We start from the raw sequence: 205,114 nt of genomic DNA, 5'->3' as shown, positions 1-205,114 counted from the left end.
GCAGTGACGCAAAGAGCCCAACAGTATCAGCCGAGCTAGCAGTTGCTTGCTTTCCAACACGAACACTCTCGTACCAATTCACCTAAACGGTGGGGCGAGGCGTTGCCCTTTTGGGCCGGCGCTACGAGACTTCTTGCTCTCCTTGCAACACAGCGCCTGCCAAGGTCAAGTTGCTTCAAGGTTGCGATTCGCTGCCGCCCAATTCACGCACACCCATGGAACATCCACTCTCCAGAACTACGTCGTTTCTGAGTTTCCATCCCAGAGTTTTCATAATCTCGCTTACGTCGTACAACTGATCTAGAAATCGATCGAGCCACGTCTTCCGCTGAATCGAAGAGCGTCGCAAACGCTATGGCATATGCGAAACCGCTACCTGGCAGGGCATAGGGTCTGGGAAGCCGATCGAAAGTTGAAAAACGCACTCCTGGTTCTTTCTCGCAAAGCTGTGGACAATGGCGACGGAGCCATGCGCGTGGCGTGGAGTTCAAAACATAGTCGCTAAGCAATGGCTTCTTCCCATTGGAGCTCCCCGTCAGCCCAAGCTCATGCAACCTCAAGGCCAACGGACCATCGATCGAAGGCGAGGCAAATGGCCTATCTCTATCGAGAAATAGCTCATAGATTTCATGCAAGCGCGTTTGAAACTGGCGCTCTGCTTGGCTAGCATGGTCGTATTCAACACGCTCGATATCGCCCAGTTTCACCCAGTGCTGTGGAAGACGTGAAAACGGATCTGGATCCGTCACCCAGTTCAAAGCCTCGCCATGTAAGGGGCAGACCTCGACACCCACAAGGTTGTGAGTACGTCGAAACCAGCTATAGCCCCAATGCGAAATATCTTCGTCAACGCACCTGCAGCACAGGTGCACCTTCGCTGTGTGCAGTCGTGCCCCAAAGTTCCTTGTAATACTCGGCCTCTTTGCAGATCCGTGATGAACTGGGTCGGTATCGCTATCTGCAACTCGTATCGTGGGCAAGAGGCTGTGGTGTCTTGCATAGTCGGTAACGCTCATTCCCGCGATCGTGGCCAACTGCTCCAGTAGGGAGAAACCTGCCGCACCTTCACAGTGCTCCTCCGCCACTCTCTGAACTAGCCGCAGCCTTCGATTCATATCGATCAGGCCACAGCAAAAGAGCCCAATTCGCCCTGCATGTGCAAGAACGAACTCATGGGGCATTGGAGCCAATCGCGGCAAAGTCATTTGTCCTCCAACCTCTCCAGTTCAGCGACAACACGACGCGCTTGCACAAGCGCACGTTCATACGGCCGAGGCGTCTCCCCGCTGATCCTCATCGACTTCGCAACGATGTCTAAACACCGACCAATCACCATGGGCGAAGCGCCGAGCTGCTCCCTCTCATAGCGCGAGAGACACGAGCGATCGCAACCTAGCAACTTCGCAAATTCTGCCTGCGTGCGTGTACCGCGCGCGGCTCGAAATAGCTCTCCTTGAGATGTGGGATATACGAACATTGTTCCACTATTACACATTGCTAGGTAACGCGCAAATCGACGTGAAGAGCACGCAATACTTCTTCCAGGAAAGGCTGGAGGTGCCCACTTGTGTCGCTGAAGCAACCACTTCAGGAGTGCAGGCCTTGGGTACGTGCCAATGATCGCGTTGTGTTTCCATGGTTGGCTATTGACGACCGCTCATGGCTGTACCGTCCGTTCAATCGCTCATTGTTCCTCGTGGATGGCAAGACAGGTATGACCGCGGCCAATGCCGAGGCGCTGGTTGAACGGCTACGCAGCCTGCAGCACTGCCAAACCGAGGTCCGAGGATTGAGGACTGCTCCAGGCTGGTCAGAGTCATTCACGGCAGACGGTCCGAGCGACCGCCGCGTTCGTCACCCGACATTCGATGTGCAGCGGTTCGTATGACCGCTGCGCATCGGAGACCGGGTACTCGATAGGGTGCGGCGGTCGGCCGATTCTGGATGACCGTCGCCCTGTGCCTTGAGTGCAGCACCATCGGTCTGGCGGTCGTCAACAGCCGATCCGACCTGACCACCGAAGCGCCAGTGCGCTTGGTCGCCGGCCTTGACGTCGAGATTCGCGACGCGCTGGTCTACGGCCGGGGCCCGGCGCCGCGCTGACACCGTGGACAGCTTCAGGCGTCGCTATCATTGGCCCGCCAGGTATCGACGCCCCATCTAAGATCGGACCTGGGAGGAGCCCCATTGCACAAGAACTACCCCGGATTGATCTCCGTGCTGACCGCGGCGGAGCTCGAGGACTTCGTCGACGACTGGTTGCACCAGCGTTGCAAGGACTACCACTCGCACGACCGGTGGAGCGGCACGGGCGACCTGGGCCGCGATGTCACGGGCTACGTCACCGACCGTCGGATGGACGGGCCATGGGACAACTTCCAGTGCAAGCAGCTTAGCAAGCCGCTGTCCGAGAAGGCGCTGTTCGTAGAGCTGGGCAAGATCTTCATGCACTCGGCGGCAGGCGCGTACGCGCTGCCGCGGGCCTACACCTTCGTGGCGCCCCTGGGCGTCGTGCGCAAGGTACGCGAGTTCGTCGCGCACCCGGACCGGCTGAAGCAGGCGTTCCTGGATCGCTGGGACACGTACATCGCGGGTGACCTGGTGGAGAACGCGACGGTAAAGCTGACGCCGGAGATCGAGGCCAAGATCAGGGCTTTCGATTTCGCGAACGTCCACTGGCTCGACGCTAGGCTGCTGGCCAAGGATCCGGCATGCATGCCGGCGCTGGTCAAATGGTTTGATGCCGACCCCGGCCAGAGCCCCAGGGGCGTCGTGCCCGCTGCGATCCACGCCAGCGAATCGGCCTACCTCGGCCAACTGCTGAAGGTGTACGAGGAGCGGGGGCCGGGTACCTACCCCGATCCCGATGCCGCGCTGGCCTGCCCCGATGTGGGGCCGCATCTCAAGATCCAGCGCACCCGCTTCTTCGACGCCACGGCGTTCGACCGCTTCTACCGTGACTCGACGCCGGAGGAGTTCGTCCAGACCTTCCGCGACGAGGTCCACCACGGCGTTGTCGACGTCCACGACGCCGATCACACCAACAAGTTCGCCCGCCTGAACAAGGTCATGCAGCAGGCCGCCCTGCTGCAAGCTTCCGGCGTGCTGGGCCGGCATGCCGGGCCGCAGGTCAAGCAGGGCACCTGCCACCTGCTTGCCAACGAGGGGGTCATGCCATGGGATCGGTAGACAGGCCGGCGCCCAGCACGCACCCCTTCAATAGCACGCTCGAAACAGGCATCCGCGCGCTGGTCGTGCTGGAAGCCTTCCATCCGCGGCGTTGCGACCTGCTGGAGATGACCTGGCTCGACCACCTGGTCGTTCACACCGGGGATCTCGACGACCCAGATGCCCCGAGCAGCCTGCACCCGGATCTGCCCAACCGCGCGGCCGAGCTCGTGGTGAGGCGTCCGCTGGTAGAGAAAAGCCTTCGGCTGATGCAGCAGCTGCACCTCGTCGACGTCTTCGAGACTGAAGACGGCATCACCTTCGGTGCGAGCGACGACGCCCCGATCTACCTCGACCTGCTGCAGGCATCGTATTCCGTCGCGCTCAAGGAGCGCGCCCAGTGGATGGCCGAGCGCTTTGCCAACAAGCCGGCCGCAGAGATGCGCGAGCAGATGGAAAAGCGAATCGGGCGGTGGACCGCCGACTTCCGCGTTGAAGAGACGTTTGCGGGAGCACGCGCATGAACGGTATCCGGCTGCGCCACCTGGCCTTCACCGGGCCCAACATTGAGCCTGCCAAACTTGAATTCGTCGACGGCCTGAACATCATCTACGGCGCGTCCAACACCGGCAAGTCGTTCGCATCGGAAGCGGTGCTCTTCATGCTCGGCGCGGTTTCCAAGCTTCCAAAGACCGATGAAATCAAGGCCTACGACGCAGTCTGGCTCGGCCTGACCCTTGGCGACCAGGGCGAGTTCACCCTGTATCGTCCGACCAAGGGTGGAAACCTCAAGCTCTTCCCGGGTCTCATCACCTCCCACCCGACCGGCAAGGGAGAGGTGTTGTCAGGGAAGCACAGCGCGAAGGCAACCGACTCTGTCTCCTACCGGATCCTCGAGACTTTGGGCCTGCAGGACCGGTGGATTGTGCGCAATGCCAGCGGTGAGAAGGAACAGCTGGCCTTCCGCGTACTGGCGAAGTTCGCCGTGGTTGGGGAGGAGGACATCATGTCCAAGCGAAGCCCCGCCTACGTGTCGAACAGCTATACGGAGCGCACCCTCGATCAAAACCTGTTCAAGCTGCTCCTCACCGGTCAGGACGACGCGGCCACCGTGACAGTCCCCACCGAGCCCGCGCGGATTGCCGCCAAGGCGGCCAAACTGGAGCTCGTCGACGAGATGCTGGCGCAGCTCGACAAGGAACTGGGCGACGCCCCGGCAGACCGGACGCAGGTGGACGCACAGCTCGCGGAACTGGACGCCAGTGGCGCAACGACCACCGCCGAGCTGCGGGCCGTGCAGACCATGCTGGATGACAACGCCGCCGAGCGGCGTGCCGCGGTTGACCGCCGCCAGGAACTCACCGCACGAGCTGCAGAACTCGACATCACCCTGGAACGCTTCGCCAAGCTGCAGGCGGTCTACAACTCCGACTTGGACCGGCTGCATTCCATCGAGGAGGGCGGCAGCCTGCTGGCCGCCATGGCCGGCCGTGATTGCCCGGTTTGCGGCGCCCCGCCCGGCGCGCAGAAGCACCAGCACGCCGCCACAGAGATTTCGATGGCGCATACGGCCGCGGCAGCCGAAGCGCGCAAGATCGAGCGTGAACAGCGCGAACTGGCTCACGTCGTCGATTCGCTGCACGCCGAGGCATTGGCGCTCACGACCTCCATCGCGTCACTCGAGGACCAGATTGAAGAATTCGATCAGCGCGCCCTGGACCTACGCCCCACGGAAGCGTCGCTGCGGAGCAGCTTCGAGAACTACAACGCCCAGCGCGCTGAACTGTGCAAGCTGATCGACCTGCACCTGCGGCGTGAAAAGTTGGCCAACCGCCGAGCAGAGATCGCCGCGGCATCCACGAAAAGCGAGCGCGACCCTCTTCCCGTTGGCCCTGAATCCACGGTGCTCTTCGAGTTCGGCGAGACCGTCAAAGCGGTCCTGACCGAGTGGGGCTTCCCGGATGCGGACAAGATCCAGTTCGACGCAAAGGCCAACGACATCACCGTCGCCGGCAAGGCCAGGGACGCCAACGGCAAGGGTGTCCGCGCCGTGCTACATGCGGCCTTCAACGTGGCAGTCGCCGTGCACTGCATTGACAAGGGCCTACCGCATCCCGGCTTCCTGGTGCTCGACACCCCGCTGCTGACGTACCGTGAGCCGCTGAAGTCAAAGCACGGCGATCTGTCGGACGACGAGAAGGCGCTGAAGGCGACAAGCCTCGCCGAGAAGTTCTACAAGCATCTCGCCAGCCTGGAGGAGAAGCTGCAGGTCATCGTCATCGAAAACTCTGACCCGCCGGCTGCGATCGAGGACCTGGCGTACATCGAGGTCTTCACCGGTCTGGTCGGCGACGGACGCTACGGGCTTCTTGCCCGCCATACCGGTTGACGTTTGATGTGGCCGTTGCCCAGTTCGATGCCGCGCAGTTGTTACGCTGCGGCTTCTCGGGCTCGCGCTGGAGTGGCAACCGCCTGTCACTACAACCGGTGCCTTAGGCCCCTTGGCGCGCAGCTCAAGGCGATGCCAAATGGCCTTGGAGGGCTTGTTGCCGGCGTGCCTCTTCCTTGTCCATGATTTCTCTCGCCGCCTCGAGTTGCTCCGGCGGCATGTCTTCAAGCGGGGGCATGTTGGCGAAATGCCGTTCCCACCTGGCCTCAATGGCTCGCAGGGATACTTCATCGGTGTTGCCGCGATGTCGCTGGGCGTAGACCAGCGGCATCAGCTCCGCGGCCATGTCCTTGCCGTCGATGAGCCTCTTGAAAATCCACAGGTAGACATCGACAAGCTCAAGCCCCGCGCTGTCGGTGCCGGCTGCGAATTCGATGGGGGTTTTGGGCATCCCCGCGAAGCTGATCTTGGGCATGCCGGGGCCAGTTGCGCCTTCCATGCCCGACGCGGCGGCGAAAAACTCCGAGAGGGTTTTCTGCGCCTTGTTGAACTCGGACTGCCGGTCCACGACAATTCTCGACGCTCGCTTGCCGCGCTGCACGATTCGCCTTGCAATGCCGTGCATGACCGACTGAAACCCGATGATGTTGGGGCTGATCTGCTTGATGTCGTCGGCATGATCCACGTTGTAGCCAATCGCATCCGGGTTCTGGGCGGCCCATGTCAGGCCGTCGCCGATCAACTGACGCGAGCGCGCGTCGGAAAGCTGATCGACACGTCCCGCGATTCGTTGGCACACCGAGATGAGCTTCTCGTTGGCTCGCGCTCGGTTTGTGTCGATACGGGCTGACCAAGCGAGGCGTGCATCGTCTTCTTCGAACAAGGATGCGAGCTTCAGCAAAAGGATGTATCGCAGCGGCGTCCAATAGCTGGTCCAAGTGACGGCCGGATTCATGGCTTGGTCGAAGACTTGATCGTAAAAGCAGATGACCGCGTGGTCCGGCTTATTCACCCGGTATAGGTCAAAGCGCAAGGTGAACTTCTTCTGCATGGACACCAACTCGTCGGCGATGGTGGCCAGTCTGCCGACTCCAAGCTGAGCCGCGTGCAGTCGGTCCACGCCGAGGCGTTTGCGCAAGGGGGTGAGCCTCTCCTCGACCAGCACATCGAGGTTTATATCGCTCGACAGGACCCCGTAATACAGGACAGGCTGGGTCGCGTCGAACAATTCCGAACCCGTGTGCCCGCTCTCATCGACATAGAAAAACATGCGCCCTCGTCAAATTGTCAAAGCTTGAGCTCTGTGGCCCGCCTGGAATGTCGTTTATAGCCGGTCCCCTGGCGACGAGCGCCGTGTCGCCAAAGGGCAGTTGATGCTTCGAGACTGGTCCGCTGACGCGGCGGCAGGCTTCACGTCGCAAGGACCGCCATGCGGCGGATATCGTGAGTAAGACGGCCAGCGCCGACCGACCGTGAACGCTGCAAAGCGATCCCTGCCAAGGAGCGCATTGCTGCAGAGACCCGGTACGCCCATGCTCTGAAAAAGCAGCTCGGTGGCCCAGAACAGGTCGCAGCCGCGCTGGACACCATGCACCGCCTGGAAGAATCGCCACCCGAGGTGATGTCTCCTGACGATCTCACCTTGCTCAAGGCCTAGGGCAAAGCCAGTGCGGTGGCCAAGCAGACGGGGTTCAGGGATCTGGGGGAAAGGGATGGGGCGTACTTTGAAGTACGGCTGGTGTGAGGGTGTTGGTCCACTGAGGACACGCCATGCCGATCAACGCGCCCTGGAACTACCCGACCTTGATGTGCACGCCACCAGGCGGGGGCGGTGGTGTGTGCCCCACGGAGACCCTGCTGCCGCTGGAGGCTGAGGCGTATGCAGTCACGCAGGAGGGTGAGATCTGGCGGGTGACGGTGAAACACTCCGGTGAAGTGGTGTATGCGGGGCCTGGGCCTGTGGTGCAGGTGGAGTCGCCTGCGCCGTTTTGAAGCAATTTGATTGCACCGCACCAGCTACTGGTTGTATGGTGCAACAGCCTGCAAGGAGTCGATATGTCGATAGACCGTGCCAACTATCCTGGGGTGCTCGCCTCCAGCAACTCCTCAGTTCTCCATCTCCATTTGCTCCTCCAGTTAGGCGACAGGCTGCGAGGTCTCAGGAAAGCGCAAGGCCTGAGCACGGTGGCGATGGCGAGTCACTTGGGACTCTCGCGCGCAACGCTGAGAGCGGTCGAAGCAGGAGATTCCACGCCGTCCATGGGCACATACTTGAAAGTCATGTCCGCTGTGGGCATCGTGGGCGACTTGGCGTTGTTGGCAGATGGCGTCATGCAAACGGTCAAGTCAAACACTGCGGCGGCAGGAGCAAGCCGCGATGCGCCGTTGGCTCGAATCATCGTTTCTGCAGATGCCTCTCGCCACCGGATCCAGGATCTACAAAGTCTCGCACTTCATGAAGCAGCAGTGCGACGCGTTCGTGCTGACCCTGCGTTGCTCCATCAGGCCCAAGCAGTCCTCCAAAAGTGGCTGGATGCTGGGGACCAACGTTCGGCGAGTCTTTGGCTTGAGTGGAAGGACATCCTTGAGAATCGCAAGTGGCGTAAGGCACTGGGGAGAACCCACCGAGCGCAGGAACTAAGGCAAGCGTCCCCGATGACCGCTGTTCTGCCGCCAGAGGTCCGAAAGCGCGTCCTCCAAGAAGTCCGTGAACTGAAGGAAGGCGTCGTTCTTGAGATCGCCGGTAGGGCTAGTCAATGACAAGTGCCGTTCGGACTAGCCACTGGCAGCGGCCAGAATTTGACGTTCAATTCCCAGGATTGCACTATCGCTGGTGCGCACTGATCCCCAGCCATTTCCACGGAGCAAGCCATGGCCCTTGAAGACGACATCGCCACTCTCACCGTACTCGTACAGGGCATGCTCGCTGAGTCAGGAGAACAAGCCGGTTTTGATGCAAGAGAGTGGCTGGACCGTTGGCTTACTGGTGTGGTCCCAGCATTGGGAAATCGGAGACCCATCGATGTGCTCAATGAGCCGGACGGCCTGGAAGTCGTGAAGAGCTTGCTCTTGCGAGCCCAATCCGGTGCGTACTCGTAAGCATAGGCAGAGAGTGGACTGATCGTGAGTCAGGTCTGGACCTGTCGCTATCCCCGCTGACCAATTGACACCATGCAGAATGCCTACGGCGATGCCCTCTAGCCAGAACGCCCCGTATCTCCCTGCGTCTGCTCCCCGCAGCGCGGACATCGCTCTGTACCTAGACCTCGATGGTGTTGTTCACCATGAAAAAGTGCTCTGGCACCCCCGCAAGGGAATCTACATGAGCCCGTATGAGGCTGCAGGACACTCTCTTTTCGAATGGGTTCCTATCCTGGAATCGGTGCTTGAACCCTACCCGGCAGTCGCCCTGGTACTCAGTAGCACTTGGTGCATCCGCCCGGGATACAGCGCAACCCTCAAACGGCTTCCAGCCTCTCTGCGTGCCCGGTTCATTGGTGGGACGTACCACAAGCGTGTCCATGGCGTGGATCCCTGGAATCTGTCCATGTTTCGCACCACGCCCCGTGGTGTGCAAGTTCAAGATGACGCTCGTCGCCGAAAGCCCCGGCAGTGGCTGGCACTTGATGACGATTTGGAGGGGTGGCCTGACTCCTGTCGGCAAAATTTGGTCGCGTGCGAAGGAACTACCGGCTTGTCCAACCCCGTAGTTCAACACGAGCTGAAGGAAAAACTGCGCGGCTGCCATACAGGGTTGTCCGCCTAACCCAGTAGTTTCTGAAAGCAACCAACCGATGATGCGACGCCACTCCGACATCCTCGCGGTCTTGCAATCTGTCGCTGGCATCGTGAAACGTCGCCACGCGGCCAATGTGCTCAGCCGTCGGACAGCCAGTATCGGCTTCATGGATTTGGATATCGGACCGTTGGTTCTCGAAGCGCCAGCTCGCCACATCGGCGAGGTATTCGCCTTGTCCTCACCTCCGGTGGCCAAGCTCGAGCAGGCTGTTGCATTGAACTTGCCCAGCACTTCGTATTTCAGTAGGAAGGTCAACGGCCGCAAGTGGCCATTGATGAGGTCCCCATGAAAACACACTCAACCTCAACGAGTCGCCTCACAAGCAACAGCCCAAGCGCAGTTGAACATCCGTCGCACTACGCGTCTGCTGCTCAGACCAAGGCCTTTCTGGCTGGCAGCCTGGCCGCCCGGACGGCTCGCTTGGAAGCTAATGACATGCTCTGCACAGACATGGCTGCGGATCTGGTCGGTACCACCCCAGTGACGATCAATGCGTGGGTCGCTAAAGGGCGGGCGATCGGATTGACCCAGGCCCGGCGTGGATTCAAGTTGCCTCGTTGGCAGTTTGAACCTGCCCTATGGGATGCATTGCCCAAGCTTTCAAAAGCCTTGGGAACGAGTGAGGGCTGGGCATTACTCGCCTTCTTGGAGACACCATCGGGCGCTTTGGGTGGCCGGACACCGCGTCAGGCGATAGAGCAGGGTCATCTGGCCCGTGTGATTGAAGTGGCGGGTGCTGAGGGCTATTGACCCCCCTACGCCTCATGAATCTCGCAGATCTTCAGTACATCCCTTACTTCTAGCTCCTAGTTCCGGAGCTTCTTTTCAGCGTTCAGCATTCGAGCGCCCCTGCGGGCACGGTGAATATAGGGATACTGCTACTCCTGTTGCCTCAATCGAATCTGCTTTCACGGCGATTTGACAATACCGGTCAGCCGGTTGCCTACCTTGCTGAACGCCCTGAAACCGTATTTACGCGGCGATCTGTCGTCGTGAAGCCTGATGAGTTTCTTCTGAGATGGTGAGTGGAAAGCCATTCCATAATGAAAGCTCCAGTGGAATCCGACACATCGCCCAGGCAGGCCTTGTCGGGAGTTCATGGCGGGAACGACCACCGCGTTATCGGAACCTGCGCTTGGGATATGTAGACACGAAGGATTCAGAAATGGCAGACGCAGTTGAAGTTGGAAGCACCAATGTATATGCCGACCTTGGATACCCAGACGCTGAGGCTTTGCAGCGAAAGGCTTCGTTGGCGTCGCATATAGCTTGGACGATCAAGGCGCGACATCTGACCCATGAGGCAGCGGCAGAATTACTTGGGATAGATCAAGCAGACATCGTGAAGATTGTTCGTGGGCAGTTCCGCGGCACGAGTGAAGCAATGATGCTTGAATGGATTGCGAGGCTCGGTCACGACGTGACGATCCTGGTGACCAAAACAGCACGGCAAAGGCCGGGGAAGATTGGGCTGGAGTTCCACTGCTCATCCTGAGCACCAAGCTCACCAGAACGTTGTTTTAGATAGAAGCCGCGATCATCAGGGCCGCATTTCTTCCGCCTCCAGCCTCTGGTGAGGCAGCCCAGCCCAACGTTCACTGCTTACAGTGGATTGAGCAGTGCCAGCGCCTTGCGCTTACCCAGCTTGAGCACTTCAGCAATGCGCTCCAATTGCGCTGCCCGTGGATGAACATGGCTCGTCTCCCACTTGTAGACAGATATCGAAGAAGCACCCAGCAACTGAGCCATCTGCTTCTGCGTAATACCGAGTGCTGCGCGTTTGTCGATCAAGACCTGAGCATCGAACGGGATCTGCTTTGACTTCTTGGGAGTGACGTCTTCAGTCACTGCCTTGGCTTTGGGCGCATCCGTTGCTTTTACCTGCCGTTGGGTGGCCTTGAGCTGCGAAGTGAGGCTTTTGACTTCCCGCTTCAACGCTGCGATCTCCGAACGGTGGCCAGTGATCGCCTTGCGCATCCCCTGCAGTTCAGGTTTGAGCTCCTTGCGCGCCATGCGAACAACTTCAGCGCGAAAGGCATTGGAAAACGTATTCATAGGCCCAATGGTAACTTTGACGTCTTATCGCTCGCTTAGGGGCAGACGCACCGTCGTGTCGCACTCCTTCTTCGTCCCCCAAAAAACAAAACCGCCAAAGGCCTGAGCCCATGGCGGTTTGTTTCGGTGGCCACCGAGAAAGCTTGACTTATTTCCCAGCCTTGTCCGCCTTGCGCTTCGCAGCCTTGGGATCCACCACAGCCTTGAACTTGGCACCCGCCACAAACTTCGGCACCGTGCTCGCTGGGATCTTCAGTGCTGCACCGGTCGATGGGTTCTTGCCCGTTCGTGCTGCACGCTTAGCTGACTTGAAGGTTCCAAAGCCCACGAGCTGCACGGCATCGCCTTTCTTGACGGCCGTCTGGATGGTATCGATCAGCGTTTCCAGCACCGCATTGGCTGCGGTCTTGGACAGGTCATTCTTGGAAGCCAGGATTTCAACGAGTTCTGCGCGGTTCATGGATGCTCACGTGTAGAGGTTGGAAAGGACGGATTTATAACCCCGCCGCTGACGCCACGCTTGCTGGGACTCAATCATGCAGTGCACTTCTTGGCAAAAACTCCATGCCCGTGCGTTTCACCAACTCCTGGTAACTGATCGGCCGCCCCACCATCTCCCCCTCGCGGTTCTCTTGCCAATGCGCCCAGGCCTTGTTGGTCGTTGCGTCATACACGAGCTTGTACAGATAAGATAGGTCGGCACCTTCACCCCATTAGCCCCAATGCGTGGCCCCGCATCCGTGAACGCTGGTCCGGTGATCACAAACACATCTCCCTTGGCCCGCTTCACATAGTGCCGCGTGTCCTGCTCGATCTTGTTCCAGGCACCCCCGTTGTGCTGGGCATTCTGGGGGACCATGTTCGCCAGACTGAAGCTCTGGGCCATGGAAGTGGGAGTGGCCATATCTCCCGCAGGCGCCATGTGCCCTCGGGAGTAGCCGGAGTTCTTGTAGTCCTCCAGCTCCGCCCGCTCACCACTGGGCAAGCGCGCATCCGCAAAGAACCGCTTCGCCCGCTTCTCATCGGCATCCTCGATGAGCCTGCGGTTCAGGCGCTGGGCCACAAACACCGGGGTCTTGGTGGTGCCTGAATGCAGCACCGCAAACGCTTCATAGCAAAGCTCGCGCAGCTGCGGCCGGGGTGTGATGGCCGGTGGCGTGCCATTCGCAAAGAACTGCGGGCACTGCGCAAAGGAGGTGGGCTCGGGCGTGAGCAGGGCTGCACTGTCGAACTGCGGAGACCGTGCCCAGGAAAGATTCGGGAGAGCAACGCTGGCAAGAGACAGGGCCAGCACAGCTGCCAGGCGCACACGGCCTGGCCAAGAGAAGAAACGATTCACAGAAGAGGCATTCGAGTCGAATTTGACGGAGCCCGATTGGAGCACCGTTCACCTCTCGCTTCTGGCCCGAATGCTCGGATCCCGCAGGGTTTTACAGCTGCTTGCAGAGATGGGGTGCACAAACAGAAAGGGCTCCCAAAGGGAGTCCTTTCTGCCTGCCCGCCCCTGCGGTTCAGTTAACACTCCCCATGGCAGCAGCACCCGCACTGTGCGAAGTGCCACCGCCATGGAAGTCCCGCAACTGCTTTAATCCAACTCAAGCAGTTGGTCTGTCAGATACGCAGGCATTCACAAGCCGCCTTGCGGGAACGCCTGCAGGTTCGTCAGTTTTGCTGAAGTCACGCTTGCCATTGGTTTTGAAGGCTCGCCTACTCCGTAGGCGTTGGCTCGGAAAGCGACAGCTATCGTGCTAACTGGGTGCCAGCGGCCCTTTTTCATCAAGCTTTGCACCCGTTGCCGATATTTCTGTGGATTTGGCGCATTCTCCTCACGCCCTTTGTGTCGCCGAGTGTTGCACCACCAACAGGCAGCAACGATGTTTTGTGCGGAATCGCGCCCTTGATCCTGGCGAGCAGTTAGATGCTCAGCCGTGCACCGAAGGTACTTTTGGAATTTAGGCATGAGTTCATTGGGCGTGAACTCAGGCAATGCAGGTTCGATCATTACCAAACCGCAGTAGAAGCAACGGCATTGTTGGATGAGCGCGGACTGGATACGGAGTTTGGCTATCTTGTTCATTTGGCAGCAGGGGTAGTGTTGAAGCTACTCCCGTTGCCGATAGCCGGACAGGTCGGGCGCCGGGGCATCGCACCACTCGGCTATGCGCCAAGTCACCCGGACGCGGCCGGGTTCGCGTTAGCCCGGACAACCAATAATTTATATCTCTGCGTCCAGTCGGCGCAAGTACCGGCTGTTGCACGCATGCGTCATGCTGACTCAACAGGTAACTCGACTTGCTGCGCCGGATCCTTCGCCCTGTGCACAAACAGCTCCACCGATGGCACCTTGATCAGCGACTCTGCCTGCTCGATAGTGCCTTGCAGCCAGGTATCCCAATCCCCCTTTTCCAGCGGCACCACCGTGCGCTTGTCCTGCTTATCGGGCGGGCGCTTGGGGTCAGTTCGGTGCATCAGGTTGAGGACAGGCACATCGTCGCAGTTCTGCGTGATCATGGTGTAGCTGTGCAGCACCTCGCCTGTGGCCGGGTCGGTCCACTCGCTCCACAGGCCCTCCAGGCCCCAGGGCTCGCCGTCGGCGCGCTCAAACTGCCAGGGTATGTGCTTGCCAGTGCCCCAGTAGGGTTCGACATACAGCTGCGCCGGGATGATGCAGCGCTGCCCCTTGCGCCAGGGGCCGCCGTAGGTCCATGACTTGGCCATACCTTCACGCCGGGCGTTGACGGTGCTCAAGCGCTTGCCGTCCTTGCCGGTGGGGATGTGTGTCTTGGAGTTCGGCGGGATCATGCCCCACTGCCCTACCACCAGCTCGCGCCCGGCTTCCCCCTTGGCCCGCAGGAACGGCCCACGGTACAGCGGGCTCATCTTGTCGCGCCACTCTTCCTCGGGCACGTCACCGAAGTGCAGCACCAGCTGCTCACGGCCCGGGACCTCGTAGTAGGTACACATGGCAACATTCTGGCAGCAGGGAGCTATACTGTAAATATGTACAGTCTTTGGAATTCCCCGCTACCGGTGCCGTACGACACGGCGGCGCAGTCGCTGGCTTTGCCCCTTTGCGGGGTGAGCGTGCGCGCGGGGTTTCCATCGCCAGCTGACGACTTCGTGGTGGAGCGGCTGGACATCATGCAGCTGCTGGTAAAGCACCCCCAGGCAACCTACTTCTGGCGCGTGCGGGGTGACTCGATGCGAGACGCTGGCATTGAGGACGGCAGCATCATCGCGGTGGACCGGGCGATCAAGCCCAAGCACAACAGCATCGTCGTGGCCATTGTGGACGGCGAATGCACCGTGAAGTATCTGCACCAGCGCGCCGGCCGGATCAAGCTGCGGGCGGCCAACCCTACCTATCCCGACATCATTCCCCGAGAAAGTCAGACCATTGAGGTGTGGGGCGTGGTGAGCGGGTGCGTGAAGCTGTTTCTTACCTGATCTGATGGACGGAGGCCAGCATGTACGCGCTGGTGGATGGCAACAATTTTTACGTGAGCTGTGAGCGGGTGTTCCGCCCCAGCCTCAACGGCCGCCCGGTGGTGGTGTTGAGCAACAACGATGGCTGCGCGATTGCCCGCAGCAATGAGGCCAAGGCCCTGGGCATCAAGATGGGGGCGCCGTGGTTCCAGATCCGGCACATGGAAGAGACCCACGGCCTGGTGGCCTTGAGCGCCAACTTCACCCTGTACGGCGACATGAGCAACCGGATGATGAGCCTGGCGGCGGGTCTGGGGCCTTCACAAGAGATCTACAGCATCGATGAGTCGTTCATCGGCCTGCAGGGCATGCGCGGCGACCTGACCACCCGCAGCCACGCCATCCGTGCGCGCATCCACCAATGGGCGGGCATTCCTTGCGGTATCGGTATTGGTCACACCAAGACGCTGGCGAAGCTGGCCAACCACATCGCCAAGACGGCCGAGCGCAAACCAGGCAGCTACCCGGCCGAGCTGGCCCAGGTGTGCAACCTGACCGCCCTGTCCGCCCAGGACTTGGACGACGTGCTGGCCAGCACGTTGGTGGAAGAAGTCTGGGGCGTGGGCCGCAAGACCGGTGCGCAGTTGCATCAGTGTGGGGTGCATACGGTGCTCGACCTGGCACGGCTGGACCCAGCCATGGTGCGAAGGCGCTGGAGCGTGGTGCTGGAGCGCACCGTCCGCGAACTGCAGGGCATGCAGTGCATCGACCTGGACGATGCACCCGCGCCCAAAAAAGAGATTGCCTGCACCCGGTCATTCGGCCAGGCGGTGACCGAGCTGCCGCCGCTGGTGGAGGCCGTGAGCGAGTTCGCCAGCCGAGCGGCCGAGAAGCTGCGCAAGCAAGGCAGCCTGGCCAGCCAGTTGCTGGTGTTCTGCCACACCTCGCCGTTCCGACCCGGCCCTCGCTTCAACAAGTCGGTGGTGGTGCCACTGCGCCGGCCTACGGCTGACACGGGAAAGCTGGTGTGGGCGGCTGTAGCTGGCATGCGCCGCATGTACGAGCCTGGGTACAAGATGGCCAAGGCAGGGGTGATGCTGCTGGACCTGGTGCCGGGCAACGTGCTGCAGGGCGAGCTGGATCTGGAGGATGAAGACCGTCGCGACCGCACCCAGCTGATGGTGGCGCTGGACACGCTCAACCAGCGGTATGGCAAAGGCACCGTGCATTCAGGCGCCACGGGCGGCACCAACAAGGGCAAGGGCTGGGGGATGAAGCAGGAGAGGCGCACGCCGCAGTACACGACGCGGTGGGAGGATGTGCCGGTGGCTAGGGCCTAAGAGTGGAGGCGATACCGCGCTCGAAGTCGGCTCTGCAGCGGTTGCCGTCGCTCGTCCTGCCGCTATGGAAGTCCGCTGACGATCTCTCATCGGTCGTTCGGAGTAGTGGGCCATATTTTTGGATGGAGATAGAGAACACCAATCTATTAGCTCCTCACATGGCTTGCGCTTTCAAGCCAGCTTAAGCAGGTCCGCGAGGTCCATAGGCGGCTCGATAAAACGTTAAGAGCCTCTTAGCATGCAACTCGCCAAGCATGATCGCATCGGCATAGCCTTACATGCCTTGGCGACTGCCGCTCTCGATCTTGACGCCCGGTTGATTTTTGCGAATGGGCTTGACCTTCTCGTCGTGACAAGGTTCATAGTCAAAACATGAATCAACTGAAGGAGGCTCACATGGTCCGTTTCAATGTTCCTGACATGACGTGCGGTGGTTGCGCCCAGCGCATTCGTCGAGCAATAGCTCAGGCCCCAATGCCGGCGGGTGTCGAAGTAGAAATCGATGTGGCCGCGCGGCAGGTCCGCGTTCCTGGGCAAGCCGAAGACGACACTGTGGAGCTTGTTCGCTCCGCAATTGAGCGTGCCGGATACAAAGCAGACGCCGTGGTGGGGACTTCATCGGGCCGAACAACCGGTGGCTGCTGCTGTGCGTCTCGGTCCACAACCTCTGTTGATGTGAATCAAGGCGCTGCGAACCGTACGTCGTCATGCTGCAATTGAACCTACAAGGAGACCATCATGCGTCTGAATATCCTCGCTGGGCTGTTGACAACCCTTTTCGTGGCGGGATGTGCCATCGCGCAATCTCCAAAACCTACGGACGAACACGCAGGCCACCACCCCGGTGATGCGCAGAGCGGTGGCGTAGCCACCCAGTCTGCCCCGACAGCTACTACCCCGCCAGCACCGGACGCCTTTGATCGTCAGATGAAGGCGATGCAGGAAATGCACAAAAAAATGCAGGCGGCCAAGACTCCCGCCGAACGTTCTGCTCTGATGGACGAGCACATGAAGCTCATGCAGTCCGGCATGGCCATGATGGGTGCTGGTAATTCTGGTGGCATGGGTATGGGGATGATGCAGCAAGGGGCGCAGGCCAAACCTGCCGCACCTGCAGCCTCTGGAAACTCGGGCATGGGAGGCGGCATGATGGGCATGCACGCTCAAATGGAGCGCCGCATGGCCATGATGGAACAGATGATGCAAATGATGGTGGACCGCCAAGCGGTCATGCCATCCAAATAGCCCCCCCGCGAGCGTCCTGAGGGGCGCTCGCCACAAAATCTCATTGAGATTCTGTAAACCACCTTCCTGAATCGACCAGCGCAAGGCGTGTTTCCCCTGAGCCCGTTACTGCCGCCCGCAAGCACTACGCATTTCAGAAGTGGGGATGTGGTCGGCTCCTTTGCATCCATGCTTGATCGATAGCTCAATTGGGTGCCATTGATGGCGGCGACGGTGTTCTTATCGGGTCTTCAGTTTTCAGCGATAGCGACAGGGGGGGCGCCGCTGACCTGGTAGCGCCGCTTTGATCGGCACCCAGGCCATGGAGCCAGTCCGATTGAAGCTGCATTGCCTGACGTCGCCACGCAGCCTCTCGATCAGCAAACTCGACGCCCCTAAGCCTGCCTCACGAAGCCTAAGTGTCCAGCTGGTCGCGTTTTCTCGGCTTTCTCATCAGCACATAGGCTGCAGGAATCACGAACAAAGAAAGCAGCGGTGCGGTCACCATACCGCCCAGCATGGGAGCCGCGATGCGGCTCATGACCTCCGAGCCTGTCCCGCTGCTCCACACGATGGGTACCAGGCCCGCCAGGATGACGGCTACGGTCATGGCCTTGGGGCGCACGCGCAGCACTGCACCTTCCCGGATCGCGTCCAGCAGCTCTTCCAGCGTGGGCTGCCTGCCGTCTGGACATCTCTCTGCGAGTGCGTGCTTGAGGTAGATGAGCATGACCACCCCGAACTCTGCCGCGACCCCCGCCAGAGCGATGAAGCCCACACCGGTGGCGATGGACAGGTTGTAGTTCATCAGGTACAGGAACCAGATGCCCCCAGTGAGCGCGAATGGCAGCGTCGCCATGATCAGTCCCGCCTCGCCCATGCGCGAGAAGGTCAAGTACAACAGCACGAAGATGATCAGCAAGGTGGCAGGCACCACGACTTTCAGGCGGGCATTGGCCCGCTCCAGGTACTCGAACTGACCTGAGTACGTGATGCTGACCCCGGGCTCCAGCTTGATCTGGCGGCCCACCGCATCGCGCAGGTCATTGGCCACCGATGCCAGATCGCGCCCCCGCACATCGACATACACCCAGCCCGATGGGCGGGCGTTCTCGCTCTTGAGCATGGGGGGGCCATCGGTGATGGAGATGCTGGCCACCGTGCCCAGCGTGATCTGCTGCCCCATGGGCGTGGAGATGGGCAACTGGGCCAGGCGTTCCGGGGAGTCGCGCCACTCACGCGGATAGCGCAGGTTGATCGGGAAGCGGGCCAAGCCCTCGACCGTTTCAGACACGTTTTCACCACCGATGGCCCCGGAGACCACGGCCTGGATTTCGGACACGTTCAGCCCGTAGCGCCCTGCGGCCGTGCGGTCGATGCGGACATCGACGTAGCGCCCCCCCGTCAGGCGCTCTGCCAACGACGAAGTCACTCCCGGAATGCCCTTGGCGACCTGCTCGACTTGGGCAGCGATCCCGTCGATCACCTTCAGGTCGTTGCCGGTCACCTTGACCCCGATGGGACTCTTGATGCCGGTGGCCAGCATGTCAATCCGGTTGCGGATGGGTGGAATCCAGATGTTGGACAGGCCAGGAATCTTGACGGCCTTGTCCAGCTCCTCGATCAGACCCTCGGGCGTCATTCCTGGACGCCATTGGTCTCTGGGCTTGAGCTTCACCGTGGTCTCGAACATTTCCAGCGGTGCCGGATCGGTTGCGGTCTCCGCGCGGCCCGCCTTGCCGAAGACGCGCTCGACCTCGGGAACCGTCTTGATCATCCGGTTGCTCAGTTGCAGAAGCTCCGTCGCCCGCTGTGCCGACAGGCCCGGGAGCGCCGAAGGCATGTACAGCAGATCGCCTTCATCGAGCCTGGGCAGGAACTCGCCCCCCAGCCGCGAGAGGGGCCAGATCGTGGTCGTCAGCGCCAGCACGGCGATGACCAGTGTGGATTTGGGGCGGTGCAGAACCCATTCCAGGCAAGGCCGGTACACGGCAATCAGCGCGCGCGTGATCGGGTTCTTTTGCTCATCTGGGATGCGGCCCCGGATCCAGTAGCCCATCAGGACCGGGATCAGCGTGACCGAGAGGGCCGCAGCTGCGGCCATCGCGTAGGTCTTAGTGAACGCCAGCGGTCCAAACAGGCGACCTTCCTGTGCTTCCAGCGTAAAGACGGGCACGAAGGACAAGGTGATGATGAGCAGCGAGAAGAACAGCGCGGGGCCTACCTCCTCGGCGGCTTCGGTGATTACCTTCCAGCGCTCTTCCCCCACCAGTTGGCGGTCGGGATGCTTGTGCTGCCAGGCCTCCAGCTTCTTGTGGGCGTTCTCGATCATCACCACGGCCGCATCAACCATGGCGCCCACTGCGATCGCAATGCCACCCAGAGACATGATGTTGGCGTTGATGCCCTGGTAGCGCATCACCAGAAACGCCGCCATGATCCCCAGCGGCAGAGAAATGATGGCGACCAGTGCCGAGCGCAGGTGCCAGAGGAACAAGACACAGACCACAGCCACCACGATGAACTCCTCCACGAGTTTGGTGGTGAGGTTCTGGATCGCCCGCTCAATGAGCGCACTGCGGTCGTAGGTTGTGACGATCTCCACGCCCTGGGGCAGGCTGCTTTGCAGCTCGCTGAGCTTGGCCTTGACGGCTTGGATGGTTTCCTGGGCATTCTTGCCCGAGCGCAGGACCACCACGCCACCGGCCACTTCCCCCTCGCCGTCGAGTTCGGCGATGCCGCGCCGCATCTCCGGTCCGATCTGCAGCGTTGCGACATCGCCCAGGCGCACGGGAATCCCGGCGCGCGACACCAGCGGGGTGGCCCTGAAGTCGTCCAGCGTCTTGAGGTAGCCGCTGGCGCGCACCATGTACTCGGCCCCGGACAACTCCAGCACCGACCCTCCCGTTTCCTGGTTCGCTCCCAGGATGGCATCACGCACCTGCCCCTGGGTCAGCCCTTGGGCTGCGAGCTTGATCGGATCGAGCACCACCTGGTACTGCTTGACCATGCCGCCCACCGACGCCACTTCCGCGACATTGGGCAGGCTCTTGAGTTCGAATTTCAGGAACCAGTCCTGCAGGGCCCGCAGCTGGGCGAGATCGTTCTTGCCGGTGCGGTCCACCAGCGCATATTGGTAGATCCAGCCGACCCCGGTGGCGTCGGGGCCGAGCGACGATTTGGCCGTGGCGGGTAGTCGCCCCTGCACCTGGTTCATGTACTCCAGCACCCGGGAACGTGCCCAGTACAGGTCCGTGCCGTCCTCGAACAGGATGTAGACAAACGAGTCGCCAAAGAACGAGAAGCCGCGCACCGTCTTGGCGCCCGGGACGGACAGCATGGTGGTGGCCAGCGGGTAGGTCACCTGGTTTTCCACGATCTGCGGCGCCTGGCCGGGGTAGGAGGTGCGGATGATGACCTGGACATCCGACAAATCGGGGAGCGCGTCCACGGGGGTGCTGCGCACGCCCCACACGCCCCAGGCCGTGAGCATCACGGTCGCCAGCAGAACCAGGAGTCGGTTCGCCACCGACCAGCGGATCAGACGTGCGATCATGGCTTGATCCTTTCCACGGCAGTGATCACGAAGTCCTTGCCTTGCTGCTGGAAGGTGAACTTGACCTGCTGCTCCGGTTTCAGGGCCTTGGCCAGCTCTGGGTTTGCCAGCTTGAATGGCATGGTCATGCCGGGCCACTTCAGTTCAGGCACGGCCTCGTGGGTAAGGGTCAGCTCGGTTGGCGTGACCTCATCGACCACCCCTCGCACCGTAAAGCTCTTGGACGCCGGAGCCGCAGAGGCCGAGGAACCCTGTTCAGCGATGGGTTGTGCGCTGCTGCCGGGAGGTTGAGCGGGCATGATGCCTCGCAGGCTGGCTTCCGAGTCGATCAGGAACTGCGCCGAGGCGACCACCTGCTGCCCTGCGGTGAGTCCGCTTTGAATGACGAGTCGGTCATCGATTTCCGCGCCAAGTTGTACCTGGACGGGGTGGTACTTGCCGGGGCCGTCCACCACGTAAACCAGTGCCCGCTTACCGGTTCGGATCACCGCTTCACTGGGTACCAGCAGCGCCGGTTGGGTGCGTCCCGCCAGGACAATCTGCCCGGACATGCCCGCCTTCAGGCGCTGGGTGGGGTTGGGAAGCTCCAGGCGCACGCGCACCGTGCGGGTGTCCCGGTTGGCCTCTGGGAGGATGCTCACGACACGGGCTTTGAGGGTTTCGCCCGGAAACGCGGCCAGGCGCACCTGGGCGTCCTGCCCCAGTTGCAAGGGACCGCTTTGCGCTTCGGGAACGGCCGCTTCGATCCAGACGCTGGCCAGACCGTTCACGCGCACCAGGCTGGCCCCCGCAGAGACCGTCATGCCCTGGCGCACCATCAGTTCGGCCACCATCCCTGCTTGTGGGAAGGTCACCGTGTAGCGGCCCTGAGGTTCGCCCGTGCGCTCCACCTGGGCCACGAGCGAGGCAGGCATGCCCAGCAGTGACAACCGATGACGCGAAGCGGCCGTCAGCGACTCTTCCTTGAGCGCCCGGACAGCGAGGAACTCGCGCTGCGCAGCCACCCACTCAGGCAGCAGTAAATCGGCCAATGGCGCGCCTGCGGCCACCACGTCACCCGGGGCCCGGGCATAGACACGCTCCACAAATCCTGCAGAACGCGCCTGGACGATACTCACATCCCGGTCATTGAGCTGGACCGTGCCCAGCACGTCCACATCGGATCCAATGTCGCGCTGCTCCACCGTGGCGGTGCGCAGGCCGAGGGCTTGCACCGCTTGTGCCGAGACATTCAAACCGGTGCTTTGTTGTGCGTCCTCATCGGCGTACTTGGGAACCAGCGCCATGTCCATGTAGGGCGACTTGCCTGGCTTGTCGAACTTCTGCGTTGGCACCATGGGGTCGTACCAGTACAGCACCTTGCGGTCGGCCTTCGCCGCTTCTGCCGATGGAGGGGTAGCGCCAGATGGATGACTGCTCGCAATGCGCCATTGGGAGACGCCCCAACCGAGGGCAATGCCAGCAGCCACCAGTGCCACGGCCACAGTGGTCTTCTTGAAAACGGTATTGGTCATGTGGTTCTCCCTTCAGTCCGCGATCAGGCTGTTCAGACGGGCAATCACGGTGTCCCGCTGCGCCTGCAGATCAATGAGCCGCCAGTGCGTCTCCCGCACTTGGGCCCTGGCCGCCAGCACGGCGCTCAAGTCGCCTTTGGCAGACTGGTAATTGGCCAACGCGAGTTCGGCACGCCCCTGTGCCAAGCCCATGCCCGCCGATTGCAGCCGCTCGATCTGACTGTTCAGTGCCGCCAGCTCTGAGGCGCTGTCCTCCAGCTCCTGCAGGTGCCTGCGGGTCACGTCTTCCTGCTCGGCGTCCAGGCGCTGCAGCTCCAGCTGCTTGGCCTTGATCTGGGGTCCCTGGCGCCGCTCCTGTTGCCAGGGAAGGTCAAAGGTCACCTGGAAGGACACCATGTCGCCCCAGCGTCGGTCGCGGCGGCTGTAGGCGACTTCCCAGGACCAATCACCCTTGGTTTCTGCTTGGGCTTCGCGCGTTTCCGCCAAGGCCATGGCCTGCATGGCGGGGTACTGCGCAAGTTCCGCGTGGCGGTGTACCTCAGACCGCAGTTGATCCAAGGGGCGGCTCAGCGGCCCAGGAGTTCCCTGTAGCGCCTCGTCGGCGCGAGCGCCAACCCAGCGCCGCAACATCGCCCTGGCCTTGGATCGGTCCCGCTGCAGATCGTCCCTGCGATCCGACAGCGCAAGCGCCTCCTGCCTGGCCATCAGCAGGTCTGCGGCCTGGGCCGTGCCTCCGGCGATGCGGGCGGGCAGGCTGTCCTGCAGGCGCTGGTTCTCACTCAGTAGACCGGTGAGTACCTGGTCACGTTGCTCGATAGCCTGGGCCAGGATCCACGCTTGACTCAGTTCCTGGCGGATCTGCAGGCGCTGGACCGCCAGGGTGGCGCGTTCGCGTTCCACCTTGGCCTCGGCACCGGCGATCTGGGCATCGCGCTTGGCCCGGTTGGGCACCTCCTGCATCAGCGCCAGGCGCTGCATGGTCATGGACTCACGCGTGAGGCTGAAGCGGTCCATGCCGCTGATGGGAAAGTTCTCGATACCGACCGAGAGCTTGGGATCCGGCAGCGTTCCCGCCGCCTGCCGGGTGCTGGTGGCTGCGTCAATCTGCAGCCGCTGGGCCGTGATGCGAGGGCTGTGCTGCTCCGCCAGATCCAAGGCCTCTGCAAAGCCCAGGGCGTGGGCCTGGTTGCCAGCCAAGCCGATGCTGGTCAACAGGACCCCGAGAGCGCCCAGGCGCAGTTGGCGGAGGTTGCGCACCTGTATGCGCTGCGAGATGGGGTGAATGCGCTGGTGCGCAGACAGGCGCTCGCAGGGAGCGCCGATGGAGATGATGGGCATGGTGGTCCTCGAAATGAAGGGGCACGAAGTCAGACTTGCGCAAACGCTGCAAGGCAGCGCGCAAGGCGTGCACGATCAATTCCGAAAGACCTGATGGGTTAGATAGATGGGGGGAGAGCCCGCTCGACTGTCCAGCTCCGCGTACACAGCACGCGGATCGATTTGGCGCTCGGAATCCAGGACCACAGGCAGCACATAGGCAACCCAAATGGCGTGCGCCGCTAGCGCCTGCAGATCGAGACCTTGGAGCGAGGGGGAGGACAAGCTGTCGCCGTCACAATGGGCTCGGCACAGCTGAGGATCCTGCTCATCCATGGTGCCCGCCATCGCGTGGCAATCGGGCATGGAGGGCATGCCGACGGCATCTCCCATGGCCATGCCCGCTTTTTGCATCGATGCCGCATGGGCTGCGGAGTCCAGCTTGGGACAGGCATAGGCGGCCAACGCGAACTGCATCAGAAGCAACGCCGCGACCAGGAAGCTGGTTATCCAGCGTCCTTGGCGCGATACGGTGCTTCTGGCGAAGATCATGGTGCGAATGGTATCCCCAGCGATGGCCACGGACTTAACCTAGATCAAATCCGGGCCTGCCGAGCCATCTCAGCCCTTGCGAAGTCGCAGGGCATTGGCGATCACGGACGTCGAACTCAGGCTCATTGCCAAGGCCGCGATCATTGGCGACAACAGCCAGCCGGTGAAGGGATACAGCAGCCCTGCAGCAATCGGTATGCCCAGCGCGTTGTAGAGGAAGGCGAACATGAGGTTCTGTTTCATGTTGCCCACCGTTGCCTCCGACAGTTCCCGCGCCGTGGAAATCCCTCGCAGATCGCCCTTGACCAAGGTGACCTGTGCGCTGTTCATCGCCACATCGGTGCCAGTACCCATCGCGATCCCCACGTCTGCCTTGGCAAGGGCGGGCGCGTCATTGATCCCGTCACCCGCCATGGCAACAACACGGCCTTCGGCCTGCAGCCGGGACACCAGGGCCAGCTTGTCCGCAGGCTTGACCTCGCCATGAACCTCATCAATCCCCAGCTTTGCCCCCACCGCCTTGGCGGTGGTCATGCCGTCGCCCGTGGCCATGACAATGCGCAGCCCCGCCGCATGCAAGGTCGCCAGCGCTTCCGGCGTGCTGGCCTTGATGGCATCCGAGACCGCAAGCAGGCCTTGAAGCTGGCCATCGGCCGCCAGGTACATCACGCTGGCGCCTGTGGCGCGCAAGGCCTCTGCCTGCGCAAGCAGCGGGTTCGCAGAAACCCCGACCTGCTCCATGAGGACCGTGTTTCCCAAGGCGAGTTGGCGCCCAGCGACCCGTCCGCGCACCCCGATGCCAGACCCGGACTCAAAGTCCTCGGGCTTGTCCAGGGCCAGCCCCTTGGCGCGGGCCGCTTGGACAATGGCATCGGCCAGCGGATGCTCGCTGCCTTGATCCAGACTGGCTGCCAGGCGCAGAACCTCATCCTCGGACAGACCGGGCATGGCAACAACCCGCTCGAAGGAAGGCTTGCCCTCTGTGAGCGTGCCAGTCTTGTCCACGATCAGCGTATCCACCTTGCGCAGGTTCTCGATGGCTGCTGCGTCCCTGAACAGCACGCCGCTGGTCGCCCCCCGGCCTGTGGCCACCATGATCGACATAGGAGTCGCGAGGCCCAACGCACAAGGACACGCGATGATCAGCACGGCCACGGCGTTGACCAGGCCATAGACCCAACGTGGCTCCGGGCCGAACAGGCCCCACGCGAACAGCGTGAGCAACGCGATGCCCACCACGGCCATGACAAAGTACCCCGCCACCTGGTCCGCCATGCGCTGCATGGGGGCCCGTGAGCGCTGCGCCTGGGCCACCATTTGAACGATCTGCGACAGCATGGTGGCCGAGCCCACCCGCTCGGACCGGATCACCAGAGCGCCGTTGGTATTGAGCGTGGCTCCGATGACGGCGTCCCCAGGTCCTTTGACGATGGGCACAGGCTCGCCAGTGAGCATGGCTTCGTCCACCGCGCTGCTCCCCTCGACCACCACGCCATCCACCGGCACCTTCTCACCGGGGCGCACGCGCAAGAGGTCTCCCACATGGACATGGGACAAGGGAACATCACTCTCCTGACCGTTAGCGTCGATACGCCGCGCTGTCTTGGGGGCCAGGCCCAGCAGCGATTTGATGGCGGCAGAAGTCTGCGAGCGTGCTTTCAGCTCCAGCATCTGGCCCAGCAGCGTGAGCGAGATGATGACAGCGGCGGCCTCAAAGTACACCGCCACACGCCCCATGGCCTGGAACGAAGCAGGAAACACGCCGGGCGCCACGGTGGCCACCACGCTGTAGACAAATGCGGCGCCCGTGCCCAAGCTGATCAGCGTCCACATGTTGGGACTACGGTTGGCAATGGACTGAGCGCCGCGCACAAAGAAGGGCCAGCCAGCCCACAGCACGATAGGAACCGTCAGCACGAGCTCAATCCAGCTCTGTGTGGCCATCTCGAACCACTGCAGCCGGTGTCCCACCATGGCCAGGATGGTGACCACCACGGTCAGTGGCAGCGTCCACCAGAAGCGATGCCGGAAATCCACAAGTTCCGCGTTTTCTCCCTCATCCAGCGTGGGGAGCATGGGTTCCAGTGTCATGCCGCATTTAGGGCAGTTTCCGGGATGGTCTTGCCGCACCTCTGGGTGCATGGGGCAGGTGTAGATGGTGCCGGGCTGAGCTGTTTCTGGCTCACGCGCAACCTTGTCGGTACCGGGAGGCGTGACAGCGTACTTGTCCGGGTCCTCAACAAACTTCGTTTGGCACTTGGCGCTACAGAAGTAGTAGTGCAGCCCCTCATGCTCCGCCGAGTGATGCGATTGTTCCGTCACGTCCATACCGCAGACTGGATCTTTCAGTTTCGTCATGGGCGGCGGTGTATCCCCGTGGACCCCCTCATGATGCTGTTGGCCATGGTGGGTGTGATCGTGCGGTTCCGCGTTGGACATGAATGACCTCCCTGCAAATGTGTTGTGTGCCTGCAAGATTACTTTTTGCTCGAATCGCCTTCGTGAGAGCCGTCCCCCCCGTGCCCATGGAAGAGGTGCATCAACGGGCAAGCCAGCAAGAGCAGATAGGGCCAATAACCCGCAATGTGCGACCAGTGTTCCCTGAGCAAGAAGAATGCCCCGATGAGTGCAAGCATGATCACTGCGCCAATCAATTTGCGGCTGCCTCCGCTGGCGTTGGCAGCTTCTGCATGCCCTGTGGTGTGGTCGTGGTTCATGGCGATCTCCAAGAAGTGGCCATCGAGACAATGATGGTCCCGGTGAAAACAATAGGGCTTAACACGGTGGCAATGTCAAGCCTGAAAATAGAAATGCTCTAGCTGGCGGCACCCTTACGCATCCTGGTTTCGCACTGTGCAGTTCATTGGCAAAAGGGGCCTTTCAGAGTTCGTCAAGGAGGACGGGAAACAGGCCTAAAACATGAACGAGCGGCCAAGCACGTGGCGTGCTTCTGGATTGCACCCGCGAATACACAAACGTCATGCCTACCAGCGCGAATAGCTGCTACTGGCCTTCTGTCGTGTCAACGGCCCTCCGAACACCTGCACAGTCCAGGTGTCGAACGAATGTTTTATTGCCTCAGCCAAGCTCTTCAAGGTGTGCGGGTCGATGGTTGTCCAGAAGGAACGGCGGGGCGCCCAACGTCAGCCGTGGTTGAGCGAGGCGTGAGCATGTGGCCCGCAGCGTCAACCTTGACCATGCCCAGCCTAGGATGACTCCAGTAGCGCGTCCTTCCTTCTTCAGCCTGCGCTTTGACTGGCAGCACTTGATCTCGCACGTCAACGCCAGTGGGCGTCGCGAAAGAGGCTGCGGAAGCCAGGGACAGAGCAACTGCAAAGACAGACGCAAATAGATTGTTGGACATGATTTTGGCCCTCGCATAGGTCATTGAAACGTCAGCCTGGCTGACGACCTCACGTCACGCAGCCTGAAGAAATCCGTGCGCGTCGTGTTGAGGGGCAGTTTCGATCTTGGTCAATCACCGGAAGATGATGGGTGGATGACATTTTTGTAATGCAAAGAACCACCGCTGTGAGAGCACTCCGGGTTGATACGAGAGCGATGCTGCCATGTGCTCGGATGCGCATGCATTGCCAGTTGCTGTCAAAAGCGTAATCCGTCCGTCACCTCTAAGTCGGCGTGCGGTTTCTAGACTTCTTTCCGTGGTGCACAAAACGCCACCTGGATGGACCATACCGGGCATCCGGCGTCACAGGAGACCATCATGAAAGTTCGTACCGCAATCCTCGTCGCCAGCCTTGCTGCATCCGCTACAGCGTCGTTTGCGACATCCGTTTATCACGCAAGCCCTAGCCAGGAAGAAGGCGTCAGCCTGGCCGCAGACCATTTGGGCAACGCAGTCAGTCGCCAAGCGGTTGAAAACACCGTACTGGCCGCTCAGAAGGACGGTTCGCTGTACTGGATCAGCCGTGGCTATCCAGCCACTTATCCGCTCGTTCCGGGCCCCAAGCTGACCAAGACCCGCCAGCAAGTTCTGGATGAGCTGCAAACCTCCAAGCGCAATCCCGTGACCAGTGATGGCCTGCGTGACATCGGCGGCGAGGCAGGTTGGGTCAACGCCCGCCAACTGCCCTGAACCCTCTCAACGATCACCGGCACCCGCGTTCGCTCCAAAACCGGCCTGCGGTTGCACTTCAACCATCACCATTTATCCAAAAAGGAAACCCCATCATGAAACTCAAGTCCACGCTCATCATCCTTTCCCTCATCGCAGCTCCCGCGTTCGCATCAGACCAAACGGTCAGCAAGACGCGCGAACAAGTGCTGGCTGAATTGGCGCAGGCTCAGCAAAACGGCGAGATGCTTGCTCCTGGCGATTCGGGGATGACTCTCAAGCAAATCAACCCCGGAGCCTATCGCTCGGCTACTTCGACTCAGGCTCGCAAATCCCGCGAGCAAGTGCGGGAAGAATTGGAGCAGGCTATCCGTACGGGTGACATCATGGTGGCGGGTGAATTCGGGGTCAAACGCAATGAGTTGATGTCTGGTCGTTATCCGATCGTGGCAGGCAAGTCGTTGAAGACGCGGGAACAAGTCAAAAGTGAGTTGGCACGCGCCATCCGCGAAGGAGAAATCGTCGCTGTGGGCGAAGACGGTCGCAAGCTCAACGAAATCTATCCTGACCGCTACCATGCTGCGCAACATGCTGCCGTGGCCGCCACCTCGGACGAATCCACCAAGGCCCCTCGTTTCTAAACAGGTTCTCCGGGCAGTCGGCTGCTGATCTGGAGGGGCCTTTCGAAACAGGCCCTTCTCCAGTTGGCGCACCGTGCATGTCTGCATCGCCAGCAGCAAGTGCGTGCGACATCTGCTTTTGTATCGCTATGCCCACCGCGCATCAGACTTGCATGTTCATCACATCGGTGTAGGCCTGAACAATGCGGTTGCGACTCTGAAGCGTGGCCTGAAACGCGATGTTCGACTTGACGCCAGCGAGCATCGTTTCTTCCAGACTGACCGTGGGATTACCGAATGTGACCTCGCGGCTCAGGCGACCAGACTCACTCTGCAACTGGCTTGTGGTTGAAAGCGCCTGCTTCATCGCGTCCAGAAAACCGCCTCCCTGGATGCTCGGTGCTTTGGGCACAGAGTTTCCCAGCGAACTGACAGGCAATAGTGCATCCAATGGCTTTGTCGTGACGTTCATGCCGAGGCTTTCTGGTGGCGAAGAGTTTGCGAAGTTCTGCCTCGAAATCTGTACCGAGGCGATGCCCAATCGTAGAGATTGGAGTTCGATCTGTAGCTTTCGCAACGCAAGGCGTCACCCGTCAATCCCGCCGTTCGGGATAACAGAAACTTCATCTTGCCGACATCGCCGTGGGTCGCCGCATCCCTGGGGCCCAAAGAGCCGAGCCCAAGCGAAGCGCGCCGCACGAAACAGCCGTGGCTCACAGCCGCTGCGAAATCTCCAGCATTGGCTTGATGCTGGACCCAAAGCGGCTCATGGAGGCATGGTTCTGCTCCAGTTCGCTGTAGGGCAAATACCGGATTCCCAGCTCTGACACCCTGGAGAAGGCGGGCCTTTGAAGTTGCTCAGCGACCTTGTCTCTGCGATTGTCTGGAGCCACCAGAAACAGGGCGCAGTTGCCCGCAACCGGCGTTCCCAGGGCCAGATCGAGCATGCGTACGATGCCCGAATAGATGGACGTGGTGTGTTCGACTTCGAATGCGGCGGCGAATTGCGAGGTCTGGGGATCAACCCATACGACATCGATCAGTCGCACGGACTCCAGTCCTCGGTCCAGGCTGGCGGGCAACTGCGCCATGCATCCATCTCCCAGCAGCCCCCCGCCATAGGCGCGGCCCCGGTCGTTGGACGCTATCCAGACCTCAAATCCGAGCGCATTGCCCAGGTCGCGCAGCGAAGCCTGGACACCCGTGTGGGTCGCATCGCTCTCGGTCGCTTGGGACAGTTCTCGTTGCAATGCGGTGGATTCCTGCCGCACACGTTCAAGGTCTTCTTGCCAGAGAGCTGTCGCCGCTACATCCATTGCTTGTGGCGGCGCTTCATATCGGCCACTGCCAATGTCAAACATGAGTCCTGCAATCGCGCCCAGATCGTTCGACAGTTTTAGCCGGTACCGCGCGTTCAAGCGCAGCAAGCCCTCCCGCATGGAGAGATAGTGGTCCCAGCGCCCAAGCTTCACGCGCCCCCCGGTCACCGCGTTGAAACCATTGACGATGGCCGTGTTGAAGGGAGAGACCAGCGTTGGGTGGATGAAATACAGCAAGTTGGCGACCGCTGGGCCCAAGCCTTTGATGCCAATCGCATCAATGCGCTGTATGGCGGCCACTACGTCTTCTGCGCAGTCACAGTGATCGCAGGTGTGCAGGAGGTCCGCAAAGGCGCGCTGGTTGCTCGTGTTCTCGTAGATGTCCGGAATCCGCAGCTTGGGCTTCCAGAGGAACGCGTGGTCCGCTCCCTTGAAAATCTGGCGCTGCTCTGCCACGGAACCCACGATCGTCTCCAGCGAGGAGCCTCGGTAGGCGTTGCCAAACGTTCCGCCCCGGATGTCCTCCACCACCTGCGCGATGCCTCGGCGAATGGAGCGGAAGTTCTTGATCCGCTGATCCCACAGGAACCAGGTGTTGTAGGTGCTGCTTGGATGTGCCTTCCAGCAGTCTATGAGGGTTGCCAGGGGGTCATGCATCTGTCGTGAGGTGCTTGCCAATGCTCTGTGCACTGGGGAAATACATCGAAAAACAAGTCCTGCCATCGGCCGAACTCACGGAAATCCGCCCCCGGTGCGCATGAACAATCGCCTGGGAAATGGACAAGCCCAGGCCCGCGCCGTCCGAGTCCAGCTGCTTGCGCGACTTGTCCGCCCGAAAGAAGCGGTCGAACAGGCGGGGGATCATCTGAGCATCGATGGAAGGTCCGGTGTTGACGACATCCACGGTGGTTCCGTGCAGGTCCCCTTGAATGTCCACGACCACCTGCTCGCCAGGTGGGGTGTAGCGAATGGCGTTGGACAGGAGGTTGCTGAGCGCCCGGCGCAGCATCAACCGGTCGCCAACGATCTCCGCCGCCCCGACCAATTGCAGTCGGACCTGCTTTTCTTCGGCAAGGGCCTCGTAGAAGTCAAACAAAGCCTGTGCTTCGTCATGGACCGCAATTCTCTCCGTGCTGGGAAGAATGAGCCCGTGGTCAGCCTTGGCCAGGAACAACATGTCAGCCACCATGCGGGCCAAGCGCTGGTACTCCTCGGCGTTGGAGGCCAATATGTCCTGGTACTCCTCGGAAGAACGAGCCTGGCTGAGCGTGACCTGCGTCTGTGTCATCAGATTGTTGATCGGCGTACGCAGCTCGTGAGCCAGGTCCGAAGAAAACTCGGACAGGCGGTCGAACTCCTCCTTCAGGCGCCGGAGCATCTCGTTGAGGGTGGTCGCCAGGTCGGCCATCTCCACCGGAAACTCCTGGGTTGGCATCCGCTCATCCAGTCGCTGTGCCGTGATGGCCATAGCGCGGGACCGCATGGCGCGAAGGGGGGCCAATCCATTCTTTGCGGCCCACCAGCCCAGGACCCCAGCCACCAGTGTTGCCAATGCCACGTAGCCCACAAGCACCCAAATCAATTCGTACATGAAGTGCTTGTGGTGGGCAATGTCCACCGCCACCCAGACCTGCAGCGGAGGCTCTGCGGAACCTGGCAGCGTCACGGCTTCGGTCATCCCCCGGTACTCACGCTCCTTGATTCGCCACGAGGCAACCCCCAAGCGGGAATGCTGGGTCCGCGCGCTCAATTCCGCAGGAAACTCAAAGTCCTCCGTCGAGTACAGCGATTGACCATTGCGAAGCACGGTGACGAAGAGGCCCTCATGGCTGTGCAAAACGTCATCCAGCCGCGTCTTCAGATCCTGCGGCGACTTCGATTTGCCGATGACTTCACGCGTCAGGTGAACCTTGTCACGCAATGCATCGCGGTCAAGCTCCACAAAATGTCGGTCGATGGAAATTGCCACGAGAGTCCCCAGGCCGATCAGCACCAGGGCGGACGCCAAAGTGAAAAAGGCCGTCAGCCGCGTGGTGAGCGAGTACCTTGCCTTCACGCACTCTCCTCGGGAGCCTCAAGCACATACCCCATGCCTCGGACCGTCTGGATCAGCTTGACTTCGTAGGCATCATCCACTTTGGCGCGCAGCCGTCGCATCGCCACCTCGATCACATTGGAGTCGCTGTCGAAATTCATGTCCCAGACCTGTGATGCGATCAAGGAACGGGGCAGCACTTCCCCTTGGCGGCGCATCAACAGCTCCAGCAGTCCAAACTCCTTGGCAGTCAGGTCGATACGCTTGCCTGAGCGGATGACCCGCCGGCGCAGGAGGTCGAGTTCCAGATCAGCCACCTGCAGCAAAGTCACCTCGGTGCCGTTTCGTCCGCGCCGCAAGATGGTCCGCACCCGTGCCAGCAATTCCGCAAAGGAAAACGGCTTGACCAGGTAATCATCCGCACCCAGCTCCAGACCTTTGATCCGGTCCTGTACCTGATCCTTGGCGGTGAGGAATAGCACCGGCATCTCCTGGCCGTGGCGGCGCAGATTCGTGAGCACCTGCCAGCCGTCCATCCCAGGGAGCATGACATCCAAGATCACCAGGTCGTAGTCACCTTCCTGGGCAAGGTGCAGACCATCCACCCCGTTATGGACCAGATCGGCATTGAAGCCAGCTTCGCGCAACCCCTGGCGCAGGTACTCGCCGGTTTTGACTTCATCTTCAACGACCAAAATCTTCACGGGGTCCCCCTGGCACTGCGAATGGCCGCAAGTGTGCCTCCAGATCACAGGCTTTCGTGCACATGACAAAGATGTAATGAAGCCGTTATGTCCACGGAAGCCGTGGGCTCACACAATGCGTTGCATCAAGAACTCATGGTGAACCTATGAAAAATTCCTGGCTTTCACGACCTATCTCAAGCCGCTGGCTGGCCGCAGCGCTGGTGGCGCCGTCCATGGCATTTGCCCAAATGCCCGAGGCAGACTCCGCCAAGGTGGAGTATCAGCTGTCGTACCGATCAGCCCTGGCTGGCTTTGACGCGTACAAAGACCAACCCGTACAGCCCTGGAAGGCAGCCAACGACAAGGTCGGCGAAATCGGTGGATGGCGCACCTACGCCAAGGAAATGCGCCAGGCACCTTCCGCATCTGGCCAGGAGCAGCCCGCACAAGGGCATGACGCACACCATGGAGGCAAGCAATGAGCCGCCCCTTGCGCATGCCCCGCGCCAAATTAATGGTCGTTGTGGCCGCCGTCACCGTTTTGTCTGGCTGCGCCAGTGTGAATCTGGAGCAAAACCTCTCCAGCGCCAACGCAGCTACAGGCGGCTTCACGGACGGTCAGCTCACTTTGGCACGGGGTCAGAACGAACGAGATGCCTTGCGCCAGCGCGCCTCCGATCTGCTGGCCAAGCCGCTCAGCCAAAAAGATGCCGTGCAGCTCGCGTTGGTCAACAGCCCGTCGCTGCAAGCGATCGTCGCGCAAAACTGGGCAGATGCCTCTAACGCAGCGCAATCGGGCCGCATTGCCAACCCGATTTTGACCTTGGAGCGCGTTCGCCTGGGCAGCGAAACTGAGATCGGACGCCTGTTGTCGTTCGGCCTGCTGGACCTGCTGACGCTGCCCATGCGCAAAGGCATCGCTGATCAGCGCATCAAACAAGCCCAGTTGCGCCTGAGCAGCGACGTGGTGGACCAAGTCACGCAGGTCCGGCAGTCGTGGGTGCGCGCCGTTGCGGCACAACAGACGCTCACCTATACCCAGCAGGTCGTTGCCAGCGCCCAGGCCAGTGCAGAGCTGTCCAAGCGCATGCAGGCGGTGGGTAACTTCAACAAGCTTGAGCGTGCCCGCCAGCAAGCGTTCTATGCCGACACGGCAACCCAGTTGGCCAGCGCCCAGCACCAGGTCACCGCAGCACGCGAGGAATTGGTCCGGCTGCTGGGCCTGGACGATAGCCAGGCGAAAGAACTCAAGCTGCCGGAGCGCTTGCCTGCGCTGCCAAAGGAGCCGCTGTCTTCGTTGGATGCAGGCCGCCAGGCGTCCAAGGGACGGCTCGACCTACAGATCGCCAGGGCCGACTATGACGCAGCTGCGCGCGCGCAAGGCTGGAACACGGTCACGACATACACGGACATCGAACTGGGAGTGCGGCGAGACTCTGTGTTCGATGGGACAGAGGGCACCCACTCGACACGTCGTGGTTTTGAGATCAGCCTGCAGCTTCCGATCTTCGACTGGGGCGGTTTGCGGCGCGACGCCATGAATGCACAGACGCTGGCGGCAGCCAGCCGCCTGGAGGCCACCGCCCGCGCTGCGGGGTCGAATCTGCGCGAAAGCTACTCGGCCTACCGCACTGCCTACGACATCGCCCGCCACTACCGCGATGAGGTGATCCCACTGCGAAAAGTCATCTCCGAAGAAAACCAGCTTCGCTACAACGGGATGCTGATCAGCGTTTTCGAATTGCTGGCGGACTCCCGCGATCAGGTCAGCTCGGTGATGGCTGCTCTGAATGCAGAACAACAGTTTTGGCTGGCGGACGCGGCGCTACAAGCCTCTCTCATCGGAAAACCCACGAGCGCTGGCGTCGCGGGTAGCGGCGGCGCCGCTGCTGCAGAAGCTGGTGCCGGCCACTGATCCCCCAAGGAAACCAACATGAATTCAAGACGAGATTTTTTCCGGTTTGCTGGCATTGCCGGAGGGGCAGTGGCCGCAGCGAGTGTGAGCCGCGTGGCGATGGCCGCACTGCCAGAGCCCATTTTCCAGGGCAGCGCCGACACCATGGCCCCCTTGGTGCCCAACTCCGGGCGCCCCTACAACCCGGTGGTCACGCTCAACGGCTGGACGCTGCCCTGGCGCATGAACCAGGGGGTCAAGGAGTTCCACCTGGTGGCAGAACCCGTTGTGCGCGAAATGGCCCCTGGCTTCAAGGCCCACCTGTGGGGATACAACGGCCAGAGTCCTGGTCCCACCATTGAAGTGGTGGAAGGCGACCGCGTTCGCATTTTTGTGACCAACAAGCTGCCCGAGCACACCAGCATCCACTGGCATGGACAGCGTTTGCCCAATGGCATGGACGGTGTGGCTGGATTGAACCAGCCCGCAATCCAGTCGGGCAAGACCTTCGTCTACGAGTTCGTGGCACGCCGCCCGGGCACCTTCATGTACCACCCGCATGCCGATGAAATGACCCAGATGGCCATGGGCATGATGGGCTTCTGGATCACGCATCCGAAGACCAAGCATCCGCTGATTGATGAAGTGAATCGAGACTTTTGCTTCCTGCTCAGTGCGTATGACATTGAGCCCGGGGCCGCGACGCCCAAGGTTGCAGAGATGACGAACTTCAATCTGTGGACATGGAACAGCCGCATCTTTCCTGGCATCGACTCCTTGAACGTCCGGCTCAACGACAAGGTGCGTATTCGCATCGGCAACCTCACCATGACCAACCACCCGATGCACTTGCACGGTCACGAGTTTTTGGTGACGGGCACGGATGGTGGTCCTACACCCAAGAGCACCCGTCTCTATGAAGTGACCACCGACGTGGCCGTGGGCCAGATGCGCCAGATCGAGTTCCTCGCGGACGAAGAAGGTGACTGGGCATTCCACTGCCACAAGAGCCACCACACCATGAACGCAATGGGTCACGACATTCCCACCATGATTGGCGTAGACCACCGGGGCGTGGCCAAGAAGATCAACAACCTGATTCCCGACTACATGGTCATGGGCGAACGGGGCATGGCGGACATGACCGAGATGGAGATGCCTATTCCGGACAACACCGTCCCCATGATGACCGGGGAAGGCCCCTTCGGCTCGGTGGAGATGGGTGGCATGTTCAGTGTCCTGAAGGTGCGCCGCGACCAGAAGCCAGGCGACTACAAGAACCCGGGTTGGTACAAAAACCCGGAGGGCACGGTGGCGTATGAGTACACCGGTCCGATGGCGGAGCCTGCCCGCTTCAAAGCCGAGGGCGGCCAGTCCATGCCCCGCAAAGAGAAGTCCAGTTCGGACACTGTCGTCAAGGTCAAAAAGCCGTCTTCGCACAGCGGCCACTGATCGCCTCCTTTCCTCATCCACAACCCAAGGTAACTATGAAACGCACTCTTTCCCTGATCGCCGCCTCCGCCCTGGTGGCCCTGTCCTTCAACAGCTTTGCGGGCGGTACCCACAGCGGCGGTCACGGCCATGGAAGCGAGGAGTCAGCCATCGGCGAACCAGGCAAAGCCTCCAAAGTCAGTCGCACAATCAACGTGGACATGGCTGACACCATGCGCTTCACGCCCGCCGCGATCTCCGTCAAGCAGGGCGAAACGGTCAAGTTCGTGATCAAGAACAGTGGCCAGGTCAAGCATGAGTTCAGCCTGGGCACCGATGCCGAACTCAAGGAGCACTACGAGACGATGAAGAAGTTCCCGGACATGGAGCATGACGAGCCCAGCAAGGTGTCGCTGGCCCCCGGCAAGCAAGGCGAAATCATCTGGCAGTTCACCAAGGCTGGCGAAGTGAAGTTCGCCTGCCTGTACCCAGGCCACTACGACGCAGGCATGAAGGGCCAGGTCACGGTGGTCAAGAAGTAATCGGGGAATCCCTGCACGCAATTGAACAAGGAGCTCGTATGAAAAACGCAAACACTTTATTGATCGGCGCTATGTTGTCGCTGGTCACTCTCATGCCGCTGTCGGCCGTGGCGCAGGCCGCTGGAGACGCCGGAAAAGCCGCATCCACGACCGCAGCCTCCATGACCGATGGAGAGGTGCGCAAGATCGACAAGGACGCCGGAAAAATCACCATCAAGCATGGCGACATCAAGCACTTGGAGATGCCGGGGATGACCATGGTGTTTGCTGCCAAGGACAAGGCCCTGCTCGACAAGGCGCAGGTCGGCGACAAGATCCGCTTCATGGTGATCAACGAGGGCGGAAAGATGGTGGTCACCGCCATCGAGCCTGCCAAGTAAGCGCAAAAAGTGTCTCGATACGCCCTCAAGAAAAGGGGGCGTTCTTCTGTTCGCACGTCAACCTACCAAGGAAAAATCATGAGAACTCTCCTTATCGCCCTGGCCATGACCGCCGCATCGTCCGCATTCGCCGCTGGCGACACCCAAGAGGCCACGCCCTACACCAACTCCAAGGCGCAAGCGCATGGCGAGGAACACAAAAAGGCCCGTCCTGCGACCGGTGTGAAGCGGACCAAGGATGGCAGTACGGCGCGGGGTGAAGGCTCTGGCATTGCCGACACCAGCAAGGCCGAAGCCCGTGGTCAGGAAAAGGCCAATGCGCGTGAAGCCATGCCGCACAAGGAAGCCACTCCGGGCTCCACGCCCAAGTAGTTCCGAGACAGAGAGGTGGCAAAAAAGTAGCAACCGCCCAAAGACCTCAGGCCGACCATCGCTGCGTCAAGGCGATGGTCGGCGGCTCCAAGGCGGTGTCAATGCCCGCCGCGATGAACGTGTGCCGGAGCAGATCTTTTGCGGTACGGACGCGTAGTCAAGAGGGCGGGTAGCCCGCCTCGGTGAGCGCTTCCGCAAGCGTCAGGCGGTCTTCAGCACTCTGCACCGTAACCAAGCGCTTGGACATGTCCACCTGCACCTTGCAGCCAGGATCCACCATCTGCAGTGTCTGGTTCACCATCCCTGCGCAGTGCCCGCAGGTCATGTCGGGAAGCTGGAATTCATGCATTTACTTCTCGTGGCAAAGAGTTGAGAGGAGTGCAGTCTCGGACTTGCCACAGTGGCAAGGTCAACCACTTTTTCCTCCATGGCACAGACACGCCTCGCCATGGGCGGCCGCGACAAGCTCATTAAGAATTCCACAGCTCTGATGCGCATGCTCTCCACTGCATGCTGAGCGCAGCTGCAGCAGTTGCTTTTCCAACGCCATCATGCTGATGAGACGAGCGCGCAGCCGACTTAGCTGGTCGTCAATCAGATTGTTGACGTCTGCGCACGCCTCCTGGGGCGCATCTAGCGCACCCAACAGGCTCCTCACATCTGCCAGTGGGATGTCGAGTGCCCTACAGTGCCGTACAAAGGACAGCCGCTCCAGGTGAGCGGGAGCATAGTTGCGATAGCCGTTGGCCAGCCGCGCGGGCTGGGGCAACAAGCCTTCCTTTTCGTAAAAACGGATCGTTTCGGCGTCAACGCCTGTTGCGGCGGCCAGTTCCTTGATCTGCATGTTGAGAGCTGGATATTGGAGGTCTTGACACTGTAGCTACTCCAAGGTTTCCAATCGAGGCATCAAGGAGAGAAATTTATGAAATCCTGCTGCGACGAAGCACAAAAACCAACCTCCCAGGACCCATGCTGCGCTCCAGCCGCTCCCGTCTCTACTCAGCTTGATTCCTGTTGCGCCAGCCCGGTTGCGGCCTCTCCAGATACTTGCTGTACCCCACATTCGCTAGCAACCGCAGCGCCTTCGTTTGCAAATGGGCGTGGCCCCCAGGGAGCCATGTTCCGCATCGAGGCCATGGACTGCGCAGCCGAAGAAAGTGAGATCCGCCGCGCGCTGAAGTCAATTGCCGGGGTGCGCGGCCTGGGGTTTCAGCTCGGCGCACGCACGCTGACCATTGACGCCCCTGATGCTGTGATTCCTCAAGCCTTGGCGGCCATTCGCAAGGCAGGGTTCGACCCGCAGCCCGTGGCAACCGCTGCGGCAACGGGCGAAGCCCCTGGGCGGGCCTCCACCACCGACGAACTCGGGCGTATGGGGTTGGCGCTGGGCCTGGCCGTCTGCGCCGAAGCCGTGGCCTTCTTCTCTCCAGACACGCTGGCCTTCAAGGGCATTGGCATGGCCCTGGCGGCGGCGGCCATCTGGCTGGCGGGCTTTTCCACCTACCGCAAGGGGTTTGCCGCCTTGCTGCAGGGACGGCTGAACATCAATGCGCTGATGACGGTGGCCGTGACCGGCGCGTTTCTCATTGGCCAATGGCCAGAAGCCGCCATGGTGATGGCCCTCTATGCCATTGCTGAATTGATCGAAGGCCGCGCGGTAGACCGTGCACGCAATGCCATCAAGAGCCTGTTGGATCTCACGCCCGAGACGGCCGAAGTACGCCAGCCTGACGGCAGCTGGAAATCGGTGGCCGCTGCACAGGTTCCCGTCAACGCCATCGTCCGGGTCAGGCCGGGCGAGCGCATGCCGCTGGACGGCACGGTGGCCGTTGGGACCAGCGCAGTCAACCAGGCGCCGGTCACGGGAGAGAGCATTCCGGTGGACAAGGTTCCTGGAGATCCCGTGTTTGCTGGCACCATCAACGAAACAGGCACCCTGGAGGTGATGGTCACGGCAGAGGCCAGCAACACCACCTTGGCCCGCATCATTCACTCGGTGGAACAGGCGCAGGGCTCACGCGCCCCCACACAGCAGTTCGTGGACCGGTTTGCTGCCATTTACACCCCGGCTGTGTTCATCATGGCCGTTCTTGTGGCGACGCTCACTCCGGTCTTTATGGACCTGACGTGGGTGGATGCCGTCTACAAGGCTCTGGTACTGCTGGTCATCGCCTGCCCCTGTGCGCTGGTGATCGCAACGCCGATGACGGTGGTCAGTGGTCTGGCTTCTGCGGCCCGGCGTGGCATCCTCATCAAGGGCGGGGTTTACCTGGAAGACGCGCACAAACTCAAGGCCATTGCGCTCGACAAGACCGGCACGATCACGGAAGGAAAACCCAAACTGGTGGCCCAGCACGTGCTGGCCAGAACGTATCCCGAAACCCAGATTCTGGGCTGGGCGGCGGACCTGGCCGGTCACTCTGACCACCCCGTGTCCAAGGCCATCGCGCAAGGACTGTCTGCTGGCCAGGGCATCGTGGCAGGCTTCACGGCCCTTGCCGGACGTGGTGTGGAAGCCCAGCTTGATGGCCAACCCCTGATTCTCGGGAATCACCGGCTCATCGAGGAACGGGGTCTTTGCAGCCCCGCCATTGAGGCGCTGCTACGGGCACAGGAATCGCAGGGCCGCACGGTGACCCTTCTGGCCAGTCAATCGGAGGTTCTTGCCATCTTTGCGGTGGCCGACACCATCAAGGACAGCTCACGGGAGGCCATCGCCCAGCTACACGCGCTGGGAATCGCCTCGGTCATGCTGACCGGAGACAACCAAGCCACGGCAGAGACCATCGCCAAACAGGCGGGCATCGACCAGGCGCATGGAAACCTGCTGCCAGAAGACAAGCTGTCGGCCATTGAGCAGATGCAGGCCCAGTACGGTGCCACGGCGATGACGGGGGATGGCATCAATGACGCACCTGCGCTGGCACGCGCCGACATCGGCCTTGCCATGGGTGCAGCAGGAACCGACACGGCCATGGAGGCTGCGGACATCGTCATCATGAATGACGATCTGCGCCGCATCCCCGAAGTCATCCAGCTCTCCAGGCGCACGCGGGGCATCCTTCTTCAGAACATCGTGCTGGCGCTGGGTATCAAGACGGTGTTCTTGGTGCTTGCGGTCTTTGGGAACGCGTCGATGTGGATGGCGGTTTTTGCGGACATGGGGGCCAGCCTCCTGGTGGTTGGCAATGGGCTGAGGCTGCTGCGCGGCACGCGCGCTCACGCGGTCCGCGCTGTTGGTTAGATCTAGCGGGTTCAGTGAACGTGCTGATGGTGCACGTCAGGAGCATGGGGATGGGCGTGGGTCACAGGCTCATGGGTGTGCTTGTGGCTGTGGCTGCCAGTTGGCATTACTACGTGCACATGTGCATGGTGCCCATCGTCGTGCCGGTGAGCATGCTCATGCTCCAGCACTTCGTGCGTGTGCTCGTGTCCATGGCTTTCCGCCAGATGGAGCATTACTCCCGCCAACATGAACACTCCACCCAAGAGCATAAACCACCCCGCAGAGCGTTCCCCGAAACCGAAGGCCACGGCAGCACCAATGAAGGGCGCGAAGGCGAACACCGAGCCCGTCCGCGCCGCACCAAATGCCCGCTGGGCCAGGAGGTAACAGCGCAGACTCAGGCCGTAACCAGTGGCTCCAACGGCGAGAAGTCCCAGTGCTGCGGACAGGGAAGGCAAAGGCTCCCCAGTCGAAACAGCCAATGCAGCCGTCGCTGCGGCCCCCAGGGTGGCCTTGGCCATCACCACCTGGCTGGGGTCGCGCTCAGCCAGCCCACGGGACAAGGTGTTGTCCACCCCCCAGGCGACCGTGGCCAGCAGCACGGCAAGCAGCCCCAGCAACTGCACGCCTCCTTGCAGGCCTTGGTCCAGAACGAGCGCCATTCCTCCTGCGAGCAGCAACAGCATGGCGGCCCACACGCGGCGGTCCATGGTTTCGCTGTACAGCCACCATGCCAGCGTGGCGGTGAACAGCGCTTCCAGAGTGAGCATGAGCGACGCGCTGGCTCCGCTCGTGTGCTGCAGGCCCCAGGCCAGGGCCACCGGCCCCAGCGCGGCGCCAAAGCCAGCCATCGCCAGAAGGCGCGGAATGTCGGACCTCTGCACTCGCGCTTCATGCGCAGCAGTCCGCAGCGACAGTGCCCCGATCAGGGCCGCTCCTAAGTACAGCAGCGCTGCGGTCGTGAAGGCCCCGAGCCCTGCGCCCAGCCTCTGTACCGCGGGCGTGCTGATGCCGAAGAGTACCGCCGCCAGCAGGGCGAGAAAGCCACCGCGCAAGGCGGGAAGATGCAAAGGGTCACGCTTCATAGGTGAGGGATTTGAGCACGACATCGGAGTCTGGTAATCCCCAGAACTGGACAAGGCAAGGGGTTCAAAGACGGAAATAGCTGACTCGACGAGAAGTGGAAGGTCTGCTTTCGAAGAAAGCGGCCAACGACATTGTCAGACTGAGCGACGGCAACCAGCCTGAAGCTGCCACACCGGAGGTCGGTGCTATCGAGATGTCGCACATTTCGCAGGCCCAGGGTTGGCCAAGCACATGGGCGCGCTCCAGATGGCGAAAGCTCAGCTGTGCCTGGCCTGCGTTGTCAGCAGTCTTGGCTGCCTGCAGTTCAGCATCCACGGCGGGGCGGATTCTTGTTCCAAACGTTGTCATGCTCAGGCCTTGTTTGACACGCCGCGCAGCAGGCGCAGGCCGTTGATCACCACCAGAAGGCTGGCCCCCATGTCGGCGAAGACAGCCATCCACATGGACGCGCTTCCGAACACGGCGAGGACCAGGAACAAGGCCTTGATGCCCAGGGCGAACACGATGTTCTGCAAAAGGATGTTGCGTGTGCGCCGAGAGAGCCTTATGACCTCGGGGATGCGTCGCAGATCGTCATTCATGATGACGATGTCTGCGGCTTCCATGGCCGTGTCCGTGCCCGCGGCGCCCATGGCAATGCCGATGTCGGAACGTGCAAGCGCCGGGGCATCGTTGATCCCGTCCCCAGTCATCGCGGTGCGACCGTGTTCAGCCTGCATTTTCTCGATGGCAGACAGCTTGTCCTCGGGTAGCAGATTTCCTTGCGCCTTGTCGATGCCCGCCTGCTTAGCAATGGCCTGCGCCGTCGACACGTTGTCACCTGTGAGCATGACCGACGCGACGCCGAGCTCGTGCAACTGCTCTATGGCCTCGCGCGAGCTGTCCTTGATTGTGTCAGCCACAGCAAAGATGGCAAGAACCTCCCGTTCATCCGCCAGAAGGGTGACCGTGCGCCCCTTGGCTTCGTGGCTGGCGAGCAGTTCCTCTATCGCTGGTGAGCACAGTCCCCGCTCTTCGATAAGGCGGTGATTCCCCAGCACCAGCGTCTGTCCTTGAAGTTGGGCTTCTATGCCCCTGCCGGCAAGCGCCTTGAAACCGCTCACACCGCCCTCTCCGGCATCCAGGCCCTGTGCGATGGCCTTCGATACAGGGTGATCCGAATGTCCTGCGAGATCCGCCGCCCATCGAAGCACAACAGCTTCAGGCTGCTGGGATGCAAGAACGGCCTTCTCCACGAGCTTCGGCTTGCCTTCCGTGATCGTCCCGGTCTTGTCCAGCGCGATGGCCTTGAGCTTGTGTGCATCTTCGAGGTACACCCCACCCTTGATTAGGATCCCGCGGCGAGCCGCCGATGCGAGCCCGCTGACCACCGTGACAGGGGTTGCAATCACCAGGGCGCAGGGGCATGCGATGACCAGCAAGACCAGCGCCTTGTACAGCGCCTGCATCCATGTGAAGTCCAGGAACACAGGGGTCAGGACTGCGACCAGGACAGCGATGATGAACACCGCTGGCGTATAGATGGCCGCAAACCGATCAACGAATTGTTGTGTCGGAGCCCGCGAGCCCTGGGCTTGCTCGACCGACTGGATGATGCGGGCCAAGGTTGTATTGCTTGCTGCGGCCGTCACCGTGATTTCAATGGTGCCGGTCTCGTTGATCGTGCCTGCGAATACGGGGTCGCCCTGCACCTTGTCCACCGGGATACTCTCTCCCGTAACCGGTGCCTGGTTGACAGCGCTGGTACCGCTGGCCACGGTCCCGTCGAGCGGTATACGCGCACCAGGCTTCACGCGAACGATCGTGTCTATTTGCACATCCGCCGCCGGCGTCATCGTCCAGCTTCCGTCGGGCTGGCGGACTTCAGCGGTATCTGGCGTGAGGTCGAGCAGGCTCTTGATCGCATTTCTAGCCCGGTCGACTGCCCGTCCTTCAATCAGCTCGGCGATAGCGTACAAGGCCATCACCATGGCAGCCTCTGGCCACTGACCAATGAGGAAGGCCCCGGTCACGGCGACGGTCATCAGGGCATTGATGTTCAGGCGCCCTTGCATGAGCGCTGCGAAGCCCTTGCGGTAGGTGGAGAAGCCTGCGAGCCAGATCGCTGCGGCCGCAACGGCCATGCCGATGCCCTTGAACACCGTGGTGTCCGGTGCGAAGAAAGACAGGGTCTCCGCAGCAATTGCCAGCGCAAGTGCCAGCACCATCCGCCAAAGTCCTTCTGCCGTATTGCCGTGGTCATCGCTATCAGCCCCACCTTGGGTAGGCGCCGCAGGCTCCGGATTGAAGCCCGCCTTGCGGATTGCAGCCACAGCCTCAGGGATCACGTCCTCAGGCGCGTCGATCGTCAGAGTGCGCGCACCCAACTGGAAGCCCAGCCCTCGCACACCCGATATGGGCTCCAGCGCGCGCCGGATTTCGCTCTCTTCAGCGGCACAGTCCATCGTTGAGATTCGGAACACGGTCCCCTTCGATACGAAACCCGCAGGGGGAGCGGGTGCTGGCGCCGATGCCTTCGCGTCTGCAGCGCAGCAGGCGTCTGCAGCATGGTCGTTGTAGGCGTTCTCTTTCGAATTCATGGTGTTGGTTCCTTGGTGTAATGTGATTGGAAACCTTCAAGTAACTTCAGAGTCAAGCGCTGCGATGTGTTGACTGCGGCGCCAACCCGGGCGGGTGGAAATCTGCATGGCGGCTTCTACTTTTTGGCCTTCACGACCTCCTGGGAAACCAGGTCTGCCAGCTGCTTTGCTCCGAAACTGGGAAGCGCGCGACCATTGACAAAGAAGGTCGGCGTCTTGTTGACCTGGAGCGCGGTGAGATCCTGCACATCCTGCTGGATGACAGCATCCATCGTTGGGGCAGCCATATCCGCCTGCGCGCGTTGCAGGTCCAAACCAGCTTGCGCTGCCGCCCTAGAGGCCAGCTCCAGGCGAGGGGAGCCGTGGTCTGCCCAGCTTGGCTGCGTGTCGAGCAAGGACTCAAGCACGGGAACGAATCGATCTTGCTTGCGCGCGGCTTCCAGCAGCTTGACCACCTGATCTGCGCCCCTGTGAAAGGGGGCGTACCTGATCACCAACCGAACATCGGAGGGGTATTGCCGCATCAGGTCTTTGACGATGGGATAGAAGGCGCGGCACGTCTCGCACGCGGGATCAAAGAACTCCACGATGGTGACCGGCGCTTCGCGAGGACCCAGGACCGGTGAGTGCATCCGCACAAGGTGCTCGGACTGGCTGATGGCGATTGCTTGCTGATCCAACTGTGCGTTGCGCTGGTATACGTATGCACCAACAGCGAAGGCACCTGCTGAAACGATCAGCACAAGGGCGACGATTGCTTTTCTAGAGATCATGACGGGTTCCGCGCAGGTAGACGAAGAGGAGCGCTGCTATGGCAGCGAAGGATGCAAACGAGAGCCAAGGCAGCTCCAGACCCCAAAAGATGCTGAGCTTCTGGTTGGCGCAAGACACTCCTGCGGAGCATGGGATCCACGCCTGAGGAACCAGCCCTGCCACCAGGAGGCTGTGATAGCCAGCGATCACCAAGCCAGTGAGTGCCATCGGCAACGCGTAGACAGCTCCTCGGCGGTCTTCTGCGTACAGTGACATGCCAAGGACCAGAGCGATGGGGAACATGGCGATGCGCTGGTACCAGCACAGCACGCACGGTGTCATGCCCATGACTTCGCCGATGAACACGGCACTGCCGGTAGCCACGATCGAGACCAGCCAGGCGCACAGGAGTGGTAGCCAAGGCCTGCTCATGGGCACCAGCCCTGCGTGCGAGATTTGAAAGCGCGCGCCCGTGTGGTGCTACGCGCCCATGAGATCAGTAGGCCGCACGAAACGTCGGCAAAGACCATGGGAACTCCCTGAAACGAACGGACAGGCCAGCTACAGCACGGCGGGCTGGCTCGCGAGTTGGCAGCGGTTTCGGTGAGGAACCGATGCCCTGGTCAGGCCAGGGCGCGCCACTGCGGGCGTTCAGGGCGGAGAGGCGCGGGAGGAGGTTTCAGTGCAAACGCGATTGCACCAAAAAATTCATGGACCGCCGCGATAGCGGCAATGAGGCTGGGTTGTGGTGCGGCCGGGTTGTGCGAATGACAGACGCCGCAGTCCAGGTCGGCCCCGGAGGCATCCGTTTGCTGCGAAGAATCGAGAGCGATCTCGTACACCGGACCCACGTCAAAAGGGTTCTCCTGCGATTGCAAGATCTCAAGACCATGCACGCCGGCAATATGCGCGGCACCGCGTGCATCTTTGTGCGCGTAAGGAGCCACTGCAGCCCAGCACAGTTGCAAAGGCAACAGTGCGATGAGCAGAGCGAGCAGTTTGGAACGCATTCGAAAATTGTAGTGGCCCCGCCTGGGAACCACCACTGCGAATGGCTGTGCCCCATGCAAAACATGGGAAGAATCGGCCCTACGAAGATGCCCGGATAACGCCAAGTTTTCGCGCAGATTACATCTCTGCAAGGTAGGCCCATGTCAGGCGAAATTTGTTGACCTTGAAGCCACTACAAGCTTTCAAATAGCCCCATCACGACATGCACAGGAGGATGTGATGGGTTTCTTCAACAAGCTTTTCAGTGGACACCACGGCGGTGGCCGCGGCCATCATGGCGGACATTACCGAGACAGTGACCACAATCGCAGCTATGGCAACGGATACAACACCCCGCGACCAGCAAACCTCGTCGCGTGCGCGAGCTGCGGCTGCGCGAACCAGCCAGGGGCAAGGTTTTGCCAACAGTGTGGAACCAGTATGGTCGCAACGCAGTGCACCAAGTGCTCTACGGTAATCGCACCCAGTGCACGATTTTGCGGGTCCTGCGGTCAGGCCAGAGGGTGACCGAAATCTACGTGCCGGCATGCCGAGCACTCGATTCGGGCGTGGGGCGCTCACACAGTGCCACGGGTGACGGCATCCGGGTCAGGACGTCGGTCAGGCCGCAACACATCTACACGATGCAAGGGGAGCAGCGTGCCATTGGAGTTTCTTCGAGAGATCGAAACTGGCACCTTGCCAAAGCAGGTAACGAAGACTGGGGACATCGACCTGCTTCGTCTGCTCTCCGCAGCAGGGATGGTTGAAGCAGACCTACCAGACGTAGCAGGCTCGGGCACGGCGACGGTTCGCCGGATCACTGGTCTTGGTCGTGCATGGCTCGCCGCGAACAGGAGCAGTGCAGCAACTTCGGCGTCTTCGTCGGGCCCCCTGGCTTGAGTCCAATGCGCATCAACGTGCCTGCTTGGTTCCTGGGTGCTGCGAACACATGACGAACTTGTAATCTCTCGGTGCGCAACTTGTCGGCATGCGGTCAGCAGACTGTCACATGTGCAATGTAGAGCGTCCAACGGTTGGTGCGGTCTGCAGTGCACGTTGATTCCAACCAAGGAGATATCTCATGGCAGTCCGTACCGTACTCACCGCTCTCTCTTTCGTAGCCCTTGCAGCCCCGGCAATGGCAAGCAGCGTCATCCACTCTGCGCCGACAGAACTGGGCTACACCACCCATCCAGAACATGCCGAGGTTGGCAAGTCGCGCGAACAGGTTCTCGCCGAAATGGACCAGTCCAAGAAAGACGGCACGTGGCAGTACCACCGCTTCGGTGCACCAGTTCCGGTGAAAGGCAAGGCCATAACCCGCGAAGAAGTGCTGGCTGACCTGGAGCGCTCTCAGAAGCACCCAAGCTGGGCGGCACGCCGCGTTGGTGCACCAGTCCCGGCCGTTCCCGCCCCCTGATCCCAACTGCGTTGATTGCACGTCAAACCCTCGATGTCGGGGTTTGGCTGGCAGCAATGAGTCTTGACTCTGGACCTATGCAAAGGTCTTCACCAGTACAAGGCCAATCTCGGTCTTGCCATTGGTACTGGCTGCGGTCGTGCGGCCTCCGTGCATGCGCGCAATCGCCGAGGTGATGGCCAAACCTAGTCCATGGTTCTTCTGCCCATGCTCACGGGAAGCAGAGGCGCGGAAGAACCGATCAAATATACGTCCCAGGATCTCAGGCGAGACCATTTCGCCTTGGTTCGCGACGACCAAGCTCACCTCTGTGTCTGACACGATGACTATGTTCACTTCGATGGCAGTGCCCCGTTTCGCGTATTGGGTTGCGTTCCCGATCAGGTTGGACACGGCGCGCCGAAGTAGCGGTTCATCGAAATGGCCGGAGCTATCGCCTGAGACCTTCAGTCGCAAATCAGCATCCGCCAGTGCGGCCTCATGGTAATCAGCCACTCGTTCGACGATTGCCGCAAGGCTTGGGACAAATGAACGTCTTGCAGTGGCGCCCCTGTCTGCCTGCGACAGAAACAGCATGTCGTTGATGATGCCAGTGAGGCGGTGAAGTTCTTCCAGGTTGGAGGACAAAACTTCCTCCATATCGAAGTTCCCTGGTCGTCGCAGCGCCAGCTCATTGCTGGCGACGAGCGTTGCCAAAGGGGTTCGCAGCTCGTGCGAAACGTCAGCGTTGAATCCCTCGAGTTGGGTGTATGCAAGATCCAGTCGGCCGAGCAAGCCGTTGAACTGCTCCACCAGAGGTACAAGCTCTGCGGGCTGACCGGCACCGTCCAAGCGCGGGCGCAAGTTGTCAGCGGACAAGGACCTCAGCTGGTACGCAAGCTGTCGCACTGGGGCCAGGCCGTAGCTCACGATGGACATGCCTCCCAGCGAGATGACGAAGGTCCCCACAACTGCGGCTATCGCCAACGTGATGGCCAGCCGGTTCAGGTGCTGGACATCGGAGGAGATGTTCATTGACAAGTCGACGTTGAAAGTCTGGCCTTTTCCGTCGGTGGGCTGGACGGCGAACATCCTCGACACCCTCCGAGAATTGTCCGGGGATGGTGCAGCTTTCGGGAACACCATGTCCCCATCCTGGGTGCGGACGAGCACGCGAAAATCTTCGTGCCCAATCAGGAAATCGCTCAACGGATGCTCCTGCGAGCTTTCCTTGGCATGCTCGTCGATGTTGCTCAATAGGTGCCTGACGATAGCTTCCTTCTGAGTGAGCGTTTCGACCTGGCGCTGCCTGAGGTTGTGGGCCGTGACCAAGTAAACGACAAGGCAGACGATGCCCAGGCCCACGAGGCTCTGCGCAGCGAGCCAAAGCGATAGACGAGCGCGCAGCGAGTGCGCGCGTGGCAGGGGGTTCATTGCTCTCGCTCTTCCATCACATAACCCATGCCACGCACCGTGTGCAGCAAGGTCTTGTCAAAGGGCAAGTCCATCTTCGTGCGCAGCCGTCGAATCGCCACCTCCACCACATTGGTGTCGCTGTCGAAGTTCATGTCCCAGACCTGTTCTGCAATTTCGGTGCGAGAAAGAACTTCGCCCTTTCGTCGCAGGAACAATGCGAGCAGCAAGAACTCCTTTGCCGTGAGTTCAAGCCTCTGGCCTCCACGCGTAGCCTTGCGGCGTATCAGGTCGAGTTCAAGGTTCGCGATGCCCAGCACGGTCGGCTCGCCAGCATCCTTGGCGCCGTGCGCCCGGCGAAGCAGCACCTGCACGCGGGCAGATAGTTCTGAGAAGGCGAAGGGTTTGACCAGGTAGTCGTCAGCACCGGTTTGCAAGCCGCGCACCCGGTCTTCGACACTGACCCGGGCGGTGAGCATCAGGACGGGGGTCTGCTTCGTCTTGCGAAACGCCGTCAAAAGCGTGAACCCGTCAATGCCAGGCAGCATGCCATCGAGTATCAGAAGGTCGTACCCACCCTCCAGTGCCATGTGCAGACCATCGACACCGTTGTGGACGATATCAACGTTGTGCCCCGCTTCGCCAAGCCCTTTCTTGAGGTACTCGGCGAGTTTGATCTCATCTTCAATGACCAAGATTTTCATTCGTTGATTCTCCTGGAGATCGACCGCGGAGCCGATTACAAATTCGTAATCTGGGTGTCTGCAACTTGTCCCCCACGCCTTTCTAGAGTTCGCACCAGGTCCTCGCACGCGGCGAGAACCATGTCAACAGGCGAACACTATGAATAAGCAGGCAAAACTCATTCTCTCGCTGACTACAGCAGCATTTCTGGCCCCGAGTGCGGCGATGGCCTCATCCCTGTACCACGAGGCAGGAGGCGAGGTCGGTGCAACAACCCATCCCAGCCATGTATCAGATGACCTGCTGCGTGGCGACGTCCAGAAAACAGTTGACGCGGCTCGAAAAGATGGCTCGCTCGATATTCTGTCGCGCGGAGGAGTGGTGCCGACGAAGTCCACAGAACCTGCAAAAACCAGAGAACAAGTACGCGCAGAGTTTCTCAATATGACTCCCGAAGAGAGGATACGGCTACTACGGGAGCGTGGAGGCCGCTAAACGGGCGTACGCAGCAAAATAGGGGGTGAGAGCAACTGATCGCCCCCGGGCTAGTTCCATCGCGTCGCAGAAGACATGGTGCGATTGCTAATTCTTTCTTCAGTACATGCAGGCCGATTGTGGGTCGATTCAGCGTACTGTTCAATGCTCTCGACGTCAGATGAGTTTCAGACTGCGCGGCTTCACGGAGCCCGGGCGACGGCCTACCCGTTGGGGGCAGTGGCTCCCGCGACGCCCTGCCATGCCAGCAGAGAGACTGGTGCTATGGATCAGTGTGTACGTGGCGCTGGCCTACAACGGTTCTTTTTTGAAGGCGAGCACGGCTGGCCGTGACTGGTTGGCACTGGACACATGGGTGTATGCCAGCGCACTGGTGGTTGCCTTGATTGCGCTGCACGGGCTGATCTTCAGCGCCGCTGTGGTCTGTTGGAGCGTTCGGCCTTTGCTCACTGCATCAGTGCTGGTTGCAGCCTTTGCAACCTTCTACATGCAACGCTATGGCGTCTATTACGATCCCAGCATGCTGCGCAATGTGCTGCGGACAGACACCGCTGAAGCCAGCGAGCTGATCACCTGGAGCTTGATCGCCCATGCCTCGCTGTACTCGGTGGTGCCATTGTGGGCGATATGGCGCATTCGCTTTACCCAGACTTCCTTGTGGCGTGCCGTCCTGCGGCGCCTCGTTTTCAGCGCTGCGTGCGCCATGGCGCTGGTGGCCGCCGTGCTCCTCATCTTCCAGGACTTTTCTGCGTTGATGAGAAACCAAAAGGAGCTGCGGTACCTCATCACTCCCGCCAACGTGATCTACTCGACAGCTCGGGTCTTGTCGGCCGATGTCGATACACCCAAGTCCCGGCAATCCGTCGGCCTGGATGCTCGCATGGCAGCACCAACAAAGACCCAAAAGCCGAAGCTGCTGTTCCTTGTAGTAGGAGAGACGGTGCGTGCTGGAAATTGGGGACTCAATGGCTATGAGCGCCAGACTTCACCGAACCTTCAAGCGTTGAACGCAGTCAACTTTGGCGACGTCACCGCCTGCGGAACAGACACGGAAACGTCACTTCCTTGTATGTTCTCGGCGATTGGACGGCGAGACTACGATGAAGCTCGAATTCGCTCATCCGAGTCGCTACTCCATGTTCTGGCACGGGCCGGCATCACGGTGCACTGGAAGGACAATCAGTCGGGCTGCAAGGGCGTCTGCGATGGCCTCAGCAACATCCCGGTGGACCCGCTTGCCGCTGCAGCACTTTGTTCTGAGGGGAGATGTCTCGACGAAGTGCTTCTTCAGGGGTTGGAGTCCGTCACTGAGACTTCTGACACTACGACGGTTGTGGTCCTGCACATGCTCGGCAACCACGGGCCCGCCTATTTCAAGCGCTACCCTGCAGCCTTCAGGCGTTTCGAACCTACCTGTGATACGGGCGAGTTGCGCAAGTGTGATCGCCAGAGCATCGTGAATGCCTATGACAATGCGGTGCTCTACACCGACCATGTTCTGGGCCAGGCCATAGCTTTTCTCAAGCGCCAGGAGAGCCGCTTCGATACGGCGATGCTCTACGTGTCCGACCACGGCGAGTCGCTGGGCGAGAAAGGGCTGTTTCTTCACGGCCTGCCCAGAGCAATTGCACCAGACGAACAGACCAAGGTGCCTATGGTCTGGTGGCTGTCGGAAGGCTTCAAGGAGAGCCGTGGGATCAACAGCGCCTGCTTGAAGGAGAAGGCGTCGGCCGCCTTGTCGCATGACAACCTCTTCCACTCTGTGCTCGGGCTGCTAGGTGTCTCGACCCAGGTCTATGAAATGGACCTGGACATTTCGGCGGCGTGCAGGCCGATTGACTGAAAGATCCAGGCTGGCGCGCTTGGGCGCCCCGCCTCAATGGCGAGTGCGTTGATCAGAACCCGTTCGTCTTCGGGCTCGCAGTTGGGTCAACCTTCGGTCTCGCATGCGATTGGCCAGACGCTGGCTGTACTTTATGCCTTTGGTTCGCTCCGGATGGCGTTTCAGCCAAATGCGGCGGACCCGCCAGAACGTCAGCACCGTGGCGATCAGGCTGATCCATATCCAAATCAGCTTAGCCGCTAGTCCGTGACCCATGGCCTAAGACGTTTCTGAACTGTGTTGTTGCCTGCATGAAACGGGGCGCCTGCCGTAGTGCAATCACATTCAAGCGCCCCGCCGCACCTTGGATTACTTGAGGGTGAATCGAACCGAGGCGACGGATTTGCCGCCTTTGGTGACTGCCGCAACGGCTTTCGTTCCTGCTGCCACCTTGAAGCTGCCCGAAGCTTCCAGCTTTCCATCGACTGGCAACAGCTGGACGTCCTGCTTCTCAGTACCGGTCAACAGCGTGACCTTTGCCGCCATTCCAGCAACGTCTGCAGGCTTGCCATGGTCGCGGACGTAGAGCTGCAGCTTGTCGGTGCCGGACACAAGCTCATAGTCCACGTCTTTTGCCTGGGCCACTACACCGCCATGCAGCGGCTTTGTGTCGTGGTTGTCTGCGGCGATTGCTGCGCCGGAAATGAATACGGTGAGTGCGAGGAGAAGCTTGGTTGCTTTCATTGGATTTCCTTTGCTGAACAGAATAAAAAATGGGCCCCGCAAACTGCGGGGCCCGAAGGCCCATTACTGGGCGGAGGGAACTGGGTGTACAGGTTCTGCGGTCACGTCCTCAACCTGCTCGTCAGGCTTGTGGGCCAGGCGATAAAGGATGGGCAGGACCAAGAGCGTCAGGAGCGTCGAGGAAAGAATGCCGCCGATCACAACGGTGGCCAACGGGCGCTGCACCTCGGCCCCGGTTCCCGTAGCGATGGCCATTGGGATGAAGCCCAGAGAAGCAACGAGTGCCGTCATGAGCACGGGACGCAGACGTGTCAGCGCGCCTTCACGGATCGCATCGTCCAGTGCAACGCCTTCCTCTCTCAACGTGCGGATGTAGGAGATCATCACCAGGCCGTTGAGCACCGCGACCCCTGAGAGTGCGATGAAGCCAACTGCCGCGGAGATCGACATGGGGATGTCGCGAAGCCAAAGCGCAAGGATGCCCCCCGTCAGCGCGAAAGGAATGCCCGTGAACACCAGCAGGCCGTCCTTGGCATTTCCGAACATTGCGAACAGCAGCACGAATACGAGCAACAGTGAGACGGGCACCACAATCTGCAGGCGCTTGGAGGCAGACTGCAGGTTCTCAAACGTGCCGCCCCAGCTTGTCCAGTAGCCCGTCGGGATCTTGATCTGCGCCAGGCCTTGTTCGGCTTCTGCAACGAAGGAGCCCACATCGCGGCCGCGCACGTTGGCGCTCACCACGATGCGCCGCTTGCCGTTCTCGCGGCTGACCTGGTTAGGGCCGGGGGCGAGCTCAAAGGAAGCGACTTCGGCAAGTGGGATGAAGTTGGTCCGCGCTTCCGCAGTGCCCGCTGAGCGAGGCAGCGGGATGGGCAGTCGCTTCATGCCTTCCATGTCATTGCGGATCGCTTCGGGCAGGCGCACCAGGATGTCAAATCGCCGATCACCCTCGAACATCGTTCCGGCTTCACGTCCACCGATGGCTGTGGCCACCGTGTCCTGGATGTCGGCCACGTTCAGGCCATAGCGAGCCGCCTTCTGGCGGTCGATATTCACCGTGAGCATCGGCAGCCCGGTTGTCTGCTCGACCTTCACCTCCGATGCCCCTTGGATCTTCTGCAGCATCGAAGAGATCTCTTCTGCCGACTTGTTCAGGACGTCCATGTCGTCCCCGAAGATCTTGACCGCGACGTCGCTGCGCACGCCGGAGATAAGTTCGTTGAAGCGCAACTGGATCGGCTGCGAGAACTCGTAGTTGTTGCCGGGAATCTTGCCGACCACCTCTTGGATGGCGGTAAGCAGTTCGTCACGAGTCTTGCGTGGCTCGGGCCATTGGTCCATGGGCTTGAGCATGATGTACCCGTCCGAGATGTTCGGCGGCATGGGGTCCGAGGCAATTTCTGCAGTGCCGGTTCTGGCAAATACCCGGTCGATTTCAGGGAACTTCTCTTTCAGCGTCCCTTCGATCTGGCGCTGCATGGCGATAGATTGCGAGAGGCTGGTACCGGGGATTCGCAGCGCCTGGATGGCAAGGTCACCCTCATTGAGTTGGGGAACGAACTCGCTGCCCATTCGGGTCGCGATCAATCCGCAGAGCACCACGGCCACTGCGGCAATGGAGAGCACTACTGCCTTGGCGGACATGACGCGATCCAGGAGCGGCGCATAGATTCGCTTCGCATGGCCGAGCAGGAAGTTTTCCTTCTCGCTGACCCGGTTGCCTATGAACAGTGCGACTGCGGCGGGGATGAAAGTCACCGACAGGATCATTGCGCCGACAAGTGCCGCGACCACGGTAAACGCCATCGGGTGGAACATCTTTCCTTCGACGCCAGTGAGGGCGAAGATCGGCAGGTACACCACCATGATGATGAGCTGACCAAACAGAAGGGCGCGGCGAGACTCTTTCGATGCCAGAAACACTTCATGGAAGCGCTCGGCCCGTGTCAGTGGTCGACCATGGTGGGCTTGGGCGTGCGCCAGGCGGCGAACGCAGTTCTCCACGATCACAACCGCGCCGTCAATGATGATGCCGAAGTCCAGCGCTCCAAGGCTCATCAGGTTGGCACTGACCTTGTAGTTCACCATGCCGGTGAACGTGAAAAGCATCGACAGCGGAATCACCGTTGCCGTGATCACCGCAGCCCGGATATTGCCCAGGAAAAGGAAGAGGATCACGATCACCAGGATCGCGCCTTCCATGAGGTTCTTCTTCACCGTGCTGATGGCCTTGTCCACCAGGACAGTGCGGTCGTAGACGGTGACCGCGTGCACGCCTTCTGGCAAGTTGCGGTTGATCTCCACCATCTTCTTGTCCACGGCTTGCGACACGGTACGGCTGTTCTCGCCGATGAGCATGAAGACCGTACCGAGCACGACCTCACGGCCGTTGTCCGTGGCAGCGCCAGTGCGCAGTTCCCGGCCGATCGATACGTCGGCGACATCCCGCACACGCACAGGGACACCGTTGGCACTGCTCAAGATCACGTTGCCGATATCTTCCATCGACTTGACCTGGCCAGGGGCGCGAACCAGGTACTGTTCGCCGCGCTTCTCGATGTAGCCCGCGCCAACGTTGCCGTTGTTGCGGTCCAGAGCAGTGACGATGTCTTGCAGCGTCACGCCGAGGGATGCCAGGCGCTCGGGGATTGGCGCAATCTGGTATTCCTTCGCAAAACCGCCGATGGAGTTGATTTCGGTGACGCCTGGAACATTGCGCAGCTGCGGCTTGATGATCCAATCCTGGATTTCACGCAGGTCTGTCGGGGTGTAGGGGTTGCCGTCTGGCTTCTTGGCTCCATCCTTGGTTTCAACCGTCCACAGGTAGATTTCGCCCAGGCCGGTCGAGATAGGTCCCAGCGCAGGGGTGATGCCTGCCGGCAACTTATCCCGGGCCTCCTGGATGCGTTCGTTCACCAACTGGCGCGCGAAGTAGATGTCGGTGCCGTCCTTGAAGATCACCGTGACCTGGGAAAGGCCGTAGCGTGACAACGACCGGGTCTGCTCCAGATTGGGGAGACCGGCCATGACCGTCTCGATGGGGTAGGTCACGCGCTGCTCTGTCTCCAGTGGTGAGTAACCGGCGGCTTGCGTGTTGATCTGCACCTGGACGTTGGTGATGTCCGGAACAGCGTCGATGGGAAGCTTCTGGTAGTTGAAGACGCCCAGGGCACCCATTGCAATGGCAGCGAGCAGCACCAGCCATCGCTGCTCGATCGAAAATCGAATCAGTTTTTCAAACATGTGTGAGGCTCCGTGATCAGTGCGTGTGCTCGGCGGACGCCTTGCCCAGTTCGGACTTCACGACGAAGCTGCCGGACGCTGCGTAGGGCGTTCCGGGCTTGATGCCCTGAAGAACCTCGATACGCTTGCCATCGCTGCGTCCCAACTGCACGGGCTGGGCAATGAAGCCTCCATTGACCTTGAGGAAGACAACAGGCTTGTCCCCAACCGTCTGGACTGCGTCTGCAGCGATCGTCACGGGCACAGTTGCCTCATCAGCCACGACCTCGACGTTCACGAACAGGCCTGGCCGCCATGCTCCCTTGGGGTTATCCAACACCACCCGCGCCTTGGCGGTTCGGGTTTGCTCACCGATGAGCGCGCCCACGAAGGCCACAGTGCCCGTCGCTGAAGCGTCGAACGCGGTGGCCTTGATGGTGACTTTCTCACCGACCCGCACGAGAGGGAGATCCTTGGCTGGAACGTTGATTTCCGCCCACACCTGGCTCAGATCAGAAATCGTGAACACGGCGGCGTCTTCCTTGACGGCTTCGCCGAGGCTCAGATGCTTCTCGATGACGATCCCATCAAAGGGCGCACGCAGCTCAAGCCGGTTCAGGCCCGAGGCGGAAGAGGACGACAGACCCAATGCCCCCAACTTCTGGTTGGCGTTGGCGACAGCAACTTCGGCTTCGTTGAGTGCCTGCTTGGCCTGCAGGTAGTCCTGCTCCGCCGAGACCTTCTGCTCCCAAAGCTTCTTCTCCCGCTCGTAGGTCGTCTTTGCCAAGGCCATGCGCTTTTGGGCCGTCTGCAGCTCGCTGCGCTGCTCCGATGCTGTGGGACTCGCGATAGCGGCCAGCACCTGCCCCTTCTTGACGACCTGGCCCAAGCTGGCGTTAACGCTTTCCACCACGCCAGCAAGGCGTGGAACCACGTGCGAGGTGCGATCTTCGTTGAGGCGGATCTCGCCGGGCAGCAGCAGCGCAGACTTGATGCTCGCAGCAGATGCCGAGTCAACGCCGATGGCTGCCGCCTTGATCTGGGCATCGGTCAGCTCGACCTTGCCTTCTTCCTTGCTCATCACGAACATGAAAGGCTCATTGCCCTTTTGCGCAATGATCTCGATGTCAAACGCGTGTGGTTCTGCCACGCTCTCGCGGCTCACCCACCCGTCCTTTTCCTGGATGAACGAGAGCGTCTGTTTTTCACCCGTCGGCCGGGTAATTGTTGCGGCGACCGTGGCGGCGCTCTGCGGCAGTGGCGTGTCCTTGTCGAACATCCAGACGCGAAGGCGCGGCTCGCCGCCGTCTTCCGCAAGCAGAGCTTCCAGGCCGAAGTCGCCTTCCTTGAAGAGGCTGCCACCGTTCGTCCCCTTGGACTCACTCTTCTCGTGATGCTCCCCGTCGGCATGGCCTTTGTCGTCATCATGGCCCTTGCCATCCGCTTTGCCATGGTGCTCGCCGTCTCCGTGCCCCTTGGCTTCAGTGTGGGTGCCGTGGCCGTGGCCATCTCCCTCACCGGCCGCAGCCTTCGTCTTGCCTCCCTGCAGAATGAGGGCGCCAGCACCAACGCCCATCGCGATGACGACGGCGATGGCGATCAGGTGCTTCTTGCTGATGCTTGATTTGATGGAGTTCATGGTCGATCTCAGTTTTGCTTGTTGGTCGGTGCATTGGGCGTCTGGCTGCCCAGGAGTCGGTCGATCTCCGCGGCTGCTCGATGGGCTTCGGCCAACGCCTTGAGGTACTGCGACTTGGCTGTGAAGTACGTGCGCTGTGCGTCGAGAACTTCGAGGAAGTTAAATTTGCCGTTCTCGAACCCCACGGTTGCTGCGTCGTAGGCCGACTTGGAACCAGGGAGCACGTCACCTCGCAACGCCTGCACTTCGGTAGTGATCGTTGCCAGTCGATCGTGGGCTTGGGTCACCTCGCTGTGCAGCCGCACGGTGGTGGCTTGCAATTCGTCCCTTGCTTTGTCCTCAAGCTTCAGGGCCTCCAGCAGGTTGCCCTGGTTGCGGTCGAACAGTTGTAGAGGCACAGACACTCCGAGCAGGAGCATGTTGCGCTGTGTCTCATTGCTGCGCTGCATACCTGCGCTCACAGTGACGTCCGGCACCCGCTTGCTCTGCTCCACCTCGGTCAAGGCGATGCGCCGATCCACTTCGACCTTGGCGACAACAACGGCAGGGGATGACGCAACCAGGGATTGCAGCGCCGCGATATCAGGAACGGCAGGAAGGCTCTCGGCCTCGCCTTCCAGCAGGAGGGTCATCCCGGTGGTTCGGCCCAACAGTGCATAGAGGCGGGTCAGTGCATTGCGCTCTTCGCCCGCCGCCTGCGCCAACTCCACGCGTATGCCGGCTTCCGCAACGCGTGCCTTCGTCTCCTCGACGGGGGAGACCTTGCCCGCAGCCACACGCTTCGCAACGGTGTCAGTGGATGACTTGGCAAGCGCTGCACTGTCCTTTGCCAAGGCCAACCGCTCTTGGGCCGTCAGTGCTTCGAAGTAGGCGGCAACCACATTGGCACGCACCGTGGATTTCACCTCAGCGAGCTGAGCCTGTGCCTGCTCCCGGGCCCTTTCCGCGGCCTTGGTCCGTGCCGTGCGCTTACCGCCGAGTTCAATCGGAAGGTTGAGCTGCCAGCTTTGCGTGCGCGTTTTGGACCGGGTGTCTTCGAGCGAGTACGCAAACTCCGGATTTGGGCGCGCGCGTCCCTGAATGACTTGCCCTTCTGATGCCTCGACCTGGCGCATGGCCGCGGCAACGTCTGCATTCCCTTCCAGTGCCAAGTCGATGGCCCTGGCCAACGACAACGGGGCTGCGGACGACGCCAACGCGCTGTGAGCAATTATCGATTGGCTTCCTTGGGTGCCTGCGGGCACGCCCTGGGCGAGCGCGACCGATCCGCTCGCAAAAATCGTGGCGGCAACAACTGCTGTGACCGCAAAACTCTTTCGGCCGGGTACAGCGACCAGGCGATTTGAAACATGAATTCCCTTGAACATCCGATTCTCCAGTGACCTTGAAACACGGGGAAATCGGCGGGATGGCAACAACAACGTCACCTAGCTGCTCAAGTCCATTTCGGCTGCGGCGCGCGCGGCGACTCCGCCCTATCGAAGGCGGATAAAGAATGGATCGAGGAAGAAGCCCCGCCGATTAGGCGAGGGAGGGCCACTGAGGGCGGTCTGGGGGGATGGGGCTGACGCCTGCTAGCGGTGACAAGACCGGGGCGTTCATTCCGTTACCGCGATCTGCAGGCATTTTGGAATCTGGCACGTAGACTGCACCGAGTCCAAGGCCATGGCATGAGCGGCAATCGGGGTCGAACTTGTCGAGATTCTTCTCGCCCACTTTGGCGTTGCCAACGGTCGTATCCGATTCATGCTGGTGTTCGTGATGACCCACGTGCTGCACAGTAGAGGCGGACGTAGCGCGCTCATGCTGGCAGTACGAAGCTACCGCAGCCCAGCTGAACTGGAGCGGTAGCAGTACGAGCATCAAAGCGACGACCCAGCGACTCATTTTTTCAGTCTAGCATGGCAAGTTGAATTCTGAGCACTAGGTATCGAAGAACAGCGCCGCAGCTTCACATGCCTCGGACGCTCCCCGTGTAGCCGCGTTCCGCTGCCACGTCCGCAGTGTGACTGCCACGGTACATGCCTGGAAATACGTCCTTGAGCATGCGCCCGTCTTCACCATTGGCGACGATCTCTCCGTGAAGAATTGCCTCGGCCAGTTCATGTTTGACTTCGTCGCGCGACTTCGGCGAAACAGCCGCCACTGCCTGCGAAGGATAGCTCCCTGGAGCGATCTCATTCAACTTAGCACCAGATTCGCCAGCGGCCATCATCTCTCCTGACTTGATCGCTTGGCCCAGTTCCTGCTGCACTTGCTCACGCGTCTTCTTGGGCGCGGTTGCTGCTTGCGCAGGATAGGCGCGGGGGTTCATTTGGCGTAGCGTCATGCTCGACTCACCGCTGCCCATGATGTCGCCGCTGCGAATGGCTTGGAACAGTTCAGCGCGAACCTGTTCACGGGTGAGTGGAGCCGATTGCGCAGAGGCGAGCAGAGGTGCGGCGCCCAGAGCGGCGAGAAGGAGTGCGGTCTTGAATTTCATGGTGTGGTCCTTTGAGTTAATGTGATTGAATAAATGAAGGGCGGATTACGGCAGCTGTTGGGCGTTGACCCACCCAGCTTCGCCGCCCATGTCGCGCATGCCATCTGCTGTGATCGGGTTGCGCTTGGCATATTCGAGCTCCTGCAGCACCTGGTCCCGGCTCTTGGTGAGGGTCGGCGCTTTGACGAGCGGGTAGGTGGCGGGATAGCCACGGCTGATCCATTGGAGCGAGCCGTCTTGCTGGGCTACAAGCACGGTATTGCGAACGGAGTCCCGGCTCACGGTGTTACCCAGGTGGTCGGGAGTAAACACAGCTCCCTGCTCCTGCACTGGGCTGGCGTGATAGGCCGACGCGGCGAACGAAGTCGTAGCGACGGTGGCCAGGCCAACGATGATGAGTGCGTTGCGAACTTTCATGATGTTCTCCAGTTGCACCGGACGCCTCTTTTTTTGGCTACCGGGGTGACACGCTTTGCATCACGAAGAGAAGTCTAAAAATCTCGCCCTATCAAGGCAGTGACTGCCGGATTACGCTTTTGACAGCTTGGATCTCCACTGCTGAGTTGGATACTCTTCGAACCTGAAACCTTGGGGCTGGCGGGAGGGCTCCTGATAGCAAAGTCGCTCAGTCCCCAAAGAACATACAAGATCGAAGCGGTCGCGCCGATCACGGGGCCAGGCCTCCGTGCGCCTGTCGGCGAGCAGGCCGAGTAGGTGGATGGCAAGCAATCAGGTAATTTCGGAGGGGCAAACTCGTTACTTTTCTTGCAGTTGATGTCGCGTTAAATGCGAAAGCCCCCATTGCCGACGCAAGATCAGAATGGTCTCTGCCGACCTGGAGCTGCCACGCTGAAAGTCGGTTTAGCAGCGATTGCAGTCGGTCAGGGTTATGTCGCTGGCTGGCCGCTGACCGCCAAGAAGCGGGCACTGGCTTTTGGCCACCTCCGGGTAAGTCACCCCGCCCGTCACCAAGCGTTCCATAGGTCGGCTGCCGCATCGACGAAGGCATCGCAGTTGGCCTGGTTCCAGCACACGTGGTGGCCATCCCGCAGCAAGTAGTACTGCTCGTTGGCGCAGACCAGATCCTTCTTGACGGCGTCACTGCGGTACCAGTTGATCACATTGACGACGCAGGTCTGGTAGTCGGTGTGGAACTTTTCGCTCGGCACGTTGTACAGCAGCCCCTCGAGGTAGTACGACGGGGCGACCCCCTTGGCGATCATGCCGTCGTCGACCAACCGGCTCCTCATGTTCTTGAAGATTCGCGCGACCGGCTTGAACCACTTGGAGGTGTCCTTGTGCTTCTGCGTCAGATTGGCGGAATGCTGTCGCGGGTAGTTCGCGATGCGCTCGCCCTTGGCGTTGTAGAAGCAGATGCCCTCGGTGAACTCCGAGTCGCTGATCGATTTGAACTTCGTGTACCGGCGGAACTGGATGGCAGAAATCACATCGGCCTTGCGCCGGGATCCGTTGGCGTCGATGGCGATGGCCTTGTCGCCGACTTGGACTGCATTGCCGTACTGGTCGACAAGCACTTTGACCACGTCTGCCTTGAACTCCACGTGTGTGTATGTGGCGCCGGTGAAGGCTGCTTGGTAGGCCGCCTTGTCTTCCTCGGAAAGCCGATCAATGTCCCTCTGAAAACAGTCATTGAGGCAGATGACGATGTCCACGTCGCTCTCGGCGTAGATGTTCGTGTCGTTGCCGTAGGAGCCCTGCAGGAAGACCTTGAAGTTCTTGCCGGTGTACGGCGTGCCGCTGCCTTCCAGGATGCCTTTGATGCTGTTGTACGTGGTCGACGACTGCGTGATGGACCCTTGGTGCGACCACGTATCGAGTTGGGATTCAGGGATGGCCATGGTTCGAGGTCTTTCAGAGCAGGAATGTGGCCAGTTGCTTTTCGTGCGCCGAGAAAGACTCTCGGCCGCGCGTGAACAGGACGTTCAATTTCCTGACGTCGTGCTCCAGCAGATCGGTGGCCATGGCCGGCTGGGTGAAGGCGTCGCTGATGCGGATGGTTGGCACGTCGTGAAACAGCACCTGACGCAGCTGGTCCATGGACTGGGTATTGATCTCCAGCGTCTTCTGCAGCAATTCGACACCGTAGAGGAAGTTCTTGGCGAACCACATGCTGAGCTTCTTGGGCTCCGGATAGACGCCACAGCCGACGCTGACAATGCGGATGTCCTCGCGCGCCCGCTTGAGCGCGTGCACAGCGTCGGCGATCGCATACAGGGTCGGGTTGTTGGCGCAGTACCCACCGTCGATCAATTCGATCTGCTCGCCCGTTGACGTCTTGACTGTGGTGCGCTCGAAGAACGGATAAGCAGAACAGGATGCCTGCACAGCGTCAGCGATTCGAACGCCGAAGCCTGGTACGAACGTCGCAGGCCGGCCGTGCGCCTGCTCGACGCTGCCCTTGAAGATCATGGGCCGCTCGCTCAGCCACTTCGCGGCAACGATGCCAACGCGAGTCTTGACGTCGGTGAACGCAGCGTCGAGGAACACCTCGTTGGCCAGCTTGTTGAGCGCCCTGGTGCGTGTCGCTCGCCTTCGGTTGGACATCACCTTGGGCACATGCTCGCGATAGAGCGCCAGGATTTCCTCGACCGTTTTACCCAGTGCTATCAGCGCCGCGATGATGGACCCGGTGCTGGTCCCGAAGATCAGGTCGAACTTTTCATGAAGTGGGCAGCCGCTCATCGCCTCGATCTCCTTAAGCACCCCCAAGGTGTAGAAGCCTTTGGCGCCACCGCCGTCCAGCGTCAGAACGCGCAGCGGCTTCGCCGGCGCGTCAACGGTATCCAGGATAGTCATTGTTCCCTCACTCGGTATCGCCGCCACGTCAGGCGGTTGCCGTCACGGATCGCAGCGTGGACCTTAGGCCGTCCATCGTCTGCTTGGCCGGGTCAGCGACGCCATGCTCTCTCGCGACCTGGCGGACCAGGTCGTCCATCTCGACCGACAGGCTTGTGAGCCCTTCGAACTTCTTCTCGGTATCCAGGATGGTGCGAAGTCCATCCGGCGTCTTGAGCTTTTTGGCCTCGGTGCGGTGCACCGCCAGATAGTCGAGGTGGCGCTGTGCCTCTCCAAGAATGGACATCTCGGAGACGATGCCGTAGCGGAGCCACAGCTCGTTGGCGTGGTACATCAAGGCCGCAATATCAAAGCTGGGCAGCGCGACGGTGCGGCCGTCGGCTTCCATGTCGGCCTTGAGCTGCTTGCACAGGCGGATGGCCTTGCGCAAACCGCCATAGGTGGCGTTGCATTGCTCGGTGATTCGGTGGATGTGCAGGAACGGCAGGTTCTCGATCGTCTTGCCGTTTTTGACATCGAGGATGGTGACGCCGCGGTCTCGCTCGAGCTGCGACAGTTGGTACTCGGCGGTGTCATGCCAGTGTGATGGAACAACGTCGACAAAGCGCCGAAGTGATCCCCCCGAGATGCTGACCGCCTTGGAGCCAGGTTCCACCGTAGCCCGCGGAAACGCGTCCTCCAGACAGGTGATGATCCCGCGACGAAGATTCGTCAGCACCGTGGAAGACATCCTGGCAGGCAGGCCAAGGTACACCCCGCGGCCGGCCATGACGCCGTGGCGGTCGTAGGTGAGATGACTCCTGTCTAGCGCTAAGAGGTCGACGTCGCTAACTCGTCGGATATGGACGTCGAGCGCGACCGAGCCCTGGATGCGGTACTCGGTCGGAATTCCTCGCGCGGCCAATCGCGGCTTGAGTTGATCCTCAACCCGTTTGGCCTCCTCAAGGCTCACCCGCGTGTACTGCGCGTCAACGGGCTGCATGGCCCCAATCGCATAGGCGGTGAACGGCTTGCTCTGGCGCTTCTCCTCCCACGACTCGTTGGATGGCGTCAGCGACTTGATCAACGCGTCGCGGGTCTCCGCCGCGTCCAGCAGCGTCCGCGTTGGACGGTCATCACCCACGCGTCGGGCGCGCAGTTGGATCAACCGCTTCTGTATGTCGGCCATGCGTCCTCCCTGGACTTACTCGTTCTGGCACTCCCCTGAGCGTTCTTGCGCCCTAGGAGTTGCTTGGCATGAACCGCGATGTTAGCGGTGTTCCAGGGACCCCCGCCCCTTTGTGCGCTGCGTCCTGATGCCACTGGTGCAGATCCTCATCTCCAAAGCACGACGAACACACCCGATCGGGCATGACCACTCCCTTATTGTTTTGCTTCCGCTCAGGGGCGGAAGCAGTCACCCGAAACCGCTGAGGCGAAGGACTGCAACCAGCCTGAAGCAGCCCACCGCCCCTCCCCTCCACATGCATCGATACATGAACCGCCTCAAATGAGGCGGCATTAATTTCTCAATACGGAATTTCCCCGACGGACTTTATTTACGTCCGACGCACTTTATTTGTTGGAGTCATTTTCATCAGCGTGCAGAACATCGATAAAGCTGACGACGCCTTTTTGGCACGCCGAGAATGATGCGGCGCGCGCCTTCCGCCGGGCAAGGGAAGACAGCGCGTTCTCGACGTCCTCTGTGGCCTTGAGCGTTGCCAGACGCGGGTGACTAAGATTTTGAGACTTGAATCTGCACACAAGAGGCCGGTGTCCGGCGCATGTACCGGTAGCGTCGAGAACGGGGCCGTGAATGAAAAGTCAGATCCACCGCAAGCAGTGATGAGCACCCTCGCGCAAATGGATGCAGCCAAAGAGAGCTTGACTGTCACCCCCAATGCAAAGCGTGTTGACAAAGCGCAATCACCACGAATTCGTTTGTTGAGGAATTCTGATGAGTGGGTAAGTATTGATCGCTTGTCCTTGGGGGTGTGACTGACCCACACTGCGGCGGAATCAAACCAAAGGAGATCGCCCATGGGACAACTTGTCTATGCAGCCAAAGTCACGCACATTCCCCGCCTCATCATGTCGGAGCAGCCAGGGCCGCTGCACGGCTGCCGCCGTGATGCCACGGATGGATTGCTGGAGGTGGGCCGGCAAATCACCGAAGCCGGGGCAGACACTGTCGTGATTCTGGATACGCACTGGCTGAGCAATGCCGCGTACCACATCAACGGAGCAGCGCAATTTGACGGCGTCTTCACGAGCAGCGAGTTTCCGACGCAATTGAGCGAACTGCCCTATTACTACCAGGGCAACCCCGCGCTTGCATTTGCCATGGCCCAGCGTGCCAGCGCGGCGGGCGTCAAGACGATTGCACACCAAAAATCCCACCTCGGTCTGGAGTACGGCACGCTGGTGCCGCTGCACTTCATGCAGCTCGACAAAGGCATCCGCGTCATCTCAGTATCGGGCTGGTGCGCATTCGCGACGATTGACGAGAGCCGCCGGGTGGGTGCCGCTTTTCGCCAAGCCATTGAAGCATCGGACAGCCGCGTTGCGCTCATCGCCAGCGGCTCGCTCTCCCATCGGATTCACGACAACCAAGACGTTCTGGAACGGCCTTACGAGATCAGCGACGAATTCAATCGGCAGTGCGATCTGCGCACCCTTGAGCTGTGGCAGGCTGGCCGATGGGCCGAGTTCACGGCGATGCTCCCAAGCTATGCCAAGGCGTGCACTGGCGAGGGATGGATGCACGACACGGCGATGCTTCTGGGCGCCCTGGGCTGGGCCAACTACAAGGCGCACGCCGACCTGGTCATCCCATATTTTGTAGCTTCAGGGACCGGACAGGTCATCGCGCAGCTGCCCGTGGAGCCCGTGTCCGCCGAGCTTCATCAGCTTGCCACTGCTGAAGCCACTCCTTGAGAAATTCGGCAAACGCCTCCGCCGCCGGAGGCGCTGCACGCACCGTGGACCGGTAAATGCAAACTTGGCGTATCGCTTCCGGATCTTTGACCCGCCGCATGACCAGGCCCAAGGGCACGGCCATGGCAGAGATATACGCTGGGGCCAACGTCGCCGCAAGCCCCTGGGCCGCGATACCCAGGGCAGTGGAGACGTTGTCCACCACATCCACCGGGAGGACCCGCGAGCCCTCGGGGGCGTTGAGGCGCATTTGCGCAACGCTTCGCTCATGGTCGCGCCCGGCGGAAACGATGTGGGCGTTGCGCAGATCCGCCCACTTGAGGGACTTGCGCTGCGCCAAAGGATGTGCAGGCGAGCACCACAGTACCCAGGGGCTGTCAAAAACCGGGATGGCCTCCACGTGTTCAATGCCGCTGCGATCTGGCCCCACAGCCAAGTCCAGGTCGCCGCTGGCGACACGGTCCAGGAGGTCATCGACTGGGGTGTCCCGAATGCGGATGACAACCTTCGGGCGGTCTTCGGAAAAGGCTTTGATAGCGGCAGGAAGAATGGCCCCCGCGAGCACCAGGGGCGCGCCAATGCGAACAACTCCAGAGGCCCTGTTTCTGACGTCAGAGGCCGCCGATTCGGCCATATGAACATGTCTCAGCACAGACTTGACCGAACCGAGAAAGTCCCTGCCAGCACTCGACAGCTCCACGCGCCTCGTGCTGCGATCAAACACACGGAACCCGATGGTGGACTCCAGCTCCGCAACGAGTTGACTGACCGCTGATGAAGACAAGCCCATCTGTTCGCTCGCAGCCGCAAAGCTGCGCATTTCAGCAACGCTGGAGAAGGCTTCGAACTGCCTGAGGGTGAACCGTGTGAGAGCCATGCGTGAATTTTGCGACTTGTGCCTTGTACCCGGCCAGATCAATTAGCCACTTTTACTTATTAATTCACCATTATTTGTCGATTGTCAATCGCAATTCACAGCCAGATACTCCGGGCCTGCCATCAGCACCGACCAGGCCCATACCGTGAATCTCAGCCCCGCATTGCATGCCTCGCTGGCACGCCAGCTGCACGAATCGCAGCGCACACGCACCCAGCTTGAACACTTTTCTCGTCTTCATCCCACCATGGATATCGAAGACAGCTATGCCATCCAGAGCGCGTGGATGGAACTGTGCCAACAGGATGGCCGCAAGGTCATTGGCCACAAGATTGGTTTGACCTCCCGCGCCATGCAGATCTCATCGCAGATCACGGAGCCTGACTACGGGACGCTGCTCGACGACATGCTGATCCCTGACGGATCGGAGATCAGGACCGACCGCTTCATCCTGCCGCGCCTGGAGGTGGAGTTCGCATTCATCCTGGCCAAACCCCTCCAGGGGCCAGGCATCACCCTGTTCGATGTGCTCAATGCGACCGACTATGTCGTCCCCGCGCTGGAACTTATCGACGCGCGCATCGAGCAGTTCGACAGGAGCACGCGCGCGCCGCGCAAGGTGCTGGACACGATTGCAGACAACGCGGCCAATGGCGCCATCATTCTGGGAGGCCGCCCCATGCGCCCGAACGAGGTGGATTGGCGCTGGGCCGGGGCCCTGTTGTTCAAGAACGGGGTGATCGAAGAGTCGGGCCTTGGGGCTGCCGTGCTCAACCATCCCGGCAACGGTGTCGCATGGCTGGCCAACCGGCTTGCGCCCTACGGGCAGTCGCTCGCGGCCGGTGAAATCGTTCTGGGTGGCTCCTTCACGCGACCTGTGGCGTGTGCCGTTGGCGATGTGTTCCACGCGGACTACGGTTCACTGGGCTCGATCTCTGCGAGGTTTGTATGACCCAGGCGCCTCGCAATACATTCAAGGACGCGCTCAAAGCCGGGAGCCAGCTAGCAGGCCTGTGGCTGGGACTGGCGGATCCGTACGCGACGGAGGTGTGTGCAGGGCTCGGATACGACTGGCTGCTGATCGACGGAGAGCATGGTCCGAACGACCTGCGTTCCATGCTGGGCGCACTTCAGGCAGCAGCGCCCTACGATACGGAAGCGGTCGTGCGCATACCGCACGGCGATGCCGCGCTTATCAAACAAGTGCTGGAGATCGGCGCGCGGACTTTGCTGGTCCCTATGGTGGAGACAGCGGCAGCCGCCAGCGCGCTGGCCTCCGCCATGCGCTATCCGCCGCAAGGCATTCGTGGCGTGGGCAGCGGCCTGGCCCGGTCCTCCCGTTGGAGTCGGTATCCCAACTATCTGCACGAGGCCAACGACCGGGTCTGCCTGCTGGTTCAGGTCGAGACGGCGGACGCGCTTGCACAGCTGGACGCCATTGCGCAGGTCGAAGGGGTGGACGGAGTATTCATCGGCCCTGCCGATCTTTCCGCGTCCATGGGCTATCTGGGGCAACCATCCCACCCCGAGGTCAAGGCCGCCATCGAGAAGGCAATCCAGACCATCCGCTCGCACGGCAAGGCGGCCGGCATTCTGTGCACCGACGAAGCCTTGGCACGCCACTACACCTCGGTGGGTGCGCAGTTTGTCGCCATCGGGGTCGACACGACGTTGCTTTCGCAGGCGGCCAGGGCCTTGCTGCAACGCTATCGCAATGACGTTGCCTCCCCCAGCCCCGAGGTGCGCAATGGCTACTGAGTTGCACACGTCGCTGCGTACCGCATTTGCCGGACGCCTCTTTACAGAAGCTGAAGAGATGGCGCCGTTCCTCACGGACTGGCGTGGCAAGTGGACGGGGACTGCGTTGGCCGTGGTGCAGCCCGATAGGCCCCAGGACGTAGCGCATGTCATGCGGTGGTGCCATGAGCGACGCATTCCGGTTGTACCCCAAGGCGGCAACACCGGATTGTCCGGAGGGGCCACGCCCGACGCATCGGGCCGCTCCGTTGTTCTTTCGTTGTCCCGGCTCCAGAGCGTCCGCTCGGTGGATCTCCAGAACAACACCATCACCGTCGATGCGGGCGTCACGCTGCTGGCCCTGCAGGAGGCCGTGCAGGCACAAGGCCGGTTGTTCCCGCTGAGCCTGGCCGCCGAGGGCAGCTGCACCATCGGCGGCAACCTGGCGAGCAACGCCGGAGGCGTGCAGGTGCTCCGCTACGGCAACGCACGAGAGCTTTGCCTGGGGCTGGAAGTGGTGACGGCGGAGGGTGAGCTATGGGACGGCCTGCGGGGTCTGCGCAAGGACAACACCGGCTACGACCTGCGCGACCTGTACATAGGTAGCGAAGGCACGCTCGGCATCATCACCGGTGCGACCCTGAAGCTCTTCCCTCAACCCAGGTCCCAGGTCGTCGCATGCGTGGCGGTGCCTGCACCCGCCCAAGCGGTCAACTTACTGACCTTCGCACAGGCGCGCCTTGGGGCGGCGCTCACCGCCTTCGAGCTGATGAGCGACACCTGCTTGCAGCTGGTCGAGAAACATGTTCCGGGAAGCCGCATTCCGTTCGGAGAGCGCAGCCCGTGGTACGTGCTGATGGAGCTGTCTGGGGAACTGGATGACGCGCAGGCCACGTCCAGCATGGAGTCGCTGCTGGAGGCTGCATTTGGGCAGTCGTTGATTACCGACGCAGCGCTGTCTTCCAGCCTGTCGCAGCTGCAGGCCTTGTGGGCGCTGCGTGAAAACATCTCCGAGGCACAAGGTGCCGAAGGCAAGACCATCAAGCACGATATTTCGCTGCCTGCGTCGCGCATTGCCGAGTTCATCGAATCCACAGATGCGGACATCCTGGAGCAGTCTGGTTGGGTCCGCCTTGTGGTCTTTGGCCATTTGGGCGACGGCAACCTGCACTACAACCTGTCGCCTGCCGAGGGCGCTTCCCCCGCCAAATTTCTGGCACTGGAGCCAGCGATGAATCGCTTGGTTCACGACGCGGTGAACGCCCGTGGCGGCTCCATCTCTGCAGAGCACGGGCTCGGCGTGCTCCGGCGCGACGAGTCGGCTCGCTACAAGTCGCCCGTGGAGCTCGACCTGATGCGCCGCATCAAGGCTGCACTCGATCCGCATGGCTTGCTCAACCCCGGCAAGTTGCTGCCCTGATCCATCGTTTTCTTCTGTTTCCAATCTGGATGGGAATCCCAATGAATAGCGCACCCCTGGTCGTGGCCGGCGTCCCCGTGTCACCAGACCACTACATCGACGGCCAAAGAGTAGGTTCCACCGAAACCTTTGAGCTGCATTGCCCCATTGACCAACACCTGCTGGGCCATGTGTCGGAAGGACTTGCAGAGCATGTAGACCAGGCAATCCAGGCGGCGCAACGCGCATTTCCGGCCTGGGCCGCTTTGGGGGCCGAGGGCCGCAAGCCCTATCTTGACCGGTTCGCCGAAGAGATCGGCAAGCGCGCAGAAGCCTTGTGCCAGCTGGAAAGCAATGATGCGGGGGTGCTCCTTTCGCGCATGCGCCACGGCGTGGTCCCACGTGCCATGCTCAACATCAAATGGTTTGCAGAACACGCGCTGGGGCTGCAGGACCGCACGCTGGAAACGGAGCAAGCCACCCACCTGGTTCGGCATGACCCTGCAGGGGTGGTCGCCATCATCACGCCGTGGAATGCACCGCTCATGCTCTCCACGTGGAAGTTGGGCCCGGCACTGGCATCGGGCAATACCTGTGTGCTCAAGCCACCAGAGTGGGCGCCCCTGACCTGTTCGCTGCTGGCCGACGCCGCCCACGCTGCGGGCTTGCCGCCCGGTGTGTTCAACGTCGTGCAAGGCAGCGGCGCAAAGACTGGCGCAAAGCTGGTCAGCGACCCGCGCCTTGCCCGGATCTCATTCACGGGCTCAGTCCCCACCGCGAAGTGGATCGCCGGGGCCGCAGGTGCCAACCTGGTGCCCTGCAGCCTGGAGCTGGGCGGCAAGAGCGCCTTCATCGTGCTGGAAGACGCTGACATCGACAGCGCTGCAGCCACCGGGGCGCTCATGTACCGAAACGCTGGCCAAGTGTGTCTGGCGGGCACCCGCTTCCTGGTGCACGAGAAGATTGCCGACCGCTACATCGAAGCTCTGCGCGGCTACGTGGAGAAGCTCAACATTGGCGACCCGCGCGACGAAGCGACAGAAGTGGGGCCACTGATCCATCCTCGGCAGCTGGAACGTGTCGGCACGTTTGTGGACCGTGCGGTGGCCGGTGGCGCACGCGTTCTGTGGGGAGGCGATCGCCATCCATTCGGCGCGCAGTATTACCAGCCCACCATGCTGACCAACCTGCGCCAGGATGACGAGATCGTACAGAACGAGGTGTTCGGCCCGGTACTCACGCTGCAGACCTTCGGCTCGGATGAAGAAGCCGTCGAGATGGCGAACGGCACCGACTACGGCCTTGGGGGCGTGTGCTACGGCGAGCAGGGGCACGCCGTGGCTGTGGCCGAAAAGATCCGCACGGGGTTCATCTGGGTGAACAGCTTTGGCATCCGCGATCTCGCGGCACCGTTTGGCGGCATCAAGCGCTCAGGGGTCGGCCGGGAAGGCGGGGAGTGGAGCTTCGAGTTCTTCTGCGATGTCAAGGACGTGGTCGTTCCCAAAAAGCCTTTCAAGGCCAGCTTCAGCCACCGTTGAGTGTCGGTCGGCATTGACACATCAGAAGGAGACAACAATGAACAGCGAGAACACATCCCGGCGCCAGCTTCTCATGGGTTGCGCGGCGCTGGGCCTGGGCAGCATGGCGCTCAGCGGATGCGCGTCATCGACGGCCTCGGCGATTGCCAATGCCGCGGGCGATACCCCCATCGCGACCGTGGCGCAGGGGAAACTAGCTGGCCGGAGGCAAGGGCAAGTGCTGTCTTTCCAGCGCATCCCTTACGCAGCCAATCCGTACCTGGAGGCCAACCGGTTCAAGGCACCCCAACCTGTGTCCGTATGGGCGGGCGTTCGCGATGCGTCGAGTGCAGGCCCCATGCCTCCCCAGCCTTCTCGTGGAGCCGATGGAGGCATGTCGGGCGCTGCGGACGATTTGACGCTGAACATCTGGGGCCCCGCCGACGCCCGGGGCGCGCCGGTCCTGGTCTGGTTGCCTGGTGGCGCCTTCTATCGCGTCGATGCTGGCGAGTCGTGGTACGACGGCAGCGCCTATGCCCGCGAAGGGGTGGTGGTGGTGACAGTGAACTACCGCGTAGGCATCGACGGATTCATGTGGGTCGAAGGCATGCCACCTAACCGGGGCTTCCTGGACCAGGTGGCGGCCCTCCAATGGGTGCGCCAGAACATCGCGGCCTTCGGGGGGGATGCAGCTAACGTTACCCTGGCCGGGCAGTCTGCCGGAGCCCAGAGCGTGATGGCCCTGATGGGCATGCCAGCGGCCCAAGGGCTGTTCCACAAGGCCATTGCGCAGAGCCCACCACAGAACCACTTGACCCCTGAGCAAGCCCGCCGCATTGCGGTGGCGACCGCTGCAACGCTGGGTGTAGAGGCCACCGCCAAGGCGCTGGCCGGTGTACCACTGCCAGCGCTCGTCGCGGGTACCGAGCGCATGGTGGCCGACTTGCGTGACCGGGCCAAGTGGGGCGGTATCGGTGGTCAGCCCCCATACCTGCCTGTGGTGGACGGTACCGTGCTCACGGACCCTCCGCTGGCCTCGCTGACCCGGCATGCACGCAAAACATTGCCGCTGCTGATCGGCAGCACCGACGACGAAGCCCGCTTGTACCTGGTGCCCGGCGGCGCCATCGATCGCATCTCTGCACCGTCGTTCGCGGGTGCACTGGGAGGGGCAGGCTTGGCGTCCAACGCGCCGAATGTCTACGCGCAGGTGCGCCCCAACGCATCGCCCGGCGACTTGCTGGCGGCGCTGGAGTCCGACAGCACGTTCCGCATGCCAGCGCAGCGCTACGCGGAAAACCGGGTGGCAGCGGGTGCTCCGACCTGGAACTACCAGTTTGCCTGGCAATCGCCAGGTTTTGGCGGTCGACTGGGTGCGGCCCATGTGGTTGATGTGCCTTACGTCTTCAACACCCTGGCCAGCACACAGGCCAGCCCTTTCCTGGGCGGCCCGGGCTACCAGCCTTTGGCAGACACCATGTTTGGGCACTGGCTGCGATTCGTCAAAACCGGCGACCCCGGATGGGCGCGGTACGACCTCGCCACCCGCCCAACCATGCGCTTTGACACCCGCTCGGCGGTGGTGGCCGATCCCTTGGCGGACCGGCGGCAACTGTGGGCCGGCAAGAAATTCAACTGATCTGCTGCCTGGATGGCAGCTTCTAGGAGACTCCCGATGGGAAAAATAGTTGGCGCCGCCATGGTGTCGCACCACCCTGGCCTGATGCAGTGCGAAGAGTTTCGCGTGCTGCAAGGTGCAGGGGCAGACTCTGACCTGATCTCGGGATATGCCCGACTTCGGGAGCGGATCAAGGCCGTGAAACCCGATGCCGTACTGATCTTTGATTCGCACTGGTTCACTACCGGCTACCACTTGGTAGACGGTGGCGAGAAGTTCGAAGGCAGCTACATCTCGGACGAAATGCCCTGGTATCTGCATGGAGTTCCCTACAACTACCTGGGTTGCCCCGACCTCGCCTTGCAGGTGGAAGCTGTTTCGCGGGAGCGGAAAGGTTACGTGCGCAACATTCGCCATCCCGAACTGGGAAAGCAGTACGCAACGATCAACCTGGTCAAGCACCTGCAACTGGAACTGAGCAAGACCCCGGTACTGACCGTCAGCTCCTGCCAGAACTGCGAGTGGCCTCAGTTCCTCCAATCGGGCGAAGACATCGGCGAAGCCATTCACCGAAGTGATCTCAATGTGGTTCTGCTCGCCTCGGGGGCACTGAGCCACAAGTTCAACGGGCTTGATTGGCGCCCGAACCATCCGCGCATCTTCCACGAAAGCAATGTGTCTCGTCCGGAGAACATTGCCAGCGACAAGGCAGCCATTGAATTCATGCGCCAGGGGCGCCACGACGAGATCCTGGCGCGCTGGGACGACGACTACCGCCGCAAACCGTGGGAAGCGTTTGGAGCGCACTACTTGCAGATGCTCGGAGCCATGGGCGGTGCGACGTGCCGCGCCAAAGGTGAGCCGCTGTCAGCCTACGAAAACGCACGTGGCACCGGAAACATCCACGTCTGGTTCGATGTCTCCGAGACAGCCAGCCAGGGCAACACCGGCGCAGCAGGCCAGCCTGCTGCCGCCTGATGCGTCGCGCCCCTTCAACACCTCCAACAGATTGAGCACCATGAATTTCGAGTTTCCCATCTCTGAGCTGCCCGCTGTCATGCGCGGACCGCGGATTGAGCGCCGTCGCGCTTTGGTGGGCGGCAGCTCATTCTGGGGAACCCTGATCGAGGGTGGCCCTGACGCTGGCCGCTTGCAGCTGGACGACGGCCGGGTGCTGGACGCCCAGGCGCTGACCTACCTGCCGCCCGTCAACCCCAGCAAGATCATTGCCGTGCATATCTCGTACAGCTCGCGCAGCTACGAGACACGCCAGAAAAACAAGCCGACAGAGTCGCCGACGTACTTCACCAAACCACCCACATCGCTGAACGGGCATGGCGGGCAAATCCTCAAACCCGCCGATTGCCAGTACCTGAACTACGAAGGCGAATACGCCGTGGTGATTGGCAAGACCTGCCGCAATGTCACGCCCGACGAGGCATGGGACTACATCGAAGGTTTCTGCCCCGCACTCGATATGGGTTTGCAGAACTTTCGAGATACCGACCAAGGCTCGATGCTGCGCGTGAAGGGTGCGGACACGCTGCTGCCCATCGGCCCCGGACTGGTGCGTGGGGTCAATCTGTTTGAGCAGACCCTGCGGACCTATGTGAACGGCCTGGTCGTGCAGGAGGCCCACATCGGCGACGAAACCATCTGGGGCCCCCACTACGTGATCGCCGATCTGGCGCGCCACATCACGCTGGTGGCCGGCGACGTGATCCTGATGGGAACGCCCTGCCACTCGCGATCCGTAGACCCTGGCGACTTCGTCGAGTGCGAGATCACCGGTCTGGGCCGCGTGGCCGGAGCGGTAGTGGAAATTGCGGCTCCGCGCGCCAGCGCTCAGGGCGTGGGGCATCAACCCACCGATACGGCAGAGGTCCGTCGCGTGGCGCTGGGATTCGACGAGCGCGTACCAGACCGCTTCAAGCAGAACCTCGCCGACGCCAGAAAGAGCAATAAGGGCTGAGTCCTTGCCCCTGAACGACCAACACAAGGAGACATATCCAATGCAAACACGTCGACAACTCATCTCGCAGATGGCATGGAGCCTGGCCGCCACGGCCCTACCTTTCGCGGCCCGCGCAAACACGCTAGAGAGCGCCAAGATCATTGCCGGTTTTGCCCCCGGCGGAACAATCGATACGGAAGCCCGCCGTGTCGCTGCTCGCCTGACCGGTACGTATGCCAAGGCGGTCATCGTTGACAACCGTCCGGGTGCTGGCGGGCAAATCGCAATCTCCGCACTGAAGGCGTCGCCCCCCGATGGCAGCACCTTGTTAGTGACGCCCATGTCGATGCTCGGCATCTACCCCCATACCTACAAGAAGCTGCCCTACGACCCGCTGGTGGATTTGACGCCAGTCTCGACGGCCGTGCAGGTGGACATGGGTTTTGCCGTGGGCCCTTTGGTTCCCGCCTCCGTCACCACAGTCCCCGAGTTCCTGGCCTGGTGCAATGCCAATCCGACACAGGCAAACTTCGGCTCTCCCGCGCCTGGCTCCGTCCCCCACTTCGTCGGCGTACTGATCGGGCGTGGGGGCAAGGTGGACCTGCGCCACATCGGCTTCCGTGGCACGCAGCCAGCCATCATGGACCTGGTGGGCGGACAGATTGCCGCCGTATCTGCACCCGTGGGCGAGTTCCTACCCCATCTGCCCGGCGGCAAGCTGCGCATCCTTGCGACCAGCGGCGCCACACGCAGCAAGTTCGTCCCGCAAGTTGCGACACTGGCCGAGCAAGGGTACAAGTCGCTGGTCTACGGCGAATGGCACGGCTTCTTCCTTCCCGGCAAGGCCACCGCGGCCGTGGTCAACCAGGCCAACGCCGAAATCCGCAAGGCACTTGGCGCGAAAGAAGTGGTGGACGGACTCGCCGCCATGGGCCTCGAAGTCCGTGCCTCTTCGCCCGAAGAACTCGCGGCAGCCTTGAAGGCCGATCTGGAGCGTTGGGGCCCTATCGTCAAATCCATCGGTTTCACGGCCGATGCTTGAGTCGCCGTTGCGCCTCGCTTCTGATCTCGATGCCCCGAAACTGCAAACGGTTTGCATCGTAGGGGCGGGGTCGATTGGCAGCCTCATCGGGGCATCCATCGCGGCCGCGGGCAATGTGCGGGTGTCGGCACTCGCGCGTGGCGATAACCTGAAGGCCCTGCAGGCCTCCGGTTGGCGCATGGAGCGGGAGGATGGCAGCAGCGTTCAGGCGCCAGCCAACGCGAGCGATCGCGCCGAGGACCTGGGCCCCCAGGACCTGGTCGTCATTGCAGTCAAAGGCCCAGCGCTGGCGGCGGTGGCGGCATCCATCCAGCCGCTCATCGGCCCCCACACGGTGGTGCTGCCCGCCATGAACGGTGTGCCCTGGTGGTTCTGCCAGGGCCTGCCGGGCTTCGAGTCTGGCCTGCCCCGCATTGACCCTCGCGGCGAGATTGCCGCCAGTATCCCTTTTGCCAACGTGCTCGGGGCTGTGGTGCATGCCAGCAGCCTGATGCGAGGGCCGGGCTTGGTCAAACACGTCAAGGGCAAGCACCTCATCATTGGCGAGCCCCAAGGTGCCAGATCGCCACGCGCGCTGGCCGTGGGTGAGCTTTTGCGAACTGCAGGGTTTGAGGTCACGGTGAGTGACGACATCCGGCACGACATCTGGTTCAAGCTCTGGGGCAACCTTACCATGAATCCCTTGTCTGCAGTCACGGGCGCTACCGTGGACCGCATCTTGTCCGATGCGCAAGTGCGGGCGTTCTGCTCTGCCGCCATGAATGAGGTCGCCGCAGTGGGCGCAAAAATCCGCTGCCCCATCGATCAAAGCCCCGAAGACCGGCATCGCATCACCGAAAAGCTAGGTGCCTTCAAGACATCCATGTTGCACGACGCCGAGGCGGGCCGAACGCTGGAGCTCGACGTCATCGTCGGTGCAGTGCGGGACATCGCGCAAAGGGTGCAGGTCCCCACGCCGAATGTGGACGCCTTGTTCGGGATCTGCCGACTATTTGCTCAAACCAAGGGCCTCTATCCGAATGAGTAACTCCATCCACCACAACTTCATTGCGGGCGAATGGCTCGCTGGCGCGGACGCCGCCGCCAACATCAACCCATCCGACACTCGAGATGTCATTGGTCAGTACGCGCGCGCCAGCCAGGCGCAGGCGCGCATGGCCGTGGCCGCTGCGGCGGCGGCGCAACCACGTTGGGCCGCGCAAACCCCTATGCAGAGATCGGAAGCGCTGGACCGTATCGGCAGCGAGCTGCTGACGCGGCAGGGCGAATTGGCCGACCTGTTGGCACGCGAAGAAGGCAAAGCCTTGCCAGACGCTGCGGGCGAAGTGCTGCGCGCCGCGCACATCTTCAAGTTCTTTGCAGGCGAAGCTCTGCGCGTGGGCGGTGAGCTTTTGGGGTCCACCCGCCCCAACATGACTGTGGAGATTTCTCGCGAGCCCATTGGCGTGATCACCATCATCACGCCGTGGAACTTCCCACTGGCGATTCCGGCCTGGAAAATTGCGCCCGCACTGGCTTACGGCAACGCAGTGGTGTTCAAGCCTGCGGAGCTGGTTCCTGGCTGCGCCTGGGCGCTGGCAGACATCCTCTCCCGTGCAGGACTGCCTGCAGGCACCTTCAATCTGGTGATGGGGCGCGGACGGGAACTCGGCGAGGTTCTGCTGGAAGATCCGGGCGTTCAGGCCATCACCTTCACCGGATCGGAATCGACCGGCCGCAAAGTCGCACAGAGCGCGGTGGGCCGACCCGGTGCCATGGCCAAATTCCAGCTGGAGATGGGCGGTAAGAACCCGCTCGTGGTGCTGGACGATGCGGACATCGAGCAAGCCGTGGCGTGCGCCATCAACGGTGCGTTCTACTCCACGGGGCAGCGCTGCACCGCCTCGTCCCGCTTGATCGTGACTGACGCCGTCCATGATCGCTTCGTGGCGGGTATGGTCGACGGGATGAAGAACCTGGTGGTGGGGGACGCCCGCGCTCTAGGAACGATCATTGGTCCCGTCGTTGATCAAAGCCAGCTGGAGCAGGACCTGCGCTACATCAGCCTGGGCACCCAGGAAGGGGCGAAGCTGGCGTTCGGCGGCAACGCCATGGAGCGATGGAACGGGCAGCCCGGCTTCTATCTGCAGCCCGCGCTGTTCACCGAGACGACGCCTGCCATGACCATCAATCGCGAAGAGATCTTCGGGCCGGTCGCTAGCGTCATCCGGGTGAGAGATGCCGACGAGGCGCTGAAGGTGGCGAACGACACACCGTTCGGCTTGTCCGCAGGGGTCGTGACGCAGTCCCTGAAAAGCGCTGCGCGTTTCAAGCGCGAGTTGCAAGCAGGCATGGTCATGGTCAATGCGCCCACTGCTGGGGTGGACCCCCACGTGCCGTTTGGCGGCCGCAAGGGCTCCAGCCACGGCCCCCGAGAGCAAGGGCGCTACGCCGCCGAGTTCTTTACCACGGTCAAGACGGCGTACGTCAACCCCTGACGCTTCGCCTTTGTTTGTGGCAATGCCCACCCTCATGGGCATTGCTGCTTTTTTATTGCTGCTTCACCGAGCAGCGCATTCACCTATTTGTGCCAATCCAACATGCTGAAGATCTTTGTTCCCGTCAAGCGCGTGGTGGACTACAACGTGAAGGTCCGCGTGAAGTCGGACAACACGGGTGTGGACATCGCCAACGTGAAGATGAGCATGAACCCCTTTGACGAAATCGCCGTTGAAGAGGCCGTGCGCCTGAAAGAAAAAGGCCTGGTGACCGAAGTCATCGCAGTCTCCTGCGGCGTGGCCCAGTGCCAGGAAACCCTGCGCACAGCCATGGCGATTGGCGCCGACCGCGCCATCCTGGTCGAGACCGACGTGGAACTGCAGCCCCTGGCTGTGGCCAAGCTGCTGAAGGCCCTGGTGGACAAAGAGCAACCCTCGCTCGTCATCCTGGGCAAACAAGCCATCGACGACGACGCCAACCAGACCGGCCAGATGCTGGCTGCTTTGGCCGACCTGCCCCAGGCCACCTTCGCCAGCAAGGTCGAACTCGCAGCCGACAAAGTCAGCGTGACCCGTGAAGTCGACGGCGGCCTGGAAACCCTGGCCCTCACGCTCCCCGCCGTCATCACCACCGACCTGCGCCTGAACGAGCCCCGCTACGTCACCTTGCCCAACATCATGAAGGCCAAGAAAAAGCAGCTCGATACCGTCAAGCCCGAAGACCTCGGAGTGGACGTGGCTCCGCGCCTGAAGACCCTGAAGGTGACCGAGCCCGCCAAGCGCGGCGCAGGCATCAAGGTGGCCGACGTGGCCGCCCTGGTCGAAAAACTCAAGAACGAAGCGAAAGTCATTTGACCCCCCTGAGTCGCTTCGCGCCTTCCCCCCCAGGGGGACGACACCCTCGGTGCGGGGCGGCCCTTCCTCGGTGTCCCGCGCATCGGCCTCGGTTGATCGACGACCATGGTTGATGCAGGCACCCTCCCAGATTCAAGAGAAAGACGACTCTCATGACAACTCTCGTTATTGCTGAACACGACAACGCGTCCATCAAGGGCGCCACGCTGAACACCGTCACGGCCGCAGTGGCCTGCGGCGGCGACGTGCACGTGCTGGTGGCTGGCCACAACGCCGGCGCAGCCGCACAAGCTGCCTCCAAAATAGCAGGTGTTGCCAAGGTCATCCACGCCGACGCAGCCGGTCTGGAACACGGCCTGGCAGAAAACGTGGCCGCGCAAGTGCTCGCCATCGCATCCAACTACAGCCACATCCTGTTCCCGGCGACTGCCAGCGGCAAGAACGTGGCCCCCCGCGTGGCGGCCAAGCTGGACGTGGCGCAGGTCAGCGACATCACCAAGGTGATTTCTGCCGACACCTTCGAGCGCCCCATCTACGCCGGCAACGCCATTGCCACCGTGCAAAGCGCAGACAGCGTAAAGGTCATCACCGTGCGCGCCACGGGCTTTGACGCCGCAGCCGCCACGGGCGGTTCCGCCGCCGTTGAAACCGCCGCAGCCACCGCAGACGCTGGCAAGAGCAGCTTCATGGGCAGCGAAATCGCCAAGAGCGACCGCCCCGAGCTGACCGCTGCCAAGATCATCGTCTCCGGTGGTCGTGCGCTGGGCAGCAAGGAAAAGTTCGACGAAGTCATGACGCCCCTGGCCGACAAGCTGGGCGCGGCGCTCGGTGCCAGCCGCGCGGCGGTGGACGCAGGCTACGCGCCCAACGACTGGCAAGTGGGGCAGACGGGCAAGATCGTGGCACCGCAGCTGTATGTGGCCGCCGGTATCTCGGGCGCCATCCAGCACTTGGCGGGCATGAAGGACTCCAAAGTGATCGTGGCGATCAACAAGGACCCTGAGGCACCGATCTTCAGCGTGGCCGACTATGGGCTGGAAGCGGATCTGTTCACGGCTGTGCCTGAACTGGTCAAGGCCGTCTGAGCCCCGCAGATCACAGGCACAGCCCATTCAATGGGATCTTGGTGCTATAAAAAATATAGCTTTTAGCGCTTGTTCGACGAGCGCTGAGGCTGCTTTTTATACCTATAAATCAGCAGGAGACAAAACCATGACCACATTCCTTTCCCGTCGCAGGCTGGTCCAGGCCACCGGCGCAGCGCTGGCCAGTGCGGTATTGCCAGCACTGGCCCAAACCAGTTGGCCCAGCCGCCCGATTCGCATCATCGTGCCGTACACGGCGGGCGGGTTTACCGACCAGATGGCGCGTCTGCTGACGGTAGGCCTGCAAAAGCAATTCGGTCAGTCGGTTGTCATCGACAACAAACCCGGCGCGAACAGCATCATCGGCGTGGATGCCGTCGCCAAGTCCACCCCGGACGGTCACACCTTTGGTGTGGTCATTCCGGCCTTTACCGCCAACACCACGCTCTACCCCAAGCTGCCCTACAACCCGCGCAAGGACCTGATGGGCGTGTCGCTGCTGGGTGTTTCTCCGTTGGTGGCGGCGGTGGCGCCCAATGCACCGTTCAAGACGGTGAAGGAGCTCGTGGCCTATGCCAAGGCCAACCCCGGCAAGGTGAGTTTTGCCTCATCAGGCACAGGCTCTGCCGCGCACCTCACCAGCGAGCTGCTCAAGTCACTGACCAAGACCTTCATGGTCCACATTCCCTACCGCGGCGCAGCCCCGGCGTTGACGGACTTGCTCGGCGGCCAGGTGCCCCTGTTCCTCGACCCTCCGCCCAACCTGATCCAGCCCGCCAAGGCAGGCCGCATCACCCTCATCGGCGTGGCCAGCGAAAAGCGCTTGCCCATGTTGCCTGACGTGCCGACCTTCATCGAGCAAGGCGTGCCCGGCATGTTGGGCAGTACCTGGGCCAGCATGATTGCACCCGCAGGGACGCCGCGCGACATCGTCAAGCGCATGTCGGACGCCGTGAACGCCATCATCCAGAGTGATGAAACCAAGGCCAAACTCGACACCATGGGCACCTTTGGTGAAGGCACCACGACCGAGGCGTGCGACGCCTTTTTGGCGGCTGAAACGACCAAGTGGGGCAAGGTGATCCGCGAAGCGGGTGTCACGCTGGACTGAGAAGGCGTGGGCCGGCCTGGCCTAACGGCCAGGATTTACGCGTAACGCTTGGCCCGCAGGTTTTCCTTCATCTGCTGCAGGATCGGCTGCAGCGAGCTGCCGATGCGCAGCGCCACGCAGGTGGCCAGCACGTCGATGATGAGCAAGTGCATGAGGCGCGACACCATGGGGCTGTAGCGGTCGTAGCCCTCGGGGTGGTCGGCCGCCAGATGGATCTGGCAGGTGCTGGCCAGGGGCGAGCCGCTGGCGGTGATGACGATGGTGGTGGCGCCGTTGCGGCGGGCGATGTCTGCCGCGTCCATCAGGTCGCGGGTGCGGCCCGAGTTGGAGATGATCACGGCGCAGTCGCCTGGCCCCAGCAGGGTGGCGCTCATCACCTGCATGTGGCCGTCGCTGCTGGCAATCGAGGTCACGCCCAGGCGGAAAAACTTGTGCTGCGCGTCCTGCGCCACGATGCCCGAGTTGCCCACGCCGTAGAACTCGATGCGTTTGCCTTTCTTCCACGTGTCGGCAATGGCCTCGGCCGCACGTTCGATGGCCACGGTGCTGGCCGCGTTGCGGTATTGCAGGAACGCTGCCACGGCGTTGTCCACCACTTTCACCAGCACATCACCGGTCTTGTCGTCGGCATCCACACTGCGGTGAATGAAGGGCACGCCTTCGCTCACACTGCCTGCCAGCTTGAGCTTGAAGTCCGCCAGCCCGTCGTAACCCATGCTGCGGCAAAAGCGCACCACGGTGGGCTTGCTCACATGCGCGCGCTCGGCCAGCTCGCGCACGGGCAGGCGGGCGAAGGTGCGGGGGTCGGTCAGCACCAGCTTGGCCACGCGCTGTTCGGCGGGGGCCAGCGAGGGCAGGGAGGCGGTGATGCGGTCGAGCATGTCAGTCTGTGAAGGCAGGGCAGGCTGCGCAGGGGGCCTTGGAAAGGGCTTGGGTGGACGCTTCATCCACCGGCTGTGCGCGCGGTGGTGGGGCCATCTGCGTTTAATGTAACTCGGTTCCCAAAGGTATGGGGTCCGCGCAATCCCTGCCTTTCAACCTGCTTGCACGGGGCCTGGGCGTTTCCCCCCTGGCCCGGGCAGGCCCTGCACGCATAGCATCCTCCATCACGTTATCCAGATACTGAGGAGCCTTCCATGCGCAAACCCTTGCTGACAAAACTTCTGGCCGGTGCGGCCCTTGTGGCCGCTGCATCGGGCAGCTGGGCCCAGGGCCAGGTCAACATCATCTGCTCGGTGCAGGCCGAGTGGTGCAACCTGATGTCCACGGTGTACGCCAAGACCACTGGCACCAAGGTCAACATGACGGCCAAGGGCTCGGGCGAGGCGCTGGCGCAGCTCAATGCCGAGCGCGCCAACCCCAAGACCGACATCTGGTTTGGCGGCACAGGCGACCCGCATCTGCAGGCGGCCGAGCAGGGCCTGACGCTCGAATACAAGTCGCCCCAGCTGGCGCAGCTGTACCCTTGGGCACAAAAGCAGGCGGCCGATTCCAAGTACCGCACCGTGGGCGTGTACCTGGGCCCGCTGGGTTTTGGCTACAACAAGGAGCTGCTGGCCAAGCGCAAGCTCAACCCGCCCCAGTCGTGGGCCGACCTGCTCAAGCCTGAATTCAAGGGCGAGGTTCAGATGGCCAACCCGGCCTCTAGCGGCACCGCCTACACCATGATCGCCACGCTGGTGCAGATCATGGGCGAGGAAAAGGCGTTTGAATACCTCAAGGCCCTGCACCCCAACATCAGCGCGTACACCCGTTCAGGCACGGCGCCTGTCAAGGCGGTTGCACGCGGCGAGACCACGGTGTCCGTGAGCTTCGTGCACGACGTGACCACCGAGGCGGTCAACGGCTTCCCCGTGGGCTCGGTCACACCTTCTGAAGGTACCGGCGCCGAGGTGGGCTCCATGAGCATCGTCAAGAACGGCCCCAACACCGAGGCCGCCAAGAAGTTCTATGAATGGGCGCTCACGCCGGGTGGCCAGCAGTTTGGCCTGGCGGCCAAGCAGTTCCAGCTGCCCAGCAACACGCAGGTGCCCAAAGACCCGCGCATGACCGATCCGGCCAAGATGAAGCTCATCAACTACGACTACGCCAAATACGGCGCCAGCGCCGAGCGTCGCCGCCTGATTGCGCGCTGGGAAAAAGACGTGCAAAACGCAACGCGCTAAGGGGTGGTGGTGTCGGCAGCAGCGGCGGCGCACGCAACCCTCCGGACCAGGACTCCCGGTGCCTCGGTCAACCGGCCCCTGTGGGTCTGGCTGGCCATGGGCGTACTGGGGTACCTGGTGTTCCCCTGGTATGCACAGCAGGACGCCAATGGCCTGCTGGCGGTCGGCCAGGTCTTCAGCAGCGAGCAGGCCGCCAACGGGCTGATGCAGGCGGCCTTGTTCGGACGCCCCTGGCTGTGGCTGGGCCTGGCCGGGCTGGCGGTGGCGGGCCTGGGGGCCTGCCTGCCCGCCGGGCGCAAGCAAGGCACGCTGCTGGTGGCGGGGGGCGCACTGGGGCTGGCGGCCCTGCTGCTCAGCGGCTTTGCGATTGGTGCGCGCGGCTGGGCGTTTGAATGGATGAACACCAGCCTGGGCGAACTGGGCGCGCGCCAGCCCGGCATGGGCTGGGGCGGGTTTGTGGTGCTGTCGGCACTGCTGGTGCTGCTGTCGTTCGGTGTGGCGCGGCGCGGCTTCTTCAAGGGCGACCTGTTCGTAGCGGCTGCGGTGGTGGGCTGCGGCAGCCTGCTCGCGCTGTTCATCGTGTTCCCGGTGCTCAAGGCGCTGTCGGCGGCATTTTTTCTGGAAGACGGCCCGTTCTCGCTGGCCGTGGTGTGGGAGCGCATCGCGCACGAGCGCAACTTCAGCCTGTCGTGCCTGGCGGGTGGCCAGCGCTGCGGCGTGGCCTGGAACACGCTGTTTCTGGGCTTGATGACGGCCACCAGCACCACGCTGCTGGGCACCTTCATGGCGCTGATGGCCGAGCGCGCTTCGCGCCGCTATGCGCGGCCGCTGAACATCGTGGCGCTGCTGCCCATCATCACGCCGCCGTTTGTGGTGGGCCTGGGGCTGATCCTGCTGTTTGGCCGCGCGGGGGTGTTCAACCAGTTTCTGGAATACGCGTTTGGCATCACGCCGTCGCGCTGGTTCTACGGGTGGCTGGGTGTGTGGGTGGCGCAGACCTTTGCGTTCACGCCCATCGCTTTCATGATCATGCGCGGCGTGGTGCAGGGCGTGGCGCCCAGCCTGGAAGAGGCCGCGCAAACCCTGCGCGCCAGCCCGCACCGCACCTTCATGACCGTGACCCTGCCGCTGCTCAAGCCCGGCCTGGCCAATGCGTTCCTGGTGGGCTTCATCGAAAGCATGGCTGACTTCGGCAACCCCATCGTGGTGGGCGGGCAGTTCTCGGTGCTGTCCACCGAAATTTTCTTTGCCATCGTGGGCGCGCAGTACGACCAGGGCCGTGCGGCATCGCTGGCCTGGATCCTCACTTTCTTTGCGCTCACGGTGTTTGCCATCCAGCGCGGGCTGTTGGGCAAGCAGAACTTCACCACCGTGTCGGGCAAGGGTGACGCGGGCATTGCCATGCCGTTGCCCCGGGGCGTGCGCCGCGTGGTGCATTCGATTGCGCTGCCCTGGATGGCCTTCACGCTCATCGTGTACCTGTTTGCATTGGCCGGCGGCTTTGTGCAGACCTGGGGGCGCGACTACACCATCACCTTGGCGCATTTCCGTACCGCGTTCAGCGTGGAATGGGGCGAGTTTGGTGTGGTGTGGGCGGGCACGGCGTGGAACTCGTTCTTCACCACCCTCAAGCTCGCCGCCATCTCCGCGCCGCTCACGGCCACGCTGGGCATTGCCATTGCGTGGCTGCTGGCACGCACCGAGTTCCGGGGGCAGGGCGCGTTCGAATTTGCGGCACTGCTGGCCTTTGCCATCCCCGGCACGGTGCTGGGTGTGAGCTATATCCTGGCGTTCAACGTGCCACCGTTCGAGCTGACGGGCACCGCCCTCATCATCGTGTTGTGTTTTATGTTCCGCAATTTGCCGGTGGGTGTGCGCGCGGGCACGGCGGCGTTCAAGCAGCTGGACCGTTCCCTCGATGAAGCCTCCGTCATGCTGCGCGCGGGCAGCGTGCAGACGCTGCGCCATGTGGTGCTGCCGCTGCTCAAGCCCGCGCTGGTGGCTGCACTGGTCTACAGCTTTGTGCGCGCCATCACCACCGTGAGCGCGGTGATCTTCCTGGTCACAGCCGAGAACGAGCTGGCCACCACCTACATCATCGGCCGCGTGGGCAATGGCGACTATGGCGTGGCGCTGGCGTACTGCACGGTGCTCATCATCCTGATGTCGGCCTCCATCGGACTCATTCAGCTGCTGGTGGGTGATCGCAAACTGGGCCGCCGTGGAGCCGCTCCCGCTGCGCACTGACCCCTCTGACAAAAGAAGAAAACACGCCATGAACAACAATGACGCGGGCATCGTGTTCCGCAACATCACCAAGCGCTACGGCAGCGACAGCAGCGCGGCCCTGGCCGTCAAGGGCATCAGCTTTGAGGTGCCGCGCGGCACACTCACCACCATCCTCGGCCCCTCGGGCTGCGGCAAGACCACCACCTTGCGCATGATCGCGGGGCTGGAATCGCCCACCTCGGGCGAGATCTTCATCGGCGGCAAGGACGTGACCACGCTGGGCCCCGCGCAGCGCAACGTGAGCATGATGTTCCAGAGCTACGCGCTGTTCCCGCACATGAACGTGGTCGAGAACGTGATGTACGGCCTGCGCATGTCGGGCCAGCCCAAGGAGCAGGCGCGCGCCAAGTCCGTGGAGGCGCTGCGCGGCGTGGGCCTGGTGGGCTATGACGACCGCCTGCCCAGCGAGCTGTCAGGCGGGCAGCAGCAGCGCGTGGCCTTGGCCCGCGCGCTGGTGCTGGAGCCCGAGGTGCTGCTGTTTGACGAGCCCTTGTCCAACCTCGACGCCCGCCTGCGCCGCGAGATGCGCGAAGAGATCCGCGCGCTGCAGCAGCGCCTGTCGCTCACGGTGGCCTATGTCACGCACGACCAGGCAGAGGCCATGGCGGTGAGCGACCAGATCATCGTGATGAACCAGGGCCTGATTGCGCAGAAGGGCTCGCCCCGTGCGTTGTACGAAACCCCGCATAGTGAGTTTGTGGCCGGCTTCATGGGCGAGGCCATGCTGTTCCCGGCTGTGGCCGACCCTGACGGCACGGTGGCGCTCGGCCCGCTGGTGCTGCGCCCGCGCATGGCGGTGCAGAGCGGCCCGGTGAAGGTGGCGGTGCGGCCTGAGGCCTGGCGCATTCACCGCCAGGGCGAGGGCCTGCTGCCCGCCCGGCTGGACAAGCGGGCCTACCTGGGTGCAGTGTACGAATACACCTTCGAGACCGCGCTGGGCCACATCTTTGTGGTGTCGTCCGACCTGGACGATGTGCTGGCCGTGGGAGACGAGGTGCAACTGAGCCTGGGTGCCCACGGCGTATCAGTGGTTGGTAGTACCGAAGGCGCCCGGACCAATGCGGAATAATGGCGCCATGACGAACCAACTCGACGCCCTCAAACAGTTCACCACCGTGGTTGCCGACACCGGCGACTTTCTGCAACTGGCCCAGTTCCGTCCGCAGGACGCCACGACCAATCCCTCGCTGATTCTCAAGGCGGTGCAAAAGCCCGAATACGCGCCGCTGCTCAAGGACACCGTCGCCAAGTGGCAAGGGCGTGCGATGGACGAGGTGATCGACCGCCTGCTGGTGCGTTTTGGTTGCGAGATCCTGACCCACGTGCCCGGCCGTGTTTCCACCGAAGTGGACGCCCGCCTGAGCTTTGACACCAGCGCCACCGTCACGCGCGCCGAGCGCATCATCGAGCTGTACCAGGCCGAAGGCATCCACATCGACCGCGTGCTCATCAAGATCGCAGCCACGTGGGAAGGCATCCAGGCCGCCGCCCAGCTGGAGCGCAAGGGCATCCACACCAACCTCACGCTGCTGTTCTCTTTTGCCCAGGCCGTGGCCTGCGGCCAGGCCAAGGTGCAGCTGATCTCGCCCTTTGTGGGCCGTATTTACGACTGGTACAAAAAGCAGGCGGGTGCAAGCTGGGACGAGGCAGCGCGCGCGGGCGCCAACGACCCGGGCGTGCAGTCTGTCACGCAGATCTACAACCACTACAAGCGTTTTGGCATTGCCACCGAGGTGATGGGCGCGAGTTTCCGCAATGTGGGGCAGATCACGGCGCTGGCCGGGTGCGACCTGCTGACCATTGCGCCCGAGCTGTTGGCGCAGCTGGCTGCGATTGATGCGCCGTTGCAGCGGGCGTTGGATGCGGAGGCTGCCAAGGGCATGGACTTGCCTGCGGTGAACTATGACGAGGCGGGGTTCCGGTTTGCGCTGAATGAGGATGCGATGGCGACCGAGAAGCTGGCTGAGGGGATTCGGGCGTTTGCGGTGGATGCTGTGAAGCTGGAGAAGCTGATCCTCGCGGCTTGAGCTCGGGTTTCTTTTTTTGAGCGGCTGGTGCCTGGGTTGCGGGCGCTGGCCGTTTTTGTTTTTGGGGGCTCTTGGGAGCATGTTGGGCCGCATGCCTGTGTTGAGGGGGGAGGCCGGGAGTCGCCCGGCGTGCGAGTGACTTTCTTTTGCTTCGCCAAAAGAAAGTCACCAAAGAAAAGGCGACCCCCAGTCTGCGACCCCTTCGCGGTGCGAAGGGGCGGACCTGCGGCGGGGCGGTTGCGGGGTGCGCCGTGGAACTCACTTTGCGCTGCGCGCGCCGCTCGGACAGCCACGGCGAGTCAGAGCACGAAGCACGCGCGCTCCGACGCGCGTGCCACCCCGCAACCGCCCCGCCGCAGGCGCAGCTAGCAGGGGGTGGACAGCCGAACATCCAAACAACCGAACAGCCGGACATCTATTCGGGCCATTGCCGCGCTCGGCCGCGCCTGCGCAGCGCGAGGCGCTTGCGCCCGCGATCCTGGGCCGAGCGCAGCGATGGCCCGTGTGGATGTTCTGCTCCCCGTGCCCCTGTGGATGCGCCGAGGAGCGCAGGGTTTGGCGGATCAGGGCTCGCGTGTGTCTGAGCGACGCGCAGCGGCGCGAGTTGAGCGAGACCCCGCCAAACCCGAGCACCGCAGGTTGCCCCGTAGCGAAGCGCAGGGGACGCAGACAGTGGGGTCGCCCTTTCTTTGGTTCCTTTCTTTCGGCGACGCGAAAGAAAGGGACTCGCCTGCCGGGCGACTCCCGGCCTCCGCCCTCAGTGCCGGCATGCCATTCGATGAGCACACGCCCCCAAGACTGAGCGTGCAAAAAATGCGCATCAAACCGTCAACGTCGGCCGGAAATCTCCCGTCCGGAAGTGCTGAAGATCACTATAAAAATCATAGCTTCCAAGGCATGAAGCACTAGCGCACCCAGCCAAAAACACCAAAAAATCACCCCGCAGGCAGCCGCATCCCCACCCGCAACCCCTTCGGCACCACCCCTTCCGCCACCGTCCGCCCCCCGTGCCGCAGCGCGATCTCTTCGACTATCGACAGCCCCAGCCCACAGCCGCCCGCCTTGTCCGACCCACGCCAGAACCGCGCAAACAGATCGCCCAGGTGCTCGGCCGGCACGCCCGGTCCATCGTCCTCCACCACCAGCAGCGCCCAATGCCCCGGCTCTTCATGGCCCACGCGCACCGTCACCGTGGCGCCGGGGCCCGCGTAGTGCAGCGCGTTGTCGATGAGGTTGTTCAACGCCTCGCGCAGCAGCAGCGGGTGGCCCTGCGCGGGCAGGTGGTCCACGCCCTCGTAGCCCAGGTCCATGCCCTGGGCCAGGGCGCGGGCGGCCCATTCGCGGGCCACCTCGCGGGCCAGGGCGGCGAGGTCGATGGACTGCATCTCCACGTTCGACTCTGAGCGCGCCAGCTGCAGCAGCTGGTGCACCAGGTGCGCGCTGCGTTGCGCGGCCGAAAGCACCTTTTGCAGGCGGGCCTGCACTGCGGGTTCGTGGCTCTCATGCAGGGCCAACTCGGTCTGGCCGATCAGGCCGGCAAGCGGCGTGCGCAGCTGGTGGGCAGCGTCGTTCAGAAAACGCTTTTCCTTTTGCTGGCCACGCGCCACGGTCTCCAGCAGGCGGTTGATGGTGCTGGCCAGCGAATGCACTTCCTGCGGGGCAGAGGTCAGCTCGATGGGCGGCAGCGGCGTGGTGCCCGTGTGGGGCTGCGCGCCTGCGCGCTCAATTTGCGCCTCCAGGCGCTTCAAGGGCTGCAGGCCGCGCAGCACACCGGCGTACACCACGGCGCTCAGGGCCAGGCCCATCAGGCCCATGGGGAACACCATGCGCTCCAGCAGTTCCTGCGCAATGCGCTCGCGCACCGTGAGGCTCTGGGCCACCTGAACGCGCAGGCGCTGGCGGGTGGAGGCGGTGCCGTAGTCCACATCCAGCAAGGCTACGCGCACCGGTTTGTCATCCACCCGCGCCTGGTACAAAAACGCCTCGCCCACCGCCACATCAACCTGGGCGGGCGGTGGCGGCAGCTGCGCGTTGCCCAGCAAAAAGCGGCCGGGCGGAGACGACACCATGTAGGTGATGCGGTCGGCCGGGTCCTGCTCCAGGATGTCCTGCGCGGCCTTCGGAAAGTCCACCAGCAGCCCATCGCCAATCGGCTTGATCTGCCGCGCCAGCGCCCGCACCGACTGGGTCAGCGTCTGGTCAATGCCCTTCTCGCCGTTCTGCAGCGCAATGCGCCACGCCAGAAACCCACCCGACAGCCACAGCACCAGCTGCGGCAGCAGCAGCCACAGCAGCAGCTTGCGTTGAAGAGAGACCCCAGGTACGTGGCGCATGTCAGCGAACCCCACTACGGGAGATAGTGAAAGCCCGCAACGCGTGACACTGGCGCGGCCCGGGCGCGGGATGCCGAGCAAGGGCCGCCCCGCAGCGAGGGCATCGTCCCCCTGCCCGCGTAGCGCAGCGAAGCGAGAGCGGGGGGAAGGCGCGCAGCGACTCAGGGGGGGGTGCCATCTACGGCTTATTCAGCATGTACCCCAGCCCCCGGATATTGCGGATCACCAGGTTGGACTGGTCGAGCTTCTTGCGCAGTCGGTGCACATACACCTCCAGTGCATTGGAGTTCAGCGGGGCGGCGGTTTGGCCGGGCTCGGGCGGGCTGGCGCGCCAAGCGGCCAGCACGTCGTCGCGCGTGACGACTTCGCCACAGCGGTGGGCCAGCAGCTCCAGCAGCTCCCACTCGCGCTGGGTCAGCTCCAGCAGGTCGCCATTCAGGGCCGCGGCATGGCTGGCGTGGTCTAGCACCAGCGGGCCGATGGTGGTGCTGGCAACACCCGCCGCGCTGCTGGCCTGGGTGAAGGCGGGCTGGCGCGCGCGGCGCAGCATGGCCTGCAGGCGGGCCTGCAACTCCTGCATGTTGAAGGGCTTGGTGATGTAGTCGTCGGCCCCGGCGTTCAGGCCCAGCACGCGGTCGTCGACGCCGTCGCGGGCGGTGAGGATCAGCACGGGCAGGCCGGCAATGTGCGCGCGGGCCCAGGTCAGCAGTTCCATGCCGTCGGCGCCGGGCAGGCCCAGGTCCAGGATGATGCCGTCCACCGCCTGCGTCTGCAAAAGCGCCATGGCCTGCGCCACGCTGCTGGCGGTGCAGACGCTGTAATCGAGTTGCTTGAGCTGGCCGGTGAGAGCGTCGAGCAGGAGGGCGTCGTCTTCGACAATCAGTATCGTGGCCATGGATTGAGCATAACAAAGGCCCCTGTAACGGGCCCTCTGTGGGGCCGCTGCGACTCTCAGGGAAAGCCCTGAGAATTAAATTAATTATTGTAATTAAAGTACCGACTGCGCTGAACGGCACCGGTATCACGGCGCAGCAACGGGTTCTGAAAACAACGTCGAGGAGACAAGGGTATGTGGAAGATGACAAAGATCGCCGCACTGGCGGTGGGCCTGGCGGCCGCGATGTCTGCCAGCGCGGGGGAGGTCGAGGTCCTGCACTACTGGACATCGGGCGGCGAGGCCAAGTCGGCCGCCGAGCTCAAGAAGATCATGCAGTCCAAGGGCCACACCTGGCGCGACTTTGCCGTGGCGGGCGGCGGTGGCGACAGCGCCATGACGGTGCTCAAGAGCCGCGTGATCTCGGGCAACCCGCCCTCGGCCGCCCAGGTCAAGGGCCCGGCCATCCAGGAATGGGCGTCCGAAGGCGTGCTGGCCAATGTCGATGCGCTGGCCAAGACCGAGAAGTGGGACGACGTGCTGCCCAAGGTGGTCGCCGACGTGATGAAGTACAAGGGCAGCTATGTGGCTGCCCCGGTCAACGTGCACCGCGTGAACTGGCTGTGGGCCAGCTCCGATGCGCTCAAGAAGGCGGGCGTTGCCAGCATGCCCAAGACCTGGGACGAGTTCTTTGCCGCTGCCGACAAGCTCAAGGCCGCAGGCCTGGTCCCCGTGGCCCATGGCGGCCAGAACTGGCAGGACTTCACGACCTTTGAATCCGTGGTGCTGGGCGTGGGCGGTGCCAAGTTCTACCAGGACGCGCTGGTCAAACTGGACGACAAGGCCATCAACAGCGACACCATGAAGAAGTCGCTGGAGACCTTCCGCCGTATCAAAACCTACACCGACCCGGGCGCTCCCGGCCGCGACTGGAACCTGGCCACGGCCATGCTCATCCAGGGCAAGGCGGGCTTCCAGCTGATGGGTGACTGGGCAAAGGGTGAGTTCATCGCGGCCAACAAGGCGCCGGGCAAGGACTTCCAGTGTGCAGCGGCACCAGGCACGGCCAACGCGTTCACCTTCAACGTGGACTCGTTCATCCTGTTCAAGCTCAAGGACGCAGCAGCACAGAAGGCGCAGAGCGACCTGGCCAGCTCCATCATGAGCCCTGAGTTCCAGGAAGTGTTCAACCTCAACAAGGGCTCGATCCCTGTGCGCACCGGACAGAAGATGGACAAGTTTGACGACTGCGCCAAGCTGTCCAGCAAAGACTTTGCCGACACTGCCAAGAGCGGTGGCCTGGTGCCCAGCGTGGCCCATGGCATGGCGATTGCGCCTGCCACCGAAGGGGCGATCAAGGATGTCGTCAGCCAGTTCTGGAACGACGACAAGGTGAGCGTCGCCGACGCCATGAAGAAGATCGCGGCCGCCGCGAAGACCAAGTAAGCCGTGTACGACACACATACCTACACGCACTAAAACCAACCCCAGAGGGATCCCATCATGAAGACAAGAAACCGCCTCACGGCGGTGGCTTTGGCCGCCGCATGCGCGAATGGCGCCTTTGCTATGGACGTAGCAGGCTTTGAGTTCAACGGCTACTCCCGCGGTGGCCCGGTGTTCAACCACTCCGACGGCGTCAAGGGCAACCTGACGCTGGGCGGCGAGCTGCAGAAGTACCGCCTGGGCAACGAAGGCGACAACGGTATCGAAGTCAACTTCGCCAAGGGCTTCGAGGCCGGCGGCATCAACTGGAAGGTGAACTACATGCCCGCCAAGTGGGGCAGTGGCGACATCAGCACCGAACAGGCGTTTGTGGAAATGAGCGGCTTCTCGTTCTCGCCCGAAGCCAAGTTCTGGGTCGGCCAGCGCCGCCTGCGGATCCAGGACGTGCACATCGTTGACTACTTCCTGCTGAACTACGGCGACAACATCGGCGCTGGCGTGACCGACGTGCCTGTGGGCGGCATGAAGCTGGGCGTGGGCGTGTTCTCTGGCGACAAGTTTGACGGCGGCCTGCCCAACAACGTGAAGGCACACCGCATCAACGCCGATCTGTCCGAGATCAACACCAACCCCGGCGGCAAGCTGCGGGTGCTGCTGACCGCCGTGGGCGGCAAGAACCAGGTGGGCGGCGGCTCCGGCTCCGGCATCTCGTTGATGCACACACAAAAGGAGTTCCTGCTGCCCAGCGTCAGCAACACGCTGTATTTGCAGACATCGCGCGGCCATGCCCGTATTGATGGGGAGTTCGAGGCCATCGAGGGCACCAGCGCAGGCAAGCGCGCCACCCGCATTGCCGACTCCATCAACTGGCAAAGCGGCCCGTTTGGCGGCCAGGCCCTCATTGGCTACCAGACCAACAAGGCTGACCTGACCGGCGTGGAGACCAAGGACTTCTCGCTGGGCGGCCGTGGCTCGTACGCGTTCACCAAGAACTTCAAGGGCCTGGTGGAGCTGTCCACCACCACCCGCAAGGGCAGTGGTCCGGACCAGCGCCTGTCCAAGGTCACGCTGGCGGGTGCCTTGGCACTGAATGAAGACTTCTGGTCGCGCCCTGAGCTGCGTCTGTATGTGACCAAGGCCAACTGGAATCAAGCGGCGGCTGTGGCCAACGCAGGCACCTTTGGCGCCAATGGCAAGACCTCGCGCACGCTGGTGGGCGTGCAGTACGAGGTGTGGTGGTAAGAGAGTGAGTAGCGAGTTAGTTTGAGGTAGACACTTTGTTCATTGGGGGGTGCTCTGTGCGCACCCCCCTTTTTTCATGTGACACAAAGTGGGTGAGTGAATGAGTGAAACGATGGTTGAGTGATTGATCGAGATACCACGTACAGCGCCTACCGCGCACGCAGCGTGTGCCGTGCGTACGCAAGAGAGATTCGCAAGCAATGAAGAATTCCTTTGAAACTTGGTTGCCCAGGCTGGTGGTGACCCCGGCGTTTGTGCTGGGTTTTGCCTTCATCTATGGCCTCATGGTGTGGAACGGCGTGCTCAGCCTCACCGCATCGCGCATGCTGCCCAACTACGAATGGGCGGGTCTGGCGCAGTACGAGCGCCTGTGGGAGATGGACCGCTGGTGGGTCGCCCTCAAGAACCTGGGCATTTTTGGCGTGGGCTACGTGGGCGGATCGCTGGTGATTGGTGTGGTGCTGGCCGTGCTGCTGGACCAGAAGATCCGCGCCGAGGGCGCGCTGCGCACCATCTACCTGTACCCCATGGCGCTGTCGTTCGTGGTGACCGGCACGGCCTGGAAGTGGCTGCTCAACCCCGGCCTGGGCATCGAAAAGATGGTGCGCGACTGGGGATTCACGAACTTTGAGTTTGGCTGGCTGGTGGACACCGAGATGGCGATCTACTGCGTGGTCATCGCCGGCATCTGGCAAAGCGCCGGGTTTGCGATGGCGCTGTTTCTGGCCGGGCTGCGCGGCATTGACGACAGCATCATCAAGGCCGCGCAGGTCGATGGTGCCTCGCTGCCGCGCATCTACTGGCGCATCGTGCTGCCCGCGCTGCGGCCGGTGTTCTTCTCCACGCTCATGGTGCTGTCGCACCTGGCCATCAAGAGCTTTGACCTGGTGATGGCGCTGACCGCGGGTGGCCCCGGTTTTGCCACCGATGTGCCCGCCACCTTCATGTACACCATGTCGTTCTCGCGCGGGCAGATTGGCCTGGGCGCGGCCAGCGCCACCATGATGCTGGCCACCGTGGCGGCCCTGGTGATTCCTTACCTTTACAGCGAACTGCGGAGCAAACCCCATGACCGCTAAGCCCTCTGTGTTTCCGTCCGTGGGCCGCCTGCTGGTCTATGGCGTGCTGGCCCTGGCCACCGCGTTCTTTCTGCTGCCGCTGTACGCCATGCTGGTCACCTCGTTCAAGGACGCCGAGGAGATCCGCAGCACCTCGCTGCTGGCACTGCCCGCTGCGCTGAACTGGTCGGCCTGGGGCACGGCCTGGCAGAGCGCCTGCACGGGCGTGGACTGCAACGGCCTGCGCCCGTTTTTCTGGAATTCGGTGGCCATGGCCGTGCCTGCCGTGCTGATCTCCACCGTGTGGGGGGCGCTCAACGGCTATGTGCTGAGCTTGTGGAAGTTTCGCGGCAGCGACACCTTGTTTGGCCTGCTGCTGTTTGGCGTGTTCATGCCCTTCCAGGTCGTGCTGCTGCCCATGAGCCAGGTGCTGGGCTGGCTGGGGCTGTCCAGCTCCATCACCGGGCTGGTGCTGGTGCACTGCCTGGCGGGGCTGGCCGGCACCACGCTGTTCTTTCGCAACTACTACGCGGCCATCCCCAGGGAGCTGGTGAACGCCGCACGCATGGACGGCGCCAGCTTCTGGCAGATCTTCTGGCGCATCGTTCTGCCGCTGTCCACGCCCATCGTGATGGTCACGCTGATCTGGCAGTTCACCAACATCTGGAACGACTTTCTGTTCGGTGTGGTGTTCTCGGGCACCGAGTCCAAGCCCATCACTGTGGGCCTGAACAACCTGGCCAACACCAGCAGCAGTGTGAAGGCCTACAACGTGGACATGGCGGCCGCCATCATCGCGGGTCTGCCAACCATGGTGATCTACGTTCTCGCAGGCAAGTTTTTTGTGCGTGGCTTAACGGCTGGCGCAGTGAAGGGATAAATCATGGCTTCTTCATTGGATATCGCAGGTATCAACAAGCGCTTTGGCAAGGGCGACAAGAGCGTGGAGGTGCTGCGCAAGGTGGACATCCACGTCGCGCCCGGCGAGTTCCTCATCCTCGTCGGCCCCTCGGGCTGCGGCAAGTCCACGCTGCTCAACATCATTGCGGGGCTCGACGAACCCACTGAGGGCGAGATCCGCATTGGCGGCAAGAACGTGGTGGGCATGCCCCCGCGCGACCGCGACATCGCCATGGTGTTCCAGAGCTATGCGCTGTACCCCACGCTGAGCGTGGCCGACAACATCGGCTTTGCGCTGGAGATGCGCAAGATGCCCAAGGCCGAGCGCCAAAAGCGCATCGACGAAGTGGCCGCCATGCTGCAGATCAGCCACCTGCTGGACCGCCGTCCCAGCCAGCTCTCGGGCGGCCAGCGCCAGCGTGTGGCCATGGGCCGTGCGCTCGCGCGCCAGCCGCAGCTCTTCTTGTTCGACGAGCCGCTGTCCAACCTGGACGCCAAGCTGCGCGTGGAGATGCGCGCCGAGATCAAGCGCCTGCACCAGGCCAGCGGCATCACCAGCGTGTACGTCACGCACGACCAGGTCGAGGCCATGACGCTGGGCTCGCGCATCGCGGTGATGAAGGGCGGTGTGGTGCAGCAGCTGGGCACGCCGGACGACATCTACAACCGCCCCGCCAACACCTATGTGGCCACCTTCATCGGCTCGCCCACCATGAACCTGCTGCGCGGTGCGGCCACGGGGGGGCAGTTTGGCATCCAGGGCGCAGCGCTGAACCTGGCGGCCCCCGCCAGTGCCAACGAGGTGCTGCTGGGCGTGCGCCCCGAGCACCTGGTGATGCAGGAGACGGCCCCGTGGCGCGGCCGCGTCAGCGTGGTGGAGCCCACGGGCCCCGACACCTATGTGATGGTGGACACGGCCGCGGGCAGCGTCACGCTGCGCACCGACGCCCAGACCCGCGTACAGCCCGGCGACGCCGTCGGCCTGGCGGTAGAGCCCGCTAACGCCCACTGGTTTGACGCCAGCAGCGAGAATCGGCTGGCGTGAGCCGCGCGGCGCAAGCGCCGCCGGATCGTTGCATGTAGTGTGCTGTCCCGCAAATAGCTGCACATGAAATCGCGTCCTCACCCCCAGGGCTGCGTTGCAAATCCTCGCGATAGCGACGGCTATCACTGCGGTTTGCGCCTTGCTCTGGGCGCGATGTCATCGATTTCATTTCGTGCAGCTATTTGCGGGACAGCACACTGGTTGCTATTGAAACAATAGCTGCTAGCGCATGTTCTACTAGCGCTGGGAGCTGTTTTTGCTTAAAAACACCGCATGACACCCCTGCGCCTGCTGGCCGACATTGGCGGCACCAACATTCGCCTGGCCTGGCAAGACCAGCCCGATGGCCCCCTGCACGACACCCGTGTGCTGCCCTGCGCACAATTCCCCACGGTGGACGCCGCACTAGCGGCCTACCTGGCCGAAGTGAACATCGCCACCCCGCGCGAGGCGGCGTTTGGCATTGCCAACCCCGTCACGGGCGACGCGATCCGCATGACCAACCACAGCTGGAGCTTCTCGCAGCGCGCCGTGCGCGAGGCCTTTGGTTTTGAGCGGCTGGTGGTCATCAACGACTTCACCGCACTCGCGCTGGCGCTGCCCCTGCTCACGCCAGAGCAGCTGCGCCCCGTGGGCGGCGGTGTGGCGGTGCCGGGCGCTGCGATTGCGCTGCTGGGCCCGGGCACGGGCCTGGGGGTGTCGGGCCTGGTGTTTCCGCCCGGCTCGAGCCTGGGGGTGCCGCTGTCGGGCGAGGGCGGCCATGTCACGCTGGCCGCGCAGACCCAGCGCGAATTCGATGTGCTGGGCATTCTGCAAGAGCGCTACGGCCACGTGTCGGCCGAACGCGCCGTGTGTGGCGCCGGGCTGGTGGACCTGTACCACGCGCTGCGCCGGCTGGCCCAGCGCGGTGGCAAGGAAGTCAGCTCCGCCGCACAGGTCACCGAGCTGGCGCTGCAGGCCAACGACCCGCTGGCGCTGGAGGCGCTGGAGCTGTTCTGCGGCTTTCTGGGCAGTGTGGCGGGCAACCTGGCGCTCACGCTGGGTGCGCGCGGTGGCGTGTACCTGGGCGGCGGCATGGTGCCGCGACTGGGCACGTGGTTTGACCAGTCCCCGTTCCGCGCACGGTTTGAATCCAAAGGGCGCTTCCAGTCCTATCTGGCGACCATTCCCTGCTGGGTCATCGACCCCAGCGCCACGCCCGCGCTGTTTGGCGCATCGCGCGCGCTGGACATTGCGGGCTCGGACGCATGAGCAGCGACAGCGCACCACCGCCCATGCTCCGCCCCACCGGTGTGCACCACGTGGCCATCATCGCCAGCGACTACGCCCGCTCCCGCCGCTTCTACACCGAGGTGCTGGGCTTGCAGGTGGTGCACGAGCACTACCGCGCCGAGCGGCAGTCGTACAAGCTCGACCTGCAACTGCCCGATGGCACACAGGTGGAGCTGTTTTCTTTTCCAAATCCGCCGTCTCGCCCGTCCTACCCCGAGGCCTGTGGCCTGCGCCACCTGGCCCTGCGCGTGGCCGACATGGCGGCCAGTGTCGCTGCCCTGGCGGCACATGGCGTGGCCGTGGAGCCGGTGCGGGTGGACCCGTTCACTGGTGCGCTCTTCACGTTCTTGGCAGACCCGGATGGATTGCCGATTGAGCTGGTGGAAGATGGCAGGGCGCGGTAAACCGCACAACGCTACAACAAAACTGCGTGACCATTGCGTAGGCGCAGAGAGCGCAGACCTGCCACCCCCTGGATACGTTCCTATTTCAACCACGCCTTGACGTGCGCCGACAGTGCCTCGGGACTGATGCCATAGCGGTCGTGCAACGTGGGCAAAGCCCACGCATCCAGCCAGGCATCGGGCAGCCCCGCCACGCGGAACCGTGCGGGCCCTACGCTGTTTGGCAGCAGAGCGCTGGCCACGGCATCGCCCAGGCAGCCCACCACTGAGTGGCTCTCCTGAACGACCACTAGGCGCGGCTTACGCTGCACCTGGCCAGGAGGGCGTTGGGCGCTGATGCAGGTCCAATGGAGGGGGAATGCAAAGACCTTGAATGGGACAGCTCTTAGCGTTTGAGGCTGAACACCCAGTTGCGTGCAGCCTGGTCCGCATAGCCCGCAATCCACACGAAGTGCGCGGTGGGTGAGAAGAACGTTTTGGAGGGGTACAGCTTGGTCTGATAGTTTATACCGTTGGCATCCAGTAGCCCGATGAGGTTCAGGTAAGCAGGGTGCCTCACGTCCGGATCATCTTCAGCGGCGACCACGCGGATGCGCCCGTTCAGATGCTGCTTAAGGCCAGCCCAGTTGTAGCCTTCGCCACCCCCAGCGTTCGGTGAACCTGCCCACGGCGCGTTGATGAACAACGCGGCAAACGTTTCTGGATGGCTCTCTGCCATTACCAGCGCACCGTTGCCGCCCAAGGAAAGGCCGCTGAGGTAGACGCGGCCGCGGTCCACTTTTTCGGTTCCCAGCACGCTTTGCAGCAGTTCGTACGCGGCCTGCCCGTCGGGAGACAAGGCACCTGCGGGGTCTGCAGCGTTGACCCAGGCGGTATTGGCCTGCGGCGCAATCACGATGGCTTCCTTGGCGGGGTTGGACTCTGAGTCCTGAGCCCAGATCGTGGCCTGCTTGGTGCGCTTGAGCACCATGTCGGAAGGCTGGCCACCCGCAGCCCGCTGCCCCACGCCGTGCAGCGCCAGAACCACGGGGTAAGCCTTGCTGCTGGTGGCGTAGTTGGGCGGGTAGTAGATGTGGTAGTTGATGCTGGTGCCTGCAGTGCTGGTGAAAGTCTTTCCTGCACCGAATTTGGCGCGCACTGCAGAGTCGTTGTCACGCACGATCCTGACCGTGTAATTCGCAGCCTCGGCCCCGGCATCGCCAGTCACCTTGATGGTTGCCGTCTGCACGTGCTCCACATCGAAAGCCGCGTAGCTCTGGGACAGCTTGACCATGTAGCCGGTGTTGCCCAGCGTCTCTGCCAATGGCACTGCTTCTGGCGCAGCCACATCGGTGTTCGCCACGGTGGTGCTGTATGCACCCGCCGTGATGGCCGCCGTCACGCTGGTTTGCTTGACCGCATCATTGGCCGTGGGCTGCAGCAAGACGCCGTAGATATCGCTCTGCACGCGCAATGTGTAGTTGCGCACGTTGGGGTCGAAGGCCGGTTCAAGCTGCTCCCCGTTGTGCGCACTGGTCACCACGTTCAGGCTGGCAAGCCGTGGTGCTGCAACAACGTCGCTGCCACCGCACGCGGCGATCGATGCGATGGCCACCAGGCACAGGCCGTGAACAATCTTCATGTTTTGTCTCCTATCAGCTCTCTGTGAAGGGCTGCCCACCGAGTCGTGTGGACAGCCATGGCCTTCTTAAACAAGAAGGAGCGACCAACCAGGGCGCGGGGTGCGTCCCAGGGGAATGAGGTGGAAAAAAGGACGTGCCGGCTGCAGCGGTACGTCAACGGGGCAGGGTCAGCCCAGCCAACCGCGGATGCGCTGGCCCAGCACTTCGCTGCTGATGCCGTAGCGGTCGTGCAATGTGGGCAAAGCCCCCGCATCCAGGTAGGCATCGGGCAGCCCTGCCAGGCGGAACCGCGCGGGCTGTACGCCGTTTTGCAGCAGTGCGCTGGAGACGGCCTCGCCCAGGCCGCCGACCACCGAATGGTTCTCTGCCACCACCACCAGCCGCGGCTTGCGCTGCACCTCGGCCAGGATGGTCGCAACATCGAGTGGCTTGATGGTGGGGCAGTGCAGCACGCCAACGCCGATGTGGTCGGCCTGCAGCGCCTTGGCCACCTCTAGCGCGCGCATGGTCAGGAAGCCGCTGGAAATGATGAGCACCTCATCGCCATCCACCAGGCGCTTTGCTTTGCCCAGTTCGAACTGGTAGTCGTATTCGTCCAGCACCAGCGGCACATTGCCGCGCAGCAGGCGCATATAGACGGGGCCGTTGTGCGCAGCCATTTGCGGCACGGCCTGCTCGATGTCGAGGGCATCGCAGGGGTCGATGATGGTCAGGCCCGGGATGCCACGCATCATGGCGATGTCTTCAGTGGCTTGGTGGCTGGGGCCATAGCCGGTGGTCAGGCCTGGCAGCGCGCAGCACATCTTCACGTTCAGGTTTTCTTCGGCAATCACCTGGTGGATGAAGTCGTACGCACGGCGCGTGCCGAACACGGCATAGGTGGTGGCGAAGGGAATCAGCCCTTCCTTGGCCATGCCGCCCGCCGCGCCCATCAGCAGCTGTTCGGCCATGCCCATCTGGTAGAAGCGCTCGGGGTAGGCCTGCGCAAACAGGTGCAGGTCGGTGTACTTGGCCAGGTCGGCGGTCATGCCCACGATCTCGGGGCGGGTGGCGGCCAGCTCGACCAGGGCCTTGCCAAACGGTGCGGCCTTGACGCGCTGCCCCTCGCCCGCGATGGAGGCGATCATGGCGGAGGTGGTCAGGCGCGGTTTTTTCTCGGCGACGGTGTTCATGCGGAGGCTCCTTCGGGGGCGGTCTGGTCGAGGATGGCGAGGGCCAGCTGCCACTCGGGTGGATCGACGCGGATGAAATGGTTTTTGTCGCGCGTCTCCAGGAAGGGAACGCCCTTGCCCATGAGCGTGTTGAACAGGATCACGCGCGGCTTGGGCTCTGTCAGATTTCGCGCGGTGTCAAAGGCCGCCAGTACGGCAGCCAGGTCGTTGCCATCGACACGCTGCACATGCCAGCCAAAGGCCAGCCATTTGTCGGCCAGCGGCTCGAAGCCCAGCACTTTGCTGCTGGGGCCGTCAGCTTGCTGGTTGTTGATATCCACCAGGCAGATCAGGTTGTCGAGCTGGTGGTGGGCAGCCGACATGGCGGCCTCCCAGGTAGAGCCTTCGTCCAGCTCGCCGTCGCTCATGGAGTTGTAGACGAACGCGGGATTCTTCTTCTGCTTCAGGCCCAGCGCCATGCCCACACCGATCACCAGGCCCTGGCCCAGCGAGCCGCCCGAGATTTCCATGCCCGGTGTGTATGTGGCCATGCCGCTCATGGGCAGGCGGCTGTCGTCGCTGCCGTAGGTTTCGAGTTCGTCCTGCGGGATCACGCCGGCTTCGATCAGCGCCGCGTAGTGGGCGATGGCGTAATGGCCGTGCGACAGCAGGAAGCGGTCCCGCCCCTCCCAGGTGGGGTCTCGGGGTTGCAGGTTCAGCGCGTGGCCGTAGGCCACGGCCAGCACATCCGCCCAGCCCAGGGCTTGACCGATGTAGCCTTGGCCCTGGACTTCGCCCATACGCAAGGCATAGCGGCGAATGCGGTGGGCACAGGCGCGCAATTGCTCCAAATTGCTCATGTGAATGCTCTCCGGGATAGTGTGTCAGTGGATCGTGAGCCAGGGCAGATAGGCAAAGCCCAGCAGCAGTCCGATGGCGACGATGTAAAAGGGAATCAGCTCTATCACCACATCCCCGATGCGCACTTTGGCGATGGTGCTGGTGATGAACAGCGTGGTGCCGATTGGCGGGTGATACAGCCCGATCGAGAGGTTCACGATCATCATGATGCCGAGTTGGACGGTGTCCATGCCCACAGCCGAGGCCAATGGAACAAACATCGGAGTCAGCAATAACACCGCTGCAGGCAGGTCAATGAACATGCCTGTGGCCAGCATGATCAGGTTCATGGCCAGGATGATCAGCCAAGGCGACTGTAGGGTCTCGGTGGCAAAACGGGTGAACGCGGCGGGCAACTGCTCGTACGTAACAATCCAACCTACGATGCTGGACGCCATGATGATCAGCAGCACCACGCCGGTAGAGATGCCTGCCTCCACGGCAGCATGCTTGAGCTTGGCCATCGTCAGGTCACGGTAAACCAGCCCCGACACCAACAATGCGTACAGCGTGGACATCACGCTGACCTCGGTGGGTGTCGCGATGCCAAAGCGCAGAAAGACAATGATCAGCACCGGCATCAAGAGGGCAGGTCCCGCCTGCAAAAGCTGCTTTCCGAATGCGCCCCATTCAAACGGCGTGGTGTCCCGCGGAAAGTTGCGGCGACGTCCCTGGACGTAGCACACCAGCATGAAGCCACCGCACATCAACAGGCCTGGGAGGATGCCGGCCACAAAGAGCGCGCCGATCGACGCGCCCGAGACCAGCGCATACACAATCATCGGGATCGAAGGCGGGATGAGGATATCGATGGTGGCCGCTGCGGCCAGTGTTCCGGCCGCGAAGGGCGCGGGGTAGCCCAGCTTCTTGAGCCAGGGGATCAGCATGGAGCCAATGGCAGACGCATCCGCTACCGCAGAACCCGATACACCGCCGAAGATGGTGGACGACAAAACGCCCACCTGGGCAGGCCCGCCGTGCACGCGGCCGATCATCATGGAGAGCAGATTGACCAGGCTCTGGCCCAGTTTGCCGCTCACCATGAGTGCACCGGTCAGCATGAAGAACGGAATGGCGATGAGCGGAAAGCTCTGCACCTGCGAAATCATCTGCTGCACCGCGAGGTCCACCGGAATGCGGCCCAGCACCAGCAGCGCGCCCACGGAAGACAGAACCAATGCGTGGGCGATCGGGATGGACGCCAGCGCGGCAATGATGAAGAGACCAATGATGAGCATGGTCATGGCGAGACTCCTTGTGACTTGGCGTCTGCGCCGGTATCGCCCCACAAGGCGGGAATTTGGGTCAGGGTGACCACCGCCAGCAGTACAAAGCCCACCATCAGGCAACCCACCGTGACTGATCCGGGCACGTTGAGGATGGGCGTGTACTCATCCGCCGAAATTTCCATCAGCGGCAGAGTGGCCCAGGTCAAGCCCAGGTAGAGCATGGCCACAATGGCGGCGCCGCCAGCCAGTACCCACCGGCGGCTAGCCCCCAAGCGCTGAGTGAGCAACACCACGGCAATATGTGATCCATGCTGTGAAGCCAACACCACACCGGACATGATGATCCAGGGGAACATCAGCTCCGGCAGTTCAGACGCCCACGCCAGGCTGGTGCCCGAGACATAGCGCAGCGCCACGTTCGCGCTCAGAATCAGAAACGTCAATGTGAGGGTGACGTACAACACAAACCGGCAGGCATGCGCAATGCCGCGGTTGACCCAATCGATACAAGTATTCATGGTGTTCCCCGGTCAACACGCTCAGCGCGCTGCTGCAATCACCTTCTTGAGGTAGGGGCCGATGGGCGTAGCGAGCCACTTTGCATCTACCGCTGAGGTAGCCTTTGCAAACGCGGCCTTGTCCACAGTGGTCACCTGTACACCCTTGGCCTTGAGTTCTTCCAGCAGCTTGTCGTCGGCGTCTTGTGACATCTTCCGTTGCAAGGCGGTGGCTTCCGTTGCCGCTTCCTGCACGATCTTGCGATCGGTATCGGGCAAACGATCCCATGTACGTTTGCTCATCAGGAAGGGGGTCATCTGGAACATGTGGCTGGTCAGTGCCAGGTGCTTTTGCACCTCATACAACTTGCTGGCGTGGATGTTGACCAAGGGGTTCTCCTGACCATCCACCACTCCCTGCTGCAGGGCTACATACAACTCGGCGAACTTGATCTGTTGCGCGTCTGCGCCCAGCGCCTGCATGATGTCCACCAACACCGCGTCCGGCGGGGTGCGCATTTTCAGGCCCTTCATGTCTTCCACTTTGGCAATGGGGCGCTTACTGTTGCTCATGTGGCGGATGCCGTTGTCCCAGTAGCCCAGCACCACCATACCTTTGTCAGCAGATTTTTGCGCCAGCTCCTGACCCAGCGGACCATCCAGCAGTTTGAAGGCTTGTGCGGGAGTGGAGAACAGGAAAGGCATGCCATAGGCTGCGTACTCGGGTACCGCCGCCGACACCGCGCCCTGGGAGTTGGCGGACATGTCCAGCGCACCGGTGCGCAGGGCAGTCACCATGGCGGCGTCATCACCCAGCTGGGCAGAGGGTGCCACCTGGACATCGATCCGGCCGCCAGTCCTTGCCTTGACTACCTCCGCGAATTTGACGGCGGCTTCGTGGCGCGGGTTGCCAGGCGCGGCACCGTGGCCCAACGTGAGTTTGATGGTTTGTGCCTGGGCCGCAAGGGGCAAAGCAGCAGCCAGTACAGCTACTGCAAAAACGGTGCGGGTGAAGGTTTTGCGTTGCATGGTGTTGTCTCCTTTGTGTTGTCGGTTCAGATAAATCAGTGGATGAGCATGCCGCCGTTCACGTCCAGCGTGATACCGGTGCAGTAGGTGGATAGAGGGCTGGCGAGAAAAACGCAGGCTCCGGCAATGTCATCGGCCCGGCCCAGGCGGGCGAGTGGAATGGTTTCCGCGATCTCGGCCTTTTTCTCTTCGGTCAGCTTGCCCTTGATGATGTCCGTGCCGATCAGGCCGGGGGTGATGCAGTTGACGCGGATGTTCTCGGGGCCAAACTCGCGGGCCATGGCGCGGGCCAGGCCCAGCACACCTGCCTTGGCGGCCGAGTAGTGGGGCCCGCCCAGAATGCCGCCGCCGCGCTGGGCCGACACCGACGAGATGCAGATGATGGAGCCGCTTTGCTGTGCACGCAGCGTGGGCAGCACAGCCTGGGACATGTACAGCGTGCCACGCAGGCTGACGTTGAGAATGCGGTCATAGTCGGCGCCCGTGATCTCCAGCGTCTTGACGGGCTGGGTGATGCCCGCGTTGTTGACCAGCGTGTCGATGCGGCCGAAATGGGCATGCACCTGGGCGGCGGCGGCATCGCACGATGCCTTGTCGGTCACATCGGCCACCAGGCCCAGGTGACCCTCGCCCAGCCGCGCGGCGGCGCCCGCTGGGTCGGCACCTTCGAGGTCGAGGATCGCGACCTTGGCCCCTTGCTCGGCCATCAAACGGGCGGTGGCAAACCCGAGGCCATTGATACCAGCCCCTCCGGTAATGATGGCAACCTGGTTCTTGAGCAGCATGTGTCTTGTCTCCTGTGGTGTGAAGTCGTCAGGAGGCGCGGACGCTGCCCGTGGGGCGGCTGTCAAAGCGATGTCTCCTGTTCTGAGAGCCGATTCTCAAAGCCGCTCAAGATGATGACAAGCGATGAATCATCAGCGTAAGATGACATTCCATCATCTAACCTCAGGGTTCACCCCATGCCCACCTTGCCGCCCATTGCCAATCTGCAGGCCTTTGAGGCCGTGGCGCGCCGCCGCAGCTTTGCGCTGGCAGCGGCGGAGTTGAACCTCACGGCCTCGGCCATCAGTCACCAGGTTTCGCGACTGGAGGCACAGCTGGACATCCGCCTGTTCGAGCGCAGCGCCCATGGGGTGCGCCTGAGCCCTGCGGGCGAGCATTACCTGATGCACGTGGGTGCCGCGCTCAACGCCATTGCCACGGCCACGGACGATTTGCGGCACGGCATCCGCAACAGCCTGTATGTGCATTCGGCGCCCAGCATTGCCAGTCTGTGGCTCATGCCGCGCCTGCACCACTTTGCGCAGGCCTACCCGGAGATATCGCTCAACCTCTCGGCCGCTCACACACCCAGCGATTTCGCGCTCGGCCAGGCCGACATCGACATCCGCTACGGCATTCCGCAGTGGGGCGATCTGGTGGTGGAGCCGTTGTTTGAGGAGGCGATCGTGCCGCTGGCCAGCCCGGCCTTCATCAAGGCGCACAAGCTCAAGCGCGCGGAGCAGCTGCTGGAGCTGCCGCTGATCCAGAGCAACGTGAGCATCGTGCAGTGGTCAGACTGGTTTGGCCGGTTCACCAAGCTGCGGGCACCCGACCGTTTCTCCCTGCGGTTTGACCGCGCCCAGATGTCCCTGGACGCCGCCACACAGGGCCTGGGCGTGGCGCTAGAGAGCGCCGTCAACGCGGGTGGGCACCTGGCCGATGGCAGGTTGAAGGCCCCGTTCGGCATGGACCAGGCCGTGCGGGTGAAGGCGCATTTCGCGGTGTATCCAGAGCGGCACGCCAAGCGCCCGGCGGTGGAGGCGTTTTTGTCGTGGCTGCACAGCGAGGCTGCGCAGACCTAAGAAAACAAGGCCACGCGACCGAGGCTGCGAAGGTCTGCAGCCGCTGGACGCGAGGCTCTCACATCTCCTCGCTCCAGCAATACCCGTCGCGCGCAATCATCGCGCTGGCCGCACGCGGGCCCCAGCTGCCTGCAGGGTAGGGTCGGGGGCCTGCAGGGTCGTTCTTCCAGTATTGCAGGATGGGTTCCACCCAGCGCCAGGCTTCTTCCTGCTCGTCGCTGCGTACAAACAGGTTCAGACGGCCTGCGATCACGTCGAGCAACAGGCGCTCGTAGGCGCCCACGCGTTCGGTGCCAAAGCGCTGGTCAAAGTCCAGGTTCAGGTGCACCTGCGAGAGCGCGGGCTCGGTCTGGTGCTGGGCGGCGCCCTGCGCCATCAGGTGCAGCTCCAGCCCGTCCTTGGGCTGCAGGTTGATCACCAGGCGGTTGGCAGCGCCCGCAGGGGTCTTGAAGATGGGGTGGGGCACGGGCCGGAAGTTGATGACGATGTGCGCGTCGCGCCCCGCGAGCCGCTTGCCGGTGCGGATGTAAAACGGCACACCCGCCCAGCGCCAGTTGCTGATCTCGGTGCGCAGCGCCACAAAGGTCTCAGTGGTGCTGCTGGCGGCAACGCCCTTTTCTTGCGCGTAGCCGGGCACGGGCTGGCCCTGGTGGTTGCCGGCCGCGTACTGCCCACGGATCACGTGCTGGCCGATGGTCTCCAGCGTCCAGGGCTTGAGCGACTGCAGCACCTTGAGCTTTTCGTCGCGGATGGCGTTGGCGCTGGAGTTGATGGGGGGCTCCATGCCAATCGCGCACAAGAGCTGCAGCGCGTGGTTCTGCACCATGTCGCGCAGTGCGCCGGTCTGGTCGTAGAACGCGCCGCGCGACTCCACGCCCAGCTCCTCGGCAATCGTGATCTGGATGTTGGCAATGGTTTCGCGGCGCCACAGGGGCTCGAACAGCGCGTTGCCAAAACGCAGCGCAAACAGGTTCTGGACGGACGGCTTGCCCAGGTAGTGGTCGATGCGGAAGACCTGCTCTTCCTTGAGCACGCGGCGCAGCGTGTCGTTGATCGCGCGGTTGGACTGCAAGTCGTGGCCCAGGGGTTTCTCCAGCACCACACGGGTGGTGGGGCCGTTCAGGCCCACGGCGGCGATCTGCTCACACACATTGGTGAACAGGCTGGGGGCTGTGGCCACATACATCACCACCGAGTCGGCTCCGCGCGCCTTCAGCGTCTCGGCCAGGCGCTCGTAGTCCTGGGTTTTGGACAAGTCCATGCGCAGGTAGTGCAGCAGCGCGGCGAAGCGTGCAAACTCGTCCGGGCTGGGGCGCTTGGCCAGCTCCACGCTGTCGAACCGCGACTGGATCAGGCTGCGGTATTGTTCGTCGCTCAGGTCATCACGTGCCACCGCGATGATGCGTCCCCCCTCAGGCAGCGTGCCATGCCGAAAGGCCTGAAACAATGCGGGCATGAGCTTGCGCCAGGCGAGGTCGCCGGTGCCGCCGAACAGGACGAGGTCAAAACTCATGGTGTCTCCGTGATGGGGTGGTTCGTTTTGTTGCGTGGGATTGTAATCACGTTACATGATTTTCTAAAGAGGAGTGTCTTGTATCTACTGCTTGTAACCCAAAAGAACCTGCTAATAGGCCACTTTGTCGTGTAATCAAGTTACTATCTCGGCGCTTTTTTCACCTTACCCGTTTGATGACCATGCCTCTCCGTTGCGACCAGTCTGCGCTGTGGCCCCAGTTGGCCGCCCACTACGCCTCCCACGGCCAGCACCTGGACATGCGCCAGGCGTTTGCGCAGGATGCCCAGCGGTTTGCAGCCTTCAGCCAGTTGGCTCCGCATGTGTTTGCTGACCTGTCCAAGAACCTGTGGGACCGCGATACCGAAGCCCTGCTGCTGGATCTGGCCCGCGACTGCGGCCTGGTGCAACACCGCGATGCGATGTTTGCAGGCGAGGCCATCAACACCACCGAAAACCGCGCAGTGCAGCACACGCTGCTGCGCCGCCCTGCAGGCGTGGCCCTGCCCGGTGATGTGCCCGAGACCGCACAGCGTCTGGCCGACGTGCACCACACGCTTGATGCCATGCTGCAGTACGCCGAGCAGGTGCGCAGCGATGTCGCCATCACCGACGTGGTGAACATTGGCATCGGCGGGTCGGACCTGGGTCCGCACATGGCCGTGCGCGCGCTCGAAGAGTTCCGCATCCCCGGCAAGCGCTTTCACTTTGTGTCTAACGTGGACGGGCACGAGCTGCACCACGTGCTCAAGGGCCTGCGGCCCGAGAGCACGCTGTTCCTGGTCGCGTCCAAGACCTTCACCACGGCCGAGACCATGGCCAACGCGCGCTCGGCCCTGGCGTGGTTTGGTGCCCAGGGCGGGCGCGATGTGGCCCGCCACTTTGCGGCGCTTACCACCAACATCGAGGCCGCAGCCGCCCTCGGCATCACCACCACCTTCGGCTTCTGGGACTGGGTGGGCGGCCGCTACTCGCTGTGGTCGGCCATTGGCCTGCCGATTGCCATCGCGATCGGTGCCCAAGGCTTCCGAGATTTCCTTGCGGGCGCGCACGCCATGGACGAGCATTTCCGCACCGCACCGCTGGCGCAGAACCTGCCGGTGCGCCTGGGTCTGCTCGATGTCTGGTACCGCAATTTCCACGGCTTCACCAGCCGCTGCATCGCGCCGTATCACGCCGCGCTGGGGCGCTACTCGGCCTACCTGCAGCAGCTGGAGATGGAGAGCAACGGCAAGCGCGTGGCGCAAGACGGCAGCACGCTGGCCTGCGTCACATCGCCCGTGCTGTGGGGCGAGCCCGGCACCAACGGCCAGCACGCGTTCTTCCAGATGCTGCACCAGGGCGCCGATGTGCTGCCGCTGGAGATCGTCGCCGTGCGCAAGGCCTCCCACCCGCTGCCCGGCCACCAGCAAAAGCTGCTGGCCAACGCGCTGGCGCAGACGCAGGCGCTGATGGTGGGCAAGGCCAGCGACGACGGCCACCGGCACTTTCCGGGCAACCGCCCCAGCACCCTGATGCTGCTCGAATCACTCACCCCCACATCGCTGGGCGCGCTGATTGCACTGCAGGAGCACCGCGTGTTTGTGAGCGGCAGCCTGTGGGGCATCAACAGCTTTGACCAGTGGGGCGTGGAGTTGGGCAAGGTGCTGGCCAAGGACCTGGAGGCGCGGCTGGAGAGCGGTGATGTGGCGGGGCTCGATGGCTCCACCGCTGGCCTGCTGGGCTTGCTGCGCAGCCCTGCCTGACCTTCACGGCACAGCAAAGTCCTCGGGATCGCTCTGGCGGAAGACCGGGCGCCCTGCTGGCAGAAGCCGGCACAGTTTCTGGCCGACAGCTAACGCATCAGGAGACACTCCCCATGGCGATTCCGCCCTATCCGGACTTCCGCTCCGCAGCCTTTTTGTGCCAGCATCTGCGTGACACCATGGCGTTCTACGACCCCGTGGCCACGGACGCGAGCGGTGGGCAGTTCCACTTCTTTCTGGACGACGGCACGGTTTACAACGCGCACACCCGCCACCTTGTCAGCGCCACGCGTTTTGTGGTCACGCACGCCATGCTCTACCGCACCACGGGGGAGGCGCGTTACCAGGCGGGCATGCGGCACGCGCTCACGTTCCTGCGCACCGCGTTCCTCGACCCCGCCACGGGCGGCTACGCCTGGCTGATCGACTGGCAGGATGGCCGCACCACCGTGCAAGTCGCCACGCGCCACTGTTACGGCATGGCCTTTGTGATGCTGGCGTATGCCCGCGCTTACGACGCCGGAGTGCCCGAGGCCCGCGATTGGCTGGCTGAGGCTTTTGAAACTGCCGAACAGCACTTCTGGCAACCTGCCGCAGGCCTGTATGCCGACGAGGCCAGCTCTGATTGGCAACTGGCGGGCTACCGAGGCCAGAACGCCAACATGCACGCCTGCGAGGCCATGATCTCCGCCTTCCGCGCCACGGGCGAGCGCCGCTACGTCGAGCGTGCCGAGCAGCTCGCACAAGGCATCTGCCAGCGGCAGGCCGCGTTGTCCACCCGCGCCCTTGCGCCCGCTGCCGAAGGTTGGGTGTGGGAGCACTTCCATGCCGACTGGTCCGTGGACTGGGACTACAACCGCCATGACCGCAGCAACATCTTCCGCCCCTGGGGCTACCAGATCGGCCACCAGACCGAATGGGCCAAGCTGCTGCTGCAACTCGACGCCTTGCTGCCAGCCGACTGGCACCTGCCGTGTGCGCAGCGCCTGTTCGATACCGCTGTGGAGCGGGGCTGGGATGCCGCGCACGGCGGCCTGTATTACGGCATGGCGCCCGACGGCAGCATCTGCGACGACGGCAAATACCACTGGGTGCAGGCCGAGAGCATGGCGGCTGCAGCGGTGCTGGCTGTGCGCACGGGGGATACGCGCTACTGGCAGTGGTACGACCGCATCTGGACCTACTGGTGGGCCCACTTTGTGGACCATGAACATGGCGCATGGTTTCGCATCCTGCACCGCAACAACCGCAACACCACCCGCGAGAAGAGCAATGCGGGGAAGGTGGACTATCACAACATGGGGGCGTGTTATGACGTGTTGGGAGCGCTGGGGCCGAGGGCTGAGAAGGGCTGACCGCCAGCGAGTCGCCCTGTCGGCGTAAGCTCACCCTATCGGAACCATCCGGTCCAGCAGGAGAGGAAGCATGGAAGTCGGTTTGCTGACCCCGGCGCAACAGGAGCAGATGGTGGACTTGCTGCTTGCGCTGCATGATCACTACCACCCGGGCCGTGCGCTCGACCGGGTCCTTGTGCGCAACCACCTGTTGGACAACCTGTGCGGACCCCACTCTCAGATTCGACTGGTGACGGCAGAACTCGGCGGCGAGTTGTTGGGGTTTGCCGCCATTTACCTGGTGTATTCGTTGGTGGAGCCCGAGCCCGCCCACCAGCGGCAGTGCGTACTTAAAGAGCTGTTTGTTTCTCCGCACCATCGGAGTCAAGGTATTGGCTTGGCTTTGATGCAATGGGTGGCGCGATACGCGCTGGACAACGGCTGTGGCCGCATCGACTGGTCGGTCAAGTCGTCCAACGCCCGGGGCATTGCGTTTTACGAGAGCCTGGGTGCAAGGTTGGTCAGTGACCGCCTCAGCTATCGGATCGTGCGCGAGGAGATCGGCGCTTTGGCGGGCTGGTGATGGAGCGCTGGCCTTTGCATCCCGCTGTGACCAGTTGCTCGTCGCTTTTCACACCTTGAAGAAATTCACCGGTAGCCCAGCCACTTCGACCTGCATGCTGAACAGCGACCCTGCTGCAACCGCTGCCTGCTTTTCTTGAAGAGGCCTTCCCGCCCGCGCCGATGTAATGAACAGCGTGTGCAGATCCTCCCCCCCAAAACACACCATGGTCGGGCACTGCACCGGCACCGCAATGCGCTGCAGCACCTCACCTGCTGGCGAAAGCTGCAACACACAAGCGCCTTCGTACATCGCCACCCAGTAGTTCCCCTCCACATCCACTGCCGCACCATCGGGTCTGCCGCCGTACGGCTGGCCGTCCACCTTGCGGTCAAACTGCACCCAAGGGCGGCGGTTGGTAATCTCACCCGTGGCCACATTGAAGTCGAACTGGTCGATGCGGTGCTCGGGCGTGTTGGACCAGTACATCGTGCGGTTGTCGGGGCTGAAGGCCAGGCCATTCGCGGTGAAGTTGTCGCCCGCCATGTGGCGCACGCGGTAGCCTGTTGCGCTGGCCGGGTAGGCCTGCAGGCACCACAGTGCCGCATTCGGTGCGGTGCGGGGCGTGATGACCGAGCCCGCCCAGAATCTGCCTGCGGTGTCGCAGCGGCCGTCGTTCAGGCGCAGCGCGGCGGTGTCGTGTTGCTCGGGCGGCAGCAGGGCCAGGCAGGTGAGGGCGGTAGGGTCTGCGCTGTCCTTGGCCGCATCCAGAAGATAGAAACCGTTTCGTAATCCGATTACCAATCGCCCATCAGCCGCAGGCGCGCAGCAGCCGGGCTCGCTGGGCATGCGCCACTGCCGGTGGTGGCCGCTGTCAGGATGCCATGCGTGCACCGCTTGTCCCTGAATGTCACACCAGTAAAGGGATTTTTCCGTGGGGTGCCAGAAAGGGGATTCACCCAGTTCGGACGGTGGCAAGGGCAAGGTTTGCAGGGACATGGGTTGAATTGGCATGGTTATCGAGTTACATTCTAGGGCCTCAGATAACGACCCTGGCGCAATGCACGGGGTCCTGCCACCCACCGATGGAGACTTCCATGCACCCAGTTGTAGCGCGCGTGACCGAGCGCATTGTCCAGCGCAGCGCAGACACCCGCGGCGCCTACCTTGCCGGCGTTGACGCCATGATTGCCCGCAAGCCCGCACAAGACCGCATGGGCTGCGCGAACCTGGCCCACGCCTACGCGGCGTTGCCGGGCTCGGACAAGTTCAAGGTCACGGTCGAGAAGGCGCCCAACATCGGCATCGTCACGGCCTACAACGACATGCTCTCGGCGCACCAGCCGTACCAGGGCTACCCCGCTATCCTGCGTGATGAGGCCGCCCAGCTCGGTGCCACGGTGCAAGTGGCTGGTGGCGTGCCCGCCATGTGCGATGGTGTGACGCAGGGTACGCCCGGCATGGAGCTGTCGTTGTTCTCCCGCGATGCTATTGCCATGGCCACTGCGGTAGCGCTGTCCCACGATGTGTTCGATGGCGCGCTGCTGCTGGGCGTGTGCGACAAGATCGTGCCCGGGCTGTTGATTGGCGCGCTGCACTACGGCCATCTGCCCTGCGTGTTTGTGCCTGCAGGCCCCATGGGCACAGGCCTGTCGAACAAGGAGAAATCCAAGGTGCGCGAGCAGTACGCACAAGGCCTGGTGGGCCGTGACGAACTGCTCAAGGCCGAATCGGCCGCGTACCACAGCCCTGGCACCTGCACGTTCTACGGCACGGCCAACAGCAACCAGATGCTGCTCGAAGCCATGGGCCTGCATGTGCCCGGTGCAGCGTTCGAGTCGCCCGGCAGCGAGGCGCGCGAGGCCTTCACGCGCCAGGCGCTGCGCACGGTGCTCGACATCGGCAAGCGGGGCAACCGCTTCACCCCCATCGGCAAGCTGGTGGACGAGCGCTGCATCGTCAACGCCATGGGGGCCCTGCTGGCCACGGGCGGCTCCACCAACCACCTGATCCACTGGGTGGCGATTGCGCGCAGCGCGGGCATCCTGATCGACTGGACGGACTTTGACGAACTCTCGTCGGTGGTGCCCCTGCTGGCCCGCGTGTACCCCAATGGCGATGCTGATGTGAACCAGTTCCAGGCCGCAGGCGGCCCGCCTTGGATCCTGCGTGAGCTGCTGGCCGGCGGCTTGATGCACCCTGATGTGATGAGCGTGAACGCGGGCGGCATTGCCGATGGCGGCAAGAGCGCACCCGCCGTGTCGGGCGACACCTCGGTGCTGCGGCCTGTGAGCGAACCCTTCTCACCCACCGGCGGGCTGCGCCTGCTGCAAGGCCGTCTGGGCCGCGCGGTGATCAAGGTGTCGGCCGTGCCCGAAGACCGCCACATCGTCCAAGCCCCAGCGCGAGTTTTTGACTCGCAAGAAGCCCTGCTCGCCGCCTTCAGCGCGGGCGAGGTGAACCAGGACATGGTGGCCGTGGTGCGCTTTCAGGGCCCGCAGGCCAACGGCATGCCAGAGCTGCACAAGCTCACGCCTCCGCTGGCAGTGCTACAGAACCAGGGCTTCCAGGTGGCGCTGGTCACCGACGGCCGCATGAGCGGCGCCTCCGGCCGCGTACCGGCCGCGATCCACGTCACGCCCGAGGCCCTGGCCGGTGGCCCGCTGGCCAAGGTGCGTGATGGCGACATCGTGCGGGTGGATGCGGTGGCTGGCACGCTCGATGTGCTGGTGGACGATGCCGAGTGGGCCGCACGCGCCCCGGAGCCCTGCAGCGCCCCATCACCCATCGGCTTCGGCCGCGAACTCTTCACCAACTTTCGCCGCCACGCAGGCGGTGCCGAACAAGGAGCCTGCACATGGCTGTAACCCCTGCTTCCGCCCCCATGAATCCCCTCGACATCGCCAGCCATGGCCCGGTCATCCCTGTCATCGTGATCGACCGCGTGGAAGACGCGCTGCCCCTGGCCGAGGCCCTGCTGGCCGGTGGCGTGAAGGTGCTGGAGGTGACGCTGCGCACCGCTGCCGGTCTGCCCGCCATCGAAACCATCGCCCGCCATCTGCCCGAAGCTGTGGTGGGTGTGGGCACGGTGCTCAACGCCGATGACGCGCGCCGCGCGAGCGAAGCCGGTGCGCGTTTTGCCGTGAGCCCCGGCTACACCTCGGCCGTGGGCAGCGCCTGCAAGGGCCTGAACCTGCCGCTGCTGCCCGGTGTGGCCACATCCAGCGAGATCATGGCGGCGCTGGCCGATGGGTTCTCGTTCCTCAAGCTCTTCCCGGCCGAGGCCGTGGGCGGCATCCCGCTGCTCAAGTCCTGGGCCAGCCCGTTTGGCCAGGTGAGCTTTTGCCCCACGGGTGGCATCACCAACGCCACTGCCTCCAACTACCTGGCACTGCCCAATGTGCGCTGCGTGGGCGGCTCATGGCTTACGCCCACCGATGCGGTGCGCGCGGGCGACTGGGCGCGCATCACCCAGCTGGCGCGCGACACCCAGGCATTGCGCAAGGCGGCTTGAGGGGCTCTGGGCGCTGGGTTTGCAGCCAAAAGCGCCTGGTGCGCTAGTGCAATATGCACTGAAAGCTATCAAAATAAGAGCAAAGGAGACACTGACACCGTGGCGCCAGCGGTACGGTGTCTCTGCTGCGCGCGCCGAGTTGGCTGGACTTGTTGCAGCGCCCCTCTATCATGGCCACGCGGGGACACCCCGTGACTAAGCAATGATTGTTCAAGAGAGGGAATTCGCTATGGATTTTGTTTCGGCTGTCAAAAGCTGCTTCGCGCAGTACGCAGGGTTTTCAGGCCGTGCTCCACGCTCCGAGTTCTGGTGGTTTGCGCTGTTTCAGTTCGGGGTGCTGGTGATTGCCACCATGATCAGCCAGGTGCTGTATGGCATTGCCGCGCTGGCCCTGCTGTTGCCCGCGCTGGCCGTGGGGGCTCGCCGTTTGCACGATATTGGCCGCTCCGGCTGGTGGCAGCTGCTGTCTCTCACCGGTATCGGCACCCTGGTGCTGATTTACTGGTGGGTGCAACCCAGCGGGGAGTAAACCCATGGCAGGCCAGTGTCCCGAGTTGGCCCCATAGAAAAAACAAAAGCCCGCAGACCGTAAGGCCTGCGGGCTTTTGTGTAGTGGGCTGCGCAGTCAGCACGGGGCCGCTGCGCAGTGGCCAGGCAATTACATGCCCATGCCGCCCATGCCACCCATGCCACCCATGTCGGGCATGCCGCCGCCAGCGCCGGCTTCTTCCTTCGGAGCCTCTGCCACCATGGCTTCGGTCGTCAGCAGCAGCGATGCCACGGAGGCAGCGTTTTGCAGAGCGGTGCGGGTGACCTTCGTGGGGTCCAGAATGCCCAGTTCGAGCATGTCGCCGTAGGTGTCGTTGGCAGCGTTGAAGCCGAAGTTGCCCTTGCCAGCCAACACTGCGTTCACCACCACCGAGGCTTCGCCGCCGGCGTTGTTCACGATTTCGCGCAGAGGAGCTTCCACTGCCTTCAGCACCAGCTTGATACCGGCGTCCTGGTCAGCGTTGTCGCCCTTGATCGAGTCGCCCACAGCTTGCTTGGCACGCAGCAGAGCCACGCCGCCACCAGCCACAACGCCTTCTTCCACAGCTGCACGGGTAGCGTGCAGTGCGTCTTCCACGCGGGCCTTCTTTTCCTTCATTTCGACTTCGGTGGCAGCGCCCACCTTGATCACGGCCACGCCGCCAGCCAGCTTGGCCACGCGCTCTTGCAGCTTTTCGCGGTCGTAGTCGGACGTGGCTTCTTCGATCTGCACGCGCACTTGCTTGACGCGGGCTTCGATGTCAGCGGCAGCGCCAGCGCCGTCGATGATGATGGTGTTTTCCTTGCCCACTTCGATGCGCTTGGCTTGGCCCAGGTCGGCCAGAGTGACCTTTTCCAGGGTCAGACCGACTTCTTCAGCGATGACCTTGCCGCCCGTCAGGATGGCGATGTCTTCCAGCATGGCCTTGCGGCGGTCGCCGAAGCCAGGAGCCTTCACGGCCACAACCTTCAGGATGCCGCGGATCGTGTTGACCACCAGCGTAGCCAGGGCTTCGCCTTCGACTTCTTCGGCAATGATCAGCAGGGGACGGCCGGCCTTGGCAACTTGCTCCAGCGTGGGCAGCAGGTCGCGGATGTTGCTGATCTTCTTGTCGAACAGCAGCACGAAGGGGTTGTCCAGAATCGCGGATTGCTTTTCGGGGTTGTTGATGAAGTAGGGCGACAGGTAGCCGCGGTCGAACTGCATGCCTTCCACGACGTCCAGTTCGCTGTCCAGCGACTTGCCGTCTTCCACGGTGATCACGCCTTCCTTGCCAACCTTGTCCATGGCGTCAGCGATCAGCTTGCCGATGGTTTCGTCGGAGTTGGCGGAGATCGAACCCACTTGGGCGATTTCCTTGGAGGTGGTGGTGGGCTTGGAAGCCTTCTTCAGCTCGGCGACCAGGGCCGTCACAGCCTTGTCGATACCGCGCTTCAGGTCCATCGGGTTGATGCCGGCGGCCACGTACTTGAAGCCTTCGCGCACGATGGCTTGTGCCAGCACCGTAGCGGTGGTGGTGCCGTCACCAGCGTTGTCGCTGGTCTTGGAGGCCACTTCCTTCACGAGCTGGGCGCCCATGTTCTGCAGCTTGTCCTTGAGTTCGATTTCCTTGGCCACGGACACACCGTCCTTGGTCACGGTGGGGGCGCCGAACGAGCGCTCCAGCACCACATTGCGACCCTTGGGGCCCAGGGTCACCTTGACCGCGTTGGCCAGGATGTTCACGCCTTCAACCATGCGTGCGCGGGCTTCGCCGCCGAAAACTACGTCTTTTGCTGCCATTTTGGAGCTCCTGAAAATTTGATTCAAATTGGCTGCTGGCGCTTATTCAATAAGCACTGGCAGCTATAAAAAGATGAGTGATTCAGAGGGAAGAGAAATTACTTCTCAACCACTGCAAACAGGTCGTCTTCCTTCATGACCAGCAGCTCGTCGCCCTTGACCTTGACGGTCTGGCCCGAGTACTTGCCGAACAGAACGCGGTCACCGACCTTCACGTTCAGGGCGAGCACTTCGCCCTTGTCGTTGCGCTTGCCGGGGCCAACGGCCAACACTTCACCTTGATCGGGCTTTTCGGCGGCGTTGTCAGGGATCACGATGCCGGAAGCGGTCGTGGTTTCGCTTTCAATACGCTTGACGATCACGCGATCGTGCAGAGGGCGAAGGTTCATTGCAATGCTCCTGTTTTCAGTAAAAAAGCTGAGGGACTCAATCAGCCCCGGCTATCCGGGGCTACCAAACTGCCAGCAGGGAGTGCGGTGTTAGCACTCGTCTGCGGTGAGTGCTAATGATACGGGCATTCCGCTTCATTTCAAGAGCATCACTGGTATGTCTGAGATATTTGCTTACTTGTTGGCAGGTCGGCGCGAGGTCTTTGCGGCGCTTTGTAACTACCGTGCACCTACAATCTTTCGGATGTGGCGATGGTGGGCATTTGCGTCACGCACGCATGTGCAACTCCCTGGGTTGCAGTGGTCCAACCGTCTCTTTCTTGCTCCCAACTCACAGGCTTGATCTCGAGCGCGCGGAGCTTTACCGATTCAGGAATCTGATGGCGTCCTTGCAATTCACTACCGCGCTGATGGGCATTGGCCTTGCCGTGCTGATTTTGTACTTGATCCGTAGAGATCATCTTTATGTCATGCATGGCCTGTTCTGGGTGATGGTGGCCGGGGTGGCGGCCGTGCTAGGTGCTTCACCCGGGTTGATCGACTGGCTGGCCCTGCGGCTGGGTGTGACCTACCCACCCACGCTGCTGCTGCTGCTGGTGTGCATGGTCTTGCTAATCAAGGCCCTGCACAGCGACATGGTCAATACCCGTATTGAGCGCGATGTTCGCCGGTTGAACCAGCGCTTGGCCTTGCTGGAGGCCGATCTTGCGCATAAGTCCGCTGAGCGCCCCCAAGATCAAGACCTGCTCTAGTTTTATGAATGTATCCTTGAATTTGTTGTTGCCCGTAGTTCTGTGTGGCGGCTCCGGCACACGCCTGTGGCCGCTATCGCGCGAAACCTACCCCAAGCAGTTTTTGGCCCTGGCCGGTGCGCGCACCATGCTCCAAGACACGGCACTGCGCTTGCAAGGGCTGAATCAAATCCCTGTGGCGAAGGCGCCTATCCTGGTCTGCAATGCAGAGCACCGCTTTTTGGCTGCCAGCCAGCTGATGGAGGCTGGCATACACGGCGCGCGCATCGTGCTGGAGCCTGCGGGCCGCAATACAGCACCCGCGCTGACCCTTGCGGCCTTGCAAGCGCAGTCAGAGGAAGAAGGCGGCGACCCGGTGCTGCTGGCCATGCCCGCTGACCATGTGATAGCCCACCTACCCGCGTTTCACCATGCGATCGAGCAAGCGTTTGCCATTGCTAACGGCGGCGCCATGGTGACCTTTGGCATCGTGGCCGACAAGCCAGAGACAGGGTATGGCTACATCCAGTGTGGCGAATCAGTGCCGGGGGACGGTGCCCACTACATCGCCAGCTTTGCCGAAAAACCGGACGCAACACGTGCCCAAAGCTACCTGGACGCTGGCAACTACTTGTGGAACAGCGGCTTGTTCATGGTGCGCACCAGCGTATGGCTCAAGGCCATTCAAAGCTGCCGCCCCGATATCTTTGCCGCCTGCTCAGCCGCCATGGCAGGAGCACAAAAGGATGTGGACTTTGTCCGTCCTGCCACCGAAACCTTCAACGCATGCCCTGCCGACTCCATTGACTACGCCGTGATGGAGTGCCTGCCAACCCGGCCCGAGCTGGGCATACAGGCGTGCGTGGTGCCGCTGCAGGCCGGCTGGTCGGACCTGGGAGCCTGGGACGCCCTGTGGGAAGTGCGCGAGCAAGATGAGCACGGCAACGCGCGCGTGGGTGACATCATTCAGCACGGCTGCTCCAACTCACTGCTACTGTCCAGCAGCCGTCTGGTGGCTGGCGTGGGGCTGGACAACATCGTGGTGGTAGAAACCGCAGACGCCATCCTGGTAGCAGACAAACGCCAAACCCAGGACGTCAAACTGATCGTGGGCAAGCTGCGCGAAGCAGGGCACACCTTGACCCAGACGCACCGAAAGATCCACCGCCCCTGGGGCTGGTACGACAGCATCGATAGTGGCGAGCGCTTTCAGGTTAAGCGCATTGTGGTCAACCCCGGCGCCAGCCTGAGCCTGCAAATGCACCATCATCGGGCCGAACACTGGATTGTGGTCAAGGGCACAGCCCAGGTGACCAACGGTGAAAAGGTCTTTTTACTGGGTGAAAACGAATCCACCTTTATCCCGTTGGGCCACGTGCACCGGCTGACCAACCCTGGGAAAGTACCTCTAGAAATTATTGAGGTGCAATCGGGAAGTTATCTGAATGAGGATGACATAGTCCGGTTTGAAGACACGTACGGTCGGGCAGTGCCTGCTCCGAAAGAAGGCTGACTCTATGCCTGGCTTACCTATGCTTAAAGCCCTTTGGGGCTACCGCGGCTTTGTTTGGAGCAGTGTCATGCGGGAGTTTCACGGGAAATACCGCGAATCTTTGCTGGGTGCGTTCTGGTCAGTGGCCAACCCGCTGGCCATGATCATTATTTACACCGTGGTGTTCGGCCAACTCATGCGCCCCAGTCTTGCGGGTCACGAGCAAACGCCGTTTGCATTCAGCATCTACCTGTGTGCAGGGGTCCTGACCTGGGGCTTGTTTTCAGAAATGCTCGGACGTCTGAACGGCGTGTTCCTAGAACATGGCAATCTGATCAAAAAATCTAACTTTCCACGCATCTGCCTGCCAGCCATTGTTGCAGTCTCTGCGTTGGTCAACTTTGGGATTGTGTTTGCCTTGTACCTCGCCTTTTTAGCCTTGATTGGTCATTGGCCAGGATGGGCGCTTCTAGCTGTTATGCCTTTGCTGGCATTGCAGGTGCTTTTTACTCTGGGCCTTGGTATCTTTTTGGGAACACTCAACGTCTTTTTCAGGGACATTGGGCAGTTAATGGGCATTGTGGTGCAGTTCTGGTTCTGGCTCACACCAATTGTTTATGTGTTCGACTCTTTGCCAACTGCTGCGCGAGCAGTGCTGCGATTCAACCCGATGCAGCCCTTGATGGTTTCCTATCAAACCTTGTTTCTGAACCAGCGCATGCCAGACTTTGCTAGTCTGATACCACTTGCTTTGCTCTCGATGTTATTTTTATTATTAGGGGGTCGGTTCTTTCTTTCACATGTGGGTGAGTTGGTGGACGAATTGTAATGGGTAGCCTCGTAGTTTCAAATGTCGGTAAAGCTTATAAGCGTTATCCAAGTAAATGGTCACGAATCGTTGAATGGGTAACTGGTAAAACTCGTCACGAAAAAACTTGGGTATTGCGTGATATTTCTTTCAGCTTACAGCCTGGGGAAGCAGTTGGTATTGTGGGGGAAAATGGTGCTGGTAAAAGCACACTGCTAAAAATTATTGCCGGTACTACTCAATCGACGGAGGGGGGGGTCCATGTAAATGGGAAGGTTGCTGCTTTGCTTGAATTGGGAATGGGATTCCATTCGGATTTCACAGGTCGACAAAATATATTCATGGCGGGGCAGTTGCTCGGCCATACAGCTGAAGAAATATCGCTAGTTACACCCGAAATCGAGAAATTTGCAGATATTGGAAAGTACATTGATCAACCTGTGCGCGTGTACTCAAGTGGTATGCAAGTTCGACTGGCTTTCGCGGTGGCCACGGCAATCCGCCCAGATGTGCTCATTGTTGATGAGGCGCTGTCGGTGGGTGACGCTTCATTTCAGCGTAAATGCTTTCAACGTATTGAAGCGTTTCGCGCGGCAGGTACTACATTACTCTTTGTGAGTCACGATATCGACGCGATAAAAAAAATATGTAACCGGGCATTATTTATAAACCAAGGTACTCTGGTCATATCGGGTGCGTCCAAACAAGTTTGTGATGAATATGAGCGGTACTTATTTGGTGATCGAAAAGTAGGTGGGGAAAATAAGCGGGAATTCCAAATTAATTCAAAATCAGCGATAGAAGCTTCTCACTTCGATCAGTCCCTTGCCGTGAGTTGCGAAATAATCTATGGCAACGGTCAAGCTGATATAGAAGCTTGCTGGTTGGCTGACACCGATGGCTGTCGAATTAATGTTGTTGAGTCTGGTATTCCTTTTCAATGGTGCTATCGCGTCCGATTTATTGAAGATGTCAAAAATCCTATTTTTGCCATGATGCTAAAAACCCGTGAAGGTGTGGCTCTGTACGGGACTGATTCAACTTTGGACGAATTGTCTGATACAGATTATAAATCTGGCGATGTTGTTCAGGTTTGCTTTTCTTTGAAAAATCAATTGGCCCCGGGCATTTATTATCTAAACTGTGGTGTGAGAATAGAGGGGGAGCATGGTGCTGAGTTTTTGAGCCGAAGAGTTGATTCGGCACTGCTACGTGTCACTGCTGGAGAGGGGCTAACCGTTGTTGCTGGGTTGATGGATATGAAAGCTCAACTAGATGTGAGCAGTGAAGTCATTCTGCGAAATTAAATCTATGCAAAATTCGCCGATCTTCGTTCATTCTATCTTTCGTGCGGGAAGTACATATATATTCAATGTATTTCGTCGTAGTTGCGGGGGCTATTGGTGTTATCAGGAACCTCTTCACGAGGCTGCTTATTACTACAGGGCGGATCCATCTAGTCTTAGATTTGATGATCTCGATTCTAAGACGCTGCTGCTCCGTCATCCAAAACTGGAGAAGTCTTATTTTGATGAATTAATCGATGTTTGGCCTGTGTGGGAAAAAGCGATTAACGAAAAAATAATCTACGAAGAATATTTTTACGACCCAGAAAGTGAAGCGGAAATTGAGTACTGGAGAACCCTGGCACGAGGCGCTAAAGGCCGACCTGTGTTCCAAGAGTGCCGCACATCGGGTCGTATCGAATTTATTAAAAGGCATCTCGAAGGAATTCACGTATATTTATGGCGCAATCCATGGGATCAGTGGTGGTCATATAAGGTCACGTCATATTTTGATGTTGTAAATCTAATAATCGTTAGTTCTCCTCAAGCACCTCCGCTTGTGAAAAATATCTGGGCAGAGCTTGATATTCCTTCGTGCTCGGAAAGGAGTTTGAGCAATTTGTTTTCATTTTATGAAAATATTGCACTCACTAGTGAGAAAAGCTATCTCATTTTTTACCTTCTTTGGTGCTTGGCTCTTCGGGAGGGAATGGTTCATGCGGATTTGATGATCAATATTGATAGCCTTAGTGATTCTTCCTGTTACAAGTTGGAAATTCTAGCTGCCCTCAAAAACATGGGCATCAATGAAATCAATTTCTCTGACTGTGAAGTGCCTCAAGGCCGGTACTCAGAACGAGATAGTCAATTTTTTCTACCTCTTGAGATAAGAGTCCACCGGTGGCTCATAGAAGGTGGTTGGACTGAGGCTGATCTCAGCGCAATCCAGATTGCGCGGGAGCGTCACCGACCTTCGTTTTCGCATGAAATGGTTTCATCCTCGGATCTTATAAGAACAACCGAGCACGAAAGTCGGGCGCGTGAGTTGGCGATTCGTGCTGAGACCTTACTAGCTCAACGCATTCGTGATATTTCAAAAAAATTGCAAGATGAGCAAGACGTACGTTTTGACGATTTGGCGCGCGAGGCTGCTTCAGGGCGTGCGCAAATCTTAGATTTGCACGCAGAAATTCAAAAGAATAAGCATGAAATCAGTGAACTCAAAAAAAAAGCCACCTTTTATCAAGAAGAAACGCTGAAACTTCAGTTGAAAATTAATGGAATTTATCAAAGTCTGTCTTGGCGTATCTCTTCTCCACTTCGGTGGATGGCGGGTAAATTCTTTGATTTTGTACTCGTAGTGCGTAATTTTTTAAATTATCTTTTATTCTTCGGAATCGAAAAATCTCAGCCTCTTCTGGGCTGGCTATTTGGACAAGTCTTTAGTTATCCAAAGATCCGCTTTATTCTAAGCAGATGGCTCATTCGTTACCCTGAGCTGCATCGCCAATTAGTTAGTGTCGCAATCCGCCGAAATGTGCTTAAAGAGGCATTGTTGAGTACGCCGTTTGCTCATGTACACAAGGTGGAATTTAACAAAATTCCGATTAGTGGAGATTTTAAAAATCATCCTCGAGTTCTTCCTGAAACTCCAGTTCTTCCTGAAGCAATGTCACTTCCTGAACTGGTTATTGCTAAATCTTGCTGGGTGAGGCTGGTTGGTCATGTGGAAGGAGCCTATAGTTTGGCTATAGTTAATCGTGGATTGGCCGTTGGGATGGAAAGTATTAATGAGAAACGGTTTAGCTATATACCGTACGAAAATGAGTTGTGTTCTGAGATGCCGAGGCTTAGCCCTGAGCAGGACTCACTTATACACGATGCGCTCTGGCGAAAAATTCCTTCTGAGGAGATCCAAGGCACTATTTCAATAGTACATCACTATCCAGTTGTTGCGGATACGCAGCCATGTGGCATGCGTGGAGTGCTATTCTTCTGGGAAGAAACTTCTGTCCCTATCGATGTAGTTCGAAATATTAACAATAATTTTGATATTGTTTGGGTCGCTGCAACCTCTGTTAAAAGGGCATTAATAAATTCCGGCTGCGGTATCCAGGTTTTTGTCATTCCGATCGGGATAGATCATTTGATTGATCAGAGTGAAGAGCCTATTGATAAACTAACCGTGTCTGCTGGGCAGGTGTTTCGCTTTCTCCATGTGTCGTCAGCGTTCGAACGCAAGGGGATTGATGTACTTTTGTCGGCATATTTAAATACTTTTACTTCTGCTGATTCGGTAGAGCTATACATAAAGACATTTCCAAATCCACATAACAAGGTGCATGCACAGCTGAAGTCTTTAAGTGAGGGGTTGAAGTTTCCCCCGAAAGTCATTATTGACGAGAATCCCTTGGATGATTTGAATATGCTTAGGCTTTATCGAACTGCGCATTGCATGGTCTTGCCGTCGCGCGGAGAGGGCTTCAATCTTCCTGCGGCAGAAGCGTTGGCTTTGGCCTTACCAGTCATAACAACGGGGCATAGCGCACATGCGGACTTCTGTACACACGCGACTGCTACGCTGATAAATTTCGAATTTTCAGCGTCCCGTAGTCATTTGCGGAGCAGTGATTCCTGTTGGGTGGAACCCGACCCCCTACATTTGGCAGCTGAAATGCGGAGAGTGCGTGAAAAAGTTATTATTAGAGATCCCGAACTGGAGGCTCGGGTTAAGTCTGGTGCATTGCACGTACGTAAAATTTATACTTGGGCTAACTGCGCTAGCTCATTAATACGGAGTGCACAATGGATGCAAAACCAATCCCGCTCTGAATCTTCTCCTCTAAGAGTTGCTGCGGTTAGCCCATGGGCAACGCGATGCGGGATTGCAGAATATGCTAATAGCTTATTGTCACCCAGTGTTTATAAACGTCGGATGAGTTTAAAAATATATTGTGATGATCGTACTGTTAATGTTCCGCCAGATGCTGAAATAGCTTGGAGGGCTGGCGAAAATGATAGTGTTCACAAACTTCTTGAGCGAATAAATCAGAGTAATACTGATATTGTTTTTGTGCAGCATCAACCCAGTCTATTCCCTCTTACGGAGGCTCTTTGCGAGCAACTAGCTCATTTGAGTAAAGTGGGTGTGGTAGTTGTTCTGGAGTTGCATTCAACACAACCCTTGCTCCATGATTCGAGACTGACCTCGACTGCGATCGAAGCATTGAGTAAGGTAGATCGAATTATTGTGCACAAGCCTCAAGATTTAAATAATTTGCTTGCATTGGGTTTGGTTGAGAATGTGATGATGCTCCAATTGGGGGGGATGGCGCCATTAGCGCCCTCCGACTCATCTTCTGTGAGAGTTGAATTAAATATTCCTTCAGATGCGTTAGTTTTGGGTTGCTTTGGTTTTGCCTTGCCTCACAAGGGAATTGATACTTTGATCAAGGCAATACCACCATTAATTTCTGTCACTAAAAGGTCAGTTCATTTGATTGCTGTGACATCTATCTTGGATAAGCGCAGTTCAATTTATATTGAAGAATGTCGAAAGATTGCAAAGAAATTTGGAGTCGAAAAAAATATTCATTGGATGACTGATTATTTACCAATAGAGGATTCGCAAAAAAAATTGGGCGCCGCTGACTGTGTAATTTTTCCCTATAAGCATACCCAAGAAAGCTCCAGTGCTGCAGTGACGGTTGGACTTTCTACTCTTAAACCAGTTCTTGTTAGCCCCCTTGAGATATTTTCAGATCTCGCGGATGTAACTTGGAGGATGGATGGCTCAGAGGTGCAAGATATTGTTAGTGCGGTGTCGCATCTCTTCAATGCTCAAGGAAAAGACAACCCGTTGTTCGAACGCCAAGAGGAGTGGTTGAGGTCCCATGATTGGGAATATTTGTCTGAGCGACTATTTAATATAATTAAATCGTTACGACGAGAGAAGCTTCTTGCGAGTGTTGTTGCCTAATCTGTGTAATTTTGAATAATGAAATTTTCAAAAATAGGCAGTTGATGGTTTGCAAATTTTTTTAACTTGATTTTCGGGTTAAATAACATATTTATATCGATTTATGAAAAAGGCAATTATTACGGGTATTACAGGCCAAGATGGGGCATATTTGGCTAAATTTCTGCTTGATAAGGGTTATGTTGTATATGGTACTTTTCGCCGTACCAGTTCAGTCAATTTTTGGCGCATCCAAGAATTGGGCATACGTGAGTGTGCCAATTTGCATTTGGTTGAGTATGATCTAACTGATTTATCATCAAGTATTCGCCTGTTGCAAAATACCGATGCTTCGGAGATTTACAATCTGGCAGCTCAGAGCTTCGTCGGCGTCTCGTTTGAACAACCTGTAACGACTGCGGCAATAACCGGTATTGGGGTGGTCAATTTGCTTGAGGCCATTCGTATAGTTAATCCAAAGATTCGTTTTTACCAAGCCAGTACTTCCGAGATGTTCGGCAAGGTGCAAGCGATTCCTCAGGTGGAGGAGACGCCGTTCTACCCCCGTAGTCCATATGGGGTTGCGAAGCTTTACGCGCATTGGATGACTGTGAATTATCGCGAAAGTTATGATATTTTTGGGAGCAGTGGTATTTTGTTTAACCACGAAAGTCCATTGCGCGGGCTAGAGTTTGTCACGCGAAAAATTACAGATGGTGTCGCGAAAATTAAGTTGGGTAAAATTAATACATTGGAGTTGGGGAATCTAGATGCCAAGCGTGACTGGGGCTTTGCTCAAGAATATGTGGATGGTATGTGGCGTATGCTCCAGGCTGACGAACCTGATACATTTGTGTTGGCAACTAATCGTACTGAAACGGTGCGAGACTTTGTGCGTATGGCATTTAGAGGAGCGGGCATCGATGTGGAGTTCAAGGGGGCAACCGATTCTGAAATAGCGGTAGATATCGCTACAGGTAAAACAGTTGTGCGAGTGAACCCAAGGTTCTATCGGCCCTCAGAGGTGGAGCTGTTGATGGGAGATCCTGCTAAGGCCAAAGCGAAGTTGGGGTGGGAGCCTCAAACCACCCTGGAGCAGTTATGCCAGATGATGGTGGAGGCTGATCTGAGGCGTAACCAGGGTGGCTGGTCATTCTGATGGCAATAGAAAATGTCGCAGCAAAGCCCAGAGCTTTGATTACAGGGATAAAGGGATTCACTGGTCGCTATGTTGCTTCAGAGTTGCTGGCTCATGGGTGGGAGGTTTATGGCCTTGGAACACAGCCTGATGCAGTAGATCTACGCTATCGTTGCGTAGATTTGCTCGACGCCGTTGGCGTAAACGCTGTTGTATCGGAAGTGAAGCCCGATTTTGTTATTCACCTTGCTGCGATAGCTTTTGTGGGGCACGATAACGTAGATTCTTTTTACAAAGTGAATCTTTTAGGCACGCGAAATCTGTTGGCGGCACTTGATGGCTCTATGCATAGGCCAAAATGCATATTGTTGGCCAGTAGTGCAAATGTATATGGCAACTCTTCTGGGGGGGTCTTGGCAGAGGATGCCCCTCTGAATCCTGCCAATGATTATGCAGTCAGTAAAATTGCCATGGAGCAGATGGCTCGGCTATGGATGAGTCGACTGCCTATAGTAATAACAAGGCCCTTTAACTACACCGGCATCGGGCAATCAGAAGTCTTTTTGGTTCCTAAAATAGTGGCTCATTTTCGTCGGCACGCGAATATCATTCAACTTGGTAACATTGATGTGTGGCGCGATTTCTCTGATGTGCGGGCCGTCGCTCGGGCGTATCGTCGTTTGCTTGAGGTGTGTCCTGCGGGAGTCACTGTCAATGTATGTTCCGGTCATCCTCATTCATTGCGCGAATTGATACAGATGTTGGAATGTATAGCAGGGCACACCCTGGAGGTACAGATCGATCCGGCTTTTGTGCGTGCTAACGAAGTCAGATCATTGAGCGGTGACAGCGCCAAGTTGCGTGGACTAATTGGCGACTGGCATACGCCAAAACTGCAGACCACACTTGACTGGATGTTTCGAGGAAATTGATCTAATTCTCTTGAATCATCGTGGATGCAATTCGGTTGTTTTTTAATAAGTTTTTGAAAATATTTAGTAGTGATGTTTTGAGAGCTGGATTTTGATCCAATAAATATTTTTTGATGTGGCTTGTATTTTTAATCGAGAATGACAATATAAGATGGTAACTCCCGATCTGGCCAGTCGCGGCATGTATTGGTATAGCCTTGGACATATACTGATTTTCCCTGCGCTTGTGCTGAGAGTAAAATTGCGAGAAAGCCTTTTCCGGCTGGGTCGGATAGTTTAATGGCCCATTGTTGAACACTGCTTACGCAGCCTGCAGGGTTGCTCATTGGTCCAGCTGCAAACATTACAACATCTGGGGTGTGCATAAAAACACTGGTAACCTTTCCAGAGGAAATTCCGGCGTTTGCAGAGTTGAAGCATGTCAGAATCGATGCTGTAAAAATTATATTAAAAATTTTTTTCATAAGACCTCTATTTTAAAGTTAGTCAAGTAAAAGATTAAGAATGGGCGTAAGATCAGCGTTTATTTTTTTTGTATACTGGTAGCTCGCTGCAAGAGTGACCCCGCTGAATGCTTGATAACCACTGAGCATAATATGATAAGTGCCTGCGCTTGGTGTTGTGAAAGTGCAGGTTTCTGCGTTCCCGTCTAGATAAGGGCGGCAGTCGTAAGAGTTGAGTGTAGGAACCTGATTAAACTTGACATACAGGTCAACATCCCCGGACCCGCCATTCATTTGAATAACAAGGTTCGTAGCGCCAGCGGGTACAACTACGGAAAAATACTGGGTAGAACCCGCACTACCTGACAAATTGCTTTGGAGGAGGGGGGTGGTGGTTGTGCCGCCCGAGGTGAGATTGAACTGGGCATTGACTGTTGTATTGGCGTTGATGGTGAAAGAGCAAGAACCCGTGCCACTACAGGTTCCACCACTCCATCCGGCAAAAGTGCTACCGGCCGCTGGCGTTGCTGTAAGCGTGACAGTAGCGCCAGGGGTAAAAGATTCTGTGCAGGTTGACCCGCAGTTAAGGGCGCCACCCGATCGCGTTACCGTTCCTGCTCCGGTGCCAATTTTTGCGATGGAAAGTACACCTACAGGCGGCGTGTTGAAGGTGGCCGTGATGCCTTTGTACGAGTCCACCGTGACAGTGCAAGTGCCTGTGCCGGAACACCCTGCTCCAGACCAACCTGCAAAAACATAGCCCGCCCCTGCAGTGGCCGATAGGGTCACAGAAGTGCCAACTGCAAATGCCTCGGTGCAGTCAGTGCCGCAGTTAATACCTGCGGGTGCGCTGGTAACCGTGCCTGTGCTTGTACCAGCACCTGCTTTTGTGACGTATACATCGTACGTGCTGGAAGCGTCTAGAGGTAGGTAGGTCTGTGCTTGTCCAGTCATGACTATGGGCACTCGCCCAGCGTTGACCCCATACGGATGCCCTGTACCAAACGACCACGCAATGTTGCTCATTCCGCCTGATAGCAGATGACAGTAGCTCATGATGGTGCCGTTGCTTTGACCCGCGCCACCTCCCGTGGTCGAACTCAGCCCTGGCAAATAACCAAAACGATCAGCCCCACCCAAAGCGATGCCGCACTGGCCGGTTGCATTACCTGAGTAGCAGCAATCGATAGCTCCGCCTGTGTTAGGAGAGGGTACTACGGCGGGGTTGTCATAATCATGGGTGTGAGAGCTACCAAATGCATGTCCAATTTCGTGGGCTACTACCACCGAGTCCCAAATCACTTGAGGATTTGAGGGCGTGAAATTACCTGCGAGCGCCGCACTCACACCATACGCGTAACTGGGAGCACCTAGCGTATTGACGTAAGCAATCCCGCCGCCCGCGGGCTTGCCGCTCAGTAGGTGAACATGGTGCCATGTCTGCGGTGCATAGGCACCCCCGTTTCCGTAATTGCGGAGTTCGGTCAGCATGGCACTCGTATTCGTGGCGTTCCATGGGTCGACTGTGGTCGTCCGAATAATGATCTGCTTCAAATTGAATCGGGTAGAGGCTTCAGCTTGGTACCGGGTGCCAACGTAGGTGAACAGATCCACAACGTAGTTGAATGCGGTTGCCTCGGTTCCTTTGAGTTGGTAAAACTCATAGTCGCTATCAATAATGATGTCTGCCCTGCGTTGGGTGCCTGCCTTTTCACTTATGGCTTGCGAAGAGCCTGATTCACCAGTGTTCGAAACTTGTTGGAAAAGAAGTTTGCGCTGGGTCGGGTCGCTTTGCAGGAAGGCTGGTGTCACGCCGCAAGAAAACTCTCTGTTGACGAAATCCCTTTGATGATCGACCGCTCGCGAGATGGCTTTGCCGTCACCGCTGCTGCGTGCTGGCACCAACTCGTTCAATAGCGTGTCTTTGTCCTGATGAATGATGGTGCGGATTTCACCATCGGGTGACACTGTCGCAAAGGCATAGCTGTCTGGCTTGCCTTGCACAACCCCCACAAAGTGGGCGTTGACGGCCAGTGGGTAGGCGCGGCGACCCTTGTCATCAACCACGGTGTACTGGGTCCCCGCGCTTACCACCTCTGAGCGGCGCAACTCCAGGTTCACCACGGTGGGGCTGGCGTCGTTGACGCGGAGGTTTTCGATTCGCAGTGATTCGCCGGGTTTGACACTCAATGCCGCCAGGGCGGTTCTATCGGACGGTGCCTGCCCGGGGACAAGTTGCATCACTTGCTGTGCATACGCTTGCCCGCAAAAAATTGCCAGCGCGGTGACAGACAAAACGGCTATCGAAGAGCGCCATGCTGAGATAGATAGACGCATTATTTTTTCATTCTCATGTTGGTTGTCTTTTCCCGGCACACAGCCATAAAGTCAACGCGAGACGCGCAGATCGTGGGTGCAACCCAACTTCTGAGTCAAAGAAGCAGACTATTTCAAAGATTATGGTGGTTAATCTTTGTATTGTTAACAAATATGTGCAAAGCGGCTGGAGCGCAACAGTCCATCCCGCGAGCTTTTATACCTGACCTTGTCCTACGGGGTGCTGCGCGAACGGAGATCCCAGCGCGCCAAGCAGAGCAGGCTAGTGGCAAGCATGTATTTCGCCACGTTGAGCCATGAATTGAAAATACGCGATTTCCCTATGGTGCGCATGTTCATGTTGACAGGGATTTCGGTGATCTGGAGGCTAGCGCGGCGCACAAGTAGCAGCGCACCGAGATCCTGATAGTCAAGCAGCGTAGCCTCGCGCGAGGCTAGAACCTCCAGAACCTGGCGGTTGTATAGGCGGAAGCCAGATGTCAAGTCACGCAGATCGAAGCCAGCGAGATGTCTGAACCAGTTCCAGGCCAATTGGCGTAATGGGCTGGCTCTTTCGGGGAAGGCTCCTACAACGAGGTCAGCCTGCTGCCGCGCTTGGAGCAATGTGGGTATTTCGTCGACCTCATGCTGCCCATCTGCGTCCATGGTTATTACGGCCTGATACCCGTGTCGAAGCGCGTATCGGATGCCCAATTGCATTCCTCCCCAAGCACCCACGGGCAAGGTGGGGCTGAGCACCTGAGCGCCTGCCGCGCTCGCGATGGACTGGGTATCGTCGGTGCTTTGATCGTTGATCACCAAAACATCACGCCATCCTTCTGCGTCCAATCGGTGAAGCAGGTCGCCAATGGTCGCGGCTTCGTTGCGAGCCGGTATGACGATGAGCAAGTCCTTGCCGGAAGGTGTGTCGAGGACGGCTTCGGGAGCGGCCACTCTGTATTGGTTGTAGATGGCCTGCGCGCAGCCTCCTATGGAGAAGTGCATCTGCAACGCTCGTCGCCCCGACTCCCCCCATTGTTGGCGCAGGTGAGGATTGGCTTGCATCTGTTGGATCGCCGTGGCCCATGCCATTACATCTTCCGGGGGCGCTTGAATCCCTGCATTTGCGGTTTGTAGAACCCAGGGCATTCCAGAACCGGCAAGAGATGAAACAATGCATGGCTTGGCGTGTTGCATGGCTTCCAGCAGGACCATGCCAAAAGCTTCAGTCCGTTCGCGAGACGCGAGGCAGAACACGTCACAGCTTTGGAGCAAGATGATTTTTTCAGCATCGTCTACATTGCCAAGCAGCCTTACGTTGGGTGTTTGGCCCTGAGGAGTTAGCTTGTCGATTTGAGCTTGCAGCTCGCCACGGAGCTCGCCGTCGCCCACGATCAGTAGCTCCACATCTGCCACGCCAACCGCTGCTGCGATCAGAGTTTCGAAGCCTTTGTAATAGGTTAGCCTCCCGATGGAGAGCAGGCGAAGTTTGCCTGCCACCCAGTGACTGGAGCGTGCAACCAAGGATGCGTCTGTAATTGGCCCATTCGGTGCCTCAAGTCCCAATGGGATGACAGCGCATTTGGCGCGCCAAGCCTGCAGCGGCTCGCTCGCCTCGAGGTACGGCGGCGAAGTCGCGATAATGCGCGCCGCACGTCCCAATACAGCCTGTTCAAAAGGGCGGTATAGCCTGTAAGCCAGTGCAATGGCGACACGAATGCGTGACACCACTACGTCAGACTGCCAATGCACCACCCATGGGATCGAGCGTGCCTCGCGCAGTGTCAAAACCCATAGCGCCGAGTTGTTGGGCATGTGCAGATGAAGCACATCAGGCTTGTGCTGTTTGATGGCCTGAGCCAATGCGGCGCGAAAACCCAGCGCCAGCGGAGCGTAGACAAACTGGAGTTGCACGGGGACACGTTTGATCCACGGTGGATCATCTGGCTCGGGCGAGCCGTGCACAATCGCTACGGCCTCGATTCCAGAGGCTCGTTGTTCATTGACGAGGTCGGCAAGGAATACCTCCATGCCACCCCGGTGCGGGGGATAGAACTTACCAATGTGCAATACGCGCAACGCCACAAGAATGCCAGCCTGATTTGTGAGTGACTATCGTCTTTTGGCAGCCGCAATGATTGCCCGCATTTGGCCGTACTGAGCGTTCCGCGGATCCAATCTGATCGCTTCATCAAGATCTTTCAGGCTGTCGGCACCTTGACCCGCTTGGTGGTGTGCCAATGCCCGGCCGTAATAGACAGGGGCTCCCGGATGGGATGCGATGAGTTGGTCAAAGATTCCAATGGCGGCTTGCGCTTCCCCCTTGCCCACTAACGCCATGCCCAGGCCTAGCCGCAGCCTGGGGTCGTTGGGATTGGTTTGAAGCAACACTTTGAATCCGCCGATGGCTTCGTCGTACCGCTGAGCGGCCATAGCTGTTTCGACCAGTCGGATACGAATGGTTGGTACTACGCTCTGCTGCTGCGGGTCTTTCTCTACCTTGGCTAGCGCAATGCGAAAGTTTTCTAGTGCGGGTACAACTTGCCCCAAGGCGGCCTGAGATTCGGCTTTGTGAAAATACAAACCAGGCTCGGAATAGCCTTGTTCCTCGGCTTTTGAAAAGGCCTGAAGGGCTTCGGCATGTTTCTTTTTGAGTTGAAGAATGACGCCCGAATTGAAGACCGCACCGCTGCCCAGTTCTCCTCGGTCGCGCAGTGCAGATGCCGTGGCAATACTCCGCTCCGCTTGCTCAAGCATGCCTTTGCGTATGTAAAAGGCGCCCAGATTCAAGAATGGGCGGCTACGCCCTACGGCGTTGGCGGAGGCCTTGAGGTTGGTCTTTTCGGCCGCGTCAGTCCAGGCGGTTACTTCGTCAGCCAGCGATAGGTTGCGTTCAAGGGCAAGGGCGCCAAACACCAATCCAAGCACGATACCCAGTGTGTAGATCGTGCGTGGTTTGAAGCCTGTGAGCGCTACGGCCAGCAATCCAGGCAGGGCCACTCCCCAGAGATAACTGCGATACAGCACGAACGGATCCTGCACCCAAATGGTCGAAAACTCCGTGGCAAACCATACTAGGGGAAGAAGCAAAAGCAGCGCTACGAGGCTTAGCGCTCCGGTGCGTCGCAACAGCAGCCACGTGGTACCCACAAGCAGGGTTGCGTACCCCAACCCACCCACTATGTGCCATGACGATGCAAACCCCAGCGGGAAGGCCGGCCGCAGGTCAATTGACATCCATCCCACATAAGGCACGACCCACAGCAGTCCGTAAGCAAAGAAGAGTGCCGCCTGGTTGAGGATGCTCAGCGGAAACATCCGCTGCGTGACCCCCGGTTGCAGTGCCTCCAGCTGCTGGGCAAAAGCCAGAGACTGCTCGTCAAAGAGTCGGCCGACAACGTTGCCGTAAAAGTGCAGGAGAACTCCTGTGACCACAGCCAGAAGCAACAGCGTGCCGCCCATCAAAGCCGCGATCTCTTTCCAGCCCGGCCGCTTGATATGAATGTAGAGGGGCACTGCAAGAGCAATGGTCATGACCGCGTGTTCCTTGGATAACACGGCGAGCAGGTAGCTCAGCAGTGCACCCCCGTACCACGCAACACGCTGCGTTTGCAGTCCGCGTACGAATGCCCAGCAAGCGAGCACCGCGAACAGCGTAGCCATGAGGATAGACCGCTGTATCAGATAGCCCACCGCATAGGCTGCCATGGGATGCAGGGCAAACAGTGCTACTCCCACCCGCAAGGCGGCGCGCTGAGAGGATGCAAAGTGTGTTTGCTCTTCAATGTCCTGAGGAAAGCGAGTCTGGCTCAGAAGCGCTTTGAAGAAGCCATACATGGCCGCTACTACGCCGAGATGCAGCACGATGTTGACAATACGCTGCTTCCACCAGCCAGCGCCAAAGATCTGCTCTATCCATACGAAGCTGCCATACGAAATCATGCGTTGCTTGACATCCAGCAAGCTCCCGTACACGCCAAAGATGGAGCCTTCGGTCAGCCGCAGGTCGTCAAACAGCAGCTCGTTGCTCAATGTTGGCAGGTACACGCCCAACACGGCCAACAACACGATCAATGCGAAAAAATAGGGTGCTTTGCCGGATTCAGCCATGAAAGGGCTTGAGGGATAAGGTGGGAGGCGCCAACCCGAGCGGGAGGCAAAGTGCCGGGTCAGTGTAGCAGAGCGAAAAGTACGACGAACTGTGAAAAAGTGTTTAAAAACATCGGGCTTGCGCGCGTTCGCGTATCGACGGACGCCATTGCTGCGCCGCACCGGTGGTGTCCAGCATTCGCGCCACGCTCGGTCGGCTTAACCTCCACTTGTCAGCATCAGATCCAGGTTCTGCACCGCCGCCCCCGAGGCACCCTTGCCCAGGTTGTCAAACACGGCGGTCAGCAACACCTGACCGTGGCGGGCGTTGCTGAACACCCCCAGCTGCAGCCGGTTGGTGCCGTTCAGGGCTTGCGGGTCCAGATGCTCGGCCGCTTCGGTGGAGGCGGGGGGCATCACGTCGATGAAGGTGGCGTCGGCATAGTGCTGCTGCAGGCAGGCGTGCAGGTGTTCGCCGAGCGTACCCGGCGGGAGCTGCCGCAGATGCAGCCCGATGGTCAGCACGATACCCTGGCGGAAGGCGCCGTACGAGGGCAGAAAAAACGGGCGCTGCGACAGCCCGGCGTGCTGCGCGATCTCGGGCGTGTGTTTGTGCTCCAGCTGCAGCCCGTAGACCTGGAAGGCAGGTGCATGGGCTGCCTCGGGGCCTTCGTGTGCTTGCACCCGGGCACGCCCACCGCCGGAATACCCCGATACCGCATGGATGGTGAGCGCATGGTCGGCAGGCAACAAGCCGGCCTGCACCAGGGGCCGCAGCAGGGCGATGGCGCCTGTGGGGTAGCACCCGGGGTTGCTGACGCGTTGCGCGTTGGCGATGCGCGCGGCCTGCGCCGCATCCATCTCTGGAAAGCCGTAAACCCATTGCGCGTCCGTGCGGTGGGCCGAGCTGGCGTCGATCACGCGCACCGAGGGGTTGTGGATGGCGGCCACGGCTTCGCGGGCGGCGGCGTCGGGCAGGCACAGGATGGCGATGTCGCAGCTGTTGATGGCTTCGGCGCGGCGGGTGGGGTTCTTGCGGTCGGCTTCGGGCAGTGTCAGCAGCTGCAGATCTGTGCGACCGTGCAGGCGCTGGTGGATTTGCAGGCCGGTGGTGCCTTGGTCGCCGTCAATAAAAACAAGGGGCTGGGTGGTCATGGTGCGGATTCCTGGCGGAGGTGGGAGATGGGATGTGGGAATCTTCAACGCCGGTCTAAAATTTGAAAAGTTGAATTTCACAAACATCAAGATCAGTTCTGCTGAACGTCATGCGCGAACTCAATCTCGACCGGCTGCGTACCCTGGTCACCATCGCTGACCTCGGCTCTTTCGCTGAAGCTGCCCGCACGCTGCACCTGGCGCCGCCCACGGTCAGCCTGCACATTGCCGACCTGGAGGCGTTGATCGGTGCGCCATTGCTGGTGCGCAAGCGGGGCGAGGTCCGGCCGTCCGGCGCGGGGGAGGTGCTGGTGGAGCGGGCGCGGCGTCTGCTGGCCGATGCCGACGAGGCCATGGACTTGGTGCGGCGCCAGGTGCAGGGGCTGGAGGGGCGGGTGCGCCTCGGCGCGTCCACCGGTGCCATCGCGCACCTGCTGCCCCAGGCGCTGGAGGTGCTGGGCCAGCACCACCCCGGCATCGATGTTCAGGTGCTGGTGCTCACGTCGCAGGAGACTGTGTCGCGGTTGGCGCTGGGGGCATTGGATGTGGGTCTGGTGGCCTTGCCCATGGCCTCGGTGCGCGGGGTGACGGTGATGCCGTGGCGGCGCGACCCCGTGATGGCGTTTGTGCCCTCCACCTGGACTGCACCCCGGCGGGTCACGCCCCAGTGGCTGGCGGGGCAGCCGTTGATCCTGAACGACGTCGGCACCAGCCTGTCACGCCTGACGAGCGAATGGCTGGCCCTGGCGGGCGAGCCGCCCAAGGCGCGCATCCAGCTCAACTACAACGATGCCATCAAGAGCCTGGTGGCCGCCGGCTACGGGGCCACGCTGCTGCCGCACGAGGCATCCACCGCCACACCGCTGGACCCGCGCATCCGCATGCTGCCGGTGCAGCCCCGGCTGTGGCGGCCCCTGGGCATCGCCCACCGCGCGAGCCCGGTGGAGCGCGCCACCCAGCATGTGCTGGATGTGCTGTGGCAACAGAAGCAGGTGTGACGCGAAGCTGAACCGGGAATGTGCCGCCCCAGGCCGCCGCCTGTCGCTCAGGCTGCGTCGTCCCCGATGTGCAGCCGGGTGTCGGACACATAGCGGTGCGGCGGTACCTCCAGGTTGGTGGGCGCGGGCTTGTTCTTGAAGACGCGGCCCGCCAGGTCGAAGGTGGAGCCGTGGCAGGGACAAAAGAAGCCGCCCTGCCACTGGTCGCCCACGCTGGGGTTGGAGGTGCCTGCGGGCACGGCGGTGGGGGAGCAGCCGAGGTGGGTGCAGATACCCACCGTGACAAACACCTCCGGGCGGATGGAGCGTTGCGGATTGCGGGCGTACTCGGGTTGCTGGTCCTTGCGCGAGGCGGGGTCGGCCAGTGCGGCGTCTTGCTGCGGCAGGGCGGCCAGCATCTCGGGCGTACGCCGCATGATCCACACGGGCTTGCCGCGCCATTCCACCGTCTTCACGCCGCCGGGCGGCAGGTCGCTGATGTCTACCTCCACGCCGGCGCCCATGGCCCGCGCTCGTTCGCTGGGGGCCAAGCTGGACACCAGGGGCACGGCGACCCCTGCCGCCGCCACGCAGCCTGTGGCCGCCGTCAGCAGCATCAACTGCCGACGCTCTGCAGCGGGATCGCCCTCTGTGCCTGGAAGGGAGCCATTCGTTGTAGCGGGGTGGAGGGCCATGGGGGCTTTCTGAGAAGGAGGACGGGACGGGCTGTGGCACAGAAAAGGTTCTCGCCGGGGTGACAGCCACCGCCCGCATCGCTGCGAGCGGCTATGGCTTACCGCAAACCGCGTGCCATCGCCCTTAAGACCTGCGTGCCATGGCGCGTGCTGCATGAAAAGCCCGTGAATTCAACGGGTTGCGCGCGCGATGCGAGGCTTGCCCGCGCGCTGCGGGCCCGGCCGTGGCCGGATTCGCAGCCCGCTGTCTGCCAAACCGGCTGCCAACTGCCATCCATTGCAGTCCGCATGGCATAGATCAAAGGCCCGCTGCCGAAACCGGTGCACCGTTAGGGCCCTTGCATGTGCCAAGGTTTTTCCATGCCCCATCTCCCCGCACCACCTGCAGAACTGGTGTCCTTCCTGGAAGGCCTGGCCGATCCGCACATCCTGCTGGACGACCGCTATCGCATCCTGGCGGCCAATGGCGCCTATCGCCGCCAGTTCGGTGCAGCGGGCGGCGCGGAGGGCAGCGTGGTGGGGCGCACCTGCCACGCTGTATCCCACCATGCGAGCGTGCCCTGTGACCAGGCGGGCGAGTCCTGCCCGCTGGCGCAGGCGCGCGCCTCGGGGCAATGCGAACGGGTGCTGCATGTGCACCACACGGCCCAGGGTGAGGAATATGTACAGATCGAGCTGATACCGGTGGCGGGGGCGGAGGGCACAACGGGATTTTTTGTGGAAAAGATGGTGCCTTTGCCGGTGGCGGCGCAGCCGGTGCCGTCCGCGCAGGGGCTCATTGGGCGTTCGCCCGCGTTCCAGAAGATGCTGGGCCTGGTGGCGCGGGTGGCGCCTTCGCGGGCTGCGGTGTTGCTGCTGGGCGAGTCGGGCACGGGCAAGGAGCTGGTGGCCCATGCCGTGCACCAGGGCAGCCTGCGCGCGCGGCGTGCGCTGGTGCCCGTGGACTGCTCCAGCATGCCCGAGGCGCTGTTCGAGTCCGAGCTGTTCGGGCATGAGAAAGGGGCGTTCACCGGTGCGGCCCAGGCCCGGCCGGGGCTGGTGGACGCGGCAGACGGTGGCACGCTGTTTCTGGACGAAGTGGGCGACATCCCGCTGCCGCTGCAGGTCAAGCTGCTGCGCCTGCTGGAGACCGGCACCTACCGCCGCGTGGGCAGCACCGAGCTGCGGCATGCCGACCTGCGCGTGGTGTCAGCCACGCACCGCAACCTGCAGCACATGGTGGCCGCAGGGCACTTTCGCGAAGACCTGTATTACCGCCTGAGCACGTTCCCCATCCACCTGCCACCGCTGCGCGAACGCCAGGGGGACACCGCTTTGCTGGCACGCGCGCTGCTGGAGCGCGTGGCGCCCCCGCCCCGTGCGCTGCAGTTGTCTGGCGCTGCGCTGGCCTTGCTGGAGGCGCAGCCGTACCCCGGCAATGTGCGGGAACTGCGCAACCTGCTGGAGCGCACCGCCTTGCTGTGCGATGGCGACAGCATCGGCGCGGAGCATGTGCAGCAAGCGCTTGCCTGCGGCCTGCCGCCGCTCGCGGGAGCAGTGGGGGAAGGGGCGGGTGAGCCGCGTGCATCGGCGGCGTTGGCCGGGTCGTCACGCCAACGGCGCTTGCTGGACGACGAAGCCCTGCAAAAGGCTCTGGCAGCCCACCAAGGCAGCCGTGCGGCGCTGGCGCAGCAGCTGGGCATCAGCGAGCGATCGCTGTACCGGCGCCTGAAAAACTTGGGCGCATGACGCCCATATATGAAGAAATCGGCCCCAGGCGCATAGTTTGATTGCGCCAGTAGCTATTGTTTATATAGCGTCTGGTGTGCCGTGCCTGCTTACACCGCCGCATCGGGCGCCAGCGCGCTCAGCACCATGCGCACGATCAGCTCTTCGGCCTTTTCGTAGTCGCGCTCGGTCAGTGCAGGCTTGCCCAGCAGCAGGGCGAACTGGGCCTCCTGCTCCGCATACGCCTGGGTGACCGACCAGATGATGAACATCAGGTGCGTGAAGTTGACCTTGGCAATGCGGCCCTCGCGCGCCCAGCGCTCGAAGGTGCGCACCTCGGTCTTGAGCAGCGGTGCCACGCGTTCGGTGATGGCCGTGCCATACCGTGGTGCACCCGCAATCACCTCTTTGGTGAACACCTTGGCGCCCTGGGGGCGGGTGCGCGAATAGTGCAGCTTGGCGCGGATGTAGCGCCGAAGCGCTTGCTGGGGATCATCGCTGTGCGACAGGTCCTCCATGCCCGCCAGCCACTGGGTGAGCACATCGTCCAGCACCCGCTGGTACAGCGCTTCCTTGCTCGGGAAGTAGTACAGCAGGTTGTGGCGGCTGATGCCGATGGCGGCGGCAATGCTCTCCAGCGATGCGCCCTCAAAGCCGAATTGCGCAAACTGATTCTCGGCCTCGGTAAGGATGCCCTGCTCCTTGAGCAACCGCGAGGCCGTGGGCGCGCGGGGGGCGGACTCGTCGTGGGCGGGCGGGAGGGCCGCCTTGTGGGGGCGCGGGTGCGGGGGGGCAGGGGACGGGCGGGCTGCAGTCATTGCACCATTGTGGAACAAGCCGGGGCCTGAAAACTGGCAATTGGCTGGCTGGAGGCTGGCACGCGGTTTGCTGTAGGGATTTTACCAATTGGTAAATTTTTACGGGTTGGTAAATTGACCCACAATGCAGGGCACCGCCGTCGCAAAGCAGCGGGCACCTGCACCCCACAGCGAGGACCACGATGAAACCTCCGAAGTTTGCGGGCGCCAGCACTCACGCCGGTGCCGCATTGGTTGGCGCCACTGGCTGGCGCTCCAACGCTGCGCGGCGTGCGCTTGCACGCCCCATGGGCGCCCAGACCCCCACCCTGACCCTCTCGGAGGAAACCTGATGGACACCCCCGCAAGCCGTGCCTGCGGCATTCATGCCGCACGCCTGAACCTGGCCGACTACGCCGTGAATTTCAGCGACGCACACCCGCCGCTCACCCGCCCGCAGGCGCTGATCGAGGCCGAGCGCTGCTACTACTGCCACGACGCCCCCTGCGCCACGGCCTGCCCCACGGGCATCGACATCCCGTCGTTCATCCACCGCATTGCGCAGGACAACAACCGGGGCGCGGCCCGCGCCATCCTGGAGGCGAACCCGCTGGGTGGCATGTGCGCTCGGGTGTGCCCCACCGAGGTGCTGTGCGAGCAGGCCTGCGTGCGCAACACCAACGAAGACAAGCCGGTGGAGATCGGCTCACTGCAGCGCTATGCCACCGACGCCTTCTTTGCCCAGCCCGGTGCACCGCTGTTCCAGCGCGCAGCCGTCACCGGCAAGCGCGTGGCCGTGGTGGGCGCAGGGCCTGCGGGCCTGGCCTGTGCGCATGGGTTGGCCGTGCGCGGGCATGACGTGGTGCTGTTCGAGGCGCGCCCCAAGCTCGGTGGCCTCAACGAATATGGCCTGGCCAGCTACAAGACCGCCAACAACTTCGCGCAGAAGGAAGTGGAGTGGCTGCTGTCCATCGGTGGCATTGAGGTGCGCACCGGCCAGCAACTGGGCCGTGACATCACGCTCGACAGCCTGCTGGGCGCTTACGACGCTGTGTTCCTGGGCCTGGGCCTGCAGGGCGTGAACGCGCTGGGCGTGGCTGAGCCCACGGTCACCGGTCTGCGCAATGCGGTGGACTTCATCGCCGAGCTGCGCCAGAGCACCGACCTCTCGACCCTGCCCGTGGGCCGCCGCGTGGTGGTGATTGGTGGCGGCATGACGGCGGTGGATGCTGCCGTGCAGTCGCGCAAGCTGGGCGCCGAAGAGGTGACCATCGTCTACCGCCGGGGCGCCGAGGCCATGTCGGCATCGGCTGTGGAGCAGCAGTGGGCGCAGACGAATGGTGTGACCATCCGCCACTGGGCTGCGCCGAAAGAGGTGCTGAGCGAAAACGGTGCGGTGAAGGGTGTGCGGTTCGCCGCTACGGCGCTGAGCAGCGGCAAGCTGGTGGAAGCCGGCGAGACCTTCACGCTGGACGCCGACATGGTGCTCAAGGCCATCGGCCAGACCTTTGTGGCAGAGCCCGTGGGCGGCCGCATTGCGCTGGAGGACGGGCGCATTGCCACCGATGCCGAAGGCCAGACCAGCCTGCCGCGTGTGTGGGCCGGTGGCGACTGCCGCGTGGGCGGCCGCGACCTCACGGTGGAGGCGGTGGAGCACGGCAAGGTCGCCGCTGTCTCCATCCACGCCGCACTGATGGCTTGAGATGGCCTAAAGCGGCCTGAATCCTTCCACCCCAGTTTTCACGGGAGCATCCCATGGCAGACATTCGTAGCAATTTTCTGGGCATCCAAAGCCCCAACCCCTTCTGGCTGGCCTCCGCACCGCCCACCGACAAAGAGATCAACGTCACCCGCGCCTTCGAGGCGGGCTGGGGCGGCGTGGTGTGGAAGACGCTGGGCGAAGACCCACCGGTGGTCAACGTCAACGGCCCGCGCTATTCCACGCTGATGTCGCAGGACCGCCGTGTGATTGGCCTGAACAACATCGAGCTGATCACCGACCGGCCGCTGCACACCAACCTGGAAGAAATCAAGCGCGTCAAACGCAACTGGCCCGACCGGGCCATGATCGTTTCGCTGATGGTGCCGTGCGAGGAGCAGAGCTGGAAGGCCATCCTGCCGCTCGTGGAAGACACCGGCGCCGACGGCATTGAACTCAACTTCGGCTGCCCACATGGCATGAGCGAGCGTGGCATGGGCGCGGCTGTGGGCCAGGTGCCCGAGTACATCCAGATGGTCACGGCCTGGTGCAAGCACTACAGCAAGCTGCCCGTGATCGTGAAGCTCACCCCCAACATCACCGACGTGCGCCAGCCCGCACGCGCCGCCAAGGCGGGCGGAGCCGATGCGGTGTCGCTCATCAACACCATCAACTCCATCATGGGCGTGGACCTGGACCGCATGGTGATGAGTCCGAGCACGGACGGCTGGGGCTCGCACGGCGGCTACTGCGGCCCGGCCGTCAAGCCCATTGCGCTGAACATGGTGGCCGAGATCGCACGCGACGCGCAGACGGCGGGCCTGCCCATCAGCGGCATCGGCGGCATCACCACCTGGCGCGATGCGGCCGAATACATTGCGCTGGGCTGCGGCACGGTGCAGGTGTGCACTGCCGCCATGGTCTACGGCTTCAAGATCGTGCAGGACATGTGCGACGGGCTGTCCAACTTCATGGACGAGCACGGCTACGCCACGCTCGACGACTTCAAGGGCCAGGCCGTGCCTACCGTGAAGGACTGGAAGAACCTCAACCTCAACCACATCGAAAAAGCTGTCATCAACCAGGATGCTTGCATCCAGTGCGGCCGCTGCCATGTGGTCTGCGAAGACACCTCGCACCAGGCCATCACCTTCACCAAAGAAGGCGGCGTGCGCAAGTTCGAGATCAACGAGGCCGAATGCGTGGGCTGCAACCTGTGCGTGTCGATCTGCCCCGTGCCCGAGTGCATCACCATGCGTGCGCTCGCGCCCGGCGAGGTGGATGTGCGCACCGGCAAGACGGTGACGGGCGAATACGCCAACTGGACCACGCACCCCAACAACCCGCAGCGCGTGTCTGCCGCAGCTTGATATGCGCCCTCTGCGTGCATTTGCCACAGACCTTGCAAGGCGTTGTGACAGCACCCGTTGTGGTGCCGATTTGCAACGCATGTTGCACTGCATCTGGTGCAGTTCTTGCGTGATCTCTAGCATCGTTCGCTTCCCTTTGCCCGCCATCTGCCAGCGCTGGGAGCCTGTCGGACTTGGAGCGTCGATAGCGAAAATTGGCCCCAGCGAGGACAGTTTTTGCCGAATTTGCAGGCCCATAGCTTGGCTATGGGGCAAGAAGGCGGTGAAGACTGGACCGCTGCGGCCAATTTGCAGCCGACGATTTCCAAGTCCGACAGGCTCCTGGGGCGCCGGACCGGACGGTGGGTTGTGTGCAACCCCAACGACGTCTTTGACAGGAGTACAGGCATGACCAACAGTACCGGCAGCGCGGCCCATGTGGCGGGGCTGATGCCCGGCGATGCATCCAACACGCTCGCCAATGAAGATCTGCTCCCCACCACCGCCGCGCAGCGACACTGGACGTGGAAAGACTTTGCCGCACTCTGGGTGGGCATGGTCGTGTGTGTACCCACCTACACCATGGCCAGCTCCATGCTGGACCAGGGTTTCACGTGGCAGATGGCCGTGTGGCTGGTGTTCCTGGCCAACTGCATCGTGCTGGTTCCCATGGTGCTCATCGGGCGCGTGGGGCCCAAGTACGGCGTCCCGTTCCCGGTGCTGGCGCGTGCATCGTTTGGCGTCAAAGGCGCCAACCTGCCCGCCGTGTTGCGTGGCCTGGTGGCGTGTGGCTGGTTCTCCATCAACTGCTACTTTGGCGCGCTGGCGCTGCATGGCTTCTTGAACATCCTGGGCATAGGGCTCGCAGGCCCGGCAGATGGCGAGACCATCAGCACCTCGCAGTTCATGTGCTTCCTGGCGTTCTGGGCAGTGCACATCTACTTCATCTGGAAGGGGCCGGAGTCCATTCGGTTGCTGGAAGTGATTGCCGCGCCGCTGATGATTGGTGCCTCGCTGCTGTTCGTGGTGGTGCTGATGATGAAGGTGCCCTCGGGCCAGCTCTTCAATCTGCCTGCCAAGGTGGTGGAAGGCGGTCCCAAGACCTGGGCGGCGCTGACGGGACTGGTCGGCTTCTGGGCCACGCTCGCGCTCAACATCCCGGACTTCACCCGTTTTGCCAAATCGCAGAAGGACCAGGTCGTGGGCCAGGCCATCGGCCTGCCGATTCCCATGGCGCTGTTTTCCATGGTGGGCGTGATCGGCTTCTCGGCCTCGGCCATCCTGTATGGCAAGGCGCAACTGTTCCCTGATGGCCTGCTCACCCAGATGGGCAGTGTGGCTGCAGGCCTGGGCCTGCTGGTGATCCTGCTGGCCAACCTGACGACCAACGTGGCTGCCAATCTGGTGTCGCCTTCGTATGACTTCAGCCAGTGTGCGCCTTCCAAGATCAGCTTTCGGATGGGCGGCGTGATCGCTGCGCTGATCGGTCTGGTGTTCATGCCCTGGAAGATCCTGGCCACCTCGGGCGGCTACCTCTTCACCTGGCTGGGCGGCTACGGCACGCTGCTGGGCGCGATTGCGGGCATTTTGCTGGTGGACTACTACCTGGTGCGCAAGAGCGAACTGAAGGTGGACGACCTGTACCGCCGTGGCGGCGAATACGAGTACAGCAACGGCTGGAACCTGCAAGCCCTGATCGCCTTCGCGCTGGGCGTGCTGCCCTGCCTGCCGGGCTACCTGGCGGTATCGGGCGTGGTGGACAAGGCAGGCATGCCCGCCATCTGGTTGTCGCTGTTCGATGCGGGCTGGTTCTTCAGCCTGGCGGTGGCTGGCACCTACTACTACGTGACCGCCAAGAAGAAGTGACGCCCTGGACCCTGCCTGGGCCTGGTGCCAGCGCAGGGTCCCTTTTTTTGAATTGATCCGTATCCCTGAAGGAGACCCCCATGAGCCAAGCCCTTGTGATCCGCGGTGGCACCGTGGTCAACGCCGACCGTGAACAGCGCGCCGATGTGTTGTGTGTCGATGGCCGCATCGTGGCCGTGGGGGACGATGCTGCGGCCCAGGCCCCCGCAGGTGCGCAGACGCTGGACGCCAGCGGCCAGTACGTGCTGCCCGGCGGCATCGACCCGCACACGCACATGCAGCTGCCGTTCATGGGCACCGTCACCATGGACGACTTCTTCACCGGCACGGCAGCCGCATTGGCTGGCGGCACCACGAGCATCATCGACTTCGTGATCCCCGACCCGCAGGAGCCCATCCTGGACGCCTATCGCAAGTGGCGGGGCTGGGCCGAGAAGTCTGCGGCGGACTATTCCTTCCACGTCGCCATCACCTGGTGGAGCGAGCAGGTGCGCGCCGACATGGGCACGCTGGTGCAGCAGGAGGGGGTGAACAGCTTCAAGCACTTCATGGCCTACAAGAACGCCATCATGTGCGACGACGAAACCCTGGTGAACAGCTTCAAGCGCGCGCTGGAGCTGGGCGCCATGCCCACGGTGCACGCCGAGAACGGTGAGCTGGTGTACCTGCTGCAGCAGGAGGTCGCCAAGATGGGCATCACCGGGCCTGAGGGCCACCCGCTGTCGCGCCCACCGATGGTGGAGGCCGAAGCCGCCAACCGCGCCATCGCCATTGCCGATGTGCTGGGCGTGCCGATCTACGTGGTCCACGTGAGCTGCATGGAATCGGCCGACGCCATTGCCCGCGCCCGCGCGCGCGGCCAGCGCGTGTACGGCGAGGTGCTGGCAGGCCACCTGCTGGTGGACGACAGCGTGTACCGCGACCCCGATTTTGCCAAGGCCGCAGCCTATGTGATGAGCCCACCCTTCCGCCCCAAGGGTCACCAGGAGGCGCTGTGGCGCGGCCTGCAGTCGGGCCAGCTGCACACCACGGCCACAGACCACTGCACCTTCTGCGCCGCGCAAAAGGCCATGGGCAAAGAGAACTTTGCCAAGATCCCCAACGGCACCGGCGGCGTGGAAGAGCGCATGGCCGCGCTGTGGGACGGTGGCGTGAACACGGGGCGCCTCACGCCCAGTGAGTTCGTGGCCATCACCTCGGCCAACGCAGCCAAGCTGTTCAACATCTACCCGCGCAAGGGCTTCATTGGCGAAGGTGCCGATGCCGACCTGGTGCTGTGGGACCCGCAAGGCACCAAGACCTTCTCGGCCAAGACCCAGTTCAGCAAGGGCGACTTCAACATCTTTGAAGGCCGCATCGTGCGCGGCATCCCCAGCCACACCGTGAGCCAGGGCCGCGTGGTGTTTGCCAATGGCGACCTGCGGGCCGAGCAGGGCAAGGGCCGCTACATCAAGCGCCCCGCGTTTGGCGCGAACTTCCAGGCCGTGCAAAAGCGTGCGCAGGACCTGGCCCCCTCGGCGGTGGCGCGCTAAGCGCTGCAATGCATCTGGAGAACCCCATGGACACGAAAGTCAAACCCGACATCGAGAACCTGCGCATCAACGGCGAACGCCTGTGGGCATCGCTGATGGAGCTGGCGCAGATCGGCGCCACCCCCAAGGGCGGCGTGTGCCGCTTGACCCTCACCGACCTGGACAAACAAGGCCGTGACTTGGTCACCCGCTGGGCGCGCGAGGCAGGCATGACCGTCACCATCGACAAGATCGGCAACGGCTTCATGCGCCGCCCCGGGCGCAACAACAGTCTGCCCCCGATCATGACCGGCAGCCACATCGACACCCAGCCCACCGGCGGCAAGTTCGACGGCAACTACGGCGTGCTCGCCGGCATCGAAGTCGTGCGCACCCTGAACGACCATGGCATCGAAACCGAAGCCCCCATCGAAGTCGCCTTCTGGACCAACGAAGAAGGATCGCGTTTCGTGCCCGTGATGATGGGCTCGGGCGTGTTCGCCAAAGCCTTCACGCTGGAGCACGCCTACGCCGCCACCGACACCGAAGGCAAGACGGTGAAAGGCGAACTCGAGCGCATCGGCTACATCGGAGACCAGGAACCCGGCGACCACCCCATCGGCGCCTACTTTGAAACCCACATCGAACAAGGCCCCGTGCTGGAAGACAACGACAAGACCATCGGCGTGGTCAGCGGCGTGCTGGGCATCCGCTGGTTTGACTGCACCGTCACCGGCATGGAAGCCCACGCAGGCCCCACCCCCATGGCCCTGCGCAAGGACGCGATGCTGGCCGCCACACGCATCATGCAAGACGTAGTCGCCGCCGCCCACCGCCACCCACCGCACGGGCGCGGCACCGTGGGCATGGTGCAAGTCTTCCCCAACAGCCGCAACGTCATCCCCGGCCGGGTCAAATTCAGCATCGACCTGCGCAACAGCACCGACGCGCTGGTGGACGCCATGGCCGCCGAGGTCAAGGCCTTTGCCGACCAGGTGGCCCAAGAACACGGTGTGCAGGTCCACATTGAAATGGTGTCCAGCTACCCCGCACAGCTCTTCCAGCCCGAATGCGTGCAGGCCGTGGGCCACGCCGCCGCCAAGCTGGGCTACAGCCACATGCCTGCCGTCTCCGGCGCGGGGCACGATGCCGTGTACATGGCCAAGCTCGCACCCAGCGGCATGATCTTCATCCCCTGCAAGGACGGCATCAGCCACAACGAGATCGAGGATGCGAAACCCGAGCACATCGAGGCGGGATGCAACGTGCTGCTGCACGCCATGCTGGAGCGGGCTGGTACCTAGTGCTATATAAAATATAGCGATAGATGTATGATTCCGTAGCGCTTGAGCCCGTTTGGATGCAAAAAACGGGTGGAACGGATCAGTCCAGCTTCGTCAGCCCCAGAAAGTGGTCCAGCATGTGGAAGTGGTCTTCGAAGAATTCCTCTTCCAGGCCTGCCAGCTGGTCGATGCGGCTCCACTGCACCAGCGCTGCATCGTCATCGGCCTGCACCACCGGGAAGGGCGCATCGCCCAGGTCAAAGTAGTGTGCATGCGTGATGGTGCGACCGCGCTGGCTGCGGTCGGGGTGGTCGAACACGGCCACTGACTGCAGCGCAGCGCGCATGCGGGCCTCGGGCAGGTCGCAGTGGGTTTCTTCCACCAGCTCGCGCAGGCAGGACTGCCACACGGTTTCTCGCTGCTCGATGAAGCCGCCGGGCACGGCCAGCTGGCCCTTGCCGGGTGCGTGCGCGCGGCGGATCAGCAGCACATGGTCCTGGCAGCGCAGCACGGCGTCCACCGTCACGAACACGGGCGGGTAGGGCGCGGCAAACCAGGCCTGGCGGTAACCACGCAGCATGCGCCACTCCTCCTGCAGCGCGGGGTAGTGTGGGGTCTGCGCAAAGTGCTCCAGCGTGGCGATGGTGCTCTCGGGAATCTCTGCGGCCAGCGGCGCCACGGCGGCGCGCGCGGCGGCGGGCGTGGCGCCAAAGTACGCGTCCCGGATGGCGGTGGCGTCGATGCGGCCCTGGCGGTCTATGTGAATGAGCTGCCAGCCTGGAAAGGCGCTGAGGTAGCCGCTGGTCGCATCCTTGAAGTGGCCCACCAGGCCGATGCTTGCGCCCGGGGCGGTGAGGCGCGCCACGCCCCGGCGCACCGCCTGCACCCACACGGCTTCGTTGTAGTAGTCGCGCATGGGCAGCACCTGCACCCGGGCACTGTCTGCGGGGGCCAGGGCAGCGCGCAGCATGGCTTCGCGCTCTTGCCAGGTGAAAGGGTTCTTGGGCGAGCGTGCCTGCCACGCCGAGCCGATCACCACGATGACCTGCGGTGCGCTGTCCAGTGCACGTTGCAATAGCGCCATGTGGCCGCTGTGGACGGGCTCAAAACGTCCGATGTAGATGGCGGTGTCGACCATGTGTCTCCGGCTGGTGGTGCGCTTCAGGGCCCTTTGCGTTGCTGGCGTGGGGGCCGCCCATGTCCTCGCGGTGGCCGTTGCATGCCAGGGGCTGACCGGGGCATTGGGGCGGCGTTGGAGCAGGTCGAGCAAGCAATGGGGCTGTATGCGCTGGATGTATATATGCTGGCAGCTATCTTTTTTGTAGTGATTTTACCGCCAGCCAGTGTCGTGGGTGGGGGGATGACCGTCGCAGGGCGCCCTGGCGGCGGCAGATGGGCGGCGCTGCCCCCTGCCTCTGAAGTCGCTATTGTGCGACCCGGCGGTTCATGCCGGGCATGGGGCGGGGGCGCAGGGCTGCGTGGCAAAAAAGAGATGGACCGGGCCGTACAAACGTGGCGACAATGCGCCGCTTGCACGCTGTGCGCAAAGTTTCTGTAGCGCGAATCCGTCCTTTTCGTGCTGTGGTCCCGTGGTGCGGCGTGCAAGCCCACCTGTGTGAACCTGGGGGACTGCGCCCGATATGGCGTGTCCGCACCTCCAATAACAGGCCCGCTGTGCGCGGGCCACCGAGGGAGATCCATGTCGTTGCGGCTCAAATTCAATCTGGTGCTGGCGGGCGTGCTGCTGCTGGCGGTGCTGGGCGCGGGCGCGTATGTGCACCGCTTCCTGCAGCAGTCGGCCATCGAGGAGGTACAGCACAACTCGCAGATCATGATGCACGCTGCCATGGCCATCCGCGACTACACCACCGAGCTGGTCAAGCCGCACCTGGACGTGACGCTGGCCGAGAAATTCCTGCCGCAGACCGTGCCTGCTTATGCCGCCACCGAGACGCTGCGCCGGCTGCAGAACCGGTTTCCGGGCTATGAGTACAAGGAAGCGGTGCTCAACCCCACCAACCTGCGAGACCGCGCCAACGAATGGGAGGAGCGCATCATCAGTGACTTCCGCGAAGGCCGCGCCGACCTCAAGAAAGAAGTGACGGGCGAGGTGGGCGAGGGCATGCACCGTGCGATGTATGTGGCGCGCCCCATCACCATCAAGCAACCCCAGTGCATGGCCTGCCACAGCACGCCCGCCGTGGCGCCCCCCACCATGCTGAAGGTCTATGGCGACAAGAACGGTTTTGGCTGGGGCATGAACGAAACCGTGGGCATCCAGGTGGTGAAGGTGCCGATGTACTTTCCGCTGGAGAAAGCGCGCCAGACCTTCAACACCGTGATGGCAGCGCTGGTGGGCAGCTTTGTGCTGTTGTTTGTCGGCCTGAACCTGTCGCTGTCGTCGCTGGTGATCGAGCCCATGGCGCGGCTGAACAGCAAGCTGGAAGACCTGGCCACCAAGGACTTCCTGACCGACCTGGTCAACCGCCGCCGGTTCTTCGAACGGCTGGAGGCCGACATGGCCGAGACGCGGGTCAAGAAGAGCCAGCTGTCGGTCGTCATGTTCGACATCGACTTTTTCAAGCGCATCAACGACACCTTCGGGCATGACTCGGGCGATGTAGTGCTGAAGAACACGGCGCTGCGCGTGCGCGAACTGCTGCGCTCGTCCGACTGCGCCGCGCGCTTCGGGGGCGAGGAGTTCATCATCCTGCTCAAGGAAACCCCGGTGGATGCCGCCATGGCCATGGCCGAGGCGGTGCGGGCCCGTATCGCGGGTGTGCCGTTTGACGCCGTGGGCCATGTGAGCGCCAGCTTTGGTGTGGCCACCTGGGACCACAAGGAAGACAGCCACGCCCTGATCAAGCGTGCGGATACGGCGCTTTACAAAGCCAAGTCCAGCGGTCGCAACTGCGTGGTGCAGGCCGAAGACGCTGCCTGATTTGCGGGCGCTGGACGTTAGTTAGGCGTCAGGCCGTCGCGGCCAGGGCCTCTTCGTAGTCCGCCCGGTAGTCAGCAGCCAGCGCGGTTTTCTGCTTTTCCGTCAGCAGTTTGCCCGCCATCTGGAAGAAGCGGTGTTCTTCTTCTTTCAGGTGGTGCTCTACCTTCTCGGCCAGCTTCTTGGCCAGGGGTAGCCATGCAGGGCTGGAGGGCTCGGTGTCTTCGAGCGACTCCACCAGCTCATCGATCTGGTGGTGCTCGGAAATGGCGTGGCGCGACAGATCAATGCCTGCGTCGTGCGCCATCAGCGGGATGTAGAAGTGGCGGTCCTCCGCCTGGGCGTGGGCGGCGAGCTCCTTCTTGAGCCGATCGAACAGATCGCGCCGCTCGGGCGTGTCGCCGCTGGTGTTGGTGAGTGCGCTGTACAGCGCGCGCTGGCGCTCGTGGCTTTCGCGCAGGGCTTCGAAGATGTTGGTGGTATCAGTCATGGTGGGCTGTGCAGTGGTGTGGAGGGCGGCGCGTGGCCTTACTTGAGCACCTTGCGGGCAGCGCCCACGCCGATGGCGGCGAGCACCACAAACACCACGGCAATTACCAGGAACAGCACAAACAGGACCTTGGCAATGCCCGCCGCGCCTGCGGCAACCCCGCTGAAACCCAGGGCCCCGGCCACGAGGGAAATCAGGGCAAAAATGATGGCGTACTTCAGCATGGTGGTCGCTCCTTGCAGTGGATGTTGAGGCAGCGCGGGGCTGCGGAAGGTGTGCAGGAACGATACCGGTGAGCAGTGGTGTGCGCCGTCAGCGCACGCGGGCGGCGGGTGTAGGAGAGTGCCGCTGGCGGGCTGCGGTGAAGCGCCAAAAGAAAAGCCGCAACGCGGGGCGTTGCGGCTTGGGAGGCGGGGCGGCTCTGGCGGTGTTTGGGTCTGCGTTCACATCGCTTGCGCCATATGAACTCCGCCCGAAGACCGATACCGCGCTGTCAGCGCGGCAGGCTTACAGCCCGGCTGCTGCCCGCAGGGCCGCAGCTTTATCGGTCTTTTGGCCTGCGCTCACATCGCTGCGCGATATGAGCTTCGTCCACGTACGGAAAGCCGCGCGATGCGCGGAGGGCTTACAGCCCTGCTGCCGCACGCAGTGCGGCAGCCTTGTCCGTACGTTCCCAGCTGAACTCGGGTTCTTCGCGGCCGAAGTGGCCGTAAGCGGCGGTCTTTTCGTAGATTGGGCGCAGCAGGTCCAGCATCTGGATGATGCCCTTGGGCCGCAGGTCGAAGTGTGCGCGCACCAGCTTGGCGATCTGGTCGTCGGGGATCACGCCTGTGCCTTCGGTGTAGACCGTGATGTTCATCGGCTCGGCCACACCAATCGCGTAGGCCACCTGGATCTGGCACTGGCGCGCCAAGCCTGCGGCCACGATGTTCTTGGCCACGTAGCGGGCGGCGTAGGCGGCCGAGCGGTCCACCTTTGTTGGGTCCTTGCCGCTGAACGCGCCGCCACCGTGGGGGCAGGCGCCGCCGTAGGTGTCCACAATGATCTTGCGGCCCGTGAGGCCGCAGTCGCCTTGCGGGCCGCCGATGACAAAACGGCCGGTGGGGTTGATCAGGTAGCGCGTGTCCTGGATCCATTCCTTGGGCAGCACGGGCTTGATGATCTCTTCGATGATGGCTTCGGTGAACGAGGCCTTCATCTTGGTTTGCGTTTCGCTCTGGTCGGGGTGGTGCTGGGTGGAGAGCACCACGGTGTCGATGCTGTGGGGCTTGCCATCCACATAGCGCATCGTCACTTGCGACTTGGCGTCGGGGCGCAGGAAGGGCAGGCGGCCGTCCTTGCGCAGCTGGGCCTGGCGCTCGACGAGGCGGTGCGCGTAATAAATGGGCGCGGGCATCAGCTCGGGCGTTTCATCGCAGGCGTAGCCGAACATCAGGCCTTGGTCACCGGCGCCGGTGTTCAGGTGGTCGTCGCTCGCGTGGTCCACGCCCTGGGCAATGTCGTTGCTCTGCTTGTCGTAGGCCACCAGCACGGCGCAGCCCTTGTAGTCGATGCCGTAGTCGGTGTTGTCGTAGCCGATGCGCTTGATGGTGTCGCGCGCCACCTGGATGTAGTCCACGTGGGCGTTGGTGGTGATCTCGCCCGCCAGCACCACGAGGCCGGTGTTGGTCAGCGTTTCAGCGGCGACACGGCTGCGGGGGTCTTGTTTGAAGATCGCGTCGAGAATCGCGTCCGAGATCTGGTCGGCCACCTTGTCGGGGTGGCCTTCGGAGACGGATTCCGAGGTAAAGAGAAAGTCGTTCGCCATTTGAATAAACTCCTGTGTTCCGGCATTTGGGGCGTTGCCCTCACCCCGAAGGAGATCTGGCGAACGCTTTAGCAGATTTTTTTAACGTCGCCCTGCAAGTTGCTCATTTAACTCAGCGACCCCGTTATTTTAATGCCAGTCGTCTTCCGATTCTTTTCCGTATTTCCACTGTGGTTGCTGCACGTCATGGGCGCGGCCATGGGCTGGGTGGCGTTTGTGGCGTCTCCCACATACCGGCGCCGGTTTCTTGCCAACTCGGCGCTGGCGGGCTATTCGTTCGGCGCGGTGCGGGCCGCCGTGGCCCATGCGGGCCGCATGGTGGCCGAACTGCCGCGCCTGTGGATGGGCGCGACCATGCCCTGCGCACTCACGGGCGAAGCCTGTGTGGAGCAGGCCTATGCAGCCGGTCGCGGCATCGTGTTTCTGACCCCGCACCAGGGGTGTTTTGAACTGTCGGCACAGGCCGCTGCACGCCGCTGGAGCGCGGAGCGTGGCCCCATCACCGTGTTGTACCGCCCGGCACGCCAGGCCTGGCTGGCCAAGGTGATGGAGACCGCACGCAACCGCCCCGGCATGCTGGCCGTGCCCACCACGCTGGCGGGTGTGCGCCAGATGATCAAGGCCCTGCGCCGGGGGGAGGCCGTAGGCCTGCTGCCTGACCAGGTGCCGCCCGAGGGGCAGGGCCAGTGGGCGCCTTTTTTTGGGCGCGACGCTTACACCATGACCCTGGCCGTGCGCCTGGCGCAACAGACCGGCGCGACCGTGGTGCTGGCGCGTTGCGAGCGCCTGCCCTGGGGGCGTGGCTATGTCACGCATTTCGAGCCACTTTCCGCGCCGCTGTCCGCCGACATGGACCAGGCCGTGCTGCAGATCAACCAGGCCATGGAACATCTCATCCGCCAATGCCCCGAGCAATACCTGTGGGGCTATGGCCGCTACAAGCAGCCGCGTGGCGAGGCTGCTGCGGCGGAGCATGCCGCAGGGGGCGCAGCATGAAGGGCCTCACAGGGCGTTTGGGCGTGGGGTTCATGCGGGTGCTGGCGCTGCTGCCGCTGCCGGTGTTGCGCGGCATGGGCTGGCTGCTGGGCCAAGTGGCGTTTGTGCTGGTGGCGCCCCGCCGCAAGGTGGCACTGCGCAATCTGGCGCTGTGTTTCCCGGACTGGACCGAAGCGCGCCGCCGCGCCGTGGCCCGGGCCAGTTTTGTCGCGTTTTGCCAGACCTGGCTGGACCGCAGCTGGCTGTGGGCCGCGCCGCGTTCGGTGGTGGAGCAGCGTGTGCGCCTGACGGGCGCGGTGCACGAGCTGGAGGGCGACACGCCCACCATTTTGTTTGCGCCGCATTTCTACGGCATGGACGCGGGGGGGCTGGCCTTGCCGCTGCGCAGTGGCCGTGCGTTCACCTCCATCTTTGCCACCCACCCCGATCCAGCGGTGGATGCCTGGTTCATGGCCGGGCGCCAGCGTTTTGGTGACGTGCGCATGCTCAACCGTTCGGACGGTGTCAAACCCATCATCGCCAGCTTGCGCAAAGGGGGCTTGCTGTACCTGCTGCCCGACATGGACTACGGCCGCAATGATTCGGTGTTTGTGCCGTTCTATGGCGTGACGGCAGCCACCATTCCGTCGCTGTCGCGGTTTGCGCGGCTGGGCCGCGCCAAGGTGGTGGGCGTGTATTCGCGCATGACGCCCACCGGGTACGTGGCCGAGGTCTCACCCGCCTGGGCCAACTACCCCACCGACGATGCCGAGGCCGATACGGCCCGGATGAACCGTGAACTGCAGGCCGTGATCGACACCATGCCCGAGCAGTACTACTGGGTGCACAAGCGCTTCAAGACCCGCCCGGATGGCGAGCCCTCCGTGTATTCCCGCTGAAATATCAGCAAAAACAGCCTGATGCGCTAGTGCATCATGCGCTGATAGCTATTGTTTGGATAGCAAAAAACGCTGCAGCTCCAAGGCCACGCGCTCGGTGTGCTCGTGCACAACCCAGTGCGATGCATGCTCCACCGGCTGCACCTGCAGCCGGGGAATCCAGCCGGGCAGGCCGTCGAGCAGGCCAGGCAGCAGGGCCGGGTCGTCCATGCCCCAGAGCACCAGCGTGGGCACGTCCACCGTCAACATCGACTCGGGCAGGGTGATGGCCTGGGCGCCGGGGTCGCCCTCGCGCGGCGGGCGGATGGGGCTGGCGCGGTAATAGTTGCAGGCACCCTGCAGGCCTTGCTGCCACAAAGCCCGGTACTGGGCACGCACCTCATCGGTCAGCCATGCGGGGGCGCTGCCGTCCGGGGCGTTGAAAAAGGCGAACAGGCGGCGGAAGTCGTCTTCGGCCAGCAGGGCCTCGGCATCGGGTCTGCACAAGAAATGCATGTACTGGCTGCCCGCCTGCTGGGCGGCGTTGTGCGACAGCTCGCGCACAAACGCGCCAGGGTGGGGGGAGTTGATGATGGCCAGGCGCTTCATCAGCTGGGGCTGCTGGTTGGCCAGGTTCCACGCCACGGCGCCGCCCCAGTCATGCGCAATCAGGCATTCCAGCGCGCTGCCGGGGCATTCGTGGGCGATCAGTGCCACCAGGTCCTGCACCAGGTGTTTGGCGCGGTACGCGTCCACCGCCTGCGGGCTGCTGGACGGGCCAAACCCCCGCAGGTAGGGCGCCACGCAGCGGTAGCCGCCATTTTCGGGGCGGGCAAAGTGCAGCAGGAGTTCGTCCCAGATGAAGGCCCCCTCAGGGAACCCGTGCAGAAACAACAGCACCGGGCGCCCGGGGATGCCGCTCACGCGGCAGTGCAGGGTGATTCCGTGGGGGAGGTCAACAGGGCAATCTTGGATCATGGCGCTATGCATTCTGTAGCTGCCAGCGCATGATGCAATTGCGCTTGCGGCTAGTTGGGCTCGGATTCGCTGGTGGGCGAAGGCTGTGCGGGGCTGCTGCTGTCCGCATCCGCAGGGGGCTCTTCGGCGAGGGGCTTCACCGGGTGCGCCCACTGCCACAGCAACTGGGCCACTTCATCCACCCCTTGCTTTTTGAGGGCCGAGAACATCTTCACCTCGCCACCGCCGGCGTGCAGTCGCGTAATCGACAGCACCTTGGCCTGTTCGGCGCGCGTGAGCTTGTCGGCCTTGGTCAGCACGATGAGGAACTTGAGGCCTTCCTCGACCCGTGGGCGCACCACTTCGAGCAGTGCCTCGTCCAGCTCGGTCAGGCCCAGGCGGGGGTCGCACAGCAGCACGATGCCCGTGAGGCCGGGGCGGCTGACCAGGTAATTCACCATCACTTGCTGCCAGCGCACCTTGTCCGAGCGCGACACGGCGGCGTAGCCATAGCCGGGCAAGTCGGCCAGTACGGCGTCCATCACCCCCTGTTTGCCCAGCGAGAACAGGTTGATGTGCTGGGTGCGCCCTGGCTTTTTGGACGCAAACGCCAGCTGCTTTTGCTGCGTGAGGGTGTTGATGCAGGTGGATTTGCCCGCGTTGGAACGGCCCACGAAAGCGATTTCGGGTACGTCGATGGGCGGCAGGTGGTGCAGTTGCGCCGCCGTGGTGAGGAACCTGGCGGTGTGCATCCAGCCCATGGCGATTTTGGCGTCAGGTGCGGGCGGGAGAGAGCCAGCAACTGGCGCAGAGGGGGGTGTCGTCATGGGGAGTTGGGAGAGAAAGAACCATCATTGTAGAATCGCGAGGTTTTGCGCACATAAACACACACCCTCGATATGAAGTTGCTCGCCTCATTGCTGACGGCTGCCGCACTGGCAGCACCTGTTTTTTCGGCCTTTGCAGCGGGTGATGCACCCAAAGCGGCCAAGCCGGATCTCGTCAAGGGCGAGGCCAGCTTCACTGCGGTGTGTGCGGCCTGCCACGGCGCAGACGGCAACTCGGCCATCGCGGCCAACCCCAAGCTGTCGCAGCAACACCCCGAATACCTGGTCAAGCAACTGCAGGAATTCAAGTCCGGCAAGCGCAACAACGCCATCATGAAGGGCTTTGCCACGGCCCTGTCAGATGACGACATGCGCAACATCGCGTACTGGCTCACGTCCAAGCCCGCCAAGGCCGGCTTTGCCAAGGACAAGGACTTGGTGGCCATGGGTGAACGCATCTACCGTGGCGGCATTGCCGACCGCCAGATCGCCGCTTGCGCTGGCTGCCACAGCCCCAATGGCGCTGGCATCCCTGCGCAATACCCCCGCCTGTCGGGCCAGCACGCCGACTACACGGTGTCGCAGCTGAACATGTTCCGCGACGGCTCGCGCGCCAACAGCATCCAGATGACCCAGGTGGCCGCCAAGCTCAATGACAAGGAAATCAAGGCCGTGGCGGACTACATTGCCGGCCTGCGCTGATTGATTGCTTGATATTTGTCATGACCCGGCCTGATTGGCCGGGCGGCACGGAACCTACCGCCAATAACAACCCCAAAAAGGGCGGGTCCATCGCAGCGATGGTCCCGCCCTTTTTCTTTCGCGCTTCGCAGACACCGCTCCCACCCATGTCCGACAACACCCAGGGCCTTCGCATGAAGTCCGGCTCCCAGGCCCTGCGCGCCGGGGTCGAGCTGCTGTCTTCCATGCGCTTTGCCATCTCGCTGCTGACGGTGATCTGCATCGCCTCGGTCATTGGCACGGTGCTCAAGCAGCACGAACCGGCGGCCAACTACGTCAACCAGTTCGGTCCGTTCTGGGCCGAGTTGTTCGGCGCCATCCAGCTCAACGCGGTGTACAGCGCCTGGTGGTTTCTGCTGATCCTGGCGTTCCTGGTGATCAGCACCTCGCTGTGCATTGCCCGCAACACGCCCAAGATCCTGGTGGACCTCAAGGCCTACAAGGAAAACATCCGCGAGCAGAGCCTCAAGGCGTTCCACCACAAGGCACAGGCCGATCTGCCCGAATCGGCCGAGGCCGAGGCACGCCGCATTGGCACACTTCTGGCAGGTGGCGGGTGGAAGGTGCGTCTGCAGCAGCGCGACACAGCCGCTGGTCCAGGTACCGGCTGGATGGTGGCGGCCAAGGCTGGCGCCGCCAACAAGATTGGCTACATCGCAGCGCACAGCGCCATCGTGCTGGTGTGTGTGGGCGGCCTGCTGGATGGCGACCTCATCGTGCGCGCGCAGATGCTGCTGGGCGGCAAGTCGGTCTACACCGGGGGCGGGCTGATCGCCGATGTGAAGCCCGAGCACCGACTGTCCGAGCGCAACCCCACCTTCCGGGGCAACCTGCTCGTGGCCGAGGGCACACAGTCGAGCACCGCCATCCTGAGCCAGTCCGACGGGGTGTTGCTGCAGGACCTGCCGTTTGCGATCGAGCTCAAGAAGTTCATCGTGGAGCACTACTCCACCGGCATGCCCAAGCTGTTCGCTAGCGAGATCATCATCCACGACAAGGCCACGGGCGAGAAGACACCCGCGCGCGTCGAGGTGAACCACCCGGCCAGCTACAAGGGCATCGAGATTTACCAGTCGAGTTTTGACGACGGCGGCTCGCACATCAAGCTGCGTGCCGTGCCCATGGTGGCGGGCGCCAAGGCATTCGACGTCGAGGGTGTGGTGGGCAACTCCACCCAGCTCACCAACAAGGGCGGCGGCTCCGGTAGCGACACGCTGACGCTGGAGTTCACGGCGCTGCGTACCATCAACGTCGAGAATTTTGGTGGGGCTGGCCCTGGCGCCAGCGGTGCAGACGTGCGCAAGGTGGACCTGCGCGAATCGGTGGAGTCGCGCCTGGGGGCAGCCAACAAGACCGTTACCAAAAAAGAACTGCGCAATGTGGGCCCCAGCGTGAGCTACAAGCTGCGTGATGCGGCTGGCCAGGCCCGCGAGTTCCATAACTACATGCTGCCGGTGGACACCGGCGACGGCGTGCCGGTGTTCCTGCTCGGTGTGCGCGAGTCTCCGGCAGAGCCCTTCCGCTACCTGAGGGTGCCGGCCGATGACAAGGGCAGTATGGATGGTTTCATGCGCATGAAGGCTGCGCTGGCGGACCCCCAGGCCCGGGAGCAGGCGGTGCGCCGCTATGTGTCCCAGGCCATGGATGCCTCGCGCCCGGAGCTGGCCGAGCAATTGCAGCAGTCGGCCGTGCGTGCGCTGGCGCTGTTTGCGGGGCGGGGCATGGTCGATGGCAAGCCCACGGGCGGGCTGCAGGCCGTGTCGGACTTCATGGAAGCCAATGTGCCCGAGGCCGAACGCGCGCGCGCAGGCGAGGTCCTGGTGCGCATTCTGAATGGCACTTTGTTCGAGCTGGCCCAGCTGTCGCGCCAGCGCGAGGGGCTTCCGCCATTGCCGCAGGACGAGCAGACCCGGGGTTTCATGACACAGGCCGTGCTCTCGCTCAGCGATGCGCAGATCTACCCTGCACCCCTGGCGTTTGAACTCACGGACTTCACCCAGGTCCAGGCCAGCGTGTTCCAGGTGGCGCGAGCCCCTGGCAAGAATGTTGTCTATCTGGGCTGCGCCTTGCTGATCCTGGGCGTTTTTGCCATGCTCTACGTGCGCGAGCGGCGCGTGTGGGTCTGGGTGGCGCCGCAGGATGGCCGCACCCACGCCACCATGGCCCTGTCCACCAACCGCAAGACCATGGATGGCGACCAGGAGTTTGTCCAGCTCGCACAGAAACTGATCGGGGCATCGCCCCGCGAAGGCACCGCATGAATACCGCGACTTCTTCCTCGACCGTCACCACGATCACCCTGAACGAGGGGTTCTTCGCTCGCCGCAACTGGTTTGACTGGCTGTTTGCCGCCATCGTGGCCGTGGGGGCGTTGTATGCGCTGCAGCGCTACGGGGCCTTCATGGATGTCTACGAAAAAGGCATTTTGCTGGGCGCCATTCCGAGCACCATCTGGCTGGGCTGGTTCTGGCGCCCGCTGCGCGTTCTGATGCTGGTGGTGGCGGCCGTGGCGCTCATGGCCATTGGCCTGTACCAGCAAGATGGGGCAGGCAGCCTGGCGCGGGCCGACACGGTGTTCGGCCTCAAGTATTTCCTGTCCAGCCAGTCGGCCATCCTGTGGATGAGCATGCTGTTTTTCATCAGCACGGCGTTTTACTGGGTGGGGATGTTTGCACGTGGCGAAGGCAAGACCATGAGCATGCTGGGCTCGCGCATTGCGTGGGTGGCGGTGGCCATGGCGCTCATTGGCACCCTGGTGCGCTGGTACGAAAGTTACCTGATCGGCCCGGACATCGGCCACATCCCGGTGAGCAACCTCTACGAAGTGTTCGTGCTGTTCTGCTGGATGACAGCAGCGTTCTACCTGTACTACGAAGAGCAGTACGACACGCGCGCCCTGGGCGGCTTCGTGATGCTGGTTGTGAGCGCGGCGGTGGGCTTCCTGCTCTGGTACACCGTGGTGCGCGAAGCGCATGAGATCCAGCCGCTGGTCCCTGCGCTCAAGAGCTGGTGGATGAAGCTGCATGTGCCCGCCAACTTCATCGGTTACGGCACGTTTGCGCTGTCGGCCATGGTGGCGTTTGCCTACCTTATCAAGCAGCAGGCCACCGAAACCCGTTGGTACAAGCTGGCGCCGCTGTGGCTGCTGGGCGTGGTGCTGTGTTTCGAGCCCATCGTGTTCCGCCAGGGGGCGACGGAGAATGGCGGCAGCTACTGGATGGTGTACTTCGGCATTTCTGCGCTGATCGTTGCGGGCATCCTGCTGGGGCGCAAGCGCATCGCGGCGCGTCTGCCCTCGTTCGAGATTCTGGATGACGTGATGTACAAGTCCATTGCGGTGGGCTTTGCGTTCTTCACCATCGCCACGGTGCTCGGCGCGCTATGGGCCGCCGAGGCTTGGGGCGGCTACTGGAGCTGGGATCCGAAGGAGACCTGGGCGCTGATCGTCTGGCTCAACTACGCGGCGTGGCTGCACATGCGGCTCATGAAGGGCTTGCGCGGTACCGTGTCCGCCTGGTGGGCGCTGGTTGGCCTGGCGGTGACAACATTCGCGTTCCTGGGCGTCAATATGTTCCTGAGCGGCCTGCACAGCTACGGCACGCTGTGATGATTCAAGGCCTGCTGACGACTCCCCGCGAGATTGTTGGCAGGCGCGGCAGGCATGTCGGGCATTCGGTGGCGCGCAACAACTATTGCGTCTTCGGTGTAACCTGAGCGGTCCAGGGAACGAACTAACAGTTGTTCTGCTCTACCGCTGCAGCTGTCTCACCCCACATGACCGGAGCCACCATGCTGATCCCCTCGCGCGATTCGGGTTTCCACCACCCACATTCCTCCGAAATCACCCCCCGCTCGGCCTATGAAGACCGCCGCCAGATGCTCAAGCTGATGGCAGGCGGTGCCGCTGGTGCGGCAATGGCGGCCTGGGCGGGCCGTGAGGCCCTGGCGCAGCAGGTGGCAGTCACGCGTCCCGGCAAGCTGGCGCCTCTGGCGGGCGCCAAGTCGGCGGTGGCCGGTGCGGTTTCCATGGAGAAGCTCACGGACTACAAGGACGCGAGCACCTACAACAACTTCTACGAATTTGGCACCGACAAGGCCGACCCCGCCCGCAATGCGCACACCCTCAAGACCAGTCCGTGGACGGTGGAGGTCGAGGGCCTGGTCAAGAAGCCCGGCAAATACGGCATTGAAGACCTGATCAAGCTCAGCGCGCAGGAAGAACGCATCTACCGCTTGCGGTGCGTGGAAGGCTGGTCCATGGTCATCCCGTGGGTGGGGTACTCGCTGGCCGAGTTGATCAAGCGGGTGGAGCCCCAGGGCAGCGCCAAGTACGTCGAGTTCGTGACCCTGGCCGACAAGGCCACCATGCCATTCGTCGGCTCGCGCGTGCTGGACTGGCCTTATGTGGAAGGCCTGCGCATGGACGAAGCCATGCACCCGCTGACCTTGCTGGCCTTTGGCATGTACGGCGAGGTGCTGCCCAACCAGAACGGTGCACCGGTGCGTCTGGTGGTGCCATGGAAGTACGGCTTCAAGAGCGCCAAGAGCATTGTGAAGATCCGCTTTGTCGAAAAGGAACCCGGCACCGCTTGGAACAAGGCGGCCCAGCAGGAGTACGGGTTCTATTCCAACGTGAACCCCAATGTGGACCACCCCCGCTGGAGCCAGGCGACCGAGCGACGCATTGGCGAAGACGGCTTGTTTGCCAAGAAGCGCAAGACGCTGATATTCAACGGCTACGAAGCCCAGGTTGGCCAGCTTTACGCCGGCATGGACCTCAAGAAGTTCTACTGATGGCCCTGGTCTCGCCGCCATCGTTGGCGGTGTATGAGGCTGTGGTCTTCTCTTGATCGCGATGCGAAAACTACTGCTCCACCCCGTCGCCAAGCCGGTGGTGTTTGTGTTGTGCCTGTTGCCGCTGGCATGGCTGGTCTATGCGACGGTGGCAAACCAGCTGGGAGCCAACCCTGCGGAGGCATTGATCCGGGCAACCGGTGACTGGACACTGCGGGCGCTCTGCCTGGTGCTGGCCATCACTCCACTGCGCGTCATCACCTCCACTCCTCAGCTGGCTCGGTTTCGGCGCATGCTGGGGCTGTTCGTGTTTTTCTATGGCGTGCTGCACCTGCTGAGCTACAGCTGGTTCGACATGGGTTTTGACATCCCGGACATCCTGCACGACATCGCCAAGCGGCCATTCATTCTGGTGGGTACATTGGCCCTGGTGCTGCTGGCCCTGCTGGCCGCCACCTCATTCAATCGTGCGATCAAGGCACTGGGTGGCAAACGCTGGCAGGCGCTGCACCGCACCGTGTATGCGGTGGCAGGGTTGGCGGTGCTGCACTTTTTCTGGATGCGTGCTGGCAAGAACAACTTTGGCGAAGTGGCGGTCTACGCCGGCATCCTCGGCGCGCTGCTGGGCTGGCGGTTCTGGCAACGACTGCGCAAGAGGTCGGTCGCACCGGCAGGTGCTGCGGCAAGACGGACAGCCGCAGGACCGTCTTGAGGTTGATTACTATCAAATTGATAGCTGTCAGCGCATATTTTCAATACGCTAGCAGCCGATTTGGCTGATTTTTACCCGTTGACTGCCCGCAGCGCTGGGCGCATTTGCCGGGTCACTGGGTCGATGTACCCGGTGGGAATCTGGTAGGCGCGGTCATCGAACAGGTCAATGCCACACATCAGGTTCTCGATCCATTCAAAGAAGTCGTTGATGGCTTCCTTGCCCATGATGGGGGCGCCGTGCTGCGGCACCAGCATGGCAATGTCGAGCTGCCGGGCCATGCGTGCCCACAGGCGCAGGATCTTGTTGGACACCATGTAGCGGCGGTGGAAGCCCTCCATGCGCGGGATGTGCGCCTTGAGGTCGGTCACCGGGACACGTGCCTCGGCCCCCGACATCATGGACACCCCCAGGTCGCCCGTGAACAGAATGCGGCTGACCGGATCGTAGAAGTGGAAGTTGCCTTCGGAGTGCATGAAGTGCGCGGGTAGCAGCACCAGCTCATGGCGTCCCAGGGGCAGGTGGCCGCCGCCGTCCGGCACACCGATCACCCGGTTTTCTGTCTTGCCCACCTTGGTGAAGTGCGGCGCAAAGCGCTCCCAGACGCGCGAGATCACCAGGTTGGCCTTGGTGCTGGTCATCCAGCGGTCCAGCGAGGCGATGATGTCTGGGTCTGCATGCGAAGCGATCAGGTACGACAGCTTGTGCGGCGGGAAATGTTTGGTCATCCCCATGAACAACTCGTTGAACGCGAGGTTGCCGCCCGGGTCGATGATGGCGCCAGTGTCGTCGTCCACGATCAGGAACTGATTGGCCTGCACGGCCTGCCCATCTTCCTCAATGAGGTCGGTGAACATCAGGCAAGCATGATTTTTGTCGCGGTAGAGTTCCAGGGCCATGGCCATCCTGCGGTGCAATAAAGCGCAGACTGTACGAGTACCCCTAGAGTTTGTGCTTGATGGAAATCAAGCGAAACCGCATTGCCTGGCGATCCTGCGCTGGCGGCTGGGTGCGTCAGCGTGGCTGGGAGGCGGTGGCAGCGGGCTTTGGCGCACTGCTGGCGTCGTTGCCCGGGGTGAGTGTTTGCGGTAGCGTGGCACGCTGGCTTGCCGCAGGGCCGGTGGGCAGATACAACGGCCCCCGCTGACCGCAGCCGACAAGGGCTGCCGCACTGGCAGCAAGGATAAGCGTCCTGACTAGAATTTGGGGAGCTTTCAACATGCGCAAATTGTAATGACCGACCTCGAATTCATGGACCACGCCGAACAACTGCTGCTTGCCGTCGAACGCAGTTGTGATCGCATCAATGACACCTCGGATGCCGATGTGGACAGCCAGCGCTCGGGGGGCATGGTGACCTTGACCTTTCCCAACCGCAGCCAGATCGTGATCAACCTGCAAAAACCGCTGCACGAGGTGTGGATGGCCGCCCGGTCTGGCGGCTATCACTATCGTTTTGATGGTAGCCATTGGCAGGACACCAAGGGCGCCGGAGAATTTTTTGCATGCCTCACGCGCGATGCCTCGCAACAGTCCGGGATGTCGCTGCAGTTTGCCCCGTAACTTACTCCGCGCCCGCCCAGTTGAGGAGGGGCGCTGCGGATTATGCGGCGCTCAGTTTCGGAACAAGTCCAGGATGCGGCTGCGCTCTTCAGAAGGCGGAGGTGCTTGGGGCGCTACTGCGGGAGACGCGGACCGGTCGTCCACCCCTACGCTCGAAACACCCGCATTGCGTGCGTACTCCTCGTAGAACCACTCACCGCCCACATTCACGACACCGGGTGGCACTGTAGGCTCCATCACTGGCACGCCCTTCAGCGCACGCTCCATGAAGCTGATCCACACGGGCAGGCTGAGCCCGCCACCGGTTTCCCGGCTGCCCAGATTGCGTGGCGTGTCATATCCAATCCAAGTGACAGCCGCAATGGTGGGCTGGAACCCTGCGAACCACGCGTCCACCGAATCGTTGGTAGTGCCAGTTTTGCCATAGAGATCGGGGCGCTTGAGAGTGGCCTGGGCCCGCGCTGCAGTGCCGGTGCGGGTCACCTCCTGCAACAGACTGCTCATCACAAAGGCATTGCGTGCGTCGATGGCCCGGGGCTGCTCGTTGAGCGCTGGTGGCGTAATTTCTGAAATCACTCGCCCCTTGTGGTCAGTCACCTTCGCAATCAGCCAAGGATTGACGCGGTAGCCCCCGTTGGCAAACACGGAATAAGCGGATGCCATTTGCAGGGGCGTAACCGAGCCCGCACCCAGCGCCATGGTCAGGTAGGCCGGGTGCTTTTCTGGGTCGAATCCAAATCGTCCCACCCATTCCTGAGCAGTTTTGGGTCCTACGGCTTGCAGGATCCGGATGGAGATCATGTTTTTGGACTTCGCCAAGCCCGTGCGCATACTCATGGGGCCGTCGTACTTGCCGTCGTAGTTCTTGGGTTCCCAAGGCTGACCGCCGGTGATACCCGCATCAAAGAACAGCGGAGCATCGTTGATCACGGTGGCAGGCGTGAAGCCCTTTTCGAGCGCTGCTGAATAGATGAACGGCTTGAAGCTCGAACCAGGCTGGCGCCATGCCTGCGCTGCATGGTTGAATTTGTTCTTGTCAAAGTCGAATCCACCTACCAATGCCCGGATGGAGCCATTGCGGGGGTCAAGGGCTACGAAAGCCCCTTCCACTTCGGGCAGCTGTGTAATCTCCCATGCGCCCTTTGGTGTCTTGACCACTCGGATGACGGCGCCGCGCCGGATCTTGATATTGGGCGGCGCCTTGTCGCTGAGCCCCGACTGCGCTGGTTTGAGTCCATCGCCGGTGATCTCCAGTGAGTCCCCATTGGCTCGTGCGGCCAGGATGCGTTTGGTGGATGCTTCCAGCACCACAGCGGAGAGTACGTCTCCGTTGTCGGGGTGATTGGCAAGGGCGTCATCAATGGCGTCCTCCACTTCCTGGGCTGCTGTGGGCAGCGCAACGAACTTCTCTGGTCCCCGATACTGCTGGCGCCGCTCGTAGTCCATGATCCCGCGCCGCAGGGCCACATAGGCGGCCTCTTGCTCCGCCGCATTGAGGGTGGTGTACACGTTAAGGCCGCGTGTGTAGGCCTCGTTGCCGTACTGGGCGAAGATTAGCTGGCGGGTCATTTCGGCAACGTATTCCGCGTGGATGCGCGTGTTGTCGGGCCCCGTACGGATTTTCAACTCTTCCTTCTTGGCTTGCTCTGCTTGTTGCGCAGTGATGAAGCCGTTCTCTTCCATGCGTTCGATGATGTACTGCTGTCGAGCGCGGGCACGTTTGGGATTGCTGATGGGGTTGTAGGCAGATGGTGCCTTGGGCAAGCCCGCAAGCATTGCTGCTTCAGCAATAGAAACGGATTTCAGCGGTTTCCCAAAATAAGCCTCGGAGGCTGCCGCAAATCCATACGCACGATTGCCAAGGAAAATCTGATTCATGTAAATCTCAAGAATCTGATCCTTGGTCAGCAAATGCTCCAATTTGAAAGTCAGTAAGATTTCGTAAATTTTGCGAGTAAATGTTTTTTCTGAGGACAGATAAACATTTCGCGCAACCTGCATGGTGATCGTCGAGGCGCCCTGGCTTTTCACACGGCCCAGATTGGCGAGGCCCGCACGCAGCACGCCTTTGTAGTCCACACCACCGTGCTGGAAGAAGCGAGAGTCTTCGATCGCCAGCACTGCGTCTTTCATGACCTGCGGAATCTCGTCGATGGGCGTGAGGTTGCGACGCTCTTCTCCAAACTCGCCCAGCAAGGCCCCTTCAGCGGAGTACACCCGCAGCGGCAATTTGGGGCGGTAGTCCGCCAAGTCAGAGATGTCCGGCAGGTTGGGGTAGGCCACCGACAGAGCTACAGCGATTGTGAGCGCCAAGCCCACAGCCGCGGCCACCGCCAGTCCAGTGATCCATAGAGCGATGCGAACCAACCAGCGAAGCCAACTGGGACGGGTGCGAGCAGGAGAGGAGTCCGACTTGTCGGAGGACTTCGAGGGGGAGGGCGGCATATCGCTCCGATGGGGTAAGACCACCCATTATAAAAATGTCCGCCGCTGGGGCTGGAAATCCGATTTCGTACTTGGCAAGGTGTCGCTGAAAGGCTTCCCGTAGTAGCCAAGCGGTATTGCAGTGCTCTGAAATTTCGTCTGCTTTTGGCAACGCTCTTCGGGCGTTACAGGGGGAAAAATCTTTGCTGGAGAACTATCTTACTGATAGCATTCATGTGAAGTGTTAAGTTTTGTTGCCTCATTTTGGCAAGTTACAGGGGACCAATCTTGATCTCAATGGGGTCTTTGTTCAATCGCCAGTCTGCTCCGCTGCTGGGAATCGACATCAGCTCCTCCAGTGTCAAGCTGGTGGAGTTAGGGCGCGATAAGGCAGGTAGTCTGGTTCTAGAGCGTTGCGCGATCGAGCCGCTGGAGCGGGGCTGGATCACCGATGGCAACATCGAAAAATTTGACGAAGTGGCCGACGCATTGCGTCGACTGGTCAAGAAGAGCGGCACTCGAACCAAAAACGTGGCACTGGCATTGCCCCCCTCCGCTGTGATCACCAAGAAGATTACGCTGCCGGGTGGAATGACGGAGCAGGAGCTTGAGGTTCAGGTCGAATCCGAAGCCAACCAGTACATCCCGTTTTCGCTCGACGAGGTGAGCTTAGATTTTTGCGTTATTGGTCCCAGCAAAAACGCGCCAGGAGATGTTGACGTTCTGATTGCTGCGTCCCGGCGTGAAAAAGTCCAGGACCGACAGGGCTTGGCGGAGGCTGCTGGGTTGAAGCCCGTGGTGGTCGATATTGAATCCCATGCATCGCGATTGGCTGCAGGGCGTCTCATTGAAGCGCTGCCGAATAAAGGCGTCGATGCGATGGTGGCGCTTTTTGAGGTGGGAGCCTTGACGACCAGTATGCAGGTGATCCGGAACGAAGAGGTTCTGTACGACCGCGACCAAGCCTTCGGCGGCGCCCAGCTGACCCAACTGATTGTTCGGCAATATGGTTTCTCTGTGGAAGAAGCCGAGAGTAAAAAGCGCAGCGGTGATTTGCCGGAAGACTATCAATCAGCGGTCCTTCGTCCTTTTGTCGACAGCATGGCCCAAGAGATTGGCCGAGCCCTCCAATTCTTCTTCACCAGCACGCCCCACAACCGTGTGGACCACATCATGCTGGCTGGCGGCTCGGCCCCATTACCAGGGCTTACCGAGGCGGTCACCCAGCAAACCGGTTTTGCGTGCAGTGCTGTCAATCCTTTTGATGGCATGGAAATCGGAAGTTCCGTGCGACTGAAAAAAATGGTGCGTGAAGCGCCGTCTTACCTGACCTCTTGCGGTCTCGCTATGCGGAGGTTTCTGCAGTGATTCTTATCAATTTGTTACCTCACCGTGAGGAAGCGCGCAAGCGTCGCAAGGAGGCATTCCAGGCGACGATGTTTGCATCTTTTCTGCTGGGGCTTGCTTTTGCTGGAGCTATCTACTGGTGGTTTCAGATCATGATCACAGATCAACAGAATAAAAACGCTTTTCTCCAGCAGGAGATCAGAGTGTTAGAGGGGCAAATTAAAGAAATTGCCTCCATAGAGGATGAGATTGCTGCCCTGCGCGCGCGCCAGAAGGCTGTGGAGGATCTTCAATCTGATCGCAACCTACCAGTCCATTTGCTCACCGAGATGGTTAAGCAACTTCCTGATGGTGTATACGTTACCGCCGTCAAACAGACCGGGCAAACCATTACTATGCAAGGGATGGCTCAATCAAATGAGCGCGTCTCCGAGTTACTACGCAATTTGGCGAGTAATACGCCATGGCTCGCTAAGCCGGAGTTGGCGGAAATTACGGCCAGTACTGTTACTTTGAGCCCCCGAGACCAGCGACGCGTGTCCTCGTTCAATTTGAGGTTCCAGTTGGTTCGTGCTAGCGATGCTCAAAAGGCCATAGAGTCCGCAGGTGCGGCCGCCTCGTCGCCAGGAGGTAAGTGATATGGCGAAAACAAAAGAAAACTCCGGTGCAATGGTTGAGCGCTTGCAAGCCATCCAGCGACAATTCAAGAATTTGGATACAAAAAATCCCTCGGCATGGCCTATCTTGCCGAAGATTATTCTTTGTATTTTTATCGCTGCTCTAGTTTCGGTTATTTCTTGGTTTGCTTTTCTGCAAGACTATGAAATTCAGTTAGAAGATGAGCGTAACAAAGAACTCGCGTTACGAACGGACTATCAAAAGAAACTCATAAAAGCTGTTAGTTTGGATGCACTAAAGAAGCAGCGCGAGCAAATCCAGCAATATGTTATTCAGCTTGAGAAACAACTTCCTAGTAAGGCAGAGATGGCTGCATTACTTTCTGATATCAATCAATCTGGTTTGGGGAGAAGTCTGCAGTTTGAACTTTTTCGTCCTGGTCAAGTTGTTGTGAAAGATTATTACGCAGAGTTGCCGATCTCCATTCGCGTGACTGGTAAATATCATGATATAGGCGCTTTCGCTTCTGATATTGCGCATCTTTCGCGTATTGTCACGTTGAATAATATGGCAATTACTCCTGGTACGCGCGAAGTATTAACTATGGATGCAACGGCGCGAACCTTCCGATATCTTGATCCTGATGAAATTCAGGCTCAGAAAAAGGCTGGGGGGAGTAAGCAATGAAAGTTTGTCTGTGGATATCCTTTATTTTTCTGGGATTAACTTTGTCGGGCTGTGGATCGTCGGGGGAAGACGAGTTGAGAGTGTGGATGGCTGAGCAAAGGGCCAATACAAAACCAAACGTTCAGCCCTTAACCGAGCCAAAGAAATTCCTTCCTGAGCCTTATGCACAAGAAGGCGTGATTGAGCCTTTCAACCAAGCTAAACTAACGCAAGCTCTGAAACGTGACTCCAATCAAGTGGCGTCAAATGCTGCTCTAATTGCTCCAGAAATGAGCCGTCGCAAAGAACCTCTGGAGGCTTTTCCCCTTGACGTGATCGTAATGGTCGGAAGCTTGAACAAGGCCGGAGTTCCTACTGCACTCGTGAAGGCTGACAATTTAATTTACCAGGTGAAAGTTGGAAGTTATTTGGGTCAGAATTACGGAAAAATTATTAAAATTAATGAAAATTCAATTCAACTGCGCGAGATAGCGCAGGATGCAACCGGGGATTGGATAGAACGTTCGGCGTCGCTTGATCTGCAAGAGGGCAAAAAATGAAACAATATAGTGGCAATTTATTAAATTTCTGCCGTGGCGCTGCTGTAGGCGTTTCAATGATTTTTGCATCCTTTGGTGCGTTTGCTGAGGGTGCAATTAGCGCAATTTCTGCTAGTGTTCAGGCTGGTGTTGAAACTTTGAAAATTGATTTCACTGACGCGCCCACGGTATTACCGACGGGATTTGCTACACAGTCTCCCGCCCGTATAGCGTTGGATTTCCAGAGTGTTCTTAATTCGTCAGGAAAAACCGTCCACGAAATCAATCTTGGTAATTTAAAGTCTGTGAACGTGGTCCAGGCTGGTGATCGGTCGCGGCTCGTTCTCAATTTGAAGCAGCCGGCGGCTTACAAGATAGATCTTTCTGGCAAGTCTTTATTTGTTGCGTTAGAGTCAACAGTGAGTGGGGCAGCTATGGTGCCTGCTCAGTCTGTGGCTTTTTCAGAGAGTCAGAACAGTAATGTGTTGCCGTTGAAGGACATAGATTTCCGTCGCGGCTCTGATGGGGCTGGGCGGGTAATTGTCAACCTTGCTAGCAATCAAGTGGGTGTCGATCTCCAGCAACAAGCTAAGGGTATCGTTGTTGAGTTCATGCGCTCATCCCTACCTGAGGGATTGCGTCGCCGTTTGGACGTCACTGATTTCGGCACTCCTGTCCAAACGGTAACTACGAGCCAGGCGGGCGAACGGGTTCGTATGCTTATCGAGTCCAGTGGGGAATGGGAGCATAGTGCATATCAAAGCGATAATCAGTTTGTAGTTGAGGTTCGACAGAAAAAAATCGATTTAAACAAGCTGACCCAGGGCCCTGGCTATTCTGGGGAGAAACTCTCTTTAAATTTCCAAAATATTGAAGTAAGATCACTTCTTCAAGTGATTGCTGATTTTACAAATTTCAATATTGTTACGTCTGATACTGTAACGGGCGCGTTAACTTTGCGCCTCAAAGACGTTCCGTGGGATCAGGCGCTTCAAATCATAATGGATGCCAAAGGACTTGGCATGCGGAAAACAGGTTCGGTTCTATGGATCGCACCTAAAGATGAAATAGATGCCCGTACGAAGAAGGACTTTGAAACTGCTCAGGCGATTCAAAAGCTGGAACCTGTAAAAACTCAAGCATTCCAGCTAAATTATGCAAAGGCTGCCGATATCGTCACGCAGCTCTCGACGAGCGCTGGTTCCACCGGTGGAGCTACTTCTACTCGGTTTTTGTCGGAGCGCGGAAGCGCGATAGCAGAGCCAAGAACCAACCAGATTTTTGTTACTGATACCCCAAGCAAGCTTGAGGAGGTGCGTCTCTTGCTGGCTAGCTTGGATGTAGCGGTTCGTCAAGTGTTGATTGAGGCCCGTATTGTTGAAGCCCGTGATACTTTCGGCCGATCGTTGGGTGTTCGACTTGGGGCGACTGATTTGAGAGCGAATCGTGGCGGCGACGGTGGCTATAGTATCGGAGGAGCCAATCGCGTAGCGCTCGGAACGTCCTACAACGACGCTGTTGCTTCTAGCGGTGCTGGCGGGACAACGAACACAAGCGGTACCTTTGTGAATCTGCCAGCCAGCTTATCTAACGTGAGTAGTGTGGGTAACTTTGCGCTTTCGATTTTTAACTCGGCTGCGAACAGATTTTTAACCTTGGAGCTGTCTGCAATGGAGGCTGATGGCAAAGGACGCGTCGTTTCAAGCCCTCGCATCATTACTGCGGATCAAACTAAAGCCCTGATCGAGCAAGGTACTGAGTATCCTTATGCGGTGACGGCCCCCAACGGTGCGACAACGCTTGCATTCAAAAAGGCAGTGCTGAAATTGGAAGTTACTCCCCAGATAACTCCTGAGGGGAATATTATTCTGGATTTGGATGTTAATAAAGACAGTCGTGGTGAGACAACTACCCAAGGGGTTGCCATCGATACAAAGCATGTCAAAACTCAGATTTTGATAGAAAATGGTGGTACTGTTGTGATTGGTGGTATTTTCGAAATGGAAGAGACCAATCAGGAGAATAAAATCCCGGTGCTAGGTGATATGCCTGTTGTTGGTAATCTGTTTAAAAATAGGACTAGAGAGTCAACAAAGCGGGAAATGTTGATTTTTATTACTCCAAAAGTAATCAGTGATCGTACGGCATCTAGGTAAATTTATAAACTAAGGGAAAAAATGTTTAAGCAATTCAAATTTCTACCAGTTGCGCTGTCGGTGGCTTTGGCGGCATGCGGCGGAGGTGGCGGCAGTGCTGGTGAGACTCAAGAGTCATATACCATCACCGTTCGTGCAGAGAAGGATAAATTGCCGTTGAATATTTCCGGTATTGGTCCTGGAACAGGTGTTTATCGACCTTACACAACTACCTTATATGTAGATGCTAGAAAAGGTGGGGCTCCGATTCCTGGTGGGGAAGAAATTTTTGCTTGCAATCTCTCTGCTGGATTGGACTCTGGTTCACTTTACTATCTTGATGGTAATCCAGAGCACGAAACCGAAGTGGATGATGGTAATGGTGGGAAGATTAAAGTTCCAAACGCCTATCGTAGTATTACTCTAGGTTCGAATTCTGGTGGAAATTCGTTTCACTTTCACGCGGGAAACCAAGCGGGCGTTGCTCGTGTCGTTTGCTCTGTCACTGATCCGAGAGATAAACAGCAGAAATTTGCTAGCGCCGATATTTCTGTTGGAGGTGCAACAGGTAAACCAGCCAGTGTTCGTCTAGAAGCACAGATACCTGGATATTTGGGGACCAAGGGGAATGCTAACGGGCTATTGCCTCAGATGGCAATTCAAGCATTTGTGCTCGATGATGCCAACCAGCCAGCTTCAAGTATCACCGGAGGGAATGTGCAGGTTCGGATTCTGTCCGGCACGGAAGCCGGACAAGGGGCTCGATTGGTCGCAGGCTCTCAGAGCGGTAGCGTTTTGCAATTGCCCTCCATAGGCGGTGTAGCAACATTTTCATTGCTTAGTGGAACCGAGACTGGACCAATCTTCCTTGAACTGGCAGCGGATCGATTTGATAACAACGTGAGCAACGGCATCACGGACCCTATGACGGCTATCGTTCCTGTTTCCGTGCTTGAGGCCGTAACTGCGCCTCCAGTGTTTGCAGGAGCGGATTTGGGCGACGTGACGAAGGAAGTGCCCTTTACTTCCTTGTTGACAGTGACAGGGGGGTTGCCACCATACACGTGGAGCGCTACTGGACTACCCGCTGGGTTGAGTGTTGATGCCAGCACTGGATTGCTCAGTGGCAAGGCTAGTAAAGACGCGGAAGAGCGTGAATACCGTGCTACCGTTACGGTTACCGATAAGAACAAAGTTTCTGCATCGGGTACTGTGAAGCTGAAATTGGTAGGTGGATTGCCAGAAGATTTTGCGATTGGTGATTGCAATTCAAACACTGTGTGCTCTCTTGGCTCTGCCCCAGTCGGTGTTAATTTCACCTACTCATTTGTCTCCTCGGTCAGTGGCGTTACGTGGCAGTTCACTGGAATCCCTGGATGGCTGACGAGTGGAACGACCGGGTCTGCAGGTGTCCTAAATGGCCGACCAGCTGTAGCCGACTGCGGTGCACGTGAGTTTTTGGTGACGGCTAGCAAGGGCGCTGCAACGGTCACTCGACGGTTCAGTATTACAGTGGTCAGTGGAAGCACGCCAGCTCTCGCTTGCCCATGATGGGAAGGTTGCTCGCTTAGCTTGAAGATCCGCAAAGTTTGAGCTTTTTTCATCAAGTCCCCGGCTTGCCCGGGGATTTCTATTTGTTCTTCTTGCTCCGGTTGACCTGCGTGGAGTGTTTTGACCAGGAACGGTCTGCATAGGCGGACCGCCCGGTGTAGCGGGGCGCAGCCACAGTGCATCAGCGGCAACGGCATGCAACCTGAAAACCGGTGACCGATTTTGTTGCCTGTATCGTGAGTGAATGCTCAGTTGTCTGGACCTGCGGCTCTTTCCTGATCCTTGTTTCAAGGAACACAACCTAATCAGGCAAAATGATGGGGCGAAGCAATGCACCGTTATCACTTTGAGTCGAAAAAAATCCATGCCCTCGATTGCCCAAGAAGTACCTATTGATCTGGGTGAGCGTAGCTACCGCATTGTTATTGGTGGGGGGCTGATAGCTGATGCCGAGTCCTACGAAGGTTTGCCTCACGCCACGGCTGCTCTGATTGTTAGCAATACTACTGTCGCCCCGCTCTACGCGGAGCGACTGCGAGCAGCTCTATGTGATCGATACGCTCAGATTCATGAGGTCCAGCTGCCAGACGGGGAGGAGTACAAAAACTGGGAGGTATTGCAGTCGATATTCGATGCTCTATTGGAGCGAGGCTGTGATCGCAAGACCGTATTGTTTGCGCTCGGCGGCGGCGTTGTTGGAGACATCACGGGTTTTGCCGCATCCAGTTACATGCGGGGTGTCCCTTTCGTGCAAGTTCCCACCACGCTGCTTGCCCAGGTGGATTCATCGGTGGGCGGTAAAACCGGTATCAATCACCGACTAGGCAAGAACATGGTGGGGGCCTTCTATCAGCCTCAGCGCGTCGTTTGCGACCTGGATGTACTTGGTACTTTGCCTGCCCGAGAGTTCAGTGCTGGGCTGGCAGAGGTGATCAAATACGCGCCGATTGCTGACATGGAGTTCTTCGATTGGCTGGAGCGATTTATGGACGACGTGATGGCCTATGAGAAGAACGCCTTGGCACATGTGGTACGCCGTTGTTGCGAGATAAAAGCGACTGTTGTGGGGCAGGACGAACGAGAATCGGGTTTGCGCGCTATTTTGAATTTTGGCCACACCTTTGGTCACGCCATTGAAACGGGTGTGGGCTACGGAGTCTGGTTACACGGCGAGGGGGTGGGTGCAGGAATGGTAATGGCGGCGGAATTGTCGTTTCGGCTCGGATTCGTGGACGAGATTTTTGTAAAGCGCTTGGTGTCACTGATTCGTAGAGCAGGTTTACCAGTTCACGGGCCTATTTTGGATGACAAAGACAACGCGGGTCGTTACCTTCAGCTCATGAGGGGTGACAAGAAATCTGAGGCTGGCGAGATCCGTTTTGTGCTGATAGAAAGTCCTGGCAAAGCGGTGGTCCGTTCCGCGCCTGACCGGTTGGTCCGTGAAGTAATTGATGCATGTTGCAGCTGAGGCCTCTCTGTTGAAGTGTCTCTTTTGACCGTTATTTGGGCTGTCTGCTAAGGACGAGCGACTGCTTTGACAGCAACATCTGGTTTTTCTATATTTGGCTGCCATCCTGATACGACGAGAGGCCGGCGCTACCCCGAAAATCCGGCACCTACCCGGACAGAATACCAGCGCGACCGCGACCGAATCGTCCATTCCACGGCATTCCGACGGCTTGTCTACAAGACACAAGTCTTCCTCAACCACGAGGGGGATCTATTTCGTACCCGGCTAACTCATTCGTTAGAAGTCGCGCAACTCGGGCGATCCATCGCACGGTCGCTACAGATTAACGAAGACTTGGTTGAGGCCATCTCGTTAGCCCACGACTTGGGGCATACCCCGTTCGGGCATGCGGGGCAGGACGCCTTGAATGGCTGCATGGCCGACTTTGGAGGCTTTGAACACAACTTGCAGAGCTTGCGAGTGGTGGACAAGCTGGAAGAGCGATACCCGTTGTATGACGGACTCAATCTCACATTCGAGACCCGAGAGGGGATTCTCAAACACTGCTCGCGCACTCATGCTTTGCAGTTGGAGAGTGAGGAGCCCAATGGTGTTGGTGCCCGCTTCCTGCGCAATGAGCGGCCGAGTCTGGAGGCGCAGTTGTGCAATTTGGCCGACGAGATTGCTTACAACGCACACGATATCGATGACGGCGTGCGCTCTGGGTTGATTACTCTGACGCAGCTGCAAGAAGTGCCCTTGTTTGATGCGTACCGTTCGGCAGCCCAGATGGAGCATCCCGGCCTCACTACGCCTTCAATGCAGCGCCGCTTGTTGTATGAGGCGATACGGCGGATGCTGAGTGCGCAGGTGTACGACGTCATTGACACCACAAAAGCCGCGCTGCACCAGCATGCACCAGCCCATCCCGATGAGGTGCGGAAGCTCCCAGTTCTGGTGAGCTTCAGTGGTGAGATGCGCGAGCGCTCTACCGTACTCAAGCGGTTCCTCTTCAAGCATCTGTACCGGCATCCCCGGGTCATGGAGACTACGGGCCATGCCCAAGAAATCGTGCGTGAGTTGTTCTATGCCTATATGTTCCAGCCTCAAGAAATGAAAGCTGCCTTTACCGCGCGAGCCCTGGAGGGCGAAAGGCATGGACGAGCGCGGGCGGTGGCCGACTTCATTGCCGGGATGACCGACCGCTTTGCGGTACGGGAGCATGAGCGCCTGACAGGGCGCCGACTGCTGCAGGGATAGCGCCCGATTCCGGGGCGGAGCGAGATGCGTTGATTTTGGGGTGGTTCGTCGCTGGTGTAGCGCGATTTCAGGCTGCGTTAGATGTGGCCGCATGAAGCGTGTTTGCTGTGTGGGCTTACGCATCTATTCTTTTTCTCCGCTGCCCTCCCGCCGATGTGAGCGTGCACTGAGGAGTCCATGAGGCTTCCAGATTGGACCGCCGCTATCGCTAGATCTGCGAGCAACTCACACCGATAAAATCCCACCTCTATCCCTGCGCTTCTGCGCGCACCCATGACATCTTCCTCCACCAACGCCGCTAAGGCGCTCCCCCATTTTGTATCCACTGATGCCTACGTCCAGGACACTGTCCGGTGGTTGGAGCGGGCCGTCATTGGATTGAATCTCTGTCCATTTGCCAAGTCGGTGCATGTTAAAGGGCAAATTCACTACGTGGTGAGCTTGGCCACGACCGGGGCGGATGTGCTGGAGGTGTTGCACGAAGAACTTCAGGCGCTCGCAAACACACCCGTAGAAGTCAGGGACACCACATTGCTGGTGATGCCGCATTGCCAGCAGGATTTCCTGGATTTCAATGACTTTCTTGGTGACGTGGAGCACATGGTGCACGTTCTCGGGTTGGAGGGAACGCTGCAGGTCGCAAGCTTTCACCCGCAGTTTCAGTTCGCCGGCACCGATGCGGACGACGTGACCAATTGCACCAATCGCGCTCCATACCCCACGCTGCATTTGTTGCGCGAGGCCAGCATCGATCGGGCGGTGTCGGTCTTTCCCGAGGCGGAAACCATCTTTGAGCGCAACATGGAAGTACTTGAAGAGATGGGCATGGCCGGTTGGCTGGCGCTGGACGTGGGCCCCCATGACAAAGGCGGTGCGAACATGGCCGCCACTGCCGCCAGCGAGGACAATCCGCCAGCACAAGGCCCCGGTTTATGAATAAAAAGAACCCATCTGCAGCGACGACCGACCTGCGAATTCGCGGTGCGGGAAAATCCAAGAACGAGAGTGCTGAGCTGCAGGAACTGCGCTCTGGCCAATCGGTAGAGCTGCTCAAGGAGCTGCACATCCTTACCCGGGATGGCCGTCTCAATCAGGACTCACGCCGCAAGCTCAAGCAGGTGTACCACCTGTTCAACTTCATCGAGCCCCTGCTCACGGAGCTGTCCTCCCAAGGCAGTGGGCCCACGTTGGCGGACCACGGCGCGGGCAAGTCCTATCTGGGTTTCATCCTGTACGACCTGTATTTCAAGGCGCTGGGTCGCGGGCATATCTACGGGGTGGAGACCCGGGCGGAACTGGTAGAGAAGTCGCGGGTGCTCGCGCAGCGCCTTCATTTTGAGCGGATGTCGTTTCTCAATCTATCCGTGGCCGAGTCTGCGGATGCCCGTGAGTTGCCCGACCAGATCGATGTGGTCACCGCCTTGCATGCTTGCGACACCGCCACTGACGACGCGATTGCCTTCGGGCTGCAAAAAAAGGCCCGGGCCATGGTTCTGGTGCCCTGTTGCCAAGCGGAGATGGCAGCCTGCCTGCGCCAAGGCAAGGCCTTGCAGTTGGCGCGCACGCCCCTGGCGGAACTGTGGCGTCACCCCTTGCACACCCGCGAACTCGGCAGCCAGGTGACCAATGTGCTGCGCTGCCTGTACCTGGAGGCCAATGGCTACCAGGTCACTGTGACCGAGCTGGTGGGATGGGAGCACAGCATGAAGAATGAACTCATCATCGCGCGCTACACCGGACAGAAAAAACGCAGCGCGGCCGAGCGGTTGCGGGCGCTTCTCGGCGAATTTGGCCTGGAACACGCCATGGGGGCGCGGTTTGGCATTGGTGTGGTGGCAGACCCAGTGGAGAACTTGGCTACGCATTGACGCGTACCCAAAAGGCGCGCAAGGGCAGGCCAGAATCAAGCATGCGCCTCGCTATCTTCGTGGCGGATGATGGGCGTCGCCAGCTTGCATCGATGAGAAATAGGGGGCAGGTCTATGATCGTAACTCCCATATTCCTGATCAAGACCCATGGCCCGTTTGCCACGCCTGACCCTGCCGGGTCATTTGCACCATGTCATCCTGCGGGGCAACAACCGCCAGCCGATCTTCCACGGAGTGGAAGATTTCGACGCGCTTCTGGCGCTGTTGATGGACAACGCGCAGAAATATGCCGTGGCCGTCCATGCCTATGTGCTGATGGACAACCACTTTCACCTGCTGGTTACGCCAGCCTCACAAGACGGACTGCCCCAGATGATGCAGGCAGTGGGGCGCCGGTATGTGCAGTACTTCAACCGCCGACATGCCCGCACAGGTACTTTGTGGGAGGGGCGCTACCGTTCCACGGTATTGCAGCCGGAACGGTATTTGCTGGCGTGCATGGTGTACCTGGACCTCAACCCTGTGCGGGCCGGATTGGTGCAGCAGCCCGCTGACTACGCCTGGTCCAGCCATGCACATTGGTTGGGCTTGCGCAACGACCGGTGGTTGACGCCCCATGCCCTGTATTGGGCTTTGGGCAACACCCCGTTTGCGCGCGAGGCCGCCTATGCCGCACTGGTTCAGGCGGGCCTGGGGGCGTCGGTGCAAACGGCTTTGACCGACTCGGCGCTCAGCGGTTGGGCTTTGGGCGATACCGAGTTTCTTGCGGGCCTGCAACAGCAGACCCTGCGCCGCGTGACTCGAGGAATGCCTGGCAGGCCTCGAATGGAAAAAAATCATGCGAAAACCGACGGAGGCGCATGAAATTATTGGCCTCATTGCTATTAATTTTAATATGTCCCCAATAATATGCTTGTGTGAGTTCTGGTTTGTTTAATTGGAATCTGACCCCAATTAAATTGCTTGCCAAAATATGCTGCAATGCACTAACCTCGGCTCCCCTGCGAAAAATATAGGAGTGCGCCATGACCACGGCTGCCGAGATCCAGCATCTGCAACAACACGGTTTGTATTCATCGGGTAACGAACACGACGCCTGCGGCCTCGGTTTTGTGGCCCACATCAAGGGCATCAAGCGCCACGACATCGTGACGCAGGCTCTGAAGATTCTGGAAAACATCGACCACCGTGGCGCGGTGGGTGCCGACCCGCTGATGGGCGACGGCGCCGGCATCCTGATCCAGATCCCTGACGCGCTGTACCGCGAAGAGATGGCCAAGCAAGGCGTGACCTTGCCTGCGGCCGGCGAATACGGCGTGGGCATGATCTTCCTGCCCAAGGAGCATGCCTCGCGCCTGGCTTGCGAGCAGGAGATGGAGCGCGCCATCAAGGCCGAAGGCCAGGTACTGCTGGGCTGGCGCGATGTGCCGGTGAATGTGGATATGCCCATGTCCCCCACAGTGCGCAAGAAGGAGCCCATCCTGCGCCAGGTGTTCATCGGCCGTGGCAATGACGTGATCGTGCAGGACGCGCTGGAGCGCAAGCTGTACGTGATCCGCAAGACGGCCAGCGCCAACATCCAGGCGCTCAAGCTCAAGCACAGCAAGGAATACTACGTTCCGTCCATGTCCAGCCGCACCGTGGTCTACAAGGGCCTGCTGCTGGCCGACCAGGTGGGCGTGTACTACAAAGACCTGTCGGATGAGCGCTGCGTCTCGGCCATCGGCCTGGTGCACCAGCGCTTCTCCACCAACACCTTCCCCGAGTGGCCGCTGGCCCACCCGTACCGCTATGTGGCGCACAACGGCGAAATCAACACCGTCAAGGGCAACTACAACTGGATGAAGGCCCGCGAAGGCGTGATGGCATCGCCCGTGCTGGCTGCTGACCTGCAAAAGCTCTACCCCATCAGCTTTGCCGACCAGTCCGATACCGCCACGTTCGACAACTGCCTCGAACTGCTGACCATGGCCGGCTACCCCATCAGCCAGGCCGTGATGATGATGATCCCAGAGCCCTGGGAGCAGCACACCACCATGGACGAGCGCCGCCGCGCCTTCTATGAATACCACGCCGCCATGCTGGAGCCTTGGGACGGTCCCGCTTCCATCGTGTTCACCGACGGCCGCCAGATCGGCGCCACGCTGGACCGCAACGGCCTGCGCCCCTCGCGCTACTGCATCACCGACGACGATCTGGTCATCATGGGCTCCGAGTCGGGCGTGCTGCCCGTGCCCGAGAACAAGATCGTGCGCAAGTGGCGCCTGCAGCCCGGCAAGATGTTCCTGATCGACCTGGAACAAGGCCGCATGATCGACGACGACGAGCTGAAAGCCAACATCGTCAACACCAAGCCCTACAAGCAGTGGATCGAAAACCTGCGGATCAAGCTGGACAGCATCGAGACGGGCGAAGCCGCCGCGGTCCCTGTGGCTGCCGGCCTGCCGTTGCTGGATCGCCAGCAGGCCTTTGGTTACACCCAGGAAGACATCAAGTTCCTGATGGCGCCCATGGCCAAAAACGGCGAAGAAGGCATCGGCTCCATGGGCAACGACAGCCCGCTGGCCGTGCTGTCGGGCAAGAACAAGCCGCTGTACAACTACTTCAAGCAGCTGTTCGCCCAGGTGACCAACCCGCCGATCGACCCGATCCGTGAGGCCATCGTGATGTCGCTGAACAGCTTCATCGGCCCCAAGCCCAACCTGCTGGACATCAACCAGGTCAACCCGCCGATGCGGCTCGAAGTGAGCCAGCCAGTGCTCGACTTTGCCGACATGGCCAAGCTGCGCGACATCGAGAAGTACACGCAAGGCAAGTTCAAGAGCGCGACCATCGACATCACCTACCCGTTGAGCTGGGGCCGTGAGGGCGTGGAAGCCAAGCTGGCCTCGCTGTGCGCGCAGGCCGTGGATGCCATCAAGGGCGGTGCCAACATCCTCATCATCAGCGACCGCGCGGTGAGCGCCACGCAGGTGGCCATCCCCGCGCTGCTGGCGCTGTCGGCCATCCATCAGCACCTGGTGGGCGCAGGCCTGCGCACCACGGCCGGCCTGGTGGTCGAAACGGGTACCGCGCGCGAGGTGCACCACTTCGCCGTGCTGGCGGGCTACGGCGCCGAGGCTGTGCACCCTTACCTGGCCATGGAAACCCTGGCCGAAATGCATAAGGACCTGGGCGGCGACTTGTCGGTCGACAAGGCCATCTACAACTACGTCAAGGCCATCGGCAAGGGCCTGTCCAAGATCATGTCCAAGATGGGCGTGAGCACCTACATGAGCTACTGCGGCGCCCAGCTGTTCGAGGCCATCGGCCTGAACACGGAAACCGTGGGCAAGTACTTCACCGGCACCGCCAGCCGTGTGGAAGGCATCGGCGTGTTCGAGATCGCCGAAGAAGCCATCCGCATGCACAAGGCCGCGTTTGGCGACGACCCCGTGCTCGAAACCATGCTGGACGCCGGTGGCGAGTACGCCTGGCGCGCCCGTGGTGAAGACCACATGTGGACACCTGACGCGATTGCCAAGCTGCAGCACAGCACGCGCGCCAACAACTGGAACACGTACAAGGAATACGCACAGATCATTAACGACCAGAGCAAGCGCCACATGACGCTGCGCGGCCTGTTCGAGTTCAAGATCGATCCGTCCAAGGCGATCTCGATTGATGAGGTCGAACCCGCCAAGGAAATCGTCAAGCGCTTCGCCACGGGCGCCATGTCGCTGGGCTCCATCTCCACCGAGGCGCACGCCACACTGGCGGTGGCCATGAACCGCATTGGCGGCAAGAGCAACACCGGTGAAGGTGGCGAGGACGCGGCACGCTACCGCAACGAACTCAAGGGCATCCCGATCAAGAAGGGCGACACGCTGAAGAGCGTGATCGGCGCCGAGAACGTCGAGGTCGATCTGCCCCTGCAGGACGGCGATTCGCTGCGCAGCCGTATCAAGCAGGTGGCGTCGGGCCGCTTTGGCGTGACGGCGGAGTACCTGTCGTCCGCCGATCAGATACAGATCAAGATGGCCCAGGGGGCCAAGCCCGGCGAGGGCGGTCAGCTGCCTGGCGGCAAGGTGTCCAACTACATCGGCAAGCTGCGCCACAGCGTGCCGGGTGTGGGCCTGATTTCGCCACCGCCGCACCACGACATCTACTCCATCGAGGACTTGGCCCAGCTGATCCACGATCTGAAGAACGTCGCACCGCACGCAGGCATCAGCGTCAAGCTGGTCTCCGAAGTGGGCGTGGGCACCATCGCCGCAGGCGTGGCCAAGTGCAAGAGCGACCACGTGGTGATCGCAGGGCATGACGGCGGCACGGGCGCTTCGCCCTGGTCGTCCATCAAGCACGCGGGCGGTCCGTGGGAAATCGGCCTGGCCGAAACCCAGCAGACGCTGGTGCTGAACCGCCTGCGCGGCCGCATCCGTGTGCAGGCCGACGGCCAGATGAAGACCGGCCGCGACGTCGCCATCGGCGCATTGCTGGGTGCTGACGAGTTCGGCTTTGCCACGGCACCGCTGGTGGTGGAAGGCTGCATCATGATGCGCAAGTGCCACCTGAACACCTGCCCCGTGGGCGTGGCCACGCAGGACCCCGAGCTGCGCAAGAAGTTCTCTGGCAAGCCAGAGCATGTGGTGAACTACTTCTTCTTCATCGCCGAAGAAGTGCGTCAGATCATGGCCCAGCTGGGCATCCGCAAGTTTGACGACCTGATCGGCCGCACCGACCTGCTCGATATGCGCCAGGGCCTGGAACACTGGAAGGCACGCGGCCTGGACTTCAGCCGCCTGTTTGCCCAGCCGAACGTCCCCGCCGATGTGCCCCGCTTCCACGTGGACGTGCAGGATCACAACATCGAGCACACACTGGACCGCAAGCTCATCGAGCGCAGCAAGCCTGCCATCGAAAAGGGTGAGCGCGTGCAGTTCATCGAGGTGGCGCGCAACGTGAATCGTTCGGTCGGTGCGATGCTGTCCGGGGCGGTCACCCGTGTGCACCCCGAAGGCTTGCCTGACGACACCATCCGCATCCAGCTGGAAGGCACTGGCGGCCAGTCGTTCGGCGCGTTCCTCACCCGCGGTATCACGCTGTACCTGATCGGCGACGCCAACGACTACACGGGCAAGGGCCTGTCGGGTGGCCGTGTCATCGTGCGCCCCAGCATCGACTTCCGGGGTGAGGCGGTGCGCAACACCATTGTGGGCAACACCGTGATGTACGGCGCTACCACCGGTGAGGCTTTCTTCAGCGGCGTTGCCGGTGAACGCTTTGCGGTGCGTCTGTCGGGTGCCACGGCCGTCGTCGAAGGTACGGGCGACCATGGCTGCGAGTACATGACTGGCGGTACGGTGGTGGTGCTCGGCAAGACCGGCCGCAACTTTGCAGCAGGCATGAGCGGCGGCGTAGCGTATGTGTACGACGAAGACGGACAGTTCGACACACGCTGCAACCTGTCGATGGTGACGCTGGAGCGCATCCTGCCCGCCACCGAGCAGGAAGCTACGGTCCCCCGCTCGATCTGGCACAACGGCCAGACGGACGAGGCCCAGCTCAAGAAGCTGCTGGAAGACCACAACCGCTGGACTGGCAGCAAGCGCGCGCGCGAGCTGCTGGACAACTGGGCCGCATCGCGCAGCAAGTTCGTCAAGGTCTTCCCGACCGAGTACAAGCGTGCGTTGGCTGAAATTTATGAACGAAAAGTGCTGGAGGAGTCCGCTACACCAGCGGTAGCTGCTACCAAAAAAGAAGTGGCCCCCGCCAAGTAAGGCGTCGCCACACCCTTCGCACAGCATTCATAGACAAGGACATCGTCATGGGAAAAACTACTGGCTTCATGGAATACGAGCGCATCGAAGAGGGCTACAAGCCCGTGCCCGAGCGCCTGAAGCATTACAAGGAATTTGTCGTCGGGCTCGATGAGAGCCAGGCTAAGGTGCAAGGCGCGCGCTGTATGGACTGCGGCACGCCGTTCTGCAACAACGGCTGCCCGGTGAACAACATCATTCCCGACTTCAACGACCTCGTGTACCACGCGGACTGGAAGAGCGCGATCGAGGTGCTGCACAGCACCAACAACTTCCCTGAGTTCACCGGCCGCATCTGCCCCGCACCTTGCGAGGCTGCCTGTGTGCTCAACGTGAACGACGACGCTGTGGGCATCAAGAGCATTGAGCACGCGATCATCGACCGCGCCTGGGCCGAAGGCTGGGTGCAGCCGCGCCCCGCCAAGCACCAAACGGGCAAGAAGGTGGCTGTGGTGGGCTCCGGCCCCGCAGGTCTGGCGGCTGCGCAGCAACTGGCCCGCGCTGGCCACAGCGTCACGCTGTTCGAGAAAAACGACCGTGTGGGCGGCCTGCTGCGCTACGGCATCCCCGACTTCAAGATGGAGAAGTCGCACATCGACCGCCGCGTGAAGCAGCTCGAAGCCGAAGGTGTGGTGATTCGCACCGGTGTATTCGTGGGCGCCGCGAAGGACGGCCTGGGCAAGGATTCCAAAGTTACCAACTGGGCCAAGGAAACCGTCACGCCCGAACAGCTGAACAAGGAGTTTGACGCCGTGCTGCTCACCGGTGGCGCCGAGCAGTCGCGCGACCTGCCTGTGCCAGGCCGTGAACTTGACGGCATTCACTTCGCCATGGAATTCCTGCCCCAGCAGAACAAGGTCAACGCGGGCGACAAGCTCAAGGGCCAGATCATGGCGACGGGCAAGCATGTGATCGTGATCGGCGGCGGCGACACCGGCAGCGACTGCGTGGGTACCAGCAATCGCCATGGTGCAGCCAGCGTCACCCAGTTCGAGGTGATGCCCCAGCCCCCTGAAGTGGAAAACCGCCCCCTGACGTGGCCTTACTGGCCACTCAAGCTGCGCACCAGCTCCAGCCATGAAGAAGGTTGCGTGCGCGAGTTCGCGATCTCCACCAAGGAGTTCACGGGCGAAAAGGGCAAGGTCAAGAGCCTGACTACGGTGCAGGTCGAGTTCAAGGACGGCAAGCTGGTCGAGATTCCCGGCACCGAAAAACACTACCAGGCCGATCTGGTGTTGCTGGCCATGGGTTTTGTGAGCCCGGTCGCGCCGGTGCTGGAGGCTTTCGGCGTCGAGAAGGATGCCCGAGGCAATGCCCGCGCCACCACGGACTTTGACGGCGGTTATGCCACCAACGTGCCCAAGGTGTTTGCGGCGGGCGATATCCGCCGGGGCCAGTCACTGGTGGTTTGGGCCATCCGTGAAGGCCGCCAGGCCGCGCGTGCGGTGGACGAGTTCCTGATGGGATATTCGGACCTGCCCCGCTGATCCTGCGGTTTTTCGAACCCTCCAAGCAACGGCGCCTTCGGGCGCCGTTTGTGTTGACGGGGCCTTTGACGGTGGGGCAATGGCCGGGCGTCAGCCTTCTGGACGCTTTGTTGGCACAATCAGGGGTTCTGTCAATCCGGGCTTGCCTCGGTCTCGCTCGGTCGGGATCGCTGGCGGTTGTGCTTTTTCTTTACAAACATGCATGAATGTATGTTTGTGTCTTCGGCTACCATCTGCGCTCCATTTTCCGGGGGCGGATGCTGTTTTGGCAGGCCTCAGATCAGACATCCATTTCTTGCATGGCCGAGTCCACATTTCTTGCCGAGTTGCGCAACGTCACGTTTTCGTACGGTGACCGCGTGATCCTGCGCGACGTGACCCTGGCGGTGCCGCGCGGCAAGGTCACGGCGCTGATGGGCGCATCGGGCGGGGGCAAGACGACGGTGCTGCGCCTGCTTGGGGGGCAGCACAGGGCCCAGAGTGGCCAGGTGTTGGTTAACGGTCAGGACGTAGGGCGCATGGACGTACAGGCTTTGTACGCTGCGCGCCGGCGCATGGGCATGTTGTTCCAGTTCGGTGCGCTGTTCACCGACCTCAGCGTGTTTGAGAACGTGGCCTTTCCGCTGCGTGAGCACACCGATTTGTCCGAGGAACTGATCCGCGATGTGGTGCTGATGAAGCTGCATGCGGTGGGCCTGCGTGGTGCACGCGACCTGATGCCCAGCCAGATATCGGGTGGCATGGCGCGCCGCGTGGCGCTGGCCCGAGCGATCGTGCTGGACCCAGAACTGGTTATGTACGACGAACCCTTTGCGGGCCTGGACCCCATCTCGTTGGGCACGGCTGCGCAGTTGATCCGTCAGCTCAACGACGCCATGGGCCTCACCAGCATCGTGGTGTCGCATGACCTTGAGGAGACTTTCCGCCTGGCGGACCATGTGATCATCCTGGGCGAAGGCGTCGTGGCGGCACAGGGCACGCCTGAGGAGGTCCTTGCCAGCCGTGACCCGCTGGTGCACCAGTTTGTCAACGCTCTACCGACTGGCCCGGTGCCGTTCCATTACCCCGGCCCGGCCGTTGCCGAGGATTTCGGACCTGCAGGAGGACGTGCGCTGTGAGTTGGTACAAGCCCTCCGACGTCGGTTTTGCTGTGCGCCACAAGCTGGCTGACATCGGCATGGGCGCGCGGTTGTTTGGGCGGCTGGTGCGGCTCCTGGGTGCGACCTTGATGCGGCCCTCGCTGGTGCGCGACCAGGTGCATTTCCTGGGCAACTATTCGCTGGCCATCATTGCCGTGTCGGGCCTGTTCGTAGGGTTTGTGCTGGGCTTGCAGGGCTACTACACGCTGCAGCGCTATGGCTCGTCAGAGGCCTTGGGCCTGCTGGTGGCATTGAGTCTTGTGCGCGAGCTGGGCCCGGTGGTCACGGCGCTGCTGTTTGCGGGCCGCGCAGGCACGTCGCTCACAGCAGAAATTGGCCTCATGCGCGCGGGGGAGCAGCTCAGCGCCATGGAGATGATGGCGGTGGACCCGGTGCAGCGCATCCTGGCGCCTCGCTTCTGGGCAGGGGTGATCACCATGCCGCTGCTGGCCGCGGTGTTCAGTGCGGTGGGCATCATCGGCGGCTGGATCGTCGGGGTGCTCATGATCGGCATTGACCCCGGGGCGTTCTGGAGCCAGATGCAGGGCGGGGTGGATGTCTGGAAAGACCTGGGGAACGGCGTGCTCAAGAGTGTGGTCTTTGGCTTCACGGTAACTTTTGTGGCGTTGCTGCAGGGCTATGCAGCCAAACCCACCCCTGAGGGTGTGTCGCGCGCCACCACGCGCACCGTGGTCATGGCGTCTTTGGCGGTGCTGGCACTGGACTTCGTGCTCACCGCACTGATGTTCAGTATCTGACGCTGGCGGTGCTGGCAGTTCTAGGAATCAAACATATGCAACGCTCCAAAAACGATCTGTGGGTAGGGCTCTTCGTGATGCTGGGCGCGGTGGCACTGGTGTTTCTGGCGCTGCAGTCGGCCAACCTGCTGAGCCTTCAATTCCACTCGGGCTACCGTGTCACTGCCAAGTTCGACAACATCGGCGGTCTCAAGCCCCAGGCGGCGGTGCGCAGCGCGGGTGTGGTGGTGGGGCGTGTGGAGTCCATCACCTTTGACGACAAGACCTTCCAGGCGCGGGTCACGCTGGCCATGGAAGACCGCTATGCCTTTCCCAAGGACAGCTCCCTCAAGATCCTGACCAGCGGCCTGCTGGGTGAGCAGTACATCGGGATTGAGGCCGGTGCCGACGAAAAAAATCTGGCGGCGGGCGACACGATCACGTCCACCCAGTCGGCGGTGGTGCTTGAGAACCTTATCGGACAATTTCTTTACAGCAAAGCCGAAGACGGCGCAAAACCTGCAGGGACAGGTGGAAAAAAATGATGCATTCACTCCATACACTCCGTGCCCGCATTGATGACGGCAGGTTGTCGATGTCCCGCCTTGCAGCCAGCCTGGCCTTGTTGCTGGGGGCTGTGCTGCTCACCGGGTGCGCCACGGTGGCCAACCCTGATCCCCGCGACCCGCTGGAGTCTTACAACCGCAGCATGACCAACTTCAATGAACAGGTCGATGCCATGGTGCTCAAGCCCGTGGCGACGGCCTACAAGGAGGTCACGCCCGCACCGGTACGCACGGGGGTCAGCAATTTCTTCGGGAACCTGGGCGATGTCTGGTCGTTTGTGAACAACGTGCTGCAGCTGCGCGGCGAAGCCGCTGCGTCCAGCTTCATGCGGGTCAATGTGAACACGTTCATGGGCCTGGGTGGTTTGCTGGATATCGCCAGCGAGCTGGGCATCGACCGCTACAAGCAGGACTTCGGCCTGACCCTGGGGCGCTGGGGCGTGGGTACTGGCCCCTATCTGGTGCTGCCCATCCTGGGCCCTTCCACCGTGCGCGACACATTCGCGCTGCCGGTGGACATGAAGGGCAACGTGGTGAGCTATGTGGACCCGGTCTCGGCCCGCAACTCGCTGTATGCGCTGCGCGCCGTCGAGGTGCGCTCCAACCTGCTGCGCGCGGGCTCTGTACTCGACAGTGCGGCCCTGGACAAGTACAGCTTTACGCGTGACGTGTACCTGCAGGTGCGCAGCCACGCCGGTGAGGCGCCGAATGCGGACGGCAAGGACGACGGCGGCGCCAGCAATGGCGTGCTGCCCGAGGAACCTCCTGCGCGCTGATGGCATGCCGGGCGGGGCACATGCACCGATGCGCCGCCCTGGGTCTGGCCCTGTTGCACTTGCTTGCAATCCGCAACCGCTGCGACGCATGCCAGTGGACCCGCACCTCCACAATGATTTGACGGGCACAAGCCCGCACCGATGAAAGCCGAGAAGATGATGAACCGACGTTCCCTGGGCCGTGCCGCCCTTTGCATTGCAGCCAGTGCCGTGCTGAGCCTGCCGTTGTCTGCCCTCGCAGCCGACGAGGCGCCCGACGCGCTGATCAAGCGGCTGTCCGCCGATGTGCTCAACACGGTGAAGTCCGACAAGGCCATCCAGGCCGGGGACCTGAGCAAGGTGATCGCCCTGGTCGATAAAACGGTGATGCCCAACGTCAACTTCCGCCGCATGACGGCCGCAGCCGTCGGCCCCGGCTGGCGCCAAGCCACGCCCGAGCAGCAAAAACGCCTGCAGGACGAGTTCAAGATCCTGCTGGTGCGCACCTATGCCGGCGCGCTGGCCCAGGTCAATGACCAGAGCATCCAGGTCAAGCCCCTGCGCGCAGCCGCCGAAGACAAGGACGTGCTGGTGCGCACCGAAATCGTGGGCCGGGGCGACCCCATCCAGCTCGACTACCGCCTCGAAAAGACTCCTGGTGATGGCGCAGGCTGGAAGATCTACAACCTGAATGTGCTGGGCGTCTGGCTGGTGGAAACCTACCGGGGCCAGTTCGCGCAGGAGATCAATGCCAAGGGCATCGACGGCCTGATCGAGACACTGGCCGCGCGCAACAAGACCAATGCGGGCACTGCCAAGGGCTGACAGCCCCCTCGCCATGCTGGTGCTGCCCCCCGAACTCACCCACCGCCAGGCTACTGCCTGCCTGCACATGCTCAAGCAAGGGTTGCGGGTCCACCGCGACAGCGCGGTGGTGGTGGATGCCCATGGGCTGACGGTGTTCGACACCTCGGCCTTGGCCGTGCTGCTCGAATGTCGGCGTGAAGCCCTGTCCGAAGGCAAGCAGTTTGCCGTGCAAGGCATGCCTGCAGGTTTGGCGGGCATGGCAGGGTTGTATGGGGTGGATGCGCTGCTGGTCGTCGCACCTTGATATGAAATAGCTTTCATGGTCCCGGGTGGCTCTGCCACCCAAACCATGAAACGGAGGGCCCGCAGCGCCCGCCAGGGGCCATTGAGGCGGCCGCTCCGCCTGCAGAGGGCTGAGGCCTTAAAATCGAAGGCTTCATGCCCGCAGTCTCCTTCCAAGCCATCTCCAAGACCTTTGCCACGCCCAAAGGCCCTTTTCAGGCACTGAACCAGGTCAATCTGGACATCGAGGAGGGCGAGTTCTTCGGGCTCCTGGGCCCCAATGGTGCCGGCAAGACCACCCTGATCAGCATCCTGGCCGGCTTGGCGCGTGCCACCAGCGGCCGAGTGCTGGTGCAGGGCAGCGACGTGCAGGCCCAGTACGCCGATGCCCGCCGCAAGCTGGGCATCGTGCCGCAAGAGCTGGTGTTCGACCCCTTTTTCAACGTGCGCGAGGCGCTGCGCATCCAGTCCGGCTACTTCGGCGTGAAGAACAACGATGCTTGGATCGACGAGCTGCTCGAAAACCTGGGCCTGGCCGACAAGGCCAATGCCAACATGCGCCAGCTGTCGGGCGGCATGAAGCGCCGCGTACTGGTCGCACAGGCGCTGGTGCACAAGCCGCCCATCATCGTTCTGGATGAACCCACGGCCGGTGTCGATGTAGAACTGCGCCAGACGCTGTGGCACTTCATCGCCCGCCTGAACAAAGAGGGGCACACCGTGCTGCTCACCACCCACTACCTGGAAGAAGCCGAGGCCCTGTGCGGCCGCATTGCCATGCTCAAGGCGGGGCAGGTGGTGGCGCTCAACCGCACCAGCGAGTTGCTCAAGGCCGCCTCGGGCAGCGTGCTGCAGTTCAAGACCGACATGGTGCTGCCGCCCGCGCTGGCTGCCGTGGCGCGGGTCACCGGTCGCATCGTGCAATTGCCCGCGCACGACGCGGCAGAGATCGAAAACCACCTGGCTGCGTTGCGCGTGGCCGGAGTCGAGGTGCAGGACATGGAGATCCGTAGGCCTGACCTGGAGGATGTGTTCCTGCAAGTGATGTCCGGCACGTCGGCATCAAACATTCCGCTGGAGGGTGTTGCGCTATGACCGGCTGGCAGACGCTGTTCTACAAAGAGGTGTTGCGCTTCTGGAAAGTCAGCTTCCAGACCGTCGCGGCCCCCGTGCTCACAGCCGTGCTTTACCTGTTGATCTTCGGCCATGTGCTCGAAGACCATGTGAAGGTCTACGACCGCATCAGCTACACGGCCTTCCTTGTGCCGGGCCTCGTGATGATGAGCGTGCTGCAAAACGCCTTTGCCAACAGCTCGTCCAGCATCATCCAGAGCAAGATCATGGGCAGCCTGGTGTTTGTGCTGCTCACGCCGCTGTCGCATTGGGCGTGGTTCTGCGCCTACGTGGGCTCGTCCATCGTGCGCGGGCTGGTGGTGGGTCTGGGCGTGTTCATCGTTACGCTGGCGTTTGCGAGGCCGGAGTTTGCGGCGCCGCTGTGGATTTTTGCGTTTGCCCTGCTGGGGGCGGCGCTACTCGCCACGCTGGGGTTGATCGCGGGGCTCTGGGCCGACAAGTTCGACCAAATGGCCGCGTTCCAGAATTTCATCATCGTGCCCATGACCTTCCTGTCGGGCGTGTTCTATTCGATCCAGTCGCTGCCGCCGTTCTGGCAGGCTGTGAGCCACCTCAACCCGTTTTTCTACATGATCGACGGCTTCCGCTACGGCTTCTTCGGCCAGAGCGACACCTCGCCCTGGCTCAGCCTGGGCATCGTAGGCATCGCCTGGCTGGCCGTGAGCGCCCTGGCCGTGCACCTGCTGCGCACGGGCTACAAAATCCGTAACTGATTCCGAGCGCCCCACCATGACCGCTGACCAACTCAAAGACCTCATCGCTGCCGGCCTGGCCTGCGAACACATCACGCTCGAAGGCGATGGCCGCCACTGGTATGCCACCATCGTCTCGGCCGAGTTCGAGGGCAAGCGCGCCATCCAGCGCCACCAGCGCGTGTACGCCACGCTGGGCGCGAAAATGCACACCGACGAAGTGCACGCGCTGTCGATGAAGACCTTCACCCCGGCCGAATGGGCTGCCCAGGCGCAGTAGCGCCTGCACACCCACTAGAACTCACTTTTTGATAGCTGCTGGCGCATTTTCCACTAGCGCAAGCGGCACTTTTGACCCCTATTTTGGTGATTTGAGATGGACAAACTCCTGATTCGCGGCGGACGCAGCTTGCAAGGCGAGGTGCTGGTCTCCGGCGCCAAGAACGCCGCCTTGCCGGAGTTGTGCGCCGCCCTGCTCACGGCTGAGCCCGTGACCCTGCTCAACGTGCCCCAGCTGCAGGACGTGAGCACCATGCTCAAGCTGATTCGCAACATGGGTGTGGCGGCGGAGCGGGCCGACGACGGCACGGTGCGCATCAACGCCAGTGCGCTGAGCACGCCCGAGGCGCCCTACGAGCTGGTCAAGACCATGCGCGCCTCCGTGCTAGCCCTGGGCCCGCTGCTGGCGCGCTTTGGCGAGGCCACGGTGTCGCTGCCCGGCGGCTGCGCCATCGGCTCGCGCCCGGTGGACCAGCACATCAAGGGCCTGGCCGCCATGGGCGCCGAGATCGTGGTCGAGCACGGCTACATGATCGCCAAACTGCCCGCAGGCTGGAAGCGCCTGAAGGGCGCGCGCATTACCACCGACATGGTCACGGTGACGGGCACCGAAAACTTCCTCATGGCTGCAGCGCTGGCCAAGGGCGAGACGGTGCTGGAAAACGCCGCGCAAGAACCCGAAATTTCGGACCTGGCCGAGATGCTGATCGCCATGGGCGCAAAGATCGAAGGCCATGGCACCAGCCGCATCCGTATCCAGGGTGTGGACCAGCTGCACGGCTGCACCCACCGCGTAGTGGCCGACCGCATCGAGGCGGGCACCTTTTTGTGCGCTGTGGCCGCCACGGGCGGTGATGTGGTGTTGCGCCATGGCCGTGCCGACCACCTCGACGCCGTGATCGAAAAGCTGCGCGAGGCCGGCGCTTCCGTGCAGGCGGTGGACGGCGGCATTCGCGTGCAAAGCGCTGGCGGCGCCACGCTCAAGGCCCAGGGCTTTCGCACCACAGAGTACCCCGGGTTCCCTACTGACATGCAGGCCCAGTTCATGGCGCTCAACTGCATCGCCCAGGGCACGGCCACGGTGACCGAGACAATTTTTGAAAACCGCTTCATGCATGTCAATGAGCTGGTGCGGCTGGGTGCCAAGATCCAGACCGATGGCAAGGTGGCTGTCATCGAAGGCGTGCCCCGCCTGTCCGGCGCCACCGTGATGGCCACTGACCTGCGTGCATCGGCCAGCCTCGTCATTGCCGGCCTGGTGGCCGACGGCGAAACCGTGGTGGACCGCATCTACCACCTGGACCGCGGCTACGACTGCATGGAAGCCAAACTGCGCGGCATTGGCGCCGACATCGAACGAGTAAAAGCATGAGCAGCAACATGATCACCCTGGCGCTTTCCAAGGGCCGCATCTTTGACGAAACCCTGCCGCTGCTGGCCGCTGCAGGCATTGAGGTGCTCGAAGACCCCGAAAAATCGCGCAAGCTCATCCTGCCCACCAACCAGCCCAATGTGCGCGTGGTGCTGGTGCGCGCCACCGACGTTCCCACCTATGTGGAATATGGCGGCGCCGACATCGGCGTGACTGGCAAGGACACGCTCATCGAGCACGGCGGCCAGGGCCTGTACCAGCCGCTGGACCTGCGCATTGCCAAGTGCCGCGTGAGCGTGGCCGTGCGCAACGACTTCGACTACGCCCAGGCGGTCAAGCAGGGCTCGCGCCTCAAGGTCGCCACCAAGTACACCGGCATTGCGCGCGACTTCTTTGCCAGCAAGGGCGTGCACGTGGACATGGTCAAGCTCTACGGCAGCATGGAACTGGCGCCGCTCACGGGCCTGGCCGATGCGATCGTGGACCTGGTCTCCACCGGCAACACCCTCAAGGCCAACAACCTCATCGAAGTGGAGCGCATCATGGACATCAGCTCCTACCTGGTCGTGAACCAGGCCGCGCTCAAGCTCAAGCAGGCGCCACTGCGCCGCATCATCGATGCGTTTGCCTCAGCCATACCGGCCGAAAAGAACTGACCTCCACCCAACGACTAACACTATGACTTTGGTAGCTGCTCCCGCCCGTCTGTCCACCGCTGCGGCCACTTTTGAGGCTGATTTTGCAGCCCGCCTGCATTGGTCTGCCGACACCGACGCGGCCATTGAGCAGCGCGTGGCCGACATCCTGGCCGACGTGCAAAAGCGCGGCGACGCGGCGGTGCTGGAGTACACCGCCCGCTTCGACGGCCTCAGTGCCCCCAACATGGCCGCGCTGGAGCTGACCCAGGCCGACTTCAAGGCCGCGTTCGACGCCATTCCACAGGCCCAGCGCGACGCGCTGCAGGCCGCCGCCAAGCGCGTGCGCAGCTACCACGAAGCGCAGAAGAAGGCCTCGGGCGAGAGCTGGAGCTACCGCGACGAAGACGGCACGCTGCTGGGCCAGAAGGTCACGCCGCTGGACCGTGTGGGCATCTACGTGCCCGGCGGCAAGGCCGCCTACCCGTCCAGCCTGCTGATGAACGCCATCCCGGCCCATGTGGCGGGCGTGCAGGAAATCATCATGGTTGTGCCCACGCCCGTGCGCGGCAGCGTGGCGACCGGTGGAACGGGCGAGGGCACCTCGACGAAGGGCGAGCGCAACGAGCTGGTGCTGGCCGCCGCCTACGTGGCCGGTGTGACCCGCGCCTTCACCATCGGCGGCGCCCAGGCCGTGGCCGCGCTGGCGTATGGAACGGAGACCGTGCCCAAGGTGGACAAGATCACCGGCCCCGGCAACGCCTACGTGGCCAGCGCCAAGAAGCGCGTGTTCGGCACCGTGGGCATCGACATGATCGCGGGCCCGAGCGAAATCCTGGTGCTGGCCGATGGCAGCACGCCGCCCGACTGGGTGGCGATGGATCTCTTCAGCCAGGCTGAACACGACGAGCTGGCGCAGAGCATCCTGCTGTGTCCCGACGCCGCCTACCTCGACGCCGTGCAGCGCGAGATCGACCGTCTGCTGCCTACCATGCCGCGCGCCGAGATCATCGCCAAGAGCCTCAATGGCCGGGGCGCGCTGATTCTCACCAAGGACATGGAAGAAGCCTGCGCGATCAGCAACCGCATCGCACCCGAGCATCTGGAAGTGAGCAGCACCGACCCACACCGCTGGGAGCCGTTGCTGCGCCACGCGGGCGCGATCTTCCTGGGGGCCTACACCTCCGAAAGCCTGGGCGACTACTGCGCAGGCCCCAACCACGTGCTGCCCACCAGCGGCACGGCGCGCTTCTCGTCGCCGCTGGGCGTGTACGACTTCCAGAAACGCAGCAGCCTCATCGAGGTGAGCGAGGCCGGTGCCCAGGTGCTGGGTACCATCGCCGCCGAGCTGGCCTATGGCGAGGGCCTGCAGGCCCACGCGCAAGCCGCAGAGATGCGGCTGACCACGCCCGTCAAGCCGCGCTGATGGCACCCCGGGGCAGGGCGCCCTGTGTGGGTGCCGACGCCTTGGGCTGAGATGCGGCGGGTGCAGGTGGACAGGCGGCTCCTGCCACCGCCCGGTGCTGCGCCCAGTTCAGCCGTGCAGGCCGGTGGCCTTCGGCGCTGACGCGCAGCCGCACAGGTCCGGCGAACGACAGGCGCTGTCCAGCCTCCAGAAAATAATCCTCCAGCAGACCATCACAGGTCACCCAGACGCGGCCCTGTTCGACTTCGAGCAGGGCGATCTCGCCCGCGCGGAAGTCCAGCACCTGGACGGCCTGAAGCGGCGGCAGGGGCTGGCGCTTCCATTGCAGGGTGAGGGGCACCGCAGGCTGGGTGGGCAGTGCGGGCGACGGTGGGGTGGGGGTGTGCAGCGTGTTCATGCCTTCACTGTGCGGCCAGCTGCCGTGGGCCACCAGCCACAGGCGCGTGCGATCTGGCCCAGTACAGAACAGCGAACCGGGCCATCTGTACTGTACGCACTGGGCCGTCTCTGTACTGTCTGCCGGCCAAAGTGCCAGTACAGAATGCAGCATGGCCACCGATGACGCACCCCCGCTGTACCTTCAAATCGCCGAACAGCTTGCGCAGCTGATCCGCAACGGCACCCTGGCGCGCGGCGAAAAGCTGCCGTCGGTGCGTGAGCTGGCGCGCCAGCACGGCGTGGCGCAGACCACGGTGGTGCAGGCCTACCACTGGCTCGAAGATGCGCGCCTGATCACCGCGCGCCCGCGCTCCGGCTTTTTTGTGGCGGCGCGGCCGGTGAGCCTGCCCGAGCCCAGCACGCCGCGCCCAATGCGCCGCCCCCGCGAGGTGTCGGTGGACTGGCTGGGCCAGCGCATCCTGGGGCGCAACCAGCCGGTGGACATCATTTCGTACAGCAGCGGCACGCCTGGCCCCGAGCTGTTCAACCCCGACCGCGTGCGACGCGCCGTGGTGCGCGCCGCGCAGCGCCACCGTAACCTGCTGTGCACCTACCCCGGTTCGTCGGGCCATGAGGACGCGCGCCGCGCGCTGTCGCGCTACGCCGTCAGCCTGGGCTGCAGCCTGGACCCCGAGAACATCGTGATCACCGGAGGCTGCATGGACAGCATTGCGCTGTGCCTGCGCGCGGTGACGCAGCCGGGCGACGTGGTGGCTCTGGAGTCGCCCACGCATTTTTCGTTTCTGGAGGTGCTGCAGGGCCTGCACCTCAAGGCGCTGGAGATTCCCACCCACCCGCGCCACGGCCTCTCGCTGGATGCGCTGCAACTGGCGCTGGATACCCAGCCCGTCAAGGCCGTGATGGTGGTGCCCACGCTCAGCAATCCGCTGGGCAGCTGCATGCCCCAGGCCGAGCGCAAGCGCCTGGTGCAGATGGCGGCGCGGTACGACATGGCCGTCATCGAGGACGCGATCTACAACGACCTGGTCGAGGTGGACGAGATGCGGCGCACCGTCAAGTCGTACGACACCACCGGCCATGTGATGTTGTGCGATTCGTTCTCCAAGACGCTGGCGCCGGGCCTGCGCCTGGGCTGGCTGGAGGCCGGCCGCTGGGCCGACAGGCTGCGTGCCATCAAGGACCTGCAGGCGGGCGGACAGTCCGCCGTGCTGGAGCTGGCCCTGGCCGACCTCATCACCCAGACGGGCCACGCCGCCGCCATGCGCCAGCTGCGTGCGGCCGTGGCGGCGCGCATGGACGAGGTGCGCCACGTAATTGCCGCGCACTTCCCGCAGGGTACGCGCGTGAGTGACCCGCCCGGCGGCCTGCTGCTGTGGCTGGAGCTGCCGCGCGCGCTCGATTCGGTGCAACTGCACGAAGCCTGCCTGGCCCAGCAGATCCTGATCGCACCCGGCACGGTATTCAGCGCCAGCGGACGGTTCCGCAACTGCCTGCGCATCGGCGTGGGCGGCGACTGGTCGCCCGCGCACCTGGAGGCCTTGCGCACCGTGGGTGACATGGCCTGCCAGATGCTGCAAAGCGGGGCTCCGCGCAAGGCGGCGTGAATAAAAAAGCAACACGAAGTTCGTGGTGCACGAAGTTCGTGTAATATTTAACCCATGAAAAACATCACCGTGACCATGGACGACACCGTTGCCGAATGGGTGCGCGTGGAAGCCGCCAAGCGCGGCAGCAGCGTGTCGCGCCTGCTCGGTGAATGGCTGGCTGAAAAAATGCGCCAGGAAGACGCCTACGCCCAGGCTATGCGGGAGGCACTGAGTTTTGAAAGCTGGGGTGCTTCGAGCGGGCCCTATGTGCCGCGCGAAACCCTGTTTCTGCGCTGAACGGGGCAGAACGCATGGCCACCGTCCCCATCTTTGTCGATACCGAAATCCTGCTCGCCAGCGTGGACGACCGCGATGCCGGGCGCCAGGCGCGGGCGCGCGAATGGATCAGCTTTTGCTGGCAAACCCGCAGCGGCCGCATCAGCTCGCAGGTGCTCAACGAGCTGTACAACCAGGCCATCCAGCGTTTTGACGGCCCCCAAGTGCTGCAGCAGGTGCGCGCCCAGGTGCGCCGCCTGCGCGTATGGCTGCCGCCGCACCTTGACTCGTACACCGTGGACGGCGCCTGGGACCTGCAGGACCGTTACCGCCTGGGCTACTGGGATGCGCTCATCCTCTCGTCCGCCCACCAGCAAGGCTGCCGCTACCTGCTGACCGAGGCGCTGCCGCACGATCAGCCGATGGACGCCGTGCGCCCCATCAACCCTTTCCTTGTCACCCCCAACGAACTGGACACCACCGAATGACTACTCCCGCGTCGTCCCCCCTCCAGGCCCTGGCCCGCATCCGCCCTGACGTGCGCGCGATGCATTCCTATGTCGTGCAGCCGTCCACCGGCATGCTCAAGATGGACGCGATGGAGAACCCCTTCCGCCTGCCCGCGCATTTGCAGGCCGCGCTGGGCCAGCGCCTGGGTTCGGTGGCACTCAACCGCTACCCCGGCGACCGCATTGCCGACCTGAAGGCGGCCCTGGCGCAGTACGCGGGCATGCCCGAGGGCTATGGCATCGTGTTGGGCAACGGGTCGGACGAACTCATCACCCTGCTGGCGCTGGCCTGCGCACAGCCCGTGGACAAGGATGGAAGGGGCCAGCGCGCCACCATGCTGGCGCCCATGCCCGGCTTTGTGATGTACCCGCTATCGGCGCAGCTGCAGGGCCTGGACTTTGTCAGCGTGCCGCTCACGTCCGACTTCGAGCTGGACGAGCCCGCCATGCTGGCCGCCATCGAACAGCACCGCCCGGCCATCACCTACATCGCCTACCCCAACAACCCCACGGCCACGCTGTGGGACGAGGGCGCGGTGCAGCGCATCATCGACGCTGCGGGCGCGCAGGGCGGCATCGTGGTCATGGACGAGGCCTACCAGCCCTTTGCCAGCCGCACCTGGATCGACCGCATGCGGGCCGAGCCTGCGCGCAATGCGCACGTGCTGCTCATGCGCACGCTCAGCAAGTTTGGCCTCGCGGGCGTGCGCCTGGGCTACCTCATCGGACCCTCGGCGTTCGTGAGCGAGATCGACAAGGTGCGCCCGCCCTACAACGTGAGCGTGCTCAACTGCGAAACCGCCCTGTTTGCGCTGGAACATGCCGAGGTGTTTGCCGCCCAGGCCGCCGAGATCCGTGTCGAACGCACCACGCTCATCGCCGCGTTGCGCCAGATGTCGGGGGTCGAGAAGTGCTGGGACAGCGAGGCCAACATGGTGCTGATCCGTGTGGCGGATTCCGCCAAGGCCTACGAGGGCATGAAAAACCGCAAGGTGCTCGTCAAGAACGTTTCTACAATGCACCCATTGCTGGCCAACTGCCTGCGCCTGACGGTAGGCAATGCCGAAGACAACGCGCAGATGCTGGCCGCACTCCAAGCCTCCCTATGACTTCCTCCGCACTCGTACCTTCCGCCCCATCGGCCGACCCGATGGCCGACCGCATTGCCGAGGTCAGCCGCAACACCGCCGAGACGCGCATCCGCGTGCGCATCAACCTCGACGGCACGGGCCAGGCCAAGCTGCACACCGGCATTGGCTTCTTCGACCACATGCTCGACCAGATCGCCCGCCACGGGCTGATCGACCTCGACATCGACTGCGAAGGCGACCTGCACATTGACGGCCACCACACCGTGGAAGACGTGGGCATCACGCTGGGCCAGGCGTTTGCGCGCGCCGTGGGCGACAAGAAGGGCATCCGCCGCTACGGCCACGCCTATGTGCCGCTCGACGAAGCGCTGTCGCGCGTGGTGGTCGATTTCTCGGGCCGCCCCGGGCTGCACATCGACGTGAAGTTCACGGCGGGCAGCATCGGTCAGCTCGATACGCAGCTGGTGTACGAGTTCTTCCAGGGCTTCGTGAACCACGCGGGTGTGACGCTGCACATCGACAACCTCAAGGGCTTCAATGCCCACCACCAGTGCGAAACCATCTTCAAGGCGTTCGGGCGCACGCTGCGCGCGGCGCTGGAGCGTGATCCGCGCTCGGCCGGTGTCATCCCCTCCACCAAGGGTTCTCTGTGAATTTTTCAGTCAAATCAGGCGCAAGCGCTTGATTTGTATGCGCTAGCAGCTATGAATATGGAAGCAAAAACAGTGGCGGTCGTGGACTACGGCATGGGCAATCTGCGCTCGGTGTCGCAGGCCGTGCAGGCCGCCGCCGAGGGCACGGGCTGGACCGTGGTCGTCACCCAGCGCCCCGAAGACGTGCGCGCCGCCCAGCGCATCGTGCTGCCAGGGCAGGGCGCCATGCCCGACTGCATGCGCGAGCTGCGCGAGTCCGGCCTGCAGGAATCGGTGCTCGAAGCCGCTGCCACCAAGCCGATGTTTGGCGTGTGCGTGGGCATGCAGATGCTGCTGGACCACAGCGCTGAAGGCAACACGCCCGGCCTGGGCCTGATCCCTGGCGATGTGCTCAAGTTTGACCTGGCAGGCCGCACCCAGCCCGATGGCAGCCGCTTCAAGGTGCCCCAGATGGGCTGGAACCAGGTGCGGCAGATGCCCCACGCCCACCACGGCGGCGGCGTGCACCCGGTGTGGGCCGGTGTGCCCGACAACAGTTACTTCTACTTCGTGCACAGTTTCTACGCTGTGCCGCAAAATCCTGCCCATTGCGCCGGGCAGGCCGACTACGGCGGTTTGTTTGCTGCCGCGGTTGCACGCGATAATATTTTTGCCACCCAGTTTCACCCGGAGAAGAGCGCGGAGCACGGCCTGGCCCTGTACCGCAATTTTCTGCACTGGAATCCCTGATCCCTTAACCCCCACCCGTTCGGGCCGAGCTGCGTCTCGCCCTTTTTCACCCGAACTTCACCACCATGCTGCTCATCCCCGCCATCGACCTCAAAGACGGCCACTGCGTACGCCTCAAGCAAGGCGATATGGACCAATCCACCACCTTTGGTGAAGACCCTGCCGCCATGGCGCGCAAATGGGTGGATGCCGGCGCACGCCGCCTGCACCTGGTGGACCTGAACGGTGCGTTTGCGGGCGTGCCCAAGAACTACAGCGCCATCAAGTCCATCCTGAAAGAGGTGGGTGACGACATCCCCGTGCAGCTGGGCGGCGGCATCCGCGACCTGGACACCATCGAGAAATACATCGACGGCGGCCTGCGCTACGTGATCATCGGCACGGCGGCCGTGAAGAACCCCGGCTTCCTCAAAGACGCCTGCAGCGCGTTCGGCGGCCACATCATCGTGGGGCTCGACGCCAAGGACGGCAAGGTGGCTACCGACGGCTGGAGCAAGCTCACCGGCCACGAGGTCGTGGACCTGGCCAAGAAGTTCGAGGACTGGGGCGTCGAATCCATCATCTACACCGACATCGGCCGCGACGGCATGCTGTCGGGCATCAACATCGACGCCACGGTGAAGCTGGCCCAGGCTTTGAGCATCCCTGTGATCGCCTCGGGCGGCCTGTCCAACATGGCCGACATCGAGCAGCTGTGCGCCGTGGAAGACGAGGGCGTGGAGGGTGTGATCTGCGGCCGCGCCATCTACAGCGGCGACCTGGACTTTGCGGCGGCACAAGCACGTGCCGACGAACTGAACGGCTAAGGACCGCATGCTCGCCAAACGCATCATCCCTTGCCTGGACGTCACCGGAGGCCGTGTGGTCAAGGGCGTCAATTTCGTCGAGCTGCGCGACGCAGGCGACCCGGTCGAAATTGCTGCGCGCTACAACGCGCAAGGCGCTGACGAGCTCACCTTCCTCGATATCACCGCCACCAGCGATGGCCGTGACCTCATCCTGCACATCATCGAGGCCGTGGCCAGCCAGGTGTTCATTCCGCTCACCGTGGGTGGTGGCGTGCGCACCGTGGACGATGTGCGCCGCCTGCTCAATGCCGGCGCGGACAAGACCAGCTTTAACTCGGCCGCGATTGCCAACCCTGAGGTGATCAACGCGGTGTCGGCCAAGTACGGCGCGCAGTGCATTGTGGTGGCCATCGACGCCAAGCGCCGCTCGGCCGAAGACGCCTTGCGCCTGGGTGCCAACGGCCAGCCCGTGGGTGCGGGCTGGGACGTGTACAGCCACGGTGGGCGCAAGAACACCGGCCTGGACGCCATTGCCTGGGCCACCGAGATGGCGCAGCGCGGTGCGGGCGAGATCCTGCTGACCAGTATGGACCGCGACGGCACCAAGGCGGGTTTTGACCTTGAACTGACCCGCGCGGTGAGTGACGCGGTCAGCGTGCCCGTGATCGCCTCGGGCGGCGTGGGCAACCTTGACCACCTGGCCGACGGCATCCAGACCGGTGGCGCCGACGCGGTGCTGGCCGCCAGCATCTTCCACTACGGCGAATACACCGTGGGCCAGGCCAAGCAGCGCATGGCAGAGCGTGGCATCCCCGTGCGGATGTGATCAACATTCGCTCCTGATTTGATAGCTTCAAGCGCATGTAATACCTGCGCTTGTAGTCAAAAACACTCGAAAAGTGCAGGTGCGCGCCCTGGTTGGCACTGGCGCGCCACACGGATCACCGACAATGGCTCCATGAACTGGCTCAACGAAGTGAAATGGGATGCGCAGGGCCTGGTGCCCGTGATTGCGCAAGAGCAGGGCACGGGCGACGTGCTGATGTTTGCGTGGATGAACCGCGAGGCCCTGGCGAAAACCGCTGAACTGGGCCGCGCCGTGTACTTCAGCCGCTCGCGCAAAAAGCTGTGGTTCAAGGGCGAAGAGTCCGGCCACGTGCAGACGGTGCACGAGATCCGCCTGGACTGCGACAACGACGTGGTGCTGCTCAAGGTCACCCAGCAGGGCCACGAGCCCGGCATCGCCTGCCACACGGGCCGCCACAGCTGCTTTTTCAGCGTGCTCAAGGACGGTGCCTGGTACGCGGTCGATCCGGTCTTGAAAGACCCCGAATCCATCTACAAGTAATGGCAATGGACGACAAGAGCATGAGTTCCCACGATTCCCTGGCGCGTCTGGCCGCCGTCATCGAAAGCCGCAAGCCCGCCAACGGCGGCGACCCGGCCACCAGCTATGTGTCGCGCCTGCTGCACAAGGGGCCCGATGCCTTCCTGAAGAAGATCGGCGAAGAAGCCACCGAGGTGGTCATGGCCGCGAAGGATGTGGACCATGGCGCCGACAAGTCCAAGATCGTCTATGAAGTGGCCGACCTGTGGTTCCACACCATGGTGGCGCTTGCCCATTACGGGCTCACGCCTGCCGATGTGGTGGCCGAGCTGGAGCGCCGCGAAGGCACCAGCGGCATCGAGGAAAAGGCCCTGCGCAAGGTGGCGGAACGCGCTGCCGAAGAAGGCACACCGTGAGCGACATCATTGACGTGCAGACCAACGACCAGAAGGCCGAGGACCTCAAGGCCATCGGCTGGGTCAGCTATGTGCTGCACCTGATCGTGGCGCTGGGGGCGGTCATCCCGGGCGCACAGCCCGGCGCTGCGCTGCTGATCGTGGCGCTGGTGATCGACCTGGTGAAAAAAGGCGATGCCGAAGGCACCTGGCAGGCCAACCATTTCTCATGGCGCATCCGCACCGTGATCTGGGCCGGCGTGCTCTACGTCGTCACGGCGCCGCTGTGGCTGCTGTTCTTCCTGCCCGGATGGATCGCCTGGGGCCTGATCTCCATCTGGTTCCTGTACCGCATCGTGCGCGGCATGGTCGCCATGAACAAGAGCCGGGCCGTGGATGCATGAAGCAGTCCGTCCCCGCCCGCGTCTGAACCTGGCGCTGCAGGGCGGCGGCTCGCACGGCGCGCTCACCTGGGGCGTGCTGGATGCGCTGCTGGAGGACGGCCAGTGGCAGTTCGACGGTGTCAGTGGCACCAGCGCAGGCGCCATGAACGCGGTGGCCCTGGCGCACGGGTTTGCGCAGGCCGCGCAGCAGCACAAGGACCCCGAGGACGCACATCTTGCTGGCTGCGCCCTGGCCCGCGAGTCGCTCACCCGCCTGTGGGAAGGGGTGGGCGCGCTGGGCAGCCTGACCTGGGGAACGCCGTTGTCTGCCGCCAATCCGCTGGTGGGCATGATGTCGCAGTGGTTCTCGCCCTACCAGACCAATCCGCTGGGGATCAACCCCCTGCGCAAGCTGCTGGAGCGCGAGGTGGATTTCAGCCTGCTGTGCTCCGCCCGCACCGGCGTCGTCGGCCCCAAGGTGTTTGTGTGTGCCACCAACGTGCGCACCGGCCGGGGAGAGATTTTTTTTGGGCCCCGGCTCAGCGCGGATGCGGTGATGGCGTCGGCCTGCCTGCCCATGCTGTTCAAGGCGGTCGAGATCGAGGGTGAGGCGTACTGGGACGGCGGCTATTCCGGCAACCCCGCGCTGCACCCGCTGATCTACCAGACCGATACCTCGGACATCCTGCTGGTGCAGATCAACCCCGTGGAGCATCTGGACGTGCCCAGCAGCGCCTCCGAGATCATGGAGCGCAT

General features: G+C 61.4%; 190 protein-coding genes and 2 pseudogenes (1 of these 192 only partly in view). 122 read left to right on the top strand and 70 right to left on the bottom strand.

The annotated features are described in order from the left end of the window. Positions 1 to 203 precede the first annotated feature (203 nt). Positions 204 to 1,115: a TniQ family protein gene (locus C8C96_RS25475; RefSeq protein WP_370107407.1), complete on the bottom strand. Its 912-nt coding sequence runs from the start codon at positions 1,113 to 1,115 to the stop codon at positions 204 to 206. 829 nt (positions 1,116 to 1,944) lie between these two features. Here C8C96_RS25475 and C8C96_RS24920 point away from each other — a divergent pair. The 4 genes from C8C96_RS24920 to C8C96_RS23535 all read left to right on the top strand — a co-directional run bounded on the left by C8C96_RS24920 (position 1,945) and on the right by C8C96_RS23535 (position 5,557). Next, positions 1,945 to 2,103 carry a hypothetical protein gene (locus tag C8C96_RS24920; RefSeq protein ID WP_156391413.1) on the top strand — a complete coding sequence of 53 codons (159 nt, stop codon included), beginning with the start codon at positions 1,945 to 1,947 and terminating at the stop codon, positions 2,101 to 2,103. A gap of 84 nt (positions 2,104 to 2,187) precedes the next feature. Further along, entirely contained in the window at positions 2,188 to 3,189 is a 1,002-nt protein-coding gene (locus C8C96_RS23545; protein ID WP_199737512.1) for an ABC-three component system protein, read from the top strand. Next, positions 3,177 to 3,692 (top strand): ABC-three component system middle component 2, encoded by a 516-nt coding sequence (locus tag C8C96_RS23540; RefSeq protein ID WP_056642957.1) that lies wholly within the window; start codon positions 3,177 to 3,179, stop codon positions 3,690 to 3,692. Before C8C96_RS23545 ends, C8C96_RS23540 begins: the two co-directional genes overlap by 13 nt. Continuing rightward, complete coding sequence (locus C8C96_RS23535; protein ID WP_056642958.1) at positions 3,689 to 5,557, top strand: hypothetical protein; 1,869 nt, start codon at positions 3,689 to 3,691, stop codon at positions 5,555 to 5,557. The genes C8C96_RS23540 and C8C96_RS23535 overlap by 4 nt, the downstream gene beginning before the upstream one ends. 124 nt (positions 5,558 to 5,681) lie before the next feature. Here the strand turns inward: C8C96_RS23535 and C8C96_RS23530 are convergent, their stop codons facing one another. Further along, entirely contained in the window at positions 5,682 to 6,827 is a 1,146-nt protein-coding gene (locus C8C96_RS23530; RefSeq protein ID WP_056642961.1) for a DUF3800 domain-containing protein, read from the bottom strand. Between the two features lie 500 nt (positions 6,828 to 7,327). On the opposite strand from C8C96_RS23530, the gene C8C96_RS23520 reads away from it, so the two are divergent. The 7 genes from C8C96_RS23520 (at position 7,328) to C8C96_RS23490 (ending at position 10,851) form a co-directional block, all read left to right on the top strand. After that, the gene (locus C8C96_RS23520) at positions 7,328 to 7,549 is read left to right on the top strand and encodes a hypothetical protein (RefSeq protein WP_056642899.1); all 222 of its coding nucleotides are present in this window, start codon (positions 7,328 to 7,330) and stop codon (positions 7,547 to 7,549) included. Positions 7,550 to 7,612: 63 nt separating this feature from the next. Continuing rightward, the gene (locus C8C96_RS23515) at positions 7,613 to 8,317 is read left to right on the top strand and encodes a helix-turn-helix transcriptional regulator (protein ID WP_056642896.1); all 705 of its coding nucleotides are present in this window, start codon (positions 7,613 to 7,615) and stop codon (positions 8,315 to 8,317) included. Positions 8,318 to 8,428: 111 nt separating this feature from the next. After that, positions 8,429 to 8,656 carry an antitoxin Xre/MbcA/ParS toxin-binding domain-containing protein gene (locus tag C8C96_RS23510; protein WP_056642891.1) on the top strand — a complete coding sequence of 76 codons (228 nt, stop codon included), beginning with the start codon at positions 8,429 to 8,431 and terminating at the stop codon, positions 8,654 to 8,656. Positions 8,657 to 8,735: 79 nt separating this feature from the next. After that, positions 8,736 to 9,323 (top strand): HAD domain-containing protein, encoded by a 588-nt coding sequence (locus C8C96_RS23505; RefSeq protein ID WP_369818059.1) that lies wholly within the window; start codon positions 8,736 to 8,738, stop codon positions 9,321 to 9,323. A gap of 28 nt (positions 9,324 to 9,351) precedes the next feature. Beyond that, positions 9,352 to 9,645 carry a hypothetical protein gene (locus tag C8C96_RS23500; protein WP_056642885.1) on the top strand — a complete coding sequence of 98 codons (294 nt, stop codon included), beginning with the start codon at positions 9,352 to 9,354 and terminating at the stop codon, positions 9,643 to 9,645. Continuing rightward, positions 9,642 to 10,106 (top strand): hypothetical protein, encoded by a 465-nt coding sequence (locus tag C8C96_RS23495; RefSeq protein WP_082576850.1) that lies wholly within the window; start codon positions 9,642 to 9,644, stop codon positions 10,104 to 10,106. Before C8C96_RS23500 ends, C8C96_RS23495 begins: the two co-directional genes overlap by 4 nt. 415 nt (positions 10,107 to 10,521) lie before the next feature. Continuing rightward, positions 10,522 to 10,851 carry a helix-turn-helix domain-containing protein gene (locus C8C96_RS23490; protein ID WP_121943794.1) on the top strand — a complete coding sequence of 110 codons (330 nt, stop codon included), beginning with the start codon at positions 10,522 to 10,524 and terminating at the stop codon, positions 10,849 to 10,851. A 107-nt stretch (positions 10,852 to 10,958) separates the two neighbouring features. Here C8C96_RS23490 and C8C96_RS23485 read toward each other — a convergent pair whose 3' ends face one another. The 5 genes and pseudogenes from C8C96_RS23485 to C8C96_RS23465 form a co-directional block, all read right to left on the bottom strand. Then, positions 10,959 to 11,411 (bottom strand): helix-turn-helix domain-containing protein, encoded by a 453-nt coding sequence (locus tag C8C96_RS23485; protein WP_056642979.1) that lies wholly within the window; start codon positions 11,409 to 11,411, stop codon positions 10,959 to 10,961. 148 nt (positions 11,412 to 11,559) lie between these two features. Next, positions 11,560 to 11,871, bottom strand: a complete 312-nt coding sequence (locus C8C96_RS23480) for an HU family DNA-binding protein (protein ID WP_056057356.1) — start codon at positions 11,869 to 11,871, stop codon at positions 11,560 to 11,562. A gap of 70 nt (positions 11,872 to 11,941) precedes the next feature. Next, a pseudogene (locus C8C96_RS23475) lies at positions 11,942 to 12,720 on the bottom strand (DNA/RNA non-specific endonuclease). 318 nt (positions 12,721 to 13,038) lie between these two features. Next, on the bottom strand, positions 13,039 to 13,488 hold the full coding sequence (locus C8C96_RS23470; RefSeq protein WP_082576858.1) for an HNH endonuclease: 450 nt from the start codon (positions 13,486 to 13,488) through the stop codon (positions 13,039 to 13,041). A 188-nt stretch (positions 13,489 to 13,676) separates the two neighbouring features. Continuing rightward, positions 13,677 to 14,375: an SOS response-associated peptidase gene (locus tag C8C96_RS23465; protein ID WP_056642972.1), complete on the bottom strand. Its 699-nt coding sequence runs from the start codon at positions 14,373 to 14,375 to the stop codon at positions 13,677 to 13,679. Between the two features lie 36 nt (positions 14,376 to 14,411). Here C8C96_RS23465 and C8C96_RS23460 point away from each other — a divergent pair, with 36 nt between their 5' ends. The 5 genes from C8C96_RS23460 (at position 14,412) to C8C96_RS23445 (ending at position 17,422) form a co-directional block, all read left to right on the top strand. Continuing rightward, positions 14,412 to 14,858 (top strand): LexA family transcriptional regulator, encoded by a 447-nt coding sequence (locus C8C96_RS23460; protein ID WP_056642969.1) that lies wholly within the window; start codon positions 14,412 to 14,414, stop codon positions 14,856 to 14,858. A gap of 20 nt (positions 14,859 to 14,878) precedes the next feature. Then, positions 14,879 to 16,177, top strand: coding sequence for a Y-family DNA polymerase (locus C8C96_RS23455; RefSeq protein ID WP_056642966.1), 1,299 nt, complete (start codon positions 14,879 to 14,881; stop codon positions 16,175 to 16,177). 238 nt (positions 16,178 to 16,415) lie between these two features. After that, complete coding sequence (locus C8C96_RS24915; protein ID WP_156391310.1) at positions 16,416 to 16,553, top strand: hypothetical protein; 138 nt, start codon at positions 16,416 to 16,418, stop codon at positions 16,551 to 16,553. Next, positions 16,550 to 16,897: a heavy metal-associated domain-containing protein gene (locus C8C96_RS23450; protein ID WP_310219107.1), complete on the top strand. Its 348-nt coding sequence runs from the start codon at positions 16,550 to 16,552 to the stop codon at positions 16,895 to 16,897. Before C8C96_RS24915 ends, C8C96_RS23450 begins: the two co-directional genes overlap by 4 nt. Positions 16,898 to 16,915: 18 nt before the next feature. Beyond that, positions 16,916 to 17,422, top strand: a complete 507-nt coding sequence (locus C8C96_RS23445) for a hypothetical protein (protein WP_056637589.1) — start codon at positions 16,916 to 16,918, stop codon at positions 17,420 to 17,422. 394 nt (positions 17,423 to 17,816) lie between these two features. Here the strand turns inward: C8C96_RS23445 and C8C96_RS23440 are convergent, their stop codons facing one another. The 6 genes from C8C96_RS23440 to C8C96_RS23415 form a co-directional block, all read right to left on the bottom strand. After that, positions 17,817 to 20,957 carry an efflux RND transporter permease subunit gene (locus C8C96_RS23440; protein ID WP_121943793.1) on the bottom strand — a complete coding sequence of 1,047 codons (3,141 nt, stop codon included), beginning with the start codon at positions 20,955 to 20,957 and terminating at the stop codon, positions 17,817 to 17,819. Further along, the gene (locus tag C8C96_RS23435) at positions 20,954 to 22,471 is read right to left on the bottom strand and encodes an efflux RND transporter periplasmic adaptor subunit (protein WP_056419591.1); all 1,518 of its coding nucleotides are present in this window, start codon (positions 22,469 to 22,471) and stop codon (positions 20,954 to 20,956) included. The genes C8C96_RS23440 and C8C96_RS23435 overlap by 4 nt, the downstream gene beginning before the upstream one ends. Before the next feature lie 12 nt (positions 22,472 to 22,483). Then, positions 22,484 to 23,809: a TolC family protein gene (locus C8C96_RS23430; protein WP_056637581.1), complete on the bottom strand. Its 1,326-nt coding sequence runs from the start codon at positions 23,807 to 23,809 to the stop codon at positions 22,484 to 22,486. Positions 23,810 to 23,884: 75 nt separating this feature from the next. Beyond that, positions 23,885 to 24,340, bottom strand: a complete 456-nt coding sequence (locus C8C96_RS23425; protein ID WP_056637579.1) for a hypothetical protein — start codon at positions 24,338 to 24,340, stop codon at positions 23,885 to 23,887. Positions 24,341 to 24,409: 69 nt separating this feature from the next. After that, on the bottom strand, positions 24,410 to 26,698 hold the full coding sequence (locus C8C96_RS23420) for a heavy metal translocating P-type ATPase (protein ID WP_121943792.1): 2,289 nt from the start codon (positions 26,696 to 26,698) through the stop codon (positions 24,410 to 24,412). Between the two features lie 119 nt (positions 26,699 to 26,817). Further along, on the bottom strand, positions 26,818 to 27,057 hold the full coding sequence (locus tag C8C96_RS23415) for a DUF2933 domain-containing protein (protein ID WP_056637577.1): 240 nt from the start codon (positions 27,055 to 27,057) through the stop codon (positions 26,818 to 26,820). 1,007 nt (positions 27,058 to 28,064) lie between these two features. Here C8C96_RS23415 and C8C96_RS23410 point away from each other — a divergent pair. Then, a complete protein-coding gene (locus C8C96_RS23410; RefSeq protein WP_082493285.1) occupies positions 28,065 to 28,436 on the top strand; it encodes a hypothetical protein in 372 nt (123 codons plus the stop codon). Between the two features lie 95 nt (positions 28,437 to 28,531). After that, entirely contained in the window at positions 28,532 to 29,056 is a 525-nt protein-coding gene (locus tag C8C96_RS23405) for a DUF4148 domain-containing protein (protein ID WP_056637575.1), read from the top strand. 142 nt (positions 29,057 to 29,198) lie between these two features. On the opposite strand, the gene fliE is transcribed toward C8C96_RS23405, so the two are convergent. The 4 genes from fliE to C8C96_RS23385 form a co-directional block, all read right to left on the bottom strand. Beyond that, positions 29,199 to 29,507 carry a flagellar hook-basal body complex protein FliE gene (fliE, locus tag C8C96_RS23400; protein ID WP_015012923.1) on the bottom strand — a complete coding sequence of 103 codons (309 nt, stop codon included), beginning with the start codon at positions 29,505 to 29,507 and terminating at the stop codon, positions 29,199 to 29,201. A gap of 241 nt (positions 29,508 to 29,748) precedes the next feature. Next, the gene (locus C8C96_RS23395; RefSeq protein WP_056637572.1) at positions 29,749 to 31,011 is read right to left on the bottom strand and encodes a hypothetical protein; all 1,263 of its coding nucleotides are present in this window, start codon (positions 31,009 to 31,011) and stop codon (positions 29,749 to 29,751) included. After that, a complete protein-coding gene (locus tag C8C96_RS23390; protein WP_056637569.1) occupies positions 31,004 to 32,410 on the bottom strand; it encodes a heavy metal sensor histidine kinase in 1,407 nt (468 codons plus the stop codon). Before C8C96_RS23390 ends, C8C96_RS23395 begins: the two co-directional genes overlap by 8 nt. Then, positions 32,407 to 33,093 carry a heavy metal response regulator transcription factor gene (locus C8C96_RS23385; protein WP_056637568.1) on the bottom strand — a complete coding sequence of 229 codons (687 nt, stop codon included), beginning with the start codon at positions 33,091 to 33,093 and terminating at the stop codon, positions 32,407 to 32,409. The genes C8C96_RS23390 and C8C96_RS23385 overlap by 4 nt, the downstream gene beginning before the upstream one ends. Before the next feature lie 146 nt (positions 33,094 to 33,239). Between C8C96_RS23385 and C8C96_RS23380 the strand changes: the two genes are divergently transcribed. From C8C96_RS23380 to C8C96_RS23355, 6 genes are all read left to right on the top strand, one after another. After that, a complete protein-coding gene (locus tag C8C96_RS23380) occupies positions 33,240 to 33,557 on the top strand; it encodes a hypothetical protein (protein ID WP_056637565.1) in 318 nt (105 codons plus the stop codon). Between the two features lie 14 nt (positions 33,558 to 33,571). Next, the gene (locus C8C96_RS23375) at positions 33,572 to 34,990 is read left to right on the top strand and encodes a TolC family protein (protein ID WP_370107379.1); all 1,419 of its coding nucleotides are present in this window, start codon (positions 33,572 to 33,574) and stop codon (positions 34,988 to 34,990) included. Between the two features lie 18 nt (positions 34,991 to 35,008). Next, a complete protein-coding gene (locus tag C8C96_RS23370; protein WP_056637559.1) occupies positions 35,009 to 36,421 on the top strand; it encodes a multicopper oxidase family protein in 1,413 nt (470 codons plus the stop codon). A 35-nt stretch (positions 36,422 to 36,456) separates the two neighbouring features. Next, positions 36,457 to 36,942 carry a plastocyanin/azurin family copper-binding protein gene (locus tag C8C96_RS23365; RefSeq protein ID WP_056419630.1) on the top strand — a complete coding sequence of 162 codons (486 nt, stop codon included), beginning with the start codon at positions 36,457 to 36,459 and terminating at the stop codon, positions 36,940 to 36,942. Between the two features lie 38 nt (positions 36,943 to 36,980). Beyond that, entirely contained in the window at positions 36,981 to 37,322 is a 342-nt protein-coding gene (locus tag C8C96_RS23360) for a copper-binding protein (RefSeq protein WP_056419633.1), read from the top strand. A 78-nt stretch (positions 37,323 to 37,400) separates the two neighbouring features. After that, the gene (locus C8C96_RS23355) at positions 37,401 to 37,694 is read left to right on the top strand and encodes a hypothetical protein (protein ID WP_131798401.1); all 294 of its coding nucleotides are present in this window, start codon (positions 37,401 to 37,403) and stop codon (positions 37,692 to 37,694) included. Between the two features lie 157 nt (positions 37,695 to 37,851). Here C8C96_RS23355 and C8C96_RS23350 read toward each other — a convergent pair whose 3' ends face one another. Continuing rightward, positions 37,852 to 38,043: a heavy-metal-associated domain-containing protein gene (locus C8C96_RS23350; RefSeq protein WP_056637557.1), complete on the bottom strand. Its 192-nt coding sequence runs from the start codon at positions 38,041 to 38,043 to the stop codon at positions 37,852 to 37,854. 60 nt (positions 38,044 to 38,103) lie between these two features. After that, complete coding sequence (locus tag C8C96_RS23345) at positions 38,104 to 38,538, bottom strand: Cd(II)/Pb(II)-responsive transcriptional regulator (protein ID WP_056637555.1); 435 nt, start codon at positions 38,536 to 38,538, stop codon at positions 38,104 to 38,106. A 78-nt stretch (positions 38,539 to 38,616) separates the two neighbouring features. Between C8C96_RS23345 and C8C96_RS23340 the strand changes: the two genes are divergently transcribed. Continuing rightward, positions 38,617 to 40,938 carry a cation-translocating P-type ATPase gene (locus tag C8C96_RS23340; RefSeq protein ID WP_233584301.1) on the top strand — a complete coding sequence of 774 codons (2,322 nt, stop codon included), beginning with the start codon at positions 38,617 to 38,619 and terminating at the stop codon, positions 40,936 to 40,938. A gap of 11 nt (positions 40,939 to 40,949) precedes the next feature. On the opposite strand, the gene C8C96_RS23335 is transcribed toward C8C96_RS23340, so the two are convergent. The 6 genes from C8C96_RS23335 to C8C96_RS23310 all read right to left on the bottom strand — a co-directional run bounded on the left by C8C96_RS23335 (position 40,950) and on the right by C8C96_RS23310 (position 46,348). Next, positions 40,950 to 42,005, bottom strand: coding sequence for a DMT family transporter (locus C8C96_RS23335; RefSeq protein WP_056637549.1), 1,056 nt, complete (start codon positions 42,003 to 42,005; stop codon positions 40,950 to 40,952). A gap of 64 nt (positions 42,006 to 42,069) precedes the next feature. Continuing rightward, positions 42,070 to 42,354 (bottom strand): DUF3703 domain-containing protein, encoded by a 285-nt coding sequence (locus C8C96_RS23330; protein ID WP_121943790.1) that lies wholly within the window; start codon positions 42,352 to 42,354, stop codon positions 42,070 to 42,072. Between the two features lie 2 nt (positions 42,355 to 42,356). Continuing rightward, positions 42,357 to 44,585, bottom strand: a complete 2,229-nt coding sequence (locus C8C96_RS23325; RefSeq protein WP_082576856.1) for a cation-translocating P-type ATPase — start codon at positions 44,583 to 44,585, stop codon at positions 42,357 to 42,359. A 116-nt stretch (positions 44,586 to 44,701) separates the two neighbouring features. Continuing rightward, entirely contained in the window at positions 44,702 to 45,358 is a 657-nt protein-coding gene (locus C8C96_RS23320) for a thioredoxin domain-containing protein (RefSeq protein WP_056642951.1), read from the bottom strand. Next, complete coding sequence (locus C8C96_RS23315) at positions 45,348 to 45,770, bottom strand: disulfide bond formation protein B (protein WP_056642948.1); 423 nt, start codon at positions 45,768 to 45,770, stop codon at positions 45,348 to 45,350. The genes C8C96_RS23320 and C8C96_RS23315 overlap by 11 nt, the downstream gene beginning before the upstream one ends. A 191-nt stretch (positions 45,771 to 45,961) precedes the next feature. Next, complete coding sequence (locus tag C8C96_RS23310) at positions 45,962 to 46,348, bottom strand: hypothetical protein (protein ID WP_056642945.1); 387 nt, start codon at positions 46,346 to 46,348, stop codon at positions 45,962 to 45,964. A 220-nt stretch (positions 46,349 to 46,568) separates the two neighbouring features. Here C8C96_RS23310 and C8C96_RS25470 point away from each other — a divergent pair, with 220 nt between their 5' ends. Together C8C96_RS25470 and C8C96_RS23295 are read left to right on the top strand one after the other, a co-directional pair. Next, positions 46,569 to 46,856: a zinc ribbon domain-containing protein gene (locus C8C96_RS25470; protein ID WP_082576855.1), complete on the top strand. Its 288-nt coding sequence runs from the start codon at positions 46,569 to 46,571 to the stop codon at positions 46,854 to 46,856. Positions 46,857 to 47,412: 556 nt separating this feature from the next. Beyond that, on the top strand, positions 47,413 to 47,751 hold the full coding sequence (locus tag C8C96_RS23295; RefSeq protein ID WP_082576853.1) for a DUF4148 domain-containing protein: 339 nt from the start codon (positions 47,413 to 47,415) through the stop codon (positions 47,749 to 47,751). Positions 47,752 to 47,826: 75 nt separating this feature from the next. Here the strand turns inward: C8C96_RS23295 and C8C96_RS23290 are convergent, their stop codons facing one another. After that, positions 47,827 to 49,164, bottom strand: coding sequence for a heavy metal sensor histidine kinase (locus C8C96_RS23290; protein WP_121943789.1), 1,338 nt, complete (start codon positions 49,162 to 49,164; stop codon positions 47,827 to 47,829). Next, positions 49,161 to 49,847: a heavy metal response regulator transcription factor gene (locus tag C8C96_RS23285; protein ID WP_121943788.1), complete on the bottom strand. Its 687-nt coding sequence runs from the start codon at positions 49,845 to 49,847 to the stop codon at positions 49,161 to 49,163. Before C8C96_RS23285 ends, C8C96_RS23290 begins: the two co-directional genes overlap by 4 nt. Positions 49,848 to 49,986: 139 nt before the next feature. Between C8C96_RS23285 and C8C96_RS23280 the strand changes: the two genes are divergently transcribed. Next, positions 49,987 to 50,322 (top strand): DUF4148 domain-containing protein, encoded by a 336-nt coding sequence (locus C8C96_RS23280; protein WP_121943787.1) that lies wholly within the window; start codon positions 49,987 to 49,989, stop codon positions 50,320 to 50,322. A 241-nt stretch (positions 50,323 to 50,563) separates the two neighbouring features. Beyond that, a complete protein-coding gene (locus C8C96_RS23275) occupies positions 50,564 to 52,165 on the top strand; it encodes a phosphoethanolamine transferase (RefSeq protein WP_056637682.1) in 1,602 nt (533 codons plus the stop codon). Between the two features lie 348 nt (positions 52,166 to 52,513). Here C8C96_RS23275 and C8C96_RS23265 read toward each other — a convergent pair whose 3' ends face one another. From C8C96_RS23265 to C8C96_RS23225, 10 genes are all read right to left on the bottom strand, one after another. Then, positions 52,514 to 52,888, bottom strand: coding sequence for a hypothetical protein (locus C8C96_RS23265; protein WP_056637607.1), 375 nt, complete (start codon positions 52,886 to 52,888; stop codon positions 52,514 to 52,516). Positions 52,889 to 52,951: 63 nt separating this feature from the next. Then, positions 52,952 to 56,134, bottom strand: coding sequence for a CusA/CzcA family heavy metal efflux RND transporter (locus C8C96_RS23260; RefSeq protein ID WP_056637604.1), 3,183 nt, complete (start codon positions 56,132 to 56,134; stop codon positions 52,952 to 52,954). 16 nt (positions 56,135 to 56,150) lie between these two features. After that, the gene (locus C8C96_RS23255; RefSeq protein WP_056637601.1) at positions 56,151 to 57,752 is read right to left on the bottom strand and encodes an efflux RND transporter periplasmic adaptor subunit; all 1,602 of its coding nucleotides are present in this window, start codon (positions 57,750 to 57,752) and stop codon (positions 56,151 to 56,153) included. Positions 57,753 to 57,760: 8 nt separating this feature from the next. After that, positions 57,761 to 59,119: a TolC family protein gene (locus tag C8C96_RS23250; RefSeq protein WP_056637599.1), complete on the bottom strand. Its 1,359-nt coding sequence runs from the start codon at positions 59,117 to 59,119 to the stop codon at positions 57,761 to 57,763. A gap of 154 nt (positions 59,120 to 59,273) precedes the next feature. Continuing rightward, positions 59,274 to 59,639, bottom strand: a complete 366-nt coding sequence (gene czcI, locus C8C96_RS25465) for a cation efflux protein, CzcI family (protein ID WP_343736098.1) — start codon at positions 59,637 to 59,639, stop codon at positions 59,274 to 59,276. A 64-nt stretch (positions 59,640 to 59,703) separates the two neighbouring features. Next, positions 59,704 to 60,234 carry a DUF4148 domain-containing protein gene (locus tag C8C96_RS23245; RefSeq protein ID WP_056637596.1) on the bottom strand — a complete coding sequence of 177 codons (531 nt, stop codon included), beginning with the start codon at positions 60,232 to 60,234 and terminating at the stop codon, positions 59,704 to 59,706. A gap of 45 nt (positions 60,235 to 60,279) precedes the next feature. Next, positions 60,280 to 60,651, bottom strand: coding sequence for a hypothetical protein (locus C8C96_RS23240; RefSeq protein ID WP_056637592.1), 372 nt, complete (start codon positions 60,649 to 60,651; stop codon positions 60,280 to 60,282). Positions 60,652 to 61,199: 548 nt separating this feature from the next. Continuing rightward, positions 61,200 to 62,093 (bottom strand): nucleotidyltransferase, encoded by an 894-nt coding sequence (locus tag C8C96_RS23235; RefSeq protein WP_199737511.1) that lies wholly within the window; start codon positions 62,091 to 62,093, stop codon positions 61,200 to 61,202. Positions 62,094 to 62,106: 13 nt separating this feature from the next. Further along, positions 62,107 to 63,051: a patatin-like phospholipase family protein gene (locus C8C96_RS23230; RefSeq protein WP_121943785.1), complete on the bottom strand. Its 945-nt coding sequence runs from the start codon at positions 63,049 to 63,051 to the stop codon at positions 62,107 to 62,109. Between the two features lie 28 nt (positions 63,052 to 63,079). Beyond that, the gene (locus tag C8C96_RS23225) at positions 63,080 to 64,219 is read right to left on the bottom strand and encodes a hypothetical protein (protein ID WP_121943784.1); all 1,140 of its coding nucleotides are present in this window, start codon (positions 64,217 to 64,219) and stop codon (positions 63,080 to 63,082) included. Between the two features lie 854 nt (positions 64,220 to 65,073). On the opposite strand from C8C96_RS23225, the gene hpaD reads away from it, so the two are divergent. Next, the gene (gene hpaD / locus C8C96_RS23215) at positions 65,074 to 65,970 is read left to right on the top strand and encodes a 3,4-dihydroxyphenylacetate 2,3-dioxygenase (RefSeq protein ID WP_121943783.1); all 897 of its coding nucleotides are present in this window, start codon (positions 65,074 to 65,076) and stop codon (positions 65,968 to 65,970) included. Here hpaD and C8C96_RS23210 read toward each other — a convergent pair. After that, positions 65,897 to 66,847, bottom strand: coding sequence for a LysR family transcriptional regulator (locus tag C8C96_RS23210; protein ID WP_121943782.1), 951 nt, complete (start codon positions 66,845 to 66,847; stop codon positions 65,897 to 65,899). The genes hpaD and C8C96_RS23210 overlap by 74 nt on opposite strands. A gap of 145 nt (positions 66,848 to 66,992) precedes the next feature. Here C8C96_RS23210 and hpaH point away from each other — a divergent pair, with 145 nt between their 5' ends. The 13 genes from hpaH to C8C96_RS23145 all read left to right on the top strand — a co-directional run bounded on the left by hpaH (position 66,993) and on the right by C8C96_RS23145 (position 81,642). Further along, on the top strand, positions 66,993 to 67,799 hold the full coding sequence (gene hpaH, locus C8C96_RS23205; protein WP_121943781.1) for a 2-oxo-hept-4-ene-1,7-dioate hydratase: 807 nt from the start codon (positions 66,993 to 66,995) through the stop codon (positions 67,797 to 67,799). Next, positions 67,796 to 68,605: a 4-hydroxy-2-oxoheptanedioate aldolase gene (gene hpaI / locus C8C96_RS23200; RefSeq protein WP_121943780.1), complete on the top strand. Its 810-nt coding sequence runs from the start codon at positions 67,796 to 67,798 to the stop codon at positions 68,603 to 68,605. The genes hpaH and hpaI overlap by 4 nt, the downstream gene beginning before the upstream one ends. Continuing rightward, positions 68,595 to 70,004, top strand: coding sequence for an FAD-binding oxidoreductase (locus tag C8C96_RS23195; RefSeq protein WP_121943779.1), 1,410 nt, complete (start codon positions 68,595 to 68,597; stop codon positions 70,002 to 70,004). The genes hpaI and C8C96_RS23195 overlap by 11 nt, the downstream gene beginning before the upstream one ends. 41 nt (positions 70,005 to 70,045) lie before the next feature. Continuing rightward, positions 70,046 to 71,521: an aldehyde dehydrogenase family protein gene (locus C8C96_RS23190; RefSeq protein WP_121943778.1), complete on the top strand. Its 1,476-nt coding sequence runs from the start codon at positions 70,046 to 70,048 to the stop codon at positions 71,519 to 71,521. A gap of 37 nt (positions 71,522 to 71,558) precedes the next feature. Continuing rightward, on the top strand, positions 71,559 to 73,139 hold the full coding sequence (locus tag C8C96_RS23185) for a carboxylesterase/lipase family protein (protein WP_233584299.1): 1,581 nt from the start codon (positions 71,559 to 71,561) through the stop codon (positions 73,137 to 73,139). Between the two features lie 36 nt (positions 73,140 to 73,175). Continuing rightward, on the top strand, positions 73,176 to 74,096 hold the full coding sequence (locus C8C96_RS23180) for an extradiol ring-cleavage dioxygenase (RefSeq protein ID WP_121943777.1): 921 nt from the start codon (positions 73,176 to 73,178) through the stop codon (positions 74,094 to 74,096). A gap of 40 nt (positions 74,097 to 74,136) precedes the next feature. Then, positions 74,137 to 75,090 carry a fumarylacetoacetate hydrolase family protein gene (locus tag C8C96_RS23175; RefSeq protein ID WP_121943776.1) on the top strand — a complete coding sequence of 318 codons (954 nt, stop codon included), beginning with the start codon at positions 74,137 to 74,139 and terminating at the stop codon, positions 75,088 to 75,090. A 40-nt stretch (positions 75,091 to 75,130) separates the two neighbouring features. Next, positions 75,131 to 76,114: a Bug family tripartite tricarboxylate transporter substrate binding protein gene (locus C8C96_RS23170; RefSeq protein WP_121943775.1), complete on the top strand. Its 984-nt coding sequence runs from the start codon at positions 75,131 to 75,133 to the stop codon at positions 76,112 to 76,114. Positions 76,115 to 76,121: 7 nt separating this feature from the next. Then, the gene (locus tag C8C96_RS23165) at positions 76,122 to 77,141 is read left to right on the top strand and encodes a ketopantoate reductase family protein (protein WP_370107377.1); all 1,020 of its coding nucleotides are present in this window, start codon (positions 76,122 to 76,124) and stop codon (positions 77,139 to 77,141) included. Positions 77,142 to 77,145: 4 nt separating this feature from the next. Further along, positions 77,146 to 78,591, top strand: coding sequence for an aldehyde dehydrogenase family protein (locus tag C8C96_RS23160; RefSeq protein WP_233584353.1), 1,446 nt, complete (start codon positions 77,146 to 77,148; stop codon positions 78,589 to 78,591). Positions 78,592 to 78,696: 105 nt separating this feature from the next. After that, complete coding sequence (locus C8C96_RS23155; RefSeq protein ID WP_121944154.1) at positions 78,697 to 79,446, top strand: electron transfer flavoprotein subunit beta/FixA family protein; 750 nt, start codon at positions 78,697 to 78,699, stop codon at positions 79,444 to 79,446. A gap of 152 nt (positions 79,447 to 79,598) precedes the next feature. Further along, the gene (locus C8C96_RS23150; RefSeq protein ID WP_121943772.1) at positions 79,599 to 80,531 is read left to right on the top strand and encodes an electron transfer flavoprotein subunit alpha/FixB family protein; all 933 of its coding nucleotides are present in this window, start codon (positions 79,599 to 79,601) and stop codon (positions 80,529 to 80,531) included. Between the two features lie 127 nt (positions 80,532 to 80,658). After that, positions 80,659 to 81,642, top strand: coding sequence for a tripartite tricarboxylate transporter substrate binding protein (locus C8C96_RS23145; protein ID WP_121943771.1), 984 nt, complete (start codon positions 80,659 to 80,661; stop codon positions 81,640 to 81,642). Between the two features lie 35 nt (positions 81,643 to 81,677). Here C8C96_RS23145 and C8C96_RS23140 read toward each other — a convergent pair whose 3' ends face one another. Then, the gene (locus C8C96_RS23140; RefSeq protein WP_056058413.1) at positions 81,678 to 82,523 is read right to left on the bottom strand and encodes a MurR/RpiR family transcriptional regulator; all 846 of its coding nucleotides are present in this window, start codon (positions 82,521 to 82,523) and stop codon (positions 81,678 to 81,680) included. 255 nt (positions 82,524 to 82,778) lie between these two features. Here C8C96_RS23140 and C8C96_RS23135 point away from each other — a divergent pair, with 255 nt between their 5' ends. The 4 genes from C8C96_RS23135 to tal all read left to right on the top strand — a co-directional run bounded on the left by C8C96_RS23135 (position 82,779) and on the right by tal (position 88,123). Then, positions 82,779 to 83,807, top strand: coding sequence for an ABC transporter substrate-binding protein (locus C8C96_RS23135; RefSeq protein ID WP_121943770.1), 1,029 nt, complete (start codon positions 82,779 to 82,781; stop codon positions 83,805 to 83,807). A 96-nt stretch (positions 83,808 to 83,903) separates the two neighbouring features. Then, entirely contained in the window at positions 83,904 to 86,054 is a 2,151-nt protein-coding gene (locus C8C96_RS23130; protein WP_233584298.1) for an iron ABC transporter permease, read from the top strand. A gap of 28 nt (positions 86,055 to 86,082) precedes the next feature. Further along, the gene (locus C8C96_RS23125; RefSeq protein WP_121943769.1) at positions 86,083 to 87,165 is read left to right on the top strand and encodes an ABC transporter ATP-binding protein; all 1,083 of its coding nucleotides are present in this window, start codon (positions 86,083 to 86,085) and stop codon (positions 87,163 to 87,165) included. Between the two features lie 7 nt (positions 87,166 to 87,172). Then, positions 87,173 to 88,123: a transaldolase gene (gene tal, locus C8C96_RS23120; RefSeq protein ID WP_121943768.1), complete on the top strand. Its 951-nt coding sequence runs from the start codon at positions 87,173 to 87,175 to the stop codon at positions 88,121 to 88,123. A 935-nt stretch (positions 88,124 to 89,058) separates the two neighbouring features. On the opposite strand, the gene C8C96_RS23115 is transcribed toward tal, so the two are convergent. Together C8C96_RS23115 and C8C96_RS23105 are read right to left on the bottom strand one after the other, a co-directional pair. Next, positions 89,059 to 90,456, bottom strand: a complete 1,398-nt coding sequence (locus C8C96_RS23115; RefSeq protein ID WP_056744047.1) for a sensor histidine kinase — start codon at positions 90,454 to 90,456, stop codon at positions 89,059 to 89,061. A 178-nt stretch (positions 90,457 to 90,634) separates the two neighbouring features. Beyond that, positions 90,635 to 91,351 carry a response regulator transcription factor gene (locus C8C96_RS23105; protein ID WP_056058426.1) on the bottom strand — a complete coding sequence of 239 codons (717 nt, stop codon included), beginning with the start codon at positions 91,349 to 91,351 and terminating at the stop codon, positions 90,635 to 90,637. Positions 91,352 to 91,525: 174 nt separating this feature from the next. Between C8C96_RS23105 and C8C96_RS23100 the strand changes: the two genes are divergently transcribed. The 7 genes from C8C96_RS23100 (at position 91,526) to C8C96_RS23070 (ending at position 98,697) form a co-directional block, all read left to right on the top strand. Next, positions 91,526 to 92,776 carry an ABC transporter substrate-binding protein gene (locus C8C96_RS23100; RefSeq protein WP_056058428.1) on the top strand — a complete coding sequence of 417 codons (1,251 nt, stop codon included), beginning with the start codon at positions 91,526 to 91,528 and terminating at the stop codon, positions 92,774 to 92,776. Between the two features lie 123 nt (positions 92,777 to 92,899). Beyond that, on the top strand, positions 92,900 to 94,018 hold the full coding sequence (locus tag C8C96_RS23095; protein WP_121943767.1) for a carbohydrate porin: 1,119 nt from the start codon (positions 92,900 to 92,902) through the stop codon (positions 94,016 to 94,018). Positions 94,019 to 94,218: 200 nt separating this feature from the next. Further along, positions 94,219 to 95,097, top strand: a complete 879-nt coding sequence (locus C8C96_RS23090; protein ID WP_015012611.1) for a carbohydrate ABC transporter permease — start codon at positions 94,219 to 94,221, stop codon at positions 95,095 to 95,097. Continuing rightward, complete coding sequence (locus C8C96_RS23085; protein ID WP_121943766.1) at positions 95,087 to 95,956, top strand: carbohydrate ABC transporter permease; 870 nt, start codon at positions 95,087 to 95,089, stop codon at positions 95,954 to 95,956. Before C8C96_RS23090 ends, C8C96_RS23085 begins: the two co-directional genes overlap by 11 nt. Before the next feature lie 3 nt (positions 95,957 to 95,959). After that, the gene (locus C8C96_RS23080; RefSeq protein ID WP_056744052.1) at positions 95,960 to 97,021 is read left to right on the top strand and encodes an ABC transporter ATP-binding protein; all 1,062 of its coding nucleotides are present in this window, start codon (positions 95,960 to 95,962) and stop codon (positions 97,019 to 97,021) included. A 273-nt stretch (positions 97,022 to 97,294) separates the two neighbouring features. After that, positions 97,295 to 98,272, top strand: coding sequence for a glucokinase (gene glk / locus C8C96_RS23075; RefSeq protein WP_056744054.1), 978 nt, complete (start codon positions 97,295 to 97,297; stop codon positions 98,270 to 98,272). Positions 98,273 to 98,295: 23 nt separating this feature from the next. After that, positions 98,296 to 98,697, top strand: a complete 402-nt coding sequence (locus C8C96_RS23070; RefSeq protein WP_370107375.1) for a VOC family protein — start codon at positions 98,296 to 98,298, stop codon at positions 98,695 to 98,697. An 80-nt stretch (positions 98,698 to 98,777) separates the two neighbouring features. Here C8C96_RS23070 and C8C96_RS23065 read toward each other — a convergent pair. The 8 genes and pseudogenes from C8C96_RS23065 to C8C96_RS23030 all read right to left on the bottom strand — a co-directional run. Next, positions 98,778 to 99,011, bottom strand: a pseudogene (locus C8C96_RS23065) (transketolase family protein); the annotation flags it as partial. Between the two features lie 71 nt (positions 99,012 to 99,082). Beyond that, positions 99,083 to 100,318 (bottom strand): PHB depolymerase family esterase, encoded by a 1,236-nt coding sequence (locus C8C96_RS23060; RefSeq protein ID WP_121943764.1) that lies wholly within the window; start codon positions 100,316 to 100,318, stop codon positions 99,083 to 99,085. 168 nt (positions 100,319 to 100,486) lie between these two features. After that, positions 100,487 to 101,491, bottom strand: coding sequence for a transketolase family protein (locus tag C8C96_RS23055; RefSeq protein ID WP_121943763.1), 1,005 nt, complete (start codon positions 101,489 to 101,491; stop codon positions 100,487 to 100,489). Then, positions 101,488 to 102,330, bottom strand: a complete 843-nt coding sequence (locus C8C96_RS23050; RefSeq protein ID WP_121943762.1) for a transketolase — start codon at positions 102,328 to 102,330, stop codon at positions 101,488 to 101,490. Before C8C96_RS23050 ends, C8C96_RS23055 begins: the two co-directional genes overlap by 4 nt. Positions 102,331 to 102,354: 24 nt before the next feature. Further along, positions 102,355 to 103,614: a TRAP transporter large permease gene (locus C8C96_RS23045; RefSeq protein ID WP_121943761.1), complete on the bottom strand. Its 1,260-nt coding sequence runs from the start codon at positions 103,612 to 103,614 to the stop codon at positions 102,355 to 102,357. Next, complete coding sequence (locus C8C96_RS23040; protein ID WP_121943760.1) at positions 103,611 to 104,117, bottom strand: TRAP transporter small permease; 507 nt, start codon at positions 104,115 to 104,117, stop codon at positions 103,611 to 103,613. The genes C8C96_RS23045 and C8C96_RS23040 overlap by 4 nt, the downstream gene beginning before the upstream one ends. Positions 104,118 to 104,138: 21 nt before the next feature. Then, positions 104,139 to 105,125, bottom strand: a complete 987-nt coding sequence (locus C8C96_RS23035; RefSeq protein ID WP_121943759.1) for a TRAP transporter substrate-binding protein — start codon at positions 105,123 to 105,125, stop codon at positions 104,139 to 104,141. 35 nt (positions 105,126 to 105,160) lie between these two features. Next, the gene (locus tag C8C96_RS23030) at positions 105,161 to 105,910 is read right to left on the bottom strand and encodes an SDR family NAD(P)-dependent oxidoreductase (protein WP_121943758.1); all 750 of its coding nucleotides are present in this window, start codon (positions 105,908 to 105,910) and stop codon (positions 105,161 to 105,163) included. Positions 105,911 to 106,087: 177 nt separating this feature from the next. Here C8C96_RS23030 and C8C96_RS23025 point away from each other — a divergent pair, with 177 nt between their 5' ends. Further along, the gene (locus tag C8C96_RS23025; protein ID WP_121943757.1) at positions 106,088 to 106,972 is read left to right on the top strand and encodes a LysR substrate-binding domain-containing protein; all 885 of its coding nucleotides are present in this window, start codon (positions 106,088 to 106,090) and stop codon (positions 106,970 to 106,972) included. Between the two features lie 58 nt (positions 106,973 to 107,030). On the opposite strand, the gene zwf is transcribed toward C8C96_RS23025, so the two are convergent. Continuing rightward, positions 107,031 to 108,485, bottom strand: coding sequence for a glucose-6-phosphate dehydrogenase (zwf, locus tag C8C96_RS23020; RefSeq protein WP_099731175.1), 1,455 nt, complete (start codon positions 108,483 to 108,485; stop codon positions 107,031 to 107,033). 176 nt (positions 108,486 to 108,661) lie between these two features. On the opposite strand from zwf, the gene pgi reads away from it, so the two are divergent. From pgi to C8C96_RS23005, 3 genes are all read left to right on the top strand, one after another. Further along, entirely contained in the window at positions 108,662 to 110,230 is a 1,569-nt protein-coding gene (pgi, locus tag C8C96_RS23015; RefSeq protein ID WP_121943756.1) for a glucose-6-phosphate isomerase, read from the top strand. Positions 110,231 to 110,343: 113 nt separating this feature from the next. Beyond that, entirely contained in the window at positions 110,344 to 111,585 is a 1,242-nt protein-coding gene (locus C8C96_RS23010; RefSeq protein WP_121943755.1) for an AGE family epimerase/isomerase, read from the top strand. 70 nt (positions 111,586 to 111,655) lie between these two features. Beyond that, on the top strand, positions 111,656 to 112,147 hold the full coding sequence (locus C8C96_RS23005; RefSeq protein WP_108498888.1) for a GNAT family N-acetyltransferase: 492 nt from the start codon (positions 111,656 to 111,658) through the stop codon (positions 112,145 to 112,147). Positions 112,148 to 112,195: 48 nt separating this feature from the next. Here C8C96_RS23005 and C8C96_RS23000 read toward each other — a convergent pair whose 3' ends face one another. Then, on the bottom strand, positions 112,196 to 113,125 hold the full coding sequence (locus C8C96_RS23000; RefSeq protein WP_121943754.1) for an SMP-30/gluconolactonase/LRE family protein: 930 nt from the start codon (positions 113,123 to 113,125) through the stop codon (positions 112,196 to 112,198). Positions 113,126 to 113,223: 98 nt separating this feature from the next. Here C8C96_RS23000 and edd point away from each other — a divergent pair, with 98 nt between their 5' ends. The 3 genes from edd (at position 113,224) to C8C96_RS22985 (ending at position 116,169) form a co-directional block, all read left to right on the top strand. Then, complete coding sequence (gene edd / locus C8C96_RS22995) at positions 113,224 to 114,993, top strand: phosphogluconate dehydratase (RefSeq protein WP_121943753.1); 1,770 nt, start codon at positions 113,224 to 113,226, stop codon at positions 114,991 to 114,993. Further along, positions 114,984 to 115,640: a bifunctional 4-hydroxy-2-oxoglutarate aldolase/2-dehydro-3-deoxy-phosphogluconate aldolase gene (eda, locus tag C8C96_RS22990; RefSeq protein WP_056058486.1), complete on the top strand. Its 657-nt coding sequence runs from the start codon at positions 114,984 to 114,986 to the stop codon at positions 115,638 to 115,640. The genes edd and eda overlap by 10 nt, the downstream gene beginning before the upstream one ends. 229 nt (positions 115,641 to 115,869) lie before the next feature. Beyond that, positions 115,870 to 116,169: a DUF805 domain-containing protein gene (locus C8C96_RS22985; RefSeq protein ID WP_056744079.1), complete on the top strand. Its 300-nt coding sequence runs from the start codon at positions 115,870 to 115,872 to the stop codon at positions 116,167 to 116,169. Between the two features lie 129 nt (positions 116,170 to 116,298). On the opposite strand, the gene groL is transcribed toward C8C96_RS22985, so the two are convergent. Both groL and C8C96_RS22975 read right to left on the bottom strand, forming a co-directional pair. Further along, positions 116,299 to 117,951, bottom strand: a complete 1,653-nt coding sequence (groL, locus tag C8C96_RS22980; protein ID WP_056058489.1) for a chaperonin GroEL — start codon at positions 117,949 to 117,951, stop codon at positions 116,299 to 116,301. Between the two features lie 98 nt (positions 117,952 to 118,049). Beyond that, a complete protein-coding gene (locus C8C96_RS22975; protein WP_056058492.1) occupies positions 118,050 to 118,340 on the bottom strand; it encodes a co-chaperone GroES in 291 nt (96 codons plus the stop codon). A gap of 380 nt (positions 118,341 to 118,720) precedes the next feature. On the opposite strand from C8C96_RS22975, the gene C8C96_RS22970 reads away from it, so the two are divergent. From C8C96_RS22970 to C8C96_RS22940, 7 genes are all read left to right on the top strand, one after another. Next, positions 118,721 to 119,092 carry a DUF2304 domain-containing protein gene (locus C8C96_RS22970; protein WP_121944152.1) on the top strand — a complete coding sequence of 124 codons (372 nt, stop codon included), beginning with the start codon at positions 118,721 to 118,723 and terminating at the stop codon, positions 119,090 to 119,092. 4 nt (positions 119,093 to 119,096) lie between these two features. After that, positions 119,097 to 120,584, top strand: coding sequence for a mannose-1-phosphate guanylyltransferase/mannose-6-phosphate isomerase (locus C8C96_RS22965; RefSeq protein ID WP_121943752.1), 1,488 nt, complete (start codon positions 119,097 to 119,099; stop codon positions 120,582 to 120,584). A gap of 19 nt (positions 120,585 to 120,603) precedes the next feature. Next, complete coding sequence (locus C8C96_RS22960; RefSeq protein ID WP_233584297.1) at positions 120,604 to 121,392, top strand: ABC transporter permease; 789 nt, start codon at positions 120,604 to 120,606, stop codon at positions 121,390 to 121,392. Continuing rightward, a complete protein-coding gene (locus tag C8C96_RS22955) occupies positions 121,392 to 122,678 on the top strand; it encodes an ABC transporter ATP-binding protein (protein WP_121943750.1) in 1,287 nt (428 codons plus the stop codon). Before C8C96_RS22960 ends, C8C96_RS22955 begins: the two co-directional genes overlap by 1 nt. Positions 122,679 to 122,682: 4 nt before the next feature. Continuing rightward, positions 122,683 to 126,636: a glycosyltransferase gene (locus C8C96_RS22950; protein ID WP_121944151.1), complete on the top strand. Its 3,954-nt coding sequence runs from the start codon at positions 122,683 to 122,685 to the stop codon at positions 126,634 to 126,636. Between the two features lie 103 nt (positions 126,637 to 126,739). Continuing rightward, positions 126,740 to 127,774 (top strand): GDP-mannose 4,6-dehydratase, encoded by a 1,035-nt coding sequence (gene gmd / locus C8C96_RS22945; protein WP_121943749.1) that lies wholly within the window; start codon positions 126,740 to 126,742, stop codon positions 127,772 to 127,774. Continuing rightward, positions 127,774 to 128,685 (top strand): GDP-mannose 4,6-dehydratase, encoded by a 912-nt coding sequence (locus C8C96_RS22940; protein ID WP_121943748.1) that lies wholly within the window; start codon positions 127,774 to 127,776, stop codon positions 128,683 to 128,685. The genes gmd and C8C96_RS22940 overlap by 1 nt, the downstream gene beginning before the upstream one ends. Before the next feature lie 128 nt (positions 128,686 to 128,813). Here the strand turns inward: C8C96_RS22940 and C8C96_RS24710 are convergent, their stop codons facing one another. From C8C96_RS24710 to argC, 5 genes are all read right to left on the bottom strand, one after another. Further along, positions 128,814 to 129,149, bottom strand: coding sequence for a hypothetical protein (locus tag C8C96_RS24710; RefSeq protein ID WP_147455705.1), 336 nt, complete (start codon positions 129,147 to 129,149; stop codon positions 128,814 to 128,816). Positions 129,150 to 129,167: 18 nt separating this feature from the next. Further along, complete coding sequence (locus tag C8C96_RS22935; RefSeq protein ID WP_121943747.1) at positions 129,168 to 131,465, bottom strand: pre-peptidase C-terminal domain-containing protein; 2,298 nt, start codon at positions 131,463 to 131,465, stop codon at positions 129,168 to 129,170. Between the two features lie 213 nt (positions 131,466 to 131,678). Beyond that, the gene (locus tag C8C96_RS22930) at positions 131,679 to 133,475 is read right to left on the bottom strand and encodes a glycosyltransferase (protein ID WP_121943746.1); all 1,797 of its coding nucleotides are present in this window, start codon (positions 133,473 to 133,475) and stop codon (positions 131,679 to 131,681) included. Between the two features lie 81 nt (positions 133,476 to 133,556). Continuing rightward, positions 133,557 to 135,554 (bottom strand): tetratricopeptide repeat protein, encoded by a 1,998-nt coding sequence (locus C8C96_RS22925; protein WP_121943745.1) that lies wholly within the window; start codon positions 135,552 to 135,554, stop codon positions 133,557 to 133,559. A gap of 198 nt (positions 135,555 to 135,752) precedes the next feature. Beyond that, positions 135,753 to 136,688 carry an N-acetyl-gamma-glutamyl-phosphate reductase gene (argC, locus tag C8C96_RS22920; RefSeq protein ID WP_121943744.1) on the bottom strand — a complete coding sequence of 312 codons (936 nt, stop codon included), beginning with the start codon at positions 136,686 to 136,688 and terminating at the stop codon, positions 135,753 to 135,755. Positions 136,689 to 136,798: 110 nt separating this feature from the next. On the opposite strand from argC, the gene C8C96_RS22915 reads away from it, so the two are divergent. Then, positions 136,799 to 137,686 (top strand): LysR family transcriptional regulator, encoded by an 888-nt coding sequence (locus C8C96_RS22915; protein WP_121943743.1) that lies wholly within the window; start codon positions 136,799 to 136,801, stop codon positions 137,684 to 137,686. Positions 137,687 to 137,733: 47 nt separating this feature from the next. Here C8C96_RS22915 and petA read toward each other — a convergent pair whose 3' ends face one another. Beyond that, positions 137,734 to 138,360 (bottom strand): ubiquinol-cytochrome c reductase iron-sulfur subunit, encoded by a 627-nt coding sequence (petA, locus tag C8C96_RS22910; protein WP_121943742.1) that lies wholly within the window; start codon positions 138,358 to 138,360, stop codon positions 137,734 to 137,736. A 360-nt stretch (positions 138,361 to 138,720) separates the two neighbouring features. Between petA and C8C96_RS22905 the strand changes: the two genes are divergently transcribed. Continuing rightward, positions 138,721 to 140,088: a sigma-54-dependent Fis family transcriptional regulator gene (locus tag C8C96_RS22905; RefSeq protein WP_121943741.1), complete on the top strand. Its 1,368-nt coding sequence runs from the start codon at positions 138,721 to 138,723 to the stop codon at positions 140,086 to 140,088. An 89-nt stretch (positions 140,089 to 140,177) separates the two neighbouring features. Here the strand turns inward: C8C96_RS22905 and C8C96_RS22900 are convergent, their stop codons facing one another. Then, positions 140,178 to 140,885 carry a TetR/AcrR family transcriptional regulator gene (locus tag C8C96_RS22900; RefSeq protein WP_121943740.1) on the bottom strand — a complete coding sequence of 236 codons (708 nt, stop codon included), beginning with the start codon at positions 140,883 to 140,885 and terminating at the stop codon, positions 140,178 to 140,180. Positions 140,886 to 141,067: 182 nt separating this feature from the next. Here C8C96_RS22900 and C8C96_RS24905 point away from each other — a divergent pair, with 182 nt between their 5' ends. From C8C96_RS24905 to C8C96_RS22875, 6 genes are all read left to right on the top strand, one after another. After that, a complete protein-coding gene (locus C8C96_RS24905) occupies positions 141,068 to 141,217 on the top strand; it encodes a hypothetical protein (RefSeq protein ID WP_158605784.1) in 150 nt (49 codons plus the stop codon). After that, positions 141,217 to 142,566, top strand: coding sequence for an NAD(P)-dependent oxidoreductase (locus tag C8C96_RS22895; RefSeq protein WP_121943739.1), 1,350 nt, complete (start codon positions 141,217 to 141,219; stop codon positions 142,564 to 142,566). The genes C8C96_RS24905 and C8C96_RS22895 overlap by 1 nt, the downstream gene beginning before the upstream one ends. A gap of 53 nt (positions 142,567 to 142,619) precedes the next feature. Continuing rightward, positions 142,620 to 143,933, top strand: a complete 1,314-nt coding sequence (preA, locus tag C8C96_RS22890) for an NAD-dependent dihydropyrimidine dehydrogenase subunit PreA (RefSeq protein ID WP_121943738.1) — start codon at positions 142,620 to 142,622, stop codon at positions 143,931 to 143,933. Positions 143,934 to 144,320: 387 nt separating this feature from the next. Beyond that, positions 144,321 to 145,778 (top strand): NCS1 family nucleobase:cation symporter-1, encoded by a 1,458-nt coding sequence (locus tag C8C96_RS22885; RefSeq protein ID WP_121943737.1) that lies wholly within the window; start codon positions 144,321 to 144,323, stop codon positions 145,776 to 145,778. Between the two features lie 80 nt (positions 145,779 to 145,858). Continuing rightward, positions 145,859 to 147,310 carry a dihydropyrimidinase gene (gene hydA / locus C8C96_RS22880; RefSeq protein WP_121943736.1) on the top strand — a complete coding sequence of 484 codons (1,452 nt, stop codon included), beginning with the start codon at positions 145,859 to 145,861 and terminating at the stop codon, positions 147,308 to 147,310. A 26-nt stretch (positions 147,311 to 147,336) separates the two neighbouring features. Beyond that, complete coding sequence (locus C8C96_RS22875) at positions 147,337 to 148,593, top strand: Zn-dependent hydrolase (RefSeq protein WP_121942012.1); 1,257 nt, start codon at positions 147,337 to 147,339, stop codon at positions 148,591 to 148,593. Positions 148,594 to 148,672: 79 nt separating this feature from the next. On the opposite strand, the gene C8C96_RS22870 is transcribed toward C8C96_RS22875, so the two are convergent. Continuing rightward, positions 148,673 to 149,710: a bifunctional nicotinamide-nucleotide adenylyltransferase/Nudix hydroxylase gene (locus C8C96_RS22870; RefSeq protein ID WP_121943735.1), complete on the bottom strand. Its 1,038-nt coding sequence runs from the start codon at positions 149,708 to 149,710 to the stop codon at positions 148,673 to 148,675. A gap of 561 nt (positions 149,711 to 150,271) precedes the next feature. Between C8C96_RS22870 and C8C96_RS22865 the strand changes: the two genes are divergently transcribed. Continuing rightward, positions 150,272 to 151,513, top strand: a complete 1,242-nt coding sequence (locus C8C96_RS22865) for a diguanylate cyclase (protein ID WP_015012641.1) — start codon at positions 150,272 to 150,274, stop codon at positions 151,511 to 151,513. 28 nt (positions 151,514 to 151,541) lie between these two features. Here the strand turns inward: C8C96_RS22865 and C8C96_RS22860 are convergent, their stop codons facing one another. From C8C96_RS22860 to metK, 3 genes are all read right to left on the bottom strand, one after another. Next, positions 151,542 to 152,000, bottom strand: coding sequence for a hemerythrin domain-containing protein (locus C8C96_RS22860; RefSeq protein WP_110959763.1), 459 nt, complete (start codon positions 151,998 to 152,000; stop codon positions 151,542 to 151,544). A gap of 38 nt (positions 152,001 to 152,038) precedes the next feature. Next, positions 152,039 to 152,224, bottom strand: coding sequence for a DUF1328 domain-containing protein (locus C8C96_RS22855; RefSeq protein ID WP_010462162.1), 186 nt, complete (start codon positions 152,222 to 152,224; stop codon positions 152,039 to 152,041). 401 nt (positions 152,225 to 152,625) lie between these two features. Then, the gene (metK, locus tag C8C96_RS22850) at positions 152,626 to 153,807 is read right to left on the bottom strand and encodes a methionine adenosyltransferase (RefSeq protein WP_121943734.1); all 1,182 of its coding nucleotides are present in this window, start codon (positions 153,805 to 153,807) and stop codon (positions 152,626 to 152,628) included. A 132-nt stretch (positions 153,808 to 153,939) separates the two neighbouring features. Between metK and C8C96_RS22845 the strand changes: the two genes are divergently transcribed. Beyond that, the gene (locus tag C8C96_RS22845; protein WP_121943733.1) at positions 153,940 to 154,803 is read left to right on the top strand and encodes a lysophospholipid acyltransferase family protein; all 864 of its coding nucleotides are present in this window, start codon (positions 153,940 to 153,942) and stop codon (positions 154,801 to 154,803) included. Then, the gene (locus C8C96_RS22840; protein WP_121943732.1) at positions 154,800 to 155,681 is read left to right on the top strand and encodes a lysophospholipid acyltransferase family protein; all 882 of its coding nucleotides are present in this window, start codon (positions 154,800 to 154,802) and stop codon (positions 155,679 to 155,681) included. Before C8C96_RS22845 ends, C8C96_RS22840 begins: the two co-directional genes overlap by 4 nt. Before the next feature lie 48 nt (positions 155,682 to 155,729). Here the strand turns inward: C8C96_RS22840 and C8C96_RS22835 are convergent, their stop codons facing one another. Further along, a complete protein-coding gene (locus tag C8C96_RS22835) occupies positions 155,730 to 156,638 on the bottom strand; it encodes an alpha/beta fold hydrolase (RefSeq protein WP_015012647.1) in 909 nt (302 codons plus the stop codon). Between the two features lie 50 nt (positions 156,639 to 156,688). Further along, positions 156,689 to 157,444 (bottom strand): ribosome biogenesis GTP-binding protein YihA/YsxC, encoded by a 756-nt coding sequence (gene yihA, locus C8C96_RS22830; protein ID WP_060987679.1) that lies wholly within the window; start codon positions 157,442 to 157,444, stop codon positions 156,689 to 156,691. Positions 157,445 to 157,516: 72 nt separating this feature from the next. Here yihA and C8C96_RS22825 point away from each other — a divergent pair, with 72 nt between their 5' ends. The 5 genes from C8C96_RS22825 (at position 157,517) to C8C96_RS22805 (ending at position 163,691) form a co-directional block, all read left to right on the top strand. Continuing rightward, entirely contained in the window at positions 157,517 to 158,146 is a 630-nt protein-coding gene (locus tag C8C96_RS22825; RefSeq protein ID WP_015012649.1) for a cytochrome c, read from the top strand. 146 nt (positions 158,147 to 158,292) lie between these two features. Continuing rightward, positions 158,293 to 160,446 (top strand): cytochrome c biogenesis protein ResB, encoded by a 2,154-nt coding sequence (locus tag C8C96_RS22820; protein WP_121944150.1) that lies wholly within the window; start codon positions 158,293 to 158,295, stop codon positions 160,444 to 160,446. Beyond that, entirely contained in the window at positions 160,443 to 161,792 is a 1,350-nt protein-coding gene (gene ccsB / locus C8C96_RS22815) for a c-type cytochrome biogenesis protein CcsB (protein ID WP_116749008.1), read from the top strand. The genes C8C96_RS22820 and ccsB overlap by 4 nt, the downstream gene beginning before the upstream one ends. A gap of 182 nt (positions 161,793 to 161,974) precedes the next feature. Beyond that, positions 161,975 to 162,979, top strand: coding sequence for a protein-methionine-sulfoxide reductase catalytic subunit MsrP (gene msrP, locus C8C96_RS22810; protein ID WP_121944149.1), 1,005 nt, complete (start codon positions 161,975 to 161,977; stop codon positions 162,977 to 162,979). A 61-nt stretch (positions 162,980 to 163,040) separates the two neighbouring features. Beyond that, entirely contained in the window at positions 163,041 to 163,691 is a 651-nt protein-coding gene (locus tag C8C96_RS22805; RefSeq protein ID WP_121943731.1) for a sulfite oxidase heme-binding subunit YedZ, read from the top strand. A gap of 71 nt (positions 163,692 to 163,762) precedes the next feature. Here C8C96_RS22805 and C8C96_RS22800 read toward each other — a convergent pair whose 3' ends face one another. Both C8C96_RS22800 and C8C96_RS22795 read right to left on the bottom strand, forming a co-directional pair. Continuing rightward, the gene (locus C8C96_RS22800; protein WP_056062016.1) at positions 163,763 to 164,590 is read right to left on the bottom strand and encodes an MBL fold metallo-hydrolase; all 828 of its coding nucleotides are present in this window, start codon (positions 164,588 to 164,590) and stop codon (positions 163,763 to 163,765) included. A 115-nt stretch (positions 164,591 to 164,705) separates the two neighbouring features. Continuing rightward, positions 164,706 to 164,912, bottom strand: coding sequence for a lipoprotein (locus C8C96_RS22795; RefSeq protein WP_121943730.1), 207 nt, complete (start codon positions 164,910 to 164,912; stop codon positions 164,706 to 164,708). A gap of 12 nt (positions 164,913 to 164,924) precedes the next feature. Here C8C96_RS22795 and cyaY point away from each other — a divergent pair, with 12 nt between their 5' ends. Next, positions 164,925 to 165,254 (top strand): iron donor protein CyaY, encoded by a 330-nt coding sequence (cyaY, locus tag C8C96_RS22790; RefSeq protein ID WP_056060182.1) that lies wholly within the window; start codon positions 164,925 to 164,927, stop codon positions 165,252 to 165,254. Positions 165,255 to 165,305: 51 nt separating this feature from the next. Here cyaY and C8C96_RS22785 read toward each other — a convergent pair whose 3' ends face one another. Continuing rightward, positions 165,306 to 167,699 (bottom strand): penicillin-binding protein 1A, encoded by a 2,394-nt coding sequence (locus C8C96_RS22785; RefSeq protein WP_121943729.1) that lies wholly within the window; start codon positions 167,697 to 167,699, stop codon positions 165,306 to 165,308. 267 nt (positions 167,700 to 167,966) lie between these two features. Between C8C96_RS22785 and C8C96_RS22780 the strand changes: the two genes are divergently transcribed. The 25 genes from C8C96_RS22780 to hisD all read left to right on the top strand — a co-directional run bounded on the left by C8C96_RS22780 (position 167,967) and on the right by hisD (position 196,222). After that, the gene (locus tag C8C96_RS22780; protein ID WP_015012658.1) at positions 167,967 to 169,046 is read left to right on the top strand and encodes a pilus assembly protein PilM; all 1,080 of its coding nucleotides are present in this window, start codon (positions 167,967 to 167,969) and stop codon (positions 169,044 to 169,046) included. Beyond that, on the top strand, positions 169,043 to 169,663 hold the full coding sequence (locus tag C8C96_RS22775; protein ID WP_121943728.1) for a PilN domain-containing protein: 621 nt from the start codon (positions 169,043 to 169,045) through the stop codon (positions 169,661 to 169,663). Before C8C96_RS22780 ends, C8C96_RS22775 begins: the two co-directional genes overlap by 4 nt. A 1-nt stretch (position 169,664) precedes the next feature. Continuing rightward, complete coding sequence (locus tag C8C96_RS22770) at positions 169,665 to 170,330, top strand: type 4a pilus biogenesis protein PilO (RefSeq protein ID WP_121943727.1); 666 nt, start codon at positions 169,665 to 169,667, stop codon at positions 170,328 to 170,330. Beyond that, positions 170,327 to 170,869 (top strand): pilus assembly protein PilP, encoded by a 543-nt coding sequence (locus C8C96_RS22765; protein WP_121943726.1) that lies wholly within the window; start codon positions 170,327 to 170,329, stop codon positions 170,867 to 170,869. Before C8C96_RS22770 ends, C8C96_RS22765 begins: the two co-directional genes overlap by 4 nt. After that, positions 170,866 to 173,004, top strand: a complete 2,139-nt coding sequence (pilQ, locus tag C8C96_RS22760; protein WP_121943725.1) for a type IV pilus secretin PilQ — start codon at positions 170,866 to 170,868, stop codon at positions 173,002 to 173,004. Before C8C96_RS22765 ends, pilQ begins: the two co-directional genes overlap by 4 nt. 21 nt (positions 173,005 to 173,025) lie before the next feature. Further along, a complete protein-coding gene (locus C8C96_RS22755) occupies positions 173,026 to 174,534 on the top strand; it encodes an Ig domain-containing protein (protein WP_121943724.1) in 1,509 nt (502 codons plus the stop codon). A 364-nt stretch (positions 174,535 to 174,898) separates the two neighbouring features. Further along, positions 174,899 to 176,002 carry a 3-dehydroquinate synthase gene (gene aroB / locus C8C96_RS22750; RefSeq protein ID WP_121943723.1) on the top strand — a complete coding sequence of 368 codons (1,104 nt, stop codon included), beginning with the start codon at positions 174,899 to 174,901 and terminating at the stop codon, positions 176,000 to 176,002. Between the two features lie 66 nt (positions 176,003 to 176,068). Continuing rightward, on the top strand, positions 176,069 to 177,244 hold the full coding sequence (locus C8C96_RS22745; protein WP_121943722.1) for a deoxyguanosinetriphosphate triphosphohydrolase: 1,176 nt from the start codon (positions 176,069 to 176,071) through the stop codon (positions 177,242 to 177,244). Positions 177,245 to 177,517: 273 nt separating this feature from the next. Further along, entirely contained in the window at positions 177,518 to 178,180 is a 663-nt protein-coding gene (locus C8C96_RS22740) for a DUF1415 domain-containing protein (RefSeq protein WP_121943721.1), read from the top strand. Beyond that, complete coding sequence (locus C8C96_RS22735) at positions 178,177 to 179,112, top strand: SAM-dependent methyltransferase (protein ID WP_121943720.1); 936 nt, start codon at positions 178,177 to 178,179, stop codon at positions 179,110 to 179,112. The genes C8C96_RS22740 and C8C96_RS22735 overlap by 4 nt, the downstream gene beginning before the upstream one ends. A gap of 148 nt (positions 179,113 to 179,260) precedes the next feature. Next, entirely contained in the window at positions 179,261 to 179,977 is a 717-nt protein-coding gene (locus tag C8C96_RS22730) for a transposase (RefSeq protein WP_056747245.1), read from the top strand. Positions 179,978 to 180,138: 161 nt separating this feature from the next. Beyond that, positions 180,139 to 184,872, top strand: coding sequence for a glutamate synthase-related protein (locus C8C96_RS22725; protein ID WP_121943719.1), 4,734 nt, complete (start codon positions 180,139 to 180,141; stop codon positions 184,870 to 184,872). A 47-nt stretch (positions 184,873 to 184,919) separates the two neighbouring features. Further along, on the top strand, positions 184,920 to 186,398 hold the full coding sequence (locus tag C8C96_RS22720; RefSeq protein WP_056060207.1) for a glutamate synthase subunit beta: 1,479 nt from the start codon (positions 184,920 to 184,922) through the stop codon (positions 186,396 to 186,398). Between the two features lie 299 nt (positions 186,399 to 186,697). Beyond that, positions 186,698 to 187,516, top strand: coding sequence for an ABC transporter ATP-binding protein (locus tag C8C96_RS22715; protein ID WP_056060210.1), 819 nt, complete (start codon positions 186,698 to 186,700; stop codon positions 187,514 to 187,516). Next, positions 187,513 to 188,295: a lipid asymmetry maintenance ABC transporter permease subunit MlaE gene (mlaE, locus tag C8C96_RS22710; RefSeq protein WP_099731118.1), complete on the top strand. Its 783-nt coding sequence runs from the start codon at positions 187,513 to 187,515 to the stop codon at positions 188,293 to 188,295. Before C8C96_RS22715 ends, mlaE begins: the two co-directional genes overlap by 4 nt. A 35-nt stretch (positions 188,296 to 188,330) precedes the next feature. Next, entirely contained in the window at positions 188,331 to 188,819 is a 489-nt protein-coding gene (gene mlaD, locus C8C96_RS22705) for an outer membrane lipid asymmetry maintenance protein MlaD (RefSeq protein ID WP_056060215.1), read from the top strand. A gap of 50 nt (positions 188,820 to 188,869) precedes the next feature. Then, positions 188,870 to 189,616, top strand: coding sequence for a VacJ family lipoprotein (locus C8C96_RS22700; protein ID WP_056747250.1), 747 nt, complete (start codon positions 188,870 to 188,872; stop codon positions 189,614 to 189,616). Positions 189,617 to 189,772: 156 nt separating this feature from the next. Further along, entirely contained in the window at positions 189,773 to 190,420 is a 648-nt protein-coding gene (locus tag C8C96_RS22695; protein ID WP_056747251.1) for a phospholipid-binding protein MlaC, read from the top strand. 13 nt (positions 190,421 to 190,433) lie between these two features. Further along, positions 190,434 to 190,706 carry an STAS domain-containing protein gene (locus tag C8C96_RS22690; RefSeq protein WP_121943717.1) on the top strand — a complete coding sequence of 91 codons (273 nt, stop codon included), beginning with the start codon at positions 190,434 to 190,436 and terminating at the stop codon, positions 190,704 to 190,706. A gap of 134 nt (positions 190,707 to 190,840) precedes the next feature. Next, entirely contained in the window at positions 190,841 to 191,779 is a 939-nt protein-coding gene (locus C8C96_RS22685; RefSeq protein WP_121943716.1) for an ABC transporter ATP-binding protein, read from the top strand. Continuing rightward, complete coding sequence (locus C8C96_RS22680; protein ID WP_121943715.1) at positions 191,776 to 192,531, top strand: ABC transporter permease; 756 nt, start codon at positions 191,776 to 191,778, stop codon at positions 192,529 to 192,531. Before C8C96_RS22685 ends, C8C96_RS22680 begins: the two co-directional genes overlap by 4 nt. Positions 192,532 to 192,547: 16 nt before the next feature. Then, positions 192,548 to 192,790, top strand: coding sequence for a BolA family protein (locus C8C96_RS22675; protein WP_121943714.1), 243 nt, complete (start codon positions 192,548 to 192,550; stop codon positions 192,788 to 192,790). A gap of 96 nt (positions 192,791 to 192,886) precedes the next feature. Beyond that, complete coding sequence (murA, locus tag C8C96_RS22670; RefSeq protein ID WP_121943713.1) at positions 192,887 to 194,161, top strand: UDP-N-acetylglucosamine 1-carboxyvinyltransferase; 1,275 nt, start codon at positions 192,887 to 192,889, stop codon at positions 194,159 to 194,161. After that, a complete protein-coding gene (gene hisG / locus C8C96_RS22665) occupies positions 194,158 to 194,817 on the top strand; it encodes an ATP phosphoribosyltransferase (protein ID WP_233584296.1) in 660 nt (219 codons plus the stop codon). Before murA ends, hisG begins: the two co-directional genes overlap by 4 nt. A 22-nt stretch (positions 194,818 to 194,839) precedes the next feature. After that, the gene (gene hisD / locus C8C96_RS22660) at positions 194,840 to 196,222 is read left to right on the top strand and encodes a histidinol dehydrogenase (protein WP_121943712.1); all 1,383 of its coding nucleotides are present in this window, start codon (positions 194,840 to 194,842) and stop codon (positions 196,220 to 196,222) included. Here the strand turns inward: hisD and C8C96_RS22655 are convergent. Beyond that, on the bottom strand, positions 196,209 to 196,619 hold the full coding sequence (locus tag C8C96_RS22655; protein ID WP_121944148.1) for a DUF2917 domain-containing protein: 411 nt from the start codon (positions 196,617 to 196,619) through the stop codon (positions 196,209 to 196,211). The genes hisD and C8C96_RS22655 overlap by 14 nt on opposite strands. Positions 196,620 to 196,770: 151 nt before the next feature. Between C8C96_RS22655 and C8C96_RS22650 the strand changes: the two genes are divergently transcribed. The 12 genes from C8C96_RS22650 to C8C96_RS22595 all read left to right on the top strand — a co-directional run. After that, positions 196,771 to 198,225, top strand: coding sequence for a PLP-dependent aminotransferase family protein (locus C8C96_RS22650; RefSeq protein ID WP_121943711.1), 1,455 nt, complete (start codon positions 196,771 to 196,773; stop codon positions 198,223 to 198,225). A 54-nt stretch (positions 198,226 to 198,279) separates the two neighbouring features. Further along, on the top strand, positions 198,280 to 198,504 hold the full coding sequence (locus C8C96_RS22645) for a CopG family transcriptional regulator (RefSeq protein ID WP_069103652.1): 225 nt from the start codon (positions 198,280 to 198,282) through the stop codon (positions 198,502 to 198,504). 14 nt (positions 198,505 to 198,518) lie between these two features. After that, positions 198,519 to 198,971 carry a PIN domain-containing protein gene (locus C8C96_RS22640; protein ID WP_121943710.1) on the top strand — a complete coding sequence of 151 codons (453 nt, stop codon included), beginning with the start codon at positions 198,519 to 198,521 and terminating at the stop codon, positions 198,969 to 198,971. Continuing rightward, positions 198,968 to 200,101, top strand: coding sequence for a histidinol-phosphate transaminase (locus tag C8C96_RS22635; protein ID WP_121943709.1), 1,134 nt, complete (start codon positions 198,968 to 198,970; stop codon positions 200,099 to 200,101). The genes C8C96_RS22640 and C8C96_RS22635 overlap by 4 nt, the downstream gene beginning before the upstream one ends. Next, positions 200,098 to 200,736: an imidazoleglycerol-phosphate dehydratase HisB gene (gene hisB / locus C8C96_RS22630; protein ID WP_121943708.1), complete on the top strand. Its 639-nt coding sequence runs from the start codon at positions 200,098 to 200,100 to the stop codon at positions 200,734 to 200,736. The genes C8C96_RS22635 and hisB overlap by 4 nt, the downstream gene beginning before the upstream one ends. A 51-nt stretch (positions 200,737 to 200,787) precedes the next feature. Then, the gene (gene hisH, locus C8C96_RS22625; RefSeq protein WP_108497078.1) at positions 200,788 to 201,465 is read left to right on the top strand and encodes an imidazole glycerol phosphate synthase subunit HisH; all 678 of its coding nucleotides are present in this window, start codon (positions 200,788 to 200,790) and stop codon (positions 201,463 to 201,465) included. A gap of 65 nt (positions 201,466 to 201,530) precedes the next feature. Further along, entirely contained in the window at positions 201,531 to 202,271 is a 741-nt protein-coding gene (gene hisA, locus C8C96_RS22620; protein WP_056060243.1) for a 1-(5-phosphoribosyl)-5-[(5-phosphoribosylamino)methylideneamino]imidazole-4-carboxamide isomerase, read from the top strand. Between the two features lie 7 nt (positions 202,272 to 202,278). Then, positions 202,279 to 203,079 carry an imidazole glycerol phosphate synthase subunit HisF gene (gene hisF / locus C8C96_RS22615; protein WP_056747261.1) on the top strand — a complete coding sequence of 267 codons (801 nt, stop codon included), beginning with the start codon at positions 202,279 to 202,281 and terminating at the stop codon, positions 203,077 to 203,079. A gap of 132 nt (positions 203,080 to 203,211) precedes the next feature. After that, the gene (hisI, locus tag C8C96_RS22610; protein WP_121943707.1) at positions 203,212 to 203,601 is read left to right on the top strand and encodes a phosphoribosyl-AMP cyclohydrolase; all 390 of its coding nucleotides are present in this window, start codon (positions 203,212 to 203,214) and stop codon (positions 203,599 to 203,601) included. 20 nt (positions 203,602 to 203,621) lie between these two features. Next, the gene (locus C8C96_RS22605) at positions 203,622 to 203,996 is read left to right on the top strand and encodes a phosphoribosyl-ATP diphosphatase (RefSeq protein WP_043566048.1); all 375 of its coding nucleotides are present in this window, start codon (positions 203,622 to 203,624) and stop codon (positions 203,994 to 203,996) included. Continuing rightward, positions 203,993 to 204,379, top strand: a complete 387-nt coding sequence (locus C8C96_RS22600; RefSeq protein WP_121943706.1) for a hypothetical protein — start codon at positions 203,993 to 203,995, stop codon at positions 204,377 to 204,379. The genes C8C96_RS22605 and C8C96_RS22600 overlap by 4 nt, the downstream gene beginning before the upstream one ends. Then, positions 204,372 to 205,114: the 5' portion of a patatin-like phospholipase family protein gene (locus C8C96_RS22595; protein ID WP_121943705.1), read on the top strand. 295 nt of this gene lie beyond the right edge of the window; only the first 743 of its 1,038 coding nucleotides appear in the window; its start codon is at positions 204,372 to 204,374; its stop codon lies beyond the right edge, outside the window. Before C8C96_RS22600 ends, C8C96_RS22595 begins: the two co-directional genes overlap by 8 nt.

This window comes from Acidovorax sp. 100 (assembly GCF_003688355.1).
Classification (GTDB): Bacteria; Pseudomonadota; Gammaproteobacteria; order Burkholderiales; family Burkholderiaceae_C; genus Acidovorax; species Acidovorax delafieldii.
Note: the sequence above shows the minus strand (reverse complement) of the source record. Positions and strands in the feature narration are given on the sequence as shown.

Excerpts from the sequence above, each read along its gene's own strand:
- C8C96_RS25475 (WP_370107407.1), bottom strand. The coding sequence starts at position 1,115 with ATGAATCGAAGGCTGCGGCTAGTTCAGAGAGTGGCGGAGGAGCACTGT.
- C8C96_RS24920 (WP_156391413.1), top strand. The coding sequence starts at position 1,945 with ATGACCGTCGCCCTGTGCCTTGAGTGCAGCACCATCGGTCTGGCGGTC.
- C8C96_RS23540 (WP_056642957.1), top strand. The coding sequence starts at position 3,177 with ATGGGATCGGTAGACAGGCCGGCGCCCAGCACGCACCCCTTCAATAGC.
- C8C96_RS23535 (WP_056642958.1), top strand. The coding sequence starts at position 3,689 with ATGAACGGTATCCGGCTGCGCCACCTGGCCTTCACCGGGCCCAACATT.
- C8C96_RS23530 (WP_056642961.1), bottom strand. The coding sequence starts at position 6,827 with ATGTTTTTCTATGTCGATGAGAGCGGGCACACGGGTTCGGAATTGTTC.
- C8C96_RS23520 (WP_056642899.1), top strand. The coding sequence starts at position 7,328 with ATGCCGATCAACGCGCCCTGGAACTACCCGACCTTGATGTGCACGCCA.
- C8C96_RS23515 (WP_056642896.1), top strand. The coding sequence starts at position 7,613 with ATGTCGATAGACCGTGCCAACTATCCTGGGGTGCTCGCCTCCAGCAAC.
- C8C96_RS23510 (WP_056642891.1), top strand. The coding sequence starts at position 8,429 with ATGGCCCTTGAAGACGACATCGCCACTCTCACCGTACTCGTACAGGGC.
- C8C96_RS23505 (WP_369818059.1), top strand. The coding sequence starts at position 8,736 with ATGCCTACGGCGATGCCCTCTAGCCAGAACGCCCCGTATCTCCCTGCG.
- C8C96_RS23500 (WP_056642885.1), top strand. The coding sequence starts at position 9,352 with ATGATGCGACGCCACTCCGACATCCTCGCGGTCTTGCAATCTGTCGCT.
- C8C96_RS23495 (WP_082576850.1), top strand. The coding sequence starts at position 9,642 with ATGAAAACACACTCAACCTCAACGAGTCGCCTCACAAGCAACAGCCCA.
- C8C96_RS23490 (WP_121943794.1), top strand. The coding sequence starts at position 10,522 with ATGGCAGACGCAGTTGAAGTTGGAAGCACCAATGTATATGCCGACCTT.
- C8C96_RS23485 (WP_056642979.1), bottom strand. The coding sequence starts at position 11,411 with ATGAATACGTTTTCCAATGCCTTTCGCGCTGAAGTTGTTCGCATGGCG.
- C8C96_RS23480 (WP_056057356.1), bottom strand. The coding sequence starts at position 11,871 with ATGAACCGCGCAGAACTCGTTGAAATCCTGGCTTCCAAGAATGACCTG.
- C8C96_RS23470 (WP_082576858.1), bottom strand. The coding sequence starts at position 13,488 with ATGAACAAGATAGCCAAACTCCGTATCCAGTCCGCGCTCATCCAACAA.
- C8C96_RS23465 (WP_056642972.1), bottom strand. The coding sequence starts at position 14,375 with ATGTGTACCTACTACGAGGTCCCGGGCCGTGAGCAGCTGGTGCTGCAC.
- C8C96_RS23460 (WP_056642969.1), top strand. The coding sequence starts at position 14,412 with ATGTACAGTCTTTGGAATTCCCCGCTACCGGTGCCGTACGACACGGCG.
- C8C96_RS23455 (WP_056642966.1), top strand. The coding sequence starts at position 14,879 with ATGTACGCGCTGGTGGATGGCAACAATTTTTACGTGAGCTGTGAGCGG.
- C8C96_RS24915 (WP_156391310.1), top strand. The coding sequence starts at position 16,416 with ATGCAACTCGCCAAGCATGATCGCATCGGCATAGCCTTACATGCCTTG.
- C8C96_RS23450 (WP_310219107.1), top strand. The coding sequence starts at position 16,550 with ATGAATCAACTGAAGGAGGCTCACATGGTCCGTTTCAATGTTCCTGAC.
- C8C96_RS23445 (WP_056637589.1), top strand. The coding sequence starts at position 16,916 with ATGCGTCTGAATATCCTCGCTGGGCTGTTGACAACCCTTTTCGTGGCG.
- C8C96_RS23440 (WP_121943793.1), bottom strand. The coding sequence starts at position 20,957 with ATGATCGCACGTCTGATCCGCTGGTCGGTGGCGAACCGACTCCTGGTT.
- C8C96_RS23435 (WP_056419591.1), bottom strand. The coding sequence starts at position 22,471 with ATGACCAATACCGTTTTCAAGAAGACCACTGTGGCCGTGGCACTGGTG.
- C8C96_RS23430 (WP_056637581.1), bottom strand. The coding sequence starts at position 23,809 with ATGCCCATCATCTCCATCGGCGCTCCCTGCGAGCGCCTGTCTGCGCAC.
- C8C96_RS23425 (WP_056637579.1), bottom strand. The coding sequence starts at position 24,340 with ATGATCTTCGCCAGAAGCACCGTATCGCGCCAAGGACGCTGGATAACC.
- C8C96_RS23420 (WP_121943792.1), bottom strand. The coding sequence starts at position 26,698 with ATGACGAAACTGAAAGATCCAGTCTGCGGTATGGACGTGACGGAACAA.
- C8C96_RS23415 (WP_056637577.1), bottom strand. The coding sequence starts at position 27,057 with ATGAACCACGACCACACCACAGGGCATGCAGAAGCTGCCAACGCCAGC.
- C8C96_RS23410 (WP_082493285.1), top strand. The coding sequence starts at position 28,065 with ATGAAAGTTCGTACCGCAATCCTCGTCGCCAGCCTTGCTGCATCCGCT.
- C8C96_RS23405 (WP_056637575.1), top strand. The coding sequence starts at position 28,532 with ATGAAACTCAAGTCCACGCTCATCATCCTTTCCCTCATCGCAGCTCCC.
- fliE (WP_015012923.1), bottom strand. The coding sequence starts at position 29,507 with ATGAACGTCACGACAAAGCCATTGGATGCACTATTGCCTGTCAGTTCG.
- C8C96_RS23395 (WP_056637572.1), bottom strand. The coding sequence starts at position 31,011 with ATGCATGACCCCCTGGCAACCCTCATAGACTGCTGGAAGGCACATCCA.
- C8C96_RS23380 (WP_056637565.1), top strand. The coding sequence starts at position 33,240 with ATGAAAAATTCCTGGCTTTCACGACCTATCTCAAGCCGCTGGCTGGCC.
- C8C96_RS23375 (WP_370107379.1), top strand. The coding sequence starts at position 33,572 with ATGCCCCGCGCCAAATTAATGGTCGTTGTGGCCGCCGTCACCGTTTTG.
- C8C96_RS23370 (WP_056637559.1), top strand. The coding sequence starts at position 35,009 with ATGAATTCAAGACGAGATTTTTTCCGGTTTGCTGGCATTGCCGGAGGG.
- C8C96_RS23365 (WP_056419630.1), top strand. The coding sequence starts at position 36,457 with ATGAAACGCACTCTTTCCCTGATCGCCGCCTCCGCCCTGGTGGCCCTG.
- C8C96_RS23360 (WP_056419633.1), top strand. The coding sequence starts at position 36,981 with ATGAAAAACGCAAACACTTTATTGATCGGCGCTATGTTGTCGCTGGTC.
- C8C96_RS23355 (WP_131798401.1), top strand. The coding sequence starts at position 37,401 with ATGAGAACTCTCCTTATCGCCCTGGCCATGACCGCCGCATCGTCCGCA.
- C8C96_RS23350 (WP_056637557.1), bottom strand. The coding sequence starts at position 38,043 with ATGCATGAATTCCAGCTTCCCGACATGACCTGCGGGCACTGCGCAGGG.
- C8C96_RS23345 (WP_056637555.1), bottom strand. The coding sequence starts at position 38,538 with ATGCAGATCAAGGAACTGGCCGCCGCAACAGGCGTTGACGCCGAAACG.
- C8C96_RS23340 (WP_233584301.1), top strand. The coding sequence starts at position 38,617 with ATGAAATCCTGCTGCGACGAAGCACAAAAACCAACCTCCCAGGACCCA.
- C8C96_RS23335 (WP_056637549.1), bottom strand. The coding sequence starts at position 42,005 with ATGAAGCGTGACCCTTTGCATCTTCCCGCCTTGCGCGGTGGCTTTCTC.
- C8C96_RS23330 (WP_121943790.1), bottom strand. The coding sequence starts at position 42,354 with ATGACAACGTTTGGAACAAGAATCCGCCCCGCCGTGGATGCTGAACTG.
- C8C96_RS23325 (WP_082576856.1), bottom strand. The coding sequence starts at position 44,585 with ATGAATTCGAAAGAGAACGCCTACAACGACCATGCTGCAGACGCCTGC.
- C8C96_RS23320 (WP_056642951.1), bottom strand. The coding sequence starts at position 45,358 with ATGATCTCTAGAAAAGCAATCGTCGCCCTTGTGCTGATCGTTTCAGCA.
- C8C96_RS23315 (WP_056642948.1), bottom strand. The coding sequence starts at position 45,770 with ATGAGCAGGCCTTGGCTACCACTCCTGTGCGCCTGGCTGGTCTCGATC.
- C8C96_RS23310 (WP_056642945.1), bottom strand. The coding sequence starts at position 46,348 with ATGCGTTCCAAACTGCTCGCTCTGCTCATCGCACTGTTGCCTTTGCAA.
- C8C96_RS25470 (WP_082576855.1), top strand. The coding sequence starts at position 46,569 with ATGGGTTTCTTCAACAAGCTTTTCAGTGGACACCACGGCGGTGGCCGC.
- C8C96_RS23295 (WP_082576853.1), top strand. The coding sequence starts at position 47,413 with ATGGCAGTCCGTACCGTACTCACCGCTCTCTCTTTCGTAGCCCTTGCA.
- C8C96_RS23290 (WP_121943789.1), bottom strand. The coding sequence starts at position 49,164 with ATGAACCCCCTGCCACGCGCGCACTCGCTGCGCGCTCGTCTATCGCTT.
- C8C96_RS23285 (WP_121943788.1), bottom strand. The coding sequence starts at position 49,847 with ATGAAAATCTTGGTCATTGAAGATGAGATCAAACTCGCCGAGTACCTC.
- C8C96_RS23280 (WP_121943787.1), top strand. The coding sequence starts at position 49,987 with ATGAATAAGCAGGCAAAACTCATTCTCTCGCTGACTACAGCAGCATTT.
- C8C96_RS23275 (WP_056637682.1), top strand. The coding sequence starts at position 50,564 with ATGCCAGCAGAGAGACTGGTGCTATGGATCAGTGTGTACGTGGCGCTG.
- C8C96_RS23265 (WP_056637607.1), bottom strand. The coding sequence starts at position 52,888 with ATGAAAGCAACCAAGCTTCTCCTCGCACTCACCGTATTCATTTCCGGC.
- C8C96_RS23260 (WP_056637604.1), bottom strand. The coding sequence starts at position 56,134 with ATGTTTGAAAAACTGATTCGATTTTCGATCGAGCAGCGATGGCTGGTG.
- C8C96_RS23255 (WP_056637601.1), bottom strand. The coding sequence starts at position 57,752 with ATGAACTCCATCAAATCAAGCATCAGCAAGAAGCACCTGATCGCCATC.
- C8C96_RS23250 (WP_056637599.1), bottom strand. The coding sequence starts at position 59,119 with ATGTTCAAGGGAATTCATGTTTCAAATCGCCTGGTCGCTGTACCCGGC.
- czcI (WP_343736098.1), bottom strand. The coding sequence starts at position 59,639 with ATGAGTCGCTGGGTCGTCGCTTTGATGCTCGTACTGCTACCGCTCCAG.
- C8C96_RS23245 (WP_056637596.1), bottom strand. The coding sequence starts at position 60,234 with ATGAAATTCAAGACCGCACTCCTTCTCGCCGCTCTGGGCGCCGCACCT.
- C8C96_RS23240 (WP_056637592.1), bottom strand. The coding sequence starts at position 60,651 with ATGAAAGTTCGCAACGCACTCATCATCGTTGGCCTGGCCACCGTCGCT.
- C8C96_RS23235 (WP_199737511.1), bottom strand. The coding sequence starts at position 62,093 with ATGGCCATCCCTGAATCCCAACTCGATACGTGGTCGCACCAAGGGTCC.
- C8C96_RS23230 (WP_121943785.1), bottom strand. The coding sequence starts at position 63,051 with ATGACTATCCTGGATACCGTTGACGCGCCGGCGAAGCCGCTGCGCGTT.
- C8C96_RS23225 (WP_121943784.1), bottom strand. The coding sequence starts at position 64,219 with ATGGCCGACATACAGAAGCGGTTGATCCAACTGCGCGCCCGACGCGTG.
- hpaD (WP_121943783.1), top strand. The coding sequence starts at position 65,074 with ATGGGACAACTTGTCTATGCAGCCAAAGTCACGCACATTCCCCGCCTC.
- C8C96_RS23210 (WP_121943782.1), bottom strand. The coding sequence starts at position 66,847 with ATGGCTCTCACACGGTTCACCCTCAGGCAGTTCGAAGCCTTCTCCAGC.
- hpaI (WP_121943780.1), top strand. The coding sequence starts at position 67,796 with ATGACCCAGGCGCCTCGCAATACATTCAAGGACGCGCTCAAAGCCGGG.
- C8C96_RS23195 (WP_121943779.1), top strand. The coding sequence starts at position 68,595 with ATGGCTACTGAGTTGCACACGTCGCTGCGTACCGCATTTGCCGGACGC.
- C8C96_RS23190 (WP_121943778.1), top strand. The coding sequence starts at position 70,046 with ATGAATAGCGCACCCCTGGTCGTGGCCGGCGTCCCCGTGTCACCAGAC.
- C8C96_RS23185 (WP_233584299.1), top strand. The coding sequence starts at position 71,559 with ATGAACAGCGAGAACACATCCCGGCGCCAGCTTCTCATGGGTTGCGCG.
- C8C96_RS23180 (WP_121943777.1), top strand. The coding sequence starts at position 73,176 with ATGGGAAAAATAGTTGGCGCCGCCATGGTGTCGCACCACCCTGGCCTG.
- C8C96_RS23175 (WP_121943776.1), top strand. The coding sequence starts at position 74,137 with ATGAATTTCGAGTTTCCCATCTCTGAGCTGCCCGCTGTCATGCGCGGA.
- C8C96_RS23170 (WP_121943775.1), top strand. The coding sequence starts at position 75,131 with ATGCAAACACGTCGACAACTCATCTCGCAGATGGCATGGAGCCTGGCC.
- C8C96_RS23150 (WP_121943772.1), top strand. The coding sequence starts at position 79,599 with ATGACAACTCTCGTTATTGCTGAACACGACAACGCGTCCATCAAGGGC.
- C8C96_RS23145 (WP_121943771.1), top strand. The coding sequence starts at position 80,659 with ATGACCACATTCCTTTCCCGTCGCAGGCTGGTCCAGGCCACCGGCGCA.
- C8C96_RS23140 (WP_056058413.1), bottom strand. The coding sequence starts at position 82,523 with ATGCTCGACCGCATCACCGCCTCCCTGCCCTCGCTGGCCCCCGCCGAA.
- C8C96_RS23135 (WP_121943770.1), top strand. The coding sequence starts at position 82,779 with ATGCGCAAACCCTTGCTGACAAAACTTCTGGCCGGTGCGGCCCTTGTG.
- C8C96_RS23130 (WP_233584298.1), top strand. The coding sequence starts at position 83,904 with ATGGGCGTACTGGGGTACCTGGTGTTCCCCTGGTATGCACAGCAGGAC.
- C8C96_RS23125 (WP_121943769.1), top strand. The coding sequence starts at position 86,083 with ATGAACAACAATGACGCGGGCATCGTGTTCCGCAACATCACCAAGCGC.
- tal (WP_121943768.1), top strand. The coding sequence starts at position 87,173 with ATGACGAACCAACTCGACGCCCTCAAACAGTTCACCACCGTGGTTGCC.
- C8C96_RS23115 (WP_056744047.1), bottom strand. The coding sequence starts at position 90,456 with ATGCGCCACGTACCTGGGGTCTCTCTTCAACGCAAGCTGCTGCTGTGG.
- C8C96_RS23105 (WP_056058426.1), bottom strand. The coding sequence starts at position 91,351 with ATGGCCACGATACTGATTGTCGAAGACGACGCCCTCCTGCTCGACGCT.
- C8C96_RS23100 (WP_056058428.1), top strand. The coding sequence starts at position 91,526 with ATGTGGAAGATGACAAAGATCGCCGCACTGGCGGTGGGCCTGGCGGCC.
- C8C96_RS23095 (WP_121943767.1), top strand. The coding sequence starts at position 92,900 with ATGGACGTAGCAGGCTTTGAGTTCAACGGCTACTCCCGCGGTGGCCCG.
- C8C96_RS23090 (WP_015012611.1), top strand. The coding sequence starts at position 94,219 with ATGAAGAATTCCTTTGAAACTTGGTTGCCCAGGCTGGTGGTGACCCCG.
- C8C96_RS23085 (WP_121943766.1), top strand. The coding sequence starts at position 95,087 with ATGACCGCTAAGCCCTCTGTGTTTCCGTCCGTGGGCCGCCTGCTGGTC.
- C8C96_RS23080 (WP_056744052.1), top strand. The coding sequence starts at position 95,960 with ATGGCTTCTTCATTGGATATCGCAGGTATCAACAAGCGCTTTGGCAAG.
- glk (WP_056744054.1), top strand. The coding sequence starts at position 97,295 with ATGACACCCCTGCGCCTGCTGGCCGACATTGGCGGCACCAACATTCGC.
- C8C96_RS23070 (WP_370107375.1), top strand. The coding sequence starts at position 98,296 with ATGCTCCGCCCCACCGGTGTGCACCACGTGGCCATCATCGCCAGCGAC.
- C8C96_RS23060 (WP_121943764.1), bottom strand. The coding sequence starts at position 100,318 with ATGAAGATTGTTCACGGCCTGTGCCTGGTGGCCATCGCATCGATCGCC.
- C8C96_RS23055 (WP_121943763.1), bottom strand. The coding sequence starts at position 101,491 with ATGAACACCGTCGCCGAGAAAAAACCGCGCCTGACCACCTCCGCCATG.
- C8C96_RS23050 (WP_121943762.1), bottom strand. The coding sequence starts at position 102,330 with ATGAGCAATTTGGAGCAATTGCGCGCCTGTGCCCACCGCATTCGCCGC.
- C8C96_RS23045 (WP_121943761.1), bottom strand. The coding sequence starts at position 103,614 with ATGACCATGCTCATCATTGGTCTCTTCATCATTGCCGCGCTGGCGTCC.
- C8C96_RS23040 (WP_121943760.1), bottom strand. The coding sequence starts at position 104,117 with ATGAATACTTGTATCGATTGGGTCAACCGCGGCATTGCGCATGCCTGC.
- C8C96_RS23035 (WP_121943759.1), bottom strand. The coding sequence starts at position 105,125 with ATGCAACGCAAAACCTTCACCCGCACCGTTTTTGCAGTAGCTGTACTG.
- C8C96_RS23030 (WP_121943758.1), bottom strand. The coding sequence starts at position 105,910 with ATGCTGCTCAAGAACCAGGTTGCCATCATTACCGGAGGGGCTGGTATC.
- C8C96_RS23025 (WP_121943757.1), top strand. The coding sequence starts at position 106,088 with ATGCCCACCTTGCCGCCCATTGCCAATCTGCAGGCCTTTGAGGCCGTG.
- zwf (WP_099731175.1), bottom strand. The coding sequence starts at position 108,485 with ATGAGTTTTGACCTCGTCCTGTTCGGCGGCACCGGCGACCTCGCCTGG.
- pgi (WP_121943756.1), top strand. The coding sequence starts at position 108,662 with ATGACCATGCCTCTCCGTTGCGACCAGTCTGCGCTGTGGCCCCAGTTG.
- C8C96_RS23010 (WP_121943755.1), top strand. The coding sequence starts at position 110,344 with ATGGCGATTCCGCCCTATCCGGACTTCCGCTCCGCAGCCTTTTTGTGC.
- C8C96_RS23005 (WP_108498888.1), top strand. The coding sequence starts at position 111,656 with ATGGAAGTCGGTTTGCTGACCCCGGCGCAACAGGAGCAGATGGTGGAC.
- C8C96_RS23000 (WP_121943754.1), bottom strand. The coding sequence starts at position 113,125 with ATGTCCCTGCAAACCTTGCCCTTGCCACCGTCCGAACTGGGTGAATCC.
- edd (WP_121943753.1), top strand. The coding sequence starts at position 113,224 with ATGCACCCAGTTGTAGCGCGCGTGACCGAGCGCATTGTCCAGCGCAGC.
- eda (WP_056058486.1), top strand. The coding sequence starts at position 114,984 with ATGGCTGTAACCCCTGCTTCCGCCCCCATGAATCCCCTCGACATCGCC.
- C8C96_RS22985 (WP_056744079.1), top strand. The coding sequence starts at position 115,870 with ATGGATTTTGTTTCGGCTGTCAAAAGCTGCTTCGCGCAGTACGCAGGG.
- groL (WP_056058489.1), bottom strand. The coding sequence starts at position 117,951 with ATGGCAGCAAAAGACGTAGTTTTCGGCGGCGAAGCCCGCGCACGCATG.
- C8C96_RS22975 (WP_056058492.1), bottom strand. The coding sequence starts at position 118,340 with ATGAACCTTCGCCCTCTGCACGATCGCGTGATCGTCAAGCGTATTGAA.
- C8C96_RS22970 (WP_121944152.1), top strand. The coding sequence starts at position 118,721 with ATGGCGTCCTTGCAATTCACTACCGCGCTGATGGGCATTGGCCTTGCC.
- C8C96_RS22965 (WP_121943752.1), top strand. The coding sequence starts at position 119,097 with ATGAATGTATCCTTGAATTTGTTGTTGCCCGTAGTTCTGTGTGGCGGC.
- C8C96_RS22960 (WP_233584297.1), top strand. The coding sequence starts at position 120,604 with ATGCTTAAAGCCCTTTGGGGCTACCGCGGCTTTGTTTGGAGCAGTGTC.
- C8C96_RS22955 (WP_121943750.1), top strand. The coding sequence starts at position 121,392 with ATGGGTAGCCTCGTAGTTTCAAATGTCGGTAAAGCTTATAAGCGTTAT.
- C8C96_RS22950 (WP_121944151.1), top strand. The coding sequence starts at position 122,683 with ATGCAAAATTCGCCGATCTTCGTTCATTCTATCTTTCGTGCGGGAAGT.
- gmd (WP_121943749.1), top strand. The coding sequence starts at position 126,740 with ATGAAAAAGGCAATTATTACGGGTATTACAGGCCAAGATGGGGCATAT.
- C8C96_RS22940 (WP_121943748.1), top strand. The coding sequence starts at position 127,774 with ATGGCAATAGAAAATGTCGCAGCAAAGCCCAGAGCTTTGATTACAGGG.
- C8C96_RS24710 (WP_147455705.1), bottom strand. The coding sequence starts at position 129,149 with ATGAAAAAAATTTTTAATATAATTTTTACAGCATCGATTCTGACATGC.
- C8C96_RS22935 (WP_121943747.1), bottom strand. The coding sequence starts at position 131,465 with ATGCGTCTATCTATCTCAGCATGGCGCTCTTCGATAGCCGTTTTGTCT.
- C8C96_RS22930 (WP_121943746.1), bottom strand. The coding sequence starts at position 133,475 with ATGGAGGTATTCCTTGCCGACCTCGTCAATGAACAACGAGCCTCTGGA.
- C8C96_RS22925 (WP_121943745.1), bottom strand. The coding sequence starts at position 135,554 with ATGGCTGAATCCGGCAAAGCACCCTATTTTTTCGCATTGATCGTGTTG.
- argC (WP_121943744.1), bottom strand. The coding sequence starts at position 136,688 with ATGACCACCCAGCCCCTTGTTTTTATTGACGGCGACCAAGGCACCACC.
- C8C96_RS22915 (WP_121943743.1), top strand. The coding sequence starts at position 136,799 with ATGCGCGAACTCAATCTCGACCGGCTGCGTACCCTGGTCACCATCGCT.
- petA (WP_121943742.1), bottom strand. The coding sequence starts at position 138,360 with ATGGCCCTCCACCCCGCTACAACGAATGGCTCCCTTCCAGGCACAGAG.
- C8C96_RS22905 (WP_121943741.1), top strand. The coding sequence starts at position 138,721 with ATGCCCCATCTCCCCGCACCACCTGCAGAACTGGTGTCCTTCCTGGAA.
- C8C96_RS22900 (WP_121943740.1), bottom strand. The coding sequence starts at position 140,885 with ATGACTGCAGCCCGCCCGTCCCCTGCCCCCCCGCACCCGCGCCCCCAC.
- C8C96_RS24905 (WP_158605784.1), top strand. The coding sequence starts at position 141,068 with ATGAAACCTCCGAAGTTTGCGGGCGCCAGCACTCACGCCGGTGCCGCA.
- C8C96_RS22895 (WP_121943739.1), top strand. The coding sequence starts at position 141,217 with ATGGACACCCCCGCAAGCCGTGCCTGCGGCATTCATGCCGCACGCCTG.
- preA (WP_121943738.1), top strand. The coding sequence starts at position 142,620 with ATGGCAGACATTCGTAGCAATTTTCTGGGCATCCAAAGCCCCAACCCC.
- C8C96_RS22885 (WP_121943737.1), top strand. The coding sequence starts at position 144,321 with ATGACCAACAGTACCGGCAGCGCGGCCCATGTGGCGGGGCTGATGCCC.
- hydA (WP_121943736.1), top strand. The coding sequence starts at position 145,859 with ATGAGCCAAGCCCTTGTGATCCGCGGTGGCACCGTGGTCAACGCCGAC.
- C8C96_RS22875 (WP_121942012.1), top strand. The coding sequence starts at position 147,337 with ATGGACACGAAAGTCAAACCCGACATCGAGAACCTGCGCATCAACGGC.
- C8C96_RS22870 (WP_121943735.1), bottom strand. The coding sequence starts at position 149,710 with ATGGTCGACACCGCCATCTACATCGGACGTTTTGAGCCCGTCCACAGC.
- C8C96_RS22865 (WP_015012641.1), top strand. The coding sequence starts at position 150,272 with ATGTCGTTGCGGCTCAAATTCAATCTGGTGCTGGCGGGCGTGCTGCTG.
- C8C96_RS22860 (WP_110959763.1), bottom strand. The coding sequence starts at position 152,000 with ATGACTGATACCACCAACATCTTCGAAGCCCTGCGCGAAAGCCACGAG.
- C8C96_RS22855 (WP_010462162.1), bottom strand. The coding sequence starts at position 152,224 with ATGCTGAAGTACGCCATCATTTTTGCCCTGATTTCCCTCGTGGCCGGG.
- metK (WP_121943734.1), bottom strand. The coding sequence starts at position 153,807 with ATGGCGAACGACTTTCTCTTTACCTCGGAATCCGTCTCCGAAGGCCAC.
- C8C96_RS22845 (WP_121943733.1), top strand. The coding sequence starts at position 153,940 with ATGCCAGTCGTCTTCCGATTCTTTTCCGTATTTCCACTGTGGTTGCTG.
- C8C96_RS22840 (WP_121943732.1), top strand. The coding sequence starts at position 154,800 with ATGAAGGGCCTCACAGGGCGTTTGGGCGTGGGGTTCATGCGGGTGCTG.
- C8C96_RS22835 (WP_015012647.1), bottom strand. The coding sequence starts at position 156,638 with ATGATCCAAGATTGCCCTGTTGACCTCCCCCACGGAATCACCCTGCAC.
- yihA (WP_060987679.1), bottom strand. The coding sequence starts at position 157,444 with ATGACGACACCCCCCTCTGCGCCAGTTGCTGGCTCTCTCCCGCCCGCA.
- C8C96_RS22825 (WP_015012649.1), top strand. The coding sequence starts at position 157,517 with ATGAAGTTGCTCGCCTCATTGCTGACGGCTGCCGCACTGGCAGCACCT.
- C8C96_RS22820 (WP_121944150.1), top strand. The coding sequence starts at position 158,293 with ATGTCCGACAACACCCAGGGCCTTCGCATGAAGTCCGGCTCCCAGGCC.
- ccsB (WP_116749008.1), top strand. The coding sequence starts at position 160,443 with ATGAATACCGCGACTTCTTCCTCGACCGTCACCACGATCACCCTGAAC.
- msrP (WP_121944149.1), top strand. The coding sequence starts at position 161,975 with ATGCTGATCCCCTCGCGCGATTCGGGTTTCCACCACCCACATTCCTCC.
- C8C96_RS22805 (WP_121943731.1), top strand. The coding sequence starts at position 163,041 with ATGCGAAAACTACTGCTCCACCCCGTCGCCAAGCCGGTGGTGTTTGTG.
- C8C96_RS22800 (WP_056062016.1), bottom strand. The coding sequence starts at position 164,590 with ATGGCCCTGGAACTCTACCGCGACAAAAATCATGCTTGCCTGATGTTC.
- C8C96_RS22795 (WP_121943730.1), bottom strand. The coding sequence starts at position 164,912 with ATGTTGAAAGCTCCCCAAATTCTAGTCAGGACGCTTATCCTTGCTGCC.
- cyaY (WP_056060182.1), top strand. The coding sequence starts at position 164,925 with ATGACCGACCTCGAATTCATGGACCACGCCGAACAACTGCTGCTTGCC.
- C8C96_RS22785 (WP_121943729.1), bottom strand. The coding sequence starts at position 167,699 with ATGCCGCCCTCCCCCTCGAAGTCCTCCGACAAGTCGGACTCCTCTCCT.
- C8C96_RS22770 (WP_121943727.1), top strand. The coding sequence starts at position 169,665 with ATGGCGAAAACAAAAGAAAACTCCGGTGCAATGGTTGAGCGCTTGCAA.
- C8C96_RS22765 (WP_121943726.1), top strand. The coding sequence starts at position 170,327 with ATGAAAGTTTGTCTGTGGATATCCTTTATTTTTCTGGGATTAACTTTG.
- pilQ (WP_121943725.1), top strand. The coding sequence starts at position 170,866 with ATGAAACAATATAGTGGCAATTTATTAAATTTCTGCCGTGGCGCTGCT.
- C8C96_RS22755 (WP_121943724.1), top strand. The coding sequence starts at position 173,026 with ATGTTTAAGCAATTCAAATTTCTACCAGTTGCGCTGTCGGTGGCTTTG.
- aroB (WP_121943723.1), top strand. The coding sequence starts at position 174,899 with ATGCCCTCGATTGCCCAAGAAGTACCTATTGATCTGGGTGAGCGTAGC.
- C8C96_RS22740 (WP_121943721.1), top strand. The coding sequence starts at position 177,518 with ATGACATCTTCCTCCACCAACGCCGCTAAGGCGCTCCCCCATTTTGTA.
- C8C96_RS22735 (WP_121943720.1), top strand. The coding sequence starts at position 178,177 with ATGAATAAAAAGAACCCATCTGCAGCGACGACCGACCTGCGAATTCGC.
- C8C96_RS22730 (WP_056747245.1), top strand. The coding sequence starts at position 179,261 with ATGGCCCGTTTGCCACGCCTGACCCTGCCGGGTCATTTGCACCATGTC.
- C8C96_RS22725 (WP_121943719.1), top strand. The coding sequence starts at position 180,139 with ATGACCACGGCTGCCGAGATCCAGCATCTGCAACAACACGGTTTGTAT.
- C8C96_RS22720 (WP_056060207.1), top strand. The coding sequence starts at position 184,920 with ATGGGAAAAACTACTGGCTTCATGGAATACGAGCGCATCGAAGAGGGC.
- C8C96_RS22715 (WP_056060210.1), top strand. The coding sequence starts at position 186,698 with ATGGCCGAGTCCACATTTCTTGCCGAGTTGCGCAACGTCACGTTTTCG.
- mlaD (WP_056060215.1), top strand. The coding sequence starts at position 188,331 with ATGCAACGCTCCAAAAACGATCTGTGGGTAGGGCTCTTCGTGATGCTG.
- C8C96_RS22700 (WP_056747250.1), top strand. The coding sequence starts at position 188,870 with ATGTCCCGCCTTGCAGCCAGCCTGGCCTTGTTGCTGGGGGCTGTGCTG.
- C8C96_RS22695 (WP_056747251.1), top strand. The coding sequence starts at position 189,773 with ATGATGAACCGACGTTCCCTGGGCCGTGCCGCCCTTTGCATTGCAGCC.
- C8C96_RS22690 (WP_121943717.1), top strand. The coding sequence starts at position 190,434 with ATGCTGGTGCTGCCCCCCGAACTCACCCACCGCCAGGCTACTGCCTGC.
- C8C96_RS22685 (WP_121943716.1), top strand. The coding sequence starts at position 190,841 with ATGCCCGCAGTCTCCTTCCAAGCCATCTCCAAGACCTTTGCCACGCCC.
- C8C96_RS22680 (WP_121943715.1), top strand. The coding sequence starts at position 191,776 with ATGACCGGCTGGCAGACGCTGTTCTACAAAGAGGTGTTGCGCTTCTGG.
- C8C96_RS22675 (WP_121943714.1), top strand. The coding sequence starts at position 192,548 with ATGACCGCTGACCAACTCAAAGACCTCATCGCTGCCGGCCTGGCCTGC.
- murA (WP_121943713.1), top strand. The coding sequence starts at position 192,887 with ATGGACAAACTCCTGATTCGCGGCGGACGCAGCTTGCAAGGCGAGGTG.
- hisG (WP_233584296.1), top strand. The coding sequence starts at position 194,158 with ATGAGCAGCAACATGATCACCCTGGCGCTTTCCAAGGGCCGCATCTTT.
- hisD (WP_121943712.1), top strand. The coding sequence starts at position 194,840 with ATGACTTTGGTAGCTGCTCCCGCCCGTCTGTCCACCGCTGCGGCCACT.
- C8C96_RS22655 (WP_121944148.1), bottom strand. The coding sequence starts at position 196,619 with ATGAACACGCTGCACACCCCCACCCCACCGTCGCCCGCACTGCCCACC.
- C8C96_RS22650 (WP_121943711.1), top strand. The coding sequence starts at position 196,771 with ATGGCCACCGATGACGCACCCCCGCTGTACCTTCAAATCGCCGAACAG.
- C8C96_RS22645 (WP_069103652.1), top strand. The coding sequence starts at position 198,280 with ATGAAAAACATCACCGTGACCATGGACGACACCGTTGCCGAATGGGTG.
- C8C96_RS22640 (WP_121943710.1), top strand. The coding sequence starts at position 198,519 with ATGGCCACCGTCCCCATCTTTGTCGATACCGAAATCCTGCTCGCCAGC.
- C8C96_RS22635 (WP_121943709.1), top strand. The coding sequence starts at position 198,968 with ATGACTACTCCCGCGTCGTCCCCCCTCCAGGCCCTGGCCCGCATCCGC.
- hisB (WP_121943708.1), top strand. The coding sequence starts at position 200,098 with ATGACTTCCTCCGCACTCGTACCTTCCGCCCCATCGGCCGACCCGATG.
- hisH (WP_108497078.1), top strand. The coding sequence starts at position 200,788 with ATGAATATGGAAGCAAAAACAGTGGCGGTCGTGGACTACGGCATGGGC.
- hisA (WP_056060243.1), top strand. The coding sequence starts at position 201,531 with ATGCTGCTCATCCCCGCCATCGACCTCAAAGACGGCCACTGCGTACGC.
- hisF (WP_056747261.1), top strand. The coding sequence starts at position 202,279 with ATGCTCGCCAAACGCATCATCCCTTGCCTGGACGTCACCGGAGGCCGT.
- hisI (WP_121943707.1), top strand. The coding sequence starts at position 203,212 with ATGAACTGGCTCAACGAAGTGAAATGGGATGCGCAGGGCCTGGTGCCC.
- C8C96_RS22605 (WP_043566048.1), top strand. The coding sequence starts at position 203,622 with ATGAGTTCCCACGATTCCCTGGCGCGTCTGGCCGCCGTCATCGAAAGC.